This is a genomic window from Pedosphaera parvula Ellin514, assembly GCF_000172555.1.
Classification (GTDB): Bacteria; Verrucomicrobiota; Verrucomicrobiia; order Limisphaerales; family Pedosphaeraceae; genus Pedosphaera.
The window spans coordinates 1-230,686 of the sequence record NZ_ABOX02000002.1; the positions used below are offsets into that span (position 1 = coordinate 1).

The following is a 230,686-nucleotide window of genomic DNA, read 5'->3' on the forward strand; positions in this document are numbered from 1 at the left end:
AATGCCGCCGCCAAAGGTGTTACGGTCAAGCCTGTTCTTTATACCAGCTCATGCAGCGCCTGCAGCTTCAACAGCAGCGTGTCCGAATGGATTCCATGGATTGCCGATTACAACGGTCAAAGTTCCCAGTCCGGAAGCCCCTGGAGTACGTGCGGTAGTTGCGATGTCTGGAACAAATGGAACGCCTGGCAATACAGTAGCAGCGGCTCAGTTTGCGGGATATCCGGCAGCGTGGATGTGGATGTATTCGACGGGGATTCTGCCTCCTTCGTCTCGACCATGGTGATTGACGGCAACGGCAGCAGTTCCTTCGCTCCCGGACCGGCGGCCGTTTCCTGGGGACCCAATCGCATCGATGTAGTAGTCCGAGGCGGAAACGATGCCATCTATCACAAATATTGGGATGGCTCGAATTGGCAGCCCAGTGGTGGTTTTGAACGACTCAACGGTGTCTCCAGCTACGGGCCGGGAATCGCCTCCTGGGGCGTTAACCGACTGGATGCTTTCTGCGCCGCAACGGATTCGAGTTTGCAACACAAATACTGGAACGGTGCAGGTTGGTTTCCCGATCCACATTGGGAAGACTTGGGCGGCGGTTTGACCTCGAGCCCGGCAGCCGTGTCGTGGGACACCAGTCGTATTGATGTGGTGGCCCGGGGCGGCCAAAATCATATCTACCACAAATACTTCAACAGCAGCACCGGCTGGCTGCCCAGCGGCAGTTTCGAAGATTTAGGCGGCACGGCGGTTGGACAACCGGGGATCTGCTCCTGGTCTCCTGGCCGGCTCGATGTTTTTTATCGGGGCACGGACAATGCCCTTTGGCATATGTACTACACCGGAGGAAACTGGAGCGCACCTCAGAGTTTAGGCGGCACATTAACGTCCGGCCCGGCGGCTTGTTCATGGGGTTCCGGCAGAATTGACGTGGTTGTTCGCGGTGGCCAAAACCACATCTACCATAAATATTACATCACCGGACAAGGCTGGCTGCCTAGTGGCGGTTTTGAAGATTTGGGTGGCAATGCCACTTCCGATCCTGCCATCTCCACCTGGGGTTCAGGACGCCTTGATGTCTTCTGTCGAGGAACTGATAACTCTCTGCAACATACCTATTACAGCAGTGGAAACTGGGCTGGATGGCAGAGTTTGGGTGGAACCTTGCAATAAATTCAGCGTTGATTCATCTGCGTCTTCGGATGCAGCGCATTCCTGCGCAAACTTGGGATATATATACCTGAGTTTGCGCGGGTGCGTTTGAGCCAGGCAACTGGAACTGATGTCGCGCGATTGCTGGCGTGGGTTCCTTTGAGATGGAAACACGAAGCGAACTGGCCTGGCAGAAAAGGCAGGCGAAAGGGTGGCTGCATTCTATTTTCAATTCAAAGACCTTGAGGCCTGGAGATTAAATTATGAGAGCCTGGGATTTTGGACCTTTTGATAATGACACTGCACTCGACTGGCTTTGGGGCCTGGAGGAGGCGTCGGATACATCTGTGATTGCGGCAGCGTTTGAGCGGGTGACGGAGACTGGGGAGGAATATCTGGAGGCGGGCGAATGCTGTGAAGCGATCGCTGCAGCGGAGGTTGTGGCGGCGTTGAAGGGACATCCATTGGCCAAGCTTCCGGAAAGGGTGAAGGATTGGGTGGATGGGCATCAAGATTTAGAGGTGCAGGAATTGGTGCCGACGGCGTTGGCAGTGCGGCAGCGGATTCGGACGAAGTCGGAGCTCAAGGAGCTTTGGGATGAAGGGAAGGGTGCGCCGGAGTGGTATGAGTCGTTGGATGATTTGGTGAGGAGATTGGGCCGTTAAGGAGATGCAAGACATGGAGGAAAAGCGATAGGCGGCTTATCGGCATCGGCTTTATAACATTTCTCAAAATGAATGTCGGAAACGGAGCGAGCTATTGGCCGCCCTCATCGGTTTGGGGGCGTGGGAGTCACCCGAGGCGGCGCGGAGTCCGGGCGCATCTTCCCTCACCCCGCCCTCTCCCATGCGCAAAGGGAGAGGGTGACTACGTCTGGCAGCGCATGGTTGATTGGTCATTATGGCGCGGATTGCCATCACGGGTGGTTTTCTCATCAGAGCACAACCCTTTTTTGACATTCGTTTTGAAATACAGCCTAGGTGGCGATGCTGGCTCTTCGCGGGTGTTGCCAGGCTCGTGAGGAAGAGAGTGTGGATTCGGTGGGGCGAAAACCTCCCTTTGCAGGCTGCGGGTTGGTCCTCCAATGTGAATAAGGTGCCATCCGGGAAATCGCATTTAGCGTCTGTGGTGGCTGAGGAACGGTGGGCAAATTCAAGTGAAGAAAGAGGAGTGTGTGTGCCTTGGCGTGGGCGGTGCCGGTTTGGTAGGCAGCTATTAAGCCCAGCGGCCCTGGTATTAAAGAAGACCCCAAAATGGCTTGGGCTTTCAGGAAGAAAGGAGTTAACGAAATGACGAATTCCACGGAAATCGGGCGGGCAGGGATTGAAACTGCGGAAGAGCAGCAGGTTCATGCAGCACTGGACCAACATTGGATTGCGTCCGCCAAGGGCGACCTGGAAGCAGAGCACGATATTTATCGGGACGATGCCATCTGCGATTATCCTCAATCGGGTGAACGGATTCACGGGCGGCGCAATCTGCAGGCGCTTCGCAGTCATCATCCGGCAAAACCGGCCGGCTTTGCCGTGCTGGGGTTGCACGGGCGGGGCGATCTCTGGGTCACCGAGTACATCATCACCTACACTGATGGTCCAATTTACACGGTTAGCATGATGATATTCCGGGAGGGCAAGGTGGCGCACGAAACGCAATATTTTGGCGAGCCATTTGAAGCGCCTGCCTGGCGGGCTCAATGGGTGGAGCAGACGAGAAGTGAAAAACGACGGCGCAGATGATGATGATGAGTGGGCAGTCCAAATTTTTGGAGGCATCGCCGAGGTGGAAGTGCAAGCGGCCTCCAGATGAAGAACTGGAGCGTTACAGGGAAATTTTTGATGAGTTTTTAGGGGAAGGCCTTATTTGTGTTAAGCCCGTTTATATTGCGGCGGGTACGTTAGTTTTGATTGGCCAGCAACTCTTGCAATGCCTTTTCATAAACCAAAAAGGCTTTATCGTCTTCACGGGTGTAGAGGACGAGGCGGACGAATTCTAATGTGTGCTGTTCTTTTTGGAGGTAGTCGCAAATGGTTTTGAGGGCGATGGGGGCGGCGAGTTTGATTGGATAGACAAACGCGCCGGTGGAGATTGAGGGGAAGGAGATGCTTTTTAGTTTGTGCTCGGTGGCTACTTCGAGGCTGCGGCGGTAGGCGCTGGCGAGGAGTTCAGGTTCGTGTTCATCGCCGCCGCGCCAGACAGGACCGACGGCATGGATAACGTGTTTGGCTTTGAGATTTCCACCGGTGGTGATGACTGCGTCGCCGATGGGACAACCGCCGATGCGCCGGCATTCTTCGTAGATTTGCGGGCCGCCGCGGGTGTGGATGACGCCATCGGTTCCGGAGCCCTTGTTGAGTTTCCAATGGGCGGCGGTGACGACGGCATCGGTTTCCTGGTCGGCGATGTCGCCAGTGATGAGTTCGAAGAGGGTTTTGTGGATGGTGATTTGCATGGCGGTTAAAGGTGGAACACCGGTGAGTGGGGTTGGTTGCGGCGGGAAGTTAGAGTCTCGTTAGTTCGACACGAAGGAACGGTGTGGAATGAATGGGGTTGGAATCGTGACCGCGTCCGCGGATGAACTCGATGGGCTGAGTAGGATCACCGACGGGGTTTGAATTCGGGCGAAGCCTCATTCCACCGATTTAAACGATTGCTGGCGCGTGATACGTGATCCGTGGTCGCGTACGCGGACCAAGCGCCTGGAAGGGATCGGGATCGTGGACGATGTCAGGGCTCGACAGAGTCTCGCCCCACCTTAGATGGCGGCTCGCGCGGGAGATTACATCCTGGAGAGAGATTGACGGTGGATTGCGGTTCTAAATTTTGTATTGGGCGATTTTTAGGAGTTCGCCGTCTTTGAGGGCGGATTGGTGGGCGATGATGCCGGGGACGGTGAGGTTGAGGGCCATGACGATGTCGACGAGGGGCTTGCGGTCTTGCAGGATGGCGGTGACGAATTCGTTCATGAGGTAGCCGTGGGAACCGCCGTGGCTCCCAGGGGAGACGCCGGGTGGGAGTGGTGGACGCTTGAGGTCAGGAAGTGTTTTTTCGAGGCCTTCGTATTTTCCGTAGTAGGAGCCTTTTTGTCCACGGACACGGCCCATTTCTCCGCCGGAGCCGGGGGTATCCCAACTCACAGCCATGCGAGAGGTGCCGCCTTCGCTGGTGCGGAAGAGGGCGACTTCGGTGCCGAAGGAATTTTTGTAACGGTTGTTCGACGGCATCAAATGTTTGACGAGGCTGGGTGTGCCGACGCAGGAGACTTCGGTGAAACTGCCGCCAGTGATGCAATTGTAGTAGGCGTTGGAGTGGGTGGGATACCATTGCGGGGGCAGGCCGACGCGCCATTCATTGTAGGAGGCGATGGGTTCTTCCATGTAGTGATAATATTCGCCTTCGGAGTAGAGGAGTTTGCCCAAGGCGCCGGCATTGTAGAGTTGGCGCATGGCGTAGAGGTCTTCGTGAAAGCAGGAGGTTTCGAACATCATGTATTTGCGGCCGCTGTCCTTGACGGCATGGAAGAGTTGATCAGCTTCCTCCAATGAACCAAATGCTGCGGGTACTGCGCTGGCGACGTGTTTGCCGTGCTTGAGGACTTCGACGCAGTGTTTGACGTGACTGGGTGCGTCGGTCGCGACGAAGACGGCTTCGATTTTATCGTCTTTGACGAGTTCTTCGAGTGAGGGATAAGTTTTTGCGCAGCGGCAGGCCTTGGCGAGGTTGGTGCAGCGGTCGGGGAGAAGGTCGCTGACGGCAACGATTTCAACATTGGGATGATTCTGGAAACCGAAGGCTGCACCGAATTGGCAGACGCCGTAGCCGACAATGCCGACGCGAATTTTGCGATCAGAGATGGGCTGCCAGCCTTTGGAGGCGGTGGGATCGTCGGCGGTTTTTTCGAATCCTTGGATGGGCTTTTGTTGGGCGTGGACGGTTTGTTGGAGGCCGAATGCGGCAGCGCTGGCGAGGGCGCTGGTGCGCCAGAGGAAGTCGCGGCGTGAAACAGAGTTGGAGTTGTTGGGGTGGGCGTCGGTCGATGGAGAAGATGAAGGATTCATAGACGGGATGCGGTAGTGATTGAAGGGATGATGGCAGAATGGATGGATTTTTTCAATTGCGATTGAGTGGTGGGTGAAAGTTCGGAGGTTTGGGAGGCGCAGTTGCGCGATTGCCGTCGAGGGTTGTTGGTGGGACGGATGGGACAATGAGCGCGGCAGAAAAACGCTTAATTCAAGTTAAAGAACTCAAGGGTGCTGAGGTAAAATATGGGTCACGATTTTGCAGCCGGAAGCGTGACGAGGTTCTGGGCTCGACTGGCGGAAGTTTGAGAATGGGAGGATGGGGCAAAGTGGTTTTACCCCATCCAGCGGTCGGAAATATTTTTTGATATCTGATCTATTGGCAGGTGCGGCAGATGATGTGCTCGACGTAGGTGCTGCCGTAGTGGTGGGAATGGACGATCCAGCCGTAGATGCGCTGATCGCCGTTCCAGATGGAACCGTACATGGCTTTTACGGAGCCGTTGACTGTGCCGCTGGTGTCGTAGGAATTGATCGTGATGGTGGAGACATCGCTGGGATAAAAGACTTCATTGGTCATAAGCATGCAACGGACAATGCCGCCGCCGGTTTTGTTGATCCAGCTCCAGCTCAGGTTGGTGTAGTTGGTTCCGTAAGGCGCTCCTGGGGTTCCGTAATTGGAGTAGGAATAATATTGGCCCGTGCTGGGTCCGATATAGTTCATGGCGGCAGGAATGGGTTGCGGGTTGATGAAGTAGGATTTGGTGGTTCCGCTGGGAAGAATGATATCAGGGGCGGAACGGCCATTGAACAATCCGCCGGAACCGCCTCGAGCGTTGGGGTCGATGGTGGGGCGGCTGGTCATGTCGGCGATCCAAACATGGCCGGACTGGCCGTCGACTCCGCCGACGCCCCAGCAGTAGTAATAGGTACGGCCAGCGACGGTGAGGGCTTCCATGCCCTGGAACCTGAGGGATGAATTGTTGCAGGTGGAGTTGGGTTTGTTGTTGATGACAAGACCAAGTTGGTTGCCGGCACCGTCGTAGATGGGGACGGAACTTTTATTGAGGGAGATACATTGGAGGTTGTGGGTGGCGCCGTCGAAGTTGTAATCGTCCGAGGGCGCTGCGGCGTGGAGCAGGGATGCGGTTGCGAGGGAGAGCAGAGTGGTGAGGAGTAATTTCATAGATGGGTCCTACTGATGGATTGGTCAATGATGGGTCAGTTGGTTGTGAAAGGATGAGTCCGGGGGCGTGGGGCGTCAAGCGGTGAAATGGAGTTGGAGTGATTCAGTGGAGGGAGTAACCAAGAGGGAATGCGTTTTTGAGTTGGATGGTAAAGTTTCAGCTAAAAGTTAGTTTTTCGGGAGCATCAATATGCATCCTCACGTCTGATGAGGTATGAGAGCTTTATTAATTTTATTGGGATTGGTGCTGATGGTGGCCTTTGAGGAGGCTTGTCTCGGAGCACGGTTCGAGTACGGGACGAATGTGACTTCGCAGCCGGAGTGGCCGGCGGAATTGAATAAGCTGGTGAATCATCCGGCGCGGTATGCTGGATATTCGATGTTGGGGCATAGTGAGTTTTCTTATCGAGGGGAGGTGAAGATTCTGAATGAGTTGCTGGCGATTTACGGGGGTGTGCCTTTGCCGGAGTTGATTGTTTATTTAACCCCGGAGTTTGAGACGGATCATCCATTGCAGTTGCAGGTGTTGAATCGCGCCAAGCAGGTGCGGGCGTATGTGACGGTGTCGATTGGGTCGATGGCAAAGCTGGAGGAGTTGAAGATTCCGAAGTCCGTCAGCGTGGAGGCGATACCGCCGGCGGGAGTGCGGGTGAAGCCGAATGGGGAGGTGGATGATGCGGAGCAGAAGCGCGTGATGGGGGAAATTGAAGCGTTTGTGAAGCAGCGAAGGAGGGCGGAAAAGGGGTGAGATAATGCAAAGAATTTGCGGAATTTTTCGCGTCTTGGCGTTAGTGGCTGATGGTCAAAGGAAGATATTTGAGGGGATGGACAGCGTATGTCCATCGCCCGGGTGCAGAATGCGACCATGAATAACGGAGAGTATGCAGTTTCACGTATTCAGTCTTTGAAGGGAGTCGGTTGTGTGCGTTGCGTTGCTGATGGGAGCGGATTGGATTTATCCGTTAGCGATTACAGGCTGGATGACCTTGAGCTAACACGAGCTATCTCGAGCTAACACGAGTTAACGGCAGTTAACGGCACTTCTTTTTATTTTTTAGGTCGAATGAAACGTAGGAGTGAGACGCGGGATGACGATCAATTTTTTTTACGATTGCGAGCCAAGAGGTGTCTGCGAGCAGCCGAAGCAAAAGGGAGAAAAATGGACAGATCTGCAAACTATTTATTTTTTGACGTAACCGTGATGGCGGAACCATTGGACGGCGTCGGCGAGGGCCTGGCGGGGAGGAGTTTGAGGGAGACCGAGTTCGCGGATGGCTTTGGCGGGGTTGAAGAACATTTTGTATTGGGCCATGCGAACGCCAGCGAGGGGGGCCTTGGGTGGCTTGCGGGTGAATCGGGATTTGGTTTCGTCGATGTGGGCGGCAAAGAGGGCGAGGGCGTAAGGGACTTGGAACCTGGGAGCGGGAATGCCGGTAATTTCCTGAAGAACGGAGAAGGCTTGTTTCATGGTCCAGTTGCCTTCGGCGTTGCCAAGGATGTAGCGTTCGCCAATGCGGCCTTTTTGGGCGGCGAGAATGTGCCCAACAACGACGTCGTGGACGTGAACCCAGTGAGCCCGGTATCAAGGTAGGCAGGCATCTGGCGATTAAGGAAATCGACGATGACGCGTCCGGTGGGCGTGGGCTTGACGTCGCGCGGGCCGATGGGTGCGCTGGGGTTGACGATGACAACAGGTGCGCCTTGGGCGGCGAGTTCATGGGCAACGACTTCGGCACGCCATTTGGAGAGCTTGTAATGGTTGCTCATCTGGGCTTCGGAAACGGGAGTCGATTCGTCGGTGGGGACGACGGTGCCATTGATTTCCCTGGGCAAGCCGATGCAGCCAACAGTGCTGGTATAAACTATGCGGGAGCAGCCGGCTTCAGCAGCCGTTTGGATGATGTTTCGAGTGCCCTCGACGTTGGCGGCATACATGAGGGCATAGTCTTGAAGCCAGAGATGGTAGCTGGCGGCGACATGAAAACACCAATCGCAGCCGCGCATGGCGGTGGAGTAGGTGGAAGGATCAGAGACATCGCCGGGGACGCGTTCGAAATCAACGCCTTGGAGGCCGCGGAGGTCGGCATTGGGACGCAGCAATGCCTTGACACGATGGCCGTGAGCGACCAATTCGTGGACAAGGTTGGCGCCAATAAAACCAGAGGCGCCGGTGACAAAACAATTCATATTGAGCGTCTAATTACCAAAGGACGTGCAGAAAAGCCTTTGGCGGAGGGGATTAAACGCAGTTCGGAGAGAAGAGGGAACAAAAATATGGTCGCCGAAGCGATTTGGCATGAAAAAAGCGGAGTAAAACTTGACTTAGAGATTGCAGTTGAGAACAATCCAAAGCGTCGTATGCCCGAAAAAAATCTGGTCAAAAAGAAAATGACACGCGAGGAGGAGAAGGAACTCGATGTGAAGATCAGTTTCATGGAGGGCGTGGTGAGGCGGGATCCCGGGTACGTGGAGGCACTGCAGATTTTGGGGGATGATTACACGCGCCGTGGGAAGTTTGTGGCTGGCTTGAGGGTGGATGAACAATTGGCGCAACTTCGCCCAAGCGATGCCTTGATCCATTATAATCTGGCCTGCAGCTATACGTTGACGGGAAATTATAACCAGGCAGTGGCGGCGTTGGAACGCGCATTGAACCTGGGTTATCGGGACTTTAAATGGCTTTCACAGGACCCGGACTTAAGCGAATTGCGGCAACATCCGCTTTACAAAAACATTCGTGCGACGGTCCGGAAGCTGAAGGGGCAACAAAAGTAATCACCGTTGAGTTATCGGGAAGGCGCAATTAATTTCATCTCATGAACGTTACAGTTCGCGGGCGCACCAATCATTATCGCACAGTAGCCTTTGATACAGCAAAGAACTCGGTTTTGTTGATCGAGCAGAGATTGCTGCCGCATCAGTTCGAGGTGATTGGCACAAGGGATTTCAAGGAAACCGCGAAGGCGATAACGGATATGATCGTGCGGGGAGCGGGGGCGATCGGAGCGACGGCAGCGTATGGCCTGGCGCAAGGAGCGCGGGCGTTTCGCGGGAAGGATTTGAAAAAGTTTGAGCGGCATGTCGAGATCGTTTATCACACGCTGAAATCGGCGCGGCCAACGGCGGTGGATCCGGTCAATGCGATGAATGATGTTCGCGCTACGATGAACTCCGGGGAAACGGTGGAAGAACAACAGGCCCTGGCGTTGGCGGCGGCGGAAGAGTTTGCGAATCACGACGTGCAGCATTGTGAAGAAATTGGGAAGCATGGGGCGAAGTTGATCCGATCGGGAATGAAGGTGTTGACGCACTGTAATGCGGGTTGGCTGGCGTTTGTGGACATCGGAAGCGCGACAGCCCCGATGTATGCGGCGCAGGCGGAGGGGAAGAAGTTTCACGTGTTCTGCGATGAAACGCGGCCGCGTTCGCAAGGGGCAACACTGACGGCGTGGGAATTGGCGCAGCAGGGAATCTCGCATCAAATTATTGCTGACAATGCGGCTGGGCATTTGATGCAGCGCGGGCACATCGACATGGTGATTGTGGGGAGCGATCGGACTTTGGGGCGCACAGGGGAGGTGGCGAATAAGATCGGTACGTACACAAAGGCGGTGCTTGCGAAGAGGCATGGGATTCCATTTTACGTAGCGATTCCGCTTTCGACAATTGATTGGGATATGAAGTCAGGTTTTGACATCCCGATCGAAGAGCGGCACGAGAGTGAAGTGCTGGGAGCCTGGGGCATCACGGGGAAGGGCAAACGCGAATATGTTCGAGTGGCGAATCCGGGGAGTGGTGCCTTTAATGCGGGATTTGACGTGACGCCAGCGGAGTTGATCACGGGCATCATCACGCCGGCCGGGGTTTTCAAACCGAAGGAGTTGTGGGGCAGGCGTAAGCAGTTGGGATTTATTGGTTGAAGTGAAAGTAAAGACTTGCGCCTTGGCGAGTCTCAATTAATCTTTACGAAGTTGTGGCGGGGTAGCCAAGTGGTAAGGCAGGGCTCTGCAAAAGCCTTATGCGTCGGTTCAATTCCGACCCTCGCCTCCACCCAATTTCATTGGGGTTTTGGAGGAAAAATCACCAAAGTGTGTGTGGAACTGTGAGTAAAAAGTTAATCCGGACACCCTCCAGGTTAATCCAACTTTATCGGTCCACTCTCCTTTAACGCGGCGGAATCGACCCGGGTTATGCTCACTTGAAACTGAGATGACCAATGAAAGCACGGTTCCGTTTATATCGACGCGACAAGCAAACCAAAGGGAAGGGTGGCGTTTACTACCTGGAGGACGTGGAGACCGGCAGGCGCACGAGCCTGCAGACCACCGACGCCATGACGGCCGAGCGGTTGCTGCATGCGCACCGCGAGGCCCATCTCCAGCCCGCCATTAACCTGCAGATCGCCCGCACCTATGTTGTGGCCAGTGACCCCGCCATGGTCAGCCGCAACTGGCAGGAGGTGATGCAGTCCATCGTCGCCACCAAAACCGGGGAAACCAAGAACCGATGGGACTCGGTGGCCAAGGACAAGGCGCTGGCGCTCCTCTGGAAGAAACCCTTGATGGAGACCCGTGCCGAACATTTCCTGGATGCCCTGCTCAAGGGGACCGTCTCAACGAATGTCTACCTGCGCCGACTGCACAATTTCGCCCTGGACATGAACTGGCTCCTGGCCCCGGTGCTGGTGAAAAAGAAATGGCCCAAGCCGGTTTATGGCGAAAAGCGAGCCATCACCTGGGACGAACACCAAAAGATCATCCAGCGGGAAATCAACCCCGAGCGCCGCGCCTTCTATTCCATGGCCTGGCATACCGGAGCTTCCCAATCTGATCTCGCCCACTTGCATGCGGAGGACATCGATTGGTCGAAAAAGATCATCAGCTACGAACGCATGAAACTTGGGGGCAGGGGAAAGCTGCCACCCCAGGTTTCCATCGGCCCCGCCTTGGAGCAGTTGCTTAAAAACCTGCCCGCAAAGGGTTATCTATTTCCTTATCTGCAGACAGTGCGGGCAGGGGACCGGGCGACCGAATTCAAACAACGGTGCGAGGGGTTGAACATCGTTGGCGTGACCCTTCACTCCTATCGCTACAGTTGGGCCGAAAGGGCCAAGAAGGCGGGTTACCCGGAACGCTGGGCGCAGGTCAATTTGGGGCATAACAGCAAGGCGATGGCGCGGTATTATTCCAAGGGCGCTGAGTTAGTTCTGCCGTCGCTGGAGACTTGGAAAGCCGATCCCGGGAAGATCGTGGCGGTGGAGTTCAAATCCGTCCCGGCCGGCGAGTCCAGTTCTACACCTGCGCCGTCACCATCTGTCGAGGCTCAATGCCAATGAAAACACTGGCTGGAGAAAGTTGATGTAGCAGCGTCGCATTTCCTGCCCAACCCCTCTGAATCTCAGTTGGGTTAGCAGGAAATGCGACTTTTTCAGACCATAGGAAGCTGCTGGATGAGACAGAGCAATACCAACCAACACCTCCGCAGGGTTCATCAGGAACTGGTCACCACTGGAACGTGGGCAATGCCCAAGGACATCGCCTCTTCGGTTGGCAAAACGCTGTCGCCGTGCCCTTGTTTTTTCTTGGAGTTCTTCTGTTGCCAATGACGGCTCAGGTGACGGTTGATACGATCCAACCACTTTACATCCTGCATTTTTTCCTTCAGCTCACAGGTTGCAAAAAGCTTGACCCCGTTCTTTGGTGGGTCCCCCAAGGGTTTGAGAAAGCCGCCCTCCACCAGGATGGGAATGTGTTCAGGACGACGACCCAAAAGGGCGGCTGTTTGTTCAGGGTTTAGGCAGGCAGGCAGTTGCTTCAAATTGAGAAAGGAAGCCTCCGTAGGGGAAATGAGATGACTATTGCTCATAATAAGAATTATGTAGGAGGAAAATAAATGTGATTAAAAACGATTCTGCTCTCAAACGATTCCATTTTCTACCAGAGGTTCCGAGTTCGGATTCGCCTTTTTGACTGCCCTCAATAATTCCTCAGCTTGCGTCTGGGAGAGGTGACCTGTTGCTGAGCATTTTTGAATCCGCTGGACCAGGACTTCGAAAACATGCCTGTCAATTTTAGGGACAGGCAGAGGAGAATCCTTCCGGCACAGGACGCTGATCCGTCCCTGAGAAATTCCGGTCATTAACGAAACCTCTTCCAAGGTCATGCCATCGACCAAACGCAACTGCTTTATCAGTTTCAAGAGCTCTGCTGTTACCTTGCGGTGCGACAACCCAATGTTCCTCCGATGAAGTTGTTGGCGTTGCTCAGGAGACAAGCTTGCTGGCATTGGAACGTGTTTCCAGGCAGCTTCCACAGCCTGTTTCTCAAGAGCGACGGCAGCCTGTGGGCGACAGGCGGAAATTATTATGGTGAGCTAAGGGATGGAACTTACACTGTGAACGCTCCCTACGGTATCAATCAGCCCGAGCAGATTGTGGGGAGCAACGTCACCTCGATCGCCAGTGGAGCTTTTCACAGCCTGTTTCTGATGAACGATGGCAGCTTATGGGGCATGGGTCTTAACCAAAATGGCGAGTTGGGCGGCGATGTTTACAACGAGGGTAGCCCCTTTGTTCAAAGGGAGCAGATGGCTTGCGCCCTCGCCGAAATATGCAACCGCAACATAGGCCTTTGAACCAGCGGTCTTCTTTGCTGCTGCGCTAATGTAAGGCACAACTCGAGACGCCAGCCACAGAACCGGATCACGAGTAACGTAAACTTTCGTCTCTCTTAGCTTTCTCGGCTGAGGCGCAATCGTTATAGGCAAGGAATGGACAAGGAGCTAAAAGATAGTTTGACAAAAGGAAAAATCGAGAGATGAATACCCGAGTTATCTGGGATGTCTTTCGTGGCCGCTTCTAATGCCAGGCAGTTCGTGTGGATTGCGGGGTCTTTTACGCGTTTTTCACATAGTGCAGATTGGCTAAGAGGAAGGTTAACCAGAGGTGCAGAAACCGGGAACCCAAGGGATGTGGGAAATGCTGAAGGCGCAAAAGGTAATTTGGCGGGATGACGATCCATTATCTGCTAATCATTTTTGGGCATTGGAAGAGTGGGTGGAGGATGGTCTCGCGGTTGGTTGGCAAGCGTTCGACGGAGGCGGCCTTATCACGGCCGCTGGAGAATCTGCCATCAATGAAGTCCCGCTTGTATCCGAGCCCAACCCTGACGGCCAGGACTCGGTTGAGTTGATCATCGGTCCGTTTCGCGCCGTGACGGCCTCTGGCCGCGTTTTATTTAACCGAACCCGTCGCAAGGTAAACCTCTCACTGGCTGGCTGGCGGGACAATGCAGAGTGGAATCTGGTTCATGTGTTCCACCCCGAGCCCGGCTCCGCGCAGCCCAAGGAAATGCCCCCCGGCACCAAGGGATTGCCGGCCTGCTATTGGCCTGACCTGGCGGTCACCACCGACCCCGCCAAGTCTCCCCACACTTTTGCAATTGGAAGAATCAAAAGAGAGGCAGAGCGTTGGAAAACAGACGATTCGTTCATCCCTGGTTGCATGTTTGTGGGCAGTTGTTCCCGTTTTCAGCACAAATGCGAGAACGCCGTCCAAGGGATGAGCAAGTCAGTGGACTCCCTGTCAAAAGCGCTCCCCAAGATGATTGAAAATGAATGCCAGGACCGCACCGCCCAATCACGTAAAAGAACGGTACTGACGCAATTGATCCTTTCACGTTTTCATGCCACCCGTTTTGCCGGCACTCTGGATCGCCATGCCACCCGTCAATTTATCGATGCCGCCAGGCTTTTTCTGACCGGTGTGCGCCGGGATACAAGCGAATTGATACCCAACCTGCTTAACAGCGTAAACTGGCGGAATAACGGCGAACTTGCGGCGCCAACTGAATCAGACCTTGCCCCGTTAAGTGAGGCCTTGAACCAGCAGGCAAGTGCCTTTCAGGCATTAGTCAGGCAACTGGCAGATGTGCCGGATCTGGCACCTACAGAAATCGGGCATACCATCCAAATCAGGGATTCCACGCTTCCGACGTTCTGGATTCTGGAGATTAAACTAAATGACTCCATTGGTGAGCTTATGGGGGATGGCTCCCTGGTTATCGGGCTTAGCTTCGCGGAAATCATCGCCAGCCCAAATTGGTGGGTGAAGGCCCATCCCACGGAAGTGTCGTTTGAGCAGATTCCTGACGCTTTCAGGTTTGTGTTGGAACAGGTCAAACCAATGAATGGAGGTCCACCTTACCAATTCACATTTTCGGATCGGGGCAAGATACTGAAGTCGAAGGACCTAACCAGCAAAAGACTCACCGTTTTTGTACGCGCCAAGCCTTGCCAGCCAACTTACATCGAAAGGAAAGAACTTGTAGTATGAGCCAAACCAACAATGTCGTCGTGACTCAAGTCGGGAAGGAATTTCAACAAGATGGGGAGGACTTGAGGAAGGAACTTGAAGAAAGAAAGCCAAAAAGCCCGATCCAGCCTTGTTCCCATCAAATGTTTGTTAAGCTGCGCCGGTATTTCGACCAACTGGATGCCCATACGGGCACGCGCCAAATTGCCCCGGCCATTCAAGCCGATCTCTGTGTTGACCTGGAAATTTGGATTAACCTGCTCAAAACTTCGGATTCACTGACGTCCCTGGTGGCGGACCTCGCGCTCTCGAGCACCCGCGGTTTTAGTATTCGCATCAACAATCGCGAGCTTTATACGGAATGGGCGGAGGAGCGCAAGCAAACCAACCTCTCCGCCATCGAGCGCCATACTCACGAAACGGCGAACCAACTTGTCTCATTGACCGGGGCTTCGGGCGATGAAGACTACACCCTTTCCACCAAGGAGTTCCTGCTGCATATCATGTGCAAGCCCTTATTGAACGAGGACATCTACGCCTTTGACCTTCAGGCCCTCGACCCGAGCACGCCCTTGACCGCCACCGACCTCTTGCACCTGTGCCTGTGGCGCGAGCGTCGTCGTGCGCGAATGCCACAACAATCCTCTACCGCCAGTGTGCCGGCCGCGCGTTTGGAATTACAGGAATTGTCGCGCACCGACGCCCGGGGAATCTCCTCCACCACTACGATCATTGACCGTGACACGGATTCCATCCCGTTCCCCATCGAGGCCACGCTCCTGCATTGGGTTAACCAGCCAAAGGCCGATCTCGACCTCAGGAAATTTGCCGCGCACTTGTTCAAACAATGGCAGTGGCTGGAGGATTCCCCCGCCCGAATTCGCAAACAGCCGGACAGTGTACTGCCCTCCCTCAAGCTGATGGAAAACGAATATAAAGTGGCATCGCCGGTGGACGGGTATAATGTGCTTTCGCCCGTGGATTTCCTGGCCATTGGAAGCACTCGCATCGGGAAGACCAGCTTTTTTTATTCAATCTACAAATCGTTACAACCTAGTGCACGCGAAAGCTCGGTCTTGCTACACCGGCAAATCCAGTTTGAGCCCAATACGTTGCATTATGTCAACAAGATAGAAAAGACCCTGGAGCAAGGTGGAAATTCCGATACTCCCGGCCAGGAACAACTCGACGCCAAATTCACTTATTTGCGCAATCCTCCCGCCAACTTGGACCTCGGGGCCAAGGAGATTGTCATTCCACTCCGCATCACCGATTACAAAGGCGGGGATGCCGAACTTGAGGACGCAAGACCAAATAAGGATTTGGTGGCCTTGCTAACAAAAACCCAGATCCTTTGGTTCATGTTGGATGACCGTTACCTGAAGGATTACACTTCCGCGCCAGGCAACGACGGCAAACTGATTGAGCCAATTAACGCGGACAGGATAGGTGCCTGGTACCGGGTTTTGCTCAATAGGTTCGGAACCAAGAGTTCAGCAAAAGGGTCCAAAGTCCCGGTGGCTCTGGTGATCAATAAGGCGGATAAGATTCTTGGCCCTGACGTCTATCTTGCCACTACCCCTGAGGAATTGAAGTTGTTGCCGGATAATTTCAGCCTGGAGGAACTGGCGAAGTCAAAGTCCAACGCGGTTGACTGCATACTCGATTGTTTGCGCCGAAACCCGGTCGTGAACTGCAACCGTGAGGTGCAGAAAAGGCTCTGGGAGCTTTTCAATAGTTTGCGCCCCTTCCTGGAAGCGGTCATTCAGAAGGCGAGTCATTTCCAGGTCTTCCTCACTTCGGCGAATCAGGAGCTGGCCAAAAAGAGCTACGATCCGAAGATGCCGCTCAAAGTCGCCGAATGGAGCATGCAAATAATGCGACCGGCGTACGAGCTCAAGCTGCAACAGTATTTGACCGAATCGTTGGAGAAGGCGTACGGACAGTTGACCGAAGTCAAGAACCAGGTTTCCGTTATCAACGCACATTTGGAAAAGGCAAAGGCTTTGCTGGAGGAAGTGGATTTGCTCTCAAAGACCATCGACAAGGAAAAACAAGAACCAAAATTCATGCGAAAAATGAAAACTGTGTTCGAAAGTGACCATAAGGCTCAAAAGGAAACGAAAGAAAAGGAGCTCGGCAACTTGCTCGATCAAATGGCTGTGAACCTGTATGAGGCCCACTGCCGCCTGGAACAGGAAGAACACGAGGACGGAGCCGAGGATTTGGGAATGTCATTGGCGGAATTGACGCTGCCGCTCGACTCCAGACCATCGGTGGCCAACACAGATCAAAATTCGAGCCCACCCAAAGTGGAGGGAAGAAAACAGAGGGACCGTATTCTTGATTCCAAGAAGAATCCGAAACAACGGATCGACTTGGCCGGCGACTGGAGAGATGATTTACTCAAAAGTGCCGGGGAGCGCATCGTGGCACTGGGAAACCTGGCGGAGCCGCTCGCAGCGCTGCAAGGACGTCTCGTTGAGACGCCGCCAGGAAACGAGGTCCTGAAACTGCCACTGCCGCCCGGGGTGGACAGCGATGCCGAGATGAAAAACTATAAAAAAGAGTTAAGCACTGCACTAGGTATCAAATTCACCAATGAGACGAAGTATCTTGTTTTAAAAAGCTAGGTCTTGATACCGGTCATGAGGAAATTCCCATCGCGCATCTATGGTCGATTGACCCAAGGTCCTGATTTCCAAAAAATGCAGGAGTCAGCGTTGCGGTTTCCGGAAACTCTGGACACCGAGGCTTCCAAGCTGTTGCTGAACTGCTTTGGTTCGAAGCCAATTGATGTCCGCATCGGTGACTGGGAGTGTGGACATTGGGCTTCGCGCGAACAGAAAGAGATGTTCCTGGTTTGGAAGGTGGTGATGGTGGCGAAAGCCGATCAACCGGCGCGTTTGGTCATCGCCCTGACAGAGGACGATTACCAGGCATTCAACTTCGATCCGTTCGCAGTGGAGGCCGGCGGTTTTTTTGAGTTTGCCGCGAGCTTCATTGAAAATCCGCAACATAATGTTCAGTGTCCGCCGGCCACAGGGAAGCTTCCCCCAGCGCGCTCCGATCTCTCCCTCTCATCAGAGGAAAAGGAGATGATCGCACGCATCGTTACGCCGTTGTTGAAGGGCCAATCCCAAATCCTCAAGCTGCCGTCCGCCGATGCCCAGGTAAGGCGATTGATGGAACTGGCGTTCGCCGCCTTGCCCGGGGAAAAAAGAAAGGCCTGCACGCTTTTTACCTTTGCTTTCTGTAATGGCTCCGACCTCGACTGGGCCAAGCCCGCATTGGCTGCGGTTTGCTTGAGGCAGCGAGACCCAACGGCCTGGAAACTGGATTTGCCTACAACTCCGTTGGAGGATGCGCGGCAACTGGTGGAGCAATTATACGCCCGCGGGGCGGCGACGGAAATGCCGGCCGCTGTTGCAGCCCAGCCGAAGCCATCCCCGACCATAACGGCTGCCACCAAACCCAGCGAACCCGCGGCTGTCCGGGGCGACATCATCCGGTCGAATGAGCTGAAGGCCCTGGACCTGAAGATTAGCCAGCTTATTTCCGCCAACAAAACTCTGCAGGGCGATGTTGGGATTCTCGACCAGAAAATTGCCGACTTAGATAGGATGTCTCGAAACCCGCGAGACAATGACCGGCTCGAAGACCTGGCCAGGTCCATCAAACGTCTGGAGGAGGCGTTGGCGACCATGAAAACTTCGGCTTCCCAGCCCCCGGCGGGAAAGAAGGAACCCGCAACCGGCAAGACGGCCCAATTGCAGCATGATTTGGACGCCCTTATTACGGAGTTCAAGAAACTTGAGGACTCGGTTGCAGGCCTGAAAACAGAAAGGCAGAAGCCGGTTTACGCCAAGCCCAGGCTTGGGACGTATTGGTGGACAGCAGCAGCCGCTGTGGTTGTGACCGCCGGCCTGTCCAAGTTTGTTCCTGTGCCCATTCCCAATAAATTACAAGCTGACGTAAAGGACGCTGCAAAAAGCGCCCGCGAAGCGAAGTCACATCAGGAAAACGCCCATACGTATGCTCAGCACGCAGCCAACTATGCCGCGAACGCATCGAACGAAGTACATGGTTTGGATACGAGGATCAGCAATGCTTGGCAGACAGACAATACCCGCTTGCAGAGCCTCAAAACTTGGTTGACTTCGGTTGAACCGCTGACGAACCAAGTGGTTGAAGCTGTTAGCAAGGCCAACAACGCAGCCTTCACAGCCGCTAATCGAGTATCGGAAGCGAGGAGCTACAGCGAAACCGCAAAAGAGGATATGGAAGGGGCTCGGGAAGCTTACCAGGACGTAGTCAAAGCGCTCGCTTCCTCCAACAACATTCAGCAATCCGACAAACTTAAAACCCTGAAAGGGATTTCCAAGCGTCTGAACAATCGCTGCAAAGAATGCAAGCATCTTTTAGACAAGCATAAAAAAAGCAAGAACAACCAAGATGCTGATGCTGCCCAACAAGAACTAGGTGGGATTAAAGAGCAGCTGAAGAGCGTTGATGATGATGATCTCAAAAAGGCCTCGTCCAGTATTGAAGAGCATAAGACAGTGGACTTTAGTGACGTAGTTTCCAAGCTGGAGCAGTTGGAAGAGAGGTTGGACAATCTCACCCCTAAACTCATCGACATGATTCCTAATCCTTAACCCACGTGATAACCACGGCCTTCCATCTTGTTCTGCGCCCACCGACGGGGAATTCGGTGAAATTCCCGCAGGGCGGCTGGTTCGCCTGGCGGACCTCATTGGACCTGCAAAACGATCCGGATGTCAAAAAGTGCTGGGAAGGCCCGGATCAAGACGAGCCTGCGCAGGCATGCCAGGGGAACAGGGCGTACAGGCGATATACATGTCCTCAGCCCGGATCCCTTTTTGACGAAGTTTCAAACTGGATTTGGTTTGTGCGCCCGGGCAGCTTCGATTTTCCAAACTCAATTGCCCTGTCCTTCCAGGAAGACAAATCGGTTTGGCGTCTTGATCCGGCGTGGACCAATCACCTGCAGCTTGCCTCGGGAGGGCTCTACAAGCTAGCGCCCCAAGCGGAGGCTGGTGGGATTCAGGATGAGGCGACGTTTGAGTTCGCGATGCAGGATCTACCTGGAAATGCAGCCGGCTGGATATCCCCGCTTCACCTCCGCTGCGAGTGCAACCAGAAAGAGCCGGCCAACCAGGGAAGCGGACAAAACAAATTTTGGCAGCACGTATTGAAGAATGACGACGCCATTCTCGATCTGGTGCCGGAATTTCCAAGTGCGGACAATTTGCGCGTACAATTCTATTTGGAGGCGGCGCGGCAATTGCGTGGAGCTAGGTCGGCATCGGCCGTTCAGCGGCTGGTATTTGGTCCAAACGCCGACGAGCCGAATCCCCTGTGGTTTCTCATCCTGGATGGCTTGAATGGTGAATTTCGACTGGAAGGCTTCCCGGCCACGGCGGATTCGGCTGAACCCAAATGGATTTGGTTGCAAACAGGTAGGCTGACGTTTTTTCAGGAATGGCTGGCTGGTTTCGCCTGCAGAAAGGCCGGCCTGGATTGCCGTCCCAGCGACGCTTCGGAAAGTCAACGTTCTGTCCCGCCCAATAATTTCAAGAACGTTCGCGAAGTTTTTGCCGGCAGGAAATCCATTACCCTCCTAGAGAGCGAACTGACTTGGAAAAGGCTTGGGATGCTCCTGGAGGATGAGAAAACCAAGGATGATAAAAGAATCACATGGCAACAATGCCTGGCCGATTCGGCCAATGCCGCCAATATGGACGTGGAATCAGCGATCGATGGCTTTCTTTCCCTGCCGGGGCGCGGGACGGAAAAATCGATTGTCCCGGGGGAGGTAGCCTGTTTTCTTTCTGCGCGTCATGTTCTGCCCCGCTCGCCGGTGCGCGTCGTGCTGCCGTCTGTACCAGCTTGTCTCCAGGACATGGACCGGGATGATTGGGAGAAAAATGTAACGGAAGCCGGCTTATTAGACTTGGTGAAATCAGTTCCCTGGCCGGAACAGGACTGGCCAGCCGGCCTAGTGGCCCCGGTCGAAGATCGCGATGAGCCGTTTTCCTGGAACGCGTTGTCAACCGGGTGGCATTGGCAATTTCATGATGCCCTCTACCAGAAGCCATTTGCCACTCGCCTGGAGCGCTGGGAATACCGTCCCCGCTGCGTGTTGGGAAAAACCCCCATCAAATCCTTTCGTCTGGGCACCAGGCGCCCGGGCCAGCAAGTTTACCAATTTGACCTGCCATGACCACCCCGATTTCAAAATCCATGAGCCCGCAGGAATTTCTCCAAAGCCTGAGAGGAAAGGTGGAGGGATTGCGCGAACCCTTTACCTGGGCACATATAACTCGCCTGTGCCTGGCCTTGGCCAAGAGAGATAGCAGTTACCGGCAGGAACCGCTGCTTCCAGTGCTCGGGAGCGAATTGGAGCGCCGGGTTTTGACCAAGGTTGGCGCGGAACCAATCGAGTCTGGTTTCAATATCACCCAAATTGCGGAGATCGGCAGCGGCTTGAGGGAATACGAGCGAGACGGCGGTGCCCCGGAACAAATGCAGGATCGCTTCCTTCGCTGGATCGCTTCAGGTGAAGCCTCTCCTGTGGATTGGACGCTCCCTTTGGTAAGAGATCTTTTCGCCGAGAACCGCCTGGGGGTAGGGCATTTCGATGGTACCCAGGCTTGGCCCTCAAAGACCATCGCCCCAGCCCGGACGAGCACAGAGCCCGAACGGCACTGGCAGGAGGAACTCGATGCGCTGGTCGGCCTCGAAGAGGTGAAGTCCGAAGTGCGGCGGTTGCACAAATATTTGATGGTTGAGCGCTGGCATCAGCAGGACGGCACGCCTACCCAGAGGATTGCCCTGCACCAGATTTTTCACGGCAATCCCGGCACGGGCAAGACCAGTGTCGCGCGCATCCTTGCCCGGATCTATCGTGAATTTGGTTTCCTGTCCAAGGGCGAACTCGTGGAAACGGATCGCGCCGGGCTGGTTGGCTCCGTAATTGGAGCGACCGAAGCCAAGACGGAGGAAATCATCCGCAAATCGCGTGGCAGCGTCCTGTTCATTGACGAGGCCTACAGCCTCGCGACGGACAGCCAGCAGGATTTTGGTCAACGGGCCATTGATACCCTCGTCAAGGCCATGGAAGACATGCGCGGGAACCTGGTGGTGATCGTGGCCGGTTATCGCAAGGAAATGGAACGTTTTCTGGGCGCCAACCCGGGATTGGCCTCCCGTTTCAATCGCAACCTGGACTTCCCGGATTACTCCAACGAGGAACTGGTTGAAATCTTTCGCCGATTCGCGGCGGAACGCCGTTTTGTCATGGAAGATGAGGCAGCCACCCGCGTCATCAGCGCCCTCGTCGAACGCCGCCAGCGCCTGGAGGAGCGCTTTGGCAATGCCCGCGACGTGCGGACACTCTGGGAAATCAGCCTAATGCGCCAGGCCGAGCGAATTTACGACCAGTGGAAGGCCCGCGGTTTTTCGGAGCAAACCCTGGCCAAACTGACCAAGGAAGAACGCCTCCGCGCGTCCCAGGAGGAAATCAACCGCCTGCAGGGAGATGATATCCCCGACAGGTTTTGAAGCTAACCCAAAACCCCAAATCCTATGCCCACACTCAATAATTCCCTAAGGCACATCGGCGTGCTCGGCAAGTTCTCGCTTTCCCGCCCTGACAACAGACGGGTTGTAATCCCCAACGAAATGAACCGCGAGGTCGCCTTCAAGGCAATCGGTTTCGAACTGGTCTACGGCCGGAAGACGACCGTGATCAATGGAAAATTCATGGGAACCTTTGGCATCAGCGCGCCCGCCTCGGCGCTGCCGGAGTGGAACAAAACCATTTCCCTGGCTGACGCAAAACCGTTGATCGCCGCATTTGAGAAGGGGGGCGATGCGCGCCAAATCGGTGGCTCCTTGTTCAAGGATTTGCTGGATCACTTGGATGGCCTGCGTCCGTATTGGAATCCCAAGTTCGACCAGGCCCTAACGTTGGCGGCGCTCTACTGGAGCCAGGCCCAACTGGAAGGCCAGCCGGGTGTGACGGGAGACGTCCTGCGGGAAGCTTTGTTTGCGCCGGAAATCAACCGCCCTTTGCTCGCCTGGATGCGTGATCCCTCCCCTCCGCCCATGGAAGATAGGCTAAAATCGCTCCAGGAGATCTTCGGAAAACGTCCCGAGCTAAAGCCTATTTCAAAAGAGTTGGCGGACGGGATGGGAAAGATGCTCACCACATTCGCGGGCAGGATGTCCCTCGATGCCATCCGTGCCAAGGATGTGAACGGTGAAATCCAGGCATGTTTGCTGCCCGACCAGTCCATCGATGATTTGTTTCGGGATTACACGGGCCACGCCAACGAAGTGTATCGCCTGGTGTGTTGCGAACCGCTTCTGGCGTTCATCATTGTCTGGTTTTTCGGAAAAGTGGCGGGAAAGGAAACCACCGAACAAGGTATCGCCCCGAAATTGCACGCCCAGTTGTACGCCGGCAAGACGGGCATCGCCATCCTGCCTGCGGAAAAAAGGAAGGAAGACCAGCAAACCTACGAGCAGGAAAAAGAGGAACTGGCAAGGCAATTTGCGGAAAGCCACGCTGGGGAGGAAGGAAGATCGCTGATCAAGTTCTACCAGGCCTTGAGCCGCCGCGGGACATTAAAGACGGAGTTAGCTCGAAATCCGAAACAGGAGTACACTGCCGATGATCTCAAGAAGGCCGCCTTGGAACGGTTTGACCGGCTGAAAGCCTGGGGGATCAAGGAAGGTCACGACATCTTCCTGGAAATGAGTCGGCTCATTGAGGAGATTCGCGAGGGGTACCGGCCATTTGAAGATCTCTACGGGAATGAGGCCCTCACTTACGATACGCTGGCGGGGACTGCCAAGGAGGCCAAGGGCAGCGCCCATAAACTGTGGGGTACGGTATTGGCGGGGCTCAATCGCGACCTCAAAGGTGTCGAATTGGCGGACGCGTTCCGGGCCGCCTACAACAAGGGGTGGGCGACCGTGGAGGACGCCGCGCTCAGCGCCGGCATCGACCAACGCAAAGACGCCATCATCCGGCAATTCACACGCGCCCGGGAGCACTATGCCCGGTCGCTGGACACTATTAGTCCCGGCATGACGCTTGTGGTCGCCGGCTCCATTGTCGGGATACCCGATCCCAAACTGGAACAGAAACAGGTCTCGGCCCCAAAGACACAGGGGCAATCAGCCGCGGCGACCTTGACGCAAACCGTCAGCGTCGCCAGCGTGGAAAAACCAAAAGCGTCCGCGGAAGTTTCATCTCCTCAAGAACCAGCCGGGTCGGCCACACCTCCCTCGTCGACGGACGCGGAGCAGGAGGCCAGGTCCAGGCAGGCTTACGAGGACTTGATCGGTGGCTACTCCCCGGAACAACTGCGAGCTCAACCGGACAGGGCTGCGGCCATCCAGGAAGTCGTCAGCGATCGGGCCGATTTCGACAACCTGCGCACGAACATCGTCAACGCGCTGGCCGAGAAAGGCGCCACCTTGGCGCCGGAGCGCGGCAACCTGCGAGCCCTGTTGTTTGCGGAGATGTTGCTGGGAGCTAAACCGGAAATGTCGCCCTTGGGCCAATATGATACCAGCTTGAGTGTGCCCATCCTGCTGGAAATGGTTACGGCCATTGGCGCTGTGCCGGGTTGGGAATCACCTGATAAACGGCAATTGATGGCGCAACCGGGTGAACAACTGGACTGCGGTGTCAAGGGAGTCGCGCTGCACGAAATTTACCCTCTTCCCAAGGATGCAGACTTAGCCAAGGCGGAGCTGACTGAGCGTGTGAAGTATTGGCAGGACCTTGCCTTTAGCCTGATGGACGCCAAGGATTACCTGGTGGAAGTGACGCAGGTCCAGCGGCTCATCGAAATGCATAAGGGGAAAAAGGGAAGCCGCATCACGGTCTTCAATGAGACTCTGGCGGACCACGTTTCGGACCAGGCAACAGGCTCCTTGGCTTGTGTATCCAAATATGATTCGAGGAATCCCAATAATTGCGAGGAACCGCCCGCCTATTTGTGGCTCACCAAGGAAGCGCATGCCCACCACGATGGGGCCTTGGCGAAGCTCAACTCGGATACAGATACGGTTATTGCCGGCATTGTGCAGGCAGGTAAAAAATCCACCTTCTGCGCCTCCTATCCCATTTACTTTGTTAATCCACCACCACCGGACGCGAAGAATGTTCCGTCACTCCTGGTCGCGACGCTGTCGAGTTCCGTTGACGGCGCGCCTTGGGACCCGGTTGATTTGCTGTGCTACCTATCGGGCATGGAATTGGTCGAACTCATGGAATTGAAGAAGGACGTGACCCCTAAAATTCAGAAGTTATTCGGTGTTACTTTACTCAGCTCCACGCAAAAGGATTCCTATTACGCGGCGCTCGCACCATTACTGGTAGGATCGCACTTGCTGGAAAGCCGGATTCTTACAGCAGGAATGTTTGATCGTCTAGAAGGGGGCGCACCCATTCCAGGACCTGTGGTGCAGGCCGCAGTTTCATGCCAGCCAAGAGCAGAGTTAGTCACCGCGGGGTATCGGCAGAATGGCGTAGCATTTGATTCGATCGATCAGGTCAACCTCCAGAACATTCAATGGCAGGCTGCCAATAAAATTTACCCCCTCAACAAGTTGCAACGTATTTGGCCAACAATCTAAAACTAACACAACCTATGCCTTACAATTTCAATCATAAAAACGCCAGAATCAACGACGCGCCGATAGTCGGTTGGTACCTAGCCTTGCCGTTCTCCTTCAGCAATCCCGACGGAAACGGGTATCGAAGCGCTGTGGCTTACTATCAGCGCCTTGTCTTTGTGGTGGAGTTCAGCATGGACCAAGCCAGTACCGAGGCGTTCAGCACCTGGACCAAAGAAGACCTGCGTGAATCTGGAAGCATCCAGATCACGCCTGCCAATTCGGGCGGCGCTACGCTTGACTTGACCGGGGTTAATCTTGAACCTTCATTTGCACAACACACGGTTCAATCTGCGAAGACCATCCTTTGGTTTTAGCGGCATCGGCGCAGGCACTACCGTGGCTTTTACGCCAAAAGTGGAGTCCTTTCTGTCTGGGGAAAGAGCGACCCCCAAAATTATGCGTGGAATGGTTGTTTAGAGGACAGCAAGAACAATAAAATCATGCTGCTTTCACATGCGTACTTGAAATGGAACAAACAAAAATACTTTGAGGAGGTGCAGTTTGCCGGTCCGGCAAGAGCTTCGGATGGCGACAAGAATCAGGCGGGATCGCTGTTTAAGCGGGTGTCAGAGGCTTTCGCGCCCACAACTTTGGATGGCGCGGGCCAAACGGCACAGCCCGGTAGTCCTATCAACCAAATCATTTTGAACGACGGACGCCGGTCCAGTCGTAAAGACGTCGTGTTTTTTGGCGCTACTGTCGAAGGCGGGAATCAGGTGGCAGAGGCTTGTGGCGCCATCTGGCTTGCCCAGGGGGCATTTCTCCATCTAGGAACGGAATCCTTGCGAGACTTGGCGAAAAGCGCCTATGACAGGTCCTTCCCTTACGACCGGTTGCTTGGTCACCAATCGCTCCGGGACACCATGTCCTTTGGTAAAAAAGAATCAAAACTTCAAGCCGATGAAGCTGTATTCGAAGGCCTCAGCGCCTGGAAGTTGGGAGCGCCCAGCCAGCAAGGCGTTCCCCCAGCCTTGATGTAACATCCCGGCATGCAACTCAAATTCTCAGACGGGAAAATCGCACCGCTGAAGGAGGCAATCATCCGGCTGCGGCTCGGGTCTTATCCTGGTTATAATGTGCTTGGAGTAAACTCGTTTACCCAGGAGCAGTTGCAACCCGCGTCACGATTGAGCTGGTCGGTTGGTGGTGTGGACATCGGCCCATTGCAACCCATCCATCACCGGGACGACCGGCTGGTATTGACGACCATCGGCCCTGCGCTTCCAATACCGCCAACCCAGTTGCAACTGATCCAGCGCGGGGAACAGGAAAAAGTGCTGGAAGCCGCGCGCCGCCTGAACCTGGCCCATTGTTGGCAACAACCCAATGGCTTGGACGCACCCATGGAAGGTAGCGCCAGTTACGAGGACGGTGCCTGGCCGCGAGGAGCCTGCCTCATGTTGCCGGTAGGCGAGTCACCCTGTGCCACGGAACAGCGGCTGATCGGCTGGCTGGGTGAACGGCTGCCGACTTTGGCCGGCGTTGCCGCGGAGATGCTCAACGACGCTTCCAGGCAGGATCGTTGGCGCTTTCGTTTTCATTTGCCCAACGAGAAAAGCGAAAACCTCGTGCTGCCATTGGCTGGGAGTTGGTCTCTGGATGCCCGCGAAGGCCCGGAGGACGGCTGCATCCTGAAGCAATCGCTGGGTCAACTCATTGACGCCGATCTCAATCTGCTCATGGGTCAGTTGCTGGACACACAAGGCAGGAATATCGCATTGCCTAGGGGAGCCAGCTTTCCGAAGCGGCCCATTTCGGTCCGCCTGGCCAACGGTGGTGCGACCGCCTTCTGCCGCGAGATTGAAATCAAAATCGCGAACGAAAACAACCAATGGAACTGCACGGTGCGATTGATGTTAGTGGACGATCCACGAGCCCAAAGGCCTGCGCATGCGCCGCTGCCGCCAAGGATCCTGCTGGCGGAATGCGCCCAGGTGCCGGCCAAACAAAATGAAAGGCTCTTTGGGCTCAAGCCCCCCGCTGCCGGAGCTCTTAAGAACCTGGAAGCCGAGCTCACCGAGGCGGCCAATTGGTCCATGAAGCCCGCCGACGCGCTGCTCAAGGCGGCGCGTGTCGTTCCGGGTTTTGTGCGTGAGAACGAAGTGGCGCTTTACACCCGGTTGCGGGTCGGTGACTTGGTATTGGTCCAGATTGTTGATGGCGCCCTGCCGGTGATTGTTGGCGCGCTGCACGAGCGCCGTAATCAATGGGAGGAGGGCGACAGTTCAGCCGATATTGCCTGTGCCGCGACGCAGATCGATTTTGGTCCGTCAGCGGCTCAGTCGGATGGAGCTCGACTGCGGCTGGCGGGGGGCAAGGCGCGATTGGTAGCTCCCTCCGATGCTGAGGTCAAAAGTCCCAGGGTTGAGATCCAGGGCCAGATGGAGGTTGCCAAGGCGGCTGCCTTCAAGGGTGAGGTGACTGTAGGCTGAGCTGAAGCGATTTGGAAGGCAAGGAACAATGAACTTCCTGACTGAAGATTCCATATTGATGTGCCCTCACGGCGGCACGGTGCAGCTCAAGGGGCGCGGAAAACCGTCGTTCAAAATAAACGGGCAGGCGGTGATTTGCCTGTCCGGTTTGATCGGGGCGCCATTTGATGACAAGTGCACTCAAGTCGGTCCCGGCTTGAAACCTTGCACCACTGTTACCTCTGTGACTGCGGGATTTGCCCGGCCGATGGTCGTCGGTCGCAGCACACCGCTGCTTTCCTCTGTGCAGGCGATCACCGATAGCAGCCCGCCAGGCATGATTCACTGCTCGACGGTACAACAACTGGCGAGATGCCACACGGCGGCGCCGCACCAAGCCAATGCCGGCAGCGGGTCCAAGGAGGGCAAAAATCGTTCTTCTACCCAGGCCAGTCATAAGGTCAGCGTGAAAATCAAACCCGCCAGGATCAACGACGGAGGGTATCAATTGCAGTGGTCCGGAACCAAGGAACCGACCGACTTGGTTTTGTTGGTCCTGGGAAATCCCAACCTGAACGAGGATTTGTCGGTTGCGAGCCAGGACTCAAGCCGGGTGCTTGACATCACCAAGTACAGTACTGCAGGCAATCTGTATGCGGAAGATCTGGATTTGCTGTTGCGCCACATCCTTTCGTTGTACCAGTCACGCGCTTCCGAGTTGGCGATGACCATTCAATGCAAGGCCGTGCTGAGTAGGGGAGGCGTGGTTCACGTGGATAGCGCTGACGCGAAGGCAGTGTCTTTGGCATGTCCGGCCCGGCCGGTTCCAATTCCGCTCAAGTTGTCGGCGGCAAGCGAGTTAAAGCCCATTATCTATTATTTTGATCCGCCCAATGATAAGTATGGGCGCACATTGACTCTGGTCGCAGCGTCAGCGGAGAAATTTGCTTGGTTCAGATACGATGGCAAATTCGAAACAAATCCGCAGGCGCGGGGAATGGACTGCACCACCTTTGTCCTGTCGATGCTCGCGCCGGATTTTAGTTACGGGAAAAATTCCATTAAAAGCAATTGGGCTTTGACTGGAATCCTGGGTGGCGTGGCAGCTGAAATGCGTTTGGCGGAACTTGAAAAGCCGGTTCCATTGGCTGGCGGGGCAGTCGGCATCCATTCCCAGACTAATCCGGCATCAGGATACGTCGTCATCAACCATGCTGGCAAATCTCACGCCTTGTCGGGCGTAACGAAGCCCGTGGGCGTTCCTTTGATCGATCTGCCGGCGTGGCTGTTGGCAGCACTACTCGATTCTTCCCATCGTCCAGGGTCCATAAAACTGGTGGATGCCGCCAAGCAGGCGCAGATTGGTCAGTATACGGCTTCGCTTGATTCGGGCCTCTTCCTGGTATGGGTATCCCACCACATTGCCTTGCTCTTGGACGGCTGGATCCATGAATTTAATTCCTATCAAAAAGGGCCTTCGGGGTATATCCGAATGACAGCGAGTCAATGGTTTCAGAAGCGGCCAGCCGATGAACATTGGACAGTCGTCCGACTGCCGAACGAAACGGCGGACAAGATTCGAAACATCTGATTCTTAGGAGGCGTGCTGCCTCAAGCACGAGACCAGGATATGGAGTCGCTTAGAACCGGGCAACATGTGTTCCTCCAATCCTGGAATAAAAACCACCCTACACGAAAGTCCCTTAGCACCATGCATTGTCATTATGCGAACTTGTTAGCGCATTGGGCTCCCTGGGAAGACGTGCCAGCATCATATCATGATGGGGCTTGTGGTTTTTCCTTTGCCGACGGTCACGCAGAGATGCACAAATGGCAGGACGAAACCACCAAGGCACCTATCCTCAAGGTGAATTTATGCAGCTCTACCACCTTCACTTCGCAGCATGATAATGCATGGATGGTTCAGCGCACAAGCGCAGCGCACTGAACTCCGCAAAAGGTAAGGCAGTTACGGGCTCCTTTTGTGTATTCCAGCAATAGTGTAACTACGTTCGCTTCCACAACCCGGCAGTCTCGGCCAGCCATTCTGGCAGACCTCCGTCACCAGGGATTGCGTAGGCCGACAGTTTCCAAAATTATTAAAGACCTGGAAGCGGAGGTGCCCGGAAGCTCAGCCCAGGAAAACCGCTGAGCTATTTGGTATTTTTACCACCGTTTCCCTGCGGCAGTGAAAATGCAGTTTTTCGAAGATGTTAGGAATGTAGCTGCGCAGGGTCCCGGTGCTGATTCCGAGATTATCAACCATTTCCTTGTAACGTAAGCCTTTCCAGTTCCGAGGATGGCTTCATGGGGATCCGCCAACGAACACCTCACGAATAGCTCTAAGCAACTAGGCTGCTGGCGTCATCTTTAATAAATAGCCGCTGGCACCGACCATCATAGACTTGAAAGGACGATTGCTATCCTCATAGACATTACCGTCAGAGATCCTCCTAGGTTCGCTCTACCTTGCCGATGATTTTTTTAAGAATTGTACTTTTCAAAGTGTGTGTAAAACTGTGAGTAAAAGGATTAAAATGGATACGTTTTGATTAAGTCGGGAATAGCTTGATTGTTGCTGAAAACAAGGCAAATTCCTCAATAATTGGTGCGCAACCAGGTCAATTCCGACCCTCGCCTCCAAGTTTTGAATGCTTGGGCTTCAATAGTTTTGGAGGGTTCGCGGGTTCCATTGCCAGAGAAAATCTCTGGCATACGATGATTCGTGCGTGTTCAGTACAAGTCAAGGTGCCCGCACTGGAGGATTACGAAAAAAAGCTATCGGCAGAGTAACGTGATCCCCGTGCAGTTTCCCAAACTCCATATGGAATCTCCCCTGGCAGCCACAGCTGTGGAAGGTGCCACCGGGGAGGAGCAGGTGACCAGCCTGGCTGGAGGTGCCAAATGAAAGGCCCAATCTCACAAGGGTGTTCGGAAGGGGACGATTGGATGGTGAAGGAGTTCATGTGGGAGCAGGGGATTCCTTTCTGGACAGATATACATCATCGCATTTGTGGCCTTTTTACGACTGCCGGAGCCTTGGTCTATTACGTGGAGTCCATGGATTATTCACCCGGTCTGGACAGTGGGCGTAGGCAGGGAGGGAGCCTTTGGCGAGAAAGGCCCGGAACTACGAAAGAATATTCGCTGCTTCCTTGGGCAGGGTGGTATCAAGCTGGATTGCGAGGAGTCGCTTTTGGATGCCAGTAGCACCCGGATGAAAATTCACTTTGTCAACGAGGCCAGTGAGCTGGGTAAAAGGGTTACTTTTGCCCAGACGAGCCGGGGAAAGGTGATGGAATGCCGGGAGGAATTGCGGCTGGGAGATTTCGACTAATTATGCTGCTGGGCGATTCATTGATTGGATTCGCCACGTGCGAACGCTCTCAGGCGGAACTCTCTGGATGAAAGCGACGTATGTGGCGTGGAGGTTTTTTGACTCGCTCACCACACACTGAATAGGTAACTCGGGGGGGCGATTCAGTTTACGACTTTTAACCACTCCTCGTTTCCCTGCGGCAATACTGGTTTCCCCGCCGACGAGCCTGATCGTGCAGTAAGTGACCCCAACTACTCTGCATCTCTGGGCTTTGTTTTTGTTAATACGACGGCGGCTCATAAATTTCCACAATCCTTTTGTCCTTTTAACCATTAAATCTCGCCTTGTATTTATGGCCTCACTGGCCGCAATTTTCAGAATGAAGTTCCAGAAGAGCGATTTAATGAAAATAAAAGGCTCGCAATCGATACCTTTCCGTTTGATTTGCAAAATCATGGAGGGGATGATTCGCATGACGTAATGAATGATTCCCCTAATCCTGACGTGGCTGTCTTTACAGAAGCCGTCCAGTTGCCTGCCGGCCAACGAGGGGCATATTTGGACCGTGCTTGCGGCAGTGACAGGGAACTGCGCCAGCGAGTTGAAGTGCTGCTACAAGCGCATGATCGGATCGGCGATTTTCTGGAGCAATCCCCCCAGAAGCCTGAGATGGAAGCCAGATCGGGGGCTTCTGTCGGCGAGAAACCAGGCGATCGTATTGGCCGCTATAAATTGTTGCAACAAATTGGCGAAGGCGGCTGCGGCGTGGTTTACATGGCCGAACAGGAGGAGCCGGTTCGTCGTCGGATCGCCCTGAAAATCATCAAGCCGGGCATGGACACCAAAAGCGTGATCGCCCGGTTTGAAGCCGAGCGACAGGCGCTCGCGTTGATGGATCACCCAAACATCGCCAAGGTATTCGATGCGGGTGCGACGGAATCCGGTCGGCCATATTTCGTCATGGAACTTGTCCGTGGTATCAAAATCACGGAATACTGCGATCAAAAGTCGCTGACAACCGAGGAGCGGTTGAAACTTTTCATCCAGGTGTGTCAGGCGATTCAACACGCGCATCAAAAGGGAATCATCCATCGGGACCTCAAGCCTTCCAACATATTGGTGACCACCAGCCTGGAAGGTGCGGCGTTGCCGGTGGTGATTGATTTTGGAATTGCCAAAGCCACCACGAACCAGCGATTAACGGACAAGACGCTATTCACGGCGTTCGAGATGCTCATTGGCACACCTGCCTATATGAGCCCCGAACAGGCGGCACTGACCAGCGTGGACGTGGACACGCGCTCTGACATTTATAGCTTGGGGGTTCTGCTTTACGAGTTGTTGACCGGTGCCACACCGTTCGATGCTGGCGAACTACTCAAGGCTGGCCTTGACGAAGTCCGGCGTGTAATCCGTGAGCAGGAGCCCCTTCGGCCTTCCACACATTTAAGCAAAATGACTGAGGCAGATTTGACAACGGTGGCGCAACACCGCTGTTCCGAGCCGCCCACGTTGATTCGCACGGTTCGCGGAGATCTGGACTGGATTGTCATGAAGATCTTGGAGAAAGACCGTACGCGTCGCTATGAAACGGCCAACGGTCTCGCGCTCGACATTGAACGATTTCTGGCCAACGATCCCGTCTCAGCGCGCCCACCGAGCTCGCTTTACAAATTTCAAAAGACCGTGCTTCGCAACAAATTGCTGTTCATCGGCATTGGGGTCATCGCAGGGCTTTTCGTCACGTGCTTGATTATCGTTTCGGCGTCGCTCGCCAAAGAACGGCAGGCGCGTCGCGAGTCCGATGCCGACAAGGCAAAGGCTCAAACTGAAGTGGCCAAGAGCCGGCAAGTCACGAAATTTCTCGAGGACATGCTGCAAGGCGTTGGACCGTCGGTTGCCCTCGGCCGGGATACGACAATGTTGCGGGAGATCCTGGACAGATCAGCCGAGCGAGTTGGCACGCAGCTCACAAATCAGCCGGCAGTCGAGGCCGAGTTGCGAACCAGAATTGGCAATGTTTATGGCGAGCTTGCGCTCTTTAACAAGGCTGAGGCCATGCAACGCGGCGCTCTGGCAACCTACAAACAATTGTACGGTGAGGAGAATGCCGAGACGGCTACAGCGCTCAACGGCTTGGCCATTTTGCTTCGGCAGGAAGGCAAACTTGCGGAGGCTGAGGCCGCTTTTCGCGAAGCTTTGAAGGCGCGGCGCAAGAACTTCGGCAGCGAAAACACGGATGTCGCCACCTCACTCAACGAACTGTCGCGTGTATTGCTGGAGGAAGATAAAACAGCCGAAGCAGAAACATTAAGCCGGGAAGCTCTGTCGACACGACGAAAGCTGCTCGGAGAGGAAAATCTCGACGTCGCTGATTCACTCGACTCCAATGGAATCATTCTGCGACTGCAAGGCAAGAACGGGGAGGCTGAAGCCATGGCGCGACAGGCTTTGGCGATACGGCGTAAACTTCTCGATGAGGGACACCCGCTGGTGGCCGTCTCGCTGATCAACCTGGGATTGGTGTTGTTCAATGAAGGCAAATGCGACGAGGCGGAGTCCTGCTACCGCGAAGCGCTGGATAAACAATCCAAACTCGTCGGACACGACCACCTGAACGTGGCGGTCGGATTGAGCGATCTCGCCTTCCTCTTCCGAAAGCAAGACAAGGTCGCCAACGCCGAAACACTGCTGCGTTACGCGCTTTCCGTTGAAGGCAAATTCCTGGCCAAGGAGCATCCTGAATACGTTAAAACGTATCGAAAACTCGGTTTGACGCTGGAATCCCGTGGAAAGCTTGCCGAGGCGGAAGCTGCGGACCGCGAAGTGTTCGAATTGGCGCGAAAGGTTTACGGCGACGAGCATTACGAAGTCGCCCAGGCACTCCATTCCCTATTACAGGTCCTTATGGGTGAGAAGAAGTACGCCGCGATAGACCAATTACTGACCGAGTTTCTTACTCCGGATTTTGTCTCCACAGCGCAGAGTGCTCGTTGTCTGGTGGTGCGTGCGGAATACCTTGCTCGACGAAGCCGCTGGAAAGAGGCTGCGGCCGATATGGCCTTGGCTCTAAGATACCATCCCACAGACTCTCGTTACTATCACATGCAAGCACCACTGCTGGCCGAAACACGCGACCAAGGGCAATATCAACTCCTCTGCCAGAACATCCTCAAGGACTTTGCCGGTACATCCGACCCGTTCGTTGCCGACCGGATGGCCAAAGATTGCCTCCTTCTCCCAGCTTCAGGAGTGGATTTGCGGTTGGTCAGTGAAATGGCGGATACCGCTGTCATAGCCGGAAAGGACGAGGCCGCAATGCCCTTCTTTCAATGTAGCAAAGCGCTGGCGGAATATCGGCAGGGGCATTTTGCCAACGCCATTGAATGCGCGCAGAAATCCCTGAAGGGACCAGAATACTTATACGCTCAAGCTGAGGCCTATCCCGTTTTGGCAATGGCGCATTTTCAAGTCAAACAGAATGACGCGGCAAAAGCCGCGTTGGCCAAAGGATTGGAACTTATGCAAGATCAATTACCCAAACGTGGCTGTGACGATTTAGGAGACGACTGGCAGGGTTGGATTTTCTCTCAAGTATTGATGAACGAAGCTACATCTCTAATTAACCCTGAACCGGCATCTGGAAACAACGCGGTCAGGCCATAGCAGAATATTAAAATCAAATTGGTAGCTGAGAAATGTAATCCTGATACGCTCAGCGCAAGCGCAGTTGTTAAATGAAACCATGAGCGACGCCACACTACCGTTGACTGCTCTCGAGCAAGGCGAACCCGAGGCTGCTGAAAAGCTACTCGATCTCGTCTATGAGGAATTGCGGTTGCTCGCAGCCAGCAAGATGGCGAAGGAAGCGCCCAGGCAGACACTTCAGGCCACTGCATTAGTGCATGAGGCGTGGTTGCGATTGATGGGCACCAAAAACCCAAAATTTGAAAATCGCGCTCACTTCTTCTCTGCCGCCGCCGAGGCCATGCGCCGTATCCTCATTGACCGTGCGCGTCGTAAACTTACCCGGCGGCACGGTGGCGAATGCGAGCGAATTGACATGAACGAACAGGTGTTATCAGTCCCGGACACCGACCGGCAACTGCTGGCCGTGCATGAAGTTTTGGATGATCTCGCAAAGCAGTTTCCAGTTCAGAGTGAGGTGGTCAAGCTGCGCTATTTCGCCGGGATGACCAACGAGGAAATCGCGGGGGTCCTGGGCATTTCTGTTTCCACGGTAAAAAATTATTGGACATTCGCTCGCACCTGGATTTTCAGCGAGATCACCAAGTCCAGCTGATTTTCCGCAGAGGATTCCAATTAATAAATGAAAGCTTTGAACCCCTGGGGAACTTTGAGAACCGCCTGCCGGCATTATTTCCATACATGAGAGTTTTGTCATGGTTATTGTTTCGAGCAGCCACGCTTACAGTGATGTGATTGGCGTAACCCGTCCTTATACCAGCTCAATATCAGGCCTGCAGAGATTTTGTCGGATGAAGGCTCAATGAAAAAATCATCAGTATGACTCACGTATTTGAGGAGAAGAGCTTTTACCTTGATTGAGTTGCTTGTGGTGATCGCCATCATGGCAATTCTTGCAGCTATGTTGTTGTCGGCATTGGCCCGAGCGAAAAGTAAAGCTCGTCTGACTATTTGCATTAACAACACAAAGCAACAGGGCATGGCACTGGCACTTTATGCCGATGACAATTCGGATTATTACCCGGCATGGATTAAATGGGTGGCTTATGGTGGGCAAACCTCCACGTTAAAACCCGGCGATCCGGAATATGGGGCGGGCGGTAGCTCCAAATGGGGGTCATGTGAATCAGACCAATCGGCCGTTGAATCAACATGCTGGCAACAGTCTGAACGTTTTTCGTTGTCCTGCGGACCATGGAGATGCGGCGTATCCAAGCGTCAACTCCTGTTGGGATGCATACGGCATCAGTTATTACATGGCCTTTTGGTTCGACAACGCCGGAGTGAAGCATGTTGGTGGAGAGTCCGAATATTGGTCGACATCCAATCCTGGCGCTAACGACCAAGGGCCCATCAAATCCTCAGAGATTGCCAAGGCGCCGACGACGAAAGTTATTTTGAGCGATTTCCCCTGGTATGGCCGCGACCCTAATAATGGCGCAAAGTGCGTGGCACAATTTTCTGGGTAAGCCTCTTTTTCCCACGTTGTTTGGTGACGCTCACGTGGCGAATTTCCTTTTCCCAACCAACATTTCAAACGCGACACTGCCAAATCCTGACAACGAGTTTTGGTAAGGACTTAAAGCAAGTCGGTTGAGTTATCCCCCCTTTCGCATTTCCAGAAAGCGGCCCAACTAAGTTAGAACCCCCTGAAACAGAAATCGGGCGGCTAAATTCCGCGGCCGGTTGACTGCAATTACGGCCGTGATTTCCGTTATACCTAACGGTGTCTGATCAATTCTGAAGCTTCACAAATTTGCGGTGATTAAAAATCTTCGTGGGCAATTACCCCTTTTCTTCTGAAATCTCGCATTGTGTAAGGACGGGTAATATGCCCGCGAAGTAAAACGGTTAATGCCATGAGCAATATCAATCACCAACAACTTATCACTCAACTGAACTGGCGCTACGCTACCAAGCAGTTCGATCCAAACCGGAAAATCAACGAGCGCGATTGGGCGGCACTCGAAGCGGCGCTGCTGTTGACGCCTTCAAGCGGCGGCCTGCAACCGTGGAAATTTATTGTCGTAACCGATCCATCTGTCCGCACAAAACTTCTGCCTGCGTCATACGGCCAGCCGCAAATCACTGATGCTTCGCATTTGGTCGTGTTCGCCGCGAAAAATAATTTCAGCGAAGCCGACGTGGACGCGCACTTGAAACATGTTGCTGAAGTTCAGGGCATTCCTGTCGAAGCGTTGACTCCATTCCGCGCGATGCTGGTTGGTGGAATCGTCACAAACATGGACGAAGCCGCACGCAATGCCTGGGCGCGCAATCAGGCCTACATTGCGCTCGGCAATTTGCTGACCAGTGCCGCGTTGCTGGGGATTGATGCGTGTCCGATGGAAGGGGTTGATCGCGATCAATACGATGAGATTCTTGGATTGAAGGCGAATGGTTTTGCGACCGCCGTGATCGTCACGCTTGGACATCGCTCTGCGACTGACAATTACGCAATCGCCCGCAAAGTGCGTTTTCCCAAGGAACAAGTCTTCGCCAGAATCTGACCGAACGAAAGCTTTTGCTAACGGCGTCCGTTCAATTTTAGAGGTGCACAAAAATGAGACGATCAAAAAGCTTCACGGGCAGTTGTCCTTTTCTTTCTGAAATCTCGCATTGTGTAACGACGGGGAATACGCCCGTGAAGTAATCCGGTCAAAGCCATGAGCACAATCATTACGAAAGACGGCACGCACATTTATTACAAGGACTGGGCCTCGGAGGAACCCGTCGTTTTCAGCCACGGCCGGCCGCTAAGTGCGGATGCATTCGAGGACCAAATGTTCTTTTTGCGTCCCAAGGCTATCGCTTCATCGCTCACGACCGCCATGAACAGGTTAAGCAGAATCTCCTGGCGATCATAAGGCACTGACGAGGAACCCACAGGAATTTAACTATGCTTCTGACAATACTCACATTCGTGCATGTCCTGATAAGCTTTGCTGGCATCCTCTCAGGCTTAGCCGTCCTGTTCGGACTGTTCACCGGAAAGCGGCTCGACAGATGGACAGTGCTTTTCTTGACAACAACTGTGGCCACAAGCATCACCGGGTTCTTCTTTTCGGTCCACCACTTCATGCCGTCCCATGCCGCTGGCATCCTCTCACTCGTGGTCCTGGCAATTGCCATCCACGCGCGCTATGCGCGAAAACTCAACGGTGTATGGCGCAAAATATATGCAATCACTGCAATGGTTGCGCTCTATTTAAATGTGTTCGTCGCCGTCGTGCAGGCCTTCCAGAAGTTGCCTGCTCTTAAAGTTCTTGCGCCAACTCAGTCTGAGCCACCTTTCAAACTCACACAGCTCGTTGTTTTGACGCTTTTTGTAGTGCTGACTTTTGCCGGCGCGATCAGGTTTCGCGACAAGCCGATTCACACAACTTGAACATCTGAATGAACTAAAATCAAAAAATCTATGAACCAAACACTCAAAAATAAACGCGCACTAATCACCGGAGGCAGCCGTGGCATTGGTGCTGCCATCGTCAAACGTCTGGCCAGGGAAGGCGTTCATGTCGCGTTGACCTACTCCAATTCGCCCGACAGAGCCAATGAGGTAGCTAAAATGGCGCAGTCACTCGGGGTCAAAGCCATTGCCATTAAGGCTGACAGTGCCGACGCGAACGCCATCATCGCTGCGGTCGAGCACACAGTAAAGGAACTTGGCGGGATTGACATCCTGATCAATAACGCTGGTGTTCTGGCTCTCGGCCCGATTGATGGTTTTTCGCTCGCCGACTTCGACCGGACCATCGCCGTCAACGTGCGTGCCGTATTTGTGGCGACGCAGGCGGCGGTCAAGCACATGAAGGAGGGTGGACGCATTATCAACATCGGCAGTTGCAACGCCGAGCGCATGCCGTTTTCAGGCGGAGGCGTTTACGCGATGAGCAAGTCCGCCCTCGTGGGGCTTGTCAAAGGTTTGGCGCGCGATCTTGGTGCGCGGGCAATTACCATTAACAACGTTCAGCCCGGCCCCATTGATACGGAGATGAATCCGGACAACAGCGAATTTGCCGGGATGCTCAAGAAACAATTTATGGCGTTGCCTCGTTACGGCAACGCCGACGAGGTTGCGGGGATGGTCGCCTACCTGGCCGGCCCTGAGGCTGCTTACGTCACCGGAGCAAGCCTTACGATTGATGGAGGGTTCAACGCATAACCATCGAACCCTTTTGCCTCGGGAAATCACCTCAACTAAAAAAACCAAACCAGAAGGAAAAGCGCCATGAGCCAATATAACAAACTCTATACACCGGCAGATTCCGCCATCGTGTTCATTGACCATCAACCGCAGATGATTTTCGGCGTCGCAAATGCCGACCGTGCCACGTTGATCAATAACGTCACGCTCCTCGCCAAAGTCGCAAAGGAATTCAACGTTCCCTCAGTCATCACAGCCGTCGAGACTGAGTCGTTCAGTGGTTACGTCTGGCCACAGTTGCTCGACGTTTTTCCTGGCCAGCCAATCGTCGAACGCAGCTCCATGAATTCCTGGGACGATGCCGGCTTCCGCAAGGCGATCGAAGCGACGGGCAGGAAGAATATCCTCCTGACCGGTCTGTGGACGGAAGTGTGCGTCACCTGGCCGGCCATCGAAATGCTTGGCGCGGGGTACAACATTTATGTCGTCGAGGATTGTTGCGGCGCGACTTCCCCCGCCGCACAAGAAGCCGCTCTCTCGCGCATGGTGCAGGCCGGTGCCGTGCGTCTGACCGCCATCGGAGCTTTGCTCGAATGGCAGCGTGATTGGAAAAATAAGGATCACTATAACGAGCTCATGAGCCTTCTCAAATCACAGGCTGGTGCTTACGGCATCGGCGTCGAATACGCCTACACGATGGTGCATCACGCGCCGCAATCCGCACAGAAGCCGCAGATTGTGATGAAGAAGGCGCAATTAGCAATGTCCGGGCCATCGGTCTGAAAGCAAATATAATGAACTCTCAACGAATTTCGTCCGAAAGCAACAGTATCGGCGGCATGGCAAACCTTCAGAAACTAAACGACCAGGACGGAGACAAAAAATCCTATGAAAAGTAACATATCCCTGGTTGCGGCCTTGACCAATGTCTCATTGTTCTTGGGTGTTCTCTCATTTTTTCCAAACCCTGCGGCAGCGCAGGACCAACAGGCCGATCTCATCGTTCAGAACGCTGCCATCACCACTCTCGACCCGGCGCAGCCAATCGCGCAGGCGCTTGCGGTGAAAGACGGAAAGATTGTCGCTGTGGGCACCGATGAATCGGTTCTGAAATGGAAAAGCGCACGCACAAAGGTTGTCGATGCCAAAAAACTCCGTCTGATTCCGGGCCTCAACGACTCCCACGCCCATTACTTGCGCGGCGGTATTTCATTTAATTACGAACTGCGCTGGGATGGCCTAACAAGCCTGAAAGAGGGCCTTGCCATGATTCGCAAGCAGGCGACCCGCACGCCTGCTGGTCAGTGGGTGCGTGTCGTTGGTGGATTCACGCCATGGCAGTTCAAGGAGAAGCGATTGCCCACGCCGGAGGAACTCACCGCGGCATCCCCCAATCGGCCGGTGTATGTACAATATTTTTACAGCGCTGTAGTAATGAACCGGAAAGGGGTCGAAACGCTGGGCATAGACCGTAACACCACATTTCCCCCAGGAACGAGTATTGAGAAAGATGCCAACGGCGATCCCACTGGAAACTTCTTCGCCACGCCCAGTCCCAACCTCTTCTACAAACTGCTCGCGACGCTGCCAAAACCGAGCGAGGAAGAGGCGGAGAGTGGCGAAACACAGCTTTTTCACACACTCGCCCGCTATGGACTGACGAGCGTGATAGACGCTGGTGGCGGCGGTTTCAGTTTCCCTGGTGACTATACCACACCTGTGGCAATGGTGGAGCACCGCAAACTTCCACTAAGGGTTTCCTTTTATCTGTTCACCCAGAATCCCGGAAAAGAGCTTGATGAATACGAGAACTGGATAAAGAACAATCGGGTCGGTCAGAACCTGGATGAATTCAGGGAGCACGGGTTCGAACTCGAGGGAGCAGGTGAATGGGTGCTTTGGAAGGCCGGTGACTTCGAGAATTTTCGGTCTCCGCGTCCGACGCAGGATGGGGACATGGAAGAGAAGCTCGAGCCCCTCGTCGCGCTGTTTGTCAAAAACCGCTGGCCGTTTCGCATCCACGCGACCTACGATGAATCTATCGCCCGCATCTTGAACGTCATTGAAAAGGTCAACGCAAAGACACCACTAAACGGCCTTCGCTGGTCTTTCGAACACGCCGAGACGGTCAAGGAAGGGAACATTGATCGGATCAAGGCCCTCGGTGGCGGTGTGGCGGTGCAAGATCGCATGTTCTTTCTCGGCGACGACTTCCTCGCGCGCTATGGAGCGCAAGACGCTGAACATGCGCCGCCGTTGCATCTGTTGCTGGCCAAAGGTGTGCCAGTGGGAATGGGGACGGACGCCACCCGCTCGTCGTTCAATCCTTGGTTGGGCTTGTATTTCATGGTCACCGGCAAAGTTGCCTCCGGCGCACAGTTCCTATCAGCAGAAAACCGACTGTCCAGAGAGGAGGCGTTGCGACTCTATACTGCCGGTAGTGCCTGGTTCTCCCAGGAGGAAACTGAAAAGGGGCTCATCAAAGTTGGCGAGTTCGCGGATTTCGCGCTGCTCTCGAAGGACTACATGACCGTACCGGAAGAACAGATCAAGACCATTGAATCTGTATTAACTGTGGTAGGCGGCAAACCGGTCTATTCGGCTCGGGGATACAAAAACCTGATTCCTGAGAAAGTGCCTGATCCATTACCTGCTTGGTCTCCAGTAACCTTGTTTCCGAGTTTCCACACAATCCACTAGAACGCTACAAAACTTACAAGACTTCTCTATGAACCTATCATCATCCAGACGCACCTTCATCGTTGGCACTGCAAAATTTGCCGCAATGTTGTTGTTGGCATGCGTCTCATTCCCGGCAATAGCCGGTAAAGTCCCTGCCGGTTTCAGCGAGCATTTTGCTGACGTGAACGGAACGCGGTTGCACTACTTCATCGGCGGCAAGGGCAGTCCCGTGGTTTTGTTGCACGGCTATGCGGAAACGAGCCACATGTGGCTTCCGATCATGCCCCTGCTGGCCAGTAATCACACGGTCATTGTTCCCGACTTGCGTGGCGCGGGTGAGTCCGCCAAACCGGAATCCGGTTACGACAAGAAAAACATGGCGAAGGACATTCACGACCTCGCCACATCACTCGGACTTGACCACGTGAGTATCGTCGGCCACGACATTGGGTTGATGGTGGCCTACGCCTACGCTGCGCAGTTTCCGCAAACGACCGAGCGCGTGGTGTTGATGGATGCATTCCTTCCCGGCATCGGCAATTGGAAGGACGTCTGGCTCATGCGCGATTTGTGGCATTTCCATTTCTACGGCGAAGTGCCGCTGGCATTGGTCAAGGGGCGCGAGCGGACTTACTTCGAGCACTTCTGGAACGACTTCGCCGCCGATCCAAAGCACTCCATACCCGAAGCCGACCGTCGTTTTTACGCGAAGGCCTATGCCCAACCCGGCGGGATGCACGCCGGCTTCGAGTATTTCCGCAACTTTGAGCTCGATGCAAAGGACTTCGCCAGGCTGGGCGCGACACCACTACCCATGCCGGTGCTCGTACTTACCGGCGAAAAGGCCAGCGGCAATGTTCTCATCGAACAAGCCCGGCTCGTCGCTTCAAATGTCCGAGGCCAGGTTGTTCCCGGTTCAGGACATTGGTTGATGGAGGAAGCCACGGAACTCGTGATTCCGGCCATCACCGCTTTCCTTGACGAGCCGGGAACAGCCCCAAGCGCCCCGTCCGGAGTGCAACACAAGACGGTTTTGGTCAACGGCGTGAAGCTCCACTATGTGGTCGCTGGCGATGGCGAACCCGTCGTGCTCGTGCCCGGCTGGCCGGAGAGCTGGTTCGCGTGGCGGCGCGTGATTCCCGAGCTCGTCCGCAGCGGCAGGCGCGTCTATGCAATTGACCCGCGCGGTTTCGGCGACAGCGAAAAACCTCTCACCGGCTACGATCCGGCCACCGCCGCGCAGGATCTGCATGCTTTCATAGAAACCCTTGACTTGGCGAAGGGCCGCGGCGTGGACGTCGTCGGCCATGACATCGGAACCTGGATCGCGTTTGCTCACGCAACTGCGTTCCCCCACGATGTTCGCCGCTTGGTGCTCAGCGAGGCAGCCATCCCGGGCATCTCGTCACTACCTGGGGGGGCACCGGATAGCGCGACGAATCTCAAGACCTGGCACTTCGGCTTCAATCGGCTCAACGATCTGCCGGAGATTCTCGTGCAGGGCCATGAGCGTGCGTTCCTGTCCTGGTTCTTCACAAACAAGATTCTCCGAAAAGGGGCGATCGAACCGGCGGCCCTTGACGAATACGTGCGTTTGTTCTCAAACCCTGACTCAGCGCGGGCGGGATTCACCTACTACCGGGACTTCTTTGACGAGGCCGGGCAGGCACAGATGAAGGATGGAGCCGCTCGCCGGCTGGCAATGCCGGTTCTGGCGCTGGGCGGCGAGGGAGGCGTGGGCAGCGCGTTGCTGAAGGCAGTGCAACCTCTCGGCGACAACGTGCATGGTGGCGTGCTCGTGGGGTTCGGGCATTACCTACCAGAGGAATGTCCGGAAGAACTCACGCGCGCCATCTTCGAGTTCTGGCGGGCGAATCCTTCCGAAGCCAAATAGAGACAAACATTAACAACCAACAAAAATATGAAAAATCCAGGTCACTATAAAATTAGCAGCAAGATTCTGTATGTCGTTGCGGTTCTCACATTCAGCGCCTTCGCCGGTGTGGCGAAGGCTGGACCCGTGAAGTCTGTCGGAGCGATGACGTTCGTTGACGCCAACACAGTTGTTATCGCCGACTGGCGGGCTGGCGAGATTCATGCCTTACAACTTCCTCCGGCTACCAGTGTCACGGCGAAACCGTTCAACTTGAAGAATGTGTCCACTCCAATTGCACATGCACTGCGCTCACAGCCAGACAAGCTGCGCTTCGAAGACATGGCCTTCCGCCCTGGCATGGAACTCGCCTACATCACCGTCTCGGTTGATCGGGGCAACGACGTTCCAAGCCCGGCGCTGGTGTCGGTGGATGCGGCCGGAAAAGTGGCTGTCGTCAACCTGCCAAAAACGCCCTACAGTTCGGTTGAAATCAAAGATCGTCCGGTGGCGGGAAAGTTCCTCTGGCGTGATGTGCCAGAGGCGACCTACACCGTGACAGATATGGTATTCCATGAGGGCAAGCTCTATGTGGCCGGCTTGTCCAATGAGAAATTCGCTTCAACGCTACGGGTCTATGGCTTTCCGTTCAAGGACGATGCGACCGCAACCAGCATCGAGATGTACCACGCCGTGCATAACCAGTTCGAGACCCGCGCGCCGATCCGCAAGATGGCCGTCGTCACGTTGAACGGTGAGCCAAGCCTGGTTGCTGCGTATACCTGCACGCCGCTCGTCACGGTTCCACTCAAAGACTTGAAGGACGGTGCGCACGTCACCGGCAAGACCATCGCGGAGCTGGGGTGGGGTAGTGCGCCAGTGGATATGGTGACTTTCGACGCGGGCCAGGGGCCAATGGTCCTGCTGATAAACTCGCACAAATCTGCGGACCTGATGACGGTCTCCTCAATTGCCGAAGCGTCGGCCAAGCCCGGCCTCACGACGCCGATCAAGTGGCCGAATGAACCTCTGCTGGGCCTGAAATCCACATCCATCCCAATGGCGGGAATCGCGCAGCTCGGCGACCAAAACAAGGAGTTTCTTTGCGCGCTGCGACGTAACTCGGAGTCGGGCGACATGGAACTGATGTCCATTCGCAAAGGTGCGTTTCTGCGTCTGAGCGACTTCGTCAACGAGTATGACTTCGAGGACTTCAGGTACGGCCCTCACGACGGATGGAGCGGAGTCCACAAAATGTTACGAACCGACGAGGGCTATGCCGATCTGGCCAAGAGGGCTGCACCGTGAGAGCGCCCGAAGCAGTCATAGCACTGCTGCTTTTTGCAGCGTCGGTCGTGGCACCCGCCGCCAGGTCGCCGGTTCAGGTCTATCCGTCCGGACCAACCGTCCCTGAAAACCTGTTGCGCATCGAGCTGCGGTTTTCAACGCCCTTGCGGCCGCCATTGAGCATCGAGCACGTCAAGCTCACCAATGTCGACGGCGTCGAGATCAGCGGCGCATTTCTCGATCTACTTCTGCCCAGCCGAGACGGCAAACGAGTGACGATCTTAATGCACCCGGGCCGGGTGAAGTCCGGTGTCGGCGCAAATCTCAACCTCGGTCGGGCGCTGCGTGCCGGAGATACGGTGGTGTTAGTAATTAATCATCCCGCACTGGCGAAGTCCATTCGCAAGGCCTGGCAGGTCACGGCCTTCGATGCTGAATCACCACAACCGGCTAACTGGACGTTTAAGCTGCCGCGGCGGGGGAGTCGAATTCCCATATTGCTTCGGCTCGATGCGCCAATCAGTTCGTCCGCCGAAGGGTTGATCGCGATACGCGGACCGGACGGGCGGCGTCTCGCAGGCGACGCCCTTCTGGAAAGCGGCGAAACCGTGTGGCGCTTTGTTCCAGCCCGACCGTGGTTGGCTGGAAGTTACGCCGTGGTCACCCATCCAGACCTCGAGGACTCCGCCGGCAATCGGCCGAGTGCGCCGTTCGAGGTCAGCGACGCCAGTCAGGTTCGTCGCGAGGAGGGAACAGTTCAGCCATTTGAGTTATTCAAATAATTCCTCAACGCACACCAATGAACCAGCCGAGCACAATCACCGTTTCCATCACCCGCACAGTGAAACCCGGATGTGAGGCCGCCTTTGAGCGAGCGTTGCACGAATTTGTACAGCGCTCGCTGGTGCTGCCTGGACAGATGGGTGTTCACATCATGCGTCCCGCGCCGGGCAGTGCATCGCGCGAATACGGCATCATCCGCAAGTTCGCGAACCGCGATGCACTCACTGAGTTTCGCACCTCGCCTGAATATATTGAATGGAATGGACTCGCGATGGAGTTGACCGAAGGCAGCGGCCGGGTTGAGGAACTCACCGGCTTGGAAAGCTGGTTCACCTTGCCCGGAACACCATTGCGTGCATTGCCGAAATGGAAAATGGCCATCGCCACTTTTCTCGGGGTCTTTCCAGTCGCCACAATTCTGAATCTGACTATCAGTCCGGCGATTCGGCCATGGAATTTTCTAGTTGGCAATGCCGTCTTTAACGCCTCGGTCGTGGCTCTTCTGACCTGGGTTGTCATGCCTGTAATCACACGGGTTCTGCACAGCTGGTTGCACTCTGACGAAATGAAAACCTCCCCATGAATTCAAAAAAGTTCCCCGACCTGATTCTTCACAACGGACGAATCACGACACTCGACCCGAAATATCCCGAAGCGACGAATTTTGCCGTCAAGGACGGCCGCATCATCGGTGTGGACGACGCGGAGGAATATGAGCGCGGGCCGAACACCAGGGTAATTGACCTTAAAGGACGGCGCGTCATTCCCGGCCTCAACGATTCGCACCTGCATGTCATTCGCGGCGGGTTGAATTACAATCTGGAGCTGCGTTGGGAAGGTGTGCCGTCGCTGGCCGACGCACTGCGAATGCTCAAGGAACAGGCGCAACGCACGCCGCCCGGACAATGGGTGCGCGTGGTCGGCGGTTGGAGTGAATTTCAATTCGCCGAGCGTCGGATGCCGACCTTGGAGGAGATCAACGCCGCCGCGCCCGAAACGCCAGTGTTCATTCTGCATCTGTATTGCCGTGCGCTTCTGAACCAGGCGGCTTTGCGCGCCTGCGGGTATACGAAGGACACGCCCAATCCGCCGGGCGGCGAAATTCAACGTGACCACGGCGGCAAACCCACCGGATTGCTCATTGCGCGTCCCAACGCCACGATTCTTTACGCCACACTTGCCAAAGGACCCAAGCTTCCGCCGGAGCACCAGATGAATTCCACGCGCCAGTTCATGCGTGAGTTGAACCGACTCGGTCTGACGAGCATTATCGATGCAGGCGGCGGGTTTCAGAATTACCCGGAGGACTACGCCATCATTGAGGAATTGCACCGCAAGGGAGAGATGACTGTCCGCATCGCTTACAACCTCTTCACACAAAAACCCAAACAGGAGAAGGAGGACTTCGCGCGTTGGATTAAGATGACGGGGCCGGGTGTAGGCGACGACTTCTTTCGCTGTAACGGCGCGGGTGAAATGTTGGTTTTCTCGGCGGCGGACTTTGAGGATTTTCTTGAACCGCGTCCTGACCTCGCCACCTCACTTGAGGGAGAACTGAGGGAAGTTGTCTCATTGCTTGCGGCCAACAAATGGCCATTTCGTCTCCACGCCACCTACGACGAGAGCATTACGCGCTTTTTGAATGTATTCGAGAAAGTGAACCGCGATGTGCCGTTCAAAGGGTTGAATTGGTTCTTCGATCATTGTGAAACCATTTCCGACCGCAATCTCGAGCGCGTGAAAGCACTGGGCGGCGGAATTGCCATCCAGCATCGCATGGCATTCCAAGGCGAATACTTCATGGAGCGCTATGGCAAGCAAGCAGCGGAACGGACTCCGCCCGTGCGCAGGATGCTGGAGATGGGCATTCCGGTCGGCGCTGGTACGGACGCGACGCGGGTGGCCAGTTATAACCCGTGGGTTTCGCTCTACTGGCTCGTGACGGGCAAGACAGTGGGCGGAGTCTCGATGTATCCCGAGAAAAACCTGCTCAGCCGCCAGGAAGCGCTTCGGCTTTACACCCAGGGAAGCAGTTGGTTTTCGAGCGAAAGTGGAAAGAAGGGAACGATCGCACCCGGCCAATTGGCCGACTTCGTCGCGCTTACCGAGGACTTTTTCTCCGTCCCGGAAGATCAGATCAAAGGCATTGAATCCGTCCTTACAGTGGTCGGCGGCAAAATTGTTCATGCCACAGATGAATTCGTCTCTCACGCCCCACCGTCGATTCCAGTGCTCCCAGAGTGGTCGCCCGTCAAAGTGTTCGGCGGCTACGGGGCGCCGTTGGACGTGCGTAAGGCTGCGCGAGCCGGAGTACCAATTCAGCAGCACCAACACAGTGCCGACTGCCATTCGCACGGTTGCGCTCACGCCTTGCAACAGCTCTTCACTGCTGCTGAAACAGCGCGCAATCGCTACGCCGACTTCTTCGGGCTGGGTTGCGATTGTTTCGCGTTCTGATGAGCAATTCATTGCTCCAACTCCAAATATGTTCAAAACCCTGCTGAAAAAATCCCCGACGACATGTCCGGGCAACTTGGTGACGACTTACAGGCACCTAATCCTTCGCGTCGTGGCGGGCCTGATGATTTTCTACATTCACGGCTGGCACAAACTGGAAGGTTTGATTGCTTACCTGCGACACGGCACGGCATGGCAGCTGTTGAATGCAGTGGCGGAGATGCATTTCCCCGCGCCGTTTGCGTTCGCGGTGGCAGCGACTTTGGTGCAACTCGCCAGTTCGCTATTCGTCGCGGTTGGCTTCCTCACGCGAATTAACGCGCTGCTGTTGGTGGGCGTGCTGAGTGTGGCAATTCTTCAGAACGTGCTGGCAGGCCACGATCCACAACTGGCGATTCTTTACACGCTTGTTTTCACAACGCTTGCCTTGATGGGTGGAAGACAATTTTCGCTGAATGCGAAGCATTTTCAACCGAAGCCAATGCACTGAAGCCACATTCAGCAATTTTTATGTGCAATGACGTTTTGAACGCTTCGAGCGGAGATGCCGTGTGGTCTGGTAAGCGTTGTATTTTGTGGCTGTTGACCACCGGTCTGATGGCAGGCGGAATTTGTCGCGCACGAGCCGACGATGCAACACCACCTCCAAGTCCACCGCCATTCAGGATCATTCGTTACGACGAGAGTTATGGATATCTGCGCGACCCGGCGCGGCGCTCCGACCCTCTCGACGCCTTGAAATTCATTCCGCTGAATACAAATGGCGACTCTTATCTTACGTTGGGTGGGGAGATCCGCGAACGCTATGAAGTCTTCAGCAATTACAACTGGGGCAAGGGACCACAGACCGACGATGGCTACTTGCTGCAACGCTACATGGTCCACGCGGACCTGCATCTTGGGCCGAATGTGCGTTTCTTCACCCAATTCAAAAGCGGTCTTGAGGACGGGCGTAACGGTGGACCCCGCCCACCTGATAAGGACGAATTCGATCTGCATCAGGCGTTCCTGGATGTCACGGCACATCTCGACTCAGAAGATGCTTTGACGCTCAGGCTTGGGCGGCAGGAATTGAGCTACGGCTCGCAACGACTAATCTCACCCCGGGAAGGGCCGAATGTCCGGCAGAGTTTTGACGGTGCGCGCGCAATTGTTTATCGAAACGAGTGGAGGATTGATGGGTTCCTCACCCGGCCAGTGGAGACGAATCCCGGGATTTTTGACGACCATCCGGACCCTGCGAAGCTTTTTTGGGGAGTGTATGCTGTCCATCCGTTGCCGATCGTTCCTGGCGGGAACATTGATTTCTACTACCTTGGGTTAATCCGAAAAAGCGCCACGTTTAACCAAGGCACGGCCCGTGAGGAACGTCACTCCATTGGCACAAGGTTCTGGGGGGCGAAGGAAGGTTGGGATTACAACTCTGAATTCATTTACCAATTCGGAAGCTTTGGCAGTGGCGACATCAGTGCCTGGACTGCCGGTTCCGATACAGGCTATACTTTTGCTTCCGTGCCCCTCACCCCACGGATTGGCTTAAAAGCGGATATCGCAAGCGGTGATGGTAATCCGCAGAACCCGAACTTGGGAACTTTTAATGGGCTTTTTCCCCGGGGCGCATACTTTTCGGAAACCGATTTGATCGGCCCAGCGAACATTATCGACCTGCACCCCTCTCTAGGCTTGCTGTTGACGAAACATGTCCAGTTCACCGCTGACTGGGATTTTTTCTGGCGTGAAAGCACCGGCGATGGGATTTACGGCGTGGCCGTGAATCCTGTGCGCTCCGGACAGCGAAGCAATGCCAGCTACATTGGCAGCCAGGTGCAGGCCAAAATTGACTGGCAACTCAATCGGCATCTGGTCTTCGCGGCTGCCTACGCTCATTTCTTCGCGGGCGAATTTCTGAAAGAGACTCCACCAGGCAAAGATGTGGATTATTTTTCAGCGTGGGCAACCTACCGCTTTTGAATGCAGAAGTAGGCGAAGTTGACCTGACCCCGAAAAAGTGGACTGGAAGAAGAGTGAGTCATGCCGCAAGAATGAAGACAGACCATGAAAGCAAGAGATACAGTCCGGAACAGGACGTAAAGATATTGAGGCAGGCACAGCTTGAAAGATTAATTGTACGCAAGTTGGGTTTACACGGGGAGTTATTTGTCAGGCTCGTTGGACTTCTCTGCGACCACTTCGTAACTTGAAAGTTCAAGTGATTTGGCTGCACAATGTTCTGGCACTCCGCCCACATTGTCAATTGTCTCGGAGAAGCCAGGGGCAGACGGCGGCATGGATGGGGAAGGCATTATCGCTGGTGTGATCCTCTTGATTGCGTGCTTGGAGTTTGTCTTTGCCTTGGGCAGGATACATTTGCGAGTATTTAATGGACAAACATGTGCGGAGTTCTCAATTACATTTCATAACGTTGCTTTGGTTGATTCTCCTCGTGACAGGAAGCAACGAAGCGTTTGGCACGGTCCTATGGAGTCATCCGGACGAAATCCTGGTCTGCAACAACGAAAAGGGCGAGGACATTCTACGCAGGGCGATCAAACCCCAAACGGCTAATTCCTCTGGCACGCTATACTTCCGCGTTCTGGTTAACCCTATTTCTGACACGGCGGGAAAGCTGATCGGTGAATTCGAGGCCGGATTTATGTTGGTTGCGAATGGCGTCGAGCATCTCGGGATTGGCAACGCGCACGGGGCCATGGCTTACTCGGCACTAAACGTCCCCAGTGCGCCCAAGGGATTTCAAGACCTCAATTCGCGCGTGCCGCAACCGCCCTTTGCATATGAGTACATGCGAGGCGGCATTCCGCGATACATTGTCATACGGGTGGAATACATTCCCGGCCAGGACGCTCGGGTGACCGCCTGGCTCGATCCGGACTTGTCCATCGGGGCTACCGAATTCAATCAACCCACCAACATCGTGGTAAACTTTGAAGCCAATGCGAACTTCGATCAAATTCGTCTGATTCATCGTGGCTATGGGGGTGGTTGGAGATTCAGCCAGATGGTTGTTGCCTCCTCATTTGAGGATTTGCTTATTCCGCGATTTTGGCAACGGAAATGGTTTCTGGCAGCCATTGTTGGCGCACTTGGGCTTACGATGGCTGGCTCGGTGCATTATTTCGAGCGGAGTCGGGCCAAACAAAAGATTTACCTGTTGGAGCACGAACGAGCAGTGATTTCGGAGCGCGCCCGGATCGCCCGGGACATTCATGACGAGGTAGGGGCGGAACTGGCGCAGATCGGTTTGTTGTCCGACATTGGCGCTGAGGTCAGACCAGAGCAGGCGGTGGACCGCTTCCTTCAGATTGGCAAGCGGGCGCGCCATCTCGTCGGCGTAATGGACGAAATTGTCTGGGCGGTGAATCCGAAAAATGACAACCTGCGCCAACTGGCCGATTACCTCTGCCAGATGGCAGAAGATTGCTTTAGCGAGGGAACAACGCGTTTGCAACAGGAAGTGCCCCGTCAACTGCCGGAATTTCCCGTTAGCGCCGAGGTGCGCCATGATTTGACGCTCGCCGTCAAAGAAGCCTTGGCCAATGTGCTCAGGCATTCAGGGGCTACGGAAGCCACGCTCCGACTCGACTGGAATAAACCGCATTTAGTGATATGCGTCGAAGACAATGGGCGTGGGTTTGATACCTCTGTGCCGAGTCTGGGCAACGGTTTGGGAAACCAGCAACTCCGCCTAAAGCGGATCGGCGGCAAGGTGGAGTTGGTCACCACCCCCGGTAAAGGCACAAAGGTGGTGTTTTCCATAAAACTGGAAGAGCCTGACAAAACCTCCCCCTCATTTGCGTCATGGCCTTCGCAGGATAAGCTTGTCAAAATTGGCAATTATGAATCCGATGATTCGCGTTGCGATCGTTGAAGATCACGCAGGCTACCGGGAAACTCTCGGGCAGATTTTTGCCGATACTCCTGATTTCAAAGTGGTGGCTTCCTGCGCCAATGCAGAATCGGCGTTGAAGCAGATCCCAGGCGCCAATTGCAATCTCGTATTGATGGACATCAATCTTCCCGGGCAATCCGGGATTGAGTGTCTAAGGGCGTTGAAAGCAGAGACTCCCGGGCTGCGCGTGGTCATGCTAACTTCATATGACGACAATGAAAATCTGTTTCAATCCCTGACTGCGGGGGCTGACGGCTATTTATTGAAGCGGGTCGCTCGTGCACGTTTGCTGGAAGCGCTGCGCGACATCGTGGCGGGTGGCGCACCCATTTCCCCACAGATGGCTCGTCGCATGGTTGAGTACTTCCACAATCTCAATATGGCGGGCACCCCCAGCCCGGCTCAGAGCAAAGCGGCTGATGTCACGGCGGAATTGACAGCCCGGGAAAGGGAAGTCCTTGAGTTGCTGGCCAGAGGAGCGACACCCAAGGAGGTGGCTGCCGAGTTGAACATCAGTTGGCAGACCGTGCGCAATTATATCCGGTTCATCTACGACAAGCTTCACGTTCATACCCGGACGGATGCCGTGCTGAAATACCTCGGGCGGGACACTGCACCCAGGCGCTGACCGCTGCGGCTTACTTCCCAAATGACGCAATTGTGTCATACCAGTGCAACGCTGGTAGTGTTACGGTAAAGCTCGAAACCCTAAAGTTCATTCCTCGCTCCCGACAATCTCGGATTGTCAGGAGCGCCGGATGGCATGGGATGACGAGATGCTTAAATCTAAACCAATGAAAAACCCGTACACGCGAGTGCGAGTGATGAAACCGGCCGTGGTTTCTCCCGTGTGCTTGCCACGCTGAAAAGTCCCATAATCCAACCGCTCCATCTCCAACTCCTTCGGAATATGAAGAAACAATCAATCAACAATCAAACACTGTACGAACTTTCCTGGTTGCGCAAACTGCTGTCTCTAGTCTTTCTGGCAGTCCTGCTTTCCTTGTCAGCAGACCGTGCCTGGGCGCAAGTTACCAACGCTTTTGATTCGGCCTCTGACGCAACCTACTTCGGTTTGGGTGCGCCCAACGGTCTTGACGTTGGCGGGCAGAACGGTGGGTTTGGCTTCGGTCCATGGACGTTCGCGATTAACACCCCGAGTGGTGGTGCTGGCGGTTCGTTCATTGAGAACAACGGTCCTAGTGGCAATTCGTTTGACTTATGGAATACCGGGGCAAGCGCCTCGACGATCGCTACGCGGGATTTCAGCACTCCGATGGCGGCAGGGCAGTCCTTTACGATTTCGCTTCGGTTCAATGGCTTGAATGGAGCAGACACGAATCGCTTTGCATTGCTCGATGCCAGCGGCAACATCTTGTTTAGTTACTGGCACAAAGGCGGCGACAACAACAACGGCTGGTATAGTGATGCCAGCAATGCGGCCGGCACAGCGGTGAATTTCCCCTATGCCTTCCAGCAGTTTCAAACCTTCAAATTCACGCTCACGAGCGCCACGACGTACACTTTCACCGATATCTCCTCAGGCGGAGGCTTCACCGGCACGATTGCGAATTCACCGGTTGCAAAGTTTGCGTTGATTCGTCGGAATGGCTCAAGCGCCCCAGGTGGAGGCGAAGATTTCCAGTTTGATCAGTTTATTCTGGTATCCGCTGCGCCGCCAAGTTTTCTGGTTTCGCCTGCAGCCGGAGCGATGAGCGTGCCAACGAATGCAACTATAACCGCAAACATTGGTTCGGGTGGCGTGCCCTTGAACACTGGTTCAGTGACAATGAAACTCGATGCCAACCCCGTTGCTCCCACGGTGACGGGAGACTCAAGTGTTTTGAACGTTAGCTATACACCCAGCCTTGGTTTTGCAAATGGCTCTTCGCATACGGTCGAGGTTGTGGTTCGGGACAACAACGCTGTTTCGTACACGAACACCTGGAGCTTCACTGCAGGTTACAGGGCGTTGCCGATTACTCTTCCCGGGCCGTTCACCACTGGCGGTGGTGTTGATCTCACCATCTGCACTTCTGCGGGTGAATCCTGGTTGGGCACAAACTACAATAACAACTCCAGCCAGATTCTTTATACCCGCTTCAGCATGGTCTTCAACGACCTGAACGGTGAGATCGGTGGTGGGGGCGGTTATGGCGGGCTGCAATTTTTTCTCGGCAACACGGAAAAACTCATCCTCGGCAACGGTTGGACCTCTTTGAACTGGAGTCTGGATGCCGCGGGATCGCAACAGGATCTGCCCGGCCCGATTCCAGTCAATTTGGGAGAATGGCATACGTTCGTGGTGCGGACGGAGTATGTGCCTCGTGGGAATGACAACGTAAAGGTGTGGTTTGACTTTGATTTTAGCCAGACCGAGGGCAATCAGCCAAATTCCCCGTACGAATTTACCTGCGATGCCAGTTTTGATAACATCCGTTTGCGTTGCGGCAATGGCACGGCGAGCGCCACCTGGACCAATATCATGATTGCGCCGACTGCTTCTGGAGTTGGAATTCCAGTCGCTGGTCCGCCGACATTCCAAAATATTTCGCCTGCCAACGGTGCTTTCAGCGTTCTTACGAATACCGCCATCAGCGCTAAAGTGGTGATTGGCGGCAACCCGGTTTCAGCGGTTTCACTGACGCTGGATGGTGCGCCTGTGACCATTACCACGAGTCAGGCGGCGGGACTCATCACGGTCAACGGTCAGCCGTCATCCGCGTTGAGTGCCGGCAGTATTCACAACGCTCAGTTGGTGGTGACCGACAATACTAACACGAAGTACACCAATAATTGGAGTTTTACGACGGGCTTCAACTCTTTGCCCGTGACTTTGGCGGGACCGATTACAACTGGTGGCGGTAATGATCTTACCATCTTCTCCGCCGCAGGCGACAGCTGGTTGGGCGCCAACTATGGTAACACTTCAAGCAAGGTTCTCTACACCCGCTACAGCATGGTCTTCAATGATCTGAACGGCGAAATTGGTGGGGGTGGAGGCTACGGTGGACTGCATTTCATGCTCGGCAATGCGCAGCAATTGATCGTTGGCAACGGCTGGACTTCATTGAATTGGAGTTTGGATGCCGCCGCTTCGCAACAAGACCTGCCCGGCCCGATCCCAGTGACGCTGGGCGAGTGGCACACCATTATCGTACGCACGGATTACATACCTGGCGGGAGTGACACGGTTAAAGTCATCTTCGATCCTGAGTTCAACAAGCCAGAGTCGCAACAGGTCAATGTTTACACTCTCTCTGCGGACGCCAGCTTCGATAACATCCGACTTCGTTGCGGTGACGGTACCGCCAGCGCGACGTGGACAAACATCATTATTGGTAGCAGCGCTACTGCCGTTGGCCTCGCACCGGAAGCTGGTCCGACCTTCCTAAATTATGTTCCGGCTCAGGCGGCAACCTCGGTCGTTCCCAATTCCCAGATCAGTGTGAAGGCGTTGTTTGGAAGCTCGGGCATCAACCCGAACGCAGTTTCGATGACCTTGGATGGCAATCCAGTGACTCCGTCCTTCACAAGCACACCCAATGACCTCACCATCAGCTATCAGCCACCAACGCCGTTTGCTGCTGGTTCTTCGCATACCGTCGCCGTGAATTTGGCGGATTTGAACAACGTCCCGGCTGCCACCACCTGGTCCTTCACAGTAGATTCATACCCGGCGCTGCCGATAACATTGTCTGGTCCGCTCAGCGTGACTGGCGGTGGTGCGGGCACAACCATCTTTTCAGCTCAGAACGGCTGGCTCAATGGTAACACTTATCTCAATACCAACTACAGTGGCACACTCTATACCACCTTCAACATGGAGTTTGATAATCTGAACGGTGAGACGGGTGGTGGTGGCGCTTTCGGTGGGTTGCACTTCTACAATGGCAACGACGAGAGGCTGCTCATTGGTAACAATTGGGGGTCGGTGAATTGGAGCTATGATGCCAATGCCTGGGGGAGCGGGAACATCTCCGATTTCCCAATTTTGCCGGGGGAGTGGCATACCTTTGTGGTGAAGATCGCGTTTATCGCCGGTGGTCCCGACAACATCTCAGTTTGGTTGGATCCTAATCTGAGCCTGGCTGAGTCTGGTCAGTCGAATGCTCCGGCTGGTATCCTGGCCGATGTCGCTTTCGACAACATCCACATCCGCGCGGGTAACAACACCGCTTCCGCCTCGTATTCCAACATTGTCATCAGTGCCACTTCGCCTTTCGCCGCGAGCGTGCCACCAGGCGCGTTGAGCATTCATGGTAAGCAGTTGTCCTGGACTGGCGCTGGCGTGTTGCAACAAGCTTCAGTAGTCACCGGTCCATGGACGGATGCTGCGAATCAGTCCAATCCGCAAACGTTGAGTACCGTCAACGCTGCACAGTTCTACCGGCTGCGACAGTAAGTACAGCCTAGCTGGTTTGCGGTGGGGATTACTCGAAAGGTGGCGAGGCTTGGACCTCGCCACCTTCAAACCTGCGAGCACGGTGTTGGTGTCATTCTGACGTAATATGAAATTCAGTCATTTGTTTTCTTCAGGAGGCTCGAAGCAACGCCAAGGTGCGGCAGCGTTCACCTTGATAGAGCTTCTGGTAGTGATCGCAATCATCGCCATTTTAGCCGCATTGTTATTGCCAGCCTTGTCTTCGGCTAAAAAGCGCGGACAACAGGTAAATTGTTTGAACCTGCAAAAGCAGCTTGCTTTGGCATGGACTATGTACACGGGCGACAACCAGGAACAAGTGATCGGGTTCAGCACAGTCGCCGGGGCAGCCACTCCCAACTGGCGCATCCAGCCGGATCAAGTGACGGATACTGTTCCCGCCGGGCTGACCGGGACGGAGGCGGTGAAATGGCTGATTCAGCAGGGTTATCGCAAGCAACCACTTTTCCAATATGCTCCGAACCCGGACATCATGCATTGCCCGGCCGACTTTCGCGTGAAGGTTCCGAATCACTTTACCTGGACCAGCTATGCCGGGGTGAATGGGTTTGTAGGCGGGGATACCGCCTATCAGGCGCTTCCCGGGTTCATTAACAAAAGCACCCAGGTACAGCACCCGAGTGAACGCTTCCTGTGGGTGGAGGAATGTGATTCGCAAACGATAAGTGTCAGAGGCATCACGGTGGGAGACAACCTTCGCACCTGGGATATGAATTCCGGAACGCCCTCTTTGGATTTCAGCGATGCACAATGGGGAGATTCGCCAGCGGCCTTTCATGGCAACAGCAGCACGTTCAACTTTGCGGATGGCCATGCAGAAGCGCGCAAGTGGTTGAGTGGGACGGTCGTCACTTTTGCCAACAGCATGAATCCGAGCAAATTCACCATCACGGGCGGTACTGAGGGCAATCAGGCTCAGAGTCAGGCCAAGCAGGACTTGTATTATGTCTCGAAACGCTGCCCGACTGTGCTCAATCCGTGACGTCGATGTCGCTTCAAATTTAGTCGTACCAGCAGCACTACATGAAACCAATTTGAATGCAACCCATCCAGACAAAGAAGTAACCAACCCCAATTCGCCGGGCGTCGAGGCTCATCCCCGCAGGTGGCGTGGTAATCCTGGGAAATTAGTTGTCGCCCTGGTTGCCATTTTTGTGGCTGCCATCGGCTCAGTTTCAGCACAAGTAACCACCAATGCCTTTGATGTGGCTTCGAATTATGCCACTTTCGCGGGAAATCAAGGATTCGGCTTTGGCGCCTGGACCATAAACACGCCCGGTGGTGGCAAATATCTCAGCGCCGACACGCCTCCCTATTTTGGCATCTGGAATAGCGCGGCCAACTCCACTTCGACTGCGATACGGCCCTTCAATGCCGGCTTGGCGGTTGGGCAGACCTTTTCTGTGCAGCTGCAGATGAATACGTTGGACGGCGCGATCAACAGCAATGGATTCAAACTGCAGAACGCAAATGGCAACACGCTTTTTAGTTACTGGCATCAAGGTGGCGACATAGCGGACGGACATTACAGCGATGCCGGAGTTGCGAGCGGCATCGCCACTGGTTTTGCATATGATTATCAGCAGTTGGACTCCTTTGCCTTCGTCCTGAACAGTCCAACCAACTACACTTTTACCGACTTAACTACGGGAGCAAGTTTCAGTGGAACGTTTTCCGGAGCGTCCATCACACAGGTGACATTCTTTCGGGCCAACGGGAATGCCACCCCCAGCAACGGACAGGATTTCAAATTTAACACTTTGGTCATCACCTCGCCGTCGTCTCCTCAAACCAACGATGGATCGAGTTTCGTTTACGAGGGGTTCAATTACGCACCCGCCGCAGTCAGCGGCCAACACAACGGCGGTTGGGGTTGGGGCGGAGCCTGGACGAACGCCGCTGGCAATGCGCTGTATTTTGATCTCGGCAATCTGATAGGTGAGTCAAACGCTCCGGCTCCATACGACGCTTACTCAATTGGCAACCATCTGCGCGGATATGGGGGCAGCCGCGTTGGACGTCTTCTGGATTGTTCGACCAACGGAGTGTTTGCTCAGAACGGCTACTTGAATGCCAATGGCGATATTGGCGCGGCGGGCAAAACAATTTACCTCAGCTTCCTGCAGCAGCCCGGGGTGACTTCAAAGTTTTACGAATTTGAATTCCACCGCAACGATTTCAGTGACGCAGGGCGCATCGCGGGCATCGGCAATGACACGGCCACCACAGATGTCAATTTCCGCGCACCCGGCAACACGCATCTGAGTCTCGGCCAGGGCGACACGGCGGTGGATTTTTATGTCGTGCGCATTGATTTCCACGGCGGCAATGACGACGTGCGGGTTTATCGCAACCCCACATCATTGACCGAGCCCGCCGTTCCTACATTGACTCGTCTGGGTACAGGTGACCTCTCGTTTGATCGCCTCTGCGTTGGAGTGTGGGACAATTTCGTCGCCGTTGACGAGATTCGCATTGGCTCCGCGTGGACAAATGTCATTGGCTTGGCGTCCATCGTGACTGGCAGCGTGGAGACGGTGGCCATCACCAACTCGATGCTGATCGGGCAGGGGATCGCAGCCTTTGTTCCGGCTGGTTACGACTCCAACAAAGTGCCATCGATGTCGTTGGTCTCCGAACCGGTTTCGACCGGGGTGTTGCCGGTGAATTGGTCCCTCGTTCCGCAGTTCAGGGTGGTGAATAGCAACGCCAGTGCTTCCATCTCGGTTCCGGCGGGCACAAGTCTTTACGGTGGAGGCGAAGTTTCCGGCCCGCTGCTACGCAATGGTCAGACCATTGAAATCTGGAATACGGACACTGCTGGTTGGACGACTGACTATTTGCGTCGCATGTATCAAGCGCACCCGTGGGTGTTGGGTGTGCGCTCGAACGGCACGGCGTTCGGCGTATTGTTCGACAGCACCTATAAAGCAACACTGACGACGGCAGATGATCGGATCGTTTACAAGAGTCATGGTCCGTTGTTTCGAGTCTTCGTCATTGACCGTGCGACGCCGCAAGCCGTGTTGCAAGGCTTGGCTGAGTTGACCGGCACGATTTCCATGCCACCACTCTGGGCTTTGGGCTATCACCAGTCGCGCTTCAGTTATTCGCCCGCGTCACAAGTTCAAGGCATTGCGAACGGTTTCCTGACCAACCAGATTCCCTGCGACACCATTTGGCTGGACATCGGCTACATGAACAACAACCGGGATTTCACGATCAGCCCAGGCGGCTTTCCGAACATGCCGTCCCTGACCACGTCGCTGCACAACAATGGTTTTCACGTCGTGCCCATCCTCGACCCTTCTATCGCGGTGGATTCGAGCTACTTCGTTTATCAATCGGGGACGGCGAGCAACATCTGGGTGCAAACCTCGAGTGGCCAGACGTATCAGGGGAACTCCACGCCGGGTTCTGCTGTGTGGCCCGACTTCACGATACCTTCCGCCCGAAGTTGGTGGACGGGGCTCTGCAAAAATTTCGTGACGAATGGAATGGACGGCATTTGGATCGACATGAACGAACCTGAGGCGAACAACGCACTCACCGCTTTGAATACGATGCCCTACGACAACTGGCATCGCGGTGGTGGTGGACTGCCCGCTGGCTCGCATCTGCAATATCACAACACCTACGGTGCACTTGAATCCGGAGCGACCTACGATGGTTTGATTGACGCCAATCCAAATCGCCGTCCGTTCGTTTTGACTCGCGCAAGCTTTATTGGCGGACAGCGCTACGCAGCCACATGGACTGGCGACAATGTTTCCTCCTCGAACAACATGGTGATCTCCGTTCCCATGTCATTGACGCTTGGGTTATCCGGCCAGCCGTTTAGCGGACCGGACATCGGCGGGTTCATCGGCAATGCCACGGAAGACTTATGGGGCAATTGGATTGGCTTCGGTGCTTTCTTCCCGTTCGCTCGCGGCCATGCGACAGCTGGCTCGAATCAGAAGGAGCCATGGGCATTTGGGCAGACCGTGGAGAACGCCGCCCGCATTGCGCTGCAGCGTCGCTACCGTTTGCTCCCCTATCTCTACACGCAGTTTTACAATAGCTCGCAGACGGGCATCCCGATTATGCAACCGGTTTTCTTCGCCGATCCTGCTGACCTCTCTCTGCGCGCAGAACAACAGGCCTTTCTGCTGGGTTCGGATGTGCTGGTCATTCCGGCATTTGCCCAAAACGCAACACTCCCCAAAGGCGTCTGGCGACCGTTGTCGCTCGTCCCTGGCGACACTGGACCATATCAAGCCGAACTGAAGATTCGGGGTGGAGCAATCCTTCCGCTCGGAAGCGTGGTGCAGAACACGACCCAAAACATGTTCAATCCGCTTACGCTGGTCGTGTGCCTCGATTCCAACGGTCAGGCGTCGGGAACGTTGTATCGCGACGCAGGCGATGGCTGGGGATTCCAGTCGGGTGATTACAAGCTTCAGACCTTTACGGCTCAGCAGAACGGCAACTTCGTAACCGTGCAGCTCGGCAATCAACAAGGGAACTACGCTGTCGCCAACACGCCGGTGGACGTTCAAGTCATCACGAGCAATGGAACATTTTTCGCGACCGGCACGATTGGCTCGGGAATTACAGTGCCGATGGATGCGCGGTCAGCCCGTGCCGAAGCCGCGTTCGATGCCTATAACACGGCGTTCTATGCGGTAATTGATGCCGGCAAGGCGCATTACACCGTGAGCCAGTATGATCCGGCCAGCGGTGCCAATTACTTTTGGGGTCAGGTGGAGGAAATCGAGGGGGCGATTGATGCTTACGAACGCAATCCCAATCCGAACAATCTTTCGATCGTCACCAATTTATTGAACGGCTTCAGTAACGACAATGGAACGAACTGGTCCGGGAACATCTACAACGACGACATCATGTGGGCCTGCATCGCGTATTTGCGCGGTTATCAAATCAGCGGCGTCACCCAGTACCGTTCCATCGCCAAGTTTAATTTCGATCTCGTTTATTCGCGCGGGTGGGATTTGTTGTTCGGCGGCGGCTTGTACTGGACCACTGCCAAGGCTGAGAAAAATGCGTGCATCAATGGACCTGCAGCCATCGTATCCTATCTTCTCTACCAAACCCTGGGCGACACGAATTACCTGACCAAAGCCCAGAGCATCTTCAACTGGGAGAAAACCAAATTGTATAACCCAATGAATGGTGCGGTTTACGACAACATTGCCACGAATGGCACGATCAACACCTGGAGCAGCACCTACAATCAAGGCACATTCGTCGGTGCGGCGGATTATCTCGGTGACATCACCAATGCGATGCTTGCCTCGACTTACACGAAGAACAATTTGGGAAGTCCCGATTCGAGCGGCTATAACATCTTGTTCGAATATGACCCGGACAACAATAATTCCGGGTTCAATGGCATCGGCATCCGGTGGATTGCGAAGTTCATGAAGAACCGCAATTTCCAGTATTTATACCTGCCGTGGTTGCAAGCTAACGCGGATGCCGCGTGGAATATGCGTCGCGCCTCGGACAACCTTTCATGGTGTCAGTGGCTGCATCAAACCCCGGTCGCGAGCAACCTGTTATCCTGGGATTGCATCAGTTCAATGGTGGCGTTGCAGGTGGTGCCGGACTCCTCCAATAGCCTTGCGCCCGTTTTCACGGTTCAGCCTTCCGATCAGGTTAGTGCAGCAGGTAATGCCGTCGAATTAAGTGCCTTTGCCACGAACGGCGCCTCGATCTCGTATCAATGGTATCATGGGAACAATCCGATTCCCGGAGCGACGAACACCGATCTGGTGCTCTTTAGCGTCACCTCCGACGATACCGGTCAGTATTGGGTCGTGGCCTCCAACGCTGCCGCCAGCGCTTACAGTCAGGTAGCCAACCTCTATCTTCTCGGCAATACAAACGGTCTTCTCGTCCAGGACTCCGCCACCAATTACAACCCCGCGATTGGTTTTACCGGCAATCAGGGGGTCGGCTTCGCACCGTGGGTGCTGAGCACCAGCGGTGGCGGTGCTTACATCAACAGCGGCACGCTCTTGTTCAGCCTTTGGAACAGCACCTCCAATTCACAGTCCACGGCCACCCGCAGTTTCAATCTGCCCATGCCGGTCGGCATTACCTTTTGGGTGCAGCTTCAAATGAACACCCTGGACACCGCCGTTAATAAAAACGGATTTGAACTTGAAGATGCCAACGGCAACACGCTCTTCAGTTACTGGCATCAAGGTGATGACAATGCCAATGGCCATTACTCGGATGCCCTCACCAGCAACGGGACAGCCGCCGGCTTTGCGTATGACTATGGCCAATTGGACAGTTTCAAGTTCACCCTTACCAGTCCGACCAACTACATCTTTTACGATCTGACGACCGCAAAAAGCTTCAGCGGCAGGATTTCAAACGCACCCGTCAGCCGGGTGACGTTCTATCGGTCCAACGGGGCGGGGACTCCCAGTGGTGGACAGGATTTCAAGTTCACCAATCTGGCCATCACAACCAGTCCGTCCACACCGAGTCCGTCTGTGGTGTTGGTGGATAAGACTACGGTGGGCTGGAATTTTCATTTCCCGGTTGCGCCGGGTTACAGTTACCGATTCCAGCATGCGACCAATGTGAGTGGTCCGTGGACGGATTTGGGCACGTTGATCGGTCCAGCTACAGGGATTGCTGAGTTCATCGATACCAACTCCTCCGCACCGCAATCGTTCTACCGCACGGTCACACCGTAGAATTGCTTCAACGGGAGCGCGATGTAGCCTGGAAGCGCACCGCTTGACGATCCGAAGTAGTTGCGACGACCACTCCCATAGTTTGTGGTTAACGGATTGTAACCATTGAAGGAGTAACTTGAGTAGTTCGCGAAGGCTTCACGATGACGGCTGCAGGCTATCAAAGACTCCTGGCCAGTCCGGACATCGAGGCAGCGACCAGGACCAGGCTGCTCCAGGAATATGCCAGCCTGAATCCCTTTGAGTTGAAGAAATGCATTGAACAAAAACTCAAGAACTTCTTCACTCTGCTCGGCAACCTGGATCGTGAGTAAATGAAGACCTGACGGTCTCCGCCTCCGGTAACCTTTATCCGTGAGTCAACTCGCCGTAGTGAGTTGCTTCTTTAAATTTAGGGCCAGTGATCAAGCTAGGGAAAACTTAATCGACCAAAGACGAAATCGAAATTGGAAATTAAATCAAAAATGACGTATCGACTTCGTCGCTGTAGCAATGTGCCGCCATTACGAGCAGAGTGGAATGATCCAGCCTGGCTGGCCGCAGAGACAGCGGAAGTGGGTTGCTTTCACCCTCAAAGCAGCAATCACCGGCCGCGCACATTTGTCCGGTTAATGTGCGACGACGAAAATCTGCATGGCATTTTCAAGGTGGAGGATCGCTATGTCCGATGCATCCGGGAGAACTATTTTGACGATGTTTGGAAGGATAGTTGCGTGGAATGTTTTATTCAACCGAAACCAGGCGGTGGGTATTTCAATTTTGAATTCAATTGCGGTGGAGCGCATCTTTGCTGTTATATTACGGATTGGAAATTAAAGAACGGTTGGTTTACCCAGGCGGTCAAACTGCCTGCTGTCATTGGCGGAAAAATTCTGGTTAAATCTTCCCTGCCCCGACTGGTTGAGCCGGAAAATAAGGAGGCGGTCGATTGGACCCTGCAGTTTCTGATTCCGTTGGCAGTGTTGGAGGAATTCACCGGGCCGCTGGCTAAATTGAGCGGTCAAACCTGGCAGGGAAATTTCTTCAAATGCGCAGAGGAAGTATCTCATCCCCATTGGGCGTCATGGTCTCCCATTGAGGAATTGAATTTTCACCAACCGGGTTCATTTGGCTCGTTGCGATTTGATTAAGGCAGGATCTCAATAAGAACAAGGGCGAAGCTTCACCGCCGAGCCCTCTCGGGCCCTCAAGGCAAACAGTGCATCAAAACCAGAGCCTTTGTCCAGATACGATCCAAACACAGAGCTGACGGATTTGCCTGGTGCAATTCATCCAACGAGCCGTTGCAACATCTGTCACTCCAGTGAATTCATCTGAGAGTTGGGCAGAACTGACATTGTAAAGGCTCCAGCCTTCAATGCTATCGAGGCAGCAAAAATATGCTGACTGTCAAAAAAGAAACTGAAGGTTTCTGAAACTTATTCCATGTACGAAATTACGCCCGATATGATTTAAGCGAATAAAAATGGACGTAGAATGCAACTCTCCATTGACCCTGAAAGTTTCAATAGGCATAGTTTGGCATTCAACCCAATAACATGGCGATGGAACAAGGTTCTAATTGCAATCCGCCTATGAATGAAGGGAATCCCGAGATAGAGCTTGAGCGGACTCCCAAAAAAGCCGTCATTCCCGCTTCCGGTTTACTAGTTTTTGAAAGTCATCATGCGCCTGGTTTCTCCGGTCAAGCCAAAGACACTTCTTCCAAATTTCATTTGGTCATAGCCGGTCATTCCCGCTGGGAGGGTGGGGGTCGGCGTTATTTCCTGGGGCCAGATACCCTGATTCATATCCCGGCTGGTCAGGCGTACAGTCAGGCGGATCTACCGAATGATCCGGTAACAGTCTATGGTGTCCATTACCGGACCGAGCTGCTTTCAGCAGCGTTGAGCAGCCAACTTACGGCGCTGGGCATGCTTTCCATTGATCTTGGTTCAGCCAACGTCAATCAGGCGCGGGTGGTGCGTTCGATTTTTCAGGAGATGCTTTTTGAACAAGGCGCGGGCCAGGAAGGCTGGGAAATGATGCTGCAATCGCGCTTGATTGATTTGGCCGTTCGCACCCTGCGCCTTGCGCGGCGGCGCGGCAGGAATGATCTCCCGGCGTTCGAGCCAGGCAATGACAGCACTGAACGGGTGGCCCGTTATGCGCTCCGTTTAAAATCCCGCTTCTTCCGCCAGGAGACGATTGAGGAGGCGTCCAAGGCCGTGGGATTGGGGCGCCGGCAATTCACCGATCTTTTTCGCAAAGTCACCGGGCAAAGCTGGCGGCGTTACGTGTTGGGACTCCGGTTGAATCATGCCGCAGGATTGTTGGCGGAGACGGAGCGTTCGGTGGTGGCTGTGGCATTTGAATCCGGGTTCGACGATCTATCCTATTTTAACCACAGCTTTAAGACCGCCTACGGATGTTCACCCCTGGCCTATCGGGAGCAGCGGCAAGTCCGCCTCCCGGTCAAGTCCGCAGCATCCTCAAAACCGGTGGGGGATGGTGAACCATCCGCGGGTTTTAAACTCCGCGGCATCAAGGGTTGGTTTTGGACTGCGGAACAATATCTCGAGGAAATTCCCTTTTTGCCATGCTTGAAGATGAATTTCTTGATGGATTGTTACGGTTCGATGATATCCTCTCAATCCGTATTGCAACCTGGAAAAACCGGCTCCAACGAGTGGTGGAAGCCGATGACCGAAGACCGTAAGGAAGCGTATGCCCGGATTATCTGCGCCTGCCAGGACAATGACATCAAGTTCTGTTTTGCGCTTCATCCGCAACTGGGTTCACCTCGCCCGCTGAACCCGGACCGCGCCGAAGACGTGGAACAGTTTTATCAACATTATGCTTGGGCTCAGAGTCAGGGAGTGCAATGGTTCAGCATTTGCGTGGATGACACCGGTTGGGGAGTCGGAGGCCCGGCCGCCAGCGGCCTGGGACATGCCCGACTGGTTAACACTGTTTTAGCTCGTTTGCGGGACCGGGACAAAACAGCACAGTTTACTTTCTGTCCCGTGATTTGTTGGGGGGATGCCACCAATCCCGAACATCGCGATTATCTGGAGGTCCTCGCCCGCGAGATGCATCCGGAAGTGTATGTATTCTGGAACGGCGACAGCATCGTCACACCCCGAATTACCCGGGTGGCGGCGGAGAGTTACCGGCAGGTGGTGAAGCATCGCTTGTTTCTTTGGGATAATTATCCTGTGAATGACGGAAGCCCCACCTTGCACCTTGGACCGGTCAGTGGCCGGGAGACGGATTTGCACGAGGTAATCGACGGATACTTGAGCAATCCCATGCACACACAAAACCAGATCAATCGGATCCCGCTGGCGACCTGTGCGGATTATGCGAGCAATCCCAGGGAATATAATCCAGCCCGTTCCATTGGCCAGGCCATTCTCCGGTTGGCAAAAACGAGCGAGCAACAACGTGTCATCAAGGACCTGGTCGAAACTTATCCAGGTTTCATTGTTGCAGGTGGGGGCACCGGCACCAATCCTGTTCGAGCAAAATTCGGAAACCTGGTGGCAGTCCGGGATTCACGATCCTCCGCGCAAACCTTCATCCATCACCTGGAAAATATCCTCACGCGTCTCGCTACTCAATTTCCCAAACAATTTTTATCCACCAGGAAGACTATCACCGAGGACATTTCCTGGATGAAAAAACAAATCGGCAGCAAAAAGTGATTGACTCAGCCATCACGCGCACCGACGGATCCAAAAAGGTCAGCTCAATTCATGTGCCCGTGCCGCCACCTTTTGAATTGCCGCCGCTAACGCAAGGATTCCTGCTTCCTCCGCCAGCAACACATTTTGCGGAAGCCAGACGACATCGCGGCACACCTGCTCGCAAACCGGACAATTCACGTCGGCATAACTGATACCCTTGCCTGCGAACGGCGCGGTGATGGCATGCGCGGCACCGGTCGCACCTTGTTGAAAAATGCCATTCCGGTAAAGCGGTCGGTACCAACCTTTTGACGCGGGCACACCTTCGGCATTAAGGGCCTCAATGAATCGGTCGCGTGAAGTTCCGAGTAACGCTTCATCCAGACGAAAGATATACATATGATAGCTGCGACGGGTCATGCGTGGCTCAGGTTTCAGCAAGCGGAGTCCGGCCACTCCGCTCAAGGCTTTATCAATCAGGGCCGCGTTCGCCTGACGCCGGAGTAATTGTTCTTCGGCACGGGTGAGTTGGGCTAGCAGTACTGCGGCCTGAAATTCCGTCAAACGAAGATTGCTGCCAAGATAATCATGATCATACCACGCTGAATGTTTTCTACGACCGCAGTGCGTGTAGCTCCGGCAAAGATCGGCCAGTGCTTCGTCGTCCGTTACGAGTATGCCTCCTTCTCCAGCGGTGATGTTCTTGGAAACTTGAAAACTAAAAGTCCCGCAACGCCCGAGCACGCCGGCTCCCCGACCTTCCCATTGGCTGCCCCAGGCGTGCGCGGCATCTTCCATGATTTGCAGGTTGTGTTGTTGTGCAATGGCGCCAAGCCGGGGCATGTCGGCGATATAGCCGGCTACATGCACGGGAATGATGGCCTTGGTGCGGGGCGTTATCTTTCGCTCCACGTCAGCCGGGTCAAGGCACAGTGTTTCCGGATCAATATCCGCGAACACCGGAATCGCACCCACCATGGCGACGGCACTCGCAGTGGCAATGAACGAGTAGGGAGGCACAATTACTTCATCGCCTTCCACCACCCCGAGTCCCTTCAATGCCATTTCGATGGCAGCCGTTCCATTTGTGCAGCTCACACTGAAACGAGCGCCTTGGAACGTCGAAAAGTCGGCTTCAAATTGCCGTACCTTTTCGCCAAACCACCATTTGCCGGAATTAAGCGTCTCCAACAACAGACGCCGTTCGGTGCCGTCAAAAACTGGCCACATTGGCCAATCAACAGTACAGGCTGGCAAACCACCACGCAGGGCAAGCTGGGAACTATTGGACATAATTTGAATCTTGGAATTGTTATTTGTCATGGTTGAAAGCAGGCTTGGAATCCTACCGGCGAGGATGCAATAGGTGTTTGCAATCTTACGCCAGGGCCAAATTAGAAGAGCAGGTTACCACCAAATGTAATTGGGATCGTAGGCGGGGCTTATCTCCCAATAAACGATTGTGTTGGGGAATTGAAAAAATACCACGTGACCATCTCCGAATAACATGTTCTGCCGACGCTGACCACGGAAGTTGTGCCACCAGGACGAAGGGTTATTGACGTCGTAGGCATTATTTTCCCACTCCCAATCACCCTGAATGATTTTGTTGGCCGGGCTGCGGGCCAGATCACCCGTCTTCATGGGTTTGCCGGCATCGGTGCCGCCAGCAGTTGATTCTCCTGTGACATGGCGCGTACGCCAGGCGTCCACGGCGTGTTCAGGGACGTAACTGTTGCCATATTCAAGGAAGCAATTTTTGGCACCGTAGTTGGCGTCGCCCTTGTCGGACGGGCAACTCCATGCCATGGCCGAAGGCACATATTTATTTAATGGCCGGTTGGTATAATCCTGCTGGGTGCCAAAGCTGGCGGCCACACTTGGATCAAGGCTGTAAGTGCCTCGCTGGCCACCCGCCGCAGCCCAGCCGCGCATAATCGGGAACGATTCATTGTTGTCATCTGCATACATAAACCAAGCCAGACCGATCTGGTGTTGATTGCTGGCGCACTGGGTTTGCTTGGCTCTGGCTTTGGCGCGGGCCAGGGCGGGTAACAAAAGCCCCGCCAGAATGGCGATGATGGCTATGACCACAAGTAATTCGATAAGGGTGAAACCCGATTTGGGATTTACTCGTTCACGATCGCGCCTGCACGCTTCATTCCTAATCCATCGCACATTAGAAACTAAACGTCGGAAAATATGATTTGGAGCCGGCTTCATCTACACAGATTAAACCTTGTGAGTTAAATGTCTTGGCGTGGTGGGCGATGGCATTTGCTTTTTTGGGCGGAAAGGAGTCAGTTCATCCGCTCAATAAACCAAGTGGCATTGCCCACAAACCCAAGACGGGCTTTTCGGATTCTGCAACCATGGTGGCACAATTTGAATCCAGAAACCGAGCAAACCAACGAAATCTATGATTGTCCCAACCGCACAAGTATATTCCCGGGCGAGCACGAGTCAACCAATTGGCATTCCTTTAATTATTTCCCGACCGGGCCGGCGTGGCTTGCTGGGCTTGTTGATTGTTGCTGCACTGTTTTACATCAGCATGCCCGCCAGGGCAGGCACCGTGGCCCTTTGGAAATTTGACGCAGCAAACCCAGCCGCCGACTCCTCTGGCAACGGCAACAATCTGGCGCTCAACGGAAATATCACTTTTAGCGGCGACGCGCCCACCAATGCGCCTGGAATCACCAACAGCGTCATATTCGACGGGGCTTCCTACGCGCAGACGATTGGAACCTTAAATCTCACGCCGTATAACCAGTTGACAATAGAGTTTTTCGCCAAGTTTACGGTCGGTGGTGGTCTGCAGATGTTTTTTGCGCAGAACAATCCCAATAACGTCACCGGCGCCTTTTATTTAGACCGGGGTGAGTCCAGCGCCAGCGGGTTAAAGATGAGCCAAAGAACAGCGGCCGGCTTTGAAACAGACGTGGCTCCCGGGCCCACTGAGGGAGCCTGGCATCACTATGCGTTGACCATTGACGAGAGTGGCACCAACCCGATTGTTAAAATCTATGTTGACGGCTATCAGGTCGACACGGGGGGTGTATCAGCGGGCCTTCAGACCTTCATCAACGACTATTTCACCATTGGTGCGTATCCCCCCGCCTATAACCTGGGTTACCATGGCCTGATGGGTGAAATGCGGATTTCAAGCAGCATTCTGCCCTCCCCGCAATTCTTGATTGGCGCTCAGACCCCCAGGATATTCATCAGTCAACAACCTCAAAATACGGCAGTCGTGACTAACAGCCCTGCAACATTCAAGGTGGTTGCAACTGTGCAAAATGGAGACCCAACACCACCGTTGCAGTATCAATGGCAGAGGAATGGCTCAAATATACCGGATGCCACAAACAGTAGCTATACACTTTCGGCTCCGACCCTGAGCGACAATGCGGTCCAGTTCGACGTTGTGCTTTCAGCTTTAGGTGCAGCCTCGGTGACGAGTTCAAATGTGACCTTGACTGTGGCCACGAACTCCGTCGTGGCGTTTTGGAAATTCGATGCTGCCAATCCGACGGTTGACTCTTCTGGTTACGGCAACAATCTGGCGCTCACGGGAAATATCACCTTCAGCAATGATGCGCCCACCAATGCGCCAGGAAGCACCAACAGCGCCGTATTCGACGGAGCTTCGTACGCCAGGACGCTTGGAACATTCAATCTTTCACTGTACAACCAGCTGACCATCGAGTTTTACGCCAAGTACACAATCGGTGGGGGACTGCAGATGTTTTTTGCGCAGAACAATCCCAACAATGTCCTGGGCGCCTTTTACTTCGACCGGGGTGAATCCAGTGCCACCGGATTAAAGGTGGCTCAGAAAACTGCGACCAGCGGTATCATAACTGGTGTAGCTCCCGGGCCCAGTGACGAAGCCTGGCATCATTACGCTTTGACCATGGATGAGAGCGGCACCAATCCGGTCTTCCAAGTCTATGTTGACGGCTACCTGGTTGGTACGGGAGGAGCCGGTGGTCAGGGACTCATCAATGACTTCTTCACCATTGGCGCATATCCCCCCAGCTATAACTTTCGCTATCAGGGCCTGATGAGCGAAATGCGGGTTTCCAGCGGCGTTCTGACTCCTGCTCAGTTCTTAATTGGCGCTCAGATTCCGAGGATATTCATCAGCCAGCAGCCCCAGAACACGGCGGTGGTGACCAACAGCCCAGCAACATTCATGGTTGTTGCATCTGTTCAGAACGGAACCCAATCTCTACATTATCAATGGCAGAGAAATGGTGTGAATATAGCCGGGGCCACAAATAGCAGTTACACTCTTTCAGCCACGACTCTGACTGATGATTCTGCTCAGTTTGACGTTGTGCTTTCGACTCCACCTGCAATGCCAGTGACCAGCTCCAATGCGGTCTTAACCGTTGTAACAAATGCCACCGTGGCCCTTTGGACATTTGACGCTGCCAATCCGGCAGTCGACTCCTCCGGCAACGGCAATGATCTGACGCTCGTCGGAAATATCACCATCAGCGACGACGTGTCCATCAATGCGCCAGGAACCACCAACAGCGTTGTATTCGATGGCGGATCGTTGGCGCAGACGACCCAGCCCCTGGACCTCACGCGGTACAATCAGTTGACCGTTGAATTCTTTGCCAAATACAGCATCAATGGCGGTCTGCAGATGTTTTTTGCGCAGAACAATCCCAATTTCGTGGCCGGCGCCTTTTATTTGGATCGAGGTGAATCCAGCTCCAATGGACTAAAGGTGAGTCAAAGAACTGCAGACGCCAACTTTGAAACAAGCGTGGCCCCCGGGTCCATTGACGGTGAGTGGCATCACTACGCACTGACCATGGACGAGAGTGGCATTAGCCCAATTTTCAAGATTTATGTTGATGGTTACCAAACCGATACTGGCGGCCAGTCGGGCGGGATTCAGGCATTCATCAACGATTATTTCACCATCGGCGCATATCCCCCTGGCTACAACTTTAATTACCAGGGCTTGATGGGCGAAATGCGCGTTTCAACCGGCATTCTAAACCCCGCCCAATTCTTGAATGGGCCGGCAAAACTTCAGATCACGGCCGCAAATGGCCATGCTGTGATCAGCTGGCCTCAAAATGCCGGGAGTTTTACACTCCAACAAGCAAGTAACCTGCCTGGGACCTGGACCGCTTTAACGAACAATCCCGCTGTATCAGGCCTCAATTGGCAAGTCACAGTGCCGACGACATCGAGCGCGAAGTTTTACCGCTTGTTCCGCTAATTACAAAATGGGAATACGGACGAGTGCTCTCTCCCTGTTTGGAGTCGCTTCGGGAGAGGGCAGTTCGTAGATCTCTTACTTGAAAATAAATCTGAAAGCATGACGGAGTTCTTCGGCAGACGTAGCTAAATCGCTTGAAATACGAAGACTGATATTACTTCCCATGCTTTGCATTGCGAGCTTATCAAAACTACAGGTTAAATGATAATTTTGGTCCATGAATTCCAAAAGTACTAGTGCGATGGCCCCTGTCATTGCCGAAAAAACAGGTGGGCAGCCATGACCGGGCTTGATTGGGCGGTTGTGGCATTGGTCATTGTCTTATCGATGGTCGCAGGCATGGGCGTGATGCGGTTATCGTCGCGTAATGGAGCCATCAGCTACTTCACCGGTGACCGCAACCTTCCGTGGTGGGCCATCGCCATTTCCAACACGGCAACGTATCAATCCGGCAGCGGTGCTTTCGTGATGCTGGTGCTTACCTACGGTTTGGCCGCGAATTGGCTCTGGTGGTCTTGCTGGATCATTTGGATGCCGCTTGTGGCCATCATCTGGGCGCCGATGTGGCGGCGGATGCGTATCATGACCACGGCTGAACTCATCACGCTTAGATATGGTGGACGCCCGGCTCAATTTGCGCGGAAGATTTATGCCATAGTTTGCTGTTTCGGATTCTCGGTGTTGTTAATCGGCTATATCACCGGATTTTTCGCCAGGACAATTGCACCGCTGGTGCAGATGTCCGAGTTGCAAATACTGCTGATCTTCGGCGGTACCACTGCTATCTATACCATGTTCGGCGGTCTCATGGGGGTGGTAGTGACCGAGATCCTGCATTTTGGTATTCTCATGGTGGGTTGCACGGTGTTCATGTTCATGGCCGTCGCCCAACATGGTGGTTGGTCGCACCTGTTGGCCCATATCGCCATGGTCCGCCCGGAAGCATTAGCCCAAACGCCTCCCGTGGTGTCGTCGTCACCCTCCAATTCGATTGGGCTTTTGACGATTTTGATTTTGGTGTTGCAAGGCATCTTTTTTGCGGGTTCACCCACAGCAGGGGAAGGTTCGACTGCGCAACGGTTCATGGCGGCTCGCAACGAGCGCCATGCCATGGCGGGACAATTATTCAACTGTTTCCTGGCTCTCACCTTTCGCATACTGCCACTCATTGGCATCGGGTTGGTCGCCTTGTCCCTTCTTTGGCCTGCTGGCCTGACGCAGGGCCCGCCGCCCGAGGGCATGACTGTTATCCAGGATCCCGTTTATGGCTGGGCAGAGGTAATCAAACGCTGTCATTTGCCACATGGATTCATTGGCTTGCTCATTGCCGTCGAGGTGGCCGCCTACACTTCCACACTCAGCGCATTGATCAACTGGGGCGGCAGCTTTGTCATCAATGATCTTTATAGGCCACTGGACCCTCATGCCACGCCCAAGCGCGAAATTTGGGTCAGCCGCCTCACCACGCTGGTCCTCTTCGCGGCGGCAAGCGCGGTGGCCATTCTTTTCGTCAAACAAATGCTGGGTTGGTTTATCTTCATCAATTCCGCGATGGTTATTTTCCTTCTACCGCTGGCGTTTTTCCGTTTCTTCTGGTGGCGCTTCAATGTTTGGGGGGAATTGGCAGCCATTATTCTAGGACTGCCGTTGTCTCTTTTGATTTGGTTCAAATTTGATTTTCAGGACGCATCCAAGCACCCGATCTGGCAGGGACTCAGCCTGCTCTTTGGGCTCAGCTTTGTGATATTAATCATTACCACCCTGCTCACGCCTGCAGAGTCGTTTGAGACGCTCGCCAAATTTTATGAGCGTTGTCGCCCGCCGGGATTCTGGGGGCCAATCCGTAATCGCATCGGTTTGACTGCGACGACACAGCCGCTTTTCCGGGGGGTGGTTTTGAATTGCCTTCTGGGCATCCTGTCCTGTTTAGGCCTGGTGTTGGCGACCAATGCTATTTTTGTAGGCGATTGGTCCAGGATGGTTGGGGGAATTCTCTCGGCCTGTCTATTGGGAGGGTGGCTGGTACACCGGATGTTCCAGCCCGAAGCGGAAGCTAGAGAGACAAAAACAGTTGAACTGGAGAAGACGCTAAACAAGGCGCCCACGTCTGAAGTGCCGTGATAATCGACAGTATTCAGAAATCAAGAAGCGAGCAATTATACTTGTGTGCATTCAAAAACTGAAATTGAAGAGTGTGGTGTTGGTTGTGAGCTCCCTCCTTGCGGTCGTTGATATTACCAACGCGGCACCCTTATTTGAAGGGTGCGGAACTAATTTCCAGGGTGGCGGCCGCGCTTTGTTTGGTTCAAGTTTCCATGCGCGTCAGGGCGTTAACATGGTCTATGCGCAGCCGACAAGGCTGGCGGCCAGCATGACAGCCTCGTTCAAACTGAATCAATCACCCGCAGAGCCGCTTTCTTTGCTGATTGAAGCCATGAACGACGATTCTCCACGCGAGTGTCGTATTCGGATGTTGCTTAATGACCGTGAACTGCTGGTTGGGTCAAATGGTTTTGCACATGGCCGATGGCAAACCCGTCAGTTCCTCATTCCTCGTGGAACGCTGCATTCGGGGACCAACCAATTTGTCATCAGCAATCTCGAAGCCAGTGGCAATACGGGACAGCCGCCATGGTTCATGGTGGCCCGCTGCGCCATAGCCGATAAAGATTACAAACTTTCCCGCATTAAAGAAGCGACATTACAGATTCAATTACCAAAGGAAGTCCGCCCATTTCCGCAGCCGTTGCCGGCCGATCATCCACAGCCAGGTTTCAAATTCCGGGGCACGAAAGGCTGGGCCTGGACAGAGAAACAGTATCTGGAAGAAATACCCTTTCTGGTCCGTTACAAAATGAATTTTCTGATGAATTGTTATATCTCGATGTTTACCTCGCCTTCCAATCACATCGGGAGATGGACAAATGAATGGTGGAAGCCATTGCCGGATGCAAAAAAGGAGGCTTACGCGCGGGTGATTCATGCATGTCAGGAGAATGGCATTACATTTTGTTTTGCGATTCATCCTCAACTCAGCTCTCCGCGCCCATTTGATTTCAGCAAGCCTGAAGAGGTGGATGAGCTTTATCAAAATTTTGACTGGGCACAAAGCCAGGGAGTCCACTGGTTCAGTGTTTCGCTCGACGATGTGAGTTGGACTGGGAAGGGGCCGCTTGTCGGCGGTACGCAGCACGCCAAATTGGTGAACACGGTAATTAAGCGGCTGCGCCAAAAGGATCCGGATGCTCAAATGATCTTCTGCCCGGGACCTTATTCAGGTGATGGAACCAATCCGACGGACCACGCTTACCTTCAGGCTCTCGGAAATGATCTCGACCCAGCGGTCTACATTTTTTGGACTGGAGATGGAGTTGCGGACCAAAAGATAACCAGAAAGGCAGCTGAGTCTTACAAGGGAGTTGTCCGTCATCGGCTGTTTTTATGGGACAATTATCCGGTCAACGACAGCGCTCCCACTTTGCATTTGGGGCCGCTTAGCGGGCGGGCTGCTGATTTATGCGAAGTGGCTGATGGTTACATGAGCAATCCCATGGCACTGCAGAATGAGATAAATCGCATCCCTTTGGCGACGTGCGCAGATTATTCCTACAATCCTTGGAGGTATGACCCGGATCGTTCCATTGGGCAGGCCATTCTTGGGCTGGCACAAACCATATCACAACAACTGGTGCTCAAGGAATTGGTCGAAACCTATCCTGGATTTCTCATTTCCGGTGGTGGCACAGGGGAAAATCCGGTGCGAAGAAAGTTTGAAGAACTGGCAGGGAGTCAGGATTCACGAACGGAAGCGCATGATTTTGTGCGTCACCTGGAAGACATTTCATTACGTTTGACAAAAGAGTTTCCAGGTGAATTCACGGAAGCCAGGCAAACTGTGGATGAGGATGTTATCTGGATGAAAGCCAAACTATGAAAGTCGGTACTGCTCAGATAAACATCTCGCCGCAGCCCGGAATTGACCTCGCTGGTTTTGCGGTGCGTGCCCAGCCATGCCAGCGCGTGCTGGATCCATTGTGGGTGCGGGTATTGTATCTCGAGGAAGGCGCAGAGAAGTTATTATGGATTCATGGGGATGTCCTGGCGTTCGATGACACGACCGTAAGTCATCTGCGTGATTGGGTGGTCAAAGAACTTGGCATACCCGCCACCAAAGTGGTGGTCGCCGCCACCCACACGCATAGCGGTCCTGCCACCATCCAACTGACCGGTTGTGGGAAAGTGGATGCCGGATACGTCGTCTGGCTGCAAGATAAATTCCGGGAGGCGGTTTGGGTGGCAGTAGAAAATATCGAAACATGTCATCTGATGTCCACCGAAGGCGAATGTCGGCTTGGAGTGGATAGGCTCAACTCCGCCTTCAATCATACTGATCCCAGGGTGGGGGCTTTTGGCTGGCGACGGAAAGACGGTTCGTATAAAGCGGTGATGCTTTCCTACTCAATGCATCCGGTAAGCCTCAAAGAACCACTGGCAAGTGGCGATTGGCCAGGTGAAACGGCTCGGTTTTTAACTGCGGCGTTACCTGGTCGGCCTGTTGTCATTGTCTCTTCTGGGGCATGCGGCAATATCAATCCACCTCAGGTTGGCGTGACGCCCGAACAAACCTATCAATGGGGGCGACACATCGCCCAAAGTGTTTTGTCGGGCCTGCTGAGCGCGCCCTTGGATATTGATGAACCGGCGGCAAGCGCTCTCAAGATGACCACCGTTACTGTAGATCTGCCATTGGAGTCATGGAGCGGATCAGGCATCGAAAAATATGCCGATGAATGTCTTGCCGATGCAGCTGGGCACCGCGAGTTTGGTGTTCAATTTCCAAAAGCCATTGAAACGTGGCGCACCAGCATGCTCCAACGCCACCAGAGGAGCGAACCGCCCCATCTGCAGGCTGTGCTTGGCATTTTGTCATTGGGACGGGCGACGGTTCTGACTGTCAACGCAGAAATATTCTCTCGTTTTACCGATCTGGTGAGCTCTGAGGCTGACGGCCCGGTTTATACGATGGGTTGCGCGAATGGCATGATTGGCTACCTGGCCTCGGCTGAAGCCTATCTTGAACATGGGTACGAAGTTTCCTGGTCCATGTTGTTCTATAACAAACCCCGCCTGCAAAAGGGAGGACTCGAACTGCTCGCCGAACAGGCTCGCCGTCTGCTCGAGAGAGGCCCGGCCGGTAAATCCAGTCATAATGCTTCCATTGATTCCTTCCATGTGTAATTCAAGCGCACCTTGCTTGGAGTCACCACCTTGTGCAGAACCGTGGCGGCCACCCTGCCTATTTAAGTCGGTTGTCCATTCTGGAATTCAACCAAATGTTTTCGAGTGTTGAATCTATGAGCGGACGCACTTTTCCATCGGCAATTAGTTTCTTTAATTCCGGGTCTTTGTCTTTAACTTCCAAACCGGTTGCTTCCACTTTGGCCAGATAATATCCAAAGTCGGATCGTATTGGTTCGCTGACCTCGCCCTGCTTCAATTTGAAAACTGCTGCCTCGAAAGCGGGTGTGAACTGCGTCCAACTGCGGGCCCTCCAGCCCATATAGCCCCCTTGTTTTTTTCCATCCACTACATTTTCCGGGGAGTCGGTAAATTCATCCGCCAGCTTTGCAAAATCAGTTCCGTTCCTGATTTTCGTGAGGATTTGATCTGCTTTTTTTTTCGTTTCGATTGAGGTTTGTTCCTTTTTTGCTGGAATACTATTATAACCGGCATCGGCAATGTAAATGTATCTGACCTTGACCCAATCAGCATAATCCTTCGCGTCAATCGTCATGATGCTTTGGCGAATGTAGGCTTCCAATAACATGTTTCCTTCGCAAATCCTCTGGTAATGGGCTGGCGTTGTATTGTGATGCTGTAACATTTCATTCAAATTGGAAGAATGCGTTCGCTTTATATCTTCGTTTGCCTTCGCCTGGAAATCGTCGGTTGTAATTTTTACTCCTGCACTTTCGGCGGCGCACTTGACTGCCCTTTGTCTGAGTAACTCATCCAGCGCCGCGGGAGCATTTTGAAGCCACATATCTTTGAGCAGATCATCTTTCGTAATGTTTACTCCCTGAACAACTCCAACCACGGTATTACCTGGAGATTCCCACAATTTTTCGAGTGTCGAGGCCTGGTTGGATGTTAACGCGACAGAGGTTGAGTTGTTGGTTGCTGGTACGGGTGTTTGCGCGTTTGCAGAGCCAGGGCGAGAGAACAGAAATAAATCCATGGCACAAAGAATAATCACTTTAGGCAGTAGATACATAATCGTAGGGTCTTATGTTTTGGTTGGAAGTGAAGGTTCTGAATAACTCGAGTAAAGTCTTGAAGAATGGGCAAACTGACATGGCACGGCCGGCGATTACGACTTGGTTGTGCTGGAAAAAACGAGTCCGGAACGCTCCGGACCCGTTTGTCCGCCGGTTCGGTCATTAAGGATTTACGTAAATGTTCGCCTGGCCGCTTCCAATTTCAGAATATAGAATATCAGAACCGCCGGGTGAATTGGCAGTGGTTGCGCCATACAAAACCTGCCAGTGATTGCCCCCAAAAAAGTATATGGGGCCTTGTCCGCTCATTGTGGACATTCCCAGAAAGTAACAATTCTTGTTGTGAAGATTATCTGTGGAACCTTCCATCTTCAAGGGACCGTTCGCTCCAAAATCCCAATTCAATCCATCCCGTGAAATTTGCATGCTTGGGACGGTGCGACCGGCGCCATTATCTACAAAAGTGATCCTCATGAAAAGTCTTCCTCCAGGACAGTTATTCAGATAACCGATCTGATTACCCAATTGGGATTGATTGGAGGTTTCACGGGTGTTCCAATCGAATGTCGTTGGGTCAGCCGATTTCATTCGCTGGTATCCTAAATTAACGCCGTTTACCGAGGCTCCCACATACAACCACCATGGCTGGGCATCTCCAGAAACATAGATGAGCTCGGGGTGATGGAGAGCAGTGCGTCTAGGATCTGTCAGGTTGATGACCACCCCTCGATCAGTTTTTTTTGACCAGGGATAGGCACAATTACCGCTGGAAAGATATTGGATGCGGTCGCAAGCCATTAGCGCGGTTCCACCGTAATCGCAGGGCATGCCGGCATCAATCTGGCGCTGTGCAAGCATGATCCATGTATTATTGGCAGGATTGAACACCACATTGGGATCGCCAATGTTGCCTGCCCACCAGGTATTGGCGCCAAATTCTTCCCAGCCAACATAAACATCGGGGTGACCATACCACATTGACCATGTATTCGGAGCACCATCACCGGAGGTGATCTGAAGGATATGATCCCCGTCATAGCCGTAGGCAGATTGCTTCCAACGCCCAAGCCAGAATGCACGTTTGCGGTAACCAGTATCCTCCCCGGTATGGAGTATTTTAACGGCATAGTCATAAGCCTGCACACCCTCAGTGAGGGGGCGGTTTACGAGGGATGCAAAACCATAGAATTGGCTTTGGTAAGTGATGGAGCTGAATCCCGCGTAGCCACTATAGCTTACAGTTTGAGTTGTTGCGTGGGAGGGCAACGCTGTAGCCGCCAGTATCAGAGCCACGCCTGCAGCCAATGAAGCAATATGGCGTGTTCTGGATAAAACTGTTCTACCTATTTTTTGTTGTACCGTTTTAGAGAAGCAATTCCTGAATTTTTTATTCCGGGTAACTTCCTGGGCTTCGTTTGATGTGGGTGTTATCATAGAATTTAGCAGTTGAGGGAATGATTACGCTACGGAGTATGGCAAAAGATCGAAAAGACGTCTTGGCTTTGTGGGCGGTGTCACTTGGTCTATTAAGCGGGAAATCGCAAGGCTTCCTAAGAGGTCTGATAAGCCGCCCGCAATCGAAGGTAATGTGTGCTGAAGAATTAATAGTTCGGCACACTGCTGTCCGAATTAGCTGGTTTGGGTGGGTTAAATATTGGCTTTATTGGAGTTTTTTTGCTTCATTTTCCAATCTTGAAAAACAGGTTGATTACTTGTTTGCGAGTATGCTGTCCAAGTTAAATTTCATCGAATCACCCCATAAATATTGCATTCCTTTAAGCACGCACCTGAGGGTGGCTATCGGCTTCCTTTGTATTTTAAATTTTTTTGCAATACCACTCCGCAAACTTAACTCTTCCAAGGTGTGAGTGAAATTGTGAGTAAAAGGATTAAAGTGGATACGTTTTGATTAAAAGCAGAATGGCTTGGTTGATGCCGGAAATAAGGCAAATTCATCCCTAATTGGTGTGCAACCTGGTCAATTCCGACCCTCGTCTCCACCCAATTCATTGGGTTTTGGAGGATATCACCGTGGTGTTACTGGAACTGTCAGCGAAATTGTCAGCGCGCAGGTTGTTCGCGTGCAATTCTGCTTATGCGGTCACTCGTCGTTTTGAGTTAACTGTGCGTGTTTACGATGGGTTGATGAAAGTTCCTCCGCCTCTCGCAGGAGAATATGGGCGGTGAGCCAGCCTGCTAACAGACCGGATTTGCTATCGCTAAGCTCCAGTTTCTTGGCGAAGTGGTTCTCAACCAGTTTTCGTCCGAGATTCAATTCTGTTTCGGCAGCTTGTGCATTACCAAGTTGAAGCCAGGTCATGCCCGATAGAATATGCGTGATCGTAATGCAGGAGGGCGCCTGGCCTGGATAATTGGAACATCTTTTTAGCCAATCTGCGGAGGCGATAAAATTACCACGCCGATATTCCAGCAACGCAAGTGCGAGCGCACGCCAGGCCGCGTTAAAAGAGGCGTCGTTAACAGTTGGATTTTTGCTGTCGAGCGAATCGGCGAGCAGTTTTGCCAGCGGGTCACGCAACGCCATCGTTGAAGGCTCGGCCGGCGCCAACAGGCTGGTCTTGAGCAGTTGCTCAGCGGCGATGAGATTGGTCGTGCCAGAAAGCCGGGCCAGTTCCATCCGGCGCATTTGGTCGTAACGGGTGAGGTTGCCAGCCTCGATCAGTAATGGTGCGGCCAACAGCAAATCACTGGTGGCCCGGTCGCTTTGGTCGGTCTTGTCCACTTGATTGACTTGCACCAGAACTGAGAAGCGATCAGCTGCTTGCTTCCAGCGTCCCTGGAGCGTGTTCCAACCTCCCAGTTCGCGAAAAACTGTGGTCGCTTCCATGGACGGAGAAAACAGCTTGGCCGGAACCTGTTCCAGGAGATCGTCTGCTTCCTGCATTTTGCCGTGACTGGCCAGGACGCCTGCTTGAGTCACGCGTTCGCGTACCTCCGCCTTTTGGCGCAATAGCATCTCATTCGCGCGTGCCTGTTCTGCTTCCTGTCGCAAATGTCCCTGCACTCGGAGCGCTTCACGTTCACGGAGAAACAACCAGGTGGAAACCCCCAAGCCAACGACAAGGGTGAGGACTACAATTGCGCCGGATGCAAATACCACCTTGTTGCGGCGTATCAGTTTGCGAAATTGATAAAGCTGGCTCGGTGGACGAGCCAGAACCGTCTCCAGGTTGAGATACCGTTGGATGTCCATCGCCAGCGCATTCGCGGTTTCGTAGCGGCGGGTCCGATCCTTTTCCAATGCCTTCATCACGATCCAGTCCAGGTCGCCCTGTATGGATTTGATGAGTTTCGGTGGCTCGGCGCACCGGCGTTCTGCAATGGTGGTCAAATCGGCGTTCGACATTGAAGTCAACATCATCGAAGGCCGCTGGGGATCCTGTTCACGTAGGGTCCGCCGCATTTCGTCAAAACCGGAGTTGACCAACTCATTTTGGTCAAAGGGTGTCCGCCCGGTCAGCAGTTCGTATAGCAGGACGCCGAGCGAATAGATGTCGCTGCGCGTGTCCACATCCAGCCCGCTCAACTGCGCCTGCTCAGGACTCATGTAAGCAGGCGTGCCGATGAACTGCCCATAGGTGGTGAAGGCGGTAAACTCCGACAATGTTCCTTCGGTTGCCTTGGCGATGCCAAAGTCGATCACCTTCGGCATGGGCGTGCCGTCCTGCAACCTGACGAGAATGTTCGACGGTTTGATATCACGGTGGATGATACCCTTCTGATGCGCGTGCTGGATGGCCTGGCAAACCTGGATGAAGATCTGCAATCTTTGCCGGGCATCGAGATTATGTTCGTCGCAGAACGTCGTGATTTTGACGCCTTGGACCAATTCCATCACGAAGAATGAGCGGCCGCGGTCCGTCACGCCTGCATCGAGCACTTTGGCGATGTTTGAATGATCCATCCGCGCCAGGGCCTGTCGCTCCGCCTCGAAACGAGCGATCACGCTCCGGGTATCCATGCCTGTCTTTATGACCTTTAGGGCCACCTGCCGTCGAACCGGTTCTTCCTGCTCGGCCAGATAGACCAGGCCGCAACCGCCCTCGCCAAGCAGACCCACAATTGTATACTTGCCTATCCGGGAGCCGATTTTTTCTAGCGCCTCTGTTTCAACATCAGCCAAGGCAGCTTTCCTTAGGCCATTGCAGGCTTCCGATACAAGGCGAGAAACGCCGCGCGAAAATACACGTTCACTTTTGGCGTGGGCTGCCAGTAACTTCGTGAGTTCCTGATGCAGTCTGGCGTCGTCAGCGCAGGAATGTTCCAAAAAACACTCGCGCTCGCCGGGGTCGGAAATCTCCAGTGCGGCGGTGAACAATGCCTGTTCTTTGGAATTTCCCGCGTGCATGAGCAGGGTTATTGGGCGCGATTTAGCTCTTCCTCGATGTCGTTGATCAACCAGGCCTTGGCGAACGTCCATTTGTTCTGGACCGTGCGTTCTGTCACTCCGGTCATTTCCGCCACCTCGGCATTGGTCAGGCCAGCGAAAAACTTCAGCGTCACCACTTGGGCCAGTTCGGCATCCTTTTTTTGAAGCCGTTGCAACGCTTCATCAATGAACAAGACCCGCTCTTCGGGCAGTTCTTCCGCGATGTCTACATCGTCGATGCTGACGTAAACGGGCCGGGCACCCCGCTTCAGGCTCATTTTTTGGCGGGCACGGTCTATAAGGATTTGCCGCATGGCTTGCGCTGCTGCCCGGAAAAAGTGGGTGCGATTTTGCCATACTTTCAAGTTGCCATCGAACAACCTGAGCCACGCTTCATGGACCAAGGCGGTAGCCTGAAGCGTCTGCGCGGCTGATTGGCACATTCGCGCCGCCGCAAGCTGACGCAACTCATTGTAAACCAAAGGGAGAAGCTCTGCGGACGTTCGGCTATTCTGGCCGATGGCCTGCAAAACCTGCGTTACCTCACTTTTTACATCATCGTTCAGCATGTCGATCGGCACGGCAGATTCGATTCGTGGGTTGAGGAGCCAATAATACTGGCGGTCTTAGGCAAGTCAATTTGGAACTCCCGTGCTTCATGCTCTCGATTTCTGTCCCTACAGTGGTTTGTAGCAAAGAAATAATCCTTAACGGTCGCCTGTCCTGAGCAAAATGTGACAAATGTGAAAAATTTGAAAATTTTTTTCCGGTTTTTCCGATGGAATACGTAACTAAAGTTAGAACCATCATATTTTACATGAAACAATGCATCAGATGGGTTGCCTCGCCTTTTTGCGAAGCACCAGCGTTTTTACACGGCGATTATAGCTGTCTAAAATGGCTCGGGATGCGCAAAATTGTCAATCTTCAAGAATGGAACAACTCCCAGCTGAAAGCCCCCACTTCATATGAACAAGCGTGACTCAATCCATCCCACAAACCAAACACAGCCACAGCCGACCTCAAATTGGCTCCGTCCTTCAGTGAAAGTCCCGCTTTTAGCGGGGGCGTTGTTATTGGGAGGCATTGAGGCCTCCTTGGCTGCTGATATTAAGTTGAAGACGACTGATGCGGCCAACACATCGAGTTTTACGGGTTCAACCAACTGGAGTAATGGCGCGGTGCCATCGGTTGGGAATGCCTATTACACGACAAATTTCACCCTGCGCACTCCCAACCCGACTGCCTCTGGTAATAATTATGTCTTCGGCGGAGATTCTCTCTCGGTTGATCCGGGTGGTCGCCTGTTGGGTAAGATCGGCAATAACGCCGCCAACAATACGACGTTTGGAACGATCACGGTAGCCAACCTTATCCTGAATGGCGGCACACTAGACCAGGCAGGAGCCAACGGCGACAACAGCGTTTTGACGGTTGCCGGCAATGTCAGTGTCAATGCGGCGTCATTCGTCGGAGCACTTGCCGGGACGGCCAATGGCAGTGCCAGGTTCGAGACTCTGGAGTTCACAGCTCCGATAAGTGGTTCGGGGGCGTTGCAGGTGTCTGGGCCAGTCATCAATGCCGGGGGAGACACCGGTGTTGTGAAATTAAGCGCACCCAATCCCTACAGCGGCACCATCACGGTTTCGAACGGGACTGGCAATATCATCGCGAGCGCGGTCAATCGCATCCTGCAGCTTAATGACCTGAACTCCCTGAGCAATGCGACGCTGAACCTGGATTCCTCTCAAGCCAGTCCGGTGTCGTTTGCTGCTGGTGTGAACCTGGGGAACTTCAATGTCGGCGCATTGACGGGTAGAGCATCTCAAACCCTGACGGATACAGCGGGTTCGCCGGTCACGTTGAGTGTTGGCGGCAACAACGCCGGCAGCACCTACACCGGCGCTCTGACGGACGGTGGCAATCTGGTCAAGGTGGGTTCAGGAACATTGACCCTGACGGGCACGAATACTTACTCTGGCACCACTACAGTCAGCGGCGGTTCTTTGCAGTTGGGCAATGGAGGTACGGGGGGCTCACTTGTCGGCGGCAATACACTGGCGGTCAACGGAAACCTGACCATCAACCGCAACAACACGGTTACTCAAGGCACTGATTTTAGCGGCAGCCCGATTACAGGAAATGGTTCCTTTACTCAGGTGGGTAATGGCACAACCATCTTGAACGCTGCGAACAGCTATAGCGGCAGCACTACTGTCAGCGCGGGCAAATTGGTGGTCAGCTCTGCCCAGACCGGCACGGGCGCAATCATCGTGGCCAATGGAGCCAAGTTAGGCATCACGGTTTCTGCTGGCAGCCAACTCCCACCCAGCTCCCTGACGCTGGGAACCAGTGCAGCGACCACTTTGGAATTCGACGGTGTGAACAGCACTGCCATCGCGCCGATCAACACCGGCTCGCTCTCGGTGGGCGGGCAGGTGACGGTCAATATCAACACCGGCACGTTTACCGCCGGGAATAGTTATCCATTGATTCACTGGACTGGCAGCGGTCCGGCAAATGCAAGTTCGTTCACGCTGGGCATTTCACCTGGATTGACGGCAAACTTTTCTGTTAGCGGCAATACCCTCTACCTAAATGTTGCGGCAGTATCCGACATCTGGGCCGGCGCGGTAAATGGAAACTGGGATACTTCTACTGCCAACTGGACTGGCAATGCCACGATCTTTGCCAACAGTCAGTCGGTGCTGTTTGACGACAGCGCTGTGGGAACCACCAGCGTGACGGTGACAGCGCCCGTGCAGCCCGGAAGCATGATTTTCAACAACAGTTCATTGCCGTATTCAATCACCTCCAGCGGAGCCAACAGCATTGGAGGCAGCGGTGGTTTGACCAAGGCCAATAACGGCAGCCTTACCCTCTCTGGTGGCGCCAACAACTATACCGGGGCGACGATCATCAATGGCGGCATCTTGAGTATTGGGACCCTGGCCAACGGCGGGCAGCCCAGCGACATTGGTGCAGCCAGTGTTGCTTCAGCCAATCTCGTCCTGAATAACAGCACTCTGCAATTCACCGGTGGGTCAACCAGCACCGACCGTGGCGCCACCGTGGGCGCTGGTGGTGGCACACTGGAAGTCAGTGTCGGCGGGGTGGAGTTGAACAACAGCGGTGTAATCGTCGGTTCCGGCGCGTTGACGAAGACGGGCAACGGTGCCTTGACCCTTTCTGGAGCGAGCACGTTCAGCGGCGGCGTGACTTTGAGCGCGGGTCAGTTGAACATCAACAACGGCGGTTCCAGCAGCGCCAACTCCGCCATTGGCGTTGGAACACTGACCCTCGCGGCAGGCACCACGATTGACAATACCAGCGGCGGCAATGTGACGCTGCTGCCGAACAACGCCCAGGTCTGGGGCGGCAACTTCACGTACGCCGGATCCGCCTATAACCTGAATCTTGGCAACGGTCCGGTAAGCTTGCCATCCACCTGCATCGTGATGGTCAACGGGAATACATTGACCGTTGGTGGAGCGATCAGTGGAGCCGGTGGAATAACTAAGATGGGCCCTGGCACACTGGCGCTTTTAAGCGCCAGCACGTTCAACGGAGGCGTGAACATCCAGGAGGGCACGCTGGCTATCGGCAGCGATTGGGCCCTGGGCACGGGGTTGCTCAATTTTAACGGAGCAGCCATCCAATCGGTGGATGGAACGGCGCACACCATTACGAATGCCATCAACTTCGGACATGACACGACCTTCGGCGGCACAGGCAATCTCAAATTTACAGCAACCCCGCCCGGCAATGCGACTGCAAAGACCCTGACGGTAAACAATCCCCAGACTGAGATTAGCGGGGCGCTGGGTGGGGCCAGTGCCCGCACGGTGGCAGGCACGGGCACGCTCATTTTAAGCGGCGCCAATACGTACAGCGCTGGCACCACGATCACCCCGGGGGCCACCATGCAACTGGGGAACGGCGGCACTAACGGGTCGCTTTCCACCAGCGGGGCCATCGTTAACGACGGCACCTTGAAGTTCAACCGCACCAATGCACTCGTTCAAGGCGTCCATTTCAGCGGCGCCCCAATCACCGGCATTGGTTCGGTGGTCCAAGACGGTTCCGGAACCACCACGTTGAACGCGGCGAATGCTTATACTGGATTGACCACCGTGAACAACGGCGAGTTGTTCATCACACCAGCATATCAAGGTGCCGGGGATGTTGTGGTTGGCAACGGCGCCAAGTTCGGTGTCTCTGCTGGTTTCGTTACTAACAGCGCGACGATCGGTAATTTGATTCTGGGCGGCGGCGGAGCGACGATGTTGGACTTCTCCTACAGTCAGACGGGGAACCCGACTAATGCCGCCCTCAACGCGGGCACGGTCACGGTAAGTGGTACCAGCGCGATCCGCATCGGCGGCAGTTTTGCGGTGGGTTCGTTCCCGGTCCTCAAATACGGCACCCTTTCCGGAGCGTTTGCGAGCGCGGTGGCCGGTCCGCGGGGCGTGACGGCAACCCTTTCCAATGATGTGGTCAACAAAGTTCTCTATGTGACCGTTTCCGGGGTCGGTAATGGAATCGTCTGGACCGGGACCAACAACGTTTCGCCCAACCTCTGGGACTTGAACACGACGGCCAACTGGCTCATTGGCGCCCTGCCGACGACTTACATCGAGAACGTGCCACCGGGTGATGCGGTTACCTTTAATGATTCCGGTAACGGACTGGTACTGTTAGGCAACGCAGCAACCCCAGCCAGGGTCACCATTAATAATGCTTCCGTGAATTACACCTTCCAAGGTGCCGGCCAAATCAACTCCCTGGCAGGATTGACTAAAATCGGTGCCGGTTCAGTGACAATGAATGTGCCCGGCACGTTCGCCAGCAGCACGGTTCTCTCTAATGGCACCTTCAGCATCGGCGCCAACCAGACTTTTGCCAACCTGTCTGGTAACAGCGCGGTAACTGTCTCCACGAATGCGCCAACACTGACACTCAACAACAGTCTCAACACCACGTTCTCAGGCAATATGTCAGGTGCACTCGGACTGACCAAAACCGGAACTGGCCAGTTCACGATGACTGGTAGCAACAATATCTCTGGCAATCTATACGTTGGTTCCGGCACTTTGACGCTCGATTCCGGGTTGGTGAATCTGAACAACTTCGGCAGCATTGGTCATGTTGGGACCGATAACGGCACGCTGACCTTGAAAGGAACCGCGAGCTTCACCAACAACAGCGACTTCAATGTAGGAGATGTTGGCGCGTCCGTGGGCACTGTGAATATCCAGGACAATGCCAGCCTCACGGTGAGCTCGTTCTACATTGGTTCGGCCAACGCAGCGGGTTCGACGGCCAGTGGCACGGTCAATCAAACCGGTGGCACGGTGACGCAAACCAGCTCCGCAACCGGCACGTTTGCCGTCGGTGGTCGCGTGGACACGACGTCGATCGGCGGTGTGGGTGTTTATAATATGGTTAACGGTATTCTGAACGCGACCAGTGCAATTCGAGTCGGGGCAGGGGGCGTCGGCACCTTCAACCAGAGCGGCGGCACGGTCAACGCCGGCGTCGATGTGAACCTCGCGCGCTTTGTTGGTTCGGCGGGAACTTACAACCTGGACGGCGGATCACTCCGCACGGCACGCGTCACCTCGTCCACCGCTGTCAACGCCATCTTGAATTTGAACGGTGGTGTGTTGATCGCGCACGATGACAACACCAGCCTCATTACCAACCTTACCACGGTAAATGTCCGCAATGGCGGTGCGGTGATCGATACTGCCGGATTGAACCTCACCGTCGATTCAACTTTGCAACACAGTGGTTTGTCTGGTGACAATGCGATCGACGGCGGTCTCACCAAACGGGGTGCCGGCACGTTGACCTTGGCGGAGTGGAATGCCTCCTATACGGGGCCAACCATCGTCACAGGCGGCGCACTGAATCTGCTCCCGGGCTCGGTTTCCAGCCTGAACAACCTGACGCTTACCAATGGAGCCCTAGGCCTGACAGTGAACGGAGGAGGGTCATCCATTTACGCGACGAGTTTGAAGTTGGCGGGCAATTCGGGGTTGAACTTTAATTTCGGCGTCGTGTCCGGCTCTCCCGTCGCGGCGTTGAATGTCAGCGGCAGTCTCACCGCCTCTGGCACAACCATTGTCAACGTGAATGGCTACGGATTCTCGGTCGGCCAGTTCACACTAGTGGATTACACCGGCACGCCGCTGGCAAACCTGAACAATTTCCAGTTGGGAAGCCTGCCTGTCGGAGTTGTCGCCAGCTTATCCAATAACGCGGCCAATACGTCGATTGATCTCGTGGTCATGTCCGTTGATATTTCAACCTGGATCCCGCTAATTGCCTCCGATTTACCGGGCACGTCCAGTTTCAACTCGGCCGGTTATTGGCAGGATGGCAATCCGCCTTCGACTCCCAACGGCTATGTCACCCGCGCATTCACGCTGCGCTCTCCGGCGGATGCCGGCGCCTATACCTTCGGCGGAACCGTTCTGGCGATTGATGCGGGCGGGCGTTTCATACTCAAGGGCACCAATGGACAGGCAATAACCGTTCCGAACATGGTAATGAATGGGGGCGTGGTGGATTATGCTGTCGGGGCTGGTGACAACTTTACTGAAACCCTGGCAGGCAATATCACACTCAACGCGGGATCGACCAGTTACCTGGGAGCGCTGGGTTCGGCGGCGACCGCGGAAACACTGTTTGTGGACGCTCAGATTAGTGGCAGTGGCAATCTTCAGCTTAACGGCGTCTTCGGAGATGTCGGGGTTGTCGTGTTGACCGCAAACAACAACTACTCCGGCACGACGACGGTTGCCGCAGGAACGCTGCTTGTCAATGGGGCGATCGGCAACTCGACCACCACCGTTAGCACCAACGGCACGCTTGGTGGCACCGGCTCTATCGCAGGTCCGCTCACCATTCAACCCGGAGGAAACCTGGCGCCTGGCATTCCATCACGCGGCGTGCTGACGGCTTCCATCGGAACCCTCACAGCGAGTGGCACTGCCACCATCGGCGGGACCGCGTTGATGAAACTCGACCGCTCCGCTTCTCCTTCAAGCGACCGGCTCAATGCCTCGGCGATTGTTATCAACGCGGGGGCCACACTGATCGTGACCAACATGGGCACGACAAGCCTTGTTGCTGGTGACACGTTCACATTGTTTAGCGGTCCCGTTAGCAGTTCATTTGCCACAGTGACCTTGCCGCCTTTGTCCGGCGGCAATGTCCAATGGACCAACAAGCTTGCGATAAACGGAACGATCGCGGTGGTTGCCACGAGCGGAGTCAATCCCAACGCCACCAACATCACGGCCACTGTGGCGGGCGGGAACCTGACCCTGTCATGGCCGTCGGATCACACCGGCTGGACACTGCAAGTGCAGACAAACTCAGTCAGTGTTGGGTTGGGCTCCAACTGGTTTGATGTGCCGGGATCTTCGACCACGAATTCGGTCACGATGCCGGTTGTTTCAACCAACGGTGTGGTGTTCTATCGGCTGAAACTCTAGTCCTCAACTCAAACGAGAAAGATCGAAAGTTGTTACGGAACATGCGAACAAAGGCATTCACGTTGATCGAGTTGTTGGTGGTCATCGCCATTATCGCCATTCTGGCCGCCCTGTTGTTACCCGCATTGGCGAGAGCCAAGGAACGGGGCAAGCGGGCGGCCTGCCTAAACAACCTGCGGCAGATCGGTATTGGCGTCATCATCTATGCCGAGGAAAACAGTGACCGATTGATCGAAGCCCACGGGATCAATGGGACCGGGGTGCAGATTGTGTTGGAGCCGCCCTCAGCCGAAGCGGCCAAGAGCGTGAAATTGATAGTGCAGACCAACAACACCCCCTCCATCTGGTCCTGTCCCAATCTTCCCCAGTTGCCGCAATACGAAGCCGCCGGGTTCAACCAATACGACCTTGGCTACCAGTATTTCGGTGGCCCGGTCTTCAAGAACTGGATTAATCCTGCGGGGACTTTCCCGGGCCGCAGCGCGGAGAAGCTTGCGCAGGCCAAGCCGTATTGGGTGATGGCGGCCGATTGCGTAATCAAAATCAACGGTGCTTGGGGAGGGAAAGAACCAGGACGAACCACCTACGACAACATGCCATCGCATAAGGACAGTGGCTCGCTGCCGGCGGGAGGCAACCAATTGTTCATTGATGGGCATGCTGAATGGATTAAAGCCAAGTCCATGTATTTTCTGACCAGTTGGTCGACCAGCACCCGCGAGTGTTACTTCTACCAGGACCCGCAGGACTTTGACCCCATCTTGAAAGCCAGCCTGCCATATCTGGCCTTCAAACCCTGATGAGCGGCCAACCTCTACCACTACAATTGCGTTCACATAATGGCAAAACGAATATGCTTTCGGCTTCCCAAGATAAACCGCAGTTACCATTTCTGACCGTTTAAAGATGGCCATCGATCATGTCTAAAGTGTGTCAACAAGAGGGGACGGTCAACTCGAGCTTCGTCCGTATGCGGAGGGCAGTCGGATCCCTTCTGGCGACTGGACTCGTTCTGATTTTGGGTACCTCTTTGTCGCAGGGAGCGAGTGTCTCATTGAGCCTTTCTGACGCCTTCGGTACATCCAGTTTTAATTCAACCGGGAATTGGAACAACGGAGCTCCTCCGAGTGTCACCAACAGTTATGCGACGGGAGCTTTCGTTCTGCGTTCGCCGCAGGATACGACCTCGTACATATTTGGGGGTGGCTCACTCAGCATTGATGCTGGGGGTCGCTTGCTGATGAAGGGGGCCGGTGGACAGACGCTCACGATTAGCAATCTTATCCTGAACGGAGGAGTGGCGGATTTAGCCAACGCCAGTTCCGATTACTACACAGAAACATTGGCGGGAGGCATTACGCTCCAAGCCGGGAAGCGGAGTTACTTGGGGGCGTTCTCGGGAACGACAGCTTTCGAGACCCTGCTCATCACCGCGCCCATTAGCGGCAGTGGAGATCTTCAGCTTGGCGGAGCCAGTGTGAACGCGGGTGGGGATAATGGCGTAGTTATTTTCGCGGGAACCAATTCCTACACGGGCTCCACCGCCGTGGCCGGCGGAACCTTGCTTATCAACGGTTCCAACGCCAATGGAAACATCATCGTCACAAACGGTGGCACGCTGGGGGGCATAGGCAGCTTCGGCGGATCTCTCACTGTGCTCGCAGGGGGAAAACTCGCGCCGGGTATTCCCTCGCGTGGAGCATTGATGCCGTTGCTTGGCACACTCATAACGGCCAATCCTGCAACGATTGCCAGCACCGCGATGATGAGAATTGACCGCTCGGCAGTCCTGACCAGTGACCGCCTCGCAGCACCGGGATTGACCGTCAGTTCAGGTGCGACCCTGACCGTGACGAATGTTGGGGCAACCAACCTTGTTGCGGGTGACGTGTTCGCACTGTTTAACATGCCAATCAGTGGTTCATTCAGCACACTGAATTTGCCGAAGCTGCCAAACTCCAGCGTGGCCTGGACCAACCGGCTTGGCGTTGATGGAACCATTGCCGTGGTCAGCGTGAATATTCTCGGAATAGGAGCGGCCACTCCGCCACTGCTCGCGACAACCCAATCCACCTTGCTCACAGTTGCAGTAACCCCCGCCGTCGCTCCGCTTAGCACCGGTATCTCGGTCAAAGCAGATTTGACGGCCATTGGCGGTCCCGCCTCACAGACGTTTTACGATGACGCAACGCACGGCGATGTGACGGCAGGTGACAATGTTTTTTCATTTGTTGCGACCGTGTCTTCCAACACGCCTCCAGGCAGTGTGAACTTGAACGCCACCGTGAGCGACGCGCAGGGGCGTAATATGACTGCGCCCATTGCGCTGACGGTGTTGCCGCCTGCGGGGCCGTTTTTCCCTTCAGCTTTTCTGCCGATTTCGGACGCTGGCGCGAGCGGGTCCATGTCCTTGGCATCGGGCGGGCAATTGGCATCCATTTACTACAGCTCGAATGACGCCGCCGTGGTTGGCATTGCTGCCAGCGCCCTGCGTGACGACCTTCAACGAGTCACGGGAATGACGCCGGCTCTCTCCAGCAATGCACCCACGCCAGCAGCCAGCGCAGTGTTCATCGGAACGATTGGACAGAGTGCGCTGATTGATGGACTAATTGGTGCCGGCAAACTCAACCCTGCGGCCATCCAGGGACAATGGGAAGCTTACATGGCCGTGACGGTCACGAATCCCGCCGCTGGGGTGGACCGGGCTCTGGTGATCGCGGGTAGCGATCGACGTGGCACGGCCTACGGCGTATTCGGTCTTTCGGAGGGCATTGGAGTTTCGCCGTGGTATTGGTGGGCCGACGTGCCCGTGGTTCAACGCACGGCACTCTATGTGGGCGAGGGGACCTACATCGAATCTTCGCCGGGCGTGAAGTATCGCGGCATTTTTCTGAACGACGAAGATTTTGGCCTGCTGCCGTGGGCGACCAGCACCTTCGAGCCTGCCAATGGCAGCATCGGGCCGAACACTTACGTGCGTGTGTTCGAACTGCTGCTGCGGCTTCGCGCCAACTACATCTGGCCGGCGATGCATGAGGCCACCAAGGCCTTTTATTTGTTCCCGCAAAACAAGGTAATTGCGGACAACTACGCTATTATTATCGGCACTTCGCATCACGAGCCGATGCAGCGCAACACATCAGAATTCGATACTTCGCTTCTCGGCGACTACAACTACTGGACAAACCGGACCGCCATTTCCAACTTCTGGGACCAGCGCGTGCGCGAAGTGACAAACTACGAAGGCATTTTTACGATTGGCATGCGCGGGTTGACTGACGACGGCATTATTGCCCCCTCGGGCACCAGCAATCAGCAGAAAGCCGATGAACTGCAGAATGCGATCATTCCCGACCAACGCCGAATCCTGGCGCAACGTTTAAATCCCAATCCGGCTCTGGTTCCTCAGGTGTTCGTTCCCTACAAAGAGGCGCTTGTCCTTTACCAGACCGGAATGCAATTGCCCGAAGACATCACTTTGATGTGGCCGGACGATAATCACGGCTACATCCGGCAGCTTTCCACCACGGCTGAAAATGCGCGCAGTGGTGGCTCGGGAGTTTATTATCACCTCTCTTATTGGGGGCCACCCGCGAGCTATTTGTGGCTGTGCAGCACGCCGCCGGCGATGACTTGGGCCGAGATGAGCAAGGCGTGGGATTACGGTGCCCGCAAGATATGGATCGTTAACATCGGTGACCTGAAGCCCGGGGAAATCGGCATGGAATTCTTCCTGCGCCTCGCGCGGAATCCGGAAGCATTCCGCAACTTCAACCAGCACGCCTATCTCACGCAATGGGCCACGCAGAATTTTGGCTCCGCCCATGCGGACAGTATCGCTTCCATACTGGACGAATATTATCGGCTGAACATTGCAGTCCGCCCGGAACATCTCAGCCTTACATCGAGCGGTTTTAGTTTTGTGGCCAATGGCGACGAAGCGCAGCAACGTCTGGATGATTTTGCTGCGCTCCAGGCTTCGGCGGATGCGTTGTTCGCTCAGTTGCCGACAAATCAGCGTAGCGCATTTTACGAGATGGTGCTTTATCCCATCCGGGCAGCCAATCTGATGAATCAAAAGATTCTGCTCGCTGAACGAAGCCGCCTGTGGGCGACGCAAGGGCGTGCTGCCACTGCAACTCTCGCCGCCACCGCCAATGCGGCTTACACCAATATCCAGCTGGAAACGGCCTACTACAACGCGATCAACGCGAATGGTAAATGGAAGTTGATGATGTCCTACAATCCCCAAGGCTTGGCCGTCTTCGGAACGCCAACGGTGGGCAGTTACAGTGCGCCCATGCCTGCTGGTTTGGGGGTGGCGGTGGAAGGTTCTGCCGCTGTGCTCGCTCCCGGTGCTGCCAGTGTGTTGCCAACGTTCAATCCCGTCGCCAAGCAAAGCTACTTCATCGATGTTTTCAACATCGGTTCCAGCGCCATGTCATGGAGCGCTGAAAGCAGCGTGCCGTGGCTCACGCTTTCCCAGACTAATGGCAATGCCGACGCGCGAATCTCAGTAGGGGTGGATTGGGCGAAGGCACCACGCGGGTATGCTGTCCCGGGAACGGTCATGATCCAGGGTGCAGGCACAACAAACTTCGTGTCGGTGAAAGCGTTTTATCCGCTCGATTTGAATCTCGCGACGCTTCCACCAGCGGTGGAGAATAACGGCGTCGTTACGTTCGAGGCGGAGGCCTTCGCGTCCAAACAGGATGCCACCAACGGCGTCGGTTGGCGGGAAATTCCACATGCAACTGTTTCAGGATCCGGCATGGCCATCCTACCCACCACCACCGCCAGTATTGAACTGGCGAACATCTCAAGCAACACGCCTTCGCTCACCTACCAATTCTACACGTTCAGTTCCGGGGCGGCAGTAGTTCAAATGGCCTGCCTGCCAACCCACAAGATCAATTCTGAACATCCAGGTTGCCGTTACGCTGTTTCGTTGAATGGCGATGCTCTCAAAGTTGTGGATATCGATGCGGACGAAAATTCCGCAGCCTGGAGCGCCAATGTCCTCCGGGCGATAGCCTACGGGCGGTCGAGTCACACAATCGCCGACGCCGGGCTGCAAACCTTGAAGGTCTGGATGATCGATCCCGGTGTGGTGCTCGACAAGGTAACCGTCACGATTAACAGCGGAGTGTTCGAGGCTGAGAACTTAGCCATGACAGTATCCGGTGCATTCCACTTGTTTTCAGAATCCGGGCTCAGCGGGGATGGCGCGGTGTCTTTGGACGCAACCAGCGTTGGACCATACATCACGTTTGCGTTGCCGCATCTGGATGCCGGTATCTACGATCTCACGGTGCGGGTCAAAGCGTGGAACAACCGTGGTATCGCTCAGGTCTCGCTTGGCGACAGCGTCAATGGCCCCTTCACTAACATCGGAAGCCCGCTGGATTTCTATACCGCGTCCACAGCCTACACCAACCTCGCCACACTCCGGGTCACCAACTTAACGGCAGGTCCGAAATACCTCACGTTTACGGTCATCGGCAAGAATGCATCCTCCAGCGGGTATGCGATTGTCGTTGATAGCTTCACATTTGTTTCCATCAATTCCGGCAACAACAATTCCGCGCTGCAAAACTGGCGTTTGGCCTACTTTGGCATGACGGACAATTCCGGCGATGCCGCCGACACCGCTGATCCCGACCACGACGGGATTCCGAACTTGATCGAATACGCGACAGGCAGCTATCCGACCGTGACCAACGGCGCATTGCTGTCAGTTGCCATCACGAACAACCGTCTGGCCGTGACTTTCAACCGGGCCAAAGCCGCACCCGATGTCACGATTCACGTGGAGGCAGCCGACACGTTGGATGGCTTGACATTTGGGGGGACGGAAATCTGGTCCAGCGCTAGCGAGCCTTACCTTGGAGGTTCGGCGGCTAGCACACCGGTCACGGCTATTGACACCCAAGGAATGACTAACGCCTCACGTTTCCTCCGGCTAAAGGTGACCACTCAGTAGTCGAAGAATTTCCGAAAAGTCATGCCGTTTCAAGGTAAGCAGTACGTCAGCACTAACTGGCTTTTTTAGCCCTTCCAAGGTGTGTGTAGAACCGGGAGTAAAAGGATTAAAAAGGATACGTTTCGATTAAATTGGGAATAGGTTGGTAGTTGCTGGAAGTAAGGTAAATTGCTCAATAATTGGTGAGCTCCTAGGTCAATTCCGACCCTCGCCTCCAACGCTTGGGCTTCAAATAGTTTTGGAGGGTTCACAGGTTCCATTGCCAGATAAATTGCCAGAGAAAATCTCTGGAGGATGATGATTCGTGCGTGTGCAGTGCAAGTGCGTCGCGAGTTCGCCCACCATCCCTTAACACTCCTGGGGATTGATTGTTTTAGCCTCATAGTGGATTAACCATGAAGCAGCGATTCTGATTTATTAGCGGCCAACGGCATCTTTTTCTTCAGGACTCCGAGATGAAGTAGCGGTCAAAAAACTGCTCCACGCCAAGAACGATGCAGCTGTCAATCCGCTCATGCATCTGGCACTGGGCAAGACCTAACCGCCAAATCGAGGCAAAACCGGATAATGATGATTGACAATTTCCGGCCGCTAGGACAGAGAGAAGGTGAGCCCAAACGTTGATACATACCTATTGCCGGTATGGGTTCTGAAGATGTCAAAAAAATCCGCAGTATCGTTTTTACGCAAGCCGGAACGGCAGCGTTGGCGGCAGTCCATTGCTGCCGCATTTTGCTTTGGAGCCCTTTTGTTTGTTGTCATAGCGCAAACGCCTGCGGAAGAATTACATACCGTGGCAGCGATACGTGGGTTGACCATGGAACAGACACGGCAGAAAATCCCCGTCAGATTGCATGGGGTGGTGACTTTTTTTGATGAGAATCTTTATTCGCGTTTCATTCAGGACGAGACCGTCGGCATTTATCTGCAATTCCCGCTTAATGTCGCGCCGCCCATGCTGGTTCCCGGTCAGTTGGTTGAGGTCACCGGCGTGGCTAGTCCCGGCGAATATGCGCCGGTAGTCTTGGTGGACACGGTGCGCGTGACTGGCAAAAGTCCATTGCCAGTGGCGAAACCGGTGACGTATGAGCAGCTTGCGAGCGGCAAGGAGGACAGCCAGTTTGTGGAAACCGCCGGCATCGTCCGGTCGGTTCGAAAATTGGAAGCCTCCCCCTACCATCAAATCGAAATTGTCACGGGCGGCGGGCGGTTGTTGATTTTCGCCAACGAACTTCCGGTGGAACACCCGGAGGAATTGCTGGACAGCACCGTGCGGGTGCGCGGCGTCTGCTCGACGCTGTTCAATCATCAGCGGCAGCTCTTTGCCATCCGGCTCATGGTGCCGGGCCCAGATGATTTAACAATTATCATTCCGGCGACGAAAGATCCTTTCGCCATTCCCGCGCGCCCCATTGGCAGTCTCCTGCAATTCACGCCGCAAGTAACCTACGGGCACCGGGTGAAAGTTGTGGGAACGGTAAATTACTTTGAACCGGGCACAGTAATTTTTCTTCAGGATGGCGAGCATGGTGTGGAGGTGCAAACAAAGGAACCAGGGCCGTTACAGCTCGGCGACCGGGTTGAAGTGCTTGGCTATGTCAACCAGGGAGATTACACGCCGCTGTTGCAGGATGCGGTTTACCGGACGCTTTCCACCAGCAAACCTCCAACCCCGTCCCAGTTGACACATGATGAAGCCTTGAAAGGCGAACACGACTGTCAGCTGGTTCAAATTGTCGCGCGGCTGATTGACCGGACTCAACACGGCTCTGAGCAGTTTCTGATTCTTCAGGAGGGCAATTTCATCTTTCAAGCCAGCCTCAAACAAAACGGTGGACACGATAACTTCGCCCTGTTGGAAAACGACAGCCGTGTAGCCGTGACGGGCGTTTGCCGGATCGAACGCGGCGAGTGGCAGGCAGGGGAAAACTGGCGGGCAAAATCATTCAGCATCCGGCTGCGTTCACCCGACGATGTTGTCCTGCTGGAGTCTCCGCCGTGGTGGACGTTGAGAAGGGTTTTATGGATCGCCACTGCGCTCGGGTTCGTTACGTTGGCGGCATTCAGCTGGGTGGCGGTGCTACGCCGCCGGGTCACGGAACGCACGCGTGAACTGGAGGTCCAGATCCAAAAAAGGCAGGCCGCCGAGCGCCGGCGCGAAATTGAACAGGAACGGGCACGGGTGGCGCATGATTTGCACGACGACCTTGGTTCGGGCCTGACGGAAGTAAACATGCTCACCACACTCGTCAAAAGCTCGACGACGTCCGCTGACGAAAAGGAGCGTTATCTAGGTGATTTGAGTGAGACCGCGCGGCGCATGGTGAATTCACTGGATGAAATCGTTTGGGCAGTGAATCCGCGCAACGACACCATCGCGTCGCTGGCAAGTTATTTTGGCTCGTATGCGCAGCGGTTTCTGGACCTGGCCTCGGTGGCTTGCGGCTTGGACATCGCGGAGGATTTGCCGGAGCATCCGCTCGATCCCAAATTTCGGCAGGAACTTTTTTTTGCCTTCAAAGAAGCGCTGACCAACGTCGTCCGCCACGCTGGCGCGACACAGGTGTGGCTGCGAATTTCCGTGCGCGCTGACAATTTGTTGGTGGAAGTGTCAGACAACGGACTTGGATTTGATTTGCGCGAACGACAGGCGGGCAGCGACGGCCTCACCAATATGAACGAGCGCATGAAATCGCTCGGCGGGCAATGTGAAATCAAAACTACACCGCAAAAAGGAACAAGCATTCAATTTCGCGCGCCTCTGCCCGGAAAACTCTTATGATCAAAGTAGGCATCGTTGAAGACAATAAAACCGTGCGCGAAGGCTTCGAGACCCTGCTCAATCGCACGCCCGGATTTCAATGTGTCTGCACTTGCGGCACGGTGGCAGAGGCGCTGAAGAAAATTCCCAAAGCTCAGCCGGACGTGGTGTTAATGGACATTCAACTGCCCGATTCCACTGGCGTGGAATGCACCGCGAAATTAAAGGAGCAGATGCCGTTGGTGCACATCGTCATCGTCACAGTGTATGAAGATTCGGATCGGATTTTTCAGGCGCTACGTGCGGGAGCATGCGGTTATCTGCTCAAGCGGGCGCAGCCGGAAAAGGTCATCGCCGCCATTCAGAAGCGCATGAAGGCGGAGTGCCAATGACGCCGGAAATCGCGCGTAAGGTCATCGGTCAGTTTCGCGGCCAGGCGAAAGCGGCGCAACAAGTCGACGACCTTACCGACCGCGAGCGTGAAGTGTTGGAACTCGTCATGCACGGCGACGGCAACAAGGCGATTGCTGAACGGCTCGGCGTGACAGTGGCGGCAGTGAAGTGGCATCTGCAACACATCTACGAAAAGCTGCATGTTCATTCACGGACAGAAGCGGCGCTGAAATTCAAGCAAGGACAGGGTTCTGAAAACTAGCCATTCGGCTAGCTGGGCATCCGATGAAACAGTGTTAGAGTTGAGGACGTTCCATGAAACAAAACTCACCTCAACCAGGTTGTCTATCGGCGTCTACAGCAGACGCCCTAAGGGGAAACTGTGAGCGTGACCAGTAACACCCAGTAACCAAACAGAACTTAAAAGCATGAAAAAAGTAATCATCAGTCTTGCCGCGGTCATGCTGCTCGCGCTTGCCGCGCTGAACGCTCCGGCAGCCCTCACCGCCTACGAACCGTTTAATTACACTACTGGTGGTTTCGCCAACAACACTGCTTCCACCGGTAACGGTTTCACCGGCAACTGGGCGAATGGAGCGGCTGGAACCATTGTCACCGGTTTGACTTACCCTGGCCTCACGGTGGCCAACAATGCTTTAAGTTCCGGGCAGCGGCCGACAAACTGTGAACCTTTCCAGCCCACTCTCCAGTGGCACGAAGTATATCAGTTTTTTATACAGAGCTTCTGGAAACATGGGGGGGAATATAGACGGCGTCTACTTCCCCAGCGGTAATGCCACTTGCCTGTGGTTTGGCTTCGGTCTGGGGCCATTCTCCGGTACGCAAGGACAATTGGGGCTGGGTTCCGTCACCACCGCCGGCACCGCTCCTACAGGAGCAACCTCACTAACTCAAGTGGGACTCGGAAACTATGCATCCACTTATCTTGTCGTATTGAAAATAGATTTCGACACGTCGGGAGTCAACGATACGGTCACGGTCTATACCAATTCGTTGGCCAATGCGGCCGCGCCCGGAATTGCCGCCGCCGGAACCCTGACCACTTATGACGTCGGGACGATTTCCAAGATTGGTTTGAATGTTCAGGGTGGTGCGACCATCACAGTGGATGAGATTCGTGTTGGTGACACTTACGGTGATGTTGTGGGTTATGCGCCGGCGCCGTCTGCCCCGACGGGATTGGCGGCAATTCCGGGTGTCAATGCTGTCAGTTTGAGCTGGGATGCAACCAGCGGTGCCACCGGCTACAAAGTCTTGCGCGGCACGAGCCCGGGTGTTTACACGGTCACCAACAGTGTAGCGTCCAACACCAACTACGACAACACGACGGTTGGAGGGACAACTTATTTTTACGTGGTCCAAGCCACGAATGCCTCCGGTGCCGGCGCCAATTCCTCCGAAGTCAGCGCGACGCCCATGATTGCCTTGCCCGGTGTGCCTGCCGGGTTGACTGCCATTGGAACCAACGGTGCCGTCAGCTTGAGTTGGAGCGCCGGCACGGGGGCTGCCAGTTACAATGTGAAGCGCTCGACCACCAGTGGAACGGAAGTCCTCATCGCCAACACGGGTTCGACCAGTTACTCCGATACCGCTGTGGTCAACGGCACGCAATATTTCTACACGGTTTCCTCCACCAATGCGGCTGGTGAGAGCGCCGATTCCTCCGAGGCAAGCGCCACGCCGAATGTTCCGCCTGCAGCGCCAACCGGTCTCACGGCCACTGCGGGTAACAGTCAAGTATCCTTGTCCTGGACTGCTTCGACAGGAGCCGCCAGTTACAACATCAAGCGCTCGACTACCAGTGGTTCAGGCTACAGCACAATTGGCACCGCGAGCGCGCCTACGGTGGCCTATACCGACTCAACGGCGGCCAAATTCAACCAATATTACTATGTTGTTTCCGCTCTGAATGCTTATGGTGAGAGCAGCGACTCCAGTCCGGAAGCCACAACCACGCCGACCGGAACCTATGGACCCAGCGCCTACGAGTCGTTTAATTACGCCATTGGGACTTTGGCGAACGGCACTCCCAGCACGGCCACCGGTTTCACCGGCAATTGGAATGTGTCGGGCAGCCCCAGCATCGTCGCCGGGTTGACCTACGCCGGCCTGCCGACGAGCGCCAATGCCTACCAACATGCCGCTGCCGGCGCGCAAACCGTGGTGAATTTCGCCAGTCCGCTTTCCAGTGGCACCAAGTTTATCAGCTTCCTATTTAAGGGCAGCGGCAATTCCGGCGGCGACACTGTGGGTGTCTACTTCAAGGGCAACAACGCCAACAGTCTTTTCGCCGGCTTCCGTGTTCCAGATACAGGAGTTACCACCGGCTTCGGGCTGGGCACGGTGAACAGCACCACTCTTGCTGGCGCCAGTGCCTTGGGGAGTGTCGTGAACATCAACAATACCGCCGTGCATCTGATCGTGTTGAAAATTGATTTCAACACCTCGGGTGTGAACGATACAGTTAGTCTCTGGATAGATCCGCCAGCCGGTGTGATCATTCCTGGAGTGGCCGCAAACGTTGTGAATAGCACGTTCGATGTCGGCACCATTTCTGCAGCAGGGATTAACATCACAGGCGGCTATAATCCTAAATTAGATGAAATCCGCGTTGGCGACGTCTATGGCGATGTGGTGGGGTATATTCCAACGCCTGACGCTCCGACGGGATTGGCAGCGATGGCTGGTGTGAACGCCGTGAGCCTGAGCTGGAACGCCGGGAGTGGGGCCACTGGCTACAATGTCTTACGGGGCACGAGCACGGGTGTTTACACGGTGACCAACTCTGTGGCGTCGAATACCAACTATGACAACACGGCGGCGGGAGGAGTGACCTATTTCTACGTGGTGCAGGCCGTGAATTCCTCCGGGGCCAGTGCAAATTCCTCAGAAGTGAGTGCGACTCCCACCATCGCGCTGCCCGGCACGCCCACCGGATTGGCCGCTGTTGGAACCAATAGCGCGGTCAATTTGAGCTGGAGTGTGGCCTCGGGTGCTATCAGCTACAACGTGAAGCGCTCGACCACTAGTGGAGCGGAAGTGACCATCGGCAACGTGGTCGGGGCCAGCTATTCCGATACCGCTGTGGTCAATGGCACGCAATATTTCTATACTGTTTCTTCCACCAATACAGCAGGTGAGAGTACCGACTCTTCCGAAGTGAGTGCTACGCCGAATGTGCCGCCTGCAGCGCCAACCGGTCTCACAGCCACGGCGGGGAACAATCAGGTGTCCCTGTCCTGGACTGCTTCTGCAGGAGCCGCGAGTTACAATATCAAGCGCTCGACCACCAGCGGCACGGAAGTGACCGTCGCCAGTGCGGGTTCGAACAATTACATCGACACGTCGGCGATCAAATTCACGCAGTATTTCTACACCGTTTCCGCCGTCAACGCCTACGGCGAGAGCAGCGACTCCAGCCCGGAAGCCACAGCCACCCCGACTGGAACTTATGGACCCAGCGCCTACGAGTCGTTTGATTACGCCATTGGAACTTTGACGAATGGCACCCTCAGCACGGCGAGCGGGTTCACGGGCAATTGGAGTGTGTCGGGCAGCCCCAGCATCGTCACCGGGCTGACCTATGCCGGCCTCCCAACGAGTGCCAACGCTTACCAACATGCCGCTGCTGGCGCGCAAACCGTGGTGAATTTCGCCAGTCCGCTTTCCAGTGGCACGAAGTATATCAGCTTCCTGATGAACGGCCCCGGCGGAGATCCTGGAGCCAACGCTTGCGGCGTCTTCTTCAAGGGCAACAATGCCAACAGTCTGTTTATTGGTTTCGAAGTTCCCTTCAGCCCGACGCTAACTGGTTTCGGGTTGGGAACCGTCAACAGCACCGCTCTTGGTGGAGCCGGGGTTTTGGGGAGTACTACCGCCATCGACAATACCATTGTGCATTTGATCGTGTTGAAAATTGATTTCAACACCTCCGGTGTGAACGATACGGTCAGTCTCTGGATAGATCCACCAGCCGGTGTGATTAGCCCTGGGGTAGCTGCCAACGTGGTGAACAGCACCTTTGATGTGGGTACCATCTCCGCGCTGGGAGTTAATATCAACGGTGCCTTTCCGATCGGTCTCGATGAAGTTCGCATTGGCGATGTTTATGCAGACGTGGTCGGTTATGGCCTGACTCCGCCAGTGTCGCCGATAATCACTTCGAGTGTCTCGGGCAACCAGCTCACCCTCTCCTGGCCATCCAGCAACCTTGGCTGGTACTTGCAATCGCAGACCAACAACTTAAGTGCGGGCATCAATACTAACTGGGTGGACGTGGCCGGCAGTCAAACTGGCACCAATTCGGTGATCACCATCGATCCAGCCATGCCGACAATGTTCTTCCGTCTCCGTTCACCGTAATGCAACGTTTTAAAGAAGGTAAATAGCCAGGATTGTTAATTTTAATGAAACAAATACCCATCATGCGTTTGCTGGCGGCAGCCTTGATGCCCGCGAATGAGGGCTTTGAATCGGGCTCAGTCATCTTAGGCATTACTGTCAGCAAATGGCTGGTGACAAGATGGTGGGGATTCGTATCATTGGCGGGCTAAACCAAAAATGGCCTGTGCAAAACCAGAAGTATTTTAATGAAGACCAAGGTTAAGAGAATTACAAAGTTAATTGGCGCGGCGTTTTGCCTCGCCACAGTGACCAGCACGGGCTATGGGGGCTTAAGCGCTTACGAGCCATTTAATTACACCACCTCGATTCCCAGTGGCACGGCCAGCACGGCCAACGGGTTCACCGGAAATTGGACGTGCGGAACTACCCCGACAATTACCGGCGGTCTGGCCTACACCAGCCTGCCAACGGCGAATAGTGCTTTGAGTTCCACCAGCGGCCGGCAATTCGAGAATTTCTCGACCCCGCTCTCCAGTGGAACAAAATGGATAAGCTTTATGCTTAGCCAGGCGGGAAATAACGGCGGAAACAGTTGCGGCATCTATTTTCCCAATGGCGGCACGGGCCTGTTTTTCGGCTTCGGTTTGGCACCCTTTTCTGGCAGTCAGGGAGGTCTTGGTTTAGGCTCGATAACCACCACGGGCACTACCACCTCAGGGGCAGCTAATCTGGCAAGTTCCTTTCTCGGCAACTATGGGACTAATTACCTGGTCGTGCTGAAAATTGATTTCAACACGTCTGGTAACAACGATACCATCACTGCTTATATCAACCCGACGGCCAATTCAGCCACGCCAGGCGTGACGGCTACTTATACCGTCACGACGTTCGATGTTGGAACCATCACCGGGATTGGGTTTCAAAATGCCGGTGGCGGCTTTGCCATTAAGGCCGATGAGATTCGAGTGGGCGATACCTATGCCGATGTAGTGGGCGGCGGCGGGGTGACACCAGTCGCACCGGTCATCACCGGCGTTGCTCCAGGAACTGGATTGACCAATGGCGGCACGTTGGTGACTATCACTGGCTCCAACTTCCTGGCCGGGCTTACGGTCAAATTTGGCACCAATGCCGGGAATGGTATTTCGCTGACAGACTCCACAAACATTACGGTCAACACACCAGTTGGCGCGCCAGGCGCTGTCAACGTGGTGGTTGAAAATCCTGGCGCGCTCTCGGCCACGAATGTGAATGGGTTCACCTATGTACTGCCAACGCCGCCACCACCGCCGCAGCCGGCGGCCATCGTTGCGGGCAGCGTGGTGAACTCCGGTTCGAGTCTGAAATTCGTTTGGAAGGGTGGAACGAACACTTCCAGCGTGCTGTTAACGTCCACGAATTTAGCTCCGGGCTCAACCTGGACTCCAGTGGCAACCAACATGTTTGGTGCGGACGGCTTGTCCACCAACATCATGTCCATCAATCCAGGCGAACCGAAACGGTTCTACGGTTTGGCTATTCCGTCTGACATCGTCATTGTGCTGGCGCCAACCGGTTTGCAAACTATTTCGTCGGGATCGACCAACGCCATCGGTCTGGCCTGGACAGCCAGTTCCACCGCCAGTGTGATCGGCTATCGCATTTTCTATGGTCTTGACAGCGGTAGTCTTACCAATTCAACCGACGTTGGAAATGTAACGAGTGCCAATATCTCCGGTCTGATACCAAGTCAGACCTATTATCTGGCCGTTGTCGCTCTTACTGCCGGTGGTCAGAGCTCGCCGCTCGATGCCATCATCACGGCGCAAACTGATACGAACACCGGCATCGTTACGCTCTTCAACGCCTTTACGCCACTCGAGGCGCCGACAACTGTTGACACTACCAATGCGCTCATCACCTATCTTGCTGATCGCGCCCGTGACCGGCATGCACGGGAAAGTCAGTTCAGTCTCTACGACACTACTTAAGTTGGTATTGGGAACAGCGCGTGGCAAACATCCAGATCATTGACCACGTTGCGAAAGGCGGGACGGACATCATCTTCAACTACACCACCCAGGCCGAGCTAAACCCGGCCGAGTTCCGGACGTTTTTCCGCGGCATTACTACAGTGGCCGAGTACAATAACAATCAGACGGCGACTCTCATTTCCACCAACGCTTCGGACACACCCGGTGAAACCGACTTTCATTATACCGCCACCATCAACGCCAATGCCCAGTTCAACCGCCCGTTACATTTGGGCGACCGGGTCGAAATTGAAATCAGTCAGTTCCTGTTGGCTCCCCGGCACGGACGAGACAACTACTATGGCACCGTGCTGCTCTACATTGTGGGGCAGGGGATAGTGCCGTGGGCGGAAGGACAGGATGTTGGCCTTACTGGAGGCGTCATCGGGAGCGTTAACCAGAATCTCGATTCCTACCCGCTGTCAACGAACGCGTGGCTCGGTGGACAAACCACGTTGCCTTATCAATATTCTGCCGAACCACAGCATCGCTTCAAGGAGACCGCCGGGAACATCTCCCCGTCGAATGCCCTGCCATTCATGCTCGGTCGACGGCTGCATCACACCGACTTTGGCGATGGCACGCATTCAGAGCCCGATAATCCGGTGTTTACGGAACAAATTGGAAAACTTGGGCCGAAGTTCGTCAATCGTAGTTGCGTTGCGTGCCACGTTAACAATGGCCGTGCACTTCCGCCAGCCATCGGTACACCGATGCTCCAGTCCGTAGTGAAGGTGGGCAGCGATGCGAATGGCTCGCCGCATCCGACACTTGGTGCCGCGATTCAGCCGCAGTCCACGAGCGGCCCGGTTGAAGGCACCGTCACAATTGCCAGCTACACGACCAACAATGCACAATACGGTGACGGCATCCCCTATTCGTTGATCAAACCGAGCTACTCTTTCCAAGGCACCACGCCGACATTCTTCTCCGTGCGCCTCGCTCCGCAGCTTGTCGGTCTCGGCCTGCTCGAAGCTGTGAGCGAAAGCACCATCGCTTCGTTAGCCGATCCGGACGATGCCAACGCGGACGGCATCTCTGGCCGCATGCAAACTGTGACGGATCCGGAAACGGGCCAGCAGCGACTTGGGCGGTTCGGCTATAAAGCCGTAAGGGCACGGGTCAGACATCAAATCGCCGGCGCTCTCAACAACGACATGGGGGTGACAACTCCGGTGTTCCCAATTCTCGATGACGAAACCACCGCCGGAACCCCTGAACTCACGACTGACGACCTCGATAAGATGAGCCGTTACGTCGCGTTGCTCGGCGTTGCCGCCCGTCGCGACTTGACTAATGCCCAGGCCCTGCAAGGCGAGCAACTTTTCACCAGCGCCAATTGTGCGAAGTGCCATACACCGACTCTCACTACCAGCCCGTATCATCCAATGACCGAGCTGCGCAATCAGACCATTCATCCCTACACGGATCTGTTGTTGCATGATCTGGGTCCCGGTCTTGCGGACAACATGGGTGAATTCAACGCCACCGGTTCCGAATGGCGCACGCCGCCGCTTTGGAGCATTGGCCTGACTGCCGGAGTCAGTGGAGGCGAAGCGTATCTCCACGATGGTCGCGCCCGCAGCCTTGAAGAAGCCATCCTTTGGCATGGTGGCGAAGCTGAAGCCTCGAAGGAAGCCTTCCGCACCATGTCAGCAGCCGATCGCGCCGCACTTATCAAGTTCTTACAATCGTTGTGAGCAACAAGTTGGCTGACGTGTTAGCCCTGGATGCAGCCAGACGGTCCTGAGTGCAATCGAAATGAAACGGAAATTGAAGAAGCATATATCGCGGAGTGTTCGATATGCACGATATGCATTATTGGCGTTGATGCTGGCATTTCCGTTTGCTTGTCAGGCCGGCTGGCAACTTGTTTGGAGTGACGAATTCAATCAAGTCGATGGCAGTTCACCCGCGTCTACCAACTGGACTTATGATGTTGGCAACGGCAATGGTGGTTGGGGAAACAACCAGCTCGAATACGACACGTCCCGGACAAACAATGCCCGGATTCAAGGTGGGCAACTGGTGATCGAAGCCAGGCAGGAGAACACGAATGGCTTTAATTACACCTCGACCCGCATGAAGACTCAAGGTAAGTGGTCTTGGACTTATGGCCGCATCGAGGCGAGCATCAAGCTTCCAAAAGGTCAGGGCATCTGGCCCGCATTCTGGATGCTCGGCGCAAACATCGATTCCGTGGGTTGGCCCAACTGTGGCGAGATTGACATCATGGAAAACATCGGTAATGCCGGCGACCAGGGCACCGATCACGGCACGATTCACGGCCCGCAGTCTGGTTTGCCGGCGAATTGTGGGGGAGACTATAACTGTTACAGCGGGGTGGGGGGGACTTATACGATGCCTGGCGGAGCCAGGCTTTCCGATGGCTTCCACGTTTTCGCCATCGAGTGGACCACCAACCAAATCAAGTGGTACTGTGACACTAATGTGGTGTTCACGGCCACACCCGCCAGTCTGCCCAGCGGTGGAACCTGGGTCTTCACGGCACCGCAATTCTTGATCTTAAATCTTGCCGTCGGCGGCAACTGGCCCGGAAATCCGGATGGCACGACTGTTTTCCCTCAGCAAATGTTGGTGGATTATGTCCGCGTTTATAGCTTTGTGCCCGCAGCTCCGGACGCACCGACCGGATTGACCGCCAGCCCAGGGAATGCCAAGGTCTATTTGAGTTGGGATGTCTCGAACTCCGATGCGACCGGTTACATTATCAAGCGGGCGGCGGTGAGCGGAGGATCTTACATCACAGTAGGCACTACTTCCACGAACAATTTCACTGACTCTGGTGTCTTCAATTGCTCGACCTACTACTACGTGGTGTCGGCGACCAACTCCTTGGGCGAGAGTATGAACTCCAGCGAACAAACCGCCGCGTTGGGTGAATTCGCCCTGGCCGTGAACTCGGGTGGCAGCGCTGTTGGACAATTCGGGGCAGATGCCTACTTCACGGGCGGCACCCAGGCCGGTTCTACAACCGCTGAAATTGACACCTCCGGCCTGGTCGCGCCGGCGCCGCAAGCAGTGTATCAGACCGAGCGTTTTGGCAACTGTACTTATACCTTCACCGGCCTGACATCCGGTTTGAATTACAAGGTGCGCCTTCACTTCGCCGAGTACTACTGGACAGCAGTTGGACAACGGCGCTTCAACGTCTCCATCAACGGAACACAAGTTCTGACCAATTTTGACATCCTTGCCGTGACTGGCGCGCAATACAAAGCAACGATTCAGGAATTTACAGCCACCGCCAATAACGGGCAGATCACTGTGCAATACACGACCGTCACGGATAACGCCAAGTCCGGCGGCATTGAAATCCTCCTTGCCCGGACGGCTACCCCGACCGCGAGCAACAACGGCCCGATTTGGACGGGAATGACCTTGAACCTCACCGCCTCGACAGTTTCCGGTGCGACTTACCACTGGACTGGACCCGACGGCTTTACTTCCACGAAACAGAACCCCTCCATCGTGAATGCCTCGACCAAGGCCTCCGGCCTTTACAGTGTGACTGCGATAATTGGCACCTGTGCTTCAACCCCGGCCACCACCGCGGTAACCGTTAATCCGCCAGCCAGGCTGACCATTCAGTCTTTGGGACAAAACTTAACTATTGGCTGGCCCGCAGGCGTGCTCCAATCAGCCACCAATGTCAGTGGTCCCTGGAGCAATCTGAGTGTCGTAACACCTCTCAATACCAACGCGACAGCGACACAACAATTCTACCGCCTTAAACTGCAATGAGAAGATCAGATCAGTCGTCGGTGCAGTGGCAGTATCCAAATAGCAGCTTATCCAAATCTGCGAAAACTGCGAGTGTGAATGTCTATGAAAGCCGAGCTGAAGTTCAGATCGGCATTGAGCTCAATAAACTAGCCACTCGGCTAGCTAGGCACTTTAGCGGTTCCTGTTAAGTTCAACCTGTTACCCAATTGCTGTCAATGCCAACAACTGCCGCGATTTTGGCGACGACTGAATTAATTTAAAAAAATAATTATGAAATCAAAGAAATCACTAGTCAACTGCATGGCTGCTTTCACCCTCATGGGTGTTGCCCTGAGCGCCAAGGCTGATACAACCTTCACCGTTGATCCCGGGGCGGCCTGGCTCGGATACATGAACGTTTTTGAGATTCCGGCAAACGGCGGAGGTTACGTCTTTGGCAGTGCCTGGGGGACAGCTGACTTGGTGGCAACATTTTCAGGCAGTACATTGACTCTCGCCCCAAATAGCGTCAATGATACCAACTCATTTTGGTACACCCCCAGCGGCATGCCGGGAGCAGTCGGCAATAAAACCATGGATGCGAGCATGTATGTGGAGTCCAGTGACGGCAGTTTGGGCGGGCAAACCATCACCTTCACTGGCCAGGTATTAACCAGCACTTTGACCACGAATACCGATTACACCTCGGTGGCATTCATCAAGGATTTTGCTCCCGACTTTTCCTCTTCCGTCAGCACAACCATTCCTCTGACGAATGGAGTGTTTAGCATCAGCCTTGCAACCATTAACGACCCCACTCGCCATGTGCAGTATGGTTTCGAAACCATTGGTCCCGATGTCTGGAGTACGGATGTGGGCAACTATGGTGTCGTGAAAATTGCACCCGTCTCGAACACGCCAGCAGCGATGGCTATCACTCCCAGCCTTGCAGGTGCAAACTTGAATCTCTCGTTCCCGACCCAGAACGGATTTGCCTACACCGTTCAATTTAAGACCAGTGTAACTGATGCTTCATGGTCAATGCTGACTGTTACAAACGGGACGGGCTCAACTGCTGTCGTGACCGATACCCATGCCAGCTCTGGTCGGTTCTATCGACTGTCGATTCAGTAATATGCCGGAAATGTCAGGAGGATCAGCCTCCATAAAACAGATGAACCCAGGTTGCCCGGTGTGGGCTTAAACAGAAGTAAAATGAAAACTAGTATTCGCAGGGCTAAAAGGGGTTTTACGTTGATTGAACTGTTGGTTGTCATCGCCATCATCGCCATCCTTGCCGGCCTTCTGCTGCCCGCGTTGAGCAAGGCAAAAGAAAAGGCCAAGGGCATTGCCTGCACCAACAACAATAAGCAGATTGCCTTGGCCATCATGATGTATGCAAATGATAATAGCGAGTTTTTGCCTCCGTTGAATGACAGGAACTTCGCTACTCACACTACAAACTGGTGGTTTCGGTACCTCGACCAGGGCAACTATCTCACGAGCGTCTCAACCTCAAACAATATCTGGCGTTGCCCGGCGGTGATGGATAAGGACATTGTGTCTTCCACGGTTGCTTATTATAATTCTCCCTGTGAAGGTTATGGCCCGCTAGAGGATACCAGCAGCCCGGCAAACGGGGTGATTCGATATTATCTGGATCTCTCCGGTAACGTTCAAGGAAGCCGAAGAATGAACACAATAGCGCGGACCAGTCAGATCTGGTTGATCGGGGATGTGGGATCCCCCAAAACCGGGGGCAATCTAAATCAGCAGCCCGTCGCTTATTACACGGATATCTCGCTAATAAAGCCGGTGATTGGTTCGGGTTGGACAACTGTTCCTTCTTATAAACAAGCTGCCTGCCGACATAATGGGCGTGCCATCTTCTCGTTCTGCGATGGACATGTGGAAAGTTGGAAGTGGTCGGATTTGAGTAAGGACGTCAACGATGTCTTCGCCCTAAACTCCTTTTAAGGATTTTTCGCAGCGAAAAAAATATTCCCATGTGGAGAGGATTCGATGGTAGATTCCAATCGGCCACGACCAAGGGATTAACGCGATCATTCAACATATGAAACAAGGCAAATTTTATACCATTGCGATCGCGCTCATTGTGGCGGTTGGAGGATTCCTGCTCGGCTTTGACGCCACGGTGATTTCCGGCGCAGTGCCATTCATCAAGAAATATTTTTCGCTGGTTGGTACCAGCGGTGATTTGAAACTGGGATGGGCTGTGAGTTGCCTTGGATGGGGTGCGCTTGGCGGAAATGCCCTCGCCGGTTTTTTAAGCGACGCCTATGGTCGTAAAAAAATACTCATGCTGACGGCGGTCTTGTTCACTGTTTCCGCCCTGCTTTCGGCCCTGACGTCAGATTTTACCGTCTTCGTCCTGTCGCGGATTCTCGGCGGAATTGCCGTGGGTGGCGCCATACTCATTGCGCCAGTTTACATTGCTGAAATTGCCCCCTCGAAATTGCGCGGCAGCCTGGTCTCGTTCAACCAGTTGATGATCGTGATTGGTATCTCAGCCTCGTTCTTTTCCAACTATTTTCTCCTGAGCCTCGGGGAAAATTGCTGGCGCTGGATGCTGGGTGTCGAAGCTGTCCCGGCTGCTCTTTATCTTGTATTGCTATTCTTCGTGCCGGAAAGTCCGCGTTGGCTGTTCGGCAAAGGATGCGAAGATCAGGCACAGAAAATCTTCACCAAGGTAGCTGGCCCGGAGCACGCGGCCGACGAAATCCGCAGCATCCGCCAGAATGCGTCGGAACAGGTGGCCGGTGTAGGCGTCAGCGCGTTGTTCAGCCGAAAAATGCGGTTTGTCATGCTGATCGCATTGACGATTGCATTCTTCCAGCAGATCACCGGTATCAACGCAGTTTTCTATTATTTGCCAACCATTTTTTCGCACACGGGAGGCGGTACAAACGCAGCGTTCAAACAAGCCGTGCTCGTGGGCCTGGTCAACTTGGGCATGACCTTTGTGGCGATCAAGTGGATTGACCGGTTGGGCCGCAAACCGCTGCTCGTGATGGGCACCGCCGGCATGGCCATTTCCTTGTTGACCTGCGCCGGGGCATTTCACAATTCCAATTATCAATTGACTGACAAATCGTTCGCCGTTTTAAGCGACAATAAAGTTCCGGCCGAATTGATCAATAATCTTCAAAAGTTGGAACCGAAGGTGTTCGCCACGGACAAGGAATTTCTTGCGGACCTGGACACGAAGCTGGGCGCAGAGCGGCTTGCCCCTTACCACGATGCCTTGGCCACCGCCGGGTTAAACATTCGCGCTTCACTCGTGCTGTATGCCATTATCGGGTTCGTGGCATCATTTGCCATTTCGCTGGGGCCGGTGATGTGGGTGCTTTTGTCGGAAATCTTTCCCAACGCTTATCGTGGCGCAGCGATTTCCGTCGTCGGCTTTTGGAACTCGGTCATCAGCGCCTCGGTCACGATGATCTTCCCATGGGAACTGACGCACTTCGGAGCGTCCGGAACGTTTCTCGGCTACGGCCTGCTGGCCTTGGCAGCGTTGGTGTTCGTGTTGTTTGCCATTCCTGAAACCAAGGGCAAATCGCTGGAGGAATTGGAGCAACTGCTCGTACGCCAGGAACCTTCGCCCAAAAAATCAAATTTATGGACTCCCGAAAAATTGTCTCACTGAAATTTCTGCCGGTCTTGCTGTTTGGCGCCATGTTTGCAGGCACCTGCCTGGCGCACGCTGACAGCAAGTCTGCGGGGCCTGCCAAGGTGGAAGTCCGCAAGACGGATAGCCGCTGGCAGCTTTATGTGAACCGGCAACCGTTTTACATCAAGGGTGCCGGACTGGAGTTTGGCGATCAGGAAAGGCTCGCGGCGGCTGGCGGGAATTCCTTCCGCACCTGGCGCACAGACAATGGCCGCGAGACAGGGCAACAAATTTTGGATCGCGCAAGGAAAAACGGATTGTATGTCACGATGGGACTCGACCTTTCGCGCGAACGGCATGGCTTTGATTATTCGGACACGAAAGCCGTCGCCAAACAGCTCGCCAACATCAAGGCCCAGGTGCTCAAATTCAAGGATCATCCAGCGCTGCTCATGTGGGACATCGGCAACGAGCTGAATTTGAACTCAAAAAATCCGAAAGTCTGGGATGCCGTGAACGATATCTCCAAAATGATTCATCAGGTCGATCCAAACCATCCCACCACCACGTCGCTGGCAGGCATCAGTAAAGGCTTGATAGACCAAATCAAAGTCCATGCGCCGGATCTGGATCTTTTGTGCGTCCAGTCTTACGCCGACATTGTAAATCTGCCGCGCCAGCTTCGGGACAGTGGCTGGGATGGCCCGTATGCCGTCACCGAGTGGGGCGCCACTGGGCATTGGGAATGCGGCAAGACCGGCTGGGGTGCCCCCATTGAGGAAAATAGTTCGATAAAGGCGGATGCCTACCGCAAGCGCTATGAAACCGCCATCGCCTCGGACACGAAAAACTGTCTCGGCTCCTACGTTTTCCTCTGGGGACAAAAACAGGAACGTACGCCGACCTGGTATGGCATGTTTCTCCCGTCCGACGAGGCAACGGAAACCGTGGATGTGATGCAGTATCTTTGGACCGGAGTCTGGCCGGAGTTCCGTAGCCCGCAATTGAAAGGTTTTTGGTTGGATGAAAAAACTGCCGGTCAGAATGTTCGCCTCACTGCCGGCCAGGGTTACGCGGCAAAGGTCCTGGTGCAATCTCCCGCGGATGCGACGCTGACTTATGTCTGGGAAGTCATGGAAGAAAGCAGCGCGCAATCCGTCGGCGGCGATTCTGAAGTCCAACCACGGCGTCTGCCTGGTCTCGTTTCCTCGAAGTCTTCCGGCTCGGCGCAACTGAAGGCTCCGGAGAAGACCGGCGCTTACCGCCTTTTCGTTTATGCGCTCGACAGCCATGGGAAGGCTGCCTACGCGAACATTCCGTTTTTTGTTGACGCCGGGACTTCCTCGGTTGCCGCGAAACCATGATCAACGGCCCTCCCGTCATCGGATGCAAACTCATTTTCTCGGCAGCAATCCCGGTCCGGTCCGGCACGGAAAAAGTAGAAGGCCGACAGGTCGTGGTGGACGGCGAGGAATTCTATTGCATCTCGAATTCTGATCAGATGCGCCCGTTCTTTTTGAGCATCGTGAGCAGCGCGGATCACTGGATGTTCATCTCCAGTAATGGTGCGCTAACCGCCGGCCGACGCCATCCCGACCTCGCACTGTTTCCGTATTACACCGACGACAAAATCCACGACGCGGTGGAAATCACCGGCTCCAAAACCATCATCATCGTTGAGCGTGGCGGCAAAAAATATCTGTGGGAACCGTTTTTTGAACGCGGACGCGGCATTTACCAGGCAGAGCGCAACCTGTACAAAAATTTTCCGGGCAACAAAATCATTTTTGAGGAAATTAATGAAGACCTCGGCCTGACCTTCCGCAATGGCTGGGCCAGCAGCGGGCAATTTGGCTGGGTGCGTCAATCGTCGGTGGCCAGTTCCGCCGCCGGCATTGTCAAAGTGCACTTGGTGGATGGCATGCAAAATTTGTTGCCCTGCGGTATTGGCAGCCAGTTTCAACTCGAAAAAAGCACGCTCATTGACGCTTACAAAAAAAACGAGCTGCTCCCGGAGTCTGGTCTGGGACTTTTTCTGTTGAGCTCGATTCCCGTGGATCGGCCGGAGCCTGCAGAATCGCTGCGTGCCACCACGGTTTGGTCAGCCGGAATTCCCCGCCGCAACGTATTATTGTCTTCCGTTCAACTTGAAAAGTTCCGCCAAGGTCTGCCGCTAAAGACCGAAATCGATGTCCGTGGGGAACGTGGCGCATACTTTATCGAATCGGAATTCTCTTTGCGCTCCGGGCAATCTCGCCATTGGATGATCGTTGCAGATGTGGATCAGGGGCCGTCACAGGTCGCCAATCTTCGCAGGCTCCTGCGTTCGCCGGTCCGGTTGCAAAAAAAGATTGAGGCCGACATCGCGCAGGGCACGCAAGAGCTCTGGCGGATCGTGGCTTGTGGCGACGGGCTGCAAAAATCAGCGCGTCCGCTCGGCGACGCCCGTCATTTTAACAACGTCCTCTTCAACGTGATGCGCGGCGGGGTGTTTTTAGACGGCTACCAGATTGACCTCGCAGATCTATTTTCGTTTGTTCACCACGCAAATTCATCCGTGGCCACACGGCACGGTACATTGTTTCGCAAGCTCGGCAAAACGGCCTCGCGCACTCACGTGCTCGCGCTCGCCCGAGAGTCCGCCGACGCCAATCTGGAACGGCTTTGCCAGGAATACTTGCCGCTCACGTTTAGTCGGCGGCACGGCGATCCCAGTCGTCCGTGGAACCGCTTTTCCATTACCCCGCGCGGTGCGGATGGTCGGCGGGTTTTGAATTACGAGGGCAACTGGCGCGATATTTTTCAAAACTGGGAGGCGCTGGCGGTCTCCTTTCCGGGCTTTGTATCCGGCATGGTATGCAAATTCGTGAACGCCTCGACAGCGGATGGCTACAATCCTTACCGCATCACTCGCGATGGATTTGATTGGGAAGTACACGACCCGCACGACCCATGGTCGCACATCGGCTACTGGGGCGATCATCAGATCATTTATCTATTGAAGCTGCTGGAAATATTGGAGCGGCACGAACCGGAGGTGCTGCGCGATTTTCTCACGCGTGATATTTTTGCCTTCGCCAATGTTCCTTACAAAATAAAACCCTACGCGCAACTGCTGGAAAATCCGCGCGACACGGTGGACTTTGATTCTGAGATGGACCAACTCACGCGGCAGCGCGTTGGTGAGATTGGCGCGGATGGAAAACTGGTTTGGGACAAAAATGATTGCGTTCGGCACGTGAACCTGACTGAAAAGCTGCTCATCCCGCTGCTTGCGAAATTTGGCAACTTCATTCCGGGCGCGGGCATCTGGCTGAACACGCAGCGACCGGAATGGAACGACGCCAACAACGCGCTCGTGGGCAATGGCGTTTCGATGGTGACACTGTATCAACTCCGCAGGCATCTGGCGTTTTGCCGGGAACTGTTCCTGTCTTTCGAGGCCAGCGAAGTTGATTTGTCCGCAGAAGTGGCAGATTGGTTTTCGGCGACCCTGACGATTCTGAAACGGCATCGCCAGGCGAAGATCGGCGACAGCGAACGTCGTAAAATGCTCGATGCACTGGGTCGCGCGGCGGGAAATTATCGCCGGCAAATTTACTCGGATGGTTTTTCCGGGTTGAAAATTGCGGCGACTAAAGACCAATTGCTTGGATTTCTTGACGTGGCGCTAACCTTGATTGATGAGTCCATCCGCGCGAACCTTCGGGCGGACGGGCTTTACCACTCCTACAACCTCGTTGAGTTGGGCAACCGCACCGGCATTCCTGTGCGGCGGTTGTCCGAAATGCTCGAAGGTCAGGCCGCTATTTTAGGCGCTAATATTCTCACAGCCAAAGAGTCGCTCGATTTGCTCACGGCACTAAAACGCAGCCCGGTTTACCGCGCGGATCAGAAATCCTATCTCCTCTATCCCGACCGCAGTCTGCCGCGGTTTGTCGAGAAGAACAATCTCCCGGCGGTATCGGTCGCGCGTCTGCAACTGCTCAAGCGATTGCTGGCGGATGGCAACCGACAGTTGGTTGAACGCGATGTCTCCGGCGTTTGCCATTTCCAGCCGCGCATCACCAATGCGGGCGACGTGAAGGCCATCTTGAAGCAGCTTGCCGTCGGCGGTTACGCGAGTCTGGTGAAACGCGAGTCGGCGCAGGTGTTGGAACTGTTTGAGAAAATGTTCGACCATCGTTCGTTCACCGGGCGCTCGGGAACTTTTTTCGGCTACGAAGGCTTGGGCTGCATTTACTGGCACATGGTTTCCAAGCTGCTGCTCGCCACGCAGGAATCTTTTTTCCGTGCCGACGCGACGCCGTTCGCCGGGAGGTTGGCGGCATGTTATCGCGACATCCGCGCCGGCATTGGTGATTTCAAGACGCCGGAAAATTATGGGGCGTTTCCGATGGACCCGTATTCGCACACACCCGCGCAATCCGGTGCGCGTCAACCGGGACTGACCGGGCAGGTCAAGGAAGACATCCTCTGCCGGTTCGGAGAACTGGGCCTGAGCGTTCGTGAGGGCCGCATTCACTTCGCGCCACAACTGCTGCGCCAGGAAGAATTTCTCCTATCTGCTGCTACCTTCACTTATTTAGACGTTGGCGGTAACGTGTGCAAACTCCGGCTTGAACCCGGCACGCTCGCCTTCACCTATTGCCAGGTTCCTGTGGTGTATCAGCTCACGGAAAATCCGTTCCTGGCGATTGAATTTACCAACGGCCAAAAGCACAGGCAGGTGGAGTTAAGCCTGGATGAAAAAAGGAGCCGTACCATTTTTGAGCGCACTGGTGCCATCAAATCAATTATTTGTGGCCTGAGTTCCGCCCAGATACCAAACTCAACAGTGGGGCGAGACTAGGAGAAAAGCACAAAACGTCATAAGGTTATGCGAAAAAAATACAGTTTGATTTACATCGTGGTCGCCGGTCTTTGCGCCAGTGATCATGCAGCAGACGTTTCTACAGAGAAGGGAGTGCCGCTGCCATTCATCGTTTACGATGAAAAAGATAGCACGAACAATCATTACATTGCCTCCGGCTGGATGGGTAATACCAAGGGCACAAAGGTGGACGACGGCTGCACTAACGTCCCGCATGGTGGTAAGACCTGTTTGCGTTGTGATTACAATGCGCCTGACGAATGGGTCGGCGTCGTCTGGCAGCATCCCGCCAATGACTGGGGCGACCAGCCCGAGTGCTGGAATCTTACTGGTGCCAAAAAACTCACGTTTTGGGCGCGCGGCGAAAACGGCGGTGAGATCGTGAATTTCAAATTCGGCATTCTGGGGGCCGACAAGAAATTTCCTGATAGCGCGGGGGGCGAACTTGATGACGTCAAACTCACGAAGGACTGGAAGGAATATAGCATTGATCTGACCGGCAAAGACCTAAGCCGCATTAAAACGGGTTTCGTCTGGTCGCTTGTCGGTCAAAGTAAACCGGTCACTTTCTATCTCGACGACATTCGATTTGAATAGGCCTGGAGCCTGGAATTTTCACGAGACGCAGGAATATGTGAAATTGAAACCACACCGCAGAATTTTGACATCGCAGTCCAACTAAGCTGGGCGTTTGTCCCTTAAATCTGGAGTACAAGTTGCATTTTGGCTCATCATACGAATCAGCCGGGTGGGTCTAAAGACAAGAGCCGCCCGAATGGTCAAATCACCCTCGATTCGTGATCTCCCTTCGTCCAACAAGAGTTCAAGGGATTTACGAGGTCAATATTTCCAAACGCGGCGAGCGATTGCGCTGGAAGGATGCCGGGGGTAACCCCACCACGAGAAAACTCGTAAAACATGCGGATCAGCCGCTAAAATAACAGGTCGTTCGGTTAAAAGGATCCGACGCGATAGAAGCGGTTGGTTGAAAACGTTGAATCCTTGAGCGTTTGTTGAACGTCATTTCCACCGATGGGATCGCCGACATTTGACCAAGCTGGATCGGTCAGCGCGTTCTTGTATTGGAGTTGATAAGAATGCCATGACTCGCTTGGGAATGTGACTGATGTATCAGAGCCCGTGGCGGCTGCGCCGATGTTGAATGTCGGGTTGAGCCGAAGGGAGCCAGTCTTTGCGGTTCCGCCGAAACCTGGACCCAGGAGGGTGGCTCCGGTGCCATTAATGATGTGATCAAATGAGGAGGTCCCGCCAGCGCTCGTATTTCCCGCGATGTAAACCGTGATCGCATTATGGAAGTTCACTTGTTGTGAATTCGTTGGAGATTCAATCGCGTTAAAGCAACTGATGTTTGTGCAGTCAATAAACACCGCATAGATACCCAGGCCGTATGCCTGGTGGCTGGTGACCTGGTCCGCGACCTTGTAGGATGCATATCCATTAACCCCGTCATGGGACCAGGCAGATTGGGAAGGCGGATCATACGGCAATTCGGATTGGTAAAAATAAAGCCGTCCCCAATTGCCATTCCAAAGGGTTTGATACTGTTCCTGGTGTTCGACAAAGAGTCCATACATGGTTGCGCGGTCCCCGTTGACGATTAGCCCGTTGTTACAGGCGTTCTGTGTCCAATTGACACCAGCACCATGATCCGCCCGCCAAAGCCAGAGATTGTCGCCAACGACATCATTCGCGTCGATTTGCAGACAACTCAACGTGGAGCCAGCCGTCGCGCCGCCTACCCGCATGGAGATGTCATAAAGGAAGAGAGGATCAGTTGAATGATTCAGGGTGCTGGCGCCAGAGCCTACCTTTAACAACGTGGTGGACTGCACGGGGCCAGCGTCGAACAACAACCCGCCCACTTTTACGCCATCCACATCGGATATTACGAGAGCAGGAGTTCCGGTTTGCGGAACGAGTGTCGGGTAGCCAAGTCCCAGCACGATGGTGTGAGGTTTTGTTACGTTTAGGCTGGCGCTCAAATTATAGACCCCGGGCGTAAGGATAAGGTTCAATCCGGAGCTCAGGGCAGCGTTGATACTGGCAGCGGTATCGGAATCGGAATGCGCAACATAGAACTGGCTGATGGGAATCGAACTGCCCGGAGTAGGACCAGAGGCCCAGGTCGTTCCGAAGCTGTTGGTTTGAAGGGCGGGAACCATGACCTGGTAAATGCCGTTGCTATCGCAGTAAAGGTACGGTTTCTCAGCGATGACTGGCGTGTTTGTGATCACGGTATAGACCTTGGTGGGCCAGACTCCCGCTGGTGGATTGGAGACGCCGACGAATACCATGTTCCAGACTCCTCCGGACCAATTACCAAACGCGTCATTTCGGGAGAGCCATTGTTGCTGGGCGATGGAACTGATGGTGGTATCGACTTTTGAATCGGCCAGGAAGCCGCCGCTGGCAAAGTTTCCATCGGTGTGATTGGCGAGATCAACTTCGCCGTGGACATGCATGCGCCGGAACGAAGTGCCCTGGGAAACGGCCCATATCACTGTATTGTCGCTATTGGTGGGAACGACACCAATGTTTGCCGCGGACCGCCAGAAATTCACCGTCGCATTTTCATTCACCAGAACTCCATCTGAATAGAGGTCCCCAAAGATTGTGACATCATCCGGTGACTGGCCCAAACCAATCACCTCAGTGTAATAACCGAGCGGGATATCCAGATTGTTGTATTGCCCCGGCTTGAACATAATGGCGGTGCGTTGCGGGCCGAACTGGTTATATTTCTGCGCAGCATAAACGGCTGTGATCTGATTTTGAATGTTGGTCATTGTCGGATCGAAGATCAGTACGTTTGGCCCGAAGTCCGGCACTGAACTGACGATGACCGTGCGCGTGAGTGTACCGGGCGTGCCATCGGCAGTTGTGGCCGAGTAGGTCACGGAATAAGTTCCCGCCACGGCCGTGTTCACAGGGTTATTTGAACTCACGTCCAAACTGGCCTGCGCGCATAGATCGAAAGCCGTGGCGCCCGCATCCACATAAGGATTGTTCAGCAACAGATCGACCGGGTCGGCGCCATTGAGCCTCATGACCGGCGGCGCTGTATGCAGGACGGAAGTGATCGTCGCCGTATTGGTCTCGGAGTTGTACGCGTTCTGAGCAATGAGCGTGTAAATTCCGACGCTGGCATCCGCGGGTGCGGTCAGGGTGTAGCTGGAATTGGTAGCTCCGGGAATCGCGTTCGAGTTGTTGTCGTACCACTGGTACGTGATAGGCGGGAGGCCACTGACGGAGGTGGTGAAAGTGACGTTGCTGCCGCATTGAGGAGTCGATGACGTCGAGGTAATGAGGAGGTGCTTCAGAGGCGGATCGACGACCACAACCGAGCGGATCTGACTGCCCGCAGTGCCAGCACCGGTCACCGCGGAGTACGTTATGGTGTAATTGCCTTCGACGCTGGTATTAACGGTGCCGGAGGTAGTGACTGCCAGATTGCCGCCGGCGCAAGCATCGTAGGCAGTCGCGCCAGGATCTGAGTATGTGCTGTTGAGCGCGATCAGCATGGGATTGGATCCATTAAGGACGATGACCGGTGGAGCAGTATCGATTGCGACCAGAACCACGGAATTGCTGGCGATGCTGACCGGACTGGTCGCCACCACCCAGTATGTGCCGCTGTTCGAAGGATGTGTGTTTGTGAGGACAAGCGTGGTGTCAGTGGCACCTGGAATCGGTTGGAGAGAGGGATCGTACCACTGATAACTCGTCCCGCCTGGCGCTGGTGAAACGGTAAACGTTGCCGAATCGCCACAGTTGTTCGTGAGGACGGCTGGCGAAACGGCCAGGCCAACAGTCAGTTGGAGGTTCTGACCGTTCACCGCTAATTGCGGCACAGACCCTGCGGCAACTCCCTGGCCAGTGATGGTAGGCATCGGGAGCAATCCATTGACTGTAAAACCATTCGTGGCGGTCACCAGAGTGTAGGTGCCCGTGGGTAATGGTGCGCCGGTTACGTTGACTGTGATGGGATTGCCATTGAGGGTCACGCTGCCTTGAACGGTAAGCTTCGCGACCGTAACGCTATTCGAATTGGCATTTCCCACAGCGGTAAAAGCGAGTTGAGCGCCGGGGGCAAGGACTATCGCCGAACCCTTCGCCGCAATTGTGGCTGTACCGGTGCCGTTGGTTCCGCCTGCGAGAGTCTGGCCGCCGGATACTGTGAATGGAGCAACCGCTGAAATGTCGAACGTCACGCCCGAAGCAAGCGCGATGGCTGCGGAATTGGCAATGGAGCTGTTGGTGTTGATGGTGAGCTTGCCACCATTGACTTTTGTAACGCCGGTGTAGGTATTGGTGCCGTTGAACGTGACCGCTGCGTTGCTGTTCAGGATCAACCCTCCGCTGCCTGTAATGGCACCGTTGAATTTCTCGCCTGCGTTGCCGCTTTGGCCGTTGATCGTCAGCGTACGCCCCGCGTTATCGAGGTTTCCCGCCAAAGTCAAAGTGAAGGCACTTGAAGTCCACTTCCAAGTCTGGTCAGCGCTCAATGCAACATTGTTATTGAGTGTTAAACTATGAACGGCGGAAGATCCATCGAGGCCTCCCGTGCCAAGCGTCAGTGTGTGACCACCGCTGGTATCGGTAACAGTCACGGCGCCATTCCCACTATAGACCAGTCCATACCAGGATGCGCTCGCGCCGATATCAACTGTGCCCCCAGAGGAATTGGTGTCCCACGCGCCGACTCCATCGAAGGCAGGCGGGCCAGCCGGGCCTGCACCGCCTGGCGTAGCCGTCCAACTGGTGGCCAGGTTCAACGTCGCAGTGTTATTCAGTTTGTAGAAGGTCTTGGGCGGAACGTCGAACAGGCTGCTTTGGACAGGGCTGAAGCCGGAGACGTTGGCGGTGAGGTATAGCGCTGAGGAGACTTGGGAAATCGAAAGGTCGTTAAAAATGGCCTTTCCTGTGGAGTCTGTCGCCTGCGGGTTAGTCCCTGAAAGTGTCCCTGCGCTTGACGCCAGTGTGACGGTAGAGCCACTCTGCGGAACCGGGTTGCTAAAATCGTCAGCAATTTGAACAACGACGGCGGGGAATGTCAGACCCACTGGGGTGGTCACGGGCTGAGAAGTGAAAGCAATATGCGTGGCGGGTCCTGCCAGGAAAGTCACAGTGGGTTGCGCATTGATGACCGTCCCATCCACGGTGACAGTAATTATTTTGGTTCCGGCCACAGTGGAGGTGAGCGTGGCGGTGAGTTGACCGTTAGTATCAGTGATTGAGTCCGGTTGCGCGAGCACATTGCCCGAACCACTCACGGCCAGCACGACGGTCTTCCCGGGCAAAAGATTTCCGCTCCCGTCTTTCGCCGACACGATGATGATGGAAGATGAGAGTCCGTTCGCGACCAGCCCTGTGTTGGGGTTGGCGGCCGCGGTCGAATTAAAGGCGCTCACGCCTTGGGATGTAAAGGTGACCGTGGGCTGGGCATTGATCTGCGTGGAACCAATCGTGACCGTGATCGTCTTAGTTTCCGCCTCGGTGGAAGTCAGCGTTGCTGTGGTCCGGCCGTTCACGTCAGTCGCGGCGGGAGTGGAAACCGAATTGCCTGATCCGCTCACGCTTAATGACACCGTTTGGCCAGGGAGCGCATGACCGTAATCGTCCATTGCCGTAACGGTGATGGTTGAGGCAGTGGCGCCATCCGCAGCGGCAGTCGTCGGGTTGGCAACTGCGGTGGAGGCGGTGCCACTCACGGGACCCAGAACGAAGTTGACCGACAGGGAGCTTGAATTTGTAGCCGTGCCGATCGTGGCGATTGAAGTGCCGCCCAACTTGGCCGTTATTTTTGCGGTAGTCGGAGTAGTGGAGGACGTCAACGTCGCCTGATACGTTCCGTTCCCATTGTCTGTGGTGGGGCTCAGCATACCGGCGGCGGTGGCGAAAGTCACCGTTGCTCCACCGGTGGTGAGGTTGACGCCGTTAAGGTCGCGAGCCTGCATCTTAACTATGGTGGTGCTCACTCCATCGGCGACGATTGAGGCAGAGCTGGCAGTGGTCATCAAAGAATGTGGTGCACTGGCGATTCCTGGTTGGTTGCTCGCAGGTACAGCCTGCGGCCAGGTGGTGCCGATCCGGACTTCGTCCCACTTCTCACCGAAGCTACTGTCGCTGCCGCGGTATGAAATTGTGAAGTCCGCGATGAGCGCCAGGTTATATGTGTTCGTAACCGTTGCGTCAGAGGCAGGGGCGGTGGCGGCGCCGTAACTGGCACTCGCCGGATTGACCCATAGATCAACGACATCGTGGCTGCCCGGGTGGAAGGTGTAGCGGACAACGATCAGAACAGTGGTATTTAACGGAGTCGCGGCGCTCTCAAATCGCGCGCCGGTCGCAGTGGTGGAACCGGAATTGATTCCGATGTGGCCTGTGTGATCCATGATGAGGGCCAGACCTGCCTGCGCCGGAACAGGCGCGCTGGAACTGGTTCCGATATTGGTGGAGTCGAGGAAGCCAATGACCGCAGAACTCGAGGCGGGGTACGCTGTCTCCTGGTACAGGAACGAAAGATAAACCGCGTTTCCTTCCACGCTGCTTTGGCTGGTGAATTGAGTGCCGGCGAATCTTGTTCCGGCGGTTGCGCCAAAAACACTGTTTCCAGCAGACGGAGCAAATCCAGCTAATGTGAGGCTGTTAAGGGCCGTCTGAATATTTGCAGTGGAGAAGCAGGTTTCCCAGACAGTTGATGAGGCGGGGGCGAGGCCAGTCGCCTGATTATAATCGAAACTATCATAGAACGGTAAAGTCTGGATTACTTGTGCGGCTGGCGCGCTCGCGCCGAAAAGGAGCAACGTGGCCGATGCAAGGGCACTACTGGCCCAACCGAGCATTTTCTTAATTTGCAGTTTCATATAGCTAAATTACGTGCCGTGAGGGTGAGCCGAGATACTACACGGTTAGACATTGTGAGTTCATCCCTATTTCGAGGGGGACGCACGAAAGGCGCCGCCCGGCTTGTGATGAACTGTGTGAGCTGAACGGAAGAGGCAGTCTACAGCAAAGTCGGCGCTTTGCCTAAGCGACCTGTTGCGAGATCTCTTTTTCACTCGTGCTGTCCGCCTTGAATTCGTCCTGCTGGTTTGCTTCCCAGAACGCCGGAAATAAGTGGAACGTAATAACTGTAGCTGGCATCCTTATAAGTGAATGATTCCACGCTGAAGTGCGACCGTGACGGCTTCTGTTCGATCGGCAACTCGAAGCTTCGCCAAAATGCTTTTTAAGTGATCCTTTGTTGTATGCTCGGTAATGTTCAGGACATCAGCAATCTCTTTATTCGCAAGACCTCTGGCAAGTTCGCTTAATACCTGCACTTCGCGTGGAGACAATTGTTCAAAGGAATTCCGCAAAGCCAGCCGGTTCGCCACCTCCTTCGGGATCCAACGTTGTCCGGCCGCCACGGCGCGCAGGGCGGGAATCAATTTTTCCCCGGTGGAACTCTTAAGCACATACCCCTGGGCTCCGGCCTGCAGGGCCTTGTGAATGTCTTCGTCGCCATCAAATGCGGTCAGCATCAAAACGCATGCAGTTGCAAACCTGTTTCGAATCTCGAGTGTCGCCTGCACACCGCTCTTGACCGGCATGCGTAAATCCATGAGCGCAAGATCAGGATTGCATTTGGCAAAGAGTTCCAGAGCCTGGGCACCGTCGGCTGCTTCTGCGACGACTTCCATGTCTGGTTCGGTATTGACCAGGGCGATTAATCCCATGCGCACGACATAATGATCGTCCGCGATGAGGATGCGAATCTTGCCTTCCTTTTTCATGATTGCATTTGGGTTTCCGTGGGTACCAGGCTCGGCAATTCTTGCACCGGTCCCAAAGGAATTGCGACGCGCACAGTCGTGCCTTTCCCTGGGGCACTGGTAAGCACAACCTGTCCATCAAGGCGTTTAGCCCTTTCAGACATGCCCAGCAGGCCAAAATGTCCCGCCTCGGCGCCAGCGGAGTTCTCTGGAGTAAATCCCTGACCGTCATCCCGGATTTGCAGGATTACCTGTTCGGCGCCAAACTCCAGTTCAATCGTTGCCAGGTGAGCACTGGAGTGCTTGATGACATTAGTCAGCGCCTCCTGGCCCATCCGCAGCAGATTTTCTTCCACCACTTCCGGCAAAGGCCTGACCTGACCTTTGGTTTCCACCTCAATTTCGATGCCGGTTCCGTAACTAAATTGTCTGGCGCTTCGCTGCAAAGCTCCGGGTAAGTCGAATTGCTCCAACGCCCGGCATCGCAAGTCCCAGACCGAACGGCGCACTTCCACCTGGCTTTGACTCATCAGATTCCGGGCGAGTTCGAGGTGACGGATGGCGCTTTCAGGACTTCTATTGAATAACTTTGCGGCGGTATCCAACTGCAAGGCGATGCCGGTGAGAGTTTGTTCGAGTGTGTCATGCAGTTCCTGGGCCAGTCGTGTTCTTTCTCCCAACACAGCCTTGGACTGAAGTTCGGACTCCTTGCGCGCGGTGATTTGAAATTTTAATTGGGCGGTCCGTTCCTTGACTCTTTCCTCAAGCATGTCATGCGCGTTCTGGAGTTGGATTTGTGCCTTCTCCCGTTCGCAGATCAACGATTTCAAGGCGGAGTTCCTTTGTGAAACCATAAATGTCCAACTGACAATCAGGATCAGGAGAGAGCAAGCCACCGTAAGGCCGATCAAAAGGCGTTGCGGCGTGAGCCAGTCGGGCTTGTGCAAAATGCGGATGCTATCTGATGTGGGAAGCATCACCCGGAGAGCACTGAATTTTCCTTCATCGTCGGTTTCGGTCAAACTGATGCCGTGGACATCAATGATGCTGCCGATCGGAACGGCGGCCATACTGGCGGCTTGTTCGGGCTCCTCCCACTCGACGGTGAAAATCAGATTGGTGTTTTGCAATATTAAGACCGTTCGTGTTTCCATCGGCTCAGATCCTTGACGATGAAGTCGTCTGGCCGTGCGGTCAATCACCTTGCCCTGAATGGAAATGAAATCTGCATGGTGCAACCCTGCACGCAACTCCTCAATGGATACAGCCGTTGGTGTCACGACGACAGGGGTTTCAGATGTCTATGCAGACTGCGGTCACCCAAGACAGGACGAAAGTTTCGAACGTGGAAACCCGACGGCTTCTATCACTTCACCGGGAGCGAAGGCCCGTGGGCTGGCGGCTTTGCACTTGCAGGGCTCCTCCCATCGCATCCTGTAGGAATAGGTTTTCCCCGAGTCTTTGCAGCGTGACCGTGCCCCGGACATGAACCCGCTGATCAAAGGAATTGTCCCTTCGGTATTGGGCCAGGCTATTGAGCGGCACGACAGGCTTTTCAAATGGATTAATCGATTCAGGTTTGTCCACCACGAAGTCAGAGACCAAGGGAACGTATACCTCCACTGAAATCAATTGTCGTACTGACCGGTTATGAGCCTCGGCCGCGGTGCCGCGGACACGCACCTGGGATGCCACGAGTGTTTGTGGATCCATGCCAGGAGGAATGGGCATATAAACACGAAACCGGTATCCGGCGGAGGCGAGATCTACCACCAGCCGGAGGCCATCAATCCGAGCCGCTCGCACGATTCCCGAAACCTCAATGCGTTGGCTGTCCTCCGCGCCCGACATTAACTGATCAATGGGAACCCGCCTTGCTGCCGGCAGCGGGGCAGTTCCAATTTTCTTTACGGTCGGAGCCGTGATGATCGGGGCATAAGCGCCGACATGGCTGATCCCGGAAACCACCACCAAATCGCCCGGCTCAGGCCGGTGTCCATTTGCATTGTCAACGAATACTCCCCCCGTGGCATCCTGGAAAAAGAATCTTCCTCTCATGGTGGGGTCGGCTGCAGTCACAACACCGGTAACAGCGACTTTGATGGAGCTTGATGCTCGTTCAGCAGAAAGTGAAATAACATCAGCAGCATTGGTCAACAGCTCGCCTGTCGGTTGGGCGAAGCCGCCCTGAGCTACAATAAAAAAAGCCAGAACAGGAATGAGCCGGGAGATCAAAGCAAGCCATGACAGTGAGGACTTCATTCAGTTGAGCATTCGGGCGATGACGCAATTTAAAAGTGCGGAGGTTTCAAAGTCCAGCACATTCCCGATTCATCCCCCTAAAGAGGGATTGCTGGGAGTTGAATGAACAGTAGTATTCATACGTTCACCAATGCAACCAAAGCGTTCAACCATCGTCTTGCCCCATGGCCGACTTCAAATACAAAAAATCTATGTTTGCTAGAACTATTCCCGCCAGGAGCCAGCAGTATTTGTTTTCCCTCATAACCGGGTTAGCCATGGGAGTGGGCTTTATTCTCTCCGGCAGCGTGGCTCGTGCGCAGGCCAATCTTTTTAAATTTGATTTTGAAGATGCGCCTGGCACCGCGACGGCCAGCGACACCAGCCTTGGAGGTGCGAGCGTCAGCCTCAGCTTAAAAAATGGAGCGAATACGGCAACTGATTACCACGGTGCGATAGGCTCAGGAGTGTCAGGACAGATTAACGGGAGGAGAGCGTTGGACTTTTCATCCACCACGGGTTATGGGACCGGAGCTGCGGGGCCTAATGCGATTGCCACCAGCGCCGCCTTAGGTTTCGGAACCGTTACGTCGTTCATCGTTACAGAGTGGATCAAGCCGACCGCACTGCCCGCGGCCGCCGCACTGGATGGGCGTCTATTTGTGCTGGGACCCAACGCGCTTACGACGGACGTTAATGCGCCGGATACGATCGGGATGAAGATCCAGGCTCCGAACCAAATTAATTTTCACATCAATAATGGAAATCCTACTGCCACGGCGATTTTTCCCGCCAACCTGCCCTTGAACCAATGGTTGTTCATTGCTTTCGTTTATGACGGCACCAATGTGCTGATCTATCAGGGCAGCGAGACATCGGCGGCAACCCTGATTAGCACCACGGCGGCGCCGGGTTTGACGTGCAATCTTGGCACCACGAGCACACTTTGCATCGGCAACCGCGGCACGCGGGTTCGTCCCTTCGCCGGCTTTATGGATGACGTCCGGTTTTATACCAATTCTGGAAGTGCGAGTTTTGTGGAAAATATCCGACAGGAAGCGGTTGGCGGTGCACCCGCAGTTACCGGCATCTACCCGGATGGTTCGTTGCTGCAACAAGCCACCAACAAATTCGTTTTTACGGCCAACTCGCCAAGCGGGATATGGGGACCAGGCAAGAACATCACCAATATAACAATGGTGCTGAATGGTGTCGACGTATCCTCACAATTGGTTTTGGTGACCAACGGGACGCCAGCGAACATCAGCGCCAGCTTTAACGGATTGCAGAAGGACCAGACGAACAACGTTTCAATCACCGTGCGGGATGCCAGCGGGTTGATTGGAACAGCCACGGTGGTTTTCGACACGTTTAGCCCAACCTATTTCACTTGGGAAGCCGAGGAATTTGATCACGATTCCGGCCAATTTATTGATGCACCGCTTTATACCTCCTACCAAACCAACGGCAGTTACAATGGTTTCGACAGTGTTGAAGCAGTGGACACGCACAAGGGCGCCGCTTCCGGTGCGGCTCAGGCTAGTGATTATCGGGCTGGTTCCCTTGACGCCACGAGGACACAGACACCGGCCGTAACGGATACTCAGCGCCAGAAATTCCTCGACGCCATCGCTGCCGGCGATGCCAGCCTTGTGGATCACGTTGTGGGCTTTTGGTCGAGCGCAGAGTGGCAGAATTACACCAGGACGTTTCCCGCGGGCAAATACAATGTGTATGGTCGGTTATCGTGCGGGGCAAGCGCGACGCTCACATTTTCCCAAGTTACCAGCGGGCAGGGCACCACTACCCAAACGACTACAAACCTGGGGACTTTTTCTTTTACGGGCACCAGCTTCTCAACTTATCAGTGGATACCGTTGCGTGATGGAGTAGGCAATCTCGCTTCAGTGAACTTGGCCGGTGTCAGCACGATGAGGGGATAGTGGGGGGGGGCCACGCGAACTTTTATATGCTGGGCCGGCCAACACCAACCTGCCCGCATAGGGTGTCTATCCGAAGGCTGGACTCTTCGTCCACGAACAGCTTGTATTCACGGCAGTCACGTCAGCACCATCGACGAAAGCATTTCACTGAAGTTGAATGGCATAAACGTATCCTCGAATCTGGTATTCACCGGCTCAGCGACGAGTTGGAATGTAAGCTACACGGGCCTGCAGCCCAACCAATCCTATACCGCTGTCATTAGCGTGACCGACGCCAATGGGGGTAATGCCAGCAGCACGCTTAAATTAGACACGTGGAATCCGGTGTTTCAGTTCGAGGCAGAGGATTTCGATTTTAACGGCGGCCAATATATCGACAACCCAACGCCCTCAAGCTATGCAGGGCAGGTGGGAGTATTGGGAATTGATGAGTTCAACAACAACGCTGTGCCGCCCTACGCCGGCGCGAGTGCCAGCAATAAACGTCCTAATGACCCTATTGCCACCACCCTTGTCACGGATGCCCATAGGCAACAATACATTGATGCCAATGCGTCAGATTACAACGTTGGTTTTCTCGGCCCATTCTTCTGGCAGAATTACACCAGGGCGTGGCCTGCCGGTAAGTACAACGTCTATGCTCGCATGGCCTCGGGTGCCATTACCCCTGCGACCATTCACATGGCTCTGGATCAGGTCACCAATGGCATAGGTACCACGACCCAATTTACCAGGCATATCGGTGCGTTTACCATCCCGACCAGCGGAGGCTACTCCGCTTATCTCTATGTTCCATTGCTGGACCAGTTTGGTAACTATGCCGAAGTGTCACTGAACGGTACCAATACCTTGCGGACCACGTTTGCCAGGAGTTTTGGAACAAACTTCCCAGCTGAAGTTGGACTTAACATCAACTTTTACATGTTAGTTGCCCCCAGAACCGATCTGCCCCGGATCGACAATGTTTATCCCGATGGCTCTGTGCTGATGCAGACCACCAATAAATTCTCATTCGTCGCGAGCAGTCCAACCTATGGGATCAACACCACCAACCTTCAGGTGACCCTAAATGGCGTCAACATCTCCTCAAATCTGGTGATCACTGGTTCCTCTACAAACTGGAATGTGAGTTACCCGTTGGCGCTCAACCAGAGCTATACTGCGCTCATCAGCGTGACGGATCAGCATGGCACGCTGGCTACAACCACGGTGAGTTTCGATACCTTCAACCCGGGTAATTTCAGCTGGGAGGCGGAGGATTATGACTTCAACCCTGGCTTCAGTCCGATTTCGAACTCTACGGGCAACCGCTACATTGATAACCCAACGCCTACTTCCACCGCCGCCGATGACAGTTATTTTAGTCAGATGGGCGATCTTGGAATCGATGTCGATCCAATTTACAGCACCATTCATCCTGGCAATCACGTTTATCGCTCGTCTGATTGGATTTCCACCGAAATCACAAGCGACAGCGCGCGGCAGAAATACATCAGTGCCCAACTGGCAAACCTGGATCCCACCATTGTGGACTATGATGTCTATTTTTGGACGAATGCGAGCTGGATCAACTGGACACGCACTTTTCCCACTGGGAACTTCCGTGCCTATGCACGACTGTCGGGTGCTGCTAGCGCGTTTAATCTCCAACTTGCCCAGGTCACCAGTGGGTGGGGAACTCCGACCCAACCGACGCAGTATCTCGGCACTTTTAAAGGTACTGGCACTGGTTTCGGTAATTGGCAGTGGGTGACGCTGGTAAATACCAATACCGGTCAGCCGATCACGCTTTCGCTCGGCGGAACCAATACGTTCCAAATGACCGCGGATGGCAACGAAAACGCCAACTTCTTCATGTTGGTGCCTGTCGCCACGGTTCCCAACATTACCGCCTCGCGGAGTGGAGCGAACATTCTCCTTTCGTTCCCAACCGAAGTCGGTTTCAGCTACACGGTTTTGTATAAGAATAACCTGACCGATGCCAATTGGACGGTGCTCGGAACGGTTAACGGCGACGGTTCGGTGAAGTCGCTCAGCGATGGAATTTCACAAGCTTCGCGTTTCTACCGATTGAGCATTCAATGAGCCAAATCGAACAAAGACATTTGGAGCGGGACGAGATGTCATGCCTTGGAAGCGAGTTGCGGGATCGGAAGGCGATTGCGCAACCGCGTTCCATGCCCGCCTGGGCAGATGCGTTTTTATTCCGCAAGGTGCGCCGCAGATGCAAGGCTGCTTTCACTCTGATTGAGCTGCTGGTGGTCATCGCGATCATTGCCATTCTAGCTGGGCTGTTATTACCCGCACTGGCCAAGGCGAAGGAGAAAAGCAAGCGGATCAAATGCCTGAGCAATTTGAAACAGATTGGTATTGGTATGACCATTTATGCGGGGGACAATGGGGATAAAGTTGTGGAGGCACGTCCCCAAACCGGTGGCAGTTCCGCGTACGTCCAATTGGCGCTAAATACTCCTGACGCGGGCGCGGCGGCAACCGTGAATTTGGTGGTCAATTCCAACGCTTCGTCCATCTGGAGCTGCCCCAATCGTCCCGGTCTTCCAACTTACGACAGCACGTTCAACCAATGGAATATTGGGTATCAATATTTTGGTGGTATCAAGAATTGGGTGAACCCTCTGGGAACATTTCTCAATATCAATCTCAGCCCGGTGAAGCTTGCCAGTTCCAAACCACATTGGGTGCTCGCTGCCGACGCCGTTGTCGAAACTGAAAGCGGCTGGGGCCAGCCGGATCCAACCCGTGCCGGTGTCTATGACAACCTGCCTCCTCACAAGATGGGAAATTCCTTTCCTGAAGGGGGTAATGAAGTATTCATCGATGGATCAGCCCGATGGATTAAGAGCGACAAAATGCGCATGCTTACCACCTGGGATACCACCACCCGGAAATGTTATTTTTATCAAGACAGCATGGATTTCCCTCCAGGCCCTTTGGTCAACCTTTTGAATGCAGCTTTTATGGCTCCACAACCGTGAAGAAAAGCTGCGAGATGGGAGCAACCCGTGCCCGGTCACCCCAACGTATGGGAACCATTCTGGTTGGCCAGCCAGCATAAGAAAAATGAAACACGCTTCTTCCTTCCCTCGATTCCTCAGCATCACTTTGCTCTCAGCGCTGTTGCTCGCGGGTTTCACCTGCCAGATCCATGCTGATGGTCAACTGGTCTGGAGTGATGAGTTCGATGGCAGCTCGATCAATACCAATCACTGGACGTTCGATATTGGCAACGGTCCTTCGGGACTTCCGGGCTGGGGCAATAATGAATTGGAGTACTACACCAGCCGCCCCGAGAATGCCTTTGTCAGCAATGGTGTTCTGCATATTGTCGCGAAAAAAGAATCATATAACGGCCAAAACTATACCTCGGCAAAGCTCAAGACCACGGGCCTTTTCAGTAAACGCTATGGTCGCTTTGAATTCCGTGCCCGGTTGCCGCAGGGCCAGGGCTACTGGCCAGCTCTCTGGATGATGCCCCAGGATTCGCTCTATGGCGGGTGGGCCGCTTCGGGCGAAATTGACGTAATGGAAAATAAAGGGAGTGACCCGACAACCGTGCTGGGTACCATCCATTATGGTGGACAATGGCCCAACAATCAATATTCCCACGGACCATCCTTTACCTTCACCGGAGTGGATTCAGTCACCAATTTTCACACCTATGCTTTGGAATGGTCCACTAATTTTGTAAAATGGTATGTTGATGGACAACTCTACGAAACCCAGACTTCATGGTGGAGTTCCGGAGGAGCTTCTCCGGCCCCTTTTGATCAACCCTTTTATATTATGATGAACCTGGCTGTGGGCGGCAATTTCGGTGGTAATCCAGACACCAACACCATTTTTCCCGGCGAAATGCAGATCGATTATGTGCGCGTGTATGAGCTGGTTCCGACACCGGCCTCACAGCCTATTTTAAAGGTCAGGTTTGGTTTCGACGAACCGCCCGGCTCCATAACGTCTCCCAGCGATATTAATTCTGGTGGTGCAAATGTTATCCTGCAAATGGCAAACGGAGGCGGTGCCAACGCTGATTACCATGGCACCGATGCATCGGGTGTGGGCGGGACTGTCAGCGCGAGTCGGGCTCTGGATTTCTCATCAAATGGCGCGAGTCAGCCCGGCAATCCCGGGCCGATCGCCAGCACGACCAGCTCCAATCTCGGATTCGGAACCATCACCAACTTTGTGTCTACGATTTGGTTCAAGCAGAACGCCGTGATGGCCTCCGGCGCCAATGTTGGCCCGCGGTTATTCATTCTCGGTGGCGGCTCGCCAAGTGACACCGGTATCACCAATAGCATAGGTTTGAAGTTTCAGACGGCCAATCAATTGTATTTCCAACTTAACGGCATCACGGTGCCTGCAACTTTCCCGACAAATTTGCCGGCGAATACGTGGGTGTTTGTAGCGGCGGTGTATGATGGCGCAAGCGTGTTTCTTTATGAAGGGACCGATACGACGCCCGTCAGCCAGGTGGCTTCAGCTGCCGCGGCCTCCCCGATTGATTTCGGCTCTAATGGCAGCCTGTACATCGGCAACCGGCAGAATCGGCAGCGCTCATTCAATGGATGGGTCGACGATTTCCGGTTCTACACCGGAAGCGGAGATCTGAATTTTGTTGAAAGCGTTCGTTTGCAGGAGGTGAATCCAACACCCGTCAGCATAGCCATTCAATCCTTGAGTAATAACGCCATCAGGCTCATCTGGCCAAACGGCACGCTTCAGGCCGCAACCAATATCGTGGGAAACTGGGACACAATTACGGGGGCGACTTCCCCCTACACGTTGACACCTGACGGCCAGCAGCAATTCCATCGGGTTAAATTGAATTAAGTATTTCCAACCCTCATTGAGGCGTTTTTGATTTATGAAGGTCACCATTGTGCTTTGCGTGCTTGGCGATCGCCTGCCATTCTTTGCTGAAGGAATGCAGCACTCGGTTGCCTTATCGTTCCGAGTTGGGTATCAAGCGCGAGTGCACAAACCTACGTTCCTCCTGCCAATCAGCGCGCAGATATCCTTCTGAATCTATAGGCTGGCGGTTTATACGTCAGGATGTCTTTGGGCGCAAAATAGCAGTTACGACGATTCCAGTGGGTTGGTGGTGAATCTGCCGCATACGTGGAACAATCTCGATGGTCAGGACGGAGGAAACAATTATCACCGTGGAATTGGTTGGTACCGGACCATTATGCAGTGGATCTTGGTCTTCACATCGATGTTCCAGGTGTAAGCCTCTTACCTCGGTCTGCAAGTGCCTGAGATTCCGCTAGAGAAGTACTCAGCTCAGCACCCAGAATTTTAACATGAGGCTCTTGAATTATCGTCTCGTGGGCGCCAGGAATGATTTTCACTGTGACCCCCTTTTGCGAGAATTCGCTCCACCCATAGTCTGGCGCGAATGAGCAACGTAGCAGATGGACAGGACTGCGGAGCAAGGTGACGTGTCCTGGATAAACGGGCGGACGATAATTTACCAATGACCGAAAATGGGATTGCCAAAGCTTTTGTTGCTGCTCGGTATATTGAGATAAATCAAGCAAGTCATCGATCGACTTACCCTCCGGCCCTGATCCCGAAGGTAGTAAGATTCTTCGAAGTCCTTTTATCATCGAGCGCATTTTCCAGCGAAAGAATTCTCTTCGCTTTTCAGGAGTGGAACACAAGGAGGCGCCGCACCGCATGCAAAGATTCCTTGCAAAGCGCAAGATCATGGCAGGCGTGTATCTGAAACGAGTGTAACTGGAATTCGGAGGGGTGGAATTGATGAGTGCGAGCAGGGCGACTTTTTCTCCTTTCGCCAGCAACTGGCAAGCCATCTCATAAGCCACCACACCTCCAAAACAGTAACCACCCAGGTAATAGGGGCCGTAGGGTTGGAAAGCCCGGAGATCCTCCACATATTGCGTGGCCATGACTTCGATGCCCTCAAACTCATCCTTTCCATCAAGGGCGCGGGATTTGAATGCAAAAACCGGTTGATCCTCCGGGAGGTGATGAGACAGGTTGTTGTAGCCCCAAAACATGCCGCCACCAACTCCGTGCACCAACATCAACGGGGGCTTGGTGCCACGCCGCTGAATTTCGACAATTGCTGATCCGGATGTCTGACTTGAATGACTGCGCAGGAGGAGCGCCACCTGTTCAATGGAAGGATTCTGAAAGAGAGCCGATACTGAAACTTTCCGGCCAAATTTCCTCTCAATTCTGGCCAGCAGCCGCACAGCAAGAAGAGAGTGCCCTCCCAGGGCAAAAAACTTATCCTGAATTCCGATCGGACGCATATTTAAAACCTCTTCCCAAACCAACTGTAACTGCCGCTCGGTTTCATTTCTTGGGCTTAATTTTTCATCCGACATTCCCGTGGAGGCATCAGGTATCGGCAGGGCAGGACGATCCACCTTTCCATTAGGCGTGAGCGGCAAGGCTCCAAGGAAGACAAAAAATGCCGGTACCATGAACTCGGGGATTCGCTGCTTTAGAAAGTTCTGAAGCTCCAGACTCGAGGCCGAATGGGATTGCCTGCAAACCAGATAACCTGCGAGTTGCTTAACGCCACCGGCGCCGGGGCACACTGTTACTATGCACTGGCGGATGGCAGGGTGTTGCAGCAACGTTGATTCAATTTCCCCCAATTCAATGCGGAACCCGCGAATCTTCACCTGTTGATCAATGCGTCCCAGGAATTCCAAATTGCCATCCGGCAGATAGCAGGCTAAATCACCAGTCTTGTACAAGCGTGCTTCAGGATTGGGAACAAAGGGATTGGGAATAAACTTTTGAGCTGTAAGTTCAGGTTGATTAAGATAGCCAAGCGCAAGACCATCGCCACCAATGTACAGTTCTCCCGCCACACCGATGGGGACTGGTTGAAGATTCGAGTCGAGCACATAAGTGGAGGTGTTCTCGATGGGACGGCCAATCGGTATGGATTCGACTTGCGCGGGCACACTACAGACAAGCTTGCAGGTGGCAAAAACGGTGGACTCTGTCGGCCCATATCCATTCAACAGTTCTTGTGGTGGGCCATTGCGCAGGACTTCCGCAGCCCACTTTGGTTCCATGGCCTCCCCGCCGACCATCAGATGCCGCAACCCGCAGAAAATGCTCGGAACCTCCGAGACCAACTGATGGAAGAGACTCGTGGTTAAAAACAACGAAGTAATACCGTGATGTTGAAGATGGTTTTGCAATTCACGTGGTGAAAGCAGCACTTCAGTCGGGGTAATTACCAGCCGGGCTCCATTCAATAAAGCCCCCCAAATCTCCCAAATTGCCGCGTCGAAAGAAGCATTGGTTGCCTGCGCCATGACTATGGATTGGTCCAGATGCACATAATCCGTGTTAAGCACGGTGCGGGTTATGGCACGGTGCGGTGTGCAGACACCCTTTGGCTTGCCCGTGGATCCTGAAGTATAAATGACGTAGGCGAGGCGTTCACCAGTGCTGCCGGGAGCCGGATTGGTGAGGCTTTCCTCCGCGATTTCATCAGCCTCCTTATCAAGGCATATTGTTCGTGCTGAACACTCCTTAAATTCGTGGGAAAATTCTTCCTCGGTAATGATCATCGAAGCCTTCGAATCGATTAACATGAATCCCAGTCTTTTCCTGGGAAAGCTTTGGTCCAGTGGTAGGTAAGCGCCACCGGCTTTTAAACAGGCCAGGAGCGCAACCACCATCCTAACTGAGCGCTCCAGGTAAACACCGACACATTGCTCTGGCTGAAGGCCGCACCTTTTCAGGTAATGAGCCAGCTGATTGGAGCGTTCATTCAACTCACGATAAGTAAGGCTTTCGTTGACATCAATAACGGCAATCGATTCAGGATAACGGGCCGCTTTGTCCTCAAACACCTGCGGGACCGAGATCCCACGGGGATATTCCTTACGCGTCTGATTCCACTCCACCAATATACATCGACGCTCCTCTTCATTCAGCATGGAAAAGTCATTCAACCGGCCGTCCGACTCCCTGGCGATACCGGCCAGCAGCATCTCAAAGTGACCGAGCCACCGCTCAATCGTAGTGCTATTGAACAAATCAGAGTTATATTCCATCTCCGCAGATAAAGCGTCTCCCGCATGGTTCATGGTCAACATCAGATCAAATTTCGCTGTGCCTGTGCCGACCTCTTGCAGGGTTACTTTCAATTCGGGAAGAACGATCTTTTGTGCGAGCCCGGTTTGCAGAACGAACATGGTCTGAATTAAAGGAGTATAACAGGTTGTTCGTTTTGGCTGCAGCTCCTCAACCAGTTTTTCAAACGGGAGCTCCTGATGCGCATAGGCCTTCAAAGTCGTGGTCTTCACCTCTTTTAACAGCTCGCGGAAAGTTGGATTCCCAACCGGCCGGCTTCTAGTTACCAGGGTATTGATGAAAAAACCGATCAACCGTTCCGTCTCCAACAGGTGACGCCCTGCAATGGGGATCCCAACCAGAACATCCCTTTGTCCAGTGAGTCGATGCAGAAACATTTGGAATGCGCCAAGCAGCAGCATGAAGAGGGTGACGCCTTCGCTTTGAGCAAGTTTTTGCAATGCCGACACAAGTTCCGGCCGTAACTGACGCACGCGTCGTCCTCCAGATGATGAAGGCACCAAGGGCCGGGGTTTGTCAACCGGCAGCTCAAGCAACTCGGGCGCGTCAGCCAATTGCTCCTTCCAATAGGCAAGGTGCTCCCTCATGCTGGATTTATTGCTTTCCTCCCGTTGCCATGCCGCATAGTCAGCATATTGAATCATCAATTCAGGCAGCGTGGGCGGTTGAGAAACCAGCGCGGCTCCGTAAAAGCAAGCCATCTCCTGAAATAGGATGCCCAGGGAAAAAGCATCCGATGCGATATGATGTATGCTCACGAAAAGAACATGTTCCTCCGGTGAAATTCTAAAGAGCACGCTACGAAGTAAAACGTCTCCTGACAGGTTAAAGGGCCGGCGAGCCTCCTCTTCCAGCCGAAGCTGCACCTGTTTCTCACAGTCGCCGCCAGACTTTGTGCTTAGATCCTCCAAAGGCAGTTGGAAGGCTGCCGTTTCAAATACCTCCTGCCACGGCTCACCTTCGATGTTGATAAACCGCGTGCGCAATATCTGGTGCCGGTGGATGATTTTCGATATGGCATGCTGGAATGCGGATATATCTAATTTGCCGACCAGGCGTGCAGCCATGGTCATGTTGTAGAGCGGGCTGTTCGGATGCAGTTGATCCAGAAACCAGAGCCGCTGCTGAGCAAAAGAAAGTGGTGCTGGTCCATCTGTGCGAACCGGAAATATTGTCTTTTCATCCCCATCAGTTTGCAATGCCCTGTGCACACGCTTTTCCAACAGGCGTTCCTTGGTAACGGAGGTGTCCAGGATGCGAGAATCAGTAATGTATGGCACGGTGATTTTATCTTTTGTCAGGCTTTCGGAGCAGTCACTCAAGTTGGGCCGTGACTTTCCCCTCCTGAACGGGTTGTATGAGTTGAGCGTCAATGACGCTGGCGAGTTCGCCAATCGTTGGGGACTCGAACATATGACGCAAGGTAAGCTCCACTCCAAATTCCTTCCGCACACGCGTGATGACCTGAGTGAGCAATACTGAATGACCGCCCAGGTCGAAAAAATTGTCATCACGGCCGATTTCAGTTAACGCAATGACCTCACACCATATTGACGCAAGTTTTTGTTCTGTCGGACTGAAGGGGGCTGCCAGCTTGGCCGGTTCCTCGGACCGGTTGAACTCCACCTTCGGCAATGCATCGCAATCTACTTTACCTGTGGTCGTCAGGGGCAAAGTTTGAAGGAAGACAAATCCAGTTGGCACCATTAATGCCGGAAGTCTTGACTGCAGGAATGATCGCAGATCGTTCGCAGTGATTGAGGAGCTGGAGCGACCGACAACATAGCTGACAATGCAGTCTTGACTGTTGGTGCCCTTCTGCACCAGCGAAAAGCTTTCGCTTACTGCGGGATGTTCTTCGAGCGCGAGCTTAAGCCTGGCCAGGTCCACACGGTGGCCGTTCAGCTGCGCTTGAACTTCCTGGTCCATTCGTCCCAGAATATCAAGCTCTCCTCCAGGCAAATAACGCGCCCGCAAGCCGGTGCTATACACCCGATCACTTTGATCCTGCTGGATAGGATTCGGCAGGCATTTGACTTGCTCTGATTGAGGCTGAATTCCCAACCTGGCTTCTTCAGAACAACCTATGAACAGCTCCCCACGAACTCCGATCGGGCACAGCTCTCCGTATCCATCCAAAACATAAAAGCCGGCAACGGCATTTAAATCGATCCGGCCCAGTGCATGCTGCAGGTTAGGCTGCTGAGTTTGTGGCAGGGATTCAATAGTTTCACTACTGGGACGCCAATCCTGCACCAGCTCTTTTTGCTCGGTGATGCTGAGCACTGAGAGCTGGCCAATGCGTCGATCCGGGTGACGGGTCATCTCAAGAAGCAGAGTTGCGAAGTGGTTAAACCATCTTTGAATGGTCTCAGCTTTGAATAATTCGGCACTGTAATGACAGTCCATCTCAAGCTGTCCCTGACATTCCGTAAGACTGAAGCTCACATCGAATTGGGAGTAGCAATAAGGATTAGGCGCAACTTTTGTATCAAGTCCCTCGAGCGCGAGAACTTCGCGCACCCAATTCAGATTGAACATGACGGACACCAAGGGCATGCGATTTGATTCTCGCGGCAGGTTCAGCTTCTGGAGCAGACTGCCCAAAGTGTAGTTCTGATGCTCGTGAGCACTTAGCATCAGGTTGCGAACCTGGCCGAGATATTCTGAAAGAACAGGGTTACCCTCAATGTTTAGACGCAGGGGAAGAAAATTAACACAGTGTCCCACCAATCGTTCCTCGCTTTTACCAGAACGGCTGGTCATCGGCAGCCCTACAACGATCTCCGCCTGACCCGTCAGTCGATGCAACAATAAATAGTATCCAGCAAGGACTGTTGTAAACAACGTGCAGCGTTGCTTTTTACTGAGATCTTTCAGCGCCTGGCATAGAGAACCATCAAGCGGCATCGACTGGCTCCCTCCCATAAAGTTTCTTTTTTTGGGCCGTACAAAATCAGCTGGCAATTCCATTACCGGTGCTCCTCCGGAATATTGTTCCAGCCAGAATGCCTCTGCACGCGCTCGAGAGGGGCCCTGCCTGGTAATTTCCTGGTCCATAATAAACTTGCCGAAGCCCAAGGGAGTTTCGCAGGGATCTGACTGCGCTGTTGCCTGGAACGAGTAACGCTCTCCTAATTCCTGCAGCAGGATACCAAGGGAACTGCCGTCGCAAATCAAATGATGAACTGCAAGCAGCAGGGTATGAGTTTCCGGCCCCAGCTTTATCAATCGCATGCGGAACATTGGACCATTCACCAGATCGAATTGCTCGGTTACCGCATCTCTCTGCAATTTTGAAAGTTGTTCCCGTTGCGCTTCCATTGACAATGGAGATAAATCCATGATCGGCATCTGGACAGGTCCAGCGGCATGAATGAATTGAACATCTCCCACGGGTGAAAAAGTTATCCTGAGAGCCTCATGCCTCTCCACGAGCCATTCCATCGTGTCCAAAAGCACAGGAACATTAAGTTCTCCCTGTAGTTGGATCATGACGGACTGAATGAACGCACATGAGACTCCGTCGGCCCTCTGAACCCCATACCAAATCTCTCTTTGGCCTTCAGTAAGAGGCAGAGTTTTACTGCTTTCTGTCCTTTTGGCGGCCTGAAGGTGTTCGGAGTGTACTCGAGGCTGGGCGCTCGAATGGGGTTCCATCCTTTTACCACCTGACAAGTGATCCTGCTCCGAATCGATCTCAGGCCGGGCATGAAATGTAGACTCCTCCGGACGTGAAGTCTTGCCTTGAGAAGTCCGGGGCAGGGGAGAGGAATCGCCGGACTTGGACACTGGGCGATTTGCAAATGCATCAAACGATTCGAGCTTATCCACCCTTATCGAGGAGGTAAAAGGATTGCGTTTGGTTGGCGACTGAATCGTCGATTGCATCAAGGGTGGAGCCGAAGCCTTCGGCCTCGAAGAAAAATCTGGTTTGCTCTCAATTGCCTCCGCTTCCAATGGCTGCTTCTTAAAGGGAGACGTTGGCAAGCTTGCTCGTTGGCGCCTTTCCTGGGAATAAAATCCCTTCCAATTTATCTCCGTCCCTGCCAACCAAAGTTGGCCAAGCGTCCTCAACATCCCGGCAGTTTCCATTTGTGATATTTCGATGCCCTGCTGCTGGCTTCCAGGCAGCAATTCGTTTCCGCAAGTTAGGTGTTGGGAGGCGAAGATGCTTAACGTCCGACCGGGTCCAACCTCAAGCAGGATGCATCTCTCCTGGTTGTGCAGCTTCTCAAGACCTTCGGAAAAGCGTATCGGACTATGGAGTTGTTCCTGCCAATACATCGGATCGCAGGCCTGTTCTGGCTTGATCCAATCACCGGTTACGCTCGATAGATAGGGAATTCGCGGAGGCCTCAATTTCATTTCCTTCAGCATATTAAGGCAGATTTCCTCCGCAGCCTTGGAATCGGAGCCATTGGAAACGTAATAATTCTCAACCAATTCACAAGCAATTCCCCGCTCGAGGAACTCCTGCTGCAAACGCTCGAGGCAGCTCCGTGAACCACAAAGTTCACATTCGGCACGGGTGTTTATGGCAGCCAGGTGCACTGAGTCGTTTAGATGCGTTGCAATCTCCGGCTCGGACATTTGGACGGCCAGCGTCGCAGCATCACCTGATTGCTGAATGATCCGCCCCCGGACGGCTGCCATTATCAACGCGTCATCGAGGGAAAGAACTCCCGCAAGATGGGCAGCTACAATCTCTCCCAAGCCATGGCCGATCATAGCCCGGGGTTTCACCCCCCAGCTTATCCAGAGCTTGGCCAGTGCATATTCAATTATGAACAGGGCAGGTTGCGCAATGCAGGGCTGCTCGATTTGCTTGCGGGCCGTTGTGGCCTCTTCGGGAACCGGAAATAGCACGTTGCGCAAATCAATTCCAATGTGCGGAGTGAGCATCCGGGCGCAGCAATCCACATGCTCTCGAAATTCAGATTCATGTTCATAGAGTTCCAAACCCGTGTTCACCTGGGTCATTCCTCGCCCGGGCAGCATGAACACGATGGAAGGGGCCCCACCATTTAGCACATTATTTGTAGAGACATATTCGTTATTCAGCGTTTGCAGGAACTCGATGGCTTCGCGGTTGTCTCTGCAGATTACCATCCGTCGATGGTTGAATTCGTGACGTCCGGTTTGCAAGGTATAGGCTGTATCGGCGAGATTTTGATCGGCATGGTGACTAATAAAATCGGCCAGCTCCGCCGAGGCAGATTCCATTGCTGCAGCATCCCCGGCCGAGAGCAAAAGAATTTGGAATGGACGCGATGCACCCGAGCTTTCCACGGTCGGAGCTTCCTCTAGAATGATATGCGCGTTAGTGCCGGCAACCGAAGCGTTCACCGCTGCCCGCCTGGGCGCTTGCCCCTGCTTCCACTCGGTAAGCGCATGATTCAAATAGAAAGGAGTTTGTGCCAAATCAAATGTTAACGTGAAAGGTGCCGGGCATGCGCATGGTGGAATTTGTTTATTGTGCAACGCCAGCGCAGCACGGATCAAACCTGCCATGCCAGCTGCTCCATCCATTTCACCCATGCCTTCCCTGATTGAGCCCAGAGCACAAAATTCCCTGATACTGGTGTCTTGAAGCAGGCTGCGGCTCAATTCAGCCAGCCCGCCTTGTGAAAACGGGGATGAGATAATGTCATCGACCTCAATATAACCAAGTGCTTCCGAGGTAATACCTGCCATTTCTTGTGCGAGAGCAATGCAGACCGACTGGGCTGTTTCCTGAGAATCGTTGCCATCCCCGTCCTCTCCTCCACCACAAATGCTGGCGAACCCTCTCACCACTGCATAAATATGATCCCCTTCCGAGAGAGCCTCCGGTAGCCTTTTTAGCACGATGACTCCCGCTTCTTCACCGGTTGGAGCAATCGCAGAACGCCCAAGGGAGTTCCGAGCATGGTTATCAAAATGCCTTGGACCTTCTCCGGCGATAAAATCACTCGTTGGTTCCCATTTAGAAGCTACAGCACCAGCCAGCGCCAGGTCGCATTGGTGTGTGAGTAGATATTGGCACGCCAAAGCAACGGCAATCAACGAGGAGGTTGGACCGGTTTCCACGCACATCCCAGGCCCTTGTAACCTTAGTGCTTTAGCAACGAGCTTTGGTAATTCCTTCACGCTAATGGAGGGAAGCAAACCATATACAGCGCGTCCTCTGTCCGAACCACCTGCTTTGGCGAGGTCCGGCGCAAGATGCGTGCTCAAGTTGCCAAATACTCCAATGAGGGTATCCTCACGCTCGGGAGCATATCCGGCATCTTCGAGAGCTTCGGAGGCGCACTCGAGAAATGTTCGTTGTTGCGGATGGGTTTCTTCCTTCTCCTGACTGCTCAGGCCAAAGAATGAGGCATCGAACAGGCGGGCTCTTTTTAGCTGATCGGTGTGAGCGTAAAAACCGGCATCTGGCTTGCACCCCTTGCATGAATAATTCCAAAATTCCTGAATGTTAGCAGCGTTGGGGAATCGACCGGCCATGCCGATGATTGCGATGTCTTCTGCTGGTTGTGCCAATTGACTCATAGGAGAGTTACTGTTTTATATGTTTTCTCAAGGCAAGGGCCTGTCGTTGGCGCAAAGCCCGTTGCTTCATCTTGCTTAATGAGTTGGAGCTCCTGCTTAGCTCAACGATGTATTTTGCCAGGGCGGCGATATTGGAGACCTGAAAGAATTTGCTGAGTGGAATCTGTAAATTGAGTTGCTCACAAACTCTCGCGTGTGCCTCAACCAGCATCAGTGAATTACCTCCCAGGTCGAAAAAATCATCTCCAGTCCCTATTTGTTCGATGTGAAGCAGTTCCTGCCAGATTGCGGCAATACATTTCTCCATGTGCGTCTGTGGAGGGACGTGCAGAGATTCTGAAGCATGCCTCAGCTCCGGCGTGGGCAAAGCCTTCCGATCAATTTTTCCATTGGGGGTAAGCGGCAAGGCATCCAATTGGAGCAATATCGAAGGGACCATATACTCGGGGAGTTTGGTTTTAAGAAAGCGGCGTAATTCCATGGCCTGAAATTCCTGGCTGGGTTTGGCCACGCAGTATCCCACCAGTCGCTTATCGTTGGGACGAGCCTCCCAGACTGACACGACACTTTCCTTGATGCTGGGGTGCTGTCCCAAAGCAGCTTCTATTTCGCCCAGCTCAATGCGGAAGCCGCGCAACTTCACCTGATGGTCCAATCGTTCCAAATATTCAATCTTCCCATCGTGTCGATACCGGGCAAGATCCCCGGTCCGGTATAATCGGTTTGAAGTGGTCTTAAATGGATGTTGAATAAAGCGCTCTGCGGTAAGTTCCGGGCGATTCAAATAACCACGTGCCACGCCGGCACCTCCAATGAAGAGTTCACCGGCGACTCCTACCGGCACCGGTTGAAGGTGTGCATCGAGTATATAAATTTCAGTGTTGGCAATCGGCCTTCCAATGGACATGAGGTCGTCCTCCCGTGTGACCGAATGGGTGGTAGACCAGATCGTTGTTTCGGTGGGACCATACATATTCAAGAGTTCCCCAAAACCTGCAATTTTTTCCACCAGTGTGGGAGGTAAAGGTTCACCTCCGAACAAAAACTTTTTTACATTTCGTAACGCAGCGGCGGTTTTTGGTTCTTCAAGCATTATTCCGGCCAGTGATGGGGTGCATTGCAGGTGTGTGACTCCATATCGAAGGATCTGCTCAGGAATAGTATACTTATGTTCGATGGCGGCTGCTCTGTTTGGGGGAATCGCCTTTGTGTGTGCGCCAGCGGCATCATCCCCTTGGATCACCGCCTTGAATCCGCATGATAAGGTCCAGAAGAGTTCGAGCACGGATATATCAAAGGAAATGCTGGTCAGAGCCAGCCAGACGCCCGGCTCACGCCCGATGACGCGGTCCATTCCTGCGAAGAAGTTCACCACATTGCAATGTCGCACCATGACCCCTTTCGGTTTGCCAGTGGATCCCGAAGTGTAAATGACATAAGCGAGGTTTTCCGGGGTGACTACTGCTTTTAAGTCAGATTGGAGAGAAGCCTCCGTTGTTGCTTCTACTTCGCTTCCATTGGGTGGAATTTGAGCAGTGAGATTTTGGTCGAGGGAGATGACTTTCGCGGTTGTAGGTGGAAGCATCGCGAGCAGGGTTGGTTGAGTCAATAAAACCGGAACTTGTGCATCTTCCAGCATGAAGGCCAAACGCTCCGGTGGGTTGCTCGGTGCCAAAGGGACATAAGCCCCTCCAGCCTTGTGAATGGCATAAAGCCCAACAATCATCTCCAGAGACCGGTTCATGAACACACCCACACGCACATCCGGTCCGACACCACACTCCTGCAATTCGCGCGCAAGTTTATTGGCCTTTAGATTTAGCTGCTGGTAGGTAAGGTGCTTGTCTTCATAAACTGCAGCCACCGCTTCCGGTGTGCGGTGCACTTGCTCTTCGAAAAGGTGGTGAACGCATCTGGATGTGGCGTAATGCGCTTGAGTGTCATTCCATTCGACTAACAACTGATATGTCTCTGCTTTGGTCAGCAGGGGCAGGCGGCTGATGGCCTCGTTCGGATCGGCAATAATTCCCTCCAGCAAGGTTTGAAAGTTTCCGAGCATCCTGAGAATTGTTGCTCCCTCGAATAAATTCGGATTGTATACGAAACTACCGATCACGCCATACTTCTGCTCCCGAAGTGCAAGCGTCAAATCATAGAGCATCGTATTGTTATTAGTTGGCAGGGGAACCATGCTTAGGCCTGGATGCTCCAAGGGAAAAGGAAGGGCACTTTCGAAATGAAACATCACCTGAAATATTGGAGAACGGCTGATATCCTGGTCTAAATGAAGTGCTTCAAGCAGATTTTCAAAACGTAAATCTTGATTACCCTCCGCTTCTGAAACCACCTGGCATACCTGATCCAGTATGGCCTTGAAGCTTTGGTCCCCTGACAACTGGGTCCGAAAGACCAGTGTGTTTTCAAAAGGCCCTATTAACCGATCCGTTTTCTCATTGCGTCCCGAGACTGGTGAGCCAACAAGGATGTCTTCCTGACCGCTCCAGCGGTGAAGCAATATTTGAAAAGCTGCCAGCAGCACCACCCGTAAGGTGGTGTGCAGACGCTGGGCAAGAGCTTTCAGCGGGCCACAAAGATCACTGTGCAAGGCAAAGCGGTGCTGCGCACCGGCATATGTCTGTATTGTTGGCCGTGAGTTATCCGTCGGCAGATCGATCGCTGGAAGTTTCCCCTTTAGCTTACGTTTCCAATATGCCAGTTGGTTTCCCAAGATTTCATCCTCCTCCCCTAACATCAAAACAGCAGAATCATAATAACCAAAAGGCACATCCGGCAGAGAACCTGGACGATGCTGAGTATAGGCCCGGTAGAGTGTTGCCAACTCCTGATGCAGAATTTGGAAGGACCGTATATCGGCTGCCAGCTTATGCGTGGTCAGCAAAAGCAAGTGCTCCTCTGGTGCGACACGCAATATCCTGGCCCGCAGCAATAAGTCCCGGCTGAGATCGAAGGGTTGGCACGACTCCGTCGCCATGATTTCGTTGGCGCGTACACCGTGTTCATGGTGTGGGAGTTTGCTTAGGTCTTCAATCGGCACGTTCAGCGCCAGCGCTGGAGCGATCGAAATAACGGGCCGCCCTTTATTAGTGTAAACTTTTGTTCCTAACACTTCGTGGCGCTGAACAATGTCGCTCAGGCTCTGTATCAAACATGCGAGATGCAGCAAGCCCTCCAGTTTAAGTACGGACGAAAGGTTATTGAATGCCTGGCCGGGATAAAGTTGTTCAAGCATCCATAGTCGCTTTTGCGCGGGGGAGAGCACAGGTTGACCAACTAGTTTCTTCGCGAGCCGTGTATTACCTAACAGGCGAGCTGCAGTGTTCGCTACATTACTCATTTACTTGATAACTTTGCCTGCGCAGGGAGATCTTAATTTGAAAAGCTACAAATCAAACACCCCGCATGGCAGCTGACATCCTTTTTGAAGGTCCCTCTGAAATGAACCAAAGTATTCCACACTAGCTCAACCACGTTTATACGGCAGGTAGGCCAGAACCCCGCTTTAACCGAATAACAAACCCAAAACATATAATGGACCAATTCTCCGTGTTTGAATTTCATTAGACAGGCTGATCCGTTTCGCAACCTCTTCGCCTTGAAAAAGGTGCTTCCGTTTTTTTACAAAAATGAACAGTGGTGGCTTTTTTAAAATAAGCGATTTCCATATCCAAAAATCGCGCACCCATGGAGCGATACATCGTGCTGGGAATGGAGTTATCCTTCGAAACAGTCAAAATAATTCTCCGTGCGCCTCCAGCACCGATGACAGAGGAAAATCGTCTGAACAATTCTCTTCCAAAACCGTGTCCGCAAAAGGAGGGATGTACCGCCAGTTGTTCCAGGTAAAGAGCCCTAGCCTTGGGCCATACACATCCAAGTGCCATGCCAACTGCACGGTTATCGGCGCCCAAACAGGCAATCCAGGAATTCCTAACATCGCAGTAGGGTGATTCAACGAACTTCGAAACGTACTGCTGGCAGAATGCCGGGGTCCTGTAGTGTTCAAAAAAGACTCCATCCACTGTGTTCCAATAGGCCTTAAAAAGGAGTTCTGACAACTCCTGCAGGCTGGCTGGTGTAATGTGGAAATTATCCAGGCGTATGAAATTCACACCTTGCGGGCAGGACGCTTCCGGTGCCTTGCTCGTGAGTTCCAAGAGTTGTCTTTCCATTTGCTGGAAGCCTTCTCCTAACAAGACTTGATGAATCTTTGCACCAGGGGAAATCCACAGCTCAACACAATGTGAATTGGATTGGGGCACGGCTTTGAGATATTCAGCAATCAGCAATTCAACGGCATTTCCGGCCGCCCAGGTCTGCTCAAAATAGAACTCCGCTGTAACTAAACCAGGAACCGTTGGGGAGACATTCCAGGTGAGTGCAGCGGCAGGTAGGTTGTTTTGAAAACAGATGATTCCACTGCCAGCCAGTAATAAACTCGGAAACGCCTTGCCGACAAATTCCTGCTTGAAAGGTGGCAAGGAAGCTCGATAGCTCTCATAGAGTTGCCGCAAGGCATCCGGAACCTCGCGGGAGTCACGAATATGAAAGTGTTCCATACACTTTTATTTTTTATAGGGTTCCTTCCGGGCTTTATCAAAGCATCCGGTTTGCATCCTCATCGCCAAGCGAATCAATTTCCGCAATTAACATTTTCTCGATTACCTCGGCCAGACCCGCGATTGTAGGTACTTCAAAAGGAAGCTCCATGGGAAGATTCACCTTGAAGGCCGCACGCACACGCACCACTACCTGCATGACCAAAAGCGAATGACCGCCAAGTTCAAAGAAATTGTCCTGCCGGTTGATCCCTTCCATGCCCAATACCCGTTCCCAAATATTTGTCAGAGATTTTTCTATTGATCCCCGCAATGCAGGAGCCTCCTGGTTAAGCGGTTTGTGCGAGTTGGCATCCACACGACGATTGATCGGTGGGCTTGGGTTTAAGTTCCTCCCTTCAGGAGGATTTGCTCGCGCTGGCATCATCGCTGCCAATTCAGAGAGCTGTCGATCGGGATTGGCAACTGCCGCAGCTAGAACTGGAGGAAACAATGAGGCCAATTGCCTGATGGTTTCCGCCTCAAACAAATCAGTGTTATACTCAATTCGTCCTTGAAGACCCTTTCCGGCTTCCCACCATTCTACAAAGAGGTCGACCTTGGCTGTATTGCTGTCCACGAAAATAGGATGGCATTCCAGCCCGGGCAATCGGAGATGAATTGGTCCTCGTTGAAATGTAAACACCACTTGTACGAAAGGATTCCGGCTCGAACCTTGCTGGGGTCTCATCTCTTCGAGCACTTTTTCAAAAGGCACCTCCTGATGAGCAGTAGCAGAGAGGACAATTTCTTTCACACGTCCAAGAAATTCCCAAAATGTTGGATTCCCGTGGGCATTTACACGTAAGACGAGCATGTTAAGTAAAAACCCGATCAAACGCTCCAGTTCTTCGCGATTGCGGTTTATCGCGGGCGTTCCGACCACCATGTCCGTGTGACCACTCCAACCGTGCAGCATTACTTGAAATATTGAGAGAAGTAGTATGAATGGGGTGACCCTTTGCTGGTGGCATAAGGTTTTCATGGGACTGCAAAGATCGTGCGGGATTTCCATGTAAATTGTTGCCCCATTGAAAGTCTGGCGGATCGGCCGGGGGCGATCCGGCCTTATCTGCCAGGCAGGCAATTCTCCCTCCAGTTGATTGCGCCAGAATTGAAGTTGCGTTCGGAACCGCTCGCTCTGAACTTCCTGCCTTTCCCACGATGAGTATTCTCCAAACTGCATGCGCAAAGGCCGCAAAGGTGATGGTTCATTCGCTACAAACGACGCATACAGAGTCTCGAGTTCCCAGGAAAATATTCCAAACGACCATCCATCCGCAGCAATGTGGTGTAAAACGATGATAAGCACATGGTCCCCTTCATCCATGTTAATAACAGTCGCACGTAACAACACGGGATGGCTCAGCAGAAAGGGTTGTCTTACTTCAACACGGACTAAATGCTGGAGATCAGCCTCCCGCTCCTCCCGGGCATGGAACTGCAAGTCAATGGTCCGCACTCTAAAATTGATTTGAGGGGCTACCAGCTGCCGCAATTCGTTTCCTACAAGTTTGAAGGAGGTGCGCAGCACCTGATGACGGTGGATAATTTCATTCAGGCTTTGCTCCAGAGCTGGCACATCGATATGGCCTCTTACACGGGATACCGCCGGCAGGTTATAAGTGGCTGATTGGGGCTCCAACTGTTGAACAAACCATAATCGTTCCTGGGAATAGGAAGCAGGGTAATTAAGAGTCGCAGCTTGCGGATCTATTAAGGCTGAAATGGCGGAATCATCGGGCTCAAGCATAATTCATGATGTTCAGACTGGTTTACTCCTCCTCAACATTGCCGAAGGCATTTTCAGATGAACTGAGTTGTTTTCCTCCCGTTGAAGAGAATTTTACATCGATTGTCGAATGGTTTCCTAGGGAGTGAAATTCTCCGTTACAGAATCATGAATACCCCATGCATCACTTTGGTTTCAAAATCGAAGAGAATCATTCACTTTCTTAAAACGGGTTGGCTGAAGTCAATAGTAGGATAAGCCTCGGCTGCTATTAGGCCCTTTACTCCACTGGCGATTTGCTTCCTTTGCAATCAGGGTGCAATCGGGTTTGGACACGCGCTTGATTGCGATTGGTTGTCCAAACTCCGGGAAGCTCCCGTTTCTGTTGTGCAAACCAAAGGAATACCACAGATGCCAACTCCATGAATCTGCTAGTCGGCTTGATGACGGCGCTTCTCCGCTTGAAAAAGATCAGCCTGTTTTAAAAGGAAATTAATATGACAAAAATGGCAACAATAACTGTTATTGGCAGGGATAAGGCAGGAGTAGTGGCTCGGGTGACCAAACACCTGTTCGAGGGAGGAGCAAACATTGAAGCGTTGGAAGAGCAGGTAACCCGGGGACAGTTCAGTATGGTGATCCAGGCTTCCTGGGAATTAAACCAGTTTAGCCTGGCGATGCTGCAGTCGGGCTTATGCCGTCTCGCGCAGCAACTCGAGATGGAAATATCAGTTCATGTGACTGAGCCTCACCAGGAGCAACGCATGGCCCTCATGGTAACACGTGAACCGCATTGCCTGGAAGCTTTGCTCTCCAATCATCGCCTGGCCGAATTAAAAGCTATTCCGTCGATTGTTCTCTCCAACTGCCCAGATCTGGAGCCAATTGCCAGGGAAAACGATGTGCCTTTTGCATTCGTACCCTGGCATGAGCGCAAACAGGGAGAGAGGGAAGCGCTTGCCATCTTGCAAAAGCACAACACGGACTTCATCGTCCTGGCCCGCTTCATGAAAGTTCTTTCCCACAATTTTGTGTGGCGGTATCCAAAAAAGATTATCAATATTCATCCCTCCCTGCTTCCCAGCTTTCCGGGCGCACAAGCGTATCGTCAGGCGTGGGAACGGGGGGTAAAGATTATTGGAGTAACGGCGCATTTCGTGACCATGGATCTGGATGAAGGTCCAATTATTGCCCAAGGCAGTTTTTCCGTGCAAAAAAACATGCGGCTGCCAGACATCATCAAAGAGGGCCAAAAGCACGAAGCCCACATCCTCACACAAGCCGTGAACCTTTATCTTTCCAAACAGTTGGAAATATCCTGGGGGATCGTAAGTGAGATTGACAAAAGCGAAAACAACCCGGCAGCGGTTTCTAAACTGATTGCTCGCGAGAGGGATGCGGGGTTATCTTTTGAGAAGCCATCGGCAACAAAGAGTTTGTCTTTTGCTGGTGAGATTCCGATGCCCCCGGACGGGCTACGCTTTGATGGTGCTCAATTCACTCAGCGCTCGACGGTAATCTTTTCGTTGCAAGCAGCGTTGGATTCTCAGTGACCATTAAATGCTGATTGAGGCGCTGCGTTCGTAATTTGAGCGGGAATTATCGGGCGTTCACGCGGGAGTTGATCAAAAGGCAGGACATGGCAGCGTTTGGCCCAGGCGTCATATAGGTTTGCCATCTCCTTGACTTTGTCTGGATGAAAGGAGGTCAGATTGTTTTGTTCAGTTCGATCCGCGCTGCTGTCATAAAGTTCCCATTCTTGTCCCTGGCGGGCCACGAGTTTCCACTGTTGCAGCCGGACAGCCCGGTTGCCCTCGTGTTCCCAAAAGATGGGGGAGGGGTGCAAGCGGTCTTTTCCCTCGAAGATGGGGAGAAGACTTTTGCCTTCCAGAGGTTGAATTGCACGGCCTTCGTAATTATCGGGATGCGCGGCACTGGCAATTTCGACCAACGTCGGCATGATGTCGGTAACGTGCGCGAGCTGGTCAGACACAACCCCTGACTGTTTGATGCCTGCTGGCCAGCGTGCGATGAATGGCGAGGCGATGCCACCTTCATGCGTGAAGTGTTTGTAAAGCAGAAACGGTGTGTCGCTGACATTTGCCCATGGTATGCCGTAGCTTTGCCAGACATTGTCCGGCCCTGCGAATACTGCATGATTGTTATTACCGACAGAGATGTGCCTTCCGTCGCGCGTCCGGCTGGGGACATCATACCAATTTGGCTCGATGGGCTCCGCGCAAGCCCCATTGTCAGAGAAAAAAATCACCAGTGTATTTTGTTCGATTCCCTTCCGTTTTAGTGTTTCGAGAATATTTCCCACACCGTTGTCGAGGTTTTCGACCATGGCTGCGTAAGTCGCCATCCGATTTGCCTCCCATTCTTTATCCACCACACTGCTCCAGGCCGGCACGCGCGGATCCCGCGGCGACAAGGGCCATTTTTTATTCAAAAGACCCATCTCCATCTGGCGCTGATAACGGTTGGAACGGATTGTGTCCCAACCGGCCAGATAGCGTTGCCGATATTTGGCGATGTCTTTTTCCGGTGCCTGTAACGGCCAGTGCGGCGCCGTATAGGCGACGAAGAGAAAGAACGGCTTTTTGTTCCCCGCAAGGCGGTTGATGTCGGCAACGGCGTGTTCCGTGATCGCATGGGTGTAGTAAAAGTTGGTGCCTTCCGGACGAATGGGCGTGTTGTTGCGCACCAATGAAAACGGGTCATAGTAGCTGCCGACGCCGTGGATGGTCCCGAAATAATCTTCGAAGCCGCGCTGGACGGGCCAACTGTTCTTGTTATCCCAGAAGGGTTCGTCAGATTCGTGATTCAACTGTTTTTTACCGTCGAAATGAATGTGGCTTAAATGCCATTTGCCAACCATGGCTGTGTGGTAGTCAGCCCGGCGCAATTCTTCCGCAATCGTGAGACAGTTTTGGCCGAGCTCGCCGCGATAGCCGGGGATGCCGCGATCTTCCATCATGTTGCCAATTCCGGCCTGTTGCGGATATAATCCCGTGAGCAACGCCGCCCGGGACGGACAACAGCGCGGGGTGGTGTAAAACTGCGTCATACGCAGTCCTTCAGCCGCCAAGTGATCCAGATGCGGGGTGGAAATTTCCGAGCCAAAGCAACCGAGATCAGAGAATCCAAGGTCGTCGGCCAAAATCAAAACAATGTTTGGTGGCGTCGCACTGGTTTCAGCCGCCAAACCTTTGAAACTCAGCTGCTCCAACAATGCAAAAACCAAAATCCACCGCCAAACATGGAATAATCCAGCCAGATGCTTTTTACTCATAAAACGGTTCGTCCAGCATAAGCAGTCCGGGGCAGCGACTCAATCGTCCAAAACGACGACCCAAAAAGGTGATTGAACAAAATAGCGGAACTTTGCTCATTTTGTTTGCCTGACTGCATCATCTTCATGGAGGATACGATTTTGATCAAGTATTGCATAGTTTCTTGTGGTCACCACAACTGACAAAAATGATGATTAGAACTCTTTTGAACCGTCGCGCGGTCGCGTTAAGCGTTGCCGTGCTGTTTAGCACTGTTTGCTGCAGCCTTCATGCTGAAACCTTCCGGCCACCGTCCGTCCCGCTGGTGGCGTGTGATCCATACTTCAGCCTTTGGTCGCCAGCAGATAAACTGACCGATGCCGACACAACACACTGGACGGGCAAGGTGCAGCGTATGACCGGGTTGGTAAAAATCGATGGAAAGAATTTTCGCATTATGGGGATGGAGCCGGGGAATGTTCCGGCGTTGCCACAGACTGGTCTGGAAGTCTTGCCAACGCGGACAATCTACAGCTTTGAAGGGCAGGGTATCCATCTTACGCTCACGTTCATGACGGCGGCTTTGCCGGAGGATTTGGATTTATTGTCGCGCCCGGTGACTTATCTGACGTGGGAATCGCACTCAACCGACAACCAAAAGCACAAAGTTGCGGCTTACTTCGATGCGTATGGAGCAATGGCCTGCAACACGCCAGATCAAGCCGTCAATTTTAACCAGGCTGGCTCCGGAAAAATCAAAGCGTGGCGTGTCGGCACGGTGGAGCAGCCCATCCTGCAGAAGCGCGGCGACGATTTGCGGATTGACTGGGGTTATTTCTATGTGGCGATGGCCGACAATGGGCATGGAAGTTTGACTGCCAACAAAGTTGAGGCGACGCGAACCGGTTTTATGACCGATGGAAAATTGCCTGCTCCCGCGGCCGAGGCTGCGCTGCAAAACAACAACCGCAACGACACTGTGCTGGCCTTCGCCGCGAAATTGGATTGCGCCAAAAACACCGTCGGCACGGCCTGGCTGATGCTTGCATATGACGATCTGTATTCCATCCAATACATGCGGAAAAATCTGCGTCCATATTGGAGGCGCAATGGATGGGAGCCGGCAGACCTTTTGAAAGCGTCGGCCCGAGATTATGCCTTGTTGCAAAAACGCTGCGCGGCATTTGACGACGAACTGATGAATGATTTGCGAAATGTCGGTGGAGAAAATTACGCCAAACTGGGCGCGCTGGCGTACCGCCAATGTTTCGCCGCCGGAAAATTTATTGCCGATGAAAACGGCCAGCCGCTGCAGTTCTGCAAGGAAAATCACTCCAACGGTTGCATCAGCACGTCCGATGTGTTTTACCCGATGTCGCCACAATTTCTGTTGTTCGGCCCGACGCTGGCAAAGTCGTTCATCGTTCCGTTCATGAATTATGCCGCCAGCGAACGCTGGAAATTTCCTTTCGCACCGCATGACCTTGGCACCTATCCCAAGGCGAATGGCCAGGTTTACGGCGATGGCGAGCACGGCGTTAACAACCAGATGCCGGTTGAGGAAAGCGGAAACCTGCTGTGCCTTTTTGCGGCCGTTGCGGAGATGGAGGGCAATGCCGATTTTGCCGGGATTTACTGGAAACAGCTGGAGCAGTGGGCGAATTACCTGAAGGAAAAGGGTTTTGACCCTGAGAAACAACTTTGCACGGACGACTTTGCTGGCCATCTTGCGCACAATGTGAACCTGAGTGTAAAAGCCATCTGCGGCCTGGGTTCCTTTGCCAGGCTGTGCGAAATGCGCGGTGACAAGGCCAAGGCCGATGAATATTTCAAACTTGCGCGCGAGTTTGCCCAACGCTGGGTGAAAGAGGCTGATGACGGCGACCATTTCCGCCTGGCGTTCGACAAACCCGGTACCTGGAGTCAGAAGTATAATCTGGTTTGGGATGGTGTGCTCGGTCTGAACCTATTCCCGAAGGAAGTCATGCGCAAGGAAATGGATTTTTATAAGAAGACGCAGAACGCATTCGGCCTGCCGCTCGACAACCGCCAGACTTACACCAAGTTGGACTGGATCACCTGGACCGCAACACTCACGGAGAACCGTGAGGACTTCAATGCGTTGCTCGCCCCGATCATACATTTCTTGAACCAGACGCCAGATCGCTCAGCGATGACCGACTGGTATCAGACCAAGTCGGCGAAAAAAGTTGGGTTCGATGCACGCCCGGTGGTGGGCGGCGTCTTCATGCGGATGCTTTACGAGAAACCGGTCTGGCAGAAGTATGCAAAACGCGATAAAACGAAAGCCACGGGCTGGGCGGCGATGCCCAAGCTACCCGGATTCGAGGCGGTTTTGCCGGCGGCGGATACCAAACCGGGGTTGTGGCGTTACACAACCAGCCAGCCTGCGACAAACTGGTTCACTCCAGAATTTGATGCGTCCAGTTGGTCGGAAGGCCAGAGCGGTTTCGGCAGGACACGAAACTCCGCTGCGATCGTCAACACGGTTTGGACCGCGGACGACATCTGGCTGCGACGCGAAGTGGAATTGAAGGGGAGCAAGTGGGATGAGCTGCTCGGCTGGCTGCATCACGACGATGACACGGAGGTTTATGTCAACGGTGTTCTGGCAATCAAAACGACTGGTGCCACCGGTGCGTATGAAGATTTTTCGTTTAATCGCCGTGGTCGGACGGCTATTCAGCCCGGCAAGAATGTGATCGCCATCCATTGCCGTAATACAGGCGGCGAGCAATACATTGATTTCGGGTTGGTGAGATCCAAGGCCGCCAATTGATGGATGACCTTGCAGGCCAACGAATCATCGCCGGCCTGCAAAATCAAATGGCGTCCGGGCCTGGTTATCGCCGGGCGTTTGAAACGTACTGCGAACAGTTGATCCGCCACCTTCCGGATTAGTAGGTTCCTGTCCGTCCACTCTCCCTTAACGCGACGGAATCGAACGGGGTTATGCTCACTGAACTTGAGATAGCCACAATAAAAGAACGGTTCCGTTTATTTCGACGCGACAAGCTGGTTAAAGGCAAGGCCAGCATCTACCACCTGGAGAATTCAATTCAGCGATGGCAACAATTTCCATGTGCCATACCCGCCGCGATCGGCACTTCAATGGTGAGCATCCGGCGACTCAAGCTCAACCAGGCTGATTTCCAATAATCTGAAGCGCCGTAAAAAATGACCGGCAAGACCAAGGCGAAACTGAGATAAGCAAATAACTTTTTGAAATATTGAATGTCGAGTCCAAGATAGGAAGAGATGCTGAATAGCATGATGTTGCCAAACGCGAAGCCGGCAATGCCAAGTTGCAGCCAGAGACGGCGAGAAACAGGACTTCTCCCGCCCTCCAAGTCGGAAAGCTTAAGATCCGGCTCGTATCCGAGCGAAGCCAGCAAATCCACCAACTCGCCCAACCCTACTTTTTGGCGTTCAAACGAAATCGAGATTTCCTTTCGGGGAAAGTTGACATGGGACTGACCAATGCCTGGCTTGAGGCGAAAGAGATTTTCCAGCAACCAAACACAGGCAATGCAGTGAATCGCTGGAATGTGGAAAGTAACTTGAGTGATTTTGTCGTCTGAAAAGTTTACCAGTTTTTCACGGACAGCCGGTTCGTCCAAAAATGCAAATTGGTCTTTTGTTCCAACCTTCTTAATACGAACCCCGGCGTTCTCGGATAAACTATAGAAATCAGTCAGTCCGTTTTCACTCAGGATTTCAAAAACGGTTAAACATCCGTGGCAGCAAAAAGCTTTCTCCTCTTTACAAAGAATGCTGGCGTTGCAGGGTGAGCCGCAGTGGAAGCACTGCTGGGCTTGCCCGCGCTGCCTGTCGTTACTCGACGCTGTTGTTTGCAAAGCTGTATCCATTAAACGTCATTAAAGTAATCAAGAGCGGAGATGGGGGCTTAACCTCTATTGCCATTCGCTAAGCAGTTTTTGCTCGGATGTTGGTGTTAATGGTGATTGGGCTCGGAGGCAAATGAGATTCAGCTTTAGTTGCCTAATCGAAGCCGTAGATGCATTTCGCTTCGAATGCTCTGCAAGCGCCTTGTTCAGAAGCAAAAGCGAGAGGAAGACCGATGCTGAAAATCAACAACCGTCTTCCTGTCAGGATTAGATGAACTGTCAGATGGCAACCGGTTGGAAGCTGTTGCGACGCTCCTCAGGGCTCTGGTGAACATTGTCAGCCATGAAGCGTTTGGTCATATTCTCGAGAGCGACGATCCACAGCGGATGTTCATTGAGGCAGGGTATCATCGTGTCACTCGTCCCACCGGAATGGAGAAAAGTCTCGCGACCTCTCATGCCAATCTCCTCGAGTGTCTCAAGGCAATCGGACACGAAAGCGGGACAAATCACGAGGAGTTTTTTGACGCCACCCCTCGCCAGTCGTTCCAATTCCTTGTCTGTGTATGGCGTCAGCCAGGGATCGCGTCCCAGGCGGGATTGAAAAGCGATGGAATATTTTCCTTCCGGGATCCCTGCCTGTTTCACGAACGCTTTCATCGTTTGAAAACATTGAGCACGGTAGCAGGTGGCATGTGCCGAACTGGGAGTTTCACAGCAATTCTTCACCTTCAAACAGTGACAACCTGTCGTGTCAGACTTTCGCAGGTGCCGTTCAGGGATGCCGTGAAAACTGAAGAGCAGGTGGTCGAAATCACGTTTTATATAATCTTCCGCGCTGGCTACGAGTGCGTTGTTGTAATCCAGGGCATTATAATAAGGCGGCTGAACCACGATCTTCATCAGGGGCGACTGGCGTGCCGTGACTTCCCTGACACGAACGACAGCCGACTCGTAGCTCGACATGGCGTAATGTGGAAACAGCGGTATGACCAGCAGTTCATCAACGCCCTGGTAATGCAGTTCGTTTATGGCTTCTGCAACCGATGGGCTTTGATGACGCATGGCCAGTTCGACTGGAATCGAAAGCCGCGCCTGCAACGCTCCTTTTAGGTTTTTGCTGGTGACGACGAGTGGTGAACCTGCCGTTGTCCAAATACTTTTATACGCGTGCGCTGATGCCTTGGGCCGCTTCGGGAGGATGGCGAAATGAACAATGCCGAAGCGAATCGGCCACGGTGTGTCGAGAACGCGACCGTCCATTAGAAACTCACGGAGGTATTTGCGAACCGCCGGAACGGAAGGAGAATCCGGCGAGCCAAGATTGATTAAGAGAACGCCTTGTTTAGTCATGCAGTAGCCAGGTCTGGGGAAGTGTGTGAATGAGAATGTTTGAAAAACTGAACGATTTGTGTCGCCGCCTTTTCTGCCGAGGCGATGGAATCACCAACCGAAATGCCGTCGCGATAGTGGCCGGCGAAATACAGCCCGGGAGCACTGGCTTCGATGCGATTCATGAGTTCCTTGAACTTTCCAAAACCGACGTCGTATTGAGGAATTGATTGCCGGAAAGTTGAGTAATGCTCAAAAGTCGGACTTCCCGTTACGCCTAGAAGACGCTTCAAATCTTCCAAGACCAGACGGCGCAAAGCTGGCCTGTCAGTCAAAGCAAGATCTGGATTTCTACAACCACCGACGAAACACGTGAGAGTGACATGCCCATCCGGAGCACGGTTCGGAAAGAGCGACGATGAAAAGAGGACGCCAAGGATATTCATTTGCTCCACCGCCGGAACGAGGACCCCGAAGCCATCGAGCGGATGTGCGACCTTGTCGCGCCGGAAGCCAAGGACAATACTTGCGATCGGTGGATGTTTTATTTCTTCGAACGAAAGCGAAGGAGCCGAATTTGTTCTCAGCAGAACCTTTGTCAGGCAATGTGCAGGAGCTGCGAGAACTACCGCGCCATATTCGTTTATTCCATCTTTCGAAAAGACACGCCAGCCGTTGGGAATTTCCTCCAGCTCTTGAACCAGATTGTTTAAGCGAATGCAGTCTGCGAGCTGATGTTGCAGGGCATCAACCAAATCCTGGAGGCTTCACCCGGATTGTCACAGTCTTTGCATTTCTTGTCCTAATGGGCGTTGCTGAAAGGTGCCTCTGCTGGCTGTCTCCTGGCCCAGGTGGTTGTCACCATGGCCTATTTCAGTTTCAACAAGGCGATGACACCGCCCACAGCGATCAGACCGCCGAGAATCGAACGGAGGGAAGGCCGCTCCTTTTCGAGGACCTGTGAAAATGGAATGGCGACGAGAGGGGTGGTGGCGATGATGGGCAGGACCACGCCGGTGGGATTGTTTTTAAGGGCCCACTGAAAGCAGGTCACTCCGAAAGTTTGTCCAGCGAGACTGGTAATCACCACCCATGGCCAGACGCTCCGCCATTTGCTCTTATATTCCGCGGTGAAAAGAATTTTACAATTTTTGAAAACCGACTGAATGGCAGGCCACTTCGCAAACACCAGGACCGTGCTGGCGACCAGCACGCCTCCCCAAATCCGTTGAAAAGCAGCTGTAGGTCCATCGATGTTGAAGCCAGCTTCGAGAGCTGCCCCATACGCCTTTCGGCTCAATACGGCGCCGAAGCTATTGCCGACTGCGGCAAGAATACCAAAGCAAACGCCTGCCACTTTTTCTCGGCGCGTGGAATGTGCGTGGTGCAGCGGAAACAAGGCGAGCAAAATGCCCGCCAGAATCACACCTACCCAAATGAATTGTTTGGACGATAGCGTTGTTCCCAGCCAGAGCCATTCCACTGTGGCAGCGAAGGGAACTGAAAGACATTGAATCAGAAGGACACTCAGTCGTGAGCCAATTCTTGGCAGCGCCTGGAAGTAGAGCATGTCGCCAACGCCCACACCAATAGCTCCACTCAAAATGAAGAGGGCTCCCGCCCCGCCCGAAATCGGGTGTCCAAAGAAGATTGCATAGGAAGTGAGCAGAACCGTGGCGATGGTTAATCGCCAGAAATTGGCCTCCAGCCCGCCAAACGCCTTCGCGCAGCGGCTTCCGGAGATGGCGGATAATGAAAAGAAAATGGTGGTTAAGAAAGCGGGAAACATCGGCAATGGTGGGGAAATTTCAGACAGAGATAATGGTTGAACTGCCAGCGGCACATTTGGTGTTTCGCACTTTAGGCTGTTCGATGAGGGCGATGATGCTCAACACTTTCATGGCAGTAACATCTGAAAACAGTCCTTCTACAGCCAACCAGATATTGGCTTTCTTTCGATGAAAATTGCTGCGCAAGAGACGGTGATGGTGATAGCAGGCGTTCCGCAGAAGCGACAATCAACTTTCGAACTCAGGCCAGTGAGTTGATTATTTGTCAACATCGACAACCAAGACTTTCGGCAGAACAAACGCCGCCCAGAGCAGGACTCCGGCAATCCAGATCAGTGCGCCGTAAATGTAATGCGAGGCCAGGATCTTCGGCCAAAAATCTCCGCTGATGCGGGTGGTCATTCCAAAGAGCATCAATCCGATTGCGACGAACAGCCAACGATTACGCCCTTGCAGTCGTGCAAGGTTGCCGCTGTGTCCAAAAACAACACGGGTGGCGACTGTGAAAGTAATGACGGCAAATCCGCCAATAAGTGTCAGATGCAAGAGAGCCACTCGATATGACGGAAAGGCTGCCACAGCGATAAAACCGGCCACGATGCCGAACAATGAGGTGCGAATGGCAAATCCGAGTGCGTTCCGGCGATCCGGGGCGCGATGGAACGGCATTTCAAGCAGCATATAGCCAAGCACAACTGCAGCCCGAATGGCATACGAGGTATGAAGCCACCCTTTTACTTCGAAAAGAAACGTGATGATAATCAACGCGCCCGTCGCGAATGCCATTCCTGATTTCTTCAACCAGGAACCTGAGGGGTTTCTTGATTCGGGAAAATCGTGAGCGCTCTGCATCCCGAAAAAGCGGGGCAGGAGAAACGGGCCGATTCCAAGAATGGGCAGCAATACAAACCCTTGAGAGGAAAGCAATCGTTGCAGGCTGGTCCACGAGGGATCGATTTCCTTGTAATTCGCCACCAGGGCAAGAATGGTGCCTGTGCCAACGCAGATCAAAGCCATTAATACGAGGACAAATCCTGGCGGAGGCAGATCTTGACGGTGTTTCATTCGCAGCAGTATTGATCCGATGAACCAGAGGAGCGTCGAGAGGAACAAGGCGTCACCAAGTGGAATTCTGGCGAGCGCATACGACAGCACCATCAGCAAGTGAGCAAGCATCATGGGAAAGACTTCCAAGGCACTCAGTGGCTTCGAAGTCAACATGCGCGGCATGGCTGTGCCGAGAAAGCCGAAGATGAATGTACCGAACAGGCCATAAGCCATGATTCGCGCGTGTTCCAAGCCGGGATAAAAATCCGTCAGACCAGTGAAGTAAAGCGGCCAGAGCGCCACGCCAATGATGCCCGCCTGCGTTCCGACCGGGAAGAAAATCCGAAATGGCTCCCGGCTAAAAAATTTGGGTGAGAGCCGGATATTCAGTTTGTTCGTATTCATTGCGGATCAGTGAAGCCTGCTCAGGACTAAATCGAATGTAAGCGCGGCTGCTTCGATGTTCAACGCATGGACAGATTTACTCGCGGGGTCAACAATTACTTCCTGCAACTTGGCCGGATCACAACAAATCTTGCCATCTCCATTCTGGCCGATTTGAAGCGTTCAGCAGGGCGGTTTGCAATAAATGGACTTTATTCACGAAAATCGCGACCCATCGGGTGCAAGAATTGTCCAATTTTTGACAATCATCGAGTAGGCGAATAATGGGCATCGGCCTTAATTTGGTGTCGTAAATGGAAGCTAAATTATCCATGTCGCCCATCAAACATCAAACTGGCCGCGAGCAACCTGAGTCGGCCACGACGAGCGGCGGTTCATCCATGGAACCTGCGATGCCTGACAAAAAGGAAAAGCGGTTTCAAACGGCATTCGGCTGTTCGCGCGAAGGCCTTGGCAACCGATTTGTATACGTTGTCATTTCGCCGCGTGCCCGCGGCCTTTCGATTGGCATTAACATGAATCCGGGAAAGGACTGCAACTTTGATTGCGCTTATTGTGAAGTAAACCGGTGTCAGCGGAGCAGCGAGGAGTCTCTTGATGTTGACATCATGTGCGTCGAACTTCAGAAAACCCTTGAGTTGGTGCGTTCGGGAACGATTCATCAACAATCATTGTTCCGGATCGCACCGCCGGGCCTGCTGAAACTACGGCATGTTGCCTTGAGTGGCGATGGCGAGCCGACGCTTTGTCCGAATTTTTCCAAGGCGGTTCAAACCGTTGCCCACATTCGGGCCCGGAGCGGTTCGTTTTTTAAAATGGTGCTTATCACCAACGCCAGCGGCCTGGATTCACCTGAAGTGCAGAACGGGCTGAGATATTTTACGCGCGATGATGAGATTTGGGCCAAGCTGGATGCCGGATCGCAGGAGTATTACGAGAAAGTCAATCAGTCGAAAGTCCCGTTGGAAAAAGTGCTGGCCAACATCTTGTTCCAGGCACGGCAGAGACCGCTGATCATCCAGAGCCTCTTCCCAGCCATCAACGGCCAGGCACCGTCGCCAGTGGAAATTGCCCAATATGCGGAACGTCTCAAAGAGTTAAAAACTGCGGGCGCATGTATCCCGCTGGTTCAGATTTATTCCGCCACGCGTCCCACTCCACATTCCGAATGCGGCCATTTGCCGCTCAAAATATTGTCCGGCATCGCGCAGACCGTGAGGGAAACGGCGGGACTCAGAGCAGAAGTCTTCTGAAAGCATGAATGATTAGAAAGCAATTTGAACTAAATAAGAGATAAGCTGACTAAGGAAATTCCTTAGCCGGTCTAGTTGCTTTTGATAAGACAGGTTTGGGGATGCTCCCAATTGTCCGGCGCTGCTGTTATCTCTAGTTTGGTGTCATGCAAATGACAACGGCACAGCACGAAATCGGAACGCGGAATCCCTTTAAGCATTCCTCGTTAACGATCGATCCTGCGGATGCAAATACTCCTGAAAACGAGGCGAAAGAGAGCAAAAGCCTGATCGGAACTCTCTCAGCCTCCAAAATTTATCAGGACTACGAGCGGGCTTTTAGCGAGACGACAGGACTGCCGGTGGCATTGCGCCCGGTCGAATCATGGCAACTGCCACAGCATGGGAAGAAGCACGAGAACCCCTTTTGTGCAATGATGGCAGAGAAAAGTCGCAGTTGTGCTGCCTGCCTCAGGTTGCAACAGGAATTGGCCGACAAGGCCCAGTACGAAGCCCAGACGCTGACTTGTGAGTTTGGTCTTAGTGATACCGCTGTTCCGGTTCGCCTCGGAGAAAAGCTGATTGGTTTTTTGCAAACTGGCCAGGTGTTTCGCAAGAAGCCAACGAATACGCAGTTTGAGCGGACGGCCCAGTTGATTGCTGAATGGGGAGGCGAGGTGGATAAGGACCGTTTACGCCAGGCTTACTTTGATACCAAGGTGGTATCAACCAGGCAACATGAAGCCATCGTGAGTCTGCTTGAGATTTTTGCGCAGCATATCTCGTTGGTGAGCAACTGGGTTCTGGTGCAGGAACGCAATGCCGAGCCGCCGGTGATCGCGCGCGCCAAACGTTATATCGAGGACAATCAGGCTGAAGACCTGACCTTGAGTGAAGTGGCGAAGGCGGTCAATACGAGCACTTTTTACTTTTGCAAGATGTTCAAGAAGGCAACGGGACTCCACTTTACCGAGTACGTTTCCCGGGTTCGCATTGAAAAGGCGAAGAATCTTTTGCTGAATCCAAACCTGCGCGTGAGCGAAGTGGCTTTTGAAGTAGGCTTCCAGTCGCTGACGCATTTCAATCGCGTTTTCAAAAAGATCGTTGGTCAATCGCCGACGGAATATCGGGAGCAACTCGCCGTTTGATCCACAAAATGGGAATTCGACTTTCCCGTTGGCACAGTTATGTTTACGGCGATGGCGGACTATTCGAAATGGACGAAAGAGCAGTTAATTGAGCGCCTTAAGGCGCTGGATGCCGGAAGTGATTCCGGACCGTTGGCACCCGTCAAAGAACTCCAGGAACTTAAGGCCGCCCTTGATGCCCACTCCATTGTGGCCATTACGGACGCACGTGGCCGGATAACGTACGCAAACGACAAGTTCTGTGAACTTTCAAAATACTCGCGGGATGAATTAATCGGTCAGGACCATCGCATTATCAATTCCGGTTACCATCCCAGGGAATTTTTCAATCATCTGTGGACGACTATTGGCAGTGGCAACGTCTGGAAAGGCGATCTCCGGAACCGAGCCAAGGACGGCAGCATCTATTGGGTGGCCACGACAATATTTCCCTTTCTGGATGCCAACGGAAAGCCGCAGCAGTATATCGCCATTCGCACGGACATCACCCAGCGCAAACGGGATGAAGAGCAGTTGGAGCAGCTCGCGCAAAGTCTCGCCGAGAAAAACAAGGAACTCGAAACCATTGTCTACGTTGCCTCGCATGACCTGCGTTCACCCTTGGTGAATATTCAAGGCTTCAGCAAGGAACTGAGCGTTTCCTGTCGGCATCTGCAATCGCTGCTGGGATCAGCCAATGGATTCCAAAGCAGCCCCGAACTGCGGATGATACTGAACGAAGATATCCCCGAGGCTCTGGACTTCATTCAGGCTGGCGTGACAAAAATTGACATATTACTTTCAGGCTTTTTGCGCTTTTCGCGTCTCGGTCGGGCCGCTTTGAAAATCGAGCCGCTTGATATGAGCGGCATGCTGGCAAGCATTGCGCAGACGATGGAATTTCAACTGAAGCAAAGCGGAGCGATTCTGCGCCTGAATCCGCTGCCCGAATGCCTGGGTGATGCGATACTGGTCAACCAGGTATTTTCAAATCTACTGGACAATGCGTTGAAATATTTGGATCCGAACAGGGCTGGGGTGATCGAAGTTTCCGGAAATGTGGAAAATGGCAGATCGAATTTTCGCGTGAAAGATAATGGCATCGGCATTGCAGCCGAGCATCAGGCCAAAGTTTTTGAAATTTTCCATCGGCTTAATCCGAAGACAACATCAGGGGAGGGTCTCGGATTGACAATTGCTCAACGCATCCTGGAGCGGCAGGATGGAAAGATTTGGGTGGAATCCAAACCGGACAGCGGAAGCTCTTTTTTTGTTTCCTTGCCCGCAACGGTACGGAATAAAGAATGAGCATGACGAAGGAAGTGGTCATTTTGATTGCCGACGATGATTCCGGACACGCGCGGCTGATTCAGAAGAATTTGCAGCGCGCAGGACTGCACAATCCTGTGGAATGGTTCGAGAATGGGCAGGATATTCTGGATTTTCTCTTTCAACGAGGGAATCGGGTGCGAAGCAAGGATGCCTTTTATTTACTGCTGCTCGACATTCGAATGCCCAAAGTGGATGGCATCGAAGTTTTGCGACAAATCAAAAACGACGCCGAGTTAAGAAAGATCCCTGTGCTCATGCTCACGACCACTGATGACCCGCGCGAAGTGGAGCGATGCCATGCAATGGGTTGCAACAATTACGTGGTAAAGCCGGTGGATTATGAAAAGTTTGCCGACGCCATCAAGCAGTTGGGAATGTTCATCTCACTGGTGCAGGTCCCGGAAATTCACTCACCCTAATCGACATGAGCCAGGCCAAGCCAGAAACGATTCTTGTGGTGGATGACGACCTTGGTGTGCTGCGTCTGATTGAAAAATCACTTAGCCGGGAGAATCTATCGGTCGCCAAAGCCGAGTCAGGAGCAGCCGCGTTTGAATGGCTCCAGGAAAACCGGCCGGACCTGATGCTTCTCGACCTGAAGCTCGCCGACACGGTCGCCAAGGATTTTATTGCCAGGTTGTCGGTCATTAAACGACTTGGTCCATTCATCATTATTACCGGACAAGGGGACGAACGTGCTGCGGTGGAAATGATGAAAAGTGGGGCAATGGATTATGTGGTGAAGGACGCGCAATTTTACGATCTTGTTCCAACGATTGTTCGCAAGGCGTTGGAACAAATCGATCGGGATAAAAAACTGGCTGCGGCGGAGGAAGCCTTACGGATCAGCGAGGAAAGGTTCCGGGTTGGGTTGAAGCATTCTCCCATTAGCGTTTTCAATCAGGACACTGAATTGCGTTACACATGGTTTCACAACATGCCGTTTGCTGAACCGGGGAAGAATGTGTTCGGTAAAACGGATGAAGATTTATTTCCGCAGGCAGAGGCCGACCGGTTGGTGCAAATAAAGATGCGTGTTTTGATGACTGGCACTGGCGTGCGTCAGGAGGTTGGTTGCACTGTCAAAGACGGACAACGTGTTTACGATTTGACTGTCGAACCCGTCCGGGATGCAGAAGGCAGAATCGTTGGCATCACTGGCGCGGCAATGGATATCACGGAACATAAACGACTTGAAAAGGAGGTTTTGCAAATCAGCGAATTGGAACAGCGGCGCATTGGCCAGGATTTGCACGATGGCATTTGCCAGCATCTTGCCGGGATTGAGATGTTGAGTGAGGTGTTGGGCCAAAAATTGACGAAGAAAGGCAAGGATCTCGAAACTCAGGCCGAAAACATCGCGGCGCAGATTCGTAACGTCATTGCGCAGACGCGTTCGCTGGCGCGCGGTCTTTCGCCCGTTGTACTGGAATCAGAAGGGTTAATGGCGGCACTCTCCGAACTTGCCGTCAACACGGAAAAGCTTTTTTCCATCAAATGCCGATTTGAGTGTCTGGCGCCGGTTTATGTCCACGACCTGATCACGGCGACCCATCTTTTCCGAATCGCCCAGGAAGCCGTGGCCAATGCCATCAAACACGGCAAAGCAGCAGAGATTGAAATCGGCCTTGAGTCAAAGCTGGACAAAACGATTTTGGCGGTACGAGATAATGGCATCGGTATTCCCCCAACCCCGGGCGCGAGCAGGGGGATGGGACTGCGCACCATGCATTACCGTGCCGGGATGATTGGAGCCACCTTGCTTTTCCAGCGACAGAACAAAGGCGGCACTGCGGTGGTGTGTTTTCTTCCTGCTGGTGCAAACTCACAAAACAACCCAGGAACATGAACCAGAAAAAGAAAACCAGCCCGGCAAAAGCCACAAAGATCCTTCTGGTGGACGATCATCCCATGATGCGGGAAGGGTTGCGGCAAATAATTGGCAATGAAATCGACCTGGCTGTTTGTGGCGAGGCGGAAAACGCATTTCAAGCTCTGGAACTGGTCAAAAGCGAAAAACCCGACCTGGTGCTGGCCGATATTACGCTCCCAGATAAAAACGGGTTGGAATTGCTCAAGGACCTGCAAGCTCAGCATCCAAAGTTACCCGTGCTGGTAATCTCCATGCATGATGAAGCATTGTATGCGGAGCGCGTGCTGCGGGCCGGCGGACGCGGCTACATCATGAAGCATGAAGGTGGCAAAAAAATCATGCAAGCCATCCGGCATGTCCTGAGCGGGCAGATTTTTGTCAGCGAAAAAATGTCGGCAAGGATTTTGGAACTCTTTTCGGGGCATGGCACCCAGGCCGCCAGTTCGCCGATCGAGAATCTCACCGACCGCGAGTTCGAGGTTTTTCGACTCATTGGAGAAGGTCTAAGCACCAAAGAGATTGCTGCCAACATGCACGTCAGCGCCAAAACGGTGGAAGTCCATCGCATGAACATTAAGACCAAACTGGGACTTAAGACGGCCGCCGAGTTGATTCGCTACACAGTTCGTTGGGTTGAATCACAATCGACCAGCGGATTGTAAACGCAATGAGGCGAGTTGAAGGAGATGGCAGAGCAGCGAGGACTGGGGCGATGCTCAAATTCATATCTAAATCTGAATTTCCCTGGCAAATTCGTGCCGGATCTGCATGCCAACTTGTTTTCTCCAGACCCAGCATTTGAAGACTTCTCTCTCAGGTAGTAATCGATGCTTCGAAAGCGCATTGGCCACGACTTCAATCCTGCTCATGTGGGCGTGGATGAAATCGGCTGCTTCCTGCGCCTGGGATATATTTGACCGACAAACTTGAGCTCAGCCACGAATGATTCGACTGGTTTTTTGGTTTGAAGTGCACAAAGATGAACACAGATGCCCGAGTCTTCTGATCACGAGTTCACTATTTTCAGCGCTGCCCGGCAGTTGCCGCCTGGTGAGCGCGCGTCTTTTTTTGACAAGGTTTGCGCCGGCGACGATGCCATGCGCCAGCGCGTCGAAGAACTCCTTCAGGCTGGTGAAAAAGCGGCGGCGGCCTTCATGGAAACCCCGGCAGCAGATCTTTCGAAATCGAGCAGTGCTTCCCGCCCCGCCGTGGTTCGCGCCGAGAACCCGGGCGACTGGATAGGCCGCTACAAGTTGCTGGAGCAAATCGGCGAAGGGGGCTGCGGGATCGTGTATCTTGCCCAGCAGGAGGAACCGGTTCGCCGCCGCGTGGCACTCAAAGTCATTAAACTGGGGATGGACACGAAGAGCGTCATTGCCCGGTTTGAAGCTGAGCGGCAGGCACTGGCGTTGATGGACCATCCGAACATCGCCAAGGTGCTGGACGCCGGCGCAACGAGCGCTGGCCGGCTCTATTTCGTGATGGAACTGGTGCCGGGCGTCAAAATCACTGATTGCTGCGACCAGAACAATCTCTCCACCCGTGACCGGCTTGAACTGTTCATGCAAGTTTGCCATGCCATTCAGCACGCGCATCAGAAAGGCATTATTCATCGGGACATCAAGCCTTCAAATATCCTGGTCACGATGAACGATGGGGTGCCATTTCCCAAGGTAATTGATTTTGGCATCGCCAAGGCGACCCACGGCAAATTGACCGATCAGACGTTTTTCACCGCATTCGAGCAATTCATCGGCACACCCGCTTACATGAGTCCGGAACAAGCCGAGGCTGGCGGGCTTGATGTGGATACGCGCACCGATATCTATAGTCTGGGCGTTTTGCTTTATGAATTGCTGACCGGTCAGACACCATTTAACTCCAAAGAACTGTTGCAAATTGGGTTGGATGAGATTCGACGCACCATACGGGAGCGAGAGCCGGCTACGCCTTCGACCTGTTTGAGCACAATGCAGGGCGACGCTCTGGCCACCATCGCCAAACATCGAAAAGCTGAAGCGCTCAAGCTGATTCATCTGGTGCGCGGCGATTTGGACTGGATTGTGATGAAAGCGTTGGAAAAGGATCGTGCGCGCCGTTACGAGACCGCCAACGATTTGGCCGCGGATATTCGGCGGCACCTGAGCAATGAAGCGGTGGTGGCCCGACCGCCGAGCACTGCGTATCGGTTTCAGAAACTGGTGCGACGCAATAAGCTGGTATTCGCCGCGACTGGCGCCATCGCCGCTGCTCTGGCCATGGGGGTAGCGCTATCGGTCTGGTCTTCAATTAAAGAGCATCAAGCGCGTCTGGAGGCTGAAAAGGAACGCCGACAGGCACAAACAAACGAACAAAAAGCGCAGGTTGAAGCCGCCAAGAGCCGACAGGTGGCTCAATTTCTCGAGGACATGCTCGATGGTGTCGGCCCCTCAGTCGCCATGGGCAGCGATACGACGCTGCTCAAAAGGATTCTGGACAATACGGCGAAACGAATTGGATCGGACCTTGCCCAACAGCCCGAGGTGGAGGCGGAGTTGCGCTATACCCTGGGCGAAGTCTACTGGGAACTGGGGGACTTGGAAAACGCACAGGCCATGCATGAAAGGGCGCTCTCTCTTCGCATCAAAGAGTTGGGTGGAAAAAATCCACTGGTTGCCCAATCCATGCGGCGCCTCGGCCACGTCCTGTGGCGACAAGGATTCCTGGATAAGGCTGAGAAAATGGCGCGCGCCGGCGTGGCGTTGCAACGAGAATTGTATGGCAACAAGAACCTGGAGGTGGCCAGATCGCTGGAAGACCTTGCCGCAATACTCAACACGAAAAACCTCTCAACGACGGTTGAGGCAACCCTTCGAGAGGCTGTGACCACCAAGGAAGCTCTGCTGGGAGATAATAATCTCGAAATGGCGGACTCGCTGGATAATCTGGCCGCATGGCTGTTTTCCAGGCGGTATAAAAGACCGGAAGCTGCTGCTTTATCTCGCAAAGCCATCGCGATACGCCGGAAACTCCTCGGCCCCGACAATCCGCTGGTGACCATTGCGTCGCTCAAACTTGAGTCCAACGAACTTGATATTCAAGGCAAGTCAAATGAACAGGAAGCCACGCTGTACAAGCTGGTGGCGGAGCAGCGGAAGATTTTGGGAAACGAACATCCAAGCTTGGCGCAATCACTGAACCTCCTTGCCTCGGTCCTTAAAAATGAGGGCAAACTGGCCGAGTCCGAACCTATCCAGCGTGAGGCGTTATCAATGCAGAGGAAACTTCTGGGCGAGGAAAACCCGGAAGTGGCCAAGAGCGAGGCGAGCCTGGGTGAACTGCTCATTGCCGGGAATAGACTCTCCGAGGCGGAACTCATGTATCGCAGTGCGCTCACGATCCGCAGGAAAGTGTTCGGCCCTAACAGCACTCTGGCGGGTGAATCGCTCGTTAATTTGGGTCAGTTGCTGGAAAAGGAAAATAAATTGGAAGATGCCAGAAACCTCTATTTGGAGGGAGCCAGCGGCGTGTCCGATTTCGCCCTGACAGCCCAGGATTGCCTCGGCATGCTGTACGTTCGCAGCAAAGACGGGCTGAACGACCCGACCGAAGGCGCAAAATGGCTCCGCAAGTCCGCCGAGCACGGAAACAGCCGCGCCAAAATTGACCTGGCCATTTTATATTTTGATGGCACTGGTGTTCCGAAAGATGAAGTGGAGGCTCTAAATTGGTTTCACAAAGCAGCGCAGCAAGGCAACAGTCAGGCGATGAAAACCCTGGCGGACTGCTATTGCGCCGCCGGCCGTAGCCAGGAAGCGATCGCTACTCTGAGGCAAGTTTCTGGTTCGCGTCCGAAGGACATGGATCTTTCGCTGACGCTTGCTACATGGCAAGCCTGGTTTAAAAATGATGTCGATTACGAAAGCACCCGCCAGCATGTTGTTCAACAAGCCGCAGGGACGGATGATGCTCCCACGGCGCAAGGCGCCGCCAAGGCGTACTGCCTGCTGCATTCCACCAACGCCGTTATGTTAACGAAAGCGCTTGATCTTGCGCGGCGGGGGGTCGAACTCAGGAAAGGCACACCGTTTCTGCCGTGGTATCAACTTTGCCTGGGCATGGCGGAGTATCGTAGTGGTCAGTATGCGAATGCAGAACAAACCTTGGCCGAGGCCGAACAATCGGCTGGCAAATACCCTGATCTTCCAGGAACTGCGCGTTTATTCAGGGCAATGAGCCTGTTTCGACAGGGACAATCCGAAAAGGCCCGAGCTGTATTTAGCGAAGCAGAGGCACAAATGCCTCCGTTTCCGCTGGAGGAGAGCAAACCAATAATTGAGGGAAAGACTGCTTCCCACAACGTAATGATCTGCTGGCTGGCGTATAAAGAAGCAAAATCTCTGTTAAACAGAACGGACCGGTAAATGCCAAGGTCAGACCGGTCAATCAAATAGGACAAGACCACCACGTTGCGTCTTGCGGAAACCGGTGAAAGAGGTGTAACCGATCATGGCGCAACCCGGCCAGAGGATGTTTGCGCCCGGGACTTTTCTCAGGAAATCCTGTTCCGCTCGATCTCCCTAAAAAGCCAGGCTTTGGCGTGGGCCCAATAATTATCAGCGGTGCGGGCGGAAATACCCAGAGCTACGGCCGTTTCTTCGAGGGTCATGCCAACAAAATAACGTAGTTTCACCAAATCCGCTTCGGCCTTGTTTTGAATGGCGAGTTTGTCAAGTGCCTCGTGGACGTTGAAGATCTCTTCGTTGTCACAAGGTGCGGCAATTTCCAAATGCTCAATGTCCAGGGCCTTCTGGCCGCCGCCATGACGAAGGGCGTGCTTGCGCCGCGCTTTTTCAATAAGGATGCGGCGCATGGCCTCAGCGGCGGCGGAAAAAAAATGAGCGCGATTAGCGAATCGCGGGTTGTCCTGTCCAACCAGGCGCAGCCAGGCTTCATGCACCAACGCGGTGGGTTGCAAGGTCTGGTTAGGCCCTTCGCTGGCCATTTTCACCGCCGCCAACTTGCGCAACTCTCCGTAAACCAATGGCAATAGTTCGTCGGCGGCTTGGGGGTTGCCTTGTTCGATTGACTCAAGAATCCGGGTGACGTCGCTCAATCGCCAACTCCTATCAAACTCTGCGGAGTAGTGAAAGAGAATTTCACGCCGGGCGGTTCCGGGGTTGAACTGACGAGGATTCCCATTCGGACCGGCCCGTCAACCTAATCAATCACGCCGTGAAAATTTTTTTGCGCCTTTCTTCCTGTAATTTCGCATTAAAGATCGAAGGCCGTTAAATCATGTTGAAACGCTTTAAATAGAGTCATTTGTCTGGCATCGGATTGGCAATGGAAAAAAGAGAGTAAATATGAACCGTGGATTTATAAAATGTGTCCTGTCGCTCGGGGTGGTGGCTCTGGTCTCGGTTGCCGAGGCACACCCGTACGCCTCAGGTATTACCAACAGCAACGGACTCATTTCCTGGGTATTGAACGAAACCGCCTCGGACGTCAAAATTGTTTTCGATGATGGCGCGACGATCATGGACTACGGACCAGGACTCGCCGTGGGCACCAATGTTTTTACTTTGGGAGCCCATACGAATTTTTCCATTGTCGTTTTCAAAGTGGGTTCCAATGTACTCAACCAGATCAGCAGTGATGCCAACATTTACAACAACTTCCATGGCCCGCGCGGCGTGGCAGTCAACAAAAACCCCAAGACCTGGAATTTCGGCCGCACTTATGTCGCCAACGCCAATCCTGGTAGCGCCGGCCCCATGCGCCCCGTCACCACCAAGGGAATCTACGTCATGGACGCCGCTTCCGAGGACTGCCTCGGCCTTGGCAACGTCGCGGCCACGGCGGGCATCACTTTAGGCAGCAGCACCACCTTCTCTCCTTACAAATTGTTCGTGGGACCGGATGACGCGCTGTATGTGGGCGATGCTGCCACCGGCATAATCGGAGGGGTTTGGCGGGTGGACGCAGATCTCAAGACCTCCGCCACTATTTTTGGGCTGGCCAATCCCGGCAACAACACCACGGCCTCAGGTGTCAACTTCGGGCGGGCCGCCGGCACGCCAAACGTTACCGGCTCATTGGCCAACAGCAACCTGGTGCTCACGCTGACCGCGTGGGATTTGAATCTCGTTAATCCACCTGGCACATTCTCCCCAACGGCGACGGGGTACCAAAACATTTACCGATATAATATCGGGGCCGGTCCGTTGCCGTGGAGCAACTTCCCCACCGTAGTGACCAATCCGATCCGGTTTGGCAACATAAATTCGGTGGTCATGGATGTCCAGATTGCGCCGGATGGAAAATACTTTATCACCGCCAAGCGCAACAGTCCCTCCGATGGCACAACCAATGTGTGTGTGCTGGACAGCACGGGAACAACCGTGCTGTGGGATTCAAAAACGCAAAGCGCCGCCTACTTTGGCGATACGGTCAACGATCATCTTAGCATTGTTAATTATTCGATCTCCGTTTCCCCTGACGACAAATTCGTGCTCATTCAAGGTGCGGCAAATAATAATTTTCTTCTCATGTCGTTGACCAACGGGATTCCAGACATTTCCACGCTAACAACCAATACCACGGTAGGAACGGGCGGCGGTTCGACCTGCTATGCCTCCACATGGGATGCGGCCGACAATATCTACGTCTCCAGCGGCGGATCGGGTACCTTGCGCATTTTTTCCCCGGGAATGACCACAACCTGCATCACCAGCAACGATGCGACCTGCACCAATGGCAGTTTCCAATTGACCACCACTTCCGCCGCTCTGGCAGCGATTCAAACGCAACCCACCAACCAAACCGCGCAATGCTCTGGTAATGCCTCTTTCTTTGTCGGTACCTCCGGCGTGGGGCTAAAATATCAATGGTATCTGGCTGGAACGGGAGCCATTGGCGGCGCAACCAATTCGGTCTTGACGCTGAGCGGGGTTTCCATGGCCCAATCCGGCTCCAGCTATACAGTTATCGTCAGCAATACATTGAACAGCGTCACCAGTCAGGTTGCCGTATTGACCGTGACTGATACAGTTCCCCCCATCGTGACACTGAACGGCAGTGCGACGATCAGTCTCCCTCAAGGCACCCCGTTCATCGATCCAGGGGCAACCGCCATGGACTCCTGCGCCGGCAGCGTACCGGTGACGATGAGCGGGACGGTCGACGTGAATTCCATCGGCACGTATCATCTTTTCTACTTGGCAACCGATCCCAGCGGCAATTCAGCCACCAATAGTCGCACAGTGGTTGTTCAGGCCACCAACGGACCTCCCTTTATTGAGCAACAACCTTCCGATCAAATTGCGCAATGCACTTCTCCCGTGGTTTTCAGCGTCATTGCGGCTGGCGCCGCGCCACTGAGTTATCAGTGGTACAATGGTGCGCTGCCTCTTTCCGACGGAGCAGGGGTTTCCGGTTCCTCCACCGCAACTCTTACCTTGAGCGGCACACTGCTTTCGCAAGCAGGCAGTTACTCGGTGGTAATTACCAACAGCCTCAACAGCATCACCAGCCGGGTAGCAACCCTGACCGTAAGTGACACGACGATTCCGACCATAACCGTCATCGGCAACACGGTAATCAGCATGGTCCAAGGTTCGTCCTACATCGATCCTGGCGCGACGGCTGCAGACGCGTGCGTCGGCAGTTTGGCGGTGTCAACTGCGGGCAGCGTCGATGTAAATACACCGGGCAGGTACGTGATTGTCTACGCGGCGACCAACTCGACGGGTAATTCGGCCAGCGCACAGCGGATCGTCACCATCACTCCGATACCCGGTCCCATAACGGCCGGCACGCCCAACATCATTCCTTTGCCCGCAACCCTGCAAAATCGGCCCGGGGTCTTTTCCCTCTGCCCTTCGCAACCATACCCTTCCGCTCCCGCCCATGCGCTGATGCAGATTCTGGTTGATAACGCGTCGCAAGCAACAGGCCAATACCTTGCAGCCGCGTTGTTCAAATCCACTGGCTATCAATTTAGAGTCGTTAATTCCACTGAAACCAACGCCGTGAAAGGGGCAATTTTGATCACCACTTCCAACGCCATCCCGAGCTTGGGCACGGAAGGTTACGAACTGACCGTCGCGCCGGATTCGGTGGTCATCCGCGCGCCCGCGCAAGGGGGAACGTTTTACGGCGTTCAATCCCTGCTGCAATTGCTGCCGCCGCAGATTTATTCGTCCCACATTGTCTCAGGTGTGGCCTGGACTGCCCCGTGCGTTTACATCCAGGACCAACCCCGATTCCCGTGGCGGGGCGTGATGCTCGATGTCGCACGGCATTTCTTCAATAAGGACGAGGTCAAGCAGGTTTTGGATGCGATGGCCATGCACAAGTTGAACACCTTCCACTGGCACTTGGTGGATGATCAGGGCTGGCGCCTGGAAATCACCAACTATCCCAATCTGACCGTCGCCGGCGCATTCCGGTCAGGCACGGATTATGGTCTGCCACCTCGAGCCGCCACGGCAACGAATGCCGCCGGGCTGTATGGTGGATTTTACACGCAAGCCGAAGCGCGCGAGATCGTGGCTTATGCGCAGGAACGGCACATCACCGTGGTACCGGAAATTGAGATGCCGTGCCACGTTACCTGCGCCCTGGCCGCGTATCCGCAATTTGGTTGCGGCAACGCTGCCAGCTTTTACAACCCGGACTATCCCAGCATCAATTATGGCGTGGATCTTTACAGTCTGGGCACCCCGGCAACGCTCGCATTTCTGCAAGATGTCTTAGACGAGGTCATGGGGATTTTTCCCGGCAAATACATCCATTGCGGTGGTGATGAGGTGGTGGCCAGCGGTGATAGGCAATGGAACACTTATTCTGCGGACGTCGCGAACATGGCCTCTCTTGGCATCACACCCAACGGATCCACCTCAGTCATCCAGTATCAGCATTGGTTTTCCTCCGCTCTCGCCAATTATCTCCAAACTCAGGGGCGTATGATGATGGGTTGGACTGAAATTGAGAATGGCGGCATCGTGACCAATGCTGCGTTGATGGATTGGCAAACGGGCGGTTCCAGCCAGGCCGTGGCCGCCGCTGAAGCCGGCCAACCCGTGGTCATGACGCCGGATAGCAGTTGCTACATCAATTACGTCGAAGGCGGTGGTAGCAGCAGCCTGAAGTACGAACCGCCTTTCGTTGTCGGCGGAACGCCGTCCTATTTGTCGCTCAGCCAGATTTATGCTTTCAATCCGGTCCCTGCCACTTTGCCTTCGCAGTACGGCAGCAACATCCTCGGCGCGCAGTGCAATTTGTTTGGCGAGTACGTGCCCTCTTTCAGGAACGTTATGTTTAAAATGTTTCCGCGCGTGACCGCCCTGGCAGAAATAACCTGGACGCCGCAGGCCTCGCAAAGTTTCAGCAACTTCACCAATCGACTGGTGATGGAAGAGCAGCGTTACACCCAAATGGGAGTCAATTACGACCACGAAACCCTTCCGCAAATCGGGACTTGGGGTCCGACGGTTTCCACCAGCTCCACGACCAATTTTTACGACATCACGACCAACGTGACTTCGGCGGGCGAAATTGACGTTAGTTTCTGGTACACCAGCGGTGCAAATCTTGCCATTTCTTCGGTGGCGCTGCTGGTCAATGGCGTGCAGGTGGATGTTGACGCGCACGCCGGACTGGCTGAGCCAAGCTCGATTTATCAGGCCACGAAACCCTTCATCCCGGTCTTTACGCTTTACGTGCTTCAGCTGCCTGCAATGAAACCGGGCGCAACTTACACCATCCAAACCGTGACCCAGGCTTCCGGCGGCACGACGGCCAGCGGGACCATTTATCTGCCGAACTGGAATTGATCAACCTTCTCGAATCAATGAAAACTTTTGTTTCCTTCACGCTGGGACCTGAAAAAAAATTGGCGTTGCTCGCCTGCAGCCTGGGGCTATTCGCCGTAGTCGCAGCCCAGGCTCAGCCGCTGCTGATTGGCACCGTGGCCGGTTATGCCGGCAAAGGCTCTGCCGATGGCGTTGGCGGCAGTGCACAGCTTTTTGGTCCGCAGGGGGTGGCGGTGGACGGCGCGGGTAATGTTTATGTGGCCGATACCGGTAATAACATTATCCGTGTCGTAACCGCTTCCGGTCTGTGCCGCACATTGGCCGGAACCGCAGGTGTGCAGGGTAGCGCCGATGGCATGGGCGCCCAAGCCTCCTTCAATCAGCCTTCGGGCATTGCTTTGGACAGCGACGGCAATATTTATGTGAGCGACTACGGCAGCAGCACCATCCGCAAAGTCACCCAGTCAGGCCAGGTCACCACTCTCGCCGGCATGACGGGTGTTACCGGCAGTGTCAACAACACTGGAACCAATGCACTCTTCTTCCATCCCATGGGCCTGGCCGTGGACAATGCCACCAATCTTTATGTGGCTGATTACGGCAATCATCTCATTCGCAAAATCACCCCGTCCAATGTCGTCTCCACCCTCGCCGGGGTCACCGGTGTGCCCGGTTCGGCCGACGGCCTCGGCGGGCAGTTCAATGAGCCTGAAGCCGTGGCGGTCGATCAGGCCGGCAATGTTTACGTGGCTGATACGGGCAACGCCGCGATTCGCATGATCATGCCCGGCGGATCGGTCACCACCCTGGCCGGTGCTGCCGGCTTCGTGGGCAGCGCGGACGCCAGCGGGACCAATGCCCTGTTCCATCAACCGGCTGGCATCGGCATCAACAGTGCGGGGAATCTTTACGTAGCCGATTATTTCAACAACACCATCCGCCAAATTTCGCCTGCCGGCGTTGTCACCACTCTGGCTGGATTGTCCGGCACCGCAGGCAGCGCCGACGGGACCAATAGCTCAGCCCGGTTCTTGGGTCCGCAAGGCGTGGCGGTTGACAGCACTGGCACAGTTTTTATCGCCGACACGGCCAACAGCACCATCCGTGTTATGACCGCCGCGGGCGTGGTGACAACGCTTGCTGGATCACCCTCCGAAGGCAGCATCAACGGCGTCACCTCCAGCGCACGTTTTTATTCCCCGCAAAACGTGGCCGTGGATGGGCAGAATAACATCTACGTGGCCGACACCCAGAATAGCGTTATACGTAAAATCACACCTTTCGGCGTTGTCAGCGTGTTGGCCGGAACAACGGGCGTGTTCGGCAGCGCGGATGGTTCCGGAGCCAACGCTCTTTTTTCTGGTCCGCAAGGCATAGCCGTGGACGGCGGCGGCAACATCTACGTGGCCGATACCGGCAACAGCACCATTCGCAAAATTACTCCGAGCGGTTCAACCAGTACCTTGGCGGGCTCTGCCGGCAATCCCGGCAACGCCGACGGCGCTGGTATCACTGCCCAATTTTACCAACCGCAAGGCGTGGCGGTGGACAGCGCCAACAATGTGTATGTGGCGGACACCGGGAACCATACCGTCCGCATGGTCACTCCCGGCGGCATCTCCAGCACGCTGGCCGGTTTGGCCGGAACCTTTGGGACTTTTGACGGCACCAATGCCGGTGCCCGCTTCAACGGCCCGACCGGCATTGCGGTGGATGGCGCGGGCAATTTGTACGTGACAGATTATAACAATGACACCATCCGCAAAGTGACCTCGGCGGGCGCGGTCACGACCCTGGCGGGTTGGACAGGGATGTGGGGCAGCATTGACGGCGCTGGCAATAGCGCGCTTTTCTTCGGGCCCAGCGGCATCAGTGTGGACGCCTTGGGGAATTTGTACGTGATCGATTCCGGCAACAGCACCCTGCGTAAACTTACCCTTTCCGGCGGCACCTGGACGGTCAGCACCGTTGCGGGAATGCCGGGAGTCAATGGCGGCATCGACGGCAGCGGCGCTGGCGCCGAATTTTATTATCCAGCGGGAGTGACCGTCAGTGCTGCAGGCTATGTCTATGTGGCCGATGCCGGCAACAACACCATTCGTTCCCAAGCCATTCCTCCCTCCATCCTCATCCAGCCACAAAGCCAGACCAATCAAACGGGCACGATCACTCTCTTCAACGTAGGCACGTACGGCACTATGCCCTTCAGCTACACGTGGCAATACAACGGCACCAATCTCCCGAGCTCCAGCAGCAGCCTGATGGCCAGCAACGCCGGTAGTTACAAGGTGACCGTGAGCAACGTGGCCGGGCAGATAACCAGCGATGTCGCCACTCTGACCCTGACCAACTCGCCATTTGGCCAGACCGGCGTTTTCCAGAGCATTGCCATGCAGCCGAACGGCACCGTGCAATTTTCATTGAGCGGCTCCTCCGGCGCCATCTACACCCTCGAAGTCTCAACCAACCTGGTGAATTGGACCCCTCTGGTGACTTTCACCATGACCAATGGAACCGTGCAATTGATTGACACCACCGCGACCAATTTCCCTGCTCAATTCTACCGACTCGTTAGTCCTTGAGCTATTCTCGCAGGGCATTCTTTTGATATTTTGCATGATTCAGCTCTATCCAAATACAGGTGGCGAAAAACGCGGTGTGATGAAGATCATGAAATCAGGGCGGGCTTTTACCTTGCTGGAGCTTCTGGTGGTTATCGCCATCATCGCGATTCTGGCCAGTCTGCTCCTTCCTGTGTTAAGCCGGGCCAACGCGAGCGCGCAGGCGGCGCAAGACATCAACAACAAGAGCCAGATGATGCATGCCTGGGCCATGTACGCTGCTGACTACAACGACTACATGGTGCCTAATTCGCCGATCAACTACGGCTCCTCGGTGGCATGGGTGGACAGTATCAACGGGCTGGAAAACTGGGGTTATGGCGGGGATATTCCTCTCAGTGGCAACACCAATTACGGCCTTTTGCAGCGGGCGCTGCTTGCGCCGTACCTGTCGGGACAAGTTGGTGTTTATAAATGCCCGGCGGATAAACTGCCTTCCGCCAATGGACCACGGTTGCGGAGCGTTTCGATGAACGGCCAGATGGGGGCGTTGGGACAAACGCTGCTCAAGGCGCCCGGCAGCAACAACAAACCGGGGGCGCTTTATATAAGAATGGTGGACTTGACCTGCCCGGCGCCTTCGCAGGCGATAGTTTTTTTGGATGAATCAATGGCCACGCTACAGGATGGTTATCTGCAAATTGACACGCACGGAACTTCAGGCTTTTTTCCGGACATCCCCGCCAATTACCACGCTGGGGGCTGCGGCCTCGGCTATGCCGACGGACACGCCGAAGTCCACAAGTGGCTGACCGGTTCGTTGTTGAATGTTCCGTACGGTCAAAGTGTTGGTTATCCCAATTACAAGATTAGCGGGGTGGACAGCAATAATGTGGATTGGAAATGGTGGATTCAGCGGGTTGGTTGCGACCAAAATTAAACTTTATTTAATACTATATGAGCGAGAATTCAGGAAAACGTGTGGGTTTGGGAATCGGCCTGGCAGTCTTCATCCTGTCAATTGCAGTTGGCGCATATTGGTTCACGTCGAACCGCCCGAAAAAGGTGGTCAATAAGCCGCTTACGATCGTTGGTGTGGGCTTGTATGTTATCCGTGACCCAAAAACCCGCCAATTTCAAGTTACTAGAATCTTCCCCAATTCGCCCGCGGAAAAAGCCGGATTGATCCCGGGTGTCATCCTCAACAAGGTTGACCATCTCCTCGCGGAAACGAACAATATCAAAGGGCTTTCCGCGCTGCTCAGAGGGCCGGTGGGAAGCAAAGTCATCCTGGAAACCATTGACCCCAGCGGTGCCACCAATGAAGTTCAACTCACCCGCGAACAATTTGTCAACCACTCGGGCGCTGATCCCAAGGCAGACGCATCAACGGTTGCCCCGTAATCATGGATGTTTCACGATAGTGTCATGCGTGAAAACTGCGTAACCCCTGATCCTTTCAGGAAGTTGCTGCATCCTGAATGAGGGGCGAAAGGTTTACTTCATGCACGTTCCGCCGGTTCTGGATTGCGTCTGCGCACAAGAACTAGCGATATTGTTACTGTCAGGATCAAGCCTGTCAGGACAGCAAGTTCTAAAAAGAAGCTTCTAAACATTTGTTCCGTGAGTTCGGGTACATGGCCGAATTCTGCTGTGAGGACAAGCACACGTCGAATAGCGGCTATCAAACCGACGAGGAGAAACGGTTCCGGAAGTAGAGCATGTTCACGGAAGGAAACCTGGACGGTATAGAGGAGCTCGACTATAAGCAGAATCAGCAAAATACGGTCCAGAAGGCTGATGGCCGTGCCGGGAAATGTGCCAGCGACCAGGCTTTCGCAAAAGCTGACTATGCCGCTAACCAGCAGTACGATTGCAGTGGCGCCGAGAAGCAGGCCCAGCCCCACGTAAACAATATCCTCGATCGCGGTGAACGCGCGCGCAATCCAGGAGCGTGTGACTTTTGGTGTTCCTTGATATGGTTTCATAGGAGATCTTCCCAGTCCTATAGATGCACTGCTATCTCTGGATGAGAATGCGCATATGCGGGCATGTCTATAGGATCATGCTGTTGGAATCGGGGATGGTGCTGAGGGTATTCATCATAAATTGCCACCGAACATTATTAAGCAGCGCGATTTGGTTTTATCTTGTCACACAGGAATGAAATCCTTCGAGTAAGTGATGGCTGGCAAATAAATGTTTTAGAATGCCGGTTTTCAAAATTTCCTGAATAATGTTGACGGACATTGCAACCCGTCCTGGGCGATGGCGTTTCTTTACTCCAGAAAAATCGTACCAATCATAAGCCGCATTTGCTGCTTAAGCAAAATGGATGTGTGATGGGAGGCTAAGCCGTGTTTTAGAAAATTTTCCAAAGATTCCACAGGAACGGATTTTTCATACCTGTCAAATTCCGTGGTTGAAGGCAGATCACAACCGTGCATCAATTAAAATTCCTTGTTTTGCCATGCCCAAAATGCAGTCGATAGAGGTGGGAAAAAATGGAAATGTTGAGCTCGGCACCGCTTATACACTGCGATTGTACGACCGAGGTAAGGGTATTACCCTATTGAGCACATGATGAAACGTAATAGAGTCAATAAGCGATATTTCTATTGTTTACAGAGTGTCGGAGTAGCAGGGTCGGGAACCACCAGACGGAGACTATACTTCCTAAAAGGGTACAATGGATGAAATCAAGCCGTCACAGAAATGGTTTATCCAGTTCCAGCATCTAGCAAGCCTGCGGTCAACTTTAATAGACGTTGTTGGTTAAGGCTCATTTGTGGTCTTGGGTGAATCAAGGTTGCATCACAGGACAGAGCCTAATGTCAAGAGAGGAGGAAGAGCGAACGATGCATATTTTACACAGAAACAATCCCCCTGAACCGGTTCACGTTCCAGGTACGATGCGTGGTGAAGAGGTGGCTGTAAAGACGGGCAAGGAACCTGGCCGCCGCGATGGCCGAAAAAATTATCGTTCAGCGAGAGATTCCACAGGAATCAATGCTGCGGATCGGCAGCCGATTGATCCAAAAATGCCCAGTATCCCGCCTAACTGACACATTCACGTGCAAAGCGAACCAGCAGCATGGATAACATAACGACCTGCGATTTTCCATGAATCACAATGCCACTGCCGGACGTGCGACTCCATTTACGCTGCTGCGCCGTCTGACGCAACCGCGAACCAACCGGGAGCGGTGCGAACTCTGCAGCGTGTTATTGACACCCGGCCATCGGCATCTGTTGGAAATGTCGAGTCGTCAGGTAATCTGTGCCTGTGATCACTGCGCCATGCGTTTTAATTTGGTGGTGGGAGGACGATTTAAGCTGATTCCCCGGTATCCTCATGCGCTGCCCGATTTTCATTTAACGGATGGGCAGTGGGAAAGTCTGGCTCTGCCCATCGACCTGGCTTTTCTTTTTTACAACACGCCGGGCGGGAAACTGATGGCATTGTACCCCAGTCCCGCTGGTGCGACTGAATCGCTCCTTACACTCGCGGCCTGGCAGGCCTTGGTTGAGGATAATCCGGCTTTGACCCAGATGGAGCCGGATGTCGAAGCGCTTCTGATTAACCGGGTGGGTGCGACGCGGCAATACTACCTGGCACCAATTGATGCCTGTTACGAGTTGGTTGGCTTGATCCGCATTCATTGGCGCGGACTATCGGGCGGAGAGGATGTCTGGGAGCAGATTGCAGCGTTTTTTACCAGACTCGAAGAACGGTCCGAACCGTTGTCAATCGTGGGAGAGGAGGAGAACCATGCCTGACCTCGATTTTAAAATCATCGGAGTGGAACCGGCAGTTCATGGCCTGACACCATTGCTGCACTTCAAGGTTAAGATCACCAATACGCCCGCATCCGAAACCATACAAACGGTAACTCTGCACGCACAAATTCAATTCCAGTCAGCGCAACGAGCTTACAACGTCCGGGAACAAGAGCGCCTTTTGGACCTTTTTGGCACGCCCGATCGCTGGGGGCAGACGCTACGCAACCGACTCTGGGCCCATGCGAACACGATGGTGCGAACGTTCTCCGGCAATACCGAGGCCACGCTGCCAGTTCAATGCACGTATGACATGAACGTGACTGCCACCAAGTATTTCTATGCGTTGGAGAAAGGCGATGTCTCCCTGCTATTTTTGTTCAGTGGCACTGTTTTCTATACGACCCCTGACAACCGCCTGCAAGTGCAGCAGGTCTCCTGGGATAAGGAATGTGTTTACCGGATGCCAATCAGCTTGTGGCGGGGGATGATGGAACACCACTATCCCAATAGTGCATGGCTTTATCTTCAACGCGAAAGTTTTGAGAAGCTCTATGCCTACAAGCGCCGTCACGGCCTGGCAACGTGGGAGCAGGCTATTGAACGGCTGCTGCCGCAGCCGGAAACCGAGGAGATTCCGGCATGAACATGTTACTGCTGGATAAAATCGTCAATGCGGTACTTTATGAGGGCTATATTCTCTATCCTTATCGGCCCTCCTCCAGGAAGAACCAACAGCGGTTTACTTTTGGCCGGGTTTACCCACAGGAGTACAGCACTGCTCAGGATGGAGCGGAACCATTCGTCATGCAAACGGAGTGCCTGGCACGCATTCGGGCGGGAACTCCCGTTCTAAAGGCGAGTGTGCGCTTTCTGCATCCGATGGCGCGTGAAGTAGGCCTGGTTCCTGCCGCGAAGTTGGAATCAACTGACAGCGAGCCATCCTTTCAGATTCTTTCTGAACTTCAAGTGGACGGTCAACTTTTCCAGACCTGGCAGGAGGCAGTTGAACGTGAAGTCAAACCGTGTCCATTGACTTTAAATGCTTTATCAACACGTCGAGTGAGTTTTCCGTTTTGCTTCCCTGCGTCGCAGGTCATGGAACCGGTCTGTGATGAGCATGATTGCAAAGTGGGAATGATCCGGCGTCGACAGGAGGCGATTGAGGGAGTGGTCGAAGTTTCCGCCATGCCTGTGGAAACCGAAATCTTTAAAATTACGGTTCGCATCCTCAATCAAACGCCCATGCCGTTGCTGGAAATGAATGATCAGGCAGCCGTGATTATGCGGACCTTCGCTTCCACCCATACGATCCTGAGTCTGGAGGAAGGCGAGTTTATTTCGCTTACTGATCCGCCGCCCGCCTGCCGGCAAGCCTCGGAGGGATGCGAGAACAGCGGCACCTGGCCTGTCCTGGTTGGAGAAGAGGAAAGAGGCGAGTGTGATACGATGCTCTCGTCACCTATTATTCTGTCGGACTATCCCCAAATCGCACCCGAAAGTTCTGGAGACCTGTTTGATGGGACAGAGATCGATGAAATCCTCACACTGCGAATCATGACCATGACGGATGAGGAGAAGAGCGAAATGCGCCTGGTGGATGAACACGCCCGCCGACTTTTGGAAAGAACCGAATTGATGAACGGGGATCACCTGCTGAAAATGCATGGTGTGATGCGCGCCAACCGCTCGTTCGATGAGAATATTTTTGGAACGAGCAAACGTTTGGAGGGTGTCTCGGTTGATGAATGTTACCTGCAAGCGGGCAGCCTGGTCCTGATTCGACCAAAAGCCCGCGCTGATGCGATCGATATGATGCTTGCCGGTAAAACCGCAGTGATCGAAGCGGTCGAACAGGATGCCGAAGGTAATATCCATCTGGCTTTGGTGTTGCGGGATGATCCGGGAAAAGATTTGGGGCTGATGCGCCAGCCTGGTCACCGCTTCTTCTACCGATTGGACGAAATTCAACCGCTACAGGAGGCCAAATGAGCAAACGAATCCTGATTGCAGGGGTTGGTAATATCTTTTTTGGCGACGACGCTTTCGGTGTTGAAACCGCACGCCAGTTGATGCAATGCCCCCTGCCCGAAAGCGTCCGCGTTATTGATTTTGGAATTCGCAGCCATGATTTGGCCTACACCATCACGGATGGCTACGACATCGTCATTCTGGTCGATGCGACCGCCCGCGGAGCCGAACCAGGCACGGTTTATTTGATCGAAGCTGATGTGAACGATTTGAGAGAGCCCGATCATGAAATGGCGAATGCCCACAGTTTGAACCCCGCTGGAGTGCTGCAAATGGTCAGCTCACTCGGTGGCTGGTCAGGGCGGTTGTATATCGTCGGCTGCGAGCCGGCCGTTTTGGAAACGGAGGATGGTGAAATCGGCCTGAGCACGAGGGTTCAGGCGGCTGTTCCAAAAGCGATTGAAATGATTCGGTTACTGCTTGGCGACCTGGCACGTGAAGAAAAGGAACCCGGCCTCGTAGAGGCCTAGATGAGGAATTAATCATATGAGTAACAAAAAACAAGTTGTCCTGACACTCTCGTTACTGGCAATGGCCGCTGCTTTCGTCGCCAACCTGCCGGAGCTTCGTCGCTACATCAAAATTCGCGGAATGTAAACAAGGGGAAACGAAAGATTCCAGGAATTGATTGCCAGTGCCGGCAAGATGGCTGCCCCGCTGCAAAAGGATTTAAAGAAAGGAAAACGAATTTTATGAAAACCTCGGAAGTCCTGGCCAATCGGCTGCCGGACGTTAAAGAAATCCACATTGTTTGGATGACTAGTGGTCTGAGTTGTGATGGAGACTCCATTTCCACCACTGCCGCCACACTGCCCAGCATTGAGGATGTTGTCATGGGAAACATTCCGGGACTGCCGAAGGTGCATCTGCACAATCCGGTTCTGGCCTATGAAGTGGGCGGTGATTTTATGAAGTACTGGCACATGGCGGCCCAGGGAAAACTGGATCCCTTCGTGCTGGTGCTCGAGGGTTCGGTTCCTAATGAGAGTATTAAAGCGGAAGGCTACTGGGCCGCCATGGGCACTGATCCCCATACGGGTCAGCCCATCACGACCAACGAATGGATAGATCGATTGGCGCCCAAGGCTCTCGCCATTGTTTGCGCGGGCACGTGTGCCACCTATGGCGGTATTCATGCCATGGAAGGCAATCCCACCGGTGCGATGGGGCTGGCTGATTATCTCGGTTGGAACTGGCGCTCAAAGGCTGGATTGCCCATCGTGAATGTGCCCGGCTGCCCGGTTCAACCTGACAACATGATGGAGACGTTGCTCTATCTTCTTTATCAGGTCGCGGGCCTCGCACCGATGATTCCGCTGGATGAACAGTTAAGGCCCACCTGGCTTTTCGGTAAAACCGTTCACGAAGGCTGCGATCGCGGCAGTTACTATGAGCAGGCTGACTTTGCGCACGAATACGGCTCGCCCAAGTGCCTGGTCAAGGTCGGTTGCTGGGGACCGGTGGTGAATTGCAATGTGACCAAGCGGGGTTGGATGGACGGTATCGGTGGCTGCCCAAATGTCGGCGGTATTTGTATCGGCTGCACCATGCCCGGCTTCCCGGATAAGTTCATGCCTTTTATGGATGCGCCACCAGGAGCATCACTTTCAACCTCGGTTGTTGGAATGTGGGGCGGCGTAGTGCGAAAATTGCGCGCCATCACCAACCGCACGGTGAATAAGGAACCGAAATGGCACCATCGAGGACCCGAACTTACGACAGGTTACAGGCCCAAATATTATGGCAATGGCCATGGCCGGGGATAACAGCAATTTAATCCCTGAATCTGGAAATTGCGGCAGCGCCGCCAATCAAGGATGCGGCAGGAAATCAAAACTGAGGATTTAACAATCAAAATAGAGGAGAGCTTTTATGGCCGAAGCAATTGCAACTCAACCGAGACAGACGACACCCGGTAAACGTGGTGAAATCGTCGAAATGTCCTGGGACCCAATTACCCGTATTGTTGGCAGTCTGGGCATTTTTACCAAGATCGACTTCGAAAATAAAAAGGTTGTCGAGTGCCATGCCACCTCATCCATCTTTCGCGGTTACAGCATTTTCATGCAAAACAAGGACCCGCGCGACACGCACTTTATTACCAGTCGTATCTGCGGCATCTGTGGTGACAATCATGCCACTTGCTCGGTTTATGCGCAGAACATGGCTTACGGCATCAAGCCACCGCCACTGGCTGAGTGGATCATCAATCTGGGTGAAGCCGCCGAATACATGTTCGATCATTGTATTTATCAAGACAACCTTGTGGGTGTGGATTTCTGCGAAATGATGGTGCGGGAGACCAACCCTGGTGTCTGGGAAAAAGCCAAGGTGACTGCTGCGCCGCACGCCAAGGATCATGGATATCGGACCATCGGCGAAATCATGACCGCCCTTAATCCGTTTGAGGGTGAATTCTACCGCAAAACTTTGCAGATGAGCCGCGTGACTCGCGAAATGTTCTGTCTCATGGAAGGCCGTCACGTACATCCTTCAACCCTTTATCCGGGCGGGGTTGGCACAGTCCCCTCGATCCAGACCTTTACGGATTACCTGACGCGGTTGATGAATTATGTCGAGTTTATGAAGGCTGTTGTACCACTGCACGACGACCTGTTTGATTTCTTTTACGAAGCACTGCCGGGTTACGAGAAGGTCGGCCAACGGCGTGTGCTGCTCGGTTGCTGGGGTTCCTTCCAGGACCCTGATGTGTGTGATTACAATTACAAAACCATGGACGAATGGGGCAGGGCGATGTTTGTCACACCCGGCATCATCGTCGATGGCGAACTTGTCACGACCAACTTGATCGACATCAACCTCGGCATTCGCATTCTGTTGGGTTCCTCCTACTACGAAGACTGGCAGGATAATGGGAAAACTTTTGTTAAACAGGACCCGTTGGGCAATCCGGTGGACAAACGACATCCCTGGAATCAGACCACCACGCCAAGACCGCAGAAGCGTGACTTCGACGATAAGTATACCTGGGTAATGTCGCCGCGTTGGTTTGATAAGCGCTCGGGCGATCATCTTGCATTGGACACCGGTGGTGGCCCCATCGCCAGGCTTTGGACAACCGCACTCGCCAATCTCGTGGACATCGGCTACATCAAAGCCACCGGCAACAGTGTCAAAATTCGCCTGCCTAAGACGGGGTTGAAGCCCGAAGTCGAGTTGGAGTGGAAGGTTCCAAAGTGGAGCAACGCCATCGAGCGCGACCGTGCCCGGTCTTATTTCCAAGCCTATGCAGCGGCTGTTGCCCTCTACTGCGTAGAACAGGCCATGAAGGAAGTGCTCGCCGGCCGGACGCAAACATTCACGCCCTTCAAAGTGCCGGAGGAGGCCATTAGTTGTGGTTTCCACGAAGCAGTGCGCGGAGTGCTTTCACACCATATGGTCATCAAAAATCGCAAGGTGGCAAACTATCATCCTTACCCGCCCACCCCATGGAATGCCAGTCCGCGTGACAGTTACGGCACGCCCGGGCCTTATGAAGATGCCGTCCAGAACACGCCAATCTTCGAGGAGAACGGCCCCGATAAGTTCAAGGGCATCGATATTATGCGGACGGTCCGCAGTTTCGATCCCTGCCTGCCATGCGGCGTCCATATGTATCTCGGCAAGGGCAAGCTTCTTAAACAACTTCATACTCCCACGGCTTTCGCTCCGCTCGCTAAAAAATAACCCGCCACTTACCGAATATGATACCTACAATCGAAGCCTCACCCGAAGAAACTTACGACATCGAACTGGAACAAACTCTGCTCCAAGCCAACGCCAAACTGGCCAGGGAAAACCGCGCACAGTTGGACCACTATGGCATAACTGCCATTGACTTCATGGGCGCCATTGGCTCCGGTAAAACGACGCTGATTGCCCGCATGGCCGGGAAATTGAAGGACCGGTTAAATCTGGCTGTATTCAATGGTGACGCCACCACAGTCGACGACGTCAACCTCATCGCCATACAGGGCGTGCCGACCGTTCAACTCGCCACCATCAATGGGTGCCATCTGGACGCAAATCTGGTGGGCAAGGCGTTTCTCAAAATCGACCTCAAAAAGGTGGACCTGATCTTCATTGAAAATATTGGCAATCTCATTTGTCCTGCCGAGTTCCCGCTGGGATCCCGGAGTCGCGTCGTCGTTGTGAGCGTGACGGAAGGCCCGTATATGGTGAAGAAACATCCACACATGTTTCTGGGGGCGGACATCGTGGTAATCAATAAAATCGACCTGGCGGACGCGATGGGTGTCAAGGTGGAGAGCCTTGTCCATGATGTTCACACGCTGAAGCCTGATATCAAGGTGATTCCCACCAGTTGCAAGACCGGCGTCGGATTGGACGAGGTCGCTGCTGCGCTGCTGGCGGGCAAAGAACTGCACGCCGATGCATGAGCTTTCGATCGTCTCCGGGATAGTCGAGAGCGTTTTGGACTTTGTGGAGGCGCGTGAAATCAAAAAGGTTCTCGGCGTGAGGTTGGCGGTGGGCGAATTAACTCACCTGGAGATTGAGCAGTTACAGTTTTGCTACACGGCCTTGGTTGAGCAAACAGCCGTTCAAGGCTCAACCCTGGAAGTCGATGTGGTGCCTGCAAGAGTGAGTTGTCCGCACTGTTTGTACGAAGGGTTGCCGAAATATTGGGAAGATGCCTTGTCCATGGCGCCGGTTCCAACCCTGCAATGCCCTCAATGCGGGAAGGCAACAGAGGCAACTCAAGGACATGAATGCGCAATCAAAACCATAAAGTATGTCACTTAATCCAGCTACGCACGATCACACGAATCCAGTCAGCCAGACTATCCCTCCTAAATCGAACGGCGCGGTGCGGCCAATCGATGAACTGAATGAGCAGGGCAGGCGCGTTCAGGAATTGGTTGACCAGGTCGACGCCGTGGCCGACCCGGCGACACGCGCACTGCTGCAGGATTGTTTGCAGTCAGTGCTGGCGCTCCACGGTCAGGGCCTGGCGCAGGTGCTGCAGGTTGTGCAGGACTCCGGCTACGAGGGACAAAAGGTTTTCGACCGGCTGATACACGACAGCGTGGTTCGCCGGTTGCTGCTTATTCATGGGCTGCACCCGGTGAATCTTGAGGCCCGTCTGCTTGAGGCTTTGGACAAGGTCCGTCCTTACATGGAAAGTCACGGTGGTAATGTTGAGCTGATCAGCCTCGTAAACGACAAGGCTTGTTTGCGTTTGCAAGGCACGTGTAAAAGCTGTCCTTCCTCAGCCATAACTTTGGAGTTGGCGGTGAGACATGCCATCGAAGAAGCCTGTCCCGATCTGATAGGCTTCGAGGTGGAGGGAGCGGTCGAGCCAACCACACTGGACCAAACGTCCTCCGATGCAAAGTTTCAACCGGCATCGTGGACTTTACTTGAAGACCTTGCTCAGCTTAACAATGACAACCTGCGGGTGATCGAGACTAAGGGCATTTCGCTCCTTATTTGCAAGGTGAACGAAAATCTTTACGCCTATCGCAATCTTTGTCCTGCGTGCGGTCTGGCTTTCAAATCCGATGGACTTGAGGAAGGCCAGCTTAAATGTCCGATCGGTCATCGTTATGATGCACAACGCGCAGGTGCTGGCGTTCACAACCTGGATCTCCATCTCGACCCATTCCCGCTGCTGGTGGAAAATGGCCGGGTCAAAGTCTCCTTGAGGTGAACCATGATGACTCTGCTCTCCTTCCTTTTCCTGGGATTCTTCCTTGGCATGCGTCATGCCATGGATGCAGACCACGTTGTTGCTGTCACCACAATCGTGAGCCGGGAGCGCACTATCCGCAATGCGGCGATGATTGGCATTGTGTGGGGGATCGGCCATACACTCACGTTATTATTGGCGGGGGGAATGATCATTTTCCTGGGCGTGGTTGTTCCCACCCGGCTTGGTTTGTCTTTGGAGTTTTCCGTGGCATTAATGCTGATTCTGCTCGGCTTTTTGAACTTTAAAAATTTCGCGGCGTCGCTCACGCGATCCACCGGGATGGATGGCATGCGCCCCAATGAGTTTAAGCCTGGTGATGTCGCTCAGCATGAGGGTTTTGCTTGTGATCATTTGCGCGAAGCCGAATTGCAAGCATGCGAAAATAGGGTTTCCGGGTGGCGTTTCCTCGGGTTGGAATTAAAATGGGGGCATCTGAGTTCCTACCAAACATTGCGTCCGCTCATTATTGGCATCGTTCACGGTTTGGCGGGCTCGGCGGCTGTAGCACTGCTGGTCTTGCCACTGATCCAAAAGCCGTTTTGGGCCATTGCTTATCTCATGATCTTTGGCGGTGGGACGATTGGCGGCATGATGCTCATCACTGCCGCCATGGCGTTGCCCTTCAGCCGCACGGCGCGACGTTCGCCTGCTTTCCATCGCAACCTCGGCCTTGCGACGGGCTTCCTCAGCATTGGGTTCGGTCTCTTTCTCGTTTATCAAATCGGCTTTGTGGAAGGCCTTTTCACCAAATGAGCTGTGAGCGTGCAAAAATCATGGTGCGCGGCGCGGTGCAGGGGGTTGGCTTTCGGCCTTTTGTATATAAGCTGGCTACGGAGCTTCGTCTCAATGGCTGGGTTCTCAATTCATCGCAAGGCGTGCAAATAGAAGTCGAAGGTGGGTGGCCAACTCTCCAGCAGTTTCTGCTCCGGCTTGAAAAGGAAAAGCCACCGCACGCTACAATCCATAGTCTGGAGTACTCACTGCTGGATGCCGTCGGCCATGACGGTTTTGAAATCCGTCACAGCACTGAGGGAGGTGCCAAAGTCGCAGTGATTTTGCCGGATCTTGCCACTTGCCCTGATTGTCTGCGCGAGGTTTTTGATCCCCATAATCGCCGCCATTTATATCCGTTTACCAATTGTACCAATTGCGGTCCTCGTTTTAGCATCATCGAAGGGCTCCCTTACGATCGGTCGAATACATCGATGAAAGAATTCACGATGTGCGCCGAGTGCAAAGCCGAATATGATAACCCCGGCGACCGCCGCTTTCATGCGCAACCCAATGCCTGCCCGAAGTGCGGCCCACATTTGGAGTTGTGGGATGTAGCTGGCCGTGTGCTTGCCAGGAATCACGACGCCTTGTTGCAGGCGGCTTCAGCGGTACGACATGGTGAAATTCTCGCGCTCAAAGGACTTGGAGGTTTTCATTTGATTGTGGATGCTCGCGCCGAGGATGCAGTTCTGCTCTTGCGGAAGCGAAAACGGCGCGAAGACAAGCCGTTTGCGTTGATGTATCCATCTCTGGAAGCAATCAGGCTGGGTTGTGAAGTCTCCGAACTTGAAGAGCGTTTGCTGAGGTCCTCCGAATCACCCATTGTTCTTTTGGAACGCCATTCTGGAGTGGCTGAAGCACAAGCCGCGACGAATAAGGAATCCATTGCTTCGTCGATCGCCCCGCACAATCCCACCTTGGGGGTGATGTTGCCCTATACCCCATTGCATCATCTGCTCCTGCGGGAACTCGGTTTCCCCGTTGTGGCCACCAGCGGTAATTTAACCAATGAACCGATTTGCATTGATGAACGGGAAGCATTGGAGCGATTGCACGGCGTGGCCGATTTGTTTTTGGTCCACAACCGCCCGATTGCACGGCATATGGATGATTCCGTGGTGCGGATCATGCTTGGACGCGAGTTGGTATTGCGACGGTCCCGCGGTTACGCCCCGTTGCCTGTGCATCTCAAGGAGCAACTACCCAACATTCTTGCAGTCGGGGCTCATTTGAAAAATACCGTGGCTCTGAGTGTCGGCAGCGACATTTTTATCAGCCAGCATATCGGCGACCTGGAGACCAAGGAGGCATATTCGGCTTTCAGCAAGGTCACTGCGGATTTGCAACGCTTGTATGAGATCACGCCAGAGTTCACCGCGTGCGACCTGCATCCGGACTTTCTCTCATCCAAATTTGCACAACGAACCAATGCTGTCATCGTGCGGGTGCAGCATCATTATGCACATGTGCTGGCTTGCATGGCGGAGAATGAACTGGAAGCGCCCGTGCTCGGTCTGGCTTGGGACGGCACTGGATACGGCGCGGACGGTACGATCTGGGGTGGTGAATTTCTGCTGGTGGGGGAGGACTCGTTCGAACGTGCGGGCCACTTTCGTCCATTTAGATTGCCTGGTGGCGAAGTGGCGATCAAACAGCCGAGACGCAGTGCGGTGGGCGTGCTTTACGAAATCTTTGGTGACAAATTATTCGAACGTGCCGATCCTGTGCTGCTCGCAAACTTTTCAAATAGCGAACTCTCCGTTTTGCGACAGGCGCTGAAAAAGCAAATCAACACACCGCGGACCTCCAGTGTTGGCCGGTTATTTGATGCCGTAGCCTCGCTGGTTGGCTTACGACAACGGGCGGGCTTTGAAGGACAGGCGGCCATGGATTTGGAATTTGCCATCCGCAAGGGAATTGAGGATGCGTATTCCTTCGAGGTTAAGACCAATGGGACATTGGTTGTTGATTGGCAACCGATGATCCTTGAGATCATAAAAGAGGTGCGGCGTGAAGAAGCAGTGGGAGTGATCGCCGCCAAATTCCATAACACGCTCGCCGAAGTAGCTGCAGAAATGAGTCATCGAGTTGACAACCTGCACGTGGTTTTAACCGGAGGCTGTTTTCAGAACAAATATCTCCTCGAGCGAACGGTGCAACGATTACGGGAGGAAGGCTTTCGGCCTTATTGGCACCAACGCGTGCCGCCCAATGATGGCGGAATTGCGCTTGGTCAGGTAATGGCGGCAGTGCGTGCTTCTGTCGCTGCCAAAGTCGTCGCGGAGCCATGCGTGCAGCCTGAGTTAATTCATTGGAACAGTGGAGCCTTGCCTGACAGCTCCAGTAGTTAAAGAGATTGGAACTAAAACAATATGTGTCTCGCAATTCCTGGAAAAGTAATAGAGATCGAGGAAGACCCGCACGGCGTGAAGATGGCCAAGGCGAACTTTGGCGGCATCGTCAAACAAGTTTGCCTGGAATATACCCCTGAGGTTCAACCCGGGGATTATGTTTTGGTACATGTCGGATTTGCGCTGGGCATAATAAACGAAGCCGAAGCCACCCGTACGTATAAGGCGCTCGAAGCGATACAGCAACTGGGGGAACTGGAAGTTCCAGAAGTCAGCCTGCCAACGTAACTCAAGATTCATACGATAATAGGAATGTTCCCATGAAATACCTCGACGAATACCGAAACGAAGCGATGGCGCAAAAGCTGTTGAATGAAATCCGGCGCATTCTCACCAAACCATGGGTCTTGATGGAGGTGTGCGGCGGCCAGACTCACACCATCGTAAAGTATGGACTGGATAATTTACTGCCGCCCGAGGTCGAGTTGGTGCACGGTCCGGGCTGTCCAGTTTGTGTCACCTCGCTGGAGATGATCGACAAGGCACACGCGATTGCCAGCCGACCTGATGTCATCTTTTGTTCTTTCGGCGACATGTTGCGCGTGCCCGGTTCTGAAGCCGACCTGCTTATTCTCAAATCCCGGGGAGCTGATATTCGGGTTGTCTATTCGCCCATCGACTGCTTGAAAATCGCGCGTGCAAATCCAGACAAGAAGGTGGTTTTCTTCGCCATTGGTTTTGAGACCACCGCTCCTGCGAACGCCATGTCCGTCTGGCAGGCCCGGCGTCAAGGGATAGACAACTTTTCCATACTGGTTTCGCATGTTCTTGTGCCACCCGCCATGGCCTCCATTTTGCAGTCGCCGTTGAATCGGGTGCAGGGATTCCTGGGCCCCGGTCATGTTTGCACAGTCGTGGGTTGTCATGAATATGAACCCATTGCAGCGCGCTATCATGTCCCAATTGTGATCACCGGCTTTGAGCCGATCGACCTGCTTGAAGGTGTGCTGATGACCGTTCGCCAACTCGAAGCGGGGGAGGCACGGGTTGAGAACCAATATGGCCGCGTAGTCAATCACCAGGGGAACCGGGTGGCGCAAGACATCATTAATCAGGTCTTTGAAGTGTGCGATCGAAAATGGCGCGGCGTCGGTTCAATCCCTAAAAGCGGTTATAAACTGCGTTACGAATTTCGCGCTCACGATGCGGAGCGATTATTCGAAACCCGGGAGATCGATACCCAGGAGTCGGCCCTGTGCATCAGTGGGTTGGTGCTTAAAGGGGTGAAGAAACCGCATGATTGTCCGGCTTTTGGCAAGGAATGCACTCCGCTTCATCCTTTGGGCGCGACGATGGTTTCCGCCGAGGGCGCGTGCGCTGCCTATCATGCTTATGGCCGTCATTTGCAGTTTCAGAAGGAGTCCAAACAAGCAAAAGCCATGGAGACGGTTTCGCCATGAATGCGATCACCACGACCAGGTCCGAAGAAACGTATCGTGATAAGATTCTCCGCAAGTGCGCCGAGAGCGTGGAGATGAAGCAGAAATTTTTTAATGAGTATGCCAACCAGATTGAAGCCATGGCTAAAGATATGGCTGGGCGATTTCAGCAGGGCAACAAACTGCTGGTCATGGGCAATGGCGGCAGCCTGTGCGATGCCCTGCATTTCAGCGTGGAGTTCACCCATCCAATCATCGAGAAACGACTTGCGTTTCCAGTGATTCCGCTGATGACCGATATTGCCACGATGACCGCCATCAGCAACGATGTTGATTCCAGTCGAGTTTTTGTCAATCAGCTTCGACTGCACGGCAAACCGGGCGACATGGCATTGGTCGTGAGCACCAGCGGTAAATCACCCAATCTGATTTATGCACTCGAAGAGGCGCGTAAGAAGGAGATGCTGACCATTGCCTGGGCAGGCAAGGACGGCGGGCGTTTCCCGCAGCTGGCAGACTATTGTTTTATCGTCCCTTCTTACAGCATTCACCGAATCCAGGAGGTCCACGCGACGCTGGTTCATGTGGCCTGGGATTTGATTCACATCGCGTTGGGAGCCGAAGATGTCATCTAATTTATGATAACCGTGGCAAAGGAAAGAAACGGCGTTGGCCTGGCGAATGACGTTGAACCCGGCATAGCCTTTGGCTCCTGTCCATTGCCCATAATGAATCACAAGGAGATTGTAATGGCACATGGCAGTGGTGGAAAGCTCACCCAGCAGCTGATTCAAAAAATGGTGCTGCCGCAGTTCAAGAATGAATTGCTCAATCCTCTGCACGACGGGGCGATGTTTTCGATTAATGGCGCGAAGCTTGCCTTCAGCACCGATTCCTTCGTGGTGAACCCGATTTTCTTCCCTGGAGGGGATATCGGCGATCTCGCGATTAACGGCACTGTCAATGATCTCGCGATGTGCGGCGCCCGACCTCTTTATCTTTCGGCAGCATTTATTCTCGAAGAAGGTTTTCCGATGCCCGAATTCTGGCGTGTCATCCAATCGATGCAGCGCGCGGCACACACTGCGGGCATCAGCCTGGTGACCGGAGATACCAAGGTCGTTGATCGCGGCAAAGGGGATAAGATATTTATCAATACTTCCGGAATTGGGATTATTGAGCCTGGAGTGAATATTCATCCCAGGCGTGCGGAGGTGGGTGATAAAATTATCATCAACGGCCCGATGGCTGTCCATGGCATTGCCATCATGTCAGTGCGCGAGGGCCTTGAGTTCGAAACGGAAATAGCGAGTGATACCGCGCCGCTTAATGGACTCGTGCAAGCCATGCTTGCTGCCGCCAGGGATATCCATGTCCTTCGTGACCCGACTCGCGGAGGCATCACCAGCACTCTCAGCGAAATCGCTGAGCAGGCGAAGGTGGGTATCCGGCTTGAGGAATCTTGTATTCCCATCAGTGAGGAAGTCAAAGGGGCTTGTGAAATTCTTGGTTTGGACCCGCTTTATGTCGCCAACGAAGGCAAGCTTCTCGCCTTTGTTAAGCCCAGGGAAGCTGACCTTTTATTATCAGCTATGCGCGCTTATCCCTTGGGCAGGGAGGCCGCCATCATCGGTGAGGTTGTCAACGAACATCCCGGCTACGTCACGATGAAAACCCGCGTCGGCGGCACCCGGGTGGTTGACATGCTTTCCGGAGAACAATTGCCTCGCATCTGCTGATATTACCGACCGATTTCTCATGTTGATTGACACCGGTTGCGTTTGCTGGCAGCTGATCCTCGACCATGGTAGCTCCATAACCTCCTCACACTCATTTCTTTCGGGAGCAGGCCAATGACCTCGTATTCTCAAGCCATGTGAGGTGTTGAGGCGCACAACAATTGTTCACTTATATCATTACTGGCTGGCATGGAACCGCCGTTTATATATGCTGAGACTGCAAAGTTAAAACATATGAAATCCAGACTTTTGTTCGGCATTTGCATTTTTGTCGCGATGGGTCTGTTCGCAGGACCGACTTACGGCGACACAAACCGGTTCGCGGGCGAGATGTGGGCATTCGTGAACCCGAATAAGGTCCTGACTGCCGCAGCTGAAATCACCCTTGCGAAATATCCGGATTGTGACGAGGCAACGGTGGAACAGAAAATGGTGCGGGTTTACCGTCCCGACGGCACTGGCGAGGGGCAGGACGAAACCTTTGTCAAAGTGCTCACGGAAAAAGGCAAACGTAATAACCGGACGCTTTCCCTGTACTTCACGCTACCATATTCGACGGAAGAGGTTGTAAAAATTGAGGTGATGAAACCTGACGGCGAAACCTTCCTGGTGGACGTGGCTGCAAATTCGAAGGAGATGATTAATGACAGCCAGATGCAGATGAACATTTACGATCCCAACAGCCGTGTTTTGAGGGTGAACATTCCCAAGGTTGAAATTGGTGACGTGATTCATTCCATCACGCGGCAGAGGATACAGCGTCCTTACATTCCGGGTGAATTTGCAGAGGAGAACATTTTTGAAGGTGACGGTTACATTCGCCATCTCTCGTATGAGGTTCATTCGCCGGTCGATCGCCCCTTGAAACGTATCGCATTGAGGAACGAGGTCCCCGGCACGGTTCGTTACACGAAACAAGAGGGAGAAGACCATTCGCTGGTCCATCGCTGGGAGGTGGATAATGTGCCGCGCATGTTCACGGAGCCTTCGATGCCATCGTACGGGATGGTTCTACAGCGGTTGCTGATCAGCACGACGCCCGATTGGTCGGCAGTATCGAAATGGTACTGGGAACTGAGCCGCCCGCATCTCGAGGCAATCACTCCGGAGATGAAGAAGACGGTGGAAGAACTGATTGCCGGCGCGAAAAGCGACACAGACAAGATCAAGGCGCTGTTCTATCACGTTTCTAAAAATATTCGTTACATGGGGCTGACGCCGGAAAAGGATTGCCCCGGTTTTGAACCTCATGACGTAAAGATTACCTTCGATAAAAAGTATGGGGTTTGCCGGGACAAGGCGGCGCTGCTCGTCGCGCTGTTGAGAAGTGCCGGGCTGAATGCCTATCCCACGCTGATTAGCGTTGGTGCGAAGAAGGACATTGAAGTGGCGGATCCATTTTTTAATCATGCCATAGTGGGTGTGGAACTGAAGAAGGGAGAATACGTTCTCATGGATCCGACTGACGAACACACCCGCGATTTGTTGCCCTCGGGCGATTGTGATCGCAGTTACCTGGTGTGTCGTCCCGATGGGGAAGATCTGAAAGTGAGCTCGATTCAGCAGGTGGAGGAGCATTTGATGAGGATTAAAACTGCGGGGATATTAAAAGCTTCCGGCACGCTCGAAGCGAAATCGGAATTATTGTTTGAAGGGGTCAATGACGATGCGTACCGGAATATGTTTTCCCACATGAAACCTGATGATAAGCGGAGGTTCTTTGAAGGCACTCTCAAGCATGCAATTCCGGGCGCCCGACTGAAGTCGCTGAAACTCACACCAGAGGACATGCTTGATGTGTCTTCGGGGGTGCGGGCAGAGTTGGAATTTTCCGTTGAAGGGATGACGGTTACCGGCAGCGGTAAATCCATGGTGAGCGTCCCGTGGATCGGAGAGAAGCTCGGCATGATTAATTTTATCCTCGGAGGCACTGGTTTGGAAAAAAGGAAGTATCCGCTGCAGACACGCGTCGTTTGCGGTCTGAAAGAAGAGATATCACTCAAGCTGGATGACGGCTTCGCGGAAGCAGTATCATTGCCCTCCTGTTCACTTGTGGATGACGAGCGCCTGAGCTACCGGCAAAATTTCGATTTCAAGCACGGAGTCTTGGAATGCTCTCGCGACTTAAAGCTCAAAGCGGTCGAGTTTACGCCCGAACAGTATTTGAAGCTTAAGAAGACACTGAAATCCCTGGAATGCGACGAGCGGAAAGTACCTGTGCTGGCCAACTCAGAGAGCACGATGGCCAGTTCGGCTGAGAGTCTTGATACTGATCCAGCGCCGTCCGTCGAATCGAATGCGAGGATTTTGGAAAGCCGCAAAGAATTGTGCGTAACGGATGCTCACACCGCCTTATATAAAGTGAAATACTCCAAGCAAATTCTCAGTTATGCCGGGAAGATTAGAGAGGCCGAGGTCAAGATTGCCTACAATCCCGCCTGCCAGGAGGCCAAACTAATCCATGGCATCGTGATCTCCAAAACCGGACAGCGCCAGGAAATCTCCACCAACGAAATCAATTCAATGGATGCCAGTTGGAATGCCTCCGCCAAACGTTACACAGGAGGAAAGATACTGGTTGCCAACCTGCCTGGAGTGGATATTGGATCTACCATCGAGGTGGAGCTTGAGATAGCCAGCAAAGGCAAACCATTCCTGTCAGGATTTGAGTCATTCCGGTTGGCTGATGAATTGGAACACAAGTCATTTCAGTTGAGTGCTCCGAGGGACCTTCAAATACAAAAGCTTGCCTGCTGGAAAACGGGCAATATCAAGGAAGAGGCGGAGACCAACAGCAATAACCAGATGTTCCGCTGGCAAGCCGATAACATCAAAGCCTTGCCTGCGGAATCGCAGCTTCCTCCGGAATGGCTTTATAACGACGGCGTGGGTTACTTTATCGGCGACCTGAAGTCTTATTTGAAGGAACTCAACGACACGATGCTGAACCGGTCCCAACAGCGTGCCAAAACCATTACGCTGGTTCAGCAGTTAACCGGTCAGGGCAAAAGCAGGCTGGAGGAGGTAAAGGCTATTCGTGATTTTGTCGCCAAGTCCATTCGTCAGGCCGGGCCTGCTTTCACCGAACTTTCATTGACTGAACTCTCACCTGCGGACACGACGCTGGCGGATGGTTACGGGCATGCGGCCGATCGAGCAATTCTTTTACATGCAATGCTGTCCGTCGCCGGATTCCGGCCCGAATTCGTTCTAGCCTCGGCCTTGCCGCCAATCGCAAGCATTACAAATGTCGCCATGTCATTTCCGCTGCCTGAATCCTTTCACTGGCCTCTGGTCAGAATCACACTGGACGGAGAAATATATTATCTCAACGATACTGACCAATATGCCGACTTAGGTTCCACTTCCTCCGACGGCAAGCTGGGCCTTGTACTCTCCAGTCGGACTAGTGAAGTGATCAAGGCTGCCAAAGGACACGAGGATAGGACGGAAACAGATTATACGGTATCCATCTCTGAAGATGGCAAGACCCGGCTCGGAATGGCGCTCCACTACTACGGCGGAAATTATAGTGCGTGGAATCGGTATTTTTCAGAACTGCCGCCGGAGGAGAGGAAACGTTACTATCAGGAGATGGTTGCGCAGGTGGCCCAGGGTGCGCGACCGGTAGGCGATTTGAAGACTCAGTTTGATACCTATCCCGGCCTTCAGCAATTCATGGTGGAGATCGATAACTATGGCATCATCGATGGGAAATACCTTTATTTCGACCTTCCCTTTACTCCTTCCATATTCTCCGTTGGAGCGGATCGACGCACATTGCCCTTATTCATTTCGCACAAAAGTGATAATACCACCCGCACTGAGATCGATCTGCCGGCTGGCTATCGCCATCTTGTTATCACTCCAAAGAGCGAAAGTCTCGACGCACCTGAGGGGGCAGGGATAGTTCGGATCACCTCAACGAATCTGGTTGGCAAATATGTAATGACCCATGAATTTGAGACTTCCCCCGCCATCGTAAATCCCAAGGGGTATTCTGAAATGCTCAAGGTGGAGGCCAGGTTGGGCAGAAAGTCTTCGAGGGTCTTCCTATTGGAGAAGGACTGATCACTCTGGAATCCTCAGGCTACTTCCACTGGCTTGCGAGGAAGTTAGCCGAGTGTGATTGATCCCGAGCCAAGGTGAAGCACGGTCGCCTGAATAGCTTCCAAATGCAGTGGTTTGACTCAACATGTTTTCAATCCTCCCCGCTTTAGGGGATGTCCTCCAATTTTCTGTTGTGCAATGCTGCTCAACATTTGACCCATAAAATAAATTCTTTTGTGATTTACGTTTTTCATCCCATGCAATCCCTCCGGGCTTGGAGGGAGGCGGTTCGAGAGATGAAGAACTACCTTGGATATTTCTGTCTACTGAGTATTGCACTTTCGCTGATGGGTCTCGGAAATAAGGTTTATGCCATTGTTGGAGCAACCACGCCGTTCATAAGTTTTGAGGCGGAGGCAGGAACATTTGGCGGCGGCGCAGCCATAGTCTCCCTGGTGTCGCCCCCAACGACGCCGTACTCAAGTCCGCAACTTGAGGCATCGGGGCATGCTTACGTTCAGCTCACCGCTACAGGCCAATATGTGGAATGGGTGAATAACACCGGCCAAAGCATCACAGCGATTAATGTGCGCGAATCGATTCCAGACGCTCCAAATGGGGGAGGGATTACAGCCACATTGAATCTATACGTGAATGGAGTTTTTCGCCAGAGCCTCAACCTCAACTCAATGCAAACCTGGTTGTATGAGAACAGCACCAACTACAATGGCAACGACCAGAATCCGGCAGACGGTAGTCCACGTGTGTTTTTTGATGACGTACATACATTTATTGCGGGTGGCGCTGTCACACCGGGGAGTACGATCAGGCTGCAGAAGGATTCCACCAATTCGGCGGCATTCTATTACATCGATGTGGTTGATTTGGAAACCCCTCCCGCTGCCTTAACCCAGCCTGCCAATTCTCTTTCGATTTCTGCTTACAATGCGATTGCCAACAATAGTAGTGTGGATAATTCTGCAGCCATTCAGAATTGCATCAACGATGCCCAAACTCAGGGGAAAAGCGTTTGGATACCCGCCGGCACCTATTATGTCAGAACGATGGGTGGGCTTACTGCGACAGGAATAACAATCCAAGGGGCAGGGATATGGTATAGCACCATATATCGCAACATGCCGCTTCCCAATCCCTCTCCATTGGGTGCCATATTTAATCTCACTTCCTGCACGGTACGAAATTTTTCCCTCGATGCGAATGCCACCAGCAGGGCAGTTGTTGACGGTTGCGGTGGTGCGATGGATACCAGCGGTAATAATTGGCTGGCAGATGGGATTTGGACGCAACATACCATGTCCGGTTTTTGGGCGTCCGGCACCGGCGGAACGGTTCAGAATTGCCGACTCACCAGCATCTGGGCCGATGGGATTAACCTCAACAACGTCAGTCTGAATGGAACCGTTGGAAACAATCTTACCAATCGGAACAACTTTGTCAGAGGCACCGGTGATGACGCCAATGCCATTAACTCAGTCAATTACAATGGCAACCAATACTACGCGCCGATGAATGGTGTTGTCATCATGAATACGACGGCAATTGCGCCGTGGGGCGGGAAAGGAGTCGCCATTTACGGTGGGACTGGTCACCTGGTGGAGAATAATTTTATGTCCGATACAGCGAGGTATGTTGGCCTGGGGGTGATGAAATTTGGCGTGAACGGATCGGACCTACTTTCCGCAACCGTTACGGGCAACACCGTCCTGCGTTGCGGCGGCAATGGCTACAGCCAACAGCAGCAAGCCATGATGATCGGCAATGGCGGGGACGGTCAGAGCGTGGGAACCGTCGCGAATGCCTATGTCGCTTCGAACAACATAATTGATTCCTTGTACAGTGCGGTTGGTTTCTCAACCGGCACGAACACAGTTTTTCAGTACAATACGATCATCGCTCCCGGACTTGATGGTATCGCGATTGGTCCGCCTTCGTTAGGAGCGGGTGTCTTGGGAACCGCAATTATCAAATCAAATATTGTGACTGGCCTCAATCCCGGAAGGTTGGCACTTACCAATAGTTCCATCGATTATGAGGTTATTACTCCGATTCCAGCTGCCAATTACAATGGCACGTTGGGTGTGGCGATTGAGACCTGCGATGAAGGTGGACAGAATATTGGCAATATTTCTTCTGGCGATTGGACAGCCTACAACAATATCGATCTAAGCGGATTGAATACATTTGTCGCCAGGGTGGCCAGTGCCGGTTCGGGAGGGAATATTGAGATCCACCTCGACAGCCCTGGAGGGACGATGATTGGAACTTGTGCGGTTGTGGGAACAGGTGGATCTCAAACCTACCTGAACATGTATTGCGGCATCACTAACACAAGCGAGAGCCACAATATTTATTTGGTATATAGCGGGGGCAGCGGAATCCTATTCAACCTGCAATTCCTTGGTTTTTATTCCGCCCCATCCATGCTCTCCCATCAATTGGTGGTCGGCAATACCTATTCCCTGAAGGCATTGGCCAACGGCAAATTTGTCAGTGCACCCAATGGTGGAACCAACGCATTGATCGCCGGGAGCGCCTCGGTCGGCGTAACCGAGCAGTTCCAGGTGGTTGATGCGGGAGGCGGTAATATTGCCCTGCTTGCCATGGCAAACAACCAGTATGTTTGTGCGGACAATAACGGTGCCAGCCCATTGATTGCCAACCGAACGTCCTTCGGCAGTTGGGAAACATTTACAGAATTTGATGCGGGCGGCGGTAACATTGGCCTTCGTGCCATGAACAATGGGAGGTATGTTACCACAGGCAATGGTGGCACCAATGCTCTCATTGCCCAAAGCACTACCATTGGCACATCGGAATCCTTTACCGTGGGATTCGTCAGTGGCGTACCGCCGGGAGCGCCACTTGGGCTGATGGCAACGGCAGGAAACTTTCAAGTGGCCTTAAGTTGGGCAGCCTCCGTGGGTGCGACCATCTATAATATCAAACGTTCCCTCACCAGCGGCGGGCCCTATACCATCGTTGCAACCAACGTGACGGATTTGGCTTATACCAACACCAGCCTGGCCAACGGAACAACGTATTTCTTCGTCGTGTCCTCTCAGAACTCTGCTGGTGAGAGTGCCAATTCCTCTCCCATTATCGCCACACCCGGGACGTTAGACCGCACGGGTTGGGTAGTCGCGTCGAACACTTCTGGCAGCGATGCGCCGGCCAACGCAATTGATTTGGATCTAAACACACGCTGGTCAACAGGTGCATCCCAGACCGCCGGACAGTGGTTTCAGGTGGATATGGGATCAGCCAGGACGTTTTACAAGATTGTTCTGAATACCGTGAATTCGTCCGGCGATTACCCACGCGGTTATCAGGTCAACGTTTCCAATGATGGACTCGCCTGGGGCAGTCCCGTGGCGACCGGAACCGGAGCCTCGGCCATTACTACTATAACCTTCGCAACCCAGGCAGCGCGTTACATCCGAATAACACAGACCGGCAGCGCGCAAGGGAGTTATTGGAGTATCCATGATTTCAACGTTTATGGAACACCGCCGTTGGCCCCGCTCGGAATTACGGTTACGAACGCCACCAGCAATCAGATCGGCCTGTCGTGGACCGCCAGTGTGAGTGCGACCAGTTACAATGTAAAGCGAGCTGCCACCAGTGGTGGACCTTATATAAATGTGGCAACAAATCTGATCGGATTTACCTATACTGATACTGGTCTAACCAACGGGACGATCTATTACTACGTCGTTTCAGCAGTTAATTTATTTGGTGAAAGCGCCAATTCGGTTCAAGCCAGTGCGCGTCCCGTGGCAATAACTGTTCCTCAATTACACTTCGGGATGAGCAGCAGTCTTATGCAGTTGAACTGGCCTCAAGATCACACCGGTTGGCGGCTCGAATCCCAGACCAATTCAATTGGTGCCGGGTTGAGCACGAATTGGTTTACAGTTTCAAGTTCGGGCGCCACGAACCAGATTTTCGTCCCGGTAAGCACTACCAATGGCAGCTTGTTCTTTCGCCTCGTTTATCCGTGAGCCAGACCTGGGTTATCGATTGAAAACAACTTTGCACCGGCTCAACGATGGATTATTCCGTGTGCACAACTGATGATACCTTTTCTACCACCGGAGTATCTCCACGAATCAACCTGGTTCCCGCACCAACCAGTTTCAGATAATAATCGCTTGGCAAACCTTCAAAGGTTATAAATTTTGATTTTTCGCCGATTGGAACGTCATTGACACACTTGAAAATGGCCGTGGCTTCATCCACTTCATCAAACATGGCGACGTATACCATCGAAGCATTGACTCGTTTCGCTGCACAAAATTTGCGACCATAAAAACTGTCCATGCAATCTTGGGATTTGATCCGATGGCTTGTCGTACATGTTGTGCCAGCTAAAGCCTGGGAAAACCACGGGCAAACATTCAATCCCGCGTTCATGACACCAAACCAGATCCGGTTTTAAAGAATGTTCGGCGTAGCTGGCTGCGTCCTCCGGATTGGTATAGCGCCCAACCGTCCATGGACTGACGATATCCGCCATTGCTACTATGTCGAGTAAGAGCGGATCGTTCACGGCATCGGCTTTCAATTCGCGCCAGTGCGCGGGAACTCCCAACATGACGGTGCAGCCTCCAGCTTCAGGATCATGTTTCAAAAACTCAATGAAGCGACGGCATTCCTCGAGAGAATAATCACGATGGTCGTTAAAACCGACGCCCCAAACGGCGACCACCGGTTTGCCACGATGGTGAAGATAAGAGGAATCGTCCGTGATAACCATTTCTCTTCGAAGTGCGCGCCAATCGTTAATGACCTCATCAATACGGCCGGAGCGAAGTCCGCTGAGATCATACATGACGGCATAAGCCCGACCATTGAGGTTGGCTCCCTCACGACAGTTGGCCAGAACCGTATTGCAATACTCTCGTGTGGATCGATTCTGCAATCCGTTTGCGAAGCGTTGAACGAAAACCCCATCGATGCCATAGTCCTTCATCCAGTTGAAATGCCGTAAGACAGTTGGCTTTTGAAAGGAACTGAAAACTTCTGCCGTCCGGCCATCCGGGAGTTTGAAGTCGGTGAGAAAACGCTCCGTTGCGTTTAATTCCGAAACGTCTGGCCACAAATCCACTTTCGCATTGCCATCAGCAAGCGGGCCACGTTGTTTGGTCCAATGCCGCCAACCCCTTTCCGGGTTGCCATCACCGGGGGCGCCAAACCAGCCTTGATAACCGCACATGACTTTTCCAGACAAGGTTGTGGCATCCACACCTTTCATGACAGGTCCTTTGTACGGCGTGATTTCGCAAATAGTTACTTCAGCCACATCGAAACCAGCATTGCTGTCGCGGGTATTGGTGAAAGCAAAATGACGCGCTGGTTCAAGTCTGGAGCCGGAACCTTCAACGTAAATCAGGTTCGTTGCGGGAGTGACGACCTTATTTCCATCTGGCAGAGAAAGTTGCAAACTGAAACATGCCCTGGCGCCACCCCAATCACGTCCAATAAAACGAAGGCGATACCACGAGTCCGGGGTTATGTTCGGCAAACCGGCGATGGGCTGCCAGGAAGCATACTCCTTGTCACCAAGACAAAAACCCCATCCTTTTACTCCGTCGCAATAAAGATTTATTGCAGATGCCGAGAATGGGGAGTTGGCATCCTTCAGGCTGGAAACTTGAAAATGGAACTGACGATTTGTGGCGTCACCGGTCCGAAAAGAAAATTCAATATAAAAGTCAGAAAGTCCGTTGGAAGCCAGATTTCCCTGCAGCTGGCTGCCTGCAGAGCCAAAATGGGCAAATCCATGCGTTGGCTCAGCGCCACCTTTGGTTTGGATAACCACCTTGTTTGTCTGTGTCCATATCGGGGAGAATATCGGAGCCTCGAAGGTTTCCTGCCCGATCACCCCGCCAACCACACTACCCGTGACGGCAAGGAAAGCGGCCATGCGACTGACCAACGGAATTACGTGTCGCATCAGTTCAAACGGACCAAGTCTGCATGTTCCAAATGTCAAAACTTGTGTAATCGTAGCCCGCTGCATTTTATACTAACATCCCCTAAAACGGGGAGGCAGCCACTTGAAAAGAGTCGTTGACATCAAAGGACGGTTGTATTGCGATAGGATGTGAGAAAATAACATGACAATATTGAGTATCTAAGTCGCTTTCGGAATATCCCAGTAATCCCAGTCAATGCCCATCAACTCAAATCATCACCTCGAAAGAAACGTCCCCATACGGCCAGTGAGACGTCGCCTGCTGATGATAGCGACCTCAATCCTTCTGCCAATCTGCCTCTGCACTGCGCTGGCAATGAACGGTGTGGGTGCCAGCGGGAAATCCGACGCTCTGAAGATTCAATCATTAACTGTCGATGGAAAGCAGGTTTCACTGCAGGGCGGGCAAAGCAAAAGTCTTGGACTGTTTCCTGAGAGTGTTTCCTTCGGCTTCGGTTCCACCACCAATTCCGGACAAAAAGCCGTTCGAATCCGCTATAAATTGGAAGGTTACGACGTGAACTGGCATGAAGGACTCGGAGAGATGTACGTGATGATTCGGTTTTTCAATGATGCTGGAGATCAGATTGCTGAAAACCGTTACAAGGTGAATGGAGAAAGCATGGGGTGGAATGGTTCGTTGACGACTTCTCCGCTCGCTCATCGGCGCGAAACCATCGTTGTTCCACGGCAGGCCTCCCGATTTTGGGCGGTCATTTCTTCTGGTGGTCCTCCCGCAACCGTGGGCATTTATGTGGTGGCCAATCTGGTCGTGTCCAAGTCCTCCGGCAATTCGGCCTCAGTTGAATTGATTCATTCTCCTTTTGATCAGCGGCTGAATAACGGATTTACCAATCAGACACCACCTGGCTGGATGCCCGATGGCAACCACTCAAGCATGGCAAAGATTGTCGACTTTGGCCAGCATCCGCAGACCAAGGCGTTCGCCATCCTGGATGAGGACCCAATCAGTCATGCGGAATGGCATATGATCAAGGAAACTGCGCCCGCAGTCACTCCCGGGGACAACATGGTGGTGGAGTGGGATGAAATGTATAGCATCGGGATGGGGGATTTTCTGGAAGCCAGATATGAAAAGCTGCCAGTGGGCCACTTTTTATTTAGGGTGTCCGGGGTTGATGTGATGGGAAATCCGACCGGCGAGGAAACTTCATTGGCTGTTTTGGTGCCGCAACCGTTTTGGAAGACTTATTGGTTTTTGGGCGCGGCTTTCAGTGTTCTGACTGCTGCCATGATAGGAAGTGGACGCTATTTTGTGTGGCAGAGAATGCAGCGTGAAATGTTGCGTCTAAAACATCAAGGGGCGTTGGAACAGGAACGATTGCGCATTGCTCATGATATTCATGATGATCTGGGAGCCCGCGTGACCCAGATATCGTTGGTGAGTGCCATGGCGCAGGATAATCCCACTTTTCCGGAAAAGGCGCGCGCTGATTTCGATAGGATTTCGAAAATGTCCCGGGAATTGGTGGCTGCGCTTTATGAAACGGTTTGGGCAGTGAATCCGGAGAACGATAATCTTGACGCACTGGGCAATTATATCTGTCAAATGGTGAATCAACTGTGTGAACGGACTCAGCTCCGTTGCCGTTTTCATGTGCTTGATTTGCCACATGAAGTCCAGGTTTCAAGCCAAACACGTCATAACATCAGCATGGCGGTAAAGGAAGCAGTGCATAATGTGATAAAACATGCCAGGGCTTCCGAAGTCACCATCCGCATGGCCTTTGAACAAGGCTCTCTTACCGTCACGGTCCAGGATGATGGCTGTGGTTTTCAACCTCATGCTGGCATGGCGGGGAATGGACTGACCAATATGAAGCAGCGCCTGAAAAATATCGGAGGCCATTGCCTGTTCGAGAGCAAAACAAATCATGGCACAACGGTTTCCATGCGATTATTCGTTAAACCAGCCGACCAATGCTTTTGAACCATCAAGTGGCGGCATATCATTAGCAAGCAGGGATCTCCAAAGTTTATTACAAATAGCATATGAAAAAATCAGTAGTTGTGGTTGAAGACGACCGGGGCTTGCGGGAGCAACTTGTTCAGATTCTTGAAACCGCTTCAGACATCAAATGCTTCGGTGCATTTGCTTCCGCCGAGGAGGCATTGCCGCAAATTCTAGACAGAAATCCTGATGTCGTGCTCATGGACATCAAACTGCCGGGCATGTCGGGTATTCAATGTGTGGCTGAAATCAAGAAGGTCACCCCAGCCATGCAGGTGATCATGGTCACAGTTTATGAAGACAGTGAACGTATTTTCAGGGCACTGAAAGCTGGCGCCAACGGTTATCTGGTAAAGTCGAGTCCGCCGGAACAGTTGCTTGAGGCCATACGTGACGTCTATAAGGGCGGTGCTCCGATGTCGAGTCATATAGCAAGCAAGGTGGTGAAGCATTTCCATTTGATAGGCAGTTCTCCCAGGGAAGCTGAGAATTTATCCCCCCGGGAACAGGAGGTGCTCGAATTATTGGCTCTGGGTTTTATCTACAAGGAAATCGGCGACAAGCTGAACATCGGAACTGAGACCGTGCGCACCTACGTTAAAAACATTTGTCAGAAAATGCATGTGCGCAGCCGGCTTGAAGCCGTGGCCAAACATCGCGCGGAAGCTTATTAAACCTTTGCAAAGGCCTGTGTGCCTGAAGTCCATCCGCTGCCTTTTTACCTATCTTTTGAGTCGTCATGGGAATTCCTTGACGTCATTCAGATCCATGCCGGAAAGGTGGATGAATCATCTTCTTCATTGCTCAATCTCGTGCTGTCAAGGATGGCTCCATTGCATCCCCACTTTCGGGGATGGCAGCGGGATGGTTGCGGGTCTATTGTGAACCTCGTTAACCCCTGGCAAAACTATGAAATACAAAAACCTTCAAGGTTGTAATTTGAGCGCAAAGCTTCTGGCCTCAGCGAAGGCGGCGTTTGCGGCTGCCTGCATCACGATGTGCGGCGATTTGGCACAAGCGAGCCCTGTAATTAGCAACATCCATCCGGACGGCACATATCTGTTCCAGTCGTCAGGTGCCCTTTCTTTTACGGCCGCTTCTTCAGCGGCCATCACGAACATCTCGGTGCAATTAACCAGTACTACCCTGCCGGGGCAGAGTTTTCTGAAGGTGTTAACACTTACGCATGGATTGACTGTGACCGGCCCATCCAATAATGAAGGCGTTAGTGCCGCGTTGACAACCAATATGCTTTACACGGCCGTGATCCAGGTAACCGATGCCAACGGCCAGGCGACGAGTTCCAGCGTATCTTTTGACACCATTGTTCCTGCTTTGACCTTTGAAGCGGAGGACTATGATTATACCAGCAACGGGGCGTCCGGGCTATTTATTGACGGCCCACAAACGAATGCTTATCGGCATCTGGATGCGACTGAAGGGGTTGATTACAGCAGTCTCAATAATAACCACCAATTCGCATATCGTGGCGGAAATGACAATGGCCTAAACACCGAAACTGTCGGTGATACGCCCCGGGCGCCGTATGTCGGAACGACGAATGTGGATTATGACGTGGGTTTCAATAACGGTGGCAACTGGGCAAATTATACCAGGACCTATCCCGCAGGTGTTTACAATATCTACATGCGTGGCGCGGATGGGAATGGCACCCAGGCGGATGCAGCCAGTCTCTCGTTGGTAGTTGGTGGATCACCCAGCATCCTGGGTACGTTCTCCGTTCCCGCAATTGGAGGCTGGCAAAAATATAGTTGGGTGCCATTGAAGGACAGCGGTAACAATTTGGTCCAGTTTACCACCGACGGTTCCGTCCAAACCTTGAGAGTAACGACTGATCAAGGGAATTATAATGCTAATTTTTATTTGCTGGTGCCGGCAGACACCAATCCGCCGAATACCAGTGTCACCATTACCAATGTTTATCCGGATGGCTCGACAATGTTCCAGTTGAACAGCAACTTCTCCTTCACGGCCAGCGCTTCTGCCGGCATTGATCCGAGCGACATCACCGTGCAATTGGCTGCCACCAACCTGGCCGGCGTGGGATCGATAACGAATTTAACGGCTGGCAACGGGCTCACTGTGACAGGTTCGTCCACAAGTTGGAGCGTAAGCACTTCGTTGACCAGCAATATGGTTTATACTGCCTTCATTCAAGTAACTGATGGGAATGGCGGTTCATCGAGTTCGACCACATCCTTTGACACAATCATACCTGCTTACACTTTTGAAGCGGAGGATTTTGATTACGGTGGCGGGCTGTTCTTTGATAATCCGCAAACCAATGCCTACACCTTAAATGACGGCGTGAGCGGGATGGATTTTATCAACAACAACCCGGCGGCATACGCTTATGCGCGCATTGGTTTAAGCACGGAAACCGCCAGTGATACGCCTCGTTTGACACATGCGGGTTTTCAAGATTACGATCTGGGGAATGCTGTCGGTGGTAACTGGGGGAATTACACCCGAACATATCCTGCCGGTATTTATAATATCTTCCTGCGTGCTGCGGATGGCAATGGCAGCACCACGGACAGTGCCAGCATGTCTTTGGTGACCAGTGGGCTTGGCACGAGCAGCCAGACAACCTCAAAATTAGGAACATTCTCCGTGCCTGCCACGGGCGGTTGGCAAAAATATACCTGGGTGCCGTTGAGAGATGTTGCTGGAAACCTCGTGCAATTTACTGGCGGCTCGGTAAAGACCTTGAGGTTTACCACGGATAACGGAAATTATAACGCGAACTTCTTCCTGCTCATGCCGGCGATTCCCATCGTCAGTGATTTTCAACCGGACGGCACAGCGTTATTCCAATACACGAATGCGTTGAGTTTCGTAGCCCATTCTTCGGTCGGAATTACTGCCAGTAATATCATGGTTAATCTGGACGGAGTGAATGTCACTGGTCTGGTTCTTGGTGGCTCCTTGACCAGCCGGACGGTGAGTTATCCCGTGTCAGTAAACACGTATCATACTGCAATCGTCACCCTGACGGACAGCGTCGGTACCACCACTTCAACGAACAGCTTCGGCACCTTCAATTCAACCAATTATACGTGGGAGGCGGCGGACTATGACTACGGCGGTGGGCGATTCTTCGACAATCCGCAGGTTGGCTCCTATGCCGGCTTGTCTTCCGTGCCGGGTGTGGACAATCATCAATCGGATTTAGGTGCGCAGCCATTCAACTATCGTCTCAATTCTCCCGCTCCATCAACCACACCTTCTGGTGATTTGCCAAGAGATCAGTTTGGGCCGGGAACAACCAATTACAATATTGGATTTTTCGGCGGCGGCTCATGGTGCAACTATACCCGGCATTATCCAGCCGGAACTTACTACGTTATCGGACGGTTTGCAGAAGGAGCAGCACCCACCGAAGCCATCCTGTCGCAGGTGACTAGCGGTTTTGGCACCAGCACGCAAACGACGAACTTCCTGGGTAATTTCTCCATCCAGGTTGGCGGATGGTCAACCTGGGAATGGGCTTCCTTAAAGGATGGAAATGGCGACCTGGTCAAACTCACGCTTGATGGTTCGACCAATACACTCCAACTGAGTGGCTCGCCGGTGATTGGACATCCGGAAGTCAACGTGAACTTCCTCATGTTGGTGCCAACCACCCCGGCACTTAAGCTCAAGATGTCGGTCAGCGGCGGAAACGTTGCGATTTCGTTCCCGACGGTAACGGGATCGACCTATCAGGTTCAGTACAAGAACCATTTGACTGACGCAACTTGGAGTTCGCTCGGCTCATCTGTTTCCGGCAATAATGCCGTTAGAACCGTTAACGACACGGTTGGTGGGGGCAGCCGCTTCTACCGCGTTCAGGTTCAATAAATTCCTGAGTAAAGTCGCATGAAGTATCCTCTTCCAGCAGCCGGCGATCGCGTGGCTGCTGGAAGAGATTCAAGGAGAGAAAAAATTAGTATGAACATGCCAAACAGTTTTATTGGTCATTTCCGTAGTGAGGCTGTTGCCAAACGGAATGGTTTTACCTTGATTGAGTTACTGGTGGTTATCGCCATTATAGCCATACTTGCGGGTTTGCTCCTGCCCGCGTTGTCTAAAGCAAAGATCAGGGCTCAGGGAACCTCATGTCTCAACAACATGAAACAGTTGCAGTTGGCCAGCATCCTTTATGCTGGTGATAACGACGATATAATACCGTACAATGAGGGACATCCGGATGGCGCTGGTTCGATCATTGGTGTTGCTCCGAGCAGCCCAAACTGGGTTGCGGGAAGTTTTGCGTTCAGCGGTGGTGGTGGATCTTCTCCTGCTGGAGCAGAAACCAATACGTTTCTTCTCGGAGTGCTGGGGAATAGCGATCCGACCATTGGACAATTAGTGGGGTCCATTGGGAGCTATGCAAAAAATGCCGGCGTGTATCGTTGCCCCGCAGACCATAGTCTAGACCCGGTGTCCAAGCAACCGCGCGTGCGGTCTTGTTCGGCAAACTGCTATGTTGGAACATCGCCCTTTGCCAAGAAATACGATCCCGGTGAGATCCTCCCTGCATACACTGTGTTCTCGAAATACTCTGATTTCAACTCCAAATTAGGCAGTTCAGACGCCTTCGTTTTCCTGGACGAAAATCCGTTGCTGCTTAACGATGGTTTCTTCCTGGTCCGTCCAACGAGTCTCAACGACCGGCCCGCTGTAAATCACGGCGATTCCACTTCGTTCACATTTGCTGACGGTCATGCCCAGCTTAAAAAATGGAAAAATGTGTTTTTAACTCCGAACAGCACGGACGGAACCGCCTCAGATAACCAGTGGCTGATAAGCCATGCCACGGTTTTGCAATAACCCAGCCAGTCGGGCGGCAGGCACTGCCCCATTACTTGAGCGAAAAGTGATCCGAGGAGACTTTCCGCAAAGATTGATTCCATCTGCAAAAGAAGCCTTTCAAGGAACTTGTTCCAGCCTAATCTGAAACGGTCGCGGCCTCTGGGCTAACTGCATTGTCAGTTTCAAGACTGATTGCGCATGCTTGTGTGGCAATGCAGATGCAAGCGTGTGTTTAAGCGCCAAAGGTTTGACCTTTGCTTTAGACGCAGTAACTTATGCTTCCTTTATGGAAGATAAGAACCAGTCTGAACCCTCGTTTTTTACTCGTTTGGGCACGGCCATGAGCTGTTTTTGGCGGGCCCTGTCCAACCCGACTTTTGCGCGGCAGGTTGCTCTGTTGCTGCGTGAACCAGAGAAAACCGCCCAGCCGAAAGTAGCAGAGCGACCGCCTGAACAGGTCCACGCTTCGGGCCTTTTCATGTTGTCGATGCTCCAGCGTGAAGGTCGCCTGATTGATTTTGTCCAGGAGGATGTGGCGACTTTTTCTGATGCCGACATTGGTTCCGCAGCACGGGTGGTGCATGCAGGTTGCCGCAAAGTATTGTCAGAATACCTCGCGCTCGAACCGGTGCTGAAGCAGGCCGAAGGGGACAGTGTGACCGTGCCGGCTGGTTTTGACGCGCAACGTATCCGGCTCACCGGCAATGTAGCAGGCCAGCCGCCGTTTCGTGGAGCGCTCAAACACCACGGCTGGGTGACGACGGGAGTACGCCTGCCAAAGGTATCCGAAACACTAGACCCGCGCGTGCTCGCACCGGCGGAAGTGGAACTTAGCTAGGAGATTTTCATGGCTCATTATTCAATTGGCATCGACCTGGGCACCACGAATAACGCGGTGTCCTACCTGAACCTCGAGGAAGGCAAAGCGCGCGGACGGGACCAGACCATGCTTTCGCTCGCACAAGTCACGTCGGTTGGCAGCGCGGAAGAAAGAACTTTGCTCCCGTCGTTCCTTTATCTGCCCAACGAACAAGAGTTTCCCGCAGGCAGTCTCGCGTTGCCGTGGGACAAGAAAAGGAAGGACGAGATCATTGGCGAATTTGCACGCACTCACGGTGCCAAGGTTCCGATGCGCCTGGTGTCGTCGGCCAAGAGCTGGCTGTGTCATTCGGGCGTGGATCGTTTAAGTGCCATCCTGCCATGGCAGGCACCGGCTGATGTTAAACGTATGTCTCCGTTGGAGGTGTCTGTCCGTTATCTCAGCCACATGCGCGAGGCCTGGGATCATCAGTTCAAGAAAGATCCGCTGGCGGAACAGGAAGTCGTCCTGACCGTGCCAGCCTCCTTCGATGCTGCGGCGCGCGAACTCACGCTCAAGGCGGCGGAACAAGCTGGTTTGCCGCACGTCACTCTCATCGAAGAACCACAAGCTGCGCTTTACGCCTGGTGCGAAGCGATGGGCGAAGGGTTTCGTAAACAGGTGCGTCCCGGCGAAGTGATCCTCGTCGTGGACGTCGGCGGCGGCACCACGGACCTCTCGCTGATTGCCGTGGCGGAGAAGGATGGCGAAGTGCAGCTTACCCGGGTGGCGGTCGGCGATCATATTTTACTTGGCGGCGACAACATGGACCTCGCACTCGCGCATCCCATCAGCCAGCGTCTGGCTGCAGAAGGAAAGAAACTCGATGCCTGGCAATTCAATGCGCTTACCTTCGCGTGTCGCCAGGCCAAGGAGCAGATGTTTGCGGACGCGAAATTGAAAAAAGTTCCGCTCGTCATTCCCGGACGGGGGTCGTCGCTCATTGGCGGCACGATCAAAGCCGAGTTGACCCGCGAAGAGTTGACGCAGGTCCTGACCGATGGATTTTTTCCAAAAACAGCGGTTACGGAGCTACCGCAAACTGCCCGTCGCACCGGCCTCACGCAGATGGCATTGCCGTATGCTCAGGATGCCGCCGTTACACGTCATCTGGCAGCCTTTCTTACCCGTCAGGCCCGGGCGCTTGCGACCGCGCTAGATTCGCCGGTGAAGGTGACCGGACAGACATTCGTCCATCCGACGGCTGTGCTTTTCAATGGAGGCGTTTTCAAAGCCACTCCGCTCAAGAATCGTGTCATTGAAGTCCTCAACCAATGGCTTTCGGTCGATGGAGGACAATCGGTGAAGGAGTTGGAAGGGGCGGATCTGGATCTGGCCGTTGCCCGGGGTGCGGCCTATTACGGTTGGGTAAAGCAGGGCCACGGCTTGCGCATTCGTGGAGGGACTGCGCGCGCTTATTACGTTGGGGTGGAGACGGCGATGCCGGCTGTTCCGGGCATGGAGCCGCCCGTCAAGGCGCTTTGCGTCGCGCCGTTCGGCATGGAAGAGGGCACTTTGGCCGATGTGCCGCCGCAAGAGTTTGGCCTGGTTGTTGGGGAACCGACACGCTTCCGTTTTTTCTCCAGTTCAGTTCGCCGCGACGACCGGGTTGGAACCATGATCGAGGATGTTGCCGACAACGATGAACTTGAGGAAGTCGCGCCGATCGAAAGCACATTGCCATCTACAGCAGGCAATGAAGGCAAACTGGTGCCGGTGAACCTGCAAGCTGCCGTCACGGAGATCGGCACTCTGGAGTTGCGTTGCCTTGAGAAGGGCGGAGCAGGGCGATGGAAGCTGGAGCTGAATGTCCGGCTAAAGGAATAGTCGCTCAGTTTGGTTCCGGCATGACTCAGGCTCCATACATTATCGGAATTGACCTCGGCACCACGAACTGCGCATTGGCATCCATACAGGTGGAGCAGGGCGCGGACGTGCCGGTGCTTGACTTTCCGATTCCACAATTGCAGCGGCCAGGAGAACTTGTAGAGCGACGGTTGCTGCCTTCCTGCTTGTATGTTCCCGGCGAGCACGAGCTGCCACCCGGTTCAACCAGCCTGCCTTGGGGCGAGTCGCCCAAACTGATCGCTGGTGAGTTTGCGCGTTGGCAAGGCTCGCGTGTGCCGGGGCGGTTGGTGGCATCCGCAAAAAGCTGGCTTTGTCATCCCGGCGTGGACCGCTCGGCTCCAATACTGCCTTGGGGCGCGCCAGCCGAGTTGCACAAAATCTCGCCGGTGGAAGCTTCCGCCCAATTGCTTGCGCATTTGACTGCAGCTTGGAACTTCGCCCATCCCAACGCACCCTTGGCGGAGCAGGAAGTCGTTATTACTGTGCCTGCATCATTCGACGAGGTGGCTCGTGCCTTGACAGTTAGCGCCGCGCGGCAGGCTGGGCTCGAAAAATTCACGCTCGTGGAGGAACCGCAGGCTGCATTCTACGATTTTACCGCCCATCATCGACGCAATCTTGCCGACGCATTAAAAGATGTTCGCCTGGTGTTGGTGGTGGATGTCGGTGGCGGCACCACGGATTTCACCCTGATTCAAGTTGGCATTACCCCTGAGGGACCGGGTTTACGGCGCATTGCGGTGGGCGATCATCTGATGCTGGGCGGAGATAACATGGATGCCGCGCTGGCTCGTTTGGTCGAGGAGCGATTAGTCGCTGGTGGCCGAAAGCTCAGCGCCACTCAATGGACACAGTTGGTGCAAGCCACGCGCGACGCAAAGGAATCGCTGCTCAGCGCCAGTGGCCCCGAACGACACGGCATTGCACTCGTCGCTGAAGGCAGCCGCCTGTTAGGCGGAACGCTTTCGTCCGAACTCCGGCGAGACGAAACGGAACGCCTGATCCTGGATGGCTTCTTTCCCGCGTGTGCCCCCGATGAAGCGCCACGGCGCGCAGCCCGAGTGGCTTTGCAGGAATTGGGATTGCCTTACACACAAGAGCCCGCGATCACTCGTCATCTGGCTGCATTCCTTCGCCAACATGCGAAGGCGGGTTTCAGTGCACTTGGCGAAATGGTGTCAACGGCTGCGCTTCCCCGGCCGGATGCGATTTTGCTCAACGGTGGCGCATTCAATTCACCTAAGATTGCCGAGCGCCTGTTGGAGGTGGTTTCCTCGTGGTGGCCGGATGCGCCGCGCATTCGCTTGTTGCCGCATTACTCGTTGGAAATGGCCGTCGCCCGGGGAGCGGCGTATTACGGACTCGCCCGGCGGGGCTTGGGACAACGCATTGGAGGCGGAGCAGCCCATGCGTTTTATGTCGGGCTGGCAACGGAAAAGGAAGAAACCACGCGACACGCACTCTGCCTCATCCCAAGAGGGCATGAGGAAGGCCAGCCGGTGGACCTGGCTGCGCAACCGTTTACGCTGACACTGGGACGACCAGTGCAATTTCCACTTTTTTCCACCACCGCAGACCGCATTGACCGACCGGGCGACCTGGTTGAAATCAGCGAGGAATTCCGCGCCCTGCCACCCATTCACACACTGCTTAAAGATGCCGGCGGAAAGACCGCGTCAGTGCCGGTGCATTTGCGTGCGATGCTGACGGAATTGGGCACGCTGGAGTTGTGGTGCGTTTCAGATGCCACGAATGGGCGCTGGCGTCTGGAGTTTGAGTTGCGCGGGGCAGTGGAGAAACCGGTCACGACCGTAACCGAAGCCATGCCCGCCCGTTCGGAAGAAGCGCGTGAAATCGTTGAACGCGTCTATGGACAGCACGCGCCGCCGGGAGGGCAAAAAGAGGCGAAGCAACTCAGCCGAACTTTGGAAGGTGTCATTGGTCCGCGAGAGACGTGGAGATTGCCACTCCTGCGTGAGCTGTGGAGCACGCTTCACGCTGGCGCAAAGCGACGTCGGCGTTCCGTGGACCATGAGCGCGTCTTCCTTCAATTGATGGGTTACAGCCTGCGTCCCGGATTTGGGTACGCACTTGATGATTGGCGATGCGAGGAGACTTTCCGGCTTTTCGGAGACGGTGTCACATTTCATGCGGCGCAACCGGTATGGAACGAGTTCTGGATAATGTGGCGTCGTGTTGCCGGTGGACTGAACGAAGCGCAACAACTCGAAATGTGGAATTATCTTAAACCGCATCTCGCCCGGAGCATTCCGCCAGACGCTCCAAAATCACTACCGAAACTTAAGGGCGTTCAGCCGCAAGGCCTGGAAGAGATGGTCCGAACCGCGGCGTCACTTGAGCATCTTCCACCTGCGGAAAAGGTGGAGCTCGGCAATTGGATTGCATCGCGGTTGAAAAATCGAGCCGCCACTGCCGGCCCATGGGCATGGGCATTGGGCCGACTCGGCGCGCGTGAGCCGATTTATGGGAGCAGTCATAAAACCGTGGAACCTGCGCAAGCGGCGGAATGGCTGTCGCTCTTATTGGAGATCGGGCTGAGCAGTGCTGACGGCACGGCGTTTGCGGTTGCACAACTGGCACGGTTGACCGGAGATCGTGCCCGCGATCTCGATGAAAGCATCCGAGCGAGGGCGGCAGAGGCACTCAAAGCTGTGAGCGCACCGGAACCGTGGCTGCGGATGATTACGGAGATTGTCATTATGGAAGCGGCTGATGAGGCACGAGCTTTGGGAGATAGCCTGCCGCTCGGTCTACAATTAAGGTAGGCACGCTTCAGACTTGATGCGGTTCTTCGTGTTGCTTTCCAACAACCACCAAAATCTTTCAATAGCCACGAAAAGGCACAAAAACCGCAAAAGTAACTGGCATCGGATCGCGAAAGGGGGGAGGATTTTTGCTTTGATATACAACGGCTGGTTCGGATATTAGAAGCGGGTATGAATAGTTCGGCATGTATGAGAGTAGTCACTTTTCTAGTGCTATTGGTTTTCACGGGACACGCCGAAGAACGCTCCCCGGACGGAATGATTCCGGTAGCCAAATTTGTTGTCTCAGCACCTGCGTCCGGCAAATACGTACCGTGGCGTGATCCCAAAGATTCCCCAAAATGGTATGCGGGCGAGCTGGTCGTCATCAGTGAATCTTCGTTCCATTATTCTCAGTTTTCAGATGCCATCGATCCTAATCGGCCCGAACGTGACTATTCCGGCAAGCTGTCTGTTTTCAAAGACCACATTTACCTAGACCATCCCGGCGTTCCTTTTCCTTATCGGATATCGGGAGTGGCTGACGGAGTGCAAGTTTTGTTGACTTGGGAGGGTTATGAGCAATGGAAACGGACGAAGAAGGTTTTTGAGTTGAACCTATTATATCTTGAGAAAACTCCGAAGCCGAAGAAATAAGTTATATGCCTAACCATGCCGCTACAGTGATAGTTGAAGCCATGTAAGGTGAGTCCAAATATTGGCAAGAATAAGGTGGGGGGGGCGAATGCGCTGGATTGCGCTGGTGGTTTCGCTTCGGATTGCGTGTCTTGAGCTGTTTAAAATCCCGGGCCGAAGCGGGGATTGTTTTTGGGATTGGCCGCTATAAACAGGCCGGCCGCTACGGGCCTTAAGCAGGTCGCTGGTTTGCCCCAAATAAGATGAGTAAATATGGGCAGGAATGACGGTTTGACGAAAGCTATGCGCCAGCCTCTCAAATGGCCTTTCTTGCCTCAACTTTCCCAAATTCCCTTAGTCCGGATAAAGCTTCCTCAACAAAGCGACATCATGGACTCCGAGATTCTAGCCGTAAGTCGCATTGGATTGGGAAAGGCTGGGGAGGATTTTTGCTTTGATATACCACGGTTGGTTCGTATAAAGGTGTTGTGGATGATAAACCACTGCCGAGGGTCGCAAACGGTTAAATTTAACGGTTCAACATACGAACCGGGGTTGCATATTAATAGTTAGGCCATCCACCGCTTATGCTCGATACACTCACTAAACTTTTGGAAAAGTTCATCAAGCTCGGCGAAGTGCGGGAGGCAAACCAGCAACGATACGTTGACCGCTACGTGACGCCTCTCTATTCGGTCGCCGAGGCGATTTACAAGGACTATTCGTCCACTTTACGTGAGCTTCGTCGGAAGGTAAAAACCGGACGTAAGACCATGCCTCTAATCCAGTTCTTAGAGCAGAGACGACTAGAACAGCTACCCGCCCGCATGAAGATTCGTGCGGTTCTGCGCACAATTCCAAAACGCAATTGGACTCGCTTTGAGCAAGGAGTTCTTGGCCTTATCCACGGTTGCCTTTCCGATTTTGACCGTCACCAATCCATTTACCCCATCGGTCACGGGGATCACACGCTCTACGATATGATCCGCTATATTGAAAGTCGTGGGGAGCCTGAGTTGGCTCCAGACCGCGGTCGCCTACTCTCGGCGATCGAGCGGCAAATACAGGGAATCGACAAAGCTTGGGAGTTTGTGTGTGTGGGTTACGCGGACCTGCAGCGCATTACAGTTCCTGACATCACAGTTCCCAAATCCTACGTTTATGAGCGGTCAGGGGATTAGACACCAATGGCCTCACCATGCGCGTTTGAGGCTTTGCGATATGGTTCGCTATTTTTGAGAGCGCATCGCCGGCGGGATGTTGGTCGTACTGCCACGAGAGACCTTATCCCACCTCAAAACTTCAATAAATGACATGCATTTTGGTGATTGTTATGGATGGATGACAGCAGTCATTATCCACTCAAACCTATGTCCAAAATAAATCCAAACAAAACCTGGTGGAGTCAACTTGTGCTCGTTTGGTTTCTCGGTTTTGGATTGCCATTCTGGACGATGGCGGCAGATGCGGGTTTGACGACGAGTGCGAATGTCATGGTTGAAGTATCGTTTACCGCAAACCGTACTTACAGCGATCCATTCAACGAAGTAACGCTTGATGTCACTTTCATCGATCCAAAAGGGCAGGAGTTGCGCGTGCCGGCATTTTGGGCGGGAAAAAATGTTTGGAAAGTGCGCTATGCGTCGCCGGTAGTCGGAACCCACAGTTTTCAGAGCGAGTGCTCGGAGGCGGGAGACAAGGGGCTGCATGGCATTCGGGGTAAAGTCGAAGTAAAGCCTTACTCTGGGCAGAATCTTCTTTATGTGCATGGTCCGATTCGGGTGGCGGCCAATCATCGATTCTTTGAACACGCGGATGGGACGCCGTTTTTCTGGTTGGGGGACACGTGGTGGATGGGACTCTCAGGCCGGTTGCATTGGCCGGAGGATTTTCAAAAGCTGACGGCCGATCGGAAGGCGAAAGGATTCAATGTGATCCAACTGGTCGCGGGGCTTTTTCCAGACATGCATCCATTCGATCCGCGTGGAGCCAACGAGGCTGGTTACCCGTGGGAAACCAATTATACGAGGATTCGCCCGGAGTATTTTGATGCAGCAGATAAGAGAATGATGCATTTGGTGGATCAGGGTTTTACGCCATGTATTGTGGGAGCATGGGGTTATTTTCTACCGTTGATGGGAGTGGACAAAGCCAGGGCGCATTGGCGTTATCTTATCGCACGGTACGGCGCGTTGCCGGTGGTTTGGTGCACGGCGGGCGAGGCGAACCTGCCCTGGTATCTGGCCAAAGGTTTTCCTTACGATGATCGAAAACAGGTGAAAGGTTGGACTGAAGTCACTCGTTACATGCGCGCAACTGATCCTTTTCACCGGCCCATAACGATTCATCCAACGGGGATCGGGAGGCTGAGTGCGCGCCATGCGATGGATGATCTTTCGCTGATTGACATCGATATGCTGCAAACCCCACATGGGCAGCGTGACGCCGTGGCGCCAACGGTGCATACCATGCGCGAATCGTATGCGGACAAGCCGGTGATGCCGGTGATTAATGGCGAAGCCAGCTTTGAGATGTTGAGTGACAGTCTGCCAACTGAATGGACGCGCCGGATGTTTTGGTTGTGTCTCATGAATGGCGCAGCAGGGCACACTTACGGAGCGAACGGCATCTGGCAGGTGAACCGTCGTGGCGATCCGCATGGTCCATCACCGCATCATAACGGCGGTAACGGCTACGGCGTAATTCCGTGGGATGACGCGATGAATTTGCCCGGCTCGGGGCAAGTTGCGTTTGGCAAGAAGTTGCTTGAACAGTATCCGTGGCAACAGTTCCGTCCACATCCAGAGTGGGCGGCATTTGCCAATAAGGCTTCCCTGAGCTTTGAAGGTTGCCGGTGGATTTGGTTTCCAGAAGGTAATCCCGCCCAGGATGCACCGGCGGAAAAACGGTTTTTTCGTAAGAGCTTTGTGTTGCCCGAGGGCAAGGTTGTAAAGAGCGCCCAACTGCGTGTCTCTGCTGACGATCAATTTATTGCGCGACTGAACGGGAAAGAGGTCGGCGCTTCCAATAGCGGAGCTGAGACCTGGAGGGTCGGGAAGCAATTCAATGACTTTTCGAACTGGTTGAAAACGGGCACCAACGTGCTTGCGATCATGGCGCAAAATATGCCGGCCACAGGAGCCAATCCCGCCGGGTTGATTGGCCGTTTGGAGATACGGTTTACCGATGGTGAGTTGTTGACGGTTGTTTCGGACGACACATGGCATTCCATGAAGAGTGAAGTTGCAGGGTGGGATGCCACCGGCTTTGACGATAGGATGTGCGAGCGGGCTAAAGTGGTCGCGAAATACGGAGATTCGCCGTGGGGGAATCTTGATCCGTTGAATAACGACGATGTTTTCGGTCCGCAATCCGCGGGTGTTCCCGGAGTTGTAAGAATCATTTATGTGCCGGATTGCGAATCCATCGTAGTGAAGAACCTGGGACGGGACGCCGAATATGCTGCGACGTACTTCGACCCGGTTGATGGCACGAAGACTCAGGCCACACCTGTCCGTGCTGACAATACGGGTTCGTGGATCTGCCCCCCGCCCGGTGGAGTGGCTCACGATTGGGTTTTGATCCTTGAAGGAAAGTCAAAAGGAGATGCGTCTTATTCAAAGCAGAAAGCAGGTATCTCGAATACGCGTCAACTGACTCTTGCGAATGACCAACTCGCCTGGTATTTCGATTGGAATGATGGCCATCTCAGCAGCAGATACTTTGAGAATAAGCTTTCGCATCACCGGTTCGGTTTGTCTGGTGTCCAGGAACTCTCGTTGAATTTTTCGGCGTCCCTGGACAGTGTGGCGCAGCCGTTCGTTCGTCTGACCGATTTCCAAGTTGAAGGGGCGCAGTTGGCTGATTCGCATCATGCCATATTTAAACTGCGTAGTCCATCGTTGGCGGTGGAAGCTGATGTCCATTTCGAACTCGATGGACCGACCCGCCGCAAATGGGTGGAAGTGACGAACAAGACCGGTAAGGAACTGCTGCTCCTCGATGTCGAACTTGATGATTTCACAACGGATGGAATCGCTTCGGGTGGAGGCGAGGGCGCACCGGTGTTTGTGGAAGGAGAGTTCTTTGCCGCCATTGAGCATCCAGCGGGCGTAAACCAAGGTGACAAAGGCCGCGTTCAACTCGCGCATTATCCCGGACGTCGATTGGCACCGGACGCGAGTTTCCGCAGTCATGTTGCGCTCGTGAGTGTGGCCAAGGCGGGGCAGGCAGAAGAGCATTTTGTCTCGTACATCCAGGCGAAGAGTCTTCGGCCAAAGAAGGCGATTTCTGTCTATACGCCATTTGGGATTAACAATCTTTGGGGTGGGTGTCCGGCTCTGGACGACGAGCAAACTCTCGACGTCTTGAGTGTGTTGGAAAAATGGCAGAAAAAGGGAATGCGCTTCGACTATTTTACCCTCGATACCGGCTGGGTGGATCCGACATCGGATCTGACGCGGTTCCGCCCCACCTGTTACCCGAATGGTCCGGGAAAAATCGTGGACCGCGTCACGGGATTAAACATGAAATTCGGACTTTGGTTTGCGACCAGTTGGGGCGCGCAATCGGCATGGGATTATCCTCCTGCATTTCCCGATGGTCATCCGCCTGGGTTACCGTGGCGCGAGGGATACCCGATTACAAGGGAAGGAATCACCTTTTGCCTGGGGACAGAGCAATATCATGGAATGTTAAAAAAGGCGGTGCTCTATCACATCAAGGAAAATCACCTCCGGCTGTTGAAGTTTGATGGCGGCGATTACTTTTGCGACCATGCCGAGCACGGGCATTTGCCAGGTAAGTATTCGGTCGAGCCGAGGTTTGCGAATCTGATAGACATCGCGAACTGCGCTCGCGAGGCCGCGCCGGATGTTTTTATCATGTGGTATTGGGGATTGCGTTCGCCGTTCTGGGCGCTGTATGGTGATATGCTTTTTGAGTCCGGGTTGCACATGGAAGGCTCGGCCACCAGTTCTTTTCCCACGCTTTACTATCGCGATTCCGTTTCGCTGGCGCAGGATCAAAACGCGCAATATGCCAAAACCATTCCGCCCATCGTCAAGGACAGCCTAGGGGTCTGGCTGGCGGATGATCGCTGGGGAAATTTCATGGGCAAAGAGCGTTGGCGGGAGGCGCTGGTGATGGATCTGGGGCGGGGGAATTTATTTCTCCCGAATCTCTGGGGCGACCTTTACTTGCTGAACGATGAGGATATAAGTTTCATGGCGCGGATCACGGCCCTCGCCAAAAAGCACGAGTCGATGATGCTTCACCGTCGGAACATTTTGGGCGATCCCTTCCGAAACGAAGTTTATGGTTACGCTTATGGTCAGGGTGCGCACGGTTTGCTCTTTCTAAATAATGATCATTTCGCCTCACGCCGTGCGGAACTGCGGCTCGACGCCAGTATTGGGATTGAAGCGAAGCCAGGGACAACGCTTCATGTCGTTTCGCATTTTCCCAACCAGACTCGGCTGCTCCGGCCTGATGGTAAGCCGTTCAAGGTGGGCGATTCACTTGGGATGTGGTTGCGGCCTTTTGAATTTTTGATGTTGGAAGTGACGCCGGATGGAAAGGAAGGGAAGGGCCTGCCCACACGGTCCATTACAAGGCAGCAGGCTGCCGATCTCGGTGTGTTGCTAACCTTGAAGCCGCAGCCGCTGGATGCGCGGATGGATATTCGTTTTGCGGATGCCAATCAATTTGAGGGACAAAAATTCAAGAAGAAGGTTTATGCTTTTGAAACCACGCTACCGGCGTTGGAGGGAGATCAACCAATTCTTGCAGTTGCCATTCGTCTGCGGAAAGGCGGAGCGGAGTGGCGTTATGCGCCTACTGTTGTTCGGGTCGTGCAGGCATTGGCACGGATTGGGGACCAGAATGTCCAAATGGTTCCCGTCCCAGACAGTCGCCAGTATGGCAATACACAAGCCGAAGGTTGTTCGTGGGTAGTCTACAAGGTCCGCCTTAGTTCCAAGTGGTCGCATACGCAATTAAAAATCGCAGTGCAGGCCTATCTCCCTGATGGAGTGGAAGCAGAAATTGAGTCATGGGTCGTAAAACGCTGGTGGCAGGAGGACGCGCGTCCCGCAAGCGATGGATATTTTACAGATGAACCGTCGTGATGAATTGGTCGCGCCCCTGATAAGGTGGCAAGTTGGAGACGCCGCCGTTCCCTTGGCACTTCAATCACCTACGACGATGGAACCATATGATCGAGTTTCGCCGGCATATTTCAGTTGCGTCACGCGGGATGTGAAATGAAAATGGGAGTAGTGGCAGCAATGAGTAAGCCGGTTTTTTCAGTTCGGGTGCGTGACCTGGTCCAGTTTAGTTTGCGCAGTGGCAATCTGGGCGGAGAACGAGATTTCGTGGGTTCTGATCGTGCCCTGGCAGGCACGCGTGGTCATCATAAGATACAACGATCACGGCCATCCGGATATCAAAAGGAAGTGCCTGTTTCGTACGATATAGAGACGAACGATCTCATTTTGCGCATTCGTGGACGCATTGATGATTTATTCGTGAACAGCAGGGAAGTGTTGCTTGAAGAGATAAAAACCATCCAGGGAACGTGGGATCGCACCGCAGATCCCTTGCACTGGGCTCAAGCAAAAATCTACGCCTTCATTTACGCTCATGAGCAGGCTTTAAAACATATTAACATTCAGTTGACCTATCTGAATTTGGACACGGATGAGGTGACAGAATTGCGTGAGGTTTTTTCGTTTTCAAATTTATCCTTATTCTTTGAGGCTGTCGCCACAGTTTACGTGGAATGGATTCAGGAACGCTTCCAGTGGTGCCGGGAACGGGACCGGTCCATTCAAGCACTGGCATTTCCATTTTCAAATTATCGTACTGGCCAGCGCGAGATCGCGGTAGCCGCTTACAAAATAATGGCCCGCGGTGGCAGACTGTTCATCGAAGCGCCCACGGGGATTGGCAAGACTATTTCCGTTATTTTCCCGGCCATAAAGGCCATGGCCGAACGAAAGTTGGAGCGCATCTTCTACCTGACCGCCCGAACCATAGGTCGTGCAGTGGCGGAAAAGGCATTTGCCGATCTGCGAGGAAAGGGCCTGCAACTTCGAGTCGTAACACTCACCGCCAGGGAGAAACTCTGTATTCGAGACGGGAAAGCTTGTGAGTTGAGCACCTGCCCCTTGGCTCAGGGTTACTATGATCGCTATAAACCGGCGATGCGCGAGGCCTTGGGACGACAAGAGATTAACCGTCGGGTTTTGGAGGAGGTGGCTCAAAGGCATCAAGTGTGTCCTTTTGAGTTGTCCCTGGATATCTCTTCCTGGGTGGATGGGATCATTTGTGATTACAATTATGTTTTTGATCCCAAAGTCTATCTTCGGCGCCACTTTGCAGATGAAGCGGGTGATTTTGCCTTTCTGGTTGATGAAGCCCACAACCTCGTGGACCGCGCCCGGGAAATGTTCTCCGCTGACATCAACACACGTGAGCTTGTGGAGGTCAAACAAGCGATCAAGCGGGAGGTGCCCGGCTGTGCCAAGGCAATCACACGGCTAAACGTCGGGATAAAGAAACTTATTGGCAAGGTTGGTGCGGAAGCAGAGAGCTCAGCGGATTTCCCGGATGAGATGGATTTGTTCTCGGCTGGAGCAGTTACCAAAACTAAAAACATTCCATCGGCCACTACTCGCACACTCCCGCAAGCAAGGGGGGACATGGGCATTTTTAAGGAATTTCCCTCATCCCTGACAATGCTCGTGGAGGACGTGCTGGAGACGGCTGAAACGTGGCTGACAAGGAATGAGGCTGCGGAGTTTCGTGACGACCTGCTTCAGCTTTACTTCCGTCTCCTTTCATTCCGGCGCACGGCTGAACTTTACGACGAACGTTACGTCACCCTGGTGGAAGCCGCGGAGTCTGTGCGGGTGCGTCTCTTTTGCCTGGATCCTTCTTTCCTGCTCCAGCAGGCATTGTCACGTGGAAAAGCCGCTGTCTTTTTTTCCGCCACTCTAACGCCCATTAACTACTACCGCGAATTGCTGGGCGGCAACCAGGAAGATCCGGTTTTACAGTTGAACTCGCCTTTCGACTCTGAACATTTGGCACTGCTGGTGCACGGGCGCATTCGCACGGATTTTAAAGCTCGCAGGCAAACTCTCTCAGAAGTGGTCCACGCGATTGCCACCCTCGTGCAGGAGCGTTCTGGCAATTATCTCGTTTACTTTCCTTCGTTCTTGTACTTAAACGCCGTGCTCGAACTGTTTCAGTCGCTCTATCCGACGGTGCCGGTTCTCACCCAGCGTCCTGGCATGGCCGAATCTGAGCGAGAAACGTTTTTAGCGGCATTCTCTGTCGAGCACGGTCAAACATTGGTAGGGTTCGCCGTTTTAGGCGGCATCTTTGGCGAGGGGATTGATTTGGTTGGAGACCGGCTTATCGGGGCGGTGATCATCGGTGTGGGGTTGCCACAATTGTGCGCGGAACGGGATCTTATTCGTGACTATTTTCAAGAAAAGACGGGCGCAGGATTTGACTATGCCTATACATTTCCAGGCATGAACCGTGTCTTGCAGGCTACCGGCCGTGTGATCCGCTCGGAGACCGACCGTGGAATTGTCCTGCTCATAGACTCGCGTTTTGATGAGTGGCGGTATCGAAAACTTTTCCCGAAATGGTGGCATCGCAAACAAATTGGAAATGAACACCAGCTTCGCGAAGCGGTCCAGGACTTTTGGCGCTCAGTTTCTTAAAGCGAATCATTTGGTTGACGGCTATAATTTATCAGCCGGCATGACCTGAACACTTTGCAGGCCATTTTTAGCCATGAGGAGTAATGGACTCTGAAAGATTCTCTGGTGCGGAGAATCATTGCCGTTGCAACAATGGCCAGGAAACAAAACAGGCTGTTCAGAGACTGTTCCTTGCTTGTCTTCAGGCTTAGCTTCGTGCAAGATTGGGGTAATGCCCCGTTACTCTTTCAGCCAAACCTTAGGCGGTTGGTTGTATTTGGCGCCCTCCAGACAAAGGGGTTTTGCCAAGATCCTCTCGAGTTGGCAGCTGCTGATCAGAATGGCACTGGGCTTTGCCGTGCCCGCACGTGCTGCGATTCTTTGGAGCGACTTGGGGGCGACGTTGGCGCATGAATCTGGCGTGGGTGATGACATTCTCGGCGGCGCCGTCAAACGCAGCAACTCCTCAAGCGATGCGCTTTATTTTAAATTTCACATAGATCCGCTTTCGGATGTAGCCACGGAGGAGTATTTTGCAGCCTTCCAACTTTTCGCGGGTGACAAGGAAGGACTGGCAGTGGGCAACTCCTTGAAAGCCTGGGGTTATAGCGCGTTTAATGCGGCTCAGACCGGTGAGTCC

General features: G+C 53.7%; 143 protein-coding genes, 1 tRNA gene and 4 pseudogenes (1 of these 148 cut by a window edge). 115 read left to right on the forward strand and 33 right to left on the reverse strand.

Annotation, left to right across the window (positions count from 1 at the left end):
• The 3 genes from CFLAV_RS01355 to CFLAV_RS01370 form a co-directional block, all read left to right on the forward strand.
• On the forward strand, nucleotides 1–1,170 hold a 1,170-nt coding region (locus CFLAV_RS01355), incomplete at its 5' end, for a DUF8189 domain-containing protein (RefSeq protein ID WP_007412783.1).
• A 242-nt stretch (nucleotides 1,171–1,412) separates the two neighbouring features.
• Nucleotides 1,413–1,814 carry a DUF4259 domain-containing protein gene (locus CFLAV_RS01365; RefSeq protein WP_007412784.1) on the forward strand — a complete coding sequence of 134 codons (402 nt, stop codon included), beginning with the start codon at nucleotides 1,413–1,415 and terminating at the stop codon, nucleotides 1,812–1,814.
• Nucleotides 1,815–2,438: 624 nt separating this feature from the next.
• Nucleotides 2,439–2,885: a hypothetical protein gene (locus CFLAV_RS01370; protein ID WP_007412785.1), complete on the forward strand. Its 447-nt coding sequence runs from the start codon at nucleotides 2,439–2,441 to the stop codon at nucleotides 2,883–2,885.
• A 158-nt stretch (nucleotides 2,886–3,043) separates the two neighbouring features.
• On the opposite strand, the gene CFLAV_RS01375 is transcribed toward CFLAV_RS01370, so the two are convergent.
• The 3 genes from CFLAV_RS01375 to CFLAV_RS01385 all read right to left on the reverse strand — a co-directional run bounded on the left by CFLAV_RS01375 (nucleotide 3,044) and on the right by CFLAV_RS01385 (nucleotide 6,351).
• The gene (locus CFLAV_RS01375; protein ID WP_007412787.1) at nucleotides 3,044–3,598 is read right to left on the reverse strand and encodes a macro domain-containing protein; all 555 of its coding nucleotides are present in this window, start codon (nucleotides 3,596–3,598) and stop codon (nucleotides 3,044–3,046) included.
• A gap of 364 nt (nucleotides 3,599–3,962) precedes the next feature.
• A complete protein-coding gene (locus CFLAV_RS01380) occupies nucleotides 3,963–5,204 on the reverse strand; it encodes a Gfo/Idh/MocA family protein (RefSeq protein ID WP_007412788.1) in 1,242 nt (413 codons plus the stop codon).
• 337 nt (nucleotides 5,205–5,541) lie between these two features.
• Nucleotides 5,542–6,351, reverse strand: coding sequence for a hypothetical protein (locus CFLAV_RS01385; RefSeq protein WP_007412789.1), 810 nt, complete (start codon nucleotides 6,349–6,351; stop codon nucleotides 5,542–5,544).
• Nucleotides 6,352–6,565: 214 nt separating this feature from the next.
• Here CFLAV_RS01385 and CFLAV_RS01390 point away from each other — a divergent pair, with 214 nt between their 5' ends.
• Nucleotides 6,566–7,099: a hypothetical protein gene (locus CFLAV_RS01390; protein WP_007412790.1), complete on the forward strand. Its 534-nt coding sequence runs from the start codon at nucleotides 6,566–6,568 to the stop codon at nucleotides 7,097–7,099.
• A gap of 432 nt (nucleotides 7,100–7,531) precedes the next feature.
• On the opposite strand, the gene CFLAV_RS37305 is transcribed toward CFLAV_RS01390, so the two are convergent.
• Together CFLAV_RS37305 and CFLAV_RS01395 are read right to left on the reverse strand one after the other, a co-directional pair.
• On the reverse strand, nucleotides 7,532–7,819 hold the full coding sequence (locus tag CFLAV_RS37305) for a Rossmann-fold NAD(P)-binding domain-containing protein (protein ID WP_202796819.1): 288 nt from the start codon (nucleotides 7,817–7,819) through the stop codon (nucleotides 7,532–7,534).
• Nucleotides 7,816–8,538, reverse strand: a complete 723-nt coding sequence (locus tag CFLAV_RS01395; protein ID WP_202796820.1) for an NAD-dependent epimerase/dehydratase family protein — start codon at nucleotides 8,536–8,538, stop codon at nucleotides 7,816–7,818. The genes CFLAV_RS37305 and CFLAV_RS01395 overlap by 4 nt, the downstream gene beginning before the upstream one ends.
• Before the next feature lie 171 nt (nucleotides 8,539–8,709).
• Here CFLAV_RS01395 and CFLAV_RS01400 point away from each other — a divergent pair, with 171 nt between their 5' ends.
• From CFLAV_RS01400 to CFLAV_RS01415, 4 genes are all read left to right on the forward strand, one after another.
• Nucleotides 8,710–9,126, forward strand: a complete 417-nt coding sequence (locus CFLAV_RS01400) for a TPR end-of-group domain-containing protein (protein WP_150107213.1) — start codon at nucleotides 8,710–8,712, stop codon at nucleotides 9,124–9,126.
• A gap of 41 nt (nucleotides 9,127–9,167) precedes the next feature.
• Entirely contained in the window at nucleotides 9,168–10,271 is a 1,104-nt protein-coding gene (gene mtnA / locus CFLAV_RS01405; RefSeq protein WP_007412795.1) for an S-methyl-5-thioribose-1-phosphate isomerase, read from the forward strand.
• Between the two features lie 55 nt (nucleotides 10,272–10,326).
• Nucleotides 10,327–10,401 (forward strand) — tRNA-Cys (locus tag CFLAV_RS01410).
• Between the two features lie 166 nt (nucleotides 10,402–10,567).
• The gene (locus CFLAV_RS01415) at nucleotides 10,568–11,686 is read left to right on the forward strand and encodes a tyrosine-type recombinase/integrase (RefSeq protein WP_007412796.1); all 1,119 of its coding nucleotides are present in this window, start codon (nucleotides 10,568–10,570) and stop codon (nucleotides 11,684–11,686) included.
• A gap of 155 nt (nucleotides 11,687–11,841) precedes the next feature.
• On the opposite strand, the gene CFLAV_RS01420 is transcribed toward CFLAV_RS01415, so the two are convergent.
• Entirely contained in the window at nucleotides 11,842–12,216 is a 375-nt protein-coding gene (locus tag CFLAV_RS01420; protein ID WP_007412798.1) for a hypothetical protein, read from the reverse strand.
• A gap of 378 nt (nucleotides 12,217–12,594) precedes the next feature.
• Between CFLAV_RS01420 and CFLAV_RS01430 the strand changes: the two genes are divergently transcribed.
• The 11 genes from CFLAV_RS01430 (at nucleotide 12,595) to CFLAV_RS01480 (ending at nucleotide 29,386) form a co-directional block, all read left to right on the forward strand.
• Nucleotides 12,595–12,984 carry an RCC1 domain-containing protein gene (locus tag CFLAV_RS01430; protein WP_007412799.1) on the forward strand — a complete coding sequence of 130 codons (390 nt, stop codon included), beginning with the start codon at nucleotides 12,595–12,597 and terminating at the stop codon, nucleotides 12,982–12,984.
• A 310-nt stretch (nucleotides 12,985–13,294) separates the two neighbouring features.
• Nucleotides 13,295–14,683, forward strand: a complete 1,389-nt coding sequence (locus CFLAV_RS01435; RefSeq protein ID WP_160164446.1) for a hypothetical protein — start codon at nucleotides 13,295–13,297, stop codon at nucleotides 14,681–14,683.
• A complete protein-coding gene (locus tag CFLAV_RS01440) occupies nucleotides 14,680–17,295 on the forward strand; it encodes a hypothetical protein (protein ID WP_007412801.1) in 2,616 nt (871 codons plus the stop codon). Before CFLAV_RS01435 ends, CFLAV_RS01440 begins: the two co-directional genes overlap by 4 nt.
• A gap of 15 nt (nucleotides 17,296–17,310) precedes the next feature.
• A complete protein-coding gene (locus CFLAV_RS01445; protein ID WP_007412802.1) occupies nucleotides 17,311–19,320 on the forward strand; it encodes a hypothetical protein in 2,010 nt (669 codons plus the stop codon).
• 5 nt (nucleotides 19,321–19,325) lie between these two features.
• The gene (locus tag CFLAV_RS01450; RefSeq protein ID WP_007412803.1) at nucleotides 19,326–20,909 is read left to right on the forward strand and encodes a hypothetical protein; all 1,584 of its coding nucleotides are present in this window, start codon (nucleotides 19,326–19,328) and stop codon (nucleotides 20,907–20,909) included.
• Nucleotides 20,906–22,249 (forward strand): AAA family ATPase, encoded by a 1,344-nt coding sequence (locus tag CFLAV_RS31565; protein WP_007412804.1) that lies wholly within the window; start codon nucleotides 20,906–20,908, stop codon nucleotides 22,247–22,249. The genes CFLAV_RS01450 and CFLAV_RS31565 overlap by 4 nt, the downstream gene beginning before the upstream one ends.
• A 24-nt stretch (nucleotides 22,250–22,273) precedes the next feature.
• The gene (locus tag CFLAV_RS01460) at nucleotides 22,274–25,342 is read left to right on the forward strand and encodes a hypothetical protein (protein WP_007412805.1); all 3,069 of its coding nucleotides are present in this window, start codon (nucleotides 22,274–22,276) and stop codon (nucleotides 25,340–25,342) included.
• A gap of 14 nt (nucleotides 25,343–25,356) precedes the next feature.
• Nucleotides 25,357–25,698: a hypothetical protein gene (locus tag CFLAV_RS01465; RefSeq protein ID WP_007412806.1), complete on the forward strand. Its 342-nt coding sequence runs from the start codon at nucleotides 25,357–25,359 to the stop codon at nucleotides 25,696–25,698.
• Between the two features lie 126 nt (nucleotides 25,699–25,824).
• Entirely contained in the window at nucleotides 25,825–26,364 is a 540-nt protein-coding gene (locus CFLAV_RS01470; RefSeq protein WP_007412807.1) for a hypothetical protein, read from the forward strand.
• A gap of 9 nt (nucleotides 26,365–26,373) precedes the next feature.
• Entirely contained in the window at nucleotides 26,374–27,816 is a 1,443-nt protein-coding gene (locus CFLAV_RS01475) for a hypothetical protein (RefSeq protein WP_007412808.1), read from the forward strand.
• 28 nt (nucleotides 27,817–27,844) lie between these two features.
• Nucleotides 27,845–29,386, forward strand: a complete 1,542-nt coding sequence (locus CFLAV_RS01480) for a hypothetical protein (RefSeq protein ID WP_007412809.1) — start codon at nucleotides 27,845–27,847, stop codon at nucleotides 29,384–29,386.
• Nucleotides 29,387–29,389: 3 nt separating this feature from the next.
• Here the strand turns inward: CFLAV_RS01480 and CFLAV_RS37785 are convergent, their stop codons facing one another.
• Both CFLAV_RS37785 and CFLAV_RS37515 read right to left on the reverse strand, forming a co-directional pair.
• Nucleotides 29,390–29,518 (reverse strand): hypothetical protein, encoded by a 129-nt coding sequence (locus tag CFLAV_RS37785; RefSeq protein WP_150107216.1) that lies wholly within the window; start codon nucleotides 29,516–29,518, stop codon nucleotides 29,390–29,392.
• Nucleotides 29,519–29,926: 408 nt separating this feature from the next.
• Nucleotides 29,927–30,070 (reverse strand): annotated as a pseudogene (locus tag CFLAV_RS37515) (hypothetical protein); the annotation flags it as partial.
• A 738-nt stretch (nucleotides 30,071–30,808) separates the two neighbouring features.
• Here CFLAV_RS37515 and CFLAV_RS01495 point away from each other — a divergent pair.
• From CFLAV_RS01495 to CFLAV_RS01625, 27 genes and pseudogenes are all read left to right on the forward strand, one after another.
• Nucleotides 30,809–31,132 carry a hypothetical protein gene (locus CFLAV_RS01495; RefSeq protein WP_150107217.1) on the forward strand — a complete coding sequence of 108 codons (324 nt, stop codon included), beginning with the start codon at nucleotides 30,809–30,811 and terminating at the stop codon, nucleotides 31,130–31,132.
• A 462-nt stretch (nucleotides 31,133–31,594) separates the two neighbouring features.
• Nucleotides 31,595–34,780: a serine/threonine-protein kinase gene (locus CFLAV_RS31570; protein WP_007412814.1), complete on the forward strand. Its 3,186-nt coding sequence runs from the start codon at nucleotides 31,595–31,597 to the stop codon at nucleotides 34,778–34,780.
• Nucleotides 34,781–34,859: 79 nt separating this feature from the next.
• Nucleotides 34,860–35,417 (forward strand): sigma-70 family RNA polymerase sigma factor, encoded by a 558-nt coding sequence (locus tag CFLAV_RS01510; protein WP_007412815.1) that lies wholly within the window; start codon nucleotides 34,860–34,862, stop codon nucleotides 35,415–35,417.
• A 237-nt stretch (nucleotides 35,418–35,654) separates the two neighbouring features.
• A pseudogene (locus CFLAV_RS37790) lies at nucleotides 35,655–35,723 on the forward strand (prepilin-type N-terminal cleavage/methylation domain-containing protein); the annotation flags it as partial.
• A gap of 187 nt (nucleotides 35,724–35,910) precedes the next feature.
• Nucleotides 35,911–36,291: a hypothetical protein gene (locus tag CFLAV_RS36310; protein ID WP_007412816.1), complete on the forward strand. Its 381-nt coding sequence runs from the start codon at nucleotides 35,911–35,913 to the stop codon at nucleotides 36,289–36,291.
• A gap of 390 nt (nucleotides 36,292–36,681) precedes the next feature.
• Entirely contained in the window at nucleotides 36,682–37,332 is a 651-nt protein-coding gene (locus CFLAV_RS01525; protein ID WP_007412818.1) for an NAD(P)H-dependent oxidoreductase, read from the forward strand.
• Between the two features lie 156 nt (nucleotides 37,333–37,488).
• Nucleotides 37,489–37,652 (forward strand): annotated as a pseudogene (locus CFLAV_RS36315) (alpha/beta fold hydrolase); the annotation flags it as partial.
• 69 nt (nucleotides 37,653–37,721) lie between these two features.
• Entirely contained in the window at nucleotides 37,722–38,210 is a 489-nt protein-coding gene (locus CFLAV_RS01535) for a hypothetical protein (protein ID WP_007412820.1), read from the forward strand.
• 30 nt (nucleotides 38,211–38,240) lie between these two features.
• Nucleotides 38,241–38,987 carry a 3-oxoacyl-ACP reductase family protein gene (locus CFLAV_RS01540; protein WP_007412821.1) on the forward strand — a complete coding sequence of 249 codons (747 nt, stop codon included), beginning with the start codon at nucleotides 38,241–38,243 and terminating at the stop codon, nucleotides 38,985–38,987.
• Nucleotides 38,988–39,053: 66 nt separating this feature from the next.
• Nucleotides 39,054–39,752 (forward strand): hydrolase, encoded by a 699-nt coding sequence (locus CFLAV_RS01545; protein WP_007412822.1) that lies wholly within the window; start codon nucleotides 39,054–39,056, stop codon nucleotides 39,750–39,752.
• A 105-nt stretch (nucleotides 39,753–39,857) separates the two neighbouring features.
• A complete protein-coding gene (locus tag CFLAV_RS01550) occupies nucleotides 39,858–41,669 on the forward strand; it encodes an amidohydrolase (protein ID WP_007412824.1) in 1,812 nt (603 codons plus the stop codon).
• A 28-nt stretch (nucleotides 41,670–41,697) separates the two neighbouring features.
• Nucleotides 41,698–42,633, forward strand: a pseudogene (locus tag CFLAV_RS37525) (alpha/beta fold hydrolase); the annotation flags it as partial.
• Between the two features lie 111 nt (nucleotides 42,634–42,744).
• Nucleotides 42,745–43,545, forward strand: a complete 801-nt coding sequence (locus CFLAV_RS37530) for an alpha/beta fold hydrolase (protein ID WP_283950761.1) — start codon at nucleotides 42,745–42,747, stop codon at nucleotides 43,543–43,545.
• Between the two features lie 27 nt (nucleotides 43,546–43,572).
• Nucleotides 43,573–44,832, forward strand: a complete 1,260-nt coding sequence (locus tag CFLAV_RS01560; RefSeq protein WP_007412826.1) for a hypothetical protein — start codon at nucleotides 43,573–43,575, stop codon at nucleotides 44,830–44,832.
• Nucleotides 44,829–45,593, forward strand: coding sequence for a hypothetical protein (locus CFLAV_RS01565; protein ID WP_007412827.1), 765 nt, complete (start codon nucleotides 44,829–44,831; stop codon nucleotides 45,591–45,593). The genes CFLAV_RS01560 and CFLAV_RS01565 overlap by 4 nt, the downstream gene beginning before the upstream one ends.
• A gap of 17 nt (nucleotides 45,594–45,610) precedes the next feature.
• On the forward strand, nucleotides 45,611–46,177 hold the full coding sequence (locus CFLAV_RS01570; protein ID WP_007412828.1) for an antibiotic biosynthesis monooxygenase: 567 nt from the start codon (nucleotides 45,611–45,613) through the stop codon (nucleotides 46,175–46,177).
• Complete coding sequence (locus CFLAV_RS01575; RefSeq protein ID WP_007412829.1) at nucleotides 46,174–48,051, forward strand: amidohydrolase; 1,878 nt, start codon at nucleotides 46,174–46,176, stop codon at nucleotides 48,049–48,051. Before CFLAV_RS01570 ends, CFLAV_RS01575 begins: the two co-directional genes overlap by 4 nt.
• A 28-nt stretch (nucleotides 48,052–48,079) precedes the next feature.
• On the forward strand, nucleotides 48,080–48,541 hold the full coding sequence (locus CFLAV_RS01580; RefSeq protein WP_007412830.1) for a DoxX family protein: 462 nt from the start codon (nucleotides 48,080–48,082) through the stop codon (nucleotides 48,539–48,541).
• A 20-nt stretch (nucleotides 48,542–48,561) separates the two neighbouring features.
• Nucleotides 48,562–50,022: an alginate export family protein gene (locus tag CFLAV_RS01585; RefSeq protein ID WP_007412831.1), complete on the forward strand. Its 1,461-nt coding sequence runs from the start codon at nucleotides 48,562–48,564 to the stop codon at nucleotides 50,020–50,022.
• Between the two features lie 409 nt (nucleotides 50,023–50,431).
• Complete coding sequence (locus CFLAV_RS01595; RefSeq protein ID WP_007412832.1) at nucleotides 50,432–51,937, forward strand: sensor histidine kinase; 1,506 nt, start codon at nucleotides 50,432–50,434, stop codon at nucleotides 51,935–51,937.
• Entirely contained in the window at nucleotides 51,906–52,586 is a 681-nt protein-coding gene (locus CFLAV_RS01600; RefSeq protein WP_007412833.1) for a response regulator, read from the forward strand. Before CFLAV_RS01595 ends, CFLAV_RS01600 begins: the two co-directional genes overlap by 32 nt.
• A 282-nt stretch (nucleotides 52,587–52,868) precedes the next feature.
• Complete coding sequence (locus tag CFLAV_RS01605) at nucleotides 52,869–56,363, forward strand: Ig-like domain-containing domain (protein ID WP_007412835.1); 3,495 nt, start codon at nucleotides 52,869–52,871, stop codon at nucleotides 56,361–56,363.
• A gap of 106 nt (nucleotides 56,364–56,469) precedes the next feature.
• Nucleotides 56,470–57,384: a prepilin-type N-terminal cleavage/methylation domain-containing protein gene (locus CFLAV_RS01610; RefSeq protein ID WP_007412836.1), complete on the forward strand. Its 915-nt coding sequence runs from the start codon at nucleotides 56,470–56,472 to the stop codon at nucleotides 57,382–57,384.
• Nucleotides 57,385–58,957: 1,573 nt separating this feature from the next.
• The gene (locus tag CFLAV_RS33605) at nucleotides 58,958–63,118 is read left to right on the forward strand and encodes a TIM-barrel domain-containing protein (protein WP_425500502.1); all 4,161 of its coding nucleotides are present in this window, start codon (nucleotides 58,958–58,960) and stop codon (nucleotides 63,116–63,118) included.
• 143 nt (nucleotides 63,119–63,261) lie between these two features.
• On the forward strand, nucleotides 63,262–63,432 hold the full coding sequence (locus tag CFLAV_RS35355; protein ID WP_007412838.1) for a hypothetical protein: 171 nt from the start codon (nucleotides 63,262–63,264) through the stop codon (nucleotides 63,430–63,432).
• Nucleotides 63,433–63,582: 150 nt separating this feature from the next.
• Nucleotides 63,583–64,248: a carbohydrate-binding family 9-like protein gene (locus CFLAV_RS01620; protein ID WP_007412839.1), complete on the forward strand. Its 666-nt coding sequence runs from the start codon at nucleotides 63,583–63,585 to the stop codon at nucleotides 64,246–64,248.
• Nucleotides 64,249–64,692: 444 nt separating this feature from the next.
• Nucleotides 64,693–66,804, forward strand: coding sequence for a beta-N-acetylglucosaminidase domain-containing protein (locus CFLAV_RS01625; RefSeq protein WP_007412840.1), 2,112 nt, complete (start codon nucleotides 64,693–64,695; stop codon nucleotides 66,802–66,804).
• A gap of 39 nt (nucleotides 66,805–66,843) precedes the next feature.
• Here CFLAV_RS01625 and CFLAV_RS01630 read toward each other — a convergent pair whose 3' ends face one another.
• Both CFLAV_RS01630 and CFLAV_RS01635 read right to left on the reverse strand, forming a co-directional pair.
• Nucleotides 66,844–68,079 carry a DegT/DnrJ/EryC1/StrS family aminotransferase gene (locus CFLAV_RS01630; protein ID WP_040546538.1) on the reverse strand — a complete coding sequence of 412 codons (1,236 nt, stop codon included), beginning with the start codon at nucleotides 68,077–68,079 and terminating at the stop codon, nucleotides 66,844–66,846.
• Between the two features lie 114 nt (nucleotides 68,080–68,193).
• Nucleotides 68,194–68,964 (reverse strand): type II secretion system protein, encoded by a 771-nt coding sequence (locus CFLAV_RS01635; protein ID WP_343123221.1) that lies wholly within the window; start codon nucleotides 68,962–68,964, stop codon nucleotides 68,194–68,196.
• Nucleotides 68,965–69,205: 241 nt separating this feature from the next.
• Between CFLAV_RS01635 and CFLAV_RS01640 the strand changes: the two genes are divergently transcribed.
• The 4 genes from CFLAV_RS01640 (at nucleotide 69,206) to CFLAV_RS01655 (ending at nucleotide 77,272) form a co-directional block, all read left to right on the forward strand.
• Nucleotides 69,206–72,034 carry a LamG-like jellyroll fold domain-containing protein gene (locus CFLAV_RS01640; RefSeq protein WP_007412843.1) on the forward strand — a complete coding sequence of 943 codons (2,829 nt, stop codon included), beginning with the start codon at nucleotides 69,206–69,208 and terminating at the stop codon, nucleotides 72,032–72,034.
• 279 nt (nucleotides 72,035–72,313) lie between these two features.
• Nucleotides 72,314–74,155 (forward strand): sodium:solute symporter family transporter, encoded by a 1,842-nt coding sequence (locus CFLAV_RS01645; protein WP_007412844.1) that lies wholly within the window; start codon nucleotides 72,314–72,316, stop codon nucleotides 74,153–74,155.
• 43 nt (nucleotides 74,156–74,198) lie between these two features.
• The gene (locus CFLAV_RS01650; protein ID WP_007412845.1) at nucleotides 74,199–75,968 is read left to right on the forward strand and encodes a beta-N-acetylglucosaminidase domain-containing protein; all 1,770 of its coding nucleotides are present in this window, start codon (nucleotides 74,199–74,201) and stop codon (nucleotides 75,966–75,968) included.
• Nucleotides 75,965–77,272: a hypothetical protein gene (locus tag CFLAV_RS01655; RefSeq protein ID WP_007412846.1), complete on the forward strand. Its 1,308-nt coding sequence runs from the start codon at nucleotides 75,965–75,967 to the stop codon at nucleotides 77,270–77,272. The genes CFLAV_RS01650 and CFLAV_RS01655 overlap by 4 nt, the downstream gene beginning before the upstream one ends.
• 58 nt (nucleotides 77,273–77,330) lie before the next feature.
• On the opposite strand, the gene CFLAV_RS01660 is transcribed toward CFLAV_RS01655, so the two are convergent.
• From CFLAV_RS01660 to CFLAV_RS01680, 4 genes are all read right to left on the reverse strand, one after another.
• Nucleotides 77,331–78,308, reverse strand: a complete 978-nt coding sequence (locus CFLAV_RS01660; RefSeq protein WP_007412847.1) for a peptidylprolyl isomerase — start codon at nucleotides 78,306–78,308, stop codon at nucleotides 77,331–77,333.
• A gap of 166 nt (nucleotides 78,309–78,474) precedes the next feature.
• Nucleotides 78,475–79,605, reverse strand: coding sequence for a hypothetical protein (locus CFLAV_RS01665; protein WP_150107218.1), 1,131 nt, complete (start codon nucleotides 79,603–79,605; stop codon nucleotides 78,475–78,477).
• 808 nt (nucleotides 79,606–80,413) lie between these two features.
• A complete protein-coding gene (locus CFLAV_RS31575; protein WP_007412850.1) occupies nucleotides 80,414–82,681 on the reverse strand; it encodes a serine/threonine protein kinase in 2,268 nt (755 codons plus the stop codon).
• A gap of 8 nt (nucleotides 82,682–82,689) precedes the next feature.
• On the reverse strand, nucleotides 82,690–83,271 hold the full coding sequence (locus CFLAV_RS01680) for an ECF-type sigma factor (protein ID WP_007412851.1): 582 nt from the start codon (nucleotides 83,269–83,271) through the stop codon (nucleotides 82,690–82,692).
• 474 nt (nucleotides 83,272–83,745) lie between these two features.
• Here CFLAV_RS01680 and CFLAV_RS01690 point away from each other — a divergent pair, with 474 nt between their 5' ends.
• From CFLAV_RS01690 to CFLAV_RS01760, 18 genes are all read left to right on the forward strand, one after another.
• On the forward strand, nucleotides 83,746–90,207 hold the full coding sequence (locus tag CFLAV_RS01690) for an autotransporter-associated beta strand repeat-containing protein (RefSeq protein WP_237712349.1): 6,462 nt from the start codon (nucleotides 83,746–83,748) through the stop codon (nucleotides 90,205–90,207).
• Nucleotides 90,208–90,248: 41 nt separating this feature from the next.
• Complete coding sequence (locus tag CFLAV_RS01695; protein WP_007412853.1) at nucleotides 90,249–91,007, forward strand: prepilin-type N-terminal cleavage/methylation domain-containing protein; 759 nt, start codon at nucleotides 90,249–90,251, stop codon at nucleotides 91,005–91,007.
• Nucleotides 91,008–91,126: 119 nt separating this feature from the next.
• Nucleotides 91,127–96,193 (forward strand): glycosyl hydrolase 115 family protein, encoded by a 5,067-nt coding sequence (locus CFLAV_RS31580; RefSeq protein ID WP_007412854.1) that lies wholly within the window; start codon nucleotides 91,127–91,129, stop codon nucleotides 96,191–96,193.
• Nucleotides 96,194–96,848: 655 nt separating this feature from the next.
• Complete coding sequence (locus CFLAV_RS01705; RefSeq protein WP_007412855.1) at nucleotides 96,849–98,975, forward strand: sensor histidine kinase; 2,127 nt, start codon at nucleotides 96,849–96,851, stop codon at nucleotides 98,973–98,975.
• Nucleotides 98,972–99,346, forward strand: a complete 375-nt coding sequence (locus CFLAV_RS33815) for a response regulator (protein WP_007412856.1) — start codon at nucleotides 98,972–98,974, stop codon at nucleotides 99,344–99,346. The genes CFLAV_RS01705 and CFLAV_RS33815 overlap by 4 nt, the downstream gene beginning before the upstream one ends.
• Nucleotides 99,343–99,609 carry a response regulator transcription factor gene (locus tag CFLAV_RS33820; protein WP_007412857.1) on the forward strand — a complete coding sequence of 89 codons (267 nt, stop codon included), beginning with the start codon at nucleotides 99,343–99,345 and terminating at the stop codon, nucleotides 99,607–99,609. Before CFLAV_RS33815 ends, CFLAV_RS33820 begins: the two co-directional genes overlap by 4 nt.
• Nucleotides 99,610–99,775: 166 nt before the next feature.
• Nucleotides 99,776–100,141: a hypothetical protein gene (locus tag CFLAV_RS01715; RefSeq protein ID WP_007412858.1), complete on the forward strand. Its 366-nt coding sequence runs from the start codon at nucleotides 99,776–99,778 to the stop codon at nucleotides 100,139–100,141.
• Nucleotides 100,101–103,730 (forward strand): hypothetical protein, encoded by a 3,630-nt coding sequence (locus CFLAV_RS31595; RefSeq protein WP_007412859.1) that lies wholly within the window; start codon nucleotides 100,101–100,103, stop codon nucleotides 103,728–103,730. Before CFLAV_RS01715 ends, CFLAV_RS31595 begins: the two co-directional genes overlap by 41 nt.
• A gap of 44 nt (nucleotides 103,731–103,774) precedes the next feature.
• Entirely contained in the window at nucleotides 103,775–103,921 is a 147-nt protein-coding gene (locus tag CFLAV_RS35360; protein ID WP_007412860.1) for a hypothetical protein, read from the forward strand.
• Between the two features lie 36 nt (nucleotides 103,922–103,957).
• On the forward strand, nucleotides 103,958–105,682 hold the full coding sequence (locus CFLAV_RS36045; protein ID WP_007412862.1) for an IPT/TIG domain-containing protein: 1,725 nt from the start codon (nucleotides 103,958–103,960) through the stop codon (nucleotides 105,680–105,682).
• A gap of 20 nt (nucleotides 105,683–105,702) precedes the next feature.
• Entirely contained in the window at nucleotides 105,703–107,424 is a 1,722-nt protein-coding gene (locus tag CFLAV_RS01725) for a di-heme oxidoreductase family protein (protein WP_007412863.1), read from the forward strand.
• Between the two features lie 61 nt (nucleotides 107,425–107,485).
• Nucleotides 107,486–109,489, forward strand: coding sequence for a malectin domain-containing carbohydrate-binding protein (locus CFLAV_RS31605; RefSeq protein ID WP_007412864.1), 2,004 nt, complete (start codon nucleotides 107,486–107,488; stop codon nucleotides 109,487–109,489).
• Between the two features lie 252 nt (nucleotides 109,490–109,741).
• A complete protein-coding gene (locus CFLAV_RS01735; protein ID WP_007412866.1) occupies nucleotides 109,742–110,584 on the forward strand; it encodes a hypothetical protein in 843 nt (280 codons plus the stop codon).
• Between the two features lie 81 nt (nucleotides 110,585–110,665).
• Entirely contained in the window at nucleotides 110,666–111,427 is a 762-nt protein-coding gene (locus tag CFLAV_RS01740) for a prepilin-type N-terminal cleavage/methylation domain-containing protein (protein WP_007412867.1), read from the forward strand.
• Between the two features lie 97 nt (nucleotides 111,428–111,524).
• A complete protein-coding gene (locus tag CFLAV_RS01745) occupies nucleotides 111,525–113,117 on the forward strand; it encodes a sugar porter family MFS transporter (protein ID WP_007412868.1) in 1,593 nt (530 codons plus the stop codon).
• Entirely contained in the window at nucleotides 113,090–114,445 is a 1,356-nt protein-coding gene (locus tag CFLAV_RS01750) for a glycoside hydrolase family 2 TIM barrel-domain containing protein (protein WP_007412869.1), read from the forward strand. The genes CFLAV_RS01745 and CFLAV_RS01750 overlap by 28 nt, the downstream gene beginning before the upstream one ends.
• Entirely contained in the window at nucleotides 114,442–117,933 is a 3,492-nt protein-coding gene (locus tag CFLAV_RS01755; protein WP_007412870.1) for a 1,3-beta-D-glucan phosphorylase, GH149 family, read from the forward strand. The genes CFLAV_RS01750 and CFLAV_RS01755 overlap by 4 nt, the downstream gene beginning before the upstream one ends.
• Before the next feature lie 27 nt (nucleotides 117,934–117,960).
• Nucleotides 117,961–118,551 carry a hypothetical protein gene (locus tag CFLAV_RS01760; RefSeq protein WP_007412871.1) on the forward strand — a complete coding sequence of 197 codons (591 nt, stop codon included), beginning with the start codon at nucleotides 117,961–117,963 and terminating at the stop codon, nucleotides 118,549–118,551.
• Between the two features lie 356 nt (nucleotides 118,552–118,907).
• Here the strand turns inward: CFLAV_RS01760 and CFLAV_RS33615 are convergent, their stop codons facing one another.
• The 4 genes from CFLAV_RS33615 to CFLAV_RS01780 form a co-directional block, all read right to left on the reverse strand.
• Nucleotides 118,908–124,841, reverse strand: coding sequence for a pectate lyase-like domain-containing protein (locus CFLAV_RS33615; RefSeq protein WP_007412872.1), 5,934 nt, complete (start codon nucleotides 124,839–124,841; stop codon nucleotides 118,908–118,910).
• A 282-nt stretch (nucleotides 124,842–125,123) separates the two neighbouring features.
• Nucleotides 125,124–125,753, reverse strand: coding sequence for a response regulator (locus CFLAV_RS01770; RefSeq protein WP_007412874.1), 630 nt, complete (start codon nucleotides 125,751–125,753; stop codon nucleotides 125,124–125,126).
• Nucleotides 125,750–127,012: a sensor histidine kinase gene (locus CFLAV_RS31610; RefSeq protein WP_050785595.1), complete on the reverse strand. Its 1,263-nt coding sequence runs from the start codon at nucleotides 127,010–127,012 to the stop codon at nucleotides 125,750–125,752. Before CFLAV_RS31610 ends, CFLAV_RS01770 begins: the two co-directional genes overlap by 4 nt.
• A gap of 91 nt (nucleotides 127,013–127,103) precedes the next feature.
• Nucleotides 127,104–127,994 carry a single stranded DNA-binding domain-containing protein gene (locus CFLAV_RS01780; RefSeq protein ID WP_007412877.1) on the reverse strand — a complete coding sequence of 297 codons (891 nt, stop codon included), beginning with the start codon at nucleotides 127,992–127,994 and terminating at the stop codon, nucleotides 127,104–127,106.
• Between the two features lie 191 nt (nucleotides 127,995–128,185).
• Here CFLAV_RS01780 and CFLAV_RS01785 point away from each other — a divergent pair, with 191 nt between their 5' ends.
• The 4 genes from CFLAV_RS01785 (at nucleotide 128,186) to CFLAV_RS35365 (ending at nucleotide 134,770) form a co-directional block, all read left to right on the forward strand.
• Nucleotides 128,186–129,916: a LamG-like jellyroll fold domain-containing protein gene (locus tag CFLAV_RS01785; RefSeq protein ID WP_160164448.1), complete on the forward strand. Its 1,731-nt coding sequence runs from the start codon at nucleotides 128,186–128,188 to the stop codon at nucleotides 129,914–129,916.
• Nucleotides 129,917–130,069: 153 nt separating this feature from the next.
• The gene (locus tag CFLAV_RS01790; protein WP_007412879.1) at nucleotides 130,070–132,001 is read left to right on the forward strand and encodes a hypothetical protein; all 1,932 of its coding nucleotides are present in this window, start codon (nucleotides 130,070–130,072) and stop codon (nucleotides 131,999–132,001) included.
• Nucleotides 131,998–132,912 (forward strand): type II secretion system protein, encoded by a 915-nt coding sequence (locus CFLAV_RS01795; RefSeq protein WP_007412880.1) that lies wholly within the window; start codon nucleotides 131,998–132,000, stop codon nucleotides 132,910–132,912. Before CFLAV_RS01790 ends, CFLAV_RS01795 begins: the two co-directional genes overlap by 4 nt.
• Before the next feature lie 85 nt (nucleotides 132,913–132,997).
• The gene (locus CFLAV_RS35365; RefSeq protein ID WP_050785596.1) at nucleotides 132,998–134,770 is read left to right on the forward strand and encodes a family 16 glycosylhydrolase; all 1,773 of its coding nucleotides are present in this window, start codon (nucleotides 132,998–133,000) and stop codon (nucleotides 134,768–134,770) included.
• A gap of 377 nt (nucleotides 134,771–135,147) precedes the next feature.
• Here the strand turns inward: CFLAV_RS35365 and CFLAV_RS01805 are convergent, their stop codons facing one another.
• From CFLAV_RS01805 to CFLAV_RS01825, 5 genes are all read right to left on the reverse strand, one after another.
• Nucleotides 135,148–139,314 carry a non-ribosomal peptide synthetase gene (locus CFLAV_RS01805; RefSeq protein WP_160164449.1) on the reverse strand — a complete coding sequence of 1,389 codons (4,167 nt, stop codon included), beginning with the start codon at nucleotides 139,312–139,314 and terminating at the stop codon, nucleotides 135,148–135,150.
• Nucleotides 139,315–139,348: 34 nt separating this feature from the next.
• Nucleotides 139,349–144,568 carry a type I polyketide synthase gene (locus tag CFLAV_RS31620; RefSeq protein ID WP_007412884.1) on the reverse strand — a complete coding sequence of 1,740 codons (5,220 nt, stop codon included), beginning with the start codon at nucleotides 144,566–144,568 and terminating at the stop codon, nucleotides 139,349–139,351.
• Nucleotides 144,569–144,575: 7 nt separating this feature from the next.
• Nucleotides 144,576–147,923: a non-ribosomal peptide synthetase gene (locus CFLAV_RS01815; protein ID WP_007412885.1), complete on the reverse strand. Its 3,348-nt coding sequence runs from the start codon at nucleotides 147,921–147,923 to the stop codon at nucleotides 144,576–144,578.
• A gap of 223 nt (nucleotides 147,924–148,146) precedes the next feature.
• The gene (locus CFLAV_RS01820; protein ID WP_007412886.1) at nucleotides 148,147–149,145 is read right to left on the reverse strand and encodes a GNAT family N-acetyltransferase; all 999 of its coding nucleotides are present in this window, start codon (nucleotides 149,143–149,145) and stop codon (nucleotides 148,147–148,149) included.
• Between the two features lie 37 nt (nucleotides 149,146–149,182).
• Complete coding sequence (locus CFLAV_RS01825) at nucleotides 149,183–150,937, reverse strand: condensation domain-containing protein (protein ID WP_007412887.1); 1,755 nt, start codon at nucleotides 150,935–150,937, stop codon at nucleotides 149,183–149,185.
• A gap of 476 nt (nucleotides 150,938–151,413) precedes the next feature.
• Here CFLAV_RS01825 and CFLAV_RS01830 point away from each other — a divergent pair, with 476 nt between their 5' ends.
• Nucleotides 151,414–152,469 carry a formyltetrahydrofolate deformylase gene (locus CFLAV_RS01830; protein WP_007412888.1) on the forward strand — a complete coding sequence of 352 codons (1,056 nt, stop codon included), beginning with the start codon at nucleotides 151,414–151,416 and terminating at the stop codon, nucleotides 152,467–152,469.
• On the opposite strand, the gene CFLAV_RS01835 is transcribed toward CFLAV_RS01830, so the two are convergent.
• Nucleotides 152,463–154,211 (reverse strand): arylsulfatase, encoded by a 1,749-nt coding sequence (locus tag CFLAV_RS01835; protein WP_007412889.1) that lies wholly within the window; start codon nucleotides 154,209–154,211, stop codon nucleotides 152,463–152,465. The two genes, CFLAV_RS01830 and CFLAV_RS01835, sit on opposite strands and share 7 nt — an antisense overlap.
• A gap of 188 nt (nucleotides 154,212–154,399) precedes the next feature.
• Here CFLAV_RS01835 and CFLAV_RS01840 point away from each other — a divergent pair, with 188 nt between their 5' ends.
• Nucleotides 154,400–156,991, forward strand: coding sequence for a glutaminase family protein (locus CFLAV_RS01840; protein ID WP_007412890.1), 2,592 nt, complete (start codon nucleotides 154,400–154,402; stop codon nucleotides 156,989–156,991).
• A gap of 280 nt (nucleotides 156,992–157,271) precedes the next feature.
• Here the strand turns inward: CFLAV_RS01840 and CFLAV_RS01845 are convergent, their stop codons facing one another.
• The 5 genes from CFLAV_RS01845 to CFLAV_RS01870 form a co-directional block, all read right to left on the reverse strand.
• Nucleotides 157,272–158,081: a heavy metal translocating P-type ATPase metal-binding domain-containing protein gene (locus CFLAV_RS01845; RefSeq protein WP_007412892.1), complete on the reverse strand. Its 810-nt coding sequence runs from the start codon at nucleotides 158,079–158,081 to the stop codon at nucleotides 157,272–157,274.
• Nucleotides 158,082–158,339: 258 nt separating this feature from the next.
• Complete coding sequence (gene hemH / locus CFLAV_RS01850; protein ID WP_007412893.1) at nucleotides 158,340–159,413, reverse strand: ferrochelatase; 1,074 nt, start codon at nucleotides 159,411–159,413, stop codon at nucleotides 158,340–158,342.
• Nucleotides 159,410–160,147, reverse strand: a complete 738-nt coding sequence (gene hemG, locus CFLAV_RS01855) for a protoporphyrinogen oxidase (protein ID WP_050785598.1) — start codon at nucleotides 160,145–160,147, stop codon at nucleotides 159,410–159,412. Before hemG ends, hemH begins: the two co-directional genes overlap by 4 nt.
• A gap of 113 nt (nucleotides 160,148–160,260) precedes the next feature.
• Nucleotides 160,261–161,181 (reverse strand): DMT family transporter, encoded by a 921-nt coding sequence (locus CFLAV_RS01860; RefSeq protein ID WP_007412896.1) that lies wholly within the window; start codon nucleotides 161,179–161,181, stop codon nucleotides 160,261–160,263.
• A gap of 259 nt (nucleotides 161,182–161,440) precedes the next feature.
• Nucleotides 161,441–162,634, reverse strand: coding sequence for an NnrS family protein (locus CFLAV_RS01870; RefSeq protein WP_007412897.1), 1,194 nt, complete (start codon nucleotides 162,632–162,634; stop codon nucleotides 161,441–161,443).
• A 311-nt stretch (nucleotides 162,635–162,945) separates the two neighbouring features.
• Between CFLAV_RS01870 and CFLAV_RS01880 the strand changes: the two genes are divergently transcribed.
• The 7 genes from CFLAV_RS01880 to CFLAV_RS31630 all read left to right on the forward strand — a co-directional run bounded on the left by CFLAV_RS01880 (nucleotide 162,946) and on the right by CFLAV_RS31630 (nucleotide 172,601).
• Entirely contained in the window at nucleotides 162,946–163,887 is a 942-nt protein-coding gene (locus CFLAV_RS01880) for a radical SAM protein (protein WP_050785599.1), read from the forward strand.
• Nucleotides 163,888–164,033: 146 nt separating this feature from the next.
• Nucleotides 164,034–165,014 (forward strand): helix-turn-helix domain-containing protein, encoded by a 981-nt coding sequence (locus CFLAV_RS01885; RefSeq protein ID WP_007412899.1) that lies wholly within the window; start codon nucleotides 164,034–164,036, stop codon nucleotides 165,012–165,014.
• A gap of 51 nt (nucleotides 165,015–165,065) precedes the next feature.
• Nucleotides 165,066–166,301 carry a sensor histidine kinase gene (locus CFLAV_RS35370; RefSeq protein ID WP_160164450.1) on the forward strand — a complete coding sequence of 412 codons (1,236 nt, stop codon included), beginning with the start codon at nucleotides 165,066–165,068 and terminating at the stop codon, nucleotides 166,299–166,301.
• Nucleotides 166,298–166,744, forward strand: coding sequence for a response regulator (locus CFLAV_RS01895; protein WP_007412901.1), 447 nt, complete (start codon nucleotides 166,298–166,300; stop codon nucleotides 166,742–166,744). The genes CFLAV_RS35370 and CFLAV_RS01895 overlap by 4 nt, the downstream gene beginning before the upstream one ends.
• A 5-nt stretch (nucleotides 166,745–166,749) precedes the next feature.
• Nucleotides 166,750–168,174, forward strand: coding sequence for a hybrid sensor histidine kinase/response regulator (locus CFLAV_RS31625; protein WP_007412902.1), 1,425 nt, complete (start codon nucleotides 166,750–166,752; stop codon nucleotides 168,172–168,174).
• Complete coding sequence (locus CFLAV_RS01905) at nucleotides 168,171–168,860, forward strand: response regulator transcription factor (protein ID WP_007412903.1); 690 nt, start codon at nucleotides 168,171–168,173, stop codon at nucleotides 168,858–168,860. The genes CFLAV_RS31625 and CFLAV_RS01905 overlap by 4 nt, the downstream gene beginning before the upstream one ends.
• A gap of 327 nt (nucleotides 168,861–169,187) precedes the next feature.
• Nucleotides 169,188–172,601, forward strand: a complete 3,414-nt coding sequence (locus CFLAV_RS31630) for a protein kinase domain-containing protein (RefSeq protein WP_007412904.1) — start codon at nucleotides 169,188–169,190, stop codon at nucleotides 172,599–172,601.
• Between the two features lie 128 nt (nucleotides 172,602–172,729).
• Here CFLAV_RS31630 and CFLAV_RS01915 read toward each other — a convergent pair whose 3' ends face one another.
• Nucleotides 172,730–173,293 (reverse strand): ECF-type sigma factor, encoded by a 564-nt coding sequence (locus CFLAV_RS01915; protein ID WP_007412905.1) that lies wholly within the window; start codon nucleotides 173,291–173,293, stop codon nucleotides 172,730–172,732.
• A 250-nt stretch (nucleotides 173,294–173,543) separates the two neighbouring features.
• Here CFLAV_RS01915 and CFLAV_RS31635 point away from each other — a divergent pair, with 250 nt between their 5' ends.
• From CFLAV_RS31635 to CFLAV_RS01935, 4 genes are read left to right on the forward strand one after another with little or no spacing between them, the layout of a single operon-like run.
• Complete coding sequence (locus tag CFLAV_RS31635) at nucleotides 173,544–178,016, forward strand: family 20 glycosylhydrolase (protein ID WP_007412906.1); 4,473 nt, start codon at nucleotides 173,544–173,546, stop codon at nucleotides 178,014–178,016.
• Nucleotides 178,017–178,033: 17 nt separating this feature from the next.
• On the forward strand, nucleotides 178,034–180,577 hold the full coding sequence (locus CFLAV_RS31640) for an NHL repeat containing protein (protein WP_007412907.1): 2,544 nt from the start codon (nucleotides 178,034–178,036) through the stop codon (nucleotides 180,575–180,577).
• A gap of 34 nt (nucleotides 180,578–180,611) precedes the next feature.
• Complete coding sequence (locus tag CFLAV_RS36790) at nucleotides 180,612–181,496, forward strand: type II secretion system protein (protein WP_007412908.1); 885 nt, start codon at nucleotides 180,612–180,614, stop codon at nucleotides 181,494–181,496.
• Nucleotides 181,497–181,513: 17 nt separating this feature from the next.
• A complete protein-coding gene (locus CFLAV_RS01935; protein WP_007412909.1) occupies nucleotides 181,514–181,960 on the forward strand; it encodes a S41 family peptidase in 447 nt (148 codons plus the stop codon).
• A gap of 98 nt (nucleotides 181,961–182,058) precedes the next feature.
• Here the strand turns inward: CFLAV_RS01935 and CFLAV_RS01940 are convergent, their stop codons facing one another.
• Nucleotides 182,059–182,544, reverse strand: coding sequence for a phosphate-starvation-inducible PsiE family protein (locus CFLAV_RS01940; RefSeq protein WP_007412910.1), 486 nt, complete (start codon nucleotides 182,542–182,544; stop codon nucleotides 182,059–182,061).
• Between the two features lie 1,135 nt (nucleotides 182,545–183,679).
• On the opposite strand from CFLAV_RS01940, the gene CFLAV_RS01945 reads away from it, so the two are divergent.
• The 18 genes from CFLAV_RS01945 (at nucleotide 183,680) to CFLAV_RS31655 (ending at nucleotide 206,455) form a co-directional block, all read left to right on the forward strand.
• Complete coding sequence (locus CFLAV_RS01945; RefSeq protein WP_007412915.1) at nucleotides 183,680–184,336, forward strand: DUF5947 family protein; 657 nt, start codon at nucleotides 183,680–183,682, stop codon at nucleotides 184,334–184,336.
• Nucleotides 184,329–184,982, forward strand: a complete 654-nt coding sequence (locus CFLAV_RS01950; protein WP_007412916.1) for a DUF6084 family protein — start codon at nucleotides 184,329–184,331, stop codon at nucleotides 184,980–184,982. Before CFLAV_RS01945 ends, CFLAV_RS01950 begins: the two co-directional genes overlap by 8 nt.
• Nucleotides 184,979–186,328: a hypothetical protein gene (locus CFLAV_RS01955; RefSeq protein WP_007412917.1), complete on the forward strand. Its 1,350-nt coding sequence runs from the start codon at nucleotides 184,979–184,981 to the stop codon at nucleotides 186,326–186,328. Before CFLAV_RS01950 ends, CFLAV_RS01955 begins: the two co-directional genes overlap by 4 nt.
• Nucleotides 186,325–186,837 (forward strand): hydrogenase maturation protease, encoded by a 513-nt coding sequence (locus CFLAV_RS01960; RefSeq protein WP_007412918.1) that lies wholly within the window; start codon nucleotides 186,325–186,327, stop codon nucleotides 186,835–186,837. Before CFLAV_RS01955 ends, CFLAV_RS01960 begins: the two co-directional genes overlap by 4 nt.
• A 16-nt stretch (nucleotides 186,838–186,853) precedes the next feature.
• A complete protein-coding gene (locus CFLAV_RS37795; RefSeq protein ID WP_007412919.1) occupies nucleotides 186,854–186,964 on the forward strand; it encodes a DUF6893 family small protein in 111 nt (36 codons plus the stop codon).
• Between the two features lie 95 nt (nucleotides 186,965–187,059).
• Nucleotides 187,060–188,133 (forward strand): NADH-quinone oxidoreductase subunit B family protein, encoded by a 1,074-nt coding sequence (locus tag CFLAV_RS01965; protein ID WP_007412920.1) that lies wholly within the window; start codon nucleotides 187,060–187,062, stop codon nucleotides 188,131–188,133.
• 106 nt (nucleotides 188,134–188,239) lie between these two features.
• Nucleotides 188,240–190,054 (forward strand): nickel-dependent hydrogenase large subunit, encoded by a 1,815-nt coding sequence (locus CFLAV_RS01970; protein ID WP_007412921.1) that lies wholly within the window; start codon nucleotides 188,240–188,242, stop codon nucleotides 190,052–190,054.
• A 17-nt stretch (nucleotides 190,055–190,071) separates the two neighbouring features.
• Nucleotides 190,072–190,767: a hydrogenase nickel incorporation protein HypB gene (gene hypB / locus CFLAV_RS01975; protein WP_007412922.1), complete on the forward strand. Its 696-nt coding sequence runs from the start codon at nucleotides 190,072–190,074 to the stop codon at nucleotides 190,765–190,767.
• Nucleotides 190,760–191,131: a hydrogenase maturation nickel metallochaperone HypA/HybF gene (locus CFLAV_RS31650; protein WP_007412923.1), complete on the forward strand. Its 372-nt coding sequence runs from the start codon at nucleotides 190,760–190,762 to the stop codon at nucleotides 191,129–191,131. Before hypB ends, CFLAV_RS31650 begins: the two co-directional genes overlap by 8 nt.
• Complete coding sequence (locus CFLAV_RS01985) at nucleotides 191,121–192,038, forward strand: NifU family protein (RefSeq protein ID WP_007412924.1); 918 nt, start codon at nucleotides 191,121–191,123, stop codon at nucleotides 192,036–192,038. Before CFLAV_RS31650 ends, CFLAV_RS01985 begins: the two co-directional genes overlap by 11 nt.
• 3 nt (nucleotides 192,039–192,041) lie before the next feature.
• Nucleotides 192,042–192,833: a HoxN/HupN/NixA family nickel/cobalt transporter gene (locus CFLAV_RS01990; protein WP_007412925.1), complete on the forward strand. Its 792-nt coding sequence runs from the start codon at nucleotides 192,042–192,044 to the stop codon at nucleotides 192,831–192,833.
• The gene (gene hypF, locus CFLAV_RS01995; protein WP_007412926.1) at nucleotides 192,830–195,205 is read left to right on the forward strand and encodes a carbamoyltransferase HypF; all 2,376 of its coding nucleotides are present in this window, start codon (nucleotides 192,830–192,832) and stop codon (nucleotides 195,203–195,205) included. The genes CFLAV_RS01990 and hypF overlap by 4 nt, the downstream gene beginning before the upstream one ends.
• Nucleotides 195,206–195,226: 21 nt before the next feature.
• Nucleotides 195,227–195,493, forward strand: a complete 267-nt coding sequence (locus CFLAV_RS02000; RefSeq protein ID WP_007412927.1) for a HypC/HybG/HupF family hydrogenase formation chaperone — start codon at nucleotides 195,227–195,229, stop codon at nucleotides 195,491–195,493.
• A gap of 32 nt (nucleotides 195,494–195,525) precedes the next feature.
• Entirely contained in the window at nucleotides 195,526–196,665 is a 1,140-nt protein-coding gene (hypD, locus tag CFLAV_RS02005) for a hydrogenase formation protein HypD (RefSeq protein ID WP_007412928.1), read from the forward strand.
• The gene (locus CFLAV_RS02010) at nucleotides 196,662–197,279 is read left to right on the forward strand and encodes a D-sedoheptulose-7-phosphate isomerase (RefSeq protein ID WP_007412929.1); all 618 of its coding nucleotides are present in this window, start codon (nucleotides 196,662–196,664) and stop codon (nucleotides 197,277–197,279) included. The genes hypD and CFLAV_RS02010 overlap by 4 nt, the downstream gene beginning before the upstream one ends.
• 3 nt (nucleotides 197,280–197,282) lie before the next feature.
• Nucleotides 197,283–198,383: a hydrogenase expression/formation protein HypE gene (gene hypE, locus CFLAV_RS02015; protein ID WP_007412930.1), complete on the forward strand. Its 1,101-nt coding sequence runs from the start codon at nucleotides 197,283–197,285 to the stop codon at nucleotides 198,381–198,383.
• Nucleotides 198,384–198,617: 234 nt separating this feature from the next.
• Complete coding sequence (locus tag CFLAV_RS02020; RefSeq protein WP_040546497.1) at nucleotides 198,618–202,454, forward strand: DUF3857 domain-containing protein; 3,837 nt, start codon at nucleotides 198,618–198,620, stop codon at nucleotides 202,452–202,454.
• A gap of 215 nt (nucleotides 202,455–202,669) precedes the next feature.
• On the forward strand, nucleotides 202,670–206,455 hold the full coding sequence (locus CFLAV_RS31655) for a carbohydrate-binding protein (RefSeq protein WP_150107220.1): 3,786 nt from the start codon (nucleotides 202,670–202,672) through the stop codon (nucleotides 206,453–206,455).
• Nucleotides 206,456–206,507: 52 nt separating this feature from the next.
• Here the strand turns inward: CFLAV_RS31655 and CFLAV_RS31660 are convergent, their stop codons facing one another.
• A complete protein-coding gene (locus CFLAV_RS31660; RefSeq protein WP_007412933.1) occupies nucleotides 206,508–206,705 on the reverse strand; it encodes a hypothetical protein in 198 nt (65 codons plus the stop codon).
• A complete protein-coding gene (locus tag CFLAV_RS31665) occupies nucleotides 206,698–208,410 on the reverse strand; it encodes a glycoside hydrolase family 99 protein (protein ID WP_150107221.1) in 1,713 nt (570 codons plus the stop codon). The genes CFLAV_RS31660 and CFLAV_RS31665 overlap by 8 nt, the downstream gene beginning before the upstream one ends.
• A 286-nt stretch (nucleotides 208,411–208,696) precedes the next feature.
• On the opposite strand from CFLAV_RS31665, the gene CFLAV_RS02035 reads away from it, so the two are divergent.
• From CFLAV_RS02035 to CFLAV_RS02095, 12 genes are all read left to right on the forward strand, one after another.
• Nucleotides 208,697–210,382 carry a sensor histidine kinase gene (locus CFLAV_RS02035; protein ID WP_160164451.1) on the forward strand — a complete coding sequence of 562 codons (1,686 nt, stop codon included), beginning with the start codon at nucleotides 208,697–208,699 and terminating at the stop codon, nucleotides 210,380–210,382.
• A gap of 62 nt (nucleotides 210,383–210,444) precedes the next feature.
• Complete coding sequence (locus CFLAV_RS02040) at nucleotides 210,445–211,077, forward strand: response regulator (protein WP_007412936.1); 633 nt, start codon at nucleotides 210,445–210,447, stop codon at nucleotides 211,075–211,077.
• A gap of 235 nt (nucleotides 211,078–211,312) precedes the next feature.
• Nucleotides 211,313–214,267 (forward strand): carbohydrate-binding protein, encoded by a 2,955-nt coding sequence (locus CFLAV_RS02045; RefSeq protein ID WP_007412937.1) that lies wholly within the window; start codon nucleotides 211,313–211,315, stop codon nucleotides 214,265–214,267.
• Nucleotides 214,268–214,363: 96 nt separating this feature from the next.
• Nucleotides 214,364–215,239, forward strand: a complete 876-nt coding sequence (locus tag CFLAV_RS31670) for a type II secretion system protein (protein WP_202796823.1) — start codon at nucleotides 214,364–214,366, stop codon at nucleotides 215,237–215,239.
• 268 nt (nucleotides 215,240–215,507) lie between these two features.
• A complete protein-coding gene (locus CFLAV_RS02055) occupies nucleotides 215,508–216,059 on the forward strand; it encodes a DUF2760 domain-containing protein (RefSeq protein WP_007412939.1) in 552 nt (183 codons plus the stop codon).
• 9 nt (nucleotides 216,060–216,068) lie between these two features.
• Nucleotides 216,069–217,907 carry an Hsp70 family protein gene (locus CFLAV_RS02060; protein ID WP_007412940.1) on the forward strand — a complete coding sequence of 613 codons (1,839 nt, stop codon included), beginning with the start codon at nucleotides 216,069–216,071 and terminating at the stop codon, nucleotides 217,905–217,907.
• Between the two features lie 20 nt (nucleotides 217,908–217,927).
• The gene (locus tag CFLAV_RS02065; protein ID WP_040546598.1) at nucleotides 217,928–220,714 is read left to right on the forward strand and encodes an Hsp70 family protein; all 2,787 of its coding nucleotides are present in this window, start codon (nucleotides 217,928–217,930) and stop codon (nucleotides 220,712–220,714) included.
• 189 nt (nucleotides 220,715–220,903) lie between these two features.
• Nucleotides 220,904–221,350, forward strand: coding sequence for a hypothetical protein (locus tag CFLAV_RS02070; protein WP_150107222.1), 447 nt, complete (start codon nucleotides 220,904–220,906; stop codon nucleotides 221,348–221,350).
• A 566-nt stretch (nucleotides 221,351–221,916) separates the two neighbouring features.
• Nucleotides 221,917–222,510, forward strand: coding sequence for a hypothetical protein (locus CFLAV_RS02080; RefSeq protein ID WP_007412944.1), 594 nt, complete (start codon nucleotides 221,917–221,919; stop codon nucleotides 222,508–222,510).
• A gap of 189 nt (nucleotides 222,511–222,699) precedes the next feature.
• Complete coding sequence (locus CFLAV_RS33620; protein ID WP_160164452.1) at nucleotides 222,700–227,457, forward strand: apiosidase-like domain-containing protein; 4,758 nt, start codon at nucleotides 222,700–222,702, stop codon at nucleotides 227,455–227,457.
• Between the two features lie 159 nt (nucleotides 227,458–227,616).
• The gene (locus CFLAV_RS02090) at nucleotides 227,617–230,067 is read left to right on the forward strand and encodes a helicase C-terminal domain-containing protein (RefSeq protein WP_040546500.1); all 2,451 of its coding nucleotides are present in this window, start codon (nucleotides 227,617–227,619) and stop codon (nucleotides 230,065–230,067) included.
• A 319-nt stretch (nucleotides 230,068–230,386) separates the two neighbouring features.
• Nucleotides 230,387–230,686: the beginning of a sensor histidine kinase gene (locus CFLAV_RS02095; RefSeq protein WP_160164453.1), read on the forward strand. It continues 3,366 nt past the right edge of the window; the window shows 300 of its 3,666 coding nt (coding positions 1–300); the start codon lies at nucleotides 230,387–230,389; its stop codon lies beyond the right edge, outside the window.

What these genes read in the sequence shown, in the direction of transcription:
- CFLAV_RS35355 (WP_007412838.1), top strand. Translation starts at nt 63,262, where the DNA reads ATGACGGCTGCAGGCTATCAAAGACTCCTGGCCAGTCCGGACATCGAG.
- CFLAV_RS01755 (WP_007412870.1), top strand. Translation starts at nt 114,442, where the DNA reads ATGATCAACGGCCCTCCCGTCATCGGATGCAAACTCATTTTCTCGGCA.
- CFLAV_RS01705 (WP_007412855.1), top strand. Translation starts at nt 96,849, where the DNA reads ATGTCAAAAAAATCCGCAGTATCGTTTTTACGCAAGCCGGAACGGCAG.
- CFLAV_RS01370 (WP_007412785.1), top strand. Translation starts at nt 2,439, where the DNA reads ATGACGAATTCCACGGAAATCGGGCGGGCAGGGATTGAAACTGCGGAA.
- CFLAV_RS01365 (WP_007412784.1), top strand. Translation starts at nt 1,413, where the DNA reads ATGAGAGCCTGGGATTTTGGACCTTTTGATAATGACACTGCACTCGAC.
- CFLAV_RS36310 (WP_007412816.1), top strand. Translation starts at nt 35,911, where the DNA reads ATGGGGCGGGCGGTAGCTCCAAATGGGGGTCATGTGAATCAGACCAAT.
- CFLAV_RS35365 (WP_050785596.1), top strand. Translation starts at nt 132,998, where the DNA reads ATGAAACACGCTTCTTCCTTCCCTCGATTCCTCAGCATCACTTTGCTC.
- CFLAV_RS01640 (WP_007412843.1), top strand. Translation starts at nt 69,206, where the DNA reads ATGATTGTCCCAACCGCACAAGTATATTCCCGGGCGAGCACGAGTCAA.
- CFLAV_RS02040 (WP_007412936.1), top strand. Translation starts at nt 210,445, where the DNA reads ATGAAAAAATCAGTAGTTGTGGTTGAAGACGACCGGGGCTTGCGGGAG.
- CFLAV_RS01680 (WP_007412851.1), bottom strand. Translation starts at nt 83,271, where the DNA reads ATGCTGAACGATGATGTAAAAAGTGAGGTAACGCAGGTTTTGCAGGCC.
- CFLAV_RS01470 (WP_007412807.1), top strand. Translation starts at nt 25,825, where the DNA reads ATGCTGCTTTCACATGCGTACTTGAAATGGAACAAACAAAAATACTTT.
- hypF (WP_007412926.1), top strand. Translation starts at nt 192,830, where the DNA reads ATGAGCTGTGAGCGTGCAAAAATCATGGTGCGCGGCGCGGTGCAGGGG.
- CFLAV_RS02065 (WP_040546598.1), top strand. Translation starts at nt 217,928, where the DNA reads ATGACTCAGGCTCCATACATTATCGGAATTGACCTCGGCACCACGAAC.
- CFLAV_RS01560 (WP_007412826.1), top strand. Translation starts at nt 43,573, where the DNA reads ATGAAAAATCCAGGTCACTATAAAATTAGCAGCAAGATTCTGTATGTC.
- CFLAV_RS01740 (WP_007412867.1), top strand. Translation starts at nt 110,666, where the DNA reads ATGAAAACTAGTATTCGCAGGGCTAAAAGGGGTTTTACGTTGATTGAA.
- CFLAV_RS01970 (WP_007412921.1), top strand. Translation starts at nt 188,240, where the DNA reads ATGGCCGAAGCAATTGCAACTCAACCGAGACAGACGACACCCGGTAAA.
- CFLAV_RS31665 (WP_150107221.1), bottom strand. Translation starts at nt 208,410, where the DNA reads ATGCGACACGTAATTCCGTTGGTCAGTCGCATGGCCGCTTTCCTTGCC.
- CFLAV_RS01985 (WP_007412924.1), top strand. Translation starts at nt 191,121, where the DNA reads ATGTCACTTAATCCAGCTACGCACGATCACACGAATCCAGTCAGCCAG.
- CFLAV_RS01965 (WP_007412920.1), top strand. Translation starts at nt 187,060, where the DNA reads ATGAAAACCTCGGAAGTCCTGGCCAATCGGCTGCCGGACGTTAAAGAA.
- CFLAV_RS01940 (WP_007412910.1), bottom strand. Translation starts at nt 182,544, where the DNA reads ATGAAACCATATCAAGGAACACCAAAAGTCACACGCTCCTGGATTGCG.
- CFLAV_RS01960 (WP_007412918.1), top strand. Translation starts at nt 186,325, where the DNA reads ATGAGCAAACGAATCCTGATTGCAGGGGTTGGTAATATCTTTTTTGGC.
- CFLAV_RS31625 (WP_007412902.1), top strand. Translation starts at nt 166,750, where the DNA reads ATGAGCCAGGCCAAGCCAGAAACGATTCTTGTGGTGGATGACGACCTT.
- CFLAV_RS31630 (WP_007412904.1), top strand. Translation starts at nt 169,188, where the DNA reads ATGCCCGAGTCTTCTGATCACGAGTTCACTATTTTCAGCGCTGCCCGG.
- CFLAV_RS01430 (WP_007412799.1), top strand. Translation starts at nt 12,595, where the DNA reads ATGAAGTTGTTGGCGTTGCTCAGGAGACAAGCTTGCTGGCATTGGAAC.
- CFLAV_RS02060 (WP_007412940.1), top strand. Translation starts at nt 216,069, where the DNA reads ATGGCTCATTATTCAATTGGCATCGACCTGGGCACCACGAATAACGCG.
- CFLAV_RS01795 (WP_007412880.1), top strand. Translation starts at nt 131,998, where the DNA reads ATGAGCCAAATCGAACAAAGACATTTGGAGCGGGACGAGATGTCATGC.
- CFLAV_RS01815 (WP_007412885.1), bottom strand. Translation starts at nt 147,923, where the DNA reads ATGAGTAATGTAGCGAACACTGCAGCTCGCCTGTTAGGTAATACACGG.
- CFLAV_RS01585 (WP_007412831.1), top strand. Translation starts at nt 48,562, where the DNA reads ATGTGCAATGACGTTTTGAACGCTTCGAGCGGAGATGCCGTGTGGTCT.
- CFLAV_RS37305 (WP_202796819.1), bottom strand. Translation starts at nt 7,819, where the DNA reads ATGAAACAAGCCTTCTCCGTTCTTCAGGAAATTACCGGCATTCCCGCT.
- CFLAV_RS01385 (WP_007412789.1), bottom strand. Translation starts at nt 6,351, where the DNA reads ATGAAATTACTCCTCACCACTCTGCTCTCCCTCGCAACCGCATCCCTG.
- CFLAV_RS02090 (WP_040546500.1), top strand. Translation starts at nt 227,617, where the DNA reads ATGAGTAAGCCGGTTTTTTCAGTTCGGGTGCGTGACCTGGTCCAGTTT.
- CFLAV_RS01460 (WP_007412805.1), top strand. Translation starts at nt 22,274, where the DNA reads ATGCCCACACTCAATAATTCCCTAAGGCACATCGGCGTGCTCGGCAAG.
- CFLAV_RS01905 (WP_007412903.1), top strand. Translation starts at nt 168,171, where the DNA reads ATGAACCAGAAAAAGAAAACCAGCCCGGCAAAAGCCACAAAGATCCTT.
- CFLAV_RS35360 (WP_007412860.1), top strand. Translation starts at nt 103,775, where the DNA reads ATGAAACAAATACCCATCATGCGTTTGCTGGCGGCAGCCTTGATGCCC.
- CFLAV_RS01825 (WP_007412887.1), bottom strand. Translation starts at nt 150,937, where the DNA reads ATGCTTGAGCCCGATGATTCCGCCATTTCAGCCTTAATAGATCCGCAA.
- CFLAV_RS31660 (WP_007412933.1), bottom strand. Translation starts at nt 206,705, where the DNA reads ATGTTTGATGAAGTGGATGAAGCCACGGCCATTTTCAAGTGTGTCAAT.
- CFLAV_RS01580 (WP_007412830.1), top strand. Translation starts at nt 48,080, where the DNA reads ATGTTCAAAACCCTGCTGAAAAAATCCCCGACGACATGTCCGGGCAAC.
- CFLAV_RS01575 (WP_007412829.1), top strand. Translation starts at nt 46,174, where the DNA reads ATGAATTCAAAAAAGTTCCCCGACCTGATTCTTCACAACGGACGAATC.
- hypB (WP_007412922.1), top strand. Translation starts at nt 190,072, where the DNA reads ATGATACCTACAATCGAAGCCTCACCCGAAGAAACTTACGACATCGAA.
- CFLAV_RS01605 (WP_007412835.1), top strand. Translation starts at nt 52,869, where the DNA reads ATGAAGAAACAATCAATCAACAATCAAACACTGTACGAACTTTCCTGG.
- CFLAV_RS01785 (WP_160164448.1), top strand. Translation starts at nt 128,186, where the DNA reads ATGTTTGCTAGAACTATTCCCGCCAGGAGCCAGCAGTATTTGTTTTCC.
- CFLAV_RS01835 (WP_007412889.1), bottom strand. Translation starts at nt 154,211, where the DNA reads ATGAGTAAAAAGCATCTGGCTGGATTATTCCATGTTTGGCGGTGGATT.
- hemH (WP_007412893.1), bottom strand. Translation starts at nt 159,413, where the DNA reads ATGACTAAACAAGGCGTTCTCTTAATCAATCTTGGCTCGCCGGATTCT.
- CFLAV_RS01780 (WP_007412877.1), bottom strand. Translation starts at nt 127,994, where the DNA reads ATGAAGTCCTCACTGTCATGGCTTGCTTTGATCTCCCGGCTCATTCCT.
- CFLAV_RS01655 (WP_007412846.1), top strand. Translation starts at nt 75,965, where the DNA reads ATGAAAGTCGGTACTGCTCAGATAAACATCTCGCCGCAGCCCGGAATT.
- CFLAV_RS01990 (WP_007412925.1), top strand. Translation starts at nt 192,042, where the DNA reads ATGATGACTCTGCTCTCCTTCCTTTTCCTGGGATTCTTCCTTGGCATG.
- CFLAV_RS36045 (WP_007412862.1), top strand. Translation starts at nt 103,958, where the DNA reads ATGAAGACCAAGGTTAAGAGAATTACAAAGTTAATTGGCGCGGCGTTT.
- CFLAV_RS01480 (WP_007412809.1), top strand. Translation starts at nt 27,845, where the DNA reads ATGAACTTCCTGACTGAAGATTCCATATTGATGTGCCCTCACGGCGGC.
- CFLAV_RS01745 (WP_007412868.1), top strand. Translation starts at nt 111,525, where the DNA reads ATGAAACAAGGCAAATTTTATACCATTGCGATCGCGCTCATTGTGGCG.
- CFLAV_RS01845 (WP_007412892.1), bottom strand. Translation starts at nt 158,081, where the DNA reads ATGGATACAGCTTTGCAAACAACAGCGTCGAGTAACGACAGGCAGCGC.
- CFLAV_RS01625 (WP_007412840.1), top strand. Translation starts at nt 64,693, where the DNA reads ATGAATGAAGGGAATCCCGAGATAGAGCTTGAGCGGACTCCCAAAAAA.
- CFLAV_RS31580 (WP_007412854.1), top strand. Translation starts at nt 91,127, where the DNA reads ATGTCTAAAGTGTGTCAACAAGAGGGGACGGTCAACTCGAGCTTCGTC.
- CFLAV_RS01880 (WP_050785599.1), top strand. Translation starts at nt 162,946, where the DNA reads ATGTCGCCCATCAAACATCAAACTGGCCGCGAGCAACCTGAGTCGGCC.
- CFLAV_RS01570 (WP_007412828.1), top strand. Translation starts at nt 45,611, where the DNA reads ATGAACCAGCCGAGCACAATCACCGTTTCCATCACCCGCACAGTGAAA.
- CFLAV_RS01660 (WP_007412847.1), bottom strand. Translation starts at nt 78,308, where the DNA reads ATGTATCTACTGCCTAAAGTGATTATTCTTTGTGCCATGGATTTATTT.
- CFLAV_RS36790 (WP_007412908.1), top strand. Translation starts at nt 180,612, where the DNA reads ATGATTCAGCTCTATCCAAATACAGGTGGCGAAAAACGCGGTGTGATG.
- CFLAV_RS01400 (WP_150107213.1), top strand. Translation starts at nt 8,710, where the DNA reads ATGCCCGAAAAAAATCTGGTCAAAAAGAAAATGACACGCGAGGAGGAG.
- CFLAV_RS01840 (WP_007412890.1), top strand. Translation starts at nt 154,400, where the DNA reads ATGATGATTAGAACTCTTTTGAACCGTCGCGCGGTCGCGTTAAGCGTT.
- CFLAV_RS01475 (WP_007412808.1), top strand. Translation starts at nt 26,374, where the DNA reads ATGCAACTCAAATTCTCAGACGGGAAAATCGCACCGCTGAAGGAGGCA.
- CFLAV_RS33820 (WP_007412857.1), top strand. Translation starts at nt 99,343, where the DNA reads ATGACGCCGGAAATCGCGCGTAAGGTCATCGGTCAGTTTCGCGGCCAG.
- CFLAV_RS02080 (WP_007412944.1), top strand. Translation starts at nt 221,917, where the DNA reads ATGCTCGATACACTCACTAAACTTTTGGAAAAGTTCATCAAGCTCGGC.
- CFLAV_RS01395 (WP_202796820.1), bottom strand. Translation starts at nt 8,538, where the DNA reads ATGAATTGTTTTGTCACCGGCGCCTCTGGTTTTATTGGCGCCAACCTT.
- CFLAV_RS01445 (WP_007412802.1), top strand. Translation starts at nt 17,311, where the DNA reads ATGAGGAAATTCCCATCGCGCATCTATGGTCGATTGACCCAAGGTCCT.
- CFLAV_RS01715 (WP_007412858.1), top strand. Translation starts at nt 99,776, where the DNA reads ATGAAAAAAGTAATCATCAGTCTTGCCGCGGTCATGCTGCTCGCGCTT.
- CFLAV_RS01735 (WP_007412866.1), top strand. Translation starts at nt 109,742, where the DNA reads ATGAAATCAAAGAAATCACTAGTCAACTGCATGGCTGCTTTCACCCTC.
- CFLAV_RS31595 (WP_007412859.1), top strand. Translation starts at nt 100,101, where the DNA reads ATGGGGGGGAATATAGACGGCGTCTACTTCCCCAGCGGTAATGCCACT.
- CFLAV_RS31670 (WP_202796823.1), top strand. Translation starts at nt 214,364, where the DNA reads ATGCCAAACAGTTTTATTGGTCATTTCCGTAGTGAGGCTGTTGCCAAA.
- CFLAV_RS02020 (WP_040546497.1), top strand. Translation starts at nt 198,618, where the DNA reads ATGAAATCCAGACTTTTGTTCGGCATTTGCATTTTTGTCGCGATGGGT.
- CFLAV_RS01945 (WP_007412915.1), top strand. Translation starts at nt 183,680, where the DNA reads ATGAATCACAATGCCACTGCCGGACGTGCGACTCCATTTACGCTGCTG.
- CFLAV_RS01760 (WP_007412871.1), top strand. Translation starts at nt 117,961, where the DNA reads ATGCGAAAAAAATACAGTTTGATTTACATCGTGGTCGCCGGTCTTTGC.
- CFLAV_RS01610 (WP_007412836.1), top strand. Translation starts at nt 56,470, where the DNA reads ATGAAATTCAGTCATTTGTTTTCTTCAGGAGGCTCGAAGCAACGCCAA.
- CFLAV_RS01465 (WP_007412806.1), top strand. Translation starts at nt 25,357, where the DNA reads ATGCCTTACAATTTCAATCATAAAAACGCCAGAATCAACGACGCGCCG.
- CFLAV_RS02045 (WP_007412937.1), top strand. Translation starts at nt 211,313, where the DNA reads ATGAAATACAAAAACCTTCAAGGTTGTAATTTGAGCGCAAAGCTTCTG.
- CFLAV_RS01770 (WP_007412874.1), bottom strand. Translation starts at nt 125,753, where the DNA reads ATGAAAAAGGAAGGCAAGATTCGCATCCTCATCGCGGACGATCATTAT.
- CFLAV_RS01955 (WP_007412917.1), top strand. Translation starts at nt 184,979, where the DNA reads ATGAACATGTTACTGCTGGATAAAATCGTCAATGCGGTACTTTATGAG.
- CFLAV_RS01440 (WP_007412801.1), top strand. Translation starts at nt 14,680, where the DNA reads ATGAGCCAAACCAACAATGTCGTCGTGACTCAAGTCGGGAAGGAATTT.
- CFLAV_RS01620 (WP_007412839.1), top strand. Translation starts at nt 63,583, where the DNA reads ATGACGTATCGACTTCGTCGCTGTAGCAATGTGCCGCCATTACGAGCA.
- CFLAV_RS31570 (WP_007412814.1), top strand. Translation starts at nt 31,595, where the DNA reads ATGAATGATTCCCCTAATCCTGACGTGGCTGTCTTTACAGAAGCCGTC.
- CFLAV_RS02055 (WP_007412939.1), top strand. Translation starts at nt 215,508, where the DNA reads ATGGAAGATAAGAACCAGTCTGAACCCTCGTTTTTTACTCGTTTGGGC.
- CFLAV_RS02000 (WP_007412927.1), top strand. Translation starts at nt 195,227, where the DNA reads ATGTGTCTCGCAATTCCTGGAAAAGTAATAGAGATCGAGGAAGACCCG.
- CFLAV_RS33620 (WP_160164452.1), top strand. Translation starts at nt 222,700, where the DNA reads ATGTCCAAAATAAATCCAAACAAAACCTGGTGGAGTCAACTTGTGCTC.
- CFLAV_RS02070 (WP_150107222.1), top strand. Translation starts at nt 220,904, where the DNA reads ATGAGAGTAGTCACTTTTCTAGTGCTATTGGTTTTCACGGGACACGCC.
- CFLAV_RS33605 (WP_425500502.1), top strand. Translation starts at nt 58,958, where the DNA reads ATGCTGATCGGGCAGGGGATCGCAGCCTTTGTTCCGGCTGGTTACGAC.
- CFLAV_RS01645 (WP_007412844.1), top strand. Translation starts at nt 72,314, where the DNA reads ATGACCGGGCTTGATTGGGCGGTTGTGGCATTGGTCATTGTCTTATCG.
- CFLAV_RS01380 (WP_007412788.1), bottom strand. Translation starts at nt 5,204, where the DNA reads ATGAATCCTTCATCTTCTCCATCGACCGACGCCCACCCCAACAACTCC.
- CFLAV_RS37785 (WP_150107216.1), bottom strand. Translation starts at nt 29,518, where the DNA reads ATGACAATGCATGGTGCTAAGGGACTTTCGTGTAGGGTGGTTTTTATT.
- CFLAV_RS31575 (WP_007412850.1), bottom strand. Translation starts at nt 82,681, where the DNA reads ATGCACGCGGGAAATTCCAAAGAACAGGCATTGTTCACCGCCGCACTG.
- mtnA (WP_007412795.1), top strand. Translation starts at nt 9,168, where the DNA reads ATGAACGTTACAGTTCGCGGGCGCACCAATCATTATCGCACAGTAGCC.
- CFLAV_RS01630 (WP_040546538.1), bottom strand. Translation starts at nt 68,079, where the DNA reads ATGTCCAATAGTTCCCAGCTTGCCCTGCGTGGTGGTTTGCCAGCCTGT.
- CFLAV_RS01695 (WP_007412853.1), top strand. Translation starts at nt 90,249, where the DNA reads ATGCGAACAAAGGCATTCACGTTGATCGAGTTGTTGGTGGTCATCGCC.
- CFLAV_RS02010 (WP_007412929.1), top strand. Translation starts at nt 196,662, where the DNA reads ATGAATGCGATCACCACGACCAGGTCCGAAGAAACGTATCGTGATAAG.
- CFLAV_RS01375 (WP_007412787.1), bottom strand. Translation starts at nt 3,598, where the DNA reads ATGCAAATCACCATCCACAAAACCCTCTTCGAACTCATCACTGGCGAC.
- CFLAV_RS37795 (WP_007412919.1), top strand. Translation starts at nt 186,854, where the DNA reads ATGAGTAACAAAAAACAAGTTGTCCTGACACTCTCGTTACTGGCAATG.
- CFLAV_RS33815 (WP_007412856.1), top strand. Translation starts at nt 98,972, where the DNA reads ATGATCAAAGTAGGCATCGTTGAAGACAATAAAACCGTGCGCGAAGGC.
- CFLAV_RS01750 (WP_007412869.1), top strand. Translation starts at nt 113,090, where the DNA reads ATGGACTCCCGAAAAATTGTCTCACTGAAATTTCTGCCGGTCTTGCTG.
- CFLAV_RS31635 (WP_007412906.1), top strand. Translation starts at nt 173,544, where the DNA reads ATGAACCGTGGATTTATAAAATGTGTCCTGTCGCTCGGGGTGGTGGCT.
- CFLAV_RS01595 (WP_007412832.1), top strand. Translation starts at nt 50,432, where the DNA reads ATGGACAAACATGTGCGGAGTTCTCAATTACATTTCATAACGTTGCTT.
- CFLAV_RS01820 (WP_007412886.1), bottom strand. Translation starts at nt 149,145, where the DNA reads ATGGAACACTTTCATATTCGTGACTCCCGCGAGGTTCCGGATGCCTTG.
- CFLAV_RS01525 (WP_007412818.1), top strand. Translation starts at nt 36,682, where the DNA reads ATGAGCAATATCAATCACCAACAACTTATCACTCAACTGAACTGGCGC.
- CFLAV_RS02035 (WP_160164451.1), top strand. Translation starts at nt 208,697, where the DNA reads ATGATAGCGACCTCAATCCTTCTGCCAATCTGCCTCTGCACTGCGCTG.
- CFLAV_RS01390 (WP_007412790.1), top strand. Translation starts at nt 6,566, where the DNA reads ATGAGAGCTTTATTAATTTTATTGGGATTGGTGCTGATGGTGGCCTTT.
- CFLAV_RS01510 (WP_007412815.1), top strand. Translation starts at nt 34,860, where the DNA reads ATGAGCGACGCCACACTACCGTTGACTGCTCTCGAGCAAGGCGAACCC.
- CFLAV_RS01895 (WP_007412901.1), top strand. Translation starts at nt 166,298, where the DNA reads ATGAGCATGACGAAGGAAGTGGTCATTTTGATTGCCGACGATGATTCC.
- CFLAV_RS01415 (WP_007412796.1), top strand. Translation starts at nt 10,568, where the DNA reads ATGAAAGCACGGTTCCGTTTATATCGACGCGACAAGCAAACCAAAGGG.
- CFLAV_RS01885 (WP_007412899.1), top strand. Translation starts at nt 164,034, where the DNA reads ATGCAAATGACAACGGCACAGCACGAAATCGGAACGCGGAATCCCTTT.
- CFLAV_RS01860 (WP_007412896.1), bottom strand. Translation starts at nt 161,181, where the DNA reads ATGTTTCCCGCTTTCTTAACCACCATTTTCTTTTCATTATCCGCCATC.
- CFLAV_RS01935 (WP_007412909.1), top strand. Translation starts at nt 181,514, where the DNA reads ATGAGCGAGAATTCAGGAAAACGTGTGGGTTTGGGAATCGGCCTGGCA.
- CFLAV_RS35370 (WP_160164450.1), top strand. Translation starts at nt 165,066, where the DNA reads ATGGCGGACTATTCGAAATGGACGAAAGAGCAGTTAATTGAGCGCCTT.
- hypD (WP_007412928.1), top strand. Translation starts at nt 195,526, where the DNA reads ATGAAATACCTCGACGAATACCGAAACGAAGCGATGGCGCAAAAGCTG.
- CFLAV_RS31605 (WP_007412864.1), top strand. Translation starts at nt 107,486, where the DNA reads ATGAAACGGAAATTGAAGAAGCATATATCGCGGAGTGTTCGATATGCA.
- CFLAV_RS01870 (WP_007412897.1), bottom strand. Translation starts at nt 162,634, where the DNA reads ATGAATACGAACAAACTGAATATCCGGCTCTCACCCAAATTTTTTAGC.
- CFLAV_RS01545 (WP_007412822.1), top strand. Translation starts at nt 39,054, where the DNA reads ATGAGCCAATATAACAAACTCTATACACCGGCAGATTCCGCCATCGTG.
- CFLAV_RS31565 (WP_007412804.1), top strand. Translation starts at nt 20,906, where the DNA reads ATGACCACCCCGATTTCAAAATCCATGAGCCCGCAGGAATTTCTCCAA.
- CFLAV_RS31620 (WP_007412884.1), bottom strand. Translation starts at nt 144,568, where the DNA reads ATGAGTCAATTGGCACAACCAGCAGAAGACATCGCAATCATCGGCATG.
- CFLAV_RS01540 (WP_007412821.1), top strand. Translation starts at nt 38,241, where the DNA reads ATGAACCAAACACTCAAAAATAAACGCGCACTAATCACCGGAGGCAGC.
- CFLAV_RS31640 (WP_007412907.1), top strand. Translation starts at nt 178,034, where the DNA reads ATGAAAACTTTTGTTTCCTTCACGCTGGGACCTGAAAAAAAATTGGCG.
- CFLAV_RS01600 (WP_007412833.1), top strand. Translation starts at nt 51,906, where the DNA reads ATGAATCCGATGATTCGCGTTGCGATCGTTGAAGATCACGCAGGCTAC.
- CFLAV_RS01830 (WP_007412888.1), top strand. Translation starts at nt 151,414, where the DNA reads ATGACAAAAATGGCAACAATAACTGTTATTGGCAGGGATAAGGCAGGA.
- CFLAV_RS33615 (WP_007412872.1), bottom strand. Translation starts at nt 124,841, where the DNA reads ATGAAACTGCAAATTAAGAAAATGCTCGGTTGGGCCAGTAGTGCCCTT.
- CFLAV_RS01535 (WP_007412820.1), top strand. Translation starts at nt 37,722, where the DNA reads ATGCTTCTGACAATACTCACATTCGTGCATGTCCTGATAAGCTTTGCT.
- CFLAV_RS01420 (WP_007412798.1), bottom strand. Translation starts at nt 12,216, where the DNA reads ATGAGCAATAGTCATCTCATTTCCCCTACGGAGGCTTCCTTTCTCAAT.
- CFLAV_RS31650 (WP_007412923.1), top strand. Translation starts at nt 190,760, where the DNA reads ATGCATGAGCTTTCGATCGTCTCCGGGATAGTCGAGAGCGTTTTGGAC.
- hypE (WP_007412930.1), top strand. Translation starts at nt 197,283, where the DNA reads ATGATAACCGTGGCAAAGGAAAGAAACGGCGTTGGCCTGGCGAATGAC.
- CFLAV_RS01950 (WP_007412916.1), top strand. Translation starts at nt 184,329, where the DNA reads ATGCCTGACCTCGATTTTAAAATCATCGGAGTGGAACCGGCAGTTCAT.
- CFLAV_RS01550 (WP_007412824.1), top strand. Translation starts at nt 39,858, where the DNA reads ATGAAAAGTAACATATCCCTGGTTGCGGCCTTGACCAATGTCTCATTG.